Genomic DNA, 199,315 nt, shown 5'->3' with positions numbered 1-199,315 from the left:
CCCCATGCTAAATATATATGAAAAAAATAGCTGTTTGGTGAATACTTTGTAAGGGATACAAATATAATCAGAAAATCAAGTAAACCAAAAATTAATAATTAGCATTCAGTTTTCAAAAACAACTGAATATAAAAAATTAAGCCCTGTACTTTAAAGTACAGGGCTTATTTCCCTTATATGGCAGCCGGACAAGGATTCGAACCCTGGCTAACTGATCCAGAGTCAGCTGTGCTACCACTACACCATCCGGCTGCAAATCTTTTTTCATTCCCTTTGCGAGAATTATTATAATATATGAAACTTTTTTTGTCAAAGGGTTTTCAAGTAATTTTTTAAAATTAAATCTCCATAATTATAGGCAATATCATGGGACGGCGGCCTGTTTTTTCAAACAAGTGTCGGCTTAATTTATCCCGAATTTGCGCTTTGATAACTGCCCATTCGGTGATATTACGCTTCTCACAATAATCCAGAGCTTCTTTAACCCTGGCTTTTGCATCTTCTATCAGCTCTTCGGATTCACGTACATAGACAAAACCACGAGTCACTATATCAGGTCCTGCTACAACTTGTCCCTGATCGCGGTTTATAGTAACTACGACTATCATAATCCCATCCTGTGAAAGCTGTTTTCGGTCACGCAGCACTATGTTCCCTACATCTCCTACCCCTAAACCATCAACCAGAATCCGTCCCGCCGGTACTTTTCCTGCAATACAAGCCTTTTTCTTACCAACTTCTATTATGCTTCCATTTTCAGCTACAAATATTCTGTTACGCGGTATGCCAAGGCTTTCTGCAAGTCTTGCATGTTTCATCAAATGGCGGTATTCTCCATGTACCGGAATAAAATAACGGGGCCTTATTAGATTAAGAAGTATCTTTAATTCTTCCTGAGCAGCATGTCCAGAAACATGTACTCCCATATCCCGCTCATAGATAACTTCCGCTCCCTGCCTGAAAAGAAGGTCTACTGTTTTCGCTACCAGTTTTTCATTTCCTGGTATGGGAGTAGCTGAAATAATTACCGTGTCTCCTGGTTTTATTCCTACCCAGCGGTGATCTGCGGTTGCCATACGGGTTAAAGCCGACATAGGTTCACCCTGTGAACCGGTAGTAACTATAACTATTTCATCAGGCGGATACTTATCTATATCTTCCATCTCTATCATTATCCCTTCCGGGATATTCATATAACCCAATCTCTGGGCAATTTCTACATTATTAACCATACTGCGGCCTATTACGGAAACCTTCCGCCCATATTTGGCAGCAGTTGATATAACCTGCTGAATACGATGTACATTAGATGCAAATGTAGTTACTATAATCCGCCCTTCACACTTGCCAAAAAGTTCATCAAAGGTATTTCCGACTACTTTTTCCGACATCGTAAAACCTGTCTTATCTGCATTGGTACTGTCTCCGAGCATTACCAGAACACCTTTTTCTCCCAGCTCAGCTAACTTCCTGAAGTCGACAACCTGTCCATCAACTGGAGTTTGATCAAGCTTTATATCTCCGGTATGCAAAACTATCCCCACTGGAGTATGCAAAGCAACCCCCAGAGAATCAGGGATACTATGGCTTACCCTGAAAAACTCCAGTGTGATATCATCAATCTGTACTTTTTCTCGGGGAGCAACTACATGAAGCTTTACATCGTTAAGTTGATGATCCTTGAGTTTTCCTTCTATCATCCCCAAAGTGAGCCTGCTCCCGTAAACCGGGACATTTATTTCTTTCAAAACATATGGTAATGCTCCTACATGATCTTCATGCCCGTGAGTTAAAATTATAGCCTTTACTTTTTCCCGGTTTTCAAGCAAATAAGTTATATCAGGAATAACTACATCTATTCCCAGCAGTTCTTCTTCAGGAAACATTAGCCCAGCATCAATTACAATAATGCTGTTCTGGTATCGGATGGCCAGCATATTTTTCCCAATTTCCCCCAAACCGCCCAGAGGAATTATGTGAAGCCTTGCCTCATTGTCTGACACATCTTCACCTCCTTGTATTAAATTTTTTATAAAGCCGCCCTATACCCACTCACCTAATTATAGACCAACTTCCCAGGTAATACAACAAATATGATATCAATATATTTCCTTTATATATATTTTTTTCCATAAAACAATAAAAATTAGCGATAGAAAAAATCTATCCACTAATTTTTTATATATATTTAATTTTAAATTAAATTGTACTGCTTCAAAAGATCTATCAAGAATTCTTTTTCTTTTGCACCTATGCTTGTAAGAGGCAGCCTGAATCCTCCGACCTGCATCCCTCTCAAATTCAAAGCTTCTTTTACCGGAATCGGATTGGTAGTTACGAAGAGCCCTTTAAATAACGGGAACAACTTAAGATGCAGAGAAGTTGCCTTCTTTACATCACCATTTACAAAAGCATATATCATTTCTTTTATATCATTCCCCACTAAATGGGAAGCAATACTTATAACCCCATAACCGCCTACCGACATAATAGGAAGGGTTAAGGAATCATCCCCCGAATATACCAGAACTTTATCCGGCAAAAGCCGTATCAGCTTAGAAACCTGATCCATATCACCACTGGCTTCTTTTATAGCCGTAATATTTTCAATAGCCGCCAGCCTGGCTGCTGTTTCCGGTAAAAGATTGGAAGCAGTACGCCCTGGTACATTGTAAAGCATAACCGGCAGAGAAACACTTTCCGCAATAGCTTTGAAATGCTGGTAAAGCCCTTCCTGGGTTGGTTTATTATAATAAGGGCAGACCAGCATAATCCCATCTGCACCCAGCTTTTCAATTTCCCTGCTCAATTCAATCGATTGTTTGGTATTATTAGATCCGGTTCCCATCCATACCTTTACTCTATCTCCCACTGCATCCTTTACCGCTTTAAATAACGAAATTTTTTCCTCTTTAGTAAGAACCGGCGATTCTCCAGTGGTACCGCTAACTATGATTCCCTCACTGCCGTTATCAGCCAAATATTTAGCCAGTTCAGCCGCTTTAGCATAATCAACTTCAAGGTTTTGGTCATAAGGAGTTATCATGGCTGTCATTAACCTAGGAGCCGACATCTTTTTACCATCCCCCTCTTATCTACCTAATTCAAATTTATCATGCAGAGCTTTTACTGCTTTTTCCATATGTTCTCTCTTGACCAGGCACCATATATTGGTATACGAATCACCTGACTGCAGAATAGGTATGTCATTTTCGCTTAAAGCCTCAACCACCCTGGCCATAACTCCTGGAATTCCTGTCATAGCTGCTCCTACTACTGCTACTTTGGCACAGTCAAGTATTACTTCTGGATGTATATCTATATTTTCTAAAACCTCTACTGCTTTTCTAGTATTTTCCGCTCCCACTGTAAAAAGAATGACCTCTGGCTGAATGTTTATAAAATCAACACTTATCCCTGCCAAAGCCAATGCCTTAAATATTTTAAGCTCATATCCTTTTTTATCCTGTACAGTGCTCATATCGATTTTAAACTGCGAAATATTGGAGGTATAAGTTACGCCGGTAATTAAATTATCACTTATTAACTTAACTGTATCCAGGGTTCCTGTCGTTACATTAGCAACCAGAGTACCAGTATTATCGCTAAAAGTCGATCTTACTCTTAAAGGGATACTCTTCTGCATGGCAATCTCTACTGCCCGGGGATGAATAACCTTGGCCCCTTCACGGGCCAGCTGGCAAATTTCATTATAAGTTACCGCATTAAGCAATTTTGCATTTTTTACTATACGCGGATCAGCAGTCATAACTCCCTCTACATCAGTAAAAATATCAATAACCTCTGCATTAAGCGCTACTCCCAGAGCAGCTGCTGTAGTATCACTGCCTCCCCTTCCCAGAGTAGTAACTTCACCTTTTTCATCTACTCCCTGAAAACCGGCAACTACCGGTACTATCCCCTCTTTCAGGCAGTTTAGAAGGTTTTTAGGATTTACATACAGTATATGGGCATTCCCGTAATTGCTGTCTGTAACTATACCTGCCTGCTGTCCAGTAAAAAATTTGGCTTTAATTCCTCGAAAGCTGAGCTGGCTGGCCAAAAGCACCCCGGAAATAATCTCCCCACACGCCATTATTAAATCTAATTCCCTTGGAGATGGGGATGGGTTTACTTCCTTAACCATATTTATAAAAGTGTCGGTAGCGTAAACATCCCCTTCCCGTCCCATAGCTGATACCACTACCACTACCCCAACATCCTCTTTTTTAGTGGCAGCAATTATATCGCAAACCCTCTTTCTTAATTCGAGAGTAGCAAGCGAAGTTCCTCCGAACTTCTGAATAATTATTCTCAAAATCTGACACCTCTTAATACAGGTTATCCCTAACAACAATCTCCGCTATCTGTACCGCATTGGTAGCTGCTCCTTTTCTTATCTGATCAGCTACCACCCACATGGCAATTCCATTTTCTGTTGATATATCTTTTCTTATTCTTCCTACAAAAACTTCATCCTTATCTGAGGTATAAAGAGGCATAGGATAAAGCTTCTCCTGTGGGTTATCCTGGACTATTACACCAGGTGCCTTTGACAGAACTTCCCGCACCCCTTCCGGGGTTACCGGTTTATAAGTTTCCAGATTTATAGATTCTGAATGGCTTCTATAAACCGGCACTCTAACAGCAGTTGCCGCAATTTTCAAATCTGGCAGGTGCATTATTTTTCTGGTTTCCCATACCATTTTCATTTCTTCTCTGGTATAATCATGTTCTACAAACACATCTATGTGGGGAATAAGGTTGAAAGCAATAGGATACTGAAATACTGAAGGCTTCACTTCTTCTCCATTCATATAAGCCTTTACATGTTCATTCAGCTCATCAATACCTGCTTTTCCTGCTCCTGATACGGCCTGATAAGTTGATACCACTACCCTTTTTAGCCCATATTCCTTATGAATAGGGTTAATAGCAACTGTCATAATGATGGTCGAACAATTGGGATTGGCAATTATACCCCGGTGATCTTTAATATCTTCAGCATTTACCTCAGGGACTACCAAAGGCACACCCTCTTCTAAACGGAATGCGTAGCTGTTATCAATAACCAAACAGTTATTTTTTACTGCCACAGGTGCCAGTTCTTTGCTTATATCAGTCCCCACCGCGAATAAAGCTATATCAGCTTTTCTAAAAGCTTCTTCTGTTACCTTCTGTACAGTAATCACTTCATCTTTGAATTTAAGCTTGGTTCCTTCTTCCCGGGGATCAGCCAAACATATGAGCTCATTTATTTTAAAGTTGCGCTCATCAAGCACCTTCATCATTTCTTGCCCTACAGCTCCTGTAGCTCCAACTATTGCAATTGTTACCTCTCTTGCCACTTTAATTTACCTCCTGTAAAAAATATCTAATTGCTATTCTAGCATAATAATTTCTGTTATCTCAAGAATTATGCCGGACCCAGAAGCACCGGCTGAATCTGTTTCCCCTGTAAAGCTAAAATAATCGTATCTACAATCAGATCCATTTTAGCTACCAGTGAATTAGCCTTTTCCACCGGATTATCCTGTCTGAAGGGTACAAAATAGATATTCTTCATATTGAGAAGCATACCTATATTTCTTGCATTAATACCCAAAGCATCATTGGTTGATACTGCAATTACTACCGGCCTTTGATTGCGCAGTTGAGCTTTGATAGCCATTAAAGCAGGAGTATCTACTATTCCATTAGCTAACTTAGCTATAGTATTACCCGTAGCAGGAGCTACTAGCAAAATATCCAAAAGTTTATGAGGGCCAATAGGTTCAGCTCCTACTATAGTATTGATTATATTGTGTTCAGTTATTTCTTTTATTATCTTCTTCAAGTCTTCGACTTTATAAAATCGGTTATCAGTTTCATCTACTGTATATGAAAAAATAGGATAAATTTCAGCTCCTTCTTCTTTTAAAGCCCTGATTTCTGGAATAACCTCCGCCACTGTACAGTGGGAACCAGTAATAACTACCCCAATCTTAATCCCCTTAAGCCGGGCCTCTTTAGCTTCTTGCACCCTAATCTAACCTCCCTTTTAACCAAAAAGCAAACCCTTATCTACCTTAGCCAATTCATTAATAATCAGCCTCGGTATAAAATCAGCTAAAATTTTTCCTGCCGTAACAGGAGCAACTTTACCCGGAAGTCCTGGCGCAAGAATAGCTTTTAAACCATACATATTGGCTGCTTCAAAATCAGTACCGCCTGGCTGGGTAGCTAAGTCAATTATAACTATATCTGGATTAGCATATTTTAATATGTCCCTGGTTAAAACCATATCAGGAACAGTATTAAAACATATGTCTGTATGGCTTATAATATCACGTAAATCGCTAAAATCTGCCCGTATGCATCCCATTTCATAAGCCCTTGCTAACTGTCCTCCATCACGTGCTACTACCGTTACATCTGCTCCCAATGCTTTCAAAACTCTGGCCAAAGTAATGCCTACCCGGCCAAAACCTATAACACAGGTTCGGCTGCCATGAATAGTTATAGGCGTTTCTTCCATGGCAATCTGAATAGCACCCTCAGCAGTAGGTATGGAATTTAAGATGGCAAGCTCATCCATTTCTATTACTTCCAGCAGTATAAAATTATATTTTTTAGCCCATTCTTTAAGATACGGCCTGGCAGAGCCTATTATCACCAGAGCATTGGGAGCCAGCCTTTGTATTGCTTTTTCTGTCAATACCAGTTTTTCTTCAGCATATACTGCTCTTACGACTCCTTCGTTATCAGTGCCAGGCAGAGGAAGAATAACCACCTGTGCGTCCTTACATGCTTCTTCTGCACTCTTCACCACAAATGCGCCATGACCCACCTTCTCTTTAGGAAACCCTGCTACCACTACCGTTGCTCCCATTTTGACCAGTTCAGATATTAAAATTATTTCTCGATCATCTCCCCCTAGGACAGCAATTTTTGTTCCGGAAAGTACTGAACTCATAAAAATATCCCCCTTTGGGTCTTTTTTAGGGCTACAATTAATAGCAGTATATGTAAAAATATTATGGCTGGTGCTTGTCTAAGGGGTATTTAAAGGAGGTTAGACAGCAAACATAAACCATTAAAAATAGAGCCAGGAAAAGCTCCTGGCTCTATTTCCTGTCTCTTTTTAAAGCAGGTTTTCCATTCCGTAAACCAGGCCTTTTCTTCCTGCCATCTTTTTAATAACCATTACCACGCCTGGCATAAAGCCTACCCGGTCAAAAGAATCATGCCTTATAGTAAGGCTCTGCCCTATTCCTCCAAATATAACTTCCTGATGAGCGACGAAGCCAGGCAAGCGTACACTATGTATGCGGATATTGCCTATACTTCCTCCCCGGCAACCTGGTATCTTTTCAAATTCCCGTACTGTACGCGGAGGCCGAGCCCCCCATTTTTCATTTATCAATTCTGCAGTTTTTATGGCCGTACCAGAAGGAGCATCCATTTTTTGATCATGATGCAGTTCTATTATCTCGACATCTGGAAAATACTCAGCTGCTTCACGTGCAAACTTCATCATCAAAACTGCCCCGATAGCAAAATTGGGTATAACAGCTACACCTCTTTCATTCTCATAAGCCAGCTTTTCCAGCTGTTCAAGCTCCATTTCTTTCAAGCCGGTAGTTCCTACGACACAGGTAACCTTATTTTGCAAAGCTATTTTTACATTATTAAATACTACCTGGGGATTAGTAAAGTCCACCATAACATCGGGCTTTACTTCAGTAATAAGCCTTTCCAGGTCAGGATAGCAGGGGATATTTAAATCCTCAACCAGCTTGTCCACCTTTATGCTGGCATCAGCAAATTTTACATCTGCTGCCCCCACCAGTTCAAGATCATTATCAGCATTTACTGCTTTTAGAGTTTCACGGCCCATTTTCCCCAGAGCTCCTGCCACTATAACCCTTATTCTGTCTCCCATAGCCATACCTCCAATTCTCCTTAAAAAATAGTTTTATATTATTTTGCCAGCCTAGTCAAGGTTTGCTATAATTGTATACATAAAAACTTCCATATCAATATTAAGGAGGAATTATATTGGGTAAGCCTCTATTTAATAAAGTACTGCTTCCCGTCAACGATTCCCCTCAATCGGAAAGAGCTGTCCAAAAAGCTATCGAGCTTTTTCAAGCTGGAGTAATCAATAATCTGGTGCTTTTTAATGTCTACAATACTGCTGGAGTAGATATAACCAAACTGCACAGTGCGGAAAAATTGGATGAATTAAGGTCTGAATCACTAAAAATCCTGGAAAAATACCAGAAGATGCTATCTGATCATAATATCCCCTGTATAATAAAAAAAGCAGGAGGAGATCCTGCTTCCCTTATTCTCGATTTAATTGAAAATGACGGTGAATTTGACCTCATAATCATGGGCAGCCGTCGGCTTAACAAATTCCAGGAACTGGCCTTTGGCAGCGTAACTGATAAAGTAACCCGTCTTGTAAATATCCCGGTTCTGGTAATTAAATAAACATCTACTTAAAAAGAGCTTGTTAGAATACAAGCTCTTTTAAAGTTTTATATAGATTCTGGCCTTCTCAAGGATATACTTTTCTATCTCTTTCACCAGTCTTCGTTCACTGAAACTTGCAAACCTGGGGTATTTTATAACTTTTTCCAGGCTGCTTATAAACTTTCTTGTTATTCCTATTTCTGACCTTATCGCCGATAAAACCTCGTTTTCATCATCTATTCCGTAAAAACGCGCTATATCTTTAAGCACCTTTTTATCATCATTGTTCATAGCTGCTACTGCTGCATGCTCAAACAACTCATGCCTGTTCAGTTCATACTGCAAAAATTGCCTGATAAAATTAAGCCGCCTTTTTTCTTCCCTGCAGAGCAAAATCTGCCGGCTCAAATCTTTTTTGGCTTTTTCCAGGATTAATACCTTATCTAAAACATTTTTATAAAAATTACCTACCATCATCTTTTCTTCATTCCTAACTTTCAAAATATCTTTTCTCTAGTTTTAGTTCGCTATATAAAAAAATATTCCTCTATAATTCCATAAAACTTTCTTTTTTAATCCTAATAGCCCTCTTGCTTGTATAAGCAAACACTTAAATGCTATACTTTTGATGGTAAAGGGGGAGTTCTTAATGCCTTTTGACGGTTTTACCATAAAAGCAATATCCTCAGAACTTAATGAAGAATTATTGGATGCCAGAATAGATAAAATTTATCAGCCGGAAAAAGATGAAATCATCCTCACTGTAAGAAAATATAAGGGAAACACTTATAAATTGCTCATCTCTGCCAATGCTAAATGGGCACGCATGCACATAAGCACAGATAAAATGGAAAATCCCAACACCCCTCCCTCCTTCTGCATGCTCCTGCGCAAATACCTGGAAGGAGGGAAAATAAAAGCAGTAAAACAGGTTGATTTTGAGCGGATTGTACACATTGAAATCGAAGCACTGGATGACTTTCGGGAATGGAAACCCAAAACCCTGATCTGCGAATTTATGGGGCGCCATTCCAACATAATCCTGGTTAATCCTGAAACTAATACTATAATAGATGCGATAAAAAAATATGGCAGTGAATTAAGCTCCTATCGCGAAGTACTGCCCGGTAAAGAATATATAGCTCCGCCATCCCAGGACAAATTAAACCCTTCAGCTTCATCCTTTGAAGATTTTGTCTCTTTTGTATGGAAAAATAGTGACAAAACAATAGCCGAAGCACTCTTTAATACTTATTCCGGAATAAGTCCCAAATCATCAGAAGAGATATGCATAAATACAGGAATTGATCCCCATCTACCTGCAGAAGAATGCGGAGAATACGAACTCAGCAAAATATACCAAAAAGTACAGGAAATACTTGACAGCATAAATAACAAAAATTATACCCCCACAGTAATTTATAAAAACAGCCGCCATCCTCTGGATTTTGCTCCTTTTCCTATTGGCACCGCTGTCAATGTAAAAGCAGAAACTTTTTATTCTATGAATACTGCGTGCGATGAGTTTTTTAAAGAAAAAATGCGCCTTATAAGGCTGGAATCGATGAAAACCAATCTCCTTAAAAATTTAAAAGATTTTTTAAACAAAGCATACAAAAAGCAGGAACACCTGGAACAAGATTTTATGAAAGCTGAAGAAAACAAAAAATACAAAGAATGGGGAGAACTCCTTACCGCTTATGCTCACCAATATAAAAAAGGAGATACCAAAGCAGTACTGGAAGACTTCTACACCGGAGAAAAGGTGGAAATAGACCTTGATCCGCGTTATACCCCGGTTCAAAATGCCCAGAGATATTTTAAGATATACAACAAAAGCCGTAATGCTATTAAACATTTAGAAGAACTAATGCGCAAAAACCAGGAAGAGATTAATTATCTGGAATCAGTAGCCATAGCCATACGAGAAGCAGAAAGCCTGGAAGAATTAGAAGAAATCATCGAAGAAATAGAAAAGGAAGGCTACATTAAAGAAAAGAAAAAGCGGAGCAAAAATGCCATAATTAAAAGCAGCCCCCGACGCTTTATTTCCTCGGATGGTTTAGAAATACTGGTAGGAAGGAATAACAGACAAAATGACATACTAACCCTGAAACAGGCAGATAAAAATGACCTGTGGCTGCACACCAAAGACATACCAGGAACCCATGTAATAGTAAAACTGCCGCCCAAAATAAAATCTATTCATGAAGTGCCTGATGCCACGCTGGAAGAAGCTGCTGCCTTAGCCGCCTACTACAGCAAAGCCAAAGAGGCAGATAAGGTTCCTGTTGACTATACATTCCGCAGCAATGTAAAAAAACCATCCGGAGCCAAACCAGGCATGGTAATATATGACAACTACTGGACCATAATAGCTAACCCGCATGATGAAAGGATAAAAAAATTACTATCGGAAACATATACAACTTCCCCCTAAAGCCGCCTTTTATAAAACAGGACATGAATAAATAGAGCTTTTTTAAGTTCTAAATAAGAGACTGCTTTTAGGACAAGTTATCCTAAAAGCAGTCTCTCATTTAAACCAGCAATTCTATGGTAAAAAGCTTTTTTCTTTTACAATCCTATTCCTGATACATCTTGTCTATAATCTCAGCATATTTCTGATTAATTACTTTGCGTTTTACTTTAAGGGTAGGAGTAAGTTCTCCGTCTTCCTGAGTCAATTCTTTCGTAAGCAAAGTAAATTTCTTAATCTTTTCTACCTGTCCCAGGGAAACCGTACGTTTTTCGATAATTTCTGCATACATTTCTATTATAGCCGGATGGTTCACCAGATCTTCACGCGAACTATAGGAAATACCATTTTTCTGGCAGTAGTCTTCAAGGACAACAAAATTAGGAACTATCAAAGCTGATATAAACTTCTTGCCTTCACCTACTACCACGATCTGTTCTATAAAAAGCTCGTCGCCAAACAAACTCTCAATCTGCTGGGGAGATATATTTTTCCCTCCTGCTGTAATTATAATATCTTTTATACGATCAGTTATTTTTATATAAGTAAAAATTTCTCCATCTTTTTCTATCCGCTCTATTCTTCCTATATCCCCCGTTTTAAACCAGCCATCTTCAGTAAAACACTCTTTAGTAGCTTCCGGTTTTTTATAATATCCCAGCATACACATGGGCCCTTTAAGCTGTATCTCACCCTCTTCGGAAATCCTGGCCTGGCAGAGAGGAAGCATAGGCCCACACATACCCGGAATACCATGGCCGTTAAAACCTACACACACCGGGAAAAATTCGGTAAGACCATAACCCTGTATGGTATTTATCCCAAAAGCAAAGAAAAATTCATTAACATCAGGAGCAAAAGCCGCTCCTCCTACATGATACACGTCGCAGTTTTCGGTTCCCAGAGTTTTATGCACCTTGGATATAACCAGCTTTTTGGCTAAAGCATATTGAATGCGCAGGATTAAAGGCAGTCTGCGGTTGGCAGTTCTAAAATGATAAGCCTGAAGAGCAGTTTTTTCAGCCCATTTAAAAAGTTTGGCTTTTAAAGGAGGAGCCGTTTTAAGTCCTTCCTGAATATTACCATATACTTTATCCCAAATTCTAGGAACACTGGTCATAAAATTAGGTTTTATCTCCGTTATATACTCCAGAAACTGCTTGGGATCAGGACAATAGGCGATGCACATGCCTACTGTCATGGCTCCATAAGACCACATGCGTTCAAAAACATGGCTTAAAGGAAGTATAGCCATGGTTACATATCCGGGACCAACATGGGAAAAACGGGTTAAAGAAGGGTAAATACCGCTCATAAAAGTTCGATGGGAATGAATAGCACCTTTAGGGACACCAGTAGTACCCGAAGTGTAGATAAGGGTAAGAAGATCATCAGGACTTGCTTCCTGCAGGCGTTTTTTAAGTTCATCATCACGCGATGAATTTCGGCCTATAGTTATAAGCTCATCCAGATATAGGCTGTCATCTCCTTCTATTCTTATGTCCCGATCCAACGCAATAATCTTTTTAAGATATGAAGACTGTCTTTTTATTTGTTTAGCTTTATCGTACTGTACCTGATCTCCTACGAAAAGCACTTTAATTTCAGCATCTTCTATAATATATAAAGCTTCTTCAACAGAATTGGTAGCATATATGGGAACAGATATGCCGCGAACCGACAAAACAGCTATATCAGCAACAGGCCATTCTGCCCGGTTGGCCGAAAATATACCCCCGCTTTCCCCTGGCTTGAGCAAATCCAGTTCCAGGATTCCTTTGGCCGCCGCTCTAATCTGTTCTCCAAAATCTTTCCATTTGGTAGCAATCCATTTCCCTTTTACCTTCTGTTTTAAAGCATCATGTTCTGCAAATTTTTCCGCATTCTTAAGCACAAGATTGGCCAAGGTTCTATTCTCCTTTATAAAATCGTCCAGTTCCTTTTGATAGTCTCTAACCGGATTGAATCTGGTCATACATACCCTCCTTAAATATTTCTATTCGTAATAATTTTATCATAAATGTTAATTATCGTACTATACAAAATGTAATTTTATTAATAGATATTTCATTTTCTTATAAAACATAACCAGGTAAAATGAATAATTTGGCAAGCAACCCAAAAATTTTAACCATAAAAAAATGCTGTCAGCAACTATTTACTGACAGCATTTATATGAAAATTATTTATAAACCAGGTTTTTACGGATTTTGCCGGTAAACATCAACCAGGCTGTAAACTTCTTCCTTAAGGACTTTTTCAAATTCATCCCGATTGGGAACCGGCCTCTTTATCATCTTCATAATCTTTTCCAGCTGAGCATCAGTATTCTGATATTTGCCATAGAGGTTTACGGCATAAGCGGAAAAATCTCTTACAAAGAGGTCAAAAAGCTGATTCATTACTTCGTCCCTTACTCCTTCTATCTTGGCACTTTCAATGATAAGCTGGCCATAAGGTATCAGGGTAAACAGCTCTCCTACTGCCAGCAGATAGTCAAAGTCCTTCATCTGTTCACCAAGATCCTGTCCGGAAACTATAAGATATTCCTTGAAAGCTTCAATCTGTTCCATAAAGATCTTGACATTAGGCAGATGCGCCACACTGCTGTAAGCAATATTATAATCATGGAACTTGGTCTTGGCATAACCCTTGGTTGGTCCCTGGCGGAACAGGAAATCATCATTGCGGTTGTCGGTTATTCTGCCAAATTCTTCAAAAGGCTGCGGCATAAACATATAGCTGGGAATAAGTTTAGCCACCAGAGCCATATTTACATGACGGGTTCCTTCTAATTTGGGATATCCCTTTATCTCTACTGCTGCCTGTTCAAAGTAGGTATCTTTTTCAAACCCTTTAGCCGCTATGATATCAAATAACTGTTCAATTGTCCTTTCTGCTTCCGTAGAAACCTTCATTTTCATCAATGGATTGTAAAGCAGGTACCTTTTATCATTTTCATTGGCCATGCGCATATAGTCAGTTGCCCTGAGGCCAAAGAGTTTCATGGCTATAAGGCGCAGCCAGGAATCCATGAAAAGACGCCTGATATGCGGAAAATCAGTAACTCTTTTACCGTATATTATACGGTGGTAAGCATGGTTTAAGGCTTCGTAAAATGCATGGGTAGCTACCCCGGTAGAACCTGAACCTATATTGAACTTACAAATATTTATGGTATTCAGCATATCATCCCATGCCTTCTGCCCGCGGGAAATAATATCCGCTTCGGTAATGGGATAATCATGCAAAATGAATTCAGCTACAAACTGCTGGTTAAAATCAATGATATTTTTTACACACTCAAACCTGGGATGCTGGGAATCAACCAGGAAAAATACATACTCGCCGGTATCAGCAAATTTACCGAAAACTGATATAATGCTGGCAACATTTCCATTACCTATGTAGTATTTTCTTCCCCTTGCTACATAAGTACCATCGCCTACCGGATAAAGCATAGTCTCGGTAGAATAAATATCAGCCCCATGCTCCTGTTCAGAAAGGCCAAATGCACAGAGGGGATTTTCTTTTAGTATTCTGGCTGCCCGGTGTTTGGCTTCCTCATTATCACCCAAGAGAACGGGAATTAACCCCAGGTGGGATACATGGAAGGTATACCAGTAGCCACTGCCGTAGAAGCCGCATATTTCGGAAAATTCATAAAGGCGGTAGGTACTGTAATACTGGTTGGGATCCGATCCGTATCCTTTAGGAAGGAATAAGGTTTCAAAAAACCCTTCTTTAGTTACAAATTCTTTAAAATCATTGCAGAATTCACGATTGTGATAGGCTTCTTTTTGTGCTGCCAGACCTTTGTTTTCAAACCATTCAATCGTTTTAAGCATAATTTCTTTTGAACGTTCGTCCGGGTAGTTTCTATCCCGGTACTGTTTAGGATTAAGCAATAAATTCACATTAAGCCCTCCCCGCTATAAATTTTTCATCGCATATTATTACTAATCGAAAATTCTTATTCATATTATACCACGCAAAATAAATTATAGTACAATTTATTTAAATAAATTACACAAAAAAATAAACCGGGGAATCTACCCGGTTTTTTGTTTTTTGCTTCATATAGTATCATATAACTTCAAGTGTTCCGTCATCATGTCTTATAACCTGATTTCCTTCCTCCAATATATATATCTTGCGGTTTTTATGATCAACAGCTATATCCCTGTTAATAAGAGTAGTTATTTCCTCTGGAGTCACCAGAGTTCTTATTCTTACTCCATTGTCATAATATTGAATATAAAGTTCTTTATTATTTTTTACTACCTTATCCTGCACACAGTGCTTATAAGGCTTTAGAAAAACATATTCATAGCCGCCTTCTACAAATTCCATCTCCTGCCCATTCAAGAAAACCCGCAAAAGCCTCACCCCTGTATGCAAAATTTAGCTGCGGCTTCCCGGTTTAACCGCTGGTATCTCACCTGCCTTACACAAAGGGCAGTTATCAGCTTCCCAGGACTCAATATGCATGGTAAGTACCGCTTCTTTCCTCACTCCAAAATCTACACTGCCTCCGCTCCGGTCTACCAGCACGCCAACTCCAGCTACTATTCCTCCCATCTGCTCAACAACTTCCATGACTTCCCGTACTGAGCCGCCGGTAGTGACCACATCTTCCACCACTAAAACCTTTTGTCCCGGTTTAATATTAAAACCGCGCCTTAGCTGCATAACCCCGTCTTTTCTTTCTGTAAAAATGCCGGGAATTCCCATCTGTCTTGCCACTTCATAAGCTACTATAATTCCTCCCATAGCTGGCCCAATCACTACATCAATATCTTCATCCCTGAATTTTTCTGCCAGGTGCTGAGCCAGTTTTTCCGTATAGCCAGGATACTGAAGGACCAGGGCACACTGCATGTACTGATTGCTGTGCCGTCCGGAAGTGAGTATAAAATGCCCATTAAGCAAGGCTCCTGCCTCAGTAAAAATCTTTACTGCTTCTTCATGTGTCAGCATATATTACCCCTCCAGTTCTTTTATAATTTTTTCAGCTGCTTCCCTTGGATTATCAGCTTTCGTTATAGGCCTTCCGATAACCATATAGTCGGCTCCTAATTCCAGGGCTTCTTTAGGAGTAGTTATCCTTTTCTGGTCATTTTTTTCCGACCAGGCTGGCCTTATACCTGGGGTTACTATTTTAAAATCAGGTCCGCAGGCTTCTCTTATAGCTCTGATCTCATGAGGTGAACATACTACCCCTTTAATTCCTGACTCTTTAGCCATAACTGCCCACTTTAAAGCTACTTCCTCCAGCTTCATCCCGGTAATCAGCATATCGTTCTCCAGCTCATCCTGAGAAATACTGGTAAGAACCGTAACCGCCAGGGTTATAGGAGGTATAATCCCTAAACTTTTGGCTTCTTTCTCCACCTCTTCCGAAAGCTTTCTCATCATTTCCCTCCCTCCGGCAGCATGTACATTAAACATATAACAGTTAAGGCGAGTCATAACCTTGCCTGCTTCCGCTACCGTATTGGGAATATCATGAAACTTTAAATCAACAAATACCTTTCCTCCCAGATCATTGATGGCCTTTACAATATCAGGGCCGCTGCTGTTGTAAAGCTGCATGCCTACCTTAAAAGCACCCACATAATCTTTTAATTCCTTTACCAGCCCTAATGCCTCTTCTCTTGAAGATACATCCAGGGCCAGTATTATCCTTTCTTTTGCCTGCAATTTTTAAACCTCCTTTATATTATAAACTTTACCTGGGTATAATGTATTTTTAATTCTACATACTTTACATTAACGTAATATCAGTATATATTTTTATACATATTACCTTATTAAAATATTTGGGGGGATTAAACTGATGACCAACCGCTGGCACATGGAATACCAGCAAAAACTTACTACTGCCGAGGAAGCAATAAAACTCATAAAAGATGGTGACTATGTTTACTGTGCCTTATGTGCTGGAGAACCTCCTGCGCTTCTGGAAGCCATAGGCAAAAATGCCAGTTGTTTTAATAATGTGACAGTTATGCAGATGCTTCCTACCAGAGAATATACCTATCTTACTCCTGAAAATGTGCCTTATGTCAGGCATAACTCCTGGTTTTCCGGGAAAAGCACCCGCAAGGCAGTTAACGAAGGCTGGGCTGATTATACTCCACAGCATTTTCACGATAGCTGCTATCTTATGCGCGACGGCCTGGTCCCGCTTGATGTTTATATTGCTGCAGTAAGCCCTATGGATGATCGAGGTTATTTTTCCCTGGGAGCCTCGGTATGTTATGCCTTTGATGCCATAAAAAGAGCCCGCACAGTTATATTCGAAGTCAATGCCAACATGCCCAGAACTTACGGTAACACCTTTGTACATATTTCAGAAGTCGACTGTATTATTGAAAATACCTGCCCCATGCCGCAAATAAGGTCAGCAATGCCTGACGAAATTCAAAAACAGATTGGCTATAACATTGCTGAACTTATTGAAGACGGTTCTACTGTTCAACTGGGCTTTGGCGCTATTCCCATGGCTATGTCAGAATTCCTGAAGGACAAAAAAGATCTGGGCATACATACGGAAATCCTGGTAGATGCCATGGTCGACCTGGTAGAATGCGGTGCAGTAACCAATCACAAAAAATCAATCCATAAAGGGAAAATTATAGGTACTACTCTGGTCGGAACAGATAAAATATACAACTACTGCCATGAAAATCCCTTAGTGGAACTGTATCCTGTTGACTATACCAACGATATTAGCATTATAGCTTCCAATAATAAAATGACTGCCATAAATGCTACCCTGGAAGTTGACCTTTTTGGCCAGTGTGTATCTGAATCTATTGGCTACCAGCACTACAGCGGTTCCGGGGGACAAGCTGACTTTTGCCGCGGTGCTGTAAAAGCCCCGGGAGGCAAAGCTATTCTAGCTCTTCCTTCCACTGCCAAAAATGATACCGTTTCCCGTATTGTACCCTGTCTAAAGCCAGGAGCAGCAGTAACGGTAGGGCGCAATGATGTTGATTACATAGTGACCGAATATGGGGCTGTTCGCCTGCGGGGTAAGTCCCAAAAACAGAGAGCTGAACTTTTGATATCCATAGCCCATCCCAACTTCCGCGATGAACTTAAATTCCATGCCCGCAAAATGAATTTGATTTAATATAAAGATGCAGGCTAGCCTGCATCTTATTTATTTTATCACCGCCAAACCCGTTAATTCCCGCACCGATTTTATATTTTCTTCCCTTAAATAATTTTTTATCCCTTCCACTATTTCCAGAGCCAGACGCGGATTTACAAAATTGCCCGTCCCTATAGAAACAGCACTGGCCCCTGCGAGCATAAATTCAACTGCATCCTTATAATTCATAATTCCTCCCCCACCTAAAATAGGAAGCTTTACTTCCCTGTAAACCTGATAAATCATGCGCAGAGCAACAGGCTTTATAGCTGGTCCGGATAATCCTCCAAAAATATTGGCTAAAACCGGTTTTTTCTTTTTTATATCAATTGCCATCCCCAGCAAGGTATTAATCATGGAAAGCGCATCTGCCCCCCCTGCTTCTGCTGCTTTTGCTATCTCCACTATGTCAGTTACATTGGGAGAAAGTTTTGGTATAACCGGAAGTGAGGTTTCTTTTTTTACCGCTTCCACCACTTCCTTCACCGTATCCGGATTAGTTCCAAACTGCAATCCCCCCTTTTTGACATTGGGACAGGAAATATTAAGCTCAATGGCTGCTACCCCTTCACTGGCCTCAATTTTGGCTGCTATACGTGCATAATCCTCCACTGTATTCCCGGCAATGTTGGCAATTACGGTAACCCCTTTATCCCTTAGATAAGGGAGATATTCTTTAAGGAAAACATCTATTCCCGGATTCTCAAGACCTATGGCATTAAGCATACCAGCCGGTGTTTCAGCAATACGGGGAAAAGGATTGCCGCTTCGCGGTTCCAGAGTAGTCCCTTTAACTATTACCCCTCCGATTTGTGATATATCTATAAAATCCTCATATTCCAGGCCATAGCCAAAGGTTCCTGAAGCTACCGTAACCGGATTCTTAAGCTTAAGCCCCCCTAAATCTACTGAAATATCTATATCGTTTTCATAATTTATTTTGTTAATGTGGTTTTTCACCTGAAAACCCCCTTTCTTCTTACAGCACAATCCCCTGCATGTCGAATACCGGACCATCCTTACATACCTTTACATAATACTCATCATCCGGTTTCAGCTTGCGGGCACACCCCAGGCAAGCACCTACTCCACATGCCATATGCTCTTCCAGGGATACTTCTCCGGGGATTCCATTCTCTTTTGCATATTTTTGCACCAGAGCCATCATAGGTTCTGGACCGCAGGTATAGATAAAATCCAGCTTATCCGGAATAAATTTCTTATTTAAAAGGTCAACCACCAATCCTTTATACCCTGCACTCCCATCTCTGGTGGCAACCATCAAATCAACCTCCATTTTTCTCAAGCGGTCAAAAGCCACCAGTTCTTCCCTTCTCTCCGCCCCATACAGGACAGTTACCCGGCATCCCTTTTCTTTTAAAACCCTGGCCAAATATACTAAAGGAGCTATTCCTACCCCTCCTCCCACCAGGAGCACTTGCTGGTGGCTGTTAACAGAAAACCCCTTGCCTAAAGGTCCCATAACATCAACATTTTCTTTTACCCTTATCCTGGTTAAAAGCTCTGTTCCCCTTCCTACCACTTTATACAAAAGACTGACACTGCCCAGTTTTTTATCTACATCATAAATACTCAAAGGACGCCGCAGCAGGGGGTCCATAGTATCTCCCACTTTTACATGTACAAACTGTCCGGGCTTACAGGAAGAAGCAATTTCAGGGGCTACAAATTCCACCTCATAAAAATCTTTTCCCAGCCGGTTATGAACAATAACCAGGCCTTTCTCCACTGTAGGCATAAAATAATACCTCCATACAACTTAGTTTTCTTAAAAAGGGGACGAAAGGAATATCCCCTTCGTCCCGGTTATTTATTTACATACTCATTTAAAGATTTCACCTGCATATCTTTAAGCCTGATGCCTTCCCTCAAAACTTTTTCTACTACCTGCAGGGTATCCAGCGAGGTAAGACAGGGTATATTAAGTTCCACAGCTGCCCTGCGTATATGGAAGCCATCAGTAAAGGGACCTCTTGCCTGGGTTATGGTATTTACCACAAAATCAACCTTTCCACTTCTCACCAAATCGACAATATTGGGAGAGCCCTCCTGCATTTTCTTTACTACCTCTGCTTCTACCCCTGCTTCTTTAAGCGCTCTGGCCGTCCCTTCAGTAGCTACTATCTTGAATCCCATCTGGTAGAAGCTCTTGAGTATGGGCATGGCTTCTGCCTTATCCTTGTCAGCAATGGTCGCTACCAGGGTCCCCTTTTCGGGAATATTTACACCTGCTGCCAGCAGGCCTTTATATATAGCAGCATTAAGATCCCTGTCAATTCCCATTACTTCACCGGTAGACTTCATTTCCGGCCCTAAAGTTATATCTACTTCATGCAGTTTGCCAAAAGAGAATACCGGTACTTTTACCGCATAAAAATCAGGTTTGGGTATTACACCACCTTTATATCCCTGATCCTTGAGGCTCTTTCCGAGCATAATGCGGGTAGCCAGCTTTACCATGGGAATACCCGTAATCTTGCTTATAAAAGGTATTGTGCGGCTGGACCGCGGATTTACTTCCAGTACATAGAGTTCATTATTATATTCTACAAACTGAATATTTATAAGCCCTTTTACCTTTAACTCCCTGGCCAGCTTTATCGTATAATCTATCACTTTTTGCTCAATGTCAGGACTTATATCAAAGGCAGGAAAAACTGCCATACTATCACCGGAGTGAACGCCTGCCCTTTCTATATGCTGCATTATACCGGGAATAAGAACTTCTTCCCCATCACATACTGCATCTACCTCTATCTCTTTGCCCAGAAGGTATTTATCTACCAGTACGGGATGTTCCCGGTTAACCTTCACAGCAGTAGCCATATACTGCTTTATTTCATCTTCATTGTGTACTATTTCCATAGCCCTCCCACCAAGTACATAGGAAGGCCTTACCAGAACCGGATAACCTATATTTTTGGCTGCTTCTACCGCTTCTTCTACCGTAAAACAGGTTTTTCCAGGAGGCCGCGGAATACCCAGTTTCTCAACCATCTGGTCAAAGCGTTCCCGATCTTCTGCCCGGTCGATACTGTCATAGGAAGTACCCAGTATATTTACACCTGCTCTGTAAAGAGGCCCGGCCAGGTTTATAGCGGTCTGCCCGCCGAACTGCACTATAACCCCTTCCGGTTTTTCCCCATCTATAACATTCATTACATCCTCATACACCAGAGGTTCAAAATACAGCCTATCTGAAGTATCAAAATCGGTACTTACCGTTTCCGGATTATTGTTGATGATAATAGCCTTTTTCCCTTCTTCTCTTAAAGCCCACACCCCATGTACAGAACAGTAGTCAAATTCTATCCCCTGCCCTATCCGTATAGGACCTGAGCCGATTACCAGGACTTTATCGCCTTCAATTTCAACTGCCTCATTTTCTTCTTCATAGCAGGAATAGAAATAGGGGGTTTCAGCATCAAATTCAGCTGCGCAGGTATCCACCAGTTTGTAGGTAGGAAGGATTCCTGCTTCCTTTCTGATTCTGCGCACATCATCTTCTTTTATTCCTTTGAGTTCTGCTATTTCCGCATCGGAAAAACCAAGCTTTTTAGCTTCCCTCAAAAGCTCTGCCGTAAGCTCTTTTTCCTTCAGTTCCCCGTAAAAATCTATAATATTCTTTATTTTCTTGAGAAAATATTTATCTATACGGGTAATATCCCATATCTCTTCGATCGAAAATCCCCGGTTAAAAGCTTCCGCAATTATGAAAATCCTTTCATCATCTGCCTCTTTTAAGCGCTTGATAAGCAAATCATTATCTATACTGCGCAGATGAGGAAGCCTTAAGCCATTAAGCCCGATTTCCAGGCAGCGTATCGATTTCAGGAAAGCTGCTTCGAAACTGCGGTCTATAGCCATTACTTCACCGGTTGCCTTCATCTGGGTTCCCAGCCGGCGGTCGCCAAACACAAACTTATCAAACGGCCAGCGCGGAACCTTCAGCACCACATAATCGACAGCCGGTTCAAAACAGGCAGTTGTCTTGCCGGTAACCGCATTAGGAATTTCATCCAGCGTATACCCTATGGCCAATTTGGTAGTAACCTTGGCAATCGGATAACCGGTAGCTTTGGAAGCCAGGGCACTGGAACGGCTTACCCGCGGATTTACCTCAATAACATAATATTTCTTGCTGAAAGGATCCAGGGCAAACTGGATATTACATCCTCCTACCACCTTGAGGGCACGGATTATCTTTAAGGAAGCTGCCCTTAACATCTGATATTCTTCATCTGTCAAAGTCTGGGCAGGAGCTACCACTATGCTGTCTCCCGTATGAATTCCTACGGGGTCCACATTTTCCATACTGCATATAGTTATACAGTTGTCATTAGCGTCCCGCATAACCTCAAACTCAATTTCCTTGTAGCCAGCAACGCTTTTTTCGATTAACACCTGGTTTATAGGGCTGTTTTTAAGCCCCTTGGTGGCTACCCTGCGCAGTTCTTCCTCATCCGAAGCAGCCCCACCTCCGGTTCCTCCCAGGGTATAAGCAGGCCTTACGATTACCGGATAGCCTATCTCATCCGCAAACGCCACTGCTTCCTCTACGGAGTGAACAATGGCACTTTCCGGTACAGGTTCTCCTATCTCCAGCATAGTCTTTTTAAAATACTCCCTGTCCTCTGCTCTGGCTATGGCATCAAGATGCATCCCCAGAAGCGGCACTCCGGTTCTTTCATATACCCCTGCCTTTTCCAGAGCCAGAGCCATATTAAGCCCGGTTTGGCCACCCAGATTGGCAATTATTCCATCCGGTTTCTCTTTTTCTATTATTTTCTCCACAGTCTCTACCGTAATAGGTTCAAAGTAAACATGGTCAGCGATTTCCAAATCAGTCATAATAGTAGCCGGATTAGTGTTGAGAAGAACTACTTCAATCCCTTCCTCTTTCAAAGCCCTACAGGCCTGAGTTCCGGCATAGTCAAACTCTGCTGCCTGTCCTATAACTATGGGGCCTGAACCTATAACCATGACCTTCTTCAAGTTTTTATTAAGCGGCATTTTTATCCCCTCCATAAATCTATCTAAAAATCTATCTATCTAAAACATGCTTATAAACTGCTCGAACAAAAATCCTGTTTCACTGTAGCCTGGATAACCTTCCGGATCAAACTGCGCGGAAAAAGCCGGCAGCTTTTCATGTTCAACTGCTTCTATAGTGTGGTCATTGAGATTGCGCATGGTAACCTTGAGCCCGGTACCGCCAATCGTCGATTCATCTATACAATATCCATGATTTTGAGTAGTTATATAAACCCTTCCGTTTGCCAAATCCTTTACTGGCTGATTTCCTCCCCGGTGTCCGAACGGAAGCTTATTGATCCTGGCTCCCAGAGCCAGGGCTAAAATCTGGTGACCCAGACCGATACCAAAAACCGGCTTCTTCCCTAAAACTTCCCGGCAAGTATTTATCGCATAAGGTACCGCAGCAGGATCTCCCGGTCCGTCAGATATAAATATCCCATCCGGGTTTAAGTTTAATATTTCATCAGCGCCTGTATCAGCTGGAACTGCAACCACTTCACATCCCCGGCGGATAAAAGAATCAATTACTCCCCTCTTGGTACCCAGATCTAAAAGCACTACCCTTTTTTTACCTTCACCAAACTTCATCATATTTCTGCGGGTTACATACTTCACCAGGTCTCCCTTGAGCTCTTCCTCTTCCTTTCTGGCCTTTTCTACCAGCCATTCTTTATGGCTGATATCAGCTGTAATAACCCCTCCCATAATCCCTTCATTTCTCAATACTCTGGTAAGGGCACGGGTATCAACCTCAGTAAGGACTGCCACTTCACTTTTATTTAGAAAGCTTATAAGGTCAGTCTCCATTTCATAATGGCTGGGGAAATCAGTGGCTTCCCGCAAAACCAGCCCTTTAACCATGGCTCCCCGGGAAGCATAGCTCTTCTCATTGAAACCTACATTGCCTACCAGGGGATAAGTCATAACTACTATCTGTCCGTAGTAAGAAGGATCTGTTATTATGTCCTGATAGCTTATCATGGCCGTAGTAAAAACTACTTCCCCTCCCGCCATCAGGCAGTCATTTAACAGCTTGCCTTCAAAAACCCTGCCGTTTTCCAGTACCAGGTAACCTTTTTTCACCTTTCTTCACTCCTTATGCCTTAATTTCTCCACCTTCAAAAACAATCTTGCCGTTTACTATTGTCATAAAAGGCCACCCTTTAAAGCTCATACCTTTAAAAGGCGTATTTTTACCTTTGGAATAAAATTTCTTAGGTTCCACCTCTTTGATGATTTCCGGGTCAATTACGGTTATGTCCGCTTTCCCTCCCGGGGTCAAACTTCCTTTATCTATCCCCAGAATAGCTGCTGGCTTTACAGTATAGGCTTCCACCCACCGCCTAAGGGATATTTTGCCCTCCTGTACCAGCTTCATGCTTGCCGGCACCGCTGTTTCCAACCCGGATATCCCAAAAGCAGCCATGTTATATTCACAATCCTTGGCTTCCATTTCATGAGGGGCATGGTCAGTTGCTATGCAGTCAATCACTCCTTCGCTGAGCCCTTTTATTAAAGCCTCTACATGTTCTCTTGACCTTAAAGGAGGGTTGACCTTGGTATCAGCATCATAGGAACCGACTGCTTCATCAGTCAGCACCAGATGATGGGGAGTAACTTCACAGGTTATATTTACCCCTTCTTCTTTGGCTCTGCGTATCAGTTCCACACTGCCAGCGCTGGAAACATGACAGATGTGCACCTTAGCTCCCGTAAGTTTGGCCAAAATTATATCCCTGGCTACCATAACCTCTTCTGCTGCTGCCGGTATGCCCCTTAGTCCATAGTAGGTAGAATAAAAACCTTCATGCATCTGTCCGTCTCCTGCCAGTTCCTTATCTTCGCAGTGGGAAAAAACAGGCAGTCCAAACATTTTGGCATACTCCATGGCATAGCGCATTATGTCTGACCGTTTAACCGGTTTGCCGTCATCGGATAAGGCTACGCATCCTGCCCGGAAAAGCTCCGCTATTTCGCCCAGCTCCTGTCCCTCCGTCCTTTTAGTAATCGCACCTATCGGAAGGACATTTACTATTCCCTTTTTCCTGGCCTGTTCCTTTATAAAGCTTATCACTGCCTTATTATCCGCTACCGGCTCCGTATTGGGCATGCAGCAAACAGTAGTGAAACCTCCGGCTGCTGCTGCTCTGGTTCCTGAATATATATCTTCTTTATATTCAAAACCAGGTTCCCTTAAATGTACATGCAGGTCTATAAATCCTGGACATACCAGCTTTCCCCGGGCATCAATATTTATACAGTTCTCTGCATAAATATTCTCTGCCGTTTCTATTATTTTATCATTTTCCACCAAAATGTCCAGCACTTTATCCAAATTATTTGCCGGATCAATTACTCTGCCGCCTTTAATTAGCAATCTCATCCTTAGCTCCTCCCATCATCAGATATAAAATAGCCATCCGGACTGCTACCCCATTGGTTACCTGTTCCTCAATAATTGAGTAGCTTCCTTCAGCAACAGCACTCGATATTTCAACCCCTCTATTCATGGGGCCGGGATGCAGAACCAGCACATCTTCTTTGGCCAGGCGCAGATGTTCTGGCTTTATCATATAAAGGCTTGCATATTCATCCAGGGAGGGGAACAAACCCTTCTGCTGCCTTTCTCTCTGAATACGCAGCACATTTATGACATCTACTCCTTTTAAGGCTTGTTCCAGGGAATAATAGCTTTTAACCCCCAGTTTTTCAACTTCCGGAGGGATAAGGGTGGAAGGCCCTACCACCCGTACCTCACAGCCAAATTTGGTAAGTCCATAGATATTGGACCTGGCTACCCGGCTGTGCAGTATATCCCCTACTATGGCTACCTTTAGCCCTTCCAGCGTTTTTTTCTTTTCCCTTATGCTGTACATATCAAGTAAAGCCTGGGTAGGATGCTCGTTGGCTCCGTCACCCGCATTTATAACCCGCATTTTAGTATTGCGGGCTACATAATGGGGAGTTCCGCTTACCGAATGGCGCATAACCATAAGGTCAAACCCCATCATTTCCAGAGTCCTTATCGTATCCCTAAGGCTTTCTCCCTTCTGCACACTGCTGGTGGAAACTGCCAGATTAACCGTATCAGCACTCAGATATTTGCCTGCCAGTTCAAAAGAAGTCCGGGTACGGGTGCTGTTTTCATAAAAAACGGTTACCACCGCTTTTCCTCTTAGAGTAGGCACCTTTTTTATATCCCTTTTAAGAATATCTTTCATGGGAACTGCGGTATCCAGAATAAGTTCAATCTCTTCCCGGCTTAAATCCTTAAGTCCCAACAGATCTTTCCTCTGCTCAAATTTCATTTTATCCCGCCTCCTAATTCCGCTTTAATTAAAAAAGCCTTTCTTGCCAGGCCAGCAAGAAAGGCATATAAAACCGCACGATGTGGTCTGCCGCCCTTGCCAGCCTCACAGGACTGCCTTAAAGGGTGGTTGTTTATTCATCATCGATTATTTCCTGTATTATAACCCCGTCTTCCCCATCATACTCCTTTACAAGGACATTTACTATCTCCAGCTTGGAAGTTGGGGTGTTTTTTCCGACAAAATCAGCTTTTATAGGGAGTTCCCGATGCCCTCTGTCTATGAGGACTGCCAGCTGGATACACTGAGGCCTTCCCAGATCAATAAGCGCATCCAGAGCAGCTCTTACCGTCCTTCCGGTATATAAAACATCATCTACCAGCACAATTATCCTGTCATTTATGTCAAAATCAATTTCTGTCCGGTGTACCAGAGGATAAGCAGAAAGGGTGGTTAAATCATCCCGGTACAAAGTTATATCCAAAACCCCTACAGGGACTTTTACTCCTTCAATTTCCTCAATCTTGCGGGCCAGCCTTTCGGCCAAAGGGCCTCCTCTTCTCCTTATTCCTACCAGAGCCACATTTTCTACCCCTTTATTACGCTCAATTATCTCATGAGCAATGCGGGTAAGGGCTCTCTTCATGGCCGCCTCATCCATAATTTTCGCTTTTTCCCGTAGCCTCATAAACATTCTCCTCCCGATTTAAGCCAGCAAAAAAGCCTATTTCTGGCGTGAGGCCAAAAATAGGCTTAGCTACTTTTCCTGTTTATACCCTTTTCGCTACCTACCTTGTCAGCCTCACGGTGCTGACTTAAAGGTTTTCATTTAGCTAAATGATAAAGCAAGGCAAAGATTATGTCAAGAAAAAGTTATTATAATTTTGTAGATAAGCCAGAGTTTCGTTATATATTTTTAGACTAAAACAAAGATTGAGAAACTTCCAGTCATCATAAATACGGCAACCAAAAAAGCTAAAAAGTAGTTACTCTACCCATCTGCCTATTCTTCTAATTAAGCCCTTTCTTCAACTCCTCTATCCTTTCAACAGAAAGACCGGTAAATTCAGCTATGGTCTCTATGGGTAATCCTTTCTTTAACGCGTTTATAGCTGTTTTTTCTATACCTTTCTCTATGCCTTTCTCCATCCCTTCCCTTATACCTTCCATTTTTCCCTCCTGCTTCAGCTGCTCAGCTATCGTCATTATCTCACCCCTCCTCTCCGGGATCAGCTCTTCCACATAGTCAAACAGCACTTCTTTTTCCAGCTTCTCTGCTGTCTTTATTATATACAAAATTACGCTCTTTAATAAATAGCCGTACTCTCCTCCTATCTCCCTTACCTCTTTTAAGGTCTCCCTCAACAAAATCTTTACCTCTTCTTCCCCTTTTACCCTTTTTAAAAACAGGCTCCTCAAGAATACCCTTATGACAGCGTCCCCCGCTTTTTCCACTGCCTCTTTTTCCCCCAGCTCATATAATATATGCCTGAAGCGGGGAAGGTATTCTTCTAGCTCCCCTTTTTCCCTTTCCCCTTCTATAAGCTCTGTGAATTCGCAAGAGGACCTCCACTTCTCTTCCCCGTGGTAGAAGACTACCGGGATGATGGGGGTCAGTTTTTTCTTTTTCTCTTTGTTTATCTCCCTTTCCCAGATGTTTACCATGTATTTTAAGAGCTGAAAGGGGGTCAGTTCATACAGGTAGCTTTTGTGTTCTATCAGGAAGTATATGTATATATCCCTACCGCTCTTTAGCCTGCCTTTGAAAAGGAGGTCGGAATAGGCTTCTTTCAGTTCCTGGCTTATGAAGCTTTCTTTCTGGAAGGTAAGGATTTTCAGGTCAGCTATGTTTTTTATCCTCTCGGGAAGGATTTCATTCAGGAATTTTTCCGCTATCCCGGGGTTTTCCAGGTATTCTTTGAAGTATCTGTCGTGGAGGTTTGCTATGTCGCTCATTAAGGCTTTCTCCTTTTTTGTTTAGATTATATGGAATTAAATGGCTTTAGACAAGGAGTTTTATGTTTAATCCTCAAACATTTGTTCTTTCTCAATTGGATTTTAAATGTAATTTAAATTTTTAATAAAAATTAAATTTTAAAACCTAAAATCATTTTTTTTGTTCTTAGAAAATTAAGTTTTAAAATCTATTTTTTTAATTTTCAGGATAAAGATTTAAAGAGGTTTTTTTGTTATTTTTTATTCCTTACGAAAGGATTTTCTTTTTTTATGAGGAATTTTTTTCTCTGGCTGCTTTAATATTTTTTAGGAAAGGATGGTTTTTTATGGCTTTTTCTCCTTTTTCGTTTTTTAGAAGGTTTTTGTTTTCTTTAGCTGTTTTTTCTCTGGTTTTTTCTCCTCCTGCTACAGCTGGTTATGAGTATATAGGGGATGATTTTTCCCGGGATGAGGTTTTATATGCCGGGTATAATAAGGTGATTGTTTTCAGGATGGGGGATTATAATTATTATGTGAAGGATGTGGACAGCGGGTATATTGAAGCGACAAGGATGGACGCAGCTCCCAAGGTAGTAAGCAATAGAACCTTTGTTCCTGTCAGATTTTTAGCCAATGCTCTTGGAGTAGACAACGACAATATCAACTGGAACGCACAACAGCAAACCGCAACTCTCAAGGGCAAGAACACTCTCAAACTCAAAATCGGCAGTAAGACAATGCAGGTAACCAAACCAGACTCCCAGCAGGAAGGTTTAACTATGGATGTAGCCCCCTTCATCGAAAAGCCAGGTCGCACCATGCTACCCGCAAGGTATGTAGCAGAAGGTCTTGGGTTCAAGGTTGACTGGGACAGCAATCACAAACTTGTCATCGCATACCCTGAAGGAATGGAAAAACCCGACATCAACGACATCATCGACCTAATCAACAAAAAGAACAACCCCGCTCCCTCAACCCTCACCCCCCAGGAGATAGCATATGTGAAAAGTGAAATCGCAAGACATGCAAGATTAGCACCAAATAACGACTACAGCAAGTTTACTCCCAATCCCTCAGTATTGAGCGATGAGCGCTACAATGAGGTCGCTCAATATATCAAAAAAGAATACCCATATGTAAAATTTGATAGAAGTTTATTAGGAACAAGACCTGGAATATTTGAAGGAGAACGAACAACGATAATGGGCATCGACACAAGAGACAATCATGTAGTAGTATTAGATGTTTACTTAACATCTAATGGACAGGGATATGTAATGGAGGCTCAGCTTGTTTATGATTTAACAGAATTATCAGATTTTTTTGAAAGTGGAGAATAAAATAACAAGATAGGAGGTCGTGTATGTGTTTAAGCAAAAGCATTATAACAGAATTGCAGGTTTAATTATTCTAGTTGTTTTTGTGTTCACATTTATTTTCCCAATTACTGGAGCAAAGGCAGATAATTTTTCCAAGTTAGCAACAGAAATAATAAAATTAAACAACAACGATCCGAAGTATTACTACACAACTGATAACAGGGTTAAAGAAGTAATAGTCGAACCCTCAAAATTAAACGACTACAAATCTGAATTCACAGGACAAGACCCCTGCACTTCCCAACTAGACCATATCAAATGGACATGGAAATCAACCTACAACAGAGAAGTAAGACCATCAAATGCCAATATAAGCACACCAATATCATCATACACTGGAGGAGGTTTAACATACAGAACATCAACTTTAATTTTCTATGTAATATATAAGGACAAAGATGGCAAAGAACGCATGGTAACAGATACATTTGAAATGCTAGAACTTGGCAATGAATTTATCGAAAAATTCCAGCCAGCATTTAATAAAGCAAAAGCATGGAGTGACCCTGATAGGATTTTATTCGAACAATATTTTATAAAAGGTGAAGCATTTGAGCGTTTAATTACAGAAAAGGGAGGTTTAACACCTGAACAATTGAAAACAATTGAAAAAATTCATGTTGCGTCAGTTGTTCATATCAGGGAGTCAGGAAAAACAGTAGCTCTTTAAAAACTGGTCAGCTTGTTGGCTGTATTTTCCCTTTCACCCGCTTTATCAGCGCATACATGGAGCTCATCATTATTTCCCGGGGATATAAGGCTAAGGCCCCTTTCATGTATTTATCATAGAGTTCCTCAGCTATCCTGTCTTCTTCCTGCCCATCTGCCAGCTTATCCGCAATAAAGGCAAATGCCTGCCTGGCTGCAGACAGGGATTCTGCGAAAAATTCTCTTACATTTTCCTGTCCCTTTATTATCTCCCCGTGCCCCGCTCCTATTACTTCCGCCTTAAACCCCGCCAGCCTGTTTATAGTCTGCAGGTATAAATCATAATCCTGGAAAAATACCGGAGACATCAACCCCTCCGGAGTTTTGTAGCCAAGAGCATCCGAAACCAGCATAGCCTTATCTTCCTGAACATAAGCGGATATTGAACAGGGACTGTGTCCCGGAGAGCTTATAACCTCAATTTTTAATCCCTCTATATCCAGTACTTCCCCATCCTGTACAACCCTGTCTATCCTGAAATTATTCCAGTCTAAAGAATAAAGTTTATCAATACCAGACAGCAAACCTTTTTCCCTGTATATTTTAAGCACCTTTTCATTGGTCATCTTTATGCCCTGCACCACATTATCCCTGGCCAGAAGTTGAGCCCCTTCCGGGCTGGCCAGGACTTTTGCCCCGGGGAAATAATGCTTTAAAAGCGGCAGTCCTCCTGCATGGTCAAAATGGGAATGCATAACCAGTATATATCTTACTTCCGGCTTAAAAGCAAGTTTTTCCCACTCCTCCATAAAATATAAGGCTCCGGCCAGAGTTCCGCATTCAGCCAGCACCACTTCCCGGCTGCCAATAAGGTAGAAATTATAAAGCTGATTCCCTATAACCTCCACATGCCTGGAAATTCTCATCAAGACTCCCCCCAGTTTATCCCATATCTATGTTTATTTTCAATAATAAAAAGGAAATTCCTTTCTATTTTATTTTTTTCGCAAGTCCTCCAGCACCTTCTTAAAATATTCCGGAAGTTCAGAAGTAAATTCCATATATTCCCCTGTAGAAGGGTGGTTAAACCCCAGCAAACTAGCATGCAGAGCCTGGGAATCCAGCCCCAGATGTTTTTTGGCCGGCCCATAAAGAGGATCACCTACTACCGGATGTTTTATATAAGAAAAATGTACCCTTATCTGATGGGTTCTTCCCGTCAGAAGCTTAACCTTTACCAGCGTATAGTTGTTGAAACGTTCCAGCACCCGGTAATGGCTTATCGCCGGCTTTCCATCAGGCACTACCGCCATTTTCTTGCGGTCAGTCTTGCTCCTGCCGATAGGAGCTTCAATAGTCCCCAGGTTTTCTTTTATTACTCCATGTACCAGGGCAGTATACTCCCGGTTTATGGTATGCTCTTTTATCTGTTCTGCCAGTATGCGGTGAGATTGGTCATTCTTGGCTATTACCATAACCCCGGAGGTATCTTTATCCAGCCGGTGCACAATTCCCGGCCTCAGCTCTCCATTTATGCCGGACAAATCTTTTATATGATAGAGCAAGGCATTGACCAGAGTATTTTCCCAGTTCCCATGAGCAGGATGCACTACCATATTCTTGGGTTTGTTTATAACCGCCAGATCGCTGTCCTGATATATAATCTCCAGGGGAATATTCTGGGGCTTTAGTTCTATTTTCCGGGGTTCAGGGATTTCGACCGTTATTTTTTCCCCTTCTTTTACTTTATAGCTGGCTTTGCGCACCTTATCGTCAACGGTAACTTTCCCGCCCTGAATCAGGTTCTGCACCCCGGAGCGGGAAAGATGGGGAAAACTGTCAGCAATAAATACATCCAGCCTTTCCCCTTCATTTTCTTCATCTACCCATATAACTTCTATACTAGCCATTTTTCACCCCATCTTTTCTTTCCTGATAAAGCATAAAACAGATTAAGATTATGCTTCCTGCGGTAATACCCACATCAGCCAGGTTAAAAACCGGCCACCAGCCTATGCTTATAAAATCAATAACACTTTTATAAAAAATGCGGTCAACTAAATTGCCCAGCGCACCGCCTGCTATAAGGCCTAAAGCATATTTTACTATCCGGGGTGGGTTATATCTAAATGTATAATAAATCATACCTGCCACCACCATCAAAGCTGCCCCCATGAAAAACCAGAACTTCCCTTCCAGCATGCCAAAAGCAGCACCGGGATTATGAATATAAGTCAGAACAAACCAGTCATCCACAACCGGATATTTTTGGCCAAGCTTAAAATTGGTAACTACTATATATTTGCTGAGCTGATCAGCAATAAGCACAGAGATAAGAGTCAGGAAAAAACGCATTTTAGCCTCCTTATGCCTATTATTTATTAAAAAATTCATGTTCATCCATAAGTTTCAAAAAACAGGGAATCCCATCGGTAAGCAAAAGTAAAAATGTCCTCATAATTATATCCCTATCTTCAGCCTTTACTTCCAGCAAATCCTGCAAAACCATGCCGTCAACTGCTGCCAGAAGCCAGGCTGCAAATGCCCGCGTAGCTTTACCGTCCCTGGCTCCATAAGAAGCTATAAGAATATCTTCGATACGGCTTATCCATTCATCATATTTTTCCCGGAACCTCAGCTTTATCTGTTCATTGCCGATTATGGCCTCATGAGCTAGATAAAACTGCAGCCGGTTTTCCTGTATTTTCTTGTTAAACCTTTCAATAAGATTTTCATAAATATCCTGTATTATCTCTTCCCGGGAAGCACTTCCGCTTTTGGCCTTCTCCGCCACCATGGTAGAAGCAGTAAGGCTCACATCCATGATATCATATAAAATATCTTCCTTGGCCGGATAATAGTGATATATGGCACCTGTGCTAACTCCTGCCTCTTTAGCAATAACCCGCATGGTGGCCCCATTTATTCCCTGTTCGCTTATAACTTTTAAGGCTGCTTCCCTTATTTTATTTTTGCCTTCCGTACTCATGCACTTTCCTCCTGCGCCCTCTTTAACACTTTGCAAGTTTATCAACAACTATAATAATAACACAAATAACAGATAAAACCATTGAACAGAAATTTTTAATCAGCTGCTTGATATTATTTTATACATTTGTTATTATATTCACAACCGAACGTTCGTTATGTTCATTGATTCTGAAAGGAGGTTTGGTTATGACGATTCCTGCCTGGATGTATGTTGTCTCTATGTCCTGTTACATGGCTTTTCTCCTATTTTTCATCGGTTTTATGCGCAAACACTACAAACTTTCCATGTACTTTTTCCTGTTTTCTCTGCTGACCTTTCCCCTCTGGCTAAACGGAGGAGTTGAAGGATGGTTTCGCTGGGCTAAAATCTTGAGCGTCATTCTGCCTACCATAGTTGTAGGCCTGGCTCGCATTGCAGTTTACGAACAAAGGAAAGGTAAATTCTGGGAGTTTCTGCAGAAAGACTGGATATTATGGTTTTTCTATGGAATTCTGTTCCTCAACATAATGGAAGCTACTATCAAAGATGTTACTCTGGGCAACTATTTTAACGCCCTGTGCGGATTTTTACTCTGTGTAACCATACCTTTCCCAACCAGGTTCTGGAAAATATCTACCGAACCCCATGGGGATTTGATTGCTTATACAACTGCAGCCTGGAACTTTATCTACACTTCCTGGAATGCATGTTTTGTCTACGCTGAAAGCCCTGTGTATTTCTTTAGTTCACTCTGCATCCTGCTGGCGGCAGAAATCTATCCTATCATTAAAGGACGTCCGGAACTTTATATTATCGCCCGGGTATATACCCTGGCTATCCATCTGCTAATCAGGGCATGTGTGGACATTTTCCCCCGGGTTATGGACGCTTCACCCTTCCACAGCATGGAAGTGTTAAAAATATGGGGAATAATAAATGCGATAATGATAATACCCTATGTATTCTGGCACATGTGGCAGCTGCATACCGGCAAAGCCGATATAAGCTTCAGGCGCGGCCGGGTAGAAAAAACAGAAGTTACTGCCAAACCTGCTATGGCCTAACATCATCAATCCCCCCATCCCCTTTTTAATATAGTTGAAAGGACTGGCAATTTTAAGCCAGTCCTTGTTCTCCAGTTATCAAAACTTTTTTGACTAACAAAACCAGGAGGTAATAACATGGGCATTTTATATGAACCTATAGGATTTATCGGCTGGGGAATTGCTGCATTTGTTCTTCTTGCTTTGATGGCATTTAACGAACTCGGGCGTACCACTAAATGGGGAGGAATAGTCCTTTTTATAATTGTTCCGGCTATATTAACCATATATGTCTGGCCTACAACCGCAGCTCCTGGCAATGAATACGGAACAGGCAACTGGTTTACGTGGGTAAAAACCTATTCGGCTTTGGCAGGCTGTGTTGGTTTTATGGCCCTCCGCTTTATACCCGGCTTGGCAGAAAAAAAATGGGCTTTATGGTTTCCCCCTCTCATTCTGGCCATTAATATCATGGAAGCTGTTATTCGTGACTTTCAGTGCTATACATTCGGAGCCTGGGAAGGAGCCTATATAAATCATCTCTGGGTAATGTCAGGCCCATGGAATATAATGAACGGTATTGCTGGTATCCTTAATATAATAACCATCTGCGGATGGTACGGTATCTTCATTTCCAAGGATAAAAGCCGGGATATGATTTGGCCAGATATGATTTGGCCCTGGATCATTGCCTATGATTTATGGAATTTTGCTTATACCTACAACTGTATTGCCGACCACTCATTTTACTGCGGATTACTCTTACTTTTATCCTGTACTATACCTGCCTTTTTTATCAAAAAAGGTGCCTGGTTACAACATCGTGCTCAAACCCTGGCCCTCTGGGCTATGTTCGTAATGACTGTCCCTCAATTTGCCGATAGAATCGCACCAGTACCTACAACCCATAACCCAACAGCTTTCTTTACTGTAAGTTTTCTAGCTTTGGCTTCCAATGTGGCTCTGTTTATTTATCAGTTTAATAAAATACGCAAATACAAACTTAATCCCTTGAAAGACGAGATTTACAAAGACACCAAAGCTTATAAAAGCGCAATAGCCGAAAATATTTAAATCATCTTATCTAACGGGGAAAGGTGCTTTTTTGACATCTTTCCCCACTTCTATGCATCCCCAAAATGCAAAAATATCTCCACTATCTCCGGCCGGTTGCCTATGCGGATAGGAGGGCCCCAGGTACCAAACCCGTTGGAGACGACAGCCTGAAAATCACCCCTTCTTAAATATCCCCAGTCGGTTAAAAAAATCCTCCGGGTAATTCTATGCAAGGGGGCCAGCTGTCCCCGGTGGGTGTGTCCCGAAAGCTGCAGATCAACTCCAGCAGCTTCCGCTTCCTCCATATCAGCCGGGTTGTGATCCAGAACTATAACCGGAAACCTGGTGTCAACATTCTCAAGCAAAATCTCAAGTTTTTTGCGAAAACGGCTGAATTTGTCATCTCTCCCTACCAGATAGAAACTTTCCCCAATAAATACCCATTCATCACGCAGGACTTTAACCCCTGCATCTTCCAGAAGTTTTATGGCATAACGGTACTGGCCGCCGTAGTAATCATGATTGCCCAGAACCGCATAACTTCCTATTTCAGGATTAAGCCCTTTTAATATTTCCGTCATGCCCAGTTTCTTAAAAACCCTGACATTTTCATCGATAATGTCTCCCACCAAAAAAACCAAATCAGGCCTTATTTCATTGATAGTGCGGACTAAACTGGAAAGCCTTTTCTCATTTACCACACTTCCCAGATGCAGGTCGGAAACCATTATTATATGTAAATCCTTGATATTGCCAGCTGATTTGGCAATAGTTATATTATACCGGTTTATTACCGGATTTCTGGCATTTATCGTCCCATAAGCTATCAGCAAAACCAAAAATAGCACGACAGCCGTTCCGGCATGAAAACAAGCCTCTTTAGCAAAGACCGGTAAAAACCCAAGCCAATTATTAAGCATATACAGCAGGTCAATAAAAATAAGTGTTAAAAAAGCATAAAAGAAAAAAGCCAGCCAGTAAGAGCCTATTACAGTCATCATGCGGCTTAATCTGCCGGGATAAATCCTTTCCCAGGTTTTTCCCAGCACATAGGAAACTGCCAGCAGAAATAAAACTGCCCAGTATAAAACGGGATCCCCGTTCAAAAAAGCCCCAAAAGCTTTAATCCCATGCCATCCTATATAATAATTTAAAGCTATCCAGGCTATAAAGGTGACAGGCAAGACAAACACTCTGTCCATACTGCATTCATCTCCCGGCTAGATATCAAAAGTTATAATATCACAAAATATCTTTAAAGCAAAAAGCCCTGCCGATATTTTTAAAATTATCAGCAGGGCAGAAAAATATTCGCCCGGGTTTTAAAAGCAAAAACAAGCTATATCTTTTCGATTTTAGCAGCTGCCACCTTAAATTCAGGTATTTTAGCTACCGGATCCAAAGCTTCCGAATTGGTAAGATGGTTGGCTGCTGCCTCTCCAAAGTGGAAGGTAGTAAATACTACTCCTTCTTTTATGTTTTCCGTTATTCTTGCCTTAAGTTCTATACTTCCCCGCCGGGTACTGAGCCTTACCATATCCCCGTCTTTTATGCCGTATAACACGGCAGTAGCTGGATGAATCTCCACTTCATTATGCGGTTTATGCTCATCAATGGCTGCCACCCTTCTGGTCATGGTGCCGGTATGGTAATGATAAAGGCTGCGTCCGGTAGTAAGGATTAATGGGTATTCTTCATCCGGCATTTCAGCAGCTTCCCGGTACTCTACCGGATGGAACTTGCCTTTTCCGCGTACAAATTTTTCCCTGTGCAATATCGGAGTTCCCGGATGGTCTACAGCAGGGCACGGCCACTGAATTCCAGTTTCTTCTATTCTTTCATAAGTTATTCCCGCATAGGAAGGAGTAACGCTTCTTATTTCTTCAAATATCTCCTCCGGAGAATTATAAGACATCGGATAGCCTAATCTGGTTGCCACCTCACACAATATCTGCCAGTCCGGCCTTGCATTGCCCCGCGGGCTTACAGCTTTCCTTACCCTCTGTACCCTCCGTTCGGTATTGGTAAAAGTGCCGTCTTTTTCGGCAAAACTTACCCCCGGCAAGACTACATCTGCCTTAACTGCTGTTTCGGTAAGGAATATATCCTGTACCACCAGAAATTCCAGGTTATCCAGAGCCTCTTCTACATGGTGGCTGTCCGGGTCGCTGAGCATCGGATTTTCCCCCATAATATACAAAGCTTTTATTTTTCCTTCTACTGCAGCATTTATCGTTTCCGTAAGGGTCAAACCCTTCTTGTCCGGCAGTTTTACACCCCAGGCCTTTTCAAATTTATGCCGGTTTTCTTCTATTTCAACTTTCTGATAGCCGGTATATACATCAGGCAGACCTCCCATATCACAGGCTCCCTGCACATTATTTTGCCCGCGCAGAGGATTTACACCGCTTCCCGGTTTTCCAACATTGCCGGTAAGCATAGCCAGGTTGCATATAGCCTTTACATTGTCTGTACCTTTGCTGTGCTGGGTAACTCCCATGGCATAGCAGATAGCTGCCTTTTCCGCCTGTGCATATAAACGGGCTGCCTTTATTATATCTTCAGCCGGAACTCCGCATATTTCAGAAGCCAGTTCAGGAGTATACCTTTCTACTATCTCTTTTACCTCTGCAAATCCTTCTGTGCGCTCATTTATAAATTCTTTGTCTAAAAGGTTTTCCTTTATAATCACATGCATCATGGCATTAAGAAGCATTATATCTGTACCTGGCCTGAACGGCAGATAGACTTCAGCCAGATCAGCCAGTTCAATGCGGCGCGGGTCAGCCACTATGAGCCTGGCTCCCCTTTTCAGCACATTCTGCCTTATCTTGTAACCTATAACTGGATGGTTTTCGGTGGTGTTAGTACCTATAAGGAAAATAACCTCAGCTTCTTCTTCCAGGTCTTTTATGCTGTTGGTCATCGCTCCACTGCCGAATGCCGCCCCCAGACCGGAGACAGTTACCGAATGTCAGAGGCGTGCACAGTGGTCAATATTATTGGTCCCTATAGCCGCCCTGGCCAGCTTCTGAGCCAGGTAATTTTCCTCATTGGTGGTGCGGGCAGAAGTAAATACCGCAATGGAATCAGGCCCCCACTTTTCCTTTATTTCTTTCAGCCTTCTGGCTGTATAATCCAGAGCTTCTTCCCAGCTTACAGGCACCAGCTCCCCGTTTTTGCGCACCAGCGGTTCCTTTAGCCTTTCCGGCGAATCTATAAAATCCCAGCCAAACCTGCCTTTTACACATAAAGCTCCCCGGTTGGCCGGACTAAGTTTTTCATCCCGGATAGAATCTACTCCTACCACCCTGTCATTTATAACTTTAAGTTCCAGAGTACATCCAGTACCGCAGTAAGTACATATAGTCCTAACTTTCCTGGCCTGATAATCCCGTCCTCTTCCTTTTTCCACCTTACTTACCAGAGCTCCTACCGGACATACCATTATGCACTGTCCGCAGAAAACACAGGTAGAATCTTTAAGCCCCAGATCAAAAGCAGTAGAAACAACTGCATTATGCCCGCGGTTTTTCAGGTTTATGGCAAAGGCACCGGTAATTTCCGCACAGGCCCTTATACATTTGGTACACATGATACACTTGTCATAATCCCTTTCAATAAACGGATTGGGGTCTTCTTTATAAAAACTTACTTCTTCCCCTTTAAACCTGCTTTCCCGTACTCCATAGCGGTAGCAGTAATCCTGCAGCTTGCAGTTTCCATCCCGTTCACAGACATGGCAGTCCAGCTTATGCCTGGCCAGCAAAAGCTCAAGGATAACCTTTCTGGCTTCTACTACCGCCTGGCTTTCCGTTTCTACCTTCATGCCGTCTTCAGCCGGAGTAACGCAGCTGGCCACCAGAGTTCTCCTGCCTTCCACCTCAACTACGCACATGCGGCAGGAACCGGCCAAACTTAATTCCGGGTCATGACAAAAAGTAGGAATATCAGCACCTGCTATCCGACAGGCATCTAAAAGCATGGTTCCTTTAGGCACTGTTACCTGTTTGCCGTCTATGGTAAGAGTAATCACTTTCTAACTCCTCCCTCCGCTTTTATAAAAGTTTTTGCATATAGTCATCCTTAAAATGCTTTATACTGGTTTCTATCGGAATCGGAGCTGCCTGTCCCAAACCACACAGTGAAGCCTTCTGCATTACCCGTGATAAAACCAAAATATTCTCCAGATCTTCTGCCCTTCCTCTTCCCTCACTGATGCGCTTCATTATTTCATACATGCGAAAAGTCCCTTCCCGGCATGGATTACATTTGCCGCAGGATTCATGTTCAAAAAATTTGGCAATGCGGGCAGCTACTTCAACTATGTCCCTGGTTTCGTCCAGAACAAAAACAGCTCCTGAGCCAAGGCTGGCTCCTATCCTGCTCATGGAATCAAAATCAATCGGTGTATTAAGGTTTTCCGGAGGTATAAAAGCGCCGGAGCTTCCTCCCACCTGTACCGCCTTCAGTTTTTTGCCCTCCTTTATGCCTCCCCCCAGTCTGTATATTACATCCGAGAGCAAATAGTCAGTCGGTACTTCGAAATAGGTAGGATTATTAACATCCCCTGTTAAGGTTAGTATCTTGGTGCCAGGATAATCAGGAGCCCCAATGGAAGCAAACCATTCCGCCCCGTTGGCAAGAATATAAGGCACACAGGCAAAAGTCTCCACATTGTTCACCACGGTCGGCATTCCCCACAAACCTTCCACCCCGGGGAAGGGGGGTTTAAAGCGCGGTTCTCCCCTTTTACCTTCGATAGACTCAATGAGAGCCGTTTCCTCTCCGCAGACATAAGCTCCTGCTCCCATCCGGACTTCAATATCAAAATCCTCTAAAACCCCTGCCTTTTTGGCACTATCTACGGCATTTTTAAGTAATCTCGCTATATGCGGATATTCCCCCCGGCAGTATATATAGCCTTTTTTAGCTCCTACCGCCAGAGCACAGATAGCCATTCCTTCCAGAAGTGCCTGGGCATTTTTTTCGCATATTATGCGGTCTTTATAAGTACCTGGTTCCCCTTCATCCAGATTGCAGACTACATATTTTACCGGTGCGTTTTCCGGCACAAAACTCCACTTCATTCCGGTATTAAATCCAGCTCCTCCGCGTCCCCTGAGCCTGGATTTTTTTACTTCCTCAATAATCTTTTTAGGCTTCATTTTTCTGGCCTTTTCTAATCCTTTATATCCGCCTATCTTTATATAATCTTCTGCCTTTTCCGGATTTATCTTATCTGCATACTCCAGTATTATGCGCTTTTCCCCGTTCATACCGTTCCCCCCTTATTCATATTTTTTCAATATTTCTGGAATCTTCTCCGGGCTTACATTAAACTCAATATCTTCATTTATGGTTATAACCGGAGTAGCCTGGCACTGTCCTATACATTCGCAAAGCTCCAGGGTAAACTTGCCGTCGGGAGTAGTCTCCCCCGCTTTTATACCCAGATAATCCTCCAGAGCCTTTAATACCCTATCAGCTCCCGCCACATGACAGGGAGCGCTTTCACACATGCGGATAATATATGTTCCCCGTTTTTTAACTGAAAAATGGGCATAAAAAGTAGCCACTCCATAAGCTTTAGATTCAGGTATTTTAAAAATACGGGCTGCTTCTTTTAAAGCCTCTTCCGGAATATAGTTAAACTCCCGGTTAAGGGCATGTAAAGCTTCTATAAGGCCTCCTTCCCTATCCTTATAAGGCATTATAATTTCCGCATAGCTTTTCCCCACTGTTTCCAACCTCCTTAAGTGAAAAAAATAACAAATAAGGATAACCGCTCCAGGTTATCCTTCACCCCAATTTTTTTCAATTTTTAAGAATTGACATCTTCATCTACAGAATCATCCAGATCATCTACATGGCCAAAGCCGTGCCTGTGCCTGCCTGTTTCGTGCAGTTCATAATGGCCGCCTTCCAGTATTAAAGCCTTGGAATTTATTATAGCATCAGCTACCTTGCGGTGAGCTTCTACCAGAATGCGCTGGAAGGTAGTTCTGGATACCCCCATCTCTTCCGCACACTTAAACTGGTCATAGCCCAGCAAGTCCTTAAGCCGCAAAGCTTCTGCCTCTTCCAGCTTTAAAACTACCTCTTCCAGTTCATAACCGGGAATCCCTGCTGGCTTGAAACAATTAGCCCGCGGTATATGTGCTACACGGCGACATTTAACCCTTCTTGGCATGAAAACCTCCTTCACCAGAGGGACCAGAAAGATAGTTCCTGGAGTCCCTTTTATTAATCATACAAGCAGCAAAAAATTCATAAACACTTAAATTATCGAATATCAACCGTCAAAAATCAACCGCTAATTACCCTTAAAGGTGAAAATAGTTTATCAGATAAGAAGCCAGCTCTTTTGCCTGTTCAAAAGAAAAAACCTTTATGCTTCCTCCCCTGTCATCTGCTCTAAAATCAGCAACGCGGGCAATCAGGTTAGGCAAATCCAGATAATTATCGCTTATCTCTTTTCGCATAACTTCTATGCAGGGATAGCCGGCTTTTTTATAGCCTTCGGTAATAATTAAATCAGCATAAGGTTCAACTTCAGCTATAATCTGGTTTAATGACCTGGGAGACGAATGACGGCGGTATATTATTTCGGTATCCTCACAGGCCGCTACTACCAGCGGCACCCCGGATGCAAAAATATTTCCCGAATCATTCCAGGTATCTATGTCTATTCCATGATGGGCATGTTTGATAACTGCCACCCTTATACCTTTTTCCTGCAAAAATTCCGCTACTCTGGTAAGCAGGGTAGTCTTGCCTGCATTATGCCATCCGACAAAAGAAACAACCGGTTTCATAACTAAAAAGCCCCTCTTATTTGTCTTTTACCAGCTCTTCGGCAAGAAAAACCGCTTTTTCTATTACTTCCTTTTCGTCAAAAGTCTTTATCACCTTATTTTCCATAACTATCCTGCCATCTATCACAACGGTATCTACATCGCCCGCCTGCGCAGCATAAACTACATTGGCTGCCAGGTCATAACGCGGGCTCATATGAGGTTTATCAAGGTCAATAAGGATAAAGTCCGCCTTCATACCTTCTTTCAGCTGCCCTACTTTATCCTCCAGCCCCAAAACTTTAGCCCCATTGACAGTAGCCATTTTTAAAGCTGTCCAGGCGGGAATAACTGTGGGATCCATGCTGTTTACCTTGTGCAAAAGGGCACAGGTGCGCATCTCCTGCAGCATGTCCAGGTTATTGTTGCTGGAAGCCCCATCGGTTCCCAAAGCTACTGCAATTCCCGCTTCCAGCATCTGGGGAACCGGGGCAATACCGCTGGCCAGCTTCATGTTGCTTTCTGGATTGTGAGCCACACCTACATCATATCTGGCCATTATCTCCATATCATTTTCCGTAAGATGCACACAGTGGGCAGCCAGAACTTTATATTCGAAAAGCCCCAAACTTTCCAGATGCTCTACCGGGGTCTTGCCATACTGCTTCTTTATATCCCTGAATTCAGTATTAGTTTCTGCCACATGAATATGTATCCCCACCCCTGTTTTCTCTGCCAGAGCCAGCACCTTCTTAAGATATTCCGGGGGGCAGGTATAAGGAGCATGGGGCCCCAGCATGGCAGTAATCCTTCCATTTGCTCCCTTATGCCAGGTTTTAATAAATTCTTCGCTCTGTGTCAATGCCAGATCAGCCTGTGGTCCTACTCCTATCATTCCCCGGGACAAAACAGCCCTTATTCCGGCGAGTTCTGCCGCTCTGGCCACTTCATCCATACAAAAATACATATCGGCAAAAGTTGTAGTACCTGACTTTATCATTTCGGCTATTGCCAGCATAGTACCCCAATATATATGTTCAGGGGTAAGTTTTTCTTCCAAGGGCCATATCTTGGTCTGCAGCCACTCCATAAGCGGCAGGTCATCTGCATAACCCCTGAGCAGAGTCATGGCTGCATGGGTGTGAGTGTTTATAAAACCCGGCATAGCCAGCTTGTTTTTTCCCTCTATTACTTTTTCGTAATAGCCGGCAGGAGGTTCTCCTTCCCCTATCTCTTTAATTTTGTCATCTTTCACCACTATATAGCCTTTTTCAATAAACCGGCTTTCTTCATTCATGGTAATAATGCTTAAATCCTTTAGTAATAAATCCACCCCATAAGCCCTCCTCATCATCTTTCCTTTTTCTGGCCGTAGCTTTTAAATTTTTCATTAAGGCATTTCACATCTTCCGGTGGCAGTATATTTATACTCCCTATCTGCTGAGCCAGAATAGCTATCATGGCTGTCCGCTCTGCTATATAACATGCCCTTAGCGCAGCCGAAGGTGAAACATCTCCGGCAATCAGGCCGTGATTGGCCAGTAAAACTGCCTTTTTGTCCTGTCCCAAAGTTTTTACCACATTTTCTGCCAGCTCTTCGGTACCGCAGTGGGCATAAGGAGCCACCGGTATTTCATGCCCTATGGCCTGGGCAGTTTCTTCCAGAATTACCGGAATAGGCCTTCTGGCCACTGCAAAAGCAGTAGCATAAGGGCTGTGTACATGAACAATTCCCCTGATATCAGGCCGGTTCTTATAGATAGCAAGATGCAAGACTGTTTCTACCGAAGGGGCAAAAAAACCTTCCACCACTTCTCCCTCACTATTTACCACCACCATATCTTCCGGACTCAAAGTGCCGTAATCCATGCCGCTGGGAGTAATAACCATCACATCATCTATCCAGGCGCTGACATTCCCCCAGGTTCCCGGCACCATTTTCGCTTCATAAATTTCGCGGGCCGTCATGCAAACTTCCCGTCTTACTTCCACATAGCGCATAATATCACTTTCCTTTTAACATTTTTATATTTTCAGAATAAGGAGGACTTATTACCCCTTTTTCTGTTATTATACCATTTATTAACTGAAAAGGAGTTACATCAAAAGCCGGGTTAAATACATCTGCATCCGGTACCGTAATATAAACATCCTTTATCCGGCGCACTTCCTCTTTGTCCCTTTCCTCAATAGGAATTTCCCGGCCGCTTTCTATGCTGAAATCAATGGTAGATACCGGCGCTGCCACATAAAAAGGGATGTTATGGTGTTTGGCAAGCACTGCCAGGGAATAAGTGCCGATTTTATTGGCAGTATCTCCATTGGCAGCAATGCGGTCCGCTCCTACAATAACAGCATCCACTTCCCTAAGGCTCATGACATAGCCGGCCATATTGTCGGTTATAAGGGTTACCGGTATATTATCCTGCATAAGTTCCCATACCGTAAGCCTGGCTCCCTGTAAAACCGGCCTGGTTTCACAGGCCCATACTTTTTTTACCTTGTTTTTTGCGAATCCTGCCCTTATTACCCCCAGAGCTGTTCCAAAACCGCAGGTAGCAACAGCCCCTGCGTTGCATATAGTCATTACCCGGCTATTTTCAGGCAAAAGAGAACTCCCGTTTTCTCCTATCGCCTTATTTATATTTATATCTTCTTCATACATTTCTTCTGCTGTCTTCTTAAGACGGTATTTTATTTCTTCCAGCCCTTCATGCAGGCAGGAATTGAAAACTTCTTCCATACGGTTTAAAGCCCAGAAAAGATTTACGGCAGTAGGACGGGTAGAGGCCAAAAGCTCCTTCACCTTTTTAAAATAGGGAATAAGCTCCTCTTTAGTTCCGGAAAACTTATCAACCGCCATGGCCAGTCCAAAAGCTGCGGTAACCCCTATAAGAGGAGCTCCTCTTACCATAAGCAGCTTTATGGCCCTGGCTACCTCTTCCGGGGTACTTAAATGCACATAAGCCACTTCCAGGGGAAGCCTGGTCTGGTCCAGAATAACTACCTCACCATTTTCAAAACATACTGTCCTTATCATTTCATAACCCCTTTTTCATTAAGTATCTTGCCGCAGTCGCAGTTCTTTTCCCCAGGTATATATTTAAGGCTGTGCATTATAAGCCTTCTTACCTCATGTATGCTTTCCTTCATCATTTCCACCACTTCACTGTGGGTTAAAATATGGGGAGAAATGCCAGCCGCAAAGTTGGTAACTATCGACACATTTCCATAACACATGCCCAGTTCCCTGGCCAGGCAGACTTCAGGCACACTGGTCATGCCTACCACTGATCCTCCCAGCATCTTAAACATGGCAATCTCAGCAGCCGTTTCAAAACGCGGCCCTTCTGTACAGACATATACGCCCCCATTGTGTACCGTAAGGCCAAGCTCCTTGCCTGCCCTCTCCAAAGCCTTCCTTATTTCCGGACAGTAAGGAACGGTCATATCACAATGGACTACCCCTTCTTCTCCACCTTCATAAAAAGTATTTTTACGGCTTTTGGTAAAATCTAAAAACTGGTCAGCCAGCACATAGTGGCCTGGTTTCAGATCTAAATTAAGTGAGCCTACCGCTGCGGTAGCGATTATATTTTTTACCCCTATCTGCTTTAAGGCCATGATATTAGCACGGTAATTTACCAGATGAGGGGGAACACTGTGATCTTTTCCGTGCCGGGGAATAAAAGCCACTTCCATATCCTCATATTTGCCAACCGTTATCTTTACATCTCCATAAACCGTACTTTCTATCCATTCCCTGGTATCCTGCAAAATTTCCGGGTCATATACCCCGGTTCCACCTATTATAGCAATAGCAGGCATTACAATTCTCCTCCTTATTCGTCTTCTTCTCTATCTCCAAAAAGCGCCTCCGCAAACAGCACCGGATCAAAATCGCGCAAATCCTCCAGGCCTTCGCCTATTCCTACCAGCTTTACCGGAATCCCCAGTTCTTTGGAAATAGCAAGGACTATGCCTCCTTTGGCAGTACCGTCCAGCTTGGTAAGAATTATACCTGATACCCCGGTAGCCTCTTTGAATATTTTGGCCTGACTTACCGCATTCTGTCCGGTAGTCGCATCAATTACCAGAAGCACCTCATGGGGAGCAGAAGGGATTTCTCTTTCAATAATATTTCTTACCTTGCTTATTTCCTTCATGAGATTAGTCTTATTCTGCAGCCTGCCGGCCGTATCTATTATCAAAACATCGGCCCTGCGAGCTTTAGCTGCATTTATGGCATCAAAGACTACTGCTCCTGGATCAGAACCTTCCTGGTGTTTTATGAGCTCAACCCCTACCCGGTCAGCCCATATCTGCAGCTGGTCAATAGCAGCTGCCCGAAAAGTGTCTCCTGCTGCCAGCAGCACCTTTTTGTTTTCCTTTTTAAACCGGTAAGCCAGTTTGGCAATAGAAGTAGTCTTCCCTGCTCCATTAACTCCCACCACCAGTATAACAGCCGGTTTTTCATCTACATTTACATTAAGTGATGTATCATAATCACTCAGGATTCTGGCAGTTTCTTGCTTTATAAGTTCCATCACCTGTTCAGAATCATTGATTTTATTTTTCTTGGCCGCTCTGCGTATATTTTCCACCAGTTCCAGGGAAGTTTCTACCCCCACATCAGCCTGAATCAAAATTTCTTCCAGTTCTTCATAAAAATCATCATCCAGCTTTTTATTAGTCTTGACCAGATTAACAATTTTATCACTTATATTAGCCCTGGTTTTACTCAAACTTTTCTTGAAGCGGTCAAAAAAGCCGGTTTTTTTAGGTTCTTTTTCTCCCTTCTCTTCTTTAACTTCCTCCTCCCTTTCTTCCGGCAAAACCTCATCTACTTCCTCTTCAGGGCTTTTTTCTTCCTGCAGCACATTTTCCGACTTTTTTTCTTCTCCTTTATCTTCCCGCTTTTTTCCTTTAAAACGGTCAAAAAAAGCCATAATCCCATCCTCCATTACTAAATTTATCCTGCCATACTTTCAATATCTTTCATGTTCAGAGTCAAAACAGAAGAAACTCCCTTCTCCGGCATAGTCACCCCATAAACAGTTTCTCCCGCCTCAATCATGGCCTGACGGTGGCTGATGATAATAAACTGCACTTCTTCTGCCATTTTTCTTATAAAACGGGCAAAACGCACCAGATTGGTCTCATCCAGAGCTGCGTCTATCTCATCCAGAAGGCAGAAAGGAGCAGGTTTAAGCCTTAAAAGCCCAAAGATAAAAGCTATACAGGTAAGTGCCCTCTCCCCTCCGGAAAGCAGGCTTAAAGCCTGGGCTTTTTTGCCCGGCATCTTTACTTCTATTTCTACCCCGGCATTAAGCTTGTCTTCAATATCCTCCAGCCTTAAAACCGCATCTCCTCCCCCGAAAATCTCGGTAAAAGTCTTTTTAAAACTCTTGTTAGCCAGGTCTAAAAAGTTTATAAATTCCCTGTGCATCAATTCTTCGGTTTCCTTAAGCAGCTTTTCCAGTGCTTCCCTGCCTTCTTTAAGGTCATCATACTGCTTTTTCATAAAATCAAACCTGTTTTTTAACTCCCGGTAAGCATTTATAGCTTCCACATCAACATTTCCCATTTCTTCCATCCTGGCCTGTAAGCTCTCCATCCTCCGCTTATATTCATTGTTTTCTCTGGCTGTATGTATCTCCATTATGAATTCAGGAACTTCCTCTCTGAATTCTTCCATAAACCTGGTTTTTACAGCAGTCAGTTCAGCCTCCAGCCTGGCTTTCCCAATCTCCAGGTTTTTAACTTCTCTTTCCAGGCTGGCAATCCCAATCCTTAAAGGCTCTATCTCTTCTTTTATTTTTCCTATACTTTTTATAAGTTCCTCTTCCCCACTGCGCTGTTTTATAAGTTCATCATTAACCTTCTCAAGTTCCAAAAGCTTTTCCTGCCATCTTTTTTCAGAAGCCAGGCATGTCTCCTTTTCCCCGGCAATCTCCCCGGTCAGCTTTTCAATAAGCTTTTCTGCTTCAAAAATAGATTTAAGATAAGAATCTTTTACCTCTCTAAACTGTTCCCGGCTGTGTTCAAGCTTTTTAAGCTCTCTGGCCTTCATGTCCAGCTGTTCACGATAAGCTGCCAGCCTTTCTTCATATACCCTCATATCCCTTTTTTTCTCTTCCAGGCTTATCTTCAAATCTTCCAGCTCTTTTTCCATTTCCTCACTTATAAAATCCTTTTCCCTGTGCTCATGGTAAAGAGCCTGCATTTCTTCTTCCAGAAGCCTGATCTCATCTAAAACAAGTCTATCTTCCTGTAAAACAGCCTTTTTCTCCTTTTCCAGCCAGGAAAATTTTTCTTCCGCTTCCTTAAGGTTTTTAACCAGCATACCCAGAGTAAAATCGATTTCGGCAATTCCTTTTTTCTTATCCTCTATAACATCATCGACTTTTTTAAGCTCTTTCTTTATAGTTTCCAGGACTCCGTTCTCCTTAGCTACCTCTCTTTCCAGCTTTTCCTTCTCTTCTTTGAGGCTTTTTTCTTCACTCCTGTACTGCAGAGGGGTTTTAACAGTTTCTTTTCTGCTGCCTCCTGTCATAGCCCCGCTCAAATTTATAGTTTCTCCTTCCAGGCTTACTATGCGTAAAGGATAATCCAATCTGTGAAAAAGCTCGATCCCTATCCTTATATCCTTTACTACTACCACCCGTCCCAGAAGGTACTCCACTGCCCGGTCATAAAAAGGTTCATATCTGACAAGCCGGGAAGCAAGCCCCAGAATTCCATCCTTTCCCGCCATTTTTTCCACTGCTTCCTCCGGCAGTCTTTGTACCTTCAGCATGTCAAGAGGCAAAAAGGTTACCCTTCCTGCATTATGCCTTTTTAAAAAATTAATTGCTTTTTCTGCATTTACCGCCCTATCTACCACTATATTTTCAAGGCCCCTGCCTCCTGCTGCCTCAATAGCTGTTTCCAGTCCAGGGGGAACCTCAATAAGCTCTCCCAGTATACCCAATATACCTGATAATTTGACCCTATTCTGCATTATAAACCTTACTCCAGCAGAATAACCGGCAAAATTCTTTTTCACATCTTCCAGGTGCATGATTTTTTGCATTATCTCGCTCTTTCGCCGGTTTAAAGCCTCCAGCCGGCTGCTGGCCGTATTCATTTCATCAAGCAGCGACTTTCTCCTGTTCTCCAGTTCTGCCAGTTCAGACTTAAGCTCTAAAACTAACTTCTCATCCTGCTCCTTTTTCTTTCTTAAAAAACTGGCCTCTTCCTTCTGCCTCAGCAAACGTTCCTCAATTTCCTCTTTTCTTATCGCCAGCCGTTCCCGCTTTTCCTTAAGCTTCTTTAATTTTTCCTCTTCGCTCCGAAATCTATTTTTGGCATCTGCCGCCTCTTCTGCCGTTTTAAAAACCAGTTCCTTTTTAATTTCAAATTCGCTCTTCTTATCCTCTATTTCCTTTTCCAGTTCCTTCAGCTTATTTTCCAGCGTGCAAAAAAGATTTTGTTTCTCCCGGTACTCTTCTTTTGCATCCCGATAATCCTTTTCAATCTTTTCCAGCTCTTTGCAGAGCCCTTCAAGCATCTCTTCATATCTAACCTTATCCTTTTTGGCTGTCTCTATTCTTTCTTCCTTGTTTTTTATCTTTTCCCCGCTTAAGTTAATAAGGCTTCTTAATTCATTTATCTCATTTTCCAGACGATACCTTTCTTCCTTATACTGAGCTATGTATTCCCTTTTAAGCAGAAGCCTGCTTTCTTCCTGTTCAAGCTGCCCTTCCTTTTCCTCAGCTTCTGCCAGAAGCAGAGCCAGTTTTGCGCTTTTTTCCCGCAGGCATTCTTCCTGTTTCAAAAGGCTGTCCTGAAGCTTTTTTATTTCAAAAAGGCTTACCCTGTATTTCAGGTCATCAAACTCTTCCCTCAGCTTAAGATAAAGCTCAGCCTTTTCAGCCTTTTTCTCCAGTTCATCCTTTTGATTTTTAAGCTCCCCTAATATATCACCAATCCTTACCAAATCACTGCCGGTACTGGCAATCCTCGCTTTCACTTCATTTCTCTGCTGCCGGTACTTTATAATTCCGGAAGCTTCCTCCAGAAGAAGCCTCCTGTCCAGAGGCTCTCCGTTTAAAACTTCTTCCAGCTCCCCCTGTCCTATTATAGAGTAGCCGCATTTGCCAAGGCCAGTTCCGGTAAAAAGCTTATTTATGTCCTTCATGCGCACCCGGGACTTATTAAGATAAAACTCACTTTCTCCAGAGCGGAAAATCCTGCGCCCTACCGAAATCTCGCTGTATTCAAGCGGCAGAAGGTTGTCTGTATTGTCCAGCACAATCTCCACACTGGCCATGCTCAAGGGCCGAAACTTATCAGTACCGTTAAAAATAACATCTTCACTCTTCTGCCCTCTAAGTTCCCTGATGTTATTTTCTCCCAGTACCCAGCGCACAGCATCTACCAGGTTGCTTTTTCCACACCCATTGGGGCCTACCACTACATTAACCCCAGGTTTAAAAATTATTTCCGTATGGTCGGCAAAAGACTTAAAACCTTTCATCTCTATCTTTTTAAGGTACACTTTTTTTCCTCCTAAACCCCTATAATGCTTACATCACCTGTAGATACCCTTATAACTTCCCGGCCTGTGTTTACAACCATATTGCCCATCAAATCTATATCCTCATTTATCCCTTCTATATAGCTGTTTCCCCTTTTTATGCAAACTTTTCGTCCAAGGTGCATACACCGCTCTTTAAACTCTTCCCTTATTTGCGCAAAACCGTTCTGCAAAAACAATTTATAATACTCATCCATACTCCTTAGTACACTCACCAGCAGCCTATTTATATCTATTTTCCTTCCTGTTTCCATATATAATGAGGTAGAAATCCCCTTTAGCTCATCAGGAAGGGAATTTATATCCACATTTGCATTTATGCCTATCCCGGTTATAAGATAATTGGCCAAATCCAGTTCCCCACTCAGCTCCAGAAGTATGCCTGCCGCTTTACGCCCTTTAATATAAATGTCATTGGGCCACTTTATCTCGCACGGATAAGGCAAAAAACTGCCAAGGCCCTTTGCTACGGCACAGGCAAAAACCAGAGATAAAAGCGAAAGTTCGCTTACTGGTAGCCTGGGGCACAAAACAACCGAAAACCACAGGCCTCCTTTTGGTGATTCCCACTTTCTTCCCAGCCTTCCCCGGCCTGCTGTCTGTTTGCCAGCTACTATAACCACACCTTCTTCCAGGTTCTTACCGGCACCAATCATCCGTTTAGCTTCCTCATTGGTAGAATCCAGCTCAGGATAATATATAACCTTCCTCCCCAGAAGCCTGTCCTTAAGTTCCTCCTGCACCACCCCGGGAACTACCATTTCCTTCCCATTATGCAGAATATATCCTCTGCGGCTCACTGCTTCAATCTCATAACCTTCCTCTTTTAAGGCTTCTATATTTTTCCATACCGCTACCCGGGTTATTCCCAGCCTGTCAGCCAGTTCCTGACCAGAAACATATTCCCCCTGATGCCGGTAAAGCTCAGATAAAATTTCATCCCGCATATTTTTCTCCCCGCTCTAAGCTTAATCAACAACTTCCTTCTGATTTATTTGACAAAACCGCTTAATTCCCTTTTACAAAAAAACGACAACCAGCCATTTTTATCCATAAAAAAAGGCTAAAGTCTCTGCTGCTTTAGCCTTTTTCTACAAATTAGGCAGCCTTTTTAGAAAATCTTCAAAACGCAAAATCTTATACAGTTTTTCATCTTTTCCTATACCTAAAGCCCCTTCCGCCATGAAAAGGGAAGATTTTACCTTAATATCTTTAAAACCGTATTTTTCTTTTAAATAGTTTATATTAGCCTTTTTATTGCCTACCAGCTTGGATACCTCTCGCCCATTTACAAAAAAAGTTATTTCATCACTATTTTTCAAATCCCCTGCATCAGCAATCAGCATTTCACTCTGCCTCAAAAATACCTCCTGTTTTACCAGTTCACCAAAAGCAGGATGAAAAGGCCCAGCTGCTACTACTCCTTCTCCCCGCAGCTCCTCGCTGGGCTGCAGCCCCATACGTATAACCTTAATACCGTGGGAGGCAAAGACAAGAAACATATCGGTTACTGTCCTTACCGCCTCTTTCAGACTCAAAGGCTCATATTCCCCTCTTACAAGCATCTTTTCCAGAGCCGTACCTGATATAACCAGAGCAGGGTAAATCCGCACCATATCCGGCTTCAGGCCGGCTGCCAGATGGGCTGTCATGAGGGAATACCTGTAGTTATCGCCGGGCAGGCCCACCATAAGCTGAATACCCAGTCGAAATCCGTGTTCTTTTATAAGATGGCAAGCTTTAAAAACATCACCGGCTGTATATCCCCTGCGCGATGCTTTTAAAACTTCATCATGTAAAGACTGAACCCCCAGCTCGATAACCTTAACCCGCCATAACTTTAAGAAAGACAAAATTTCCTCATCAATACAGTCAGGTCGGGTGGAAATCCTTACTGCACTTATCCTTCCTGCCTCAATATAGGGAAAGACTTCCCGCAAATAAGCTTCCTGCCATTCCCTTCTAACAGCAGTAAAATTTCCGCCAAAAAAAGCTACCTCCACATCCGAACCTTCTGGAATAGTAGCCAGATGTTCCTCAATTATGCCTTTTATGCTGCCTGCTTCCGGTGCTCCCTGTGCAGAGGCAATTTTTTTCTGGTCGCAAAATATACAGTCAAAAGGACAGCCTAAATGGGGTATAAAAATTGGTATATTGAAATGTTTTCGCAACTTACTTCCCCTTTTTGGTTATAAATTTTAAAAGATTTTCCCTTAACACCTTTTCCGCTGCATTTTGTTCAGCTTCCTTTTTGCTTTTGCCTTCACCGGTAGCTATAAGCTTCCCCTGAAAAAAGACACCTGCCACAAAATTCCTGCAGTGAGCTGGACCGCTTTCACTTATAATCCGGTAGCTTACATTTTCACTGCTTACTGCCTGTACCATCTCCTGCAGCCTGGACTTATAGTCATAATAATCCCCATCGGCACTCTCTTCTATATACTCTTTAAGATGCAGCAGAATAAAGTCCCGGGCTTTTTCATACCCTTGATCCAGGTATATAGCGCCGATAACTGCTTCCACTGCATCAGCCAGAATAGAATTTCTCATTCTGCCGCCAGACTTTTCTTCTCCTTTGCCCAAAAGCAGGTAATCCCCCAGATTTATCTTCTTTGCCACCTTTACAAGCGATTTTTCACATACCACCTTGGCCCTTATCCTGGTAAGATCACCTTCCGGTTTATCCTGATAATGATTGTAAATATATTCGGCTACAATAAAATTGAGGACAGCATCCCCCAGAAACTCCAGGCGCTGATTGTTAACCGGGCTGTTTTTTTCCTGGGCATAGGAAGGATGGGTTAGTGCCATCCTTATTAACCCGGGATTATTGAAATGGAGATTATTATCCCGCAAAAACCTGGCAGCAGCTTCTAAATCATTAGGCATTTTTCACCTGGGTAAGATATTCATATAATGCACTTACCAGAGAGCCCATCGTGGGGTAGTTTTCCAGATCTTCCTCAGGGAATTCTACATCATAAACATCTTCCAGGGCCATTATCATTTCTACAATGTCGATGGAATCAGCATTAATCTCTTCAAAAGTAGTTTCCATCTGAATCAGGTCTTCTTCAATTCCTAATTGGTCAGCCAAAAATTTTCTGGCGAGGGCAAAAAACTCTTCCATATTCCCTTTACCTCCTGATTTTGTGAAAATCTTCTACCTATAAATATTACGCATTACAGGCAGCCATACCTGCTTTTTCCTTTAATTTTCTTTGATTTTAGCCAGCATTTCTGCCTGTTTTCTTACAATATCCTTCTCTATGCAATCCCGAGCTACGCACAAGCCGTTATATACCGCTTCTCTTCTGGAACTTCCATGGCACACTATGCTTATGCCATTTACTCCCAGGAGCGGCGCTCCACCTATTTTAGTGTAATCCATTTTGTTAAAGAAGGAAGGCAAAGTTCCCAGCTCTCTGGCTACATTGCGGGCAATAAATAAAGAAACCCCTTCAATCGTCTTTAATACTATATTGCCTGTAAAACCGTCACATACGATTACATCTGCCTTGCCATCAAAAATGTATCTGCCCTCTATATTGCCGATAAAATTGAGCTCAGGAGCCTCCTTCAAAAGATTATAGGCCTCCACATAGAGGCTGCTGCCTTTAGTCTCCTCTTCGCCGTTATTAAGAAGGGCTATCCGGGGATTGTCGATGTTCATAACGGAAGCTGCATAAACCTTGCCCAGCAGGGCAAACTGCAAAAGCTGACGCGGCCTGCAGTCCACATTGGCCCCCACATCGATAAGAAAAGTGCAGCTTTCATTCTGATTGGGAACAAAAGTGATGATAGGAGGCCTTTCAATATCTTCCATGCGTCCCAAAATAAATATAGCTGCTGCCATCTGCGCTCCTGTACTCCCACAGGACACAACAGCATCTGCCTTACCTTCCTTCACCAGTTTGGTGGCCACCACTATAGAGGCATCCTTTTTCTTGCGCAGAGCAGTAGCCGGGGATTCGTCCATGCCTATCACTTCTGAAGCATTTGCTATTTCCACCAGGCTGCTGTCAAAGCTGTACTTCTTAAGCTCTTCTTTTATAACCTCTTCTTTTCCCACCAGAACAAGCTGTTTCTTTTCCTGCTGGATAAAATCAACTGCTCCCGCAATTATCTCATAAGGGGCATAATCTCCCCCCATAACATCAAGAGCAATTTTCATTTAACATCCTCCTTAAAAACAAAAAGTAAGCTTTAAGTCTTTTAACAAGACTTTAACTTACTTTTTGGTTAAAATGCAATATATTTACATGGTTACATAACATTTTTCCCTTTGTAATATCCACAATTCAAGCATGCTCTGTGAGGCAATTTGTACTCATGGCACTGAGGGCATTCTACCAGCACCGGCTTTTCTATTTTCAGCCATTCAGAACGCCTCTTGTTTTTGCGGGAATGTGACTGTCTCCTCTTCGGTACACCCATGGATTAAACCTCCTTCCCTGTTTTTAATTGCATTAATTTCTCCCAGCGGGGATCAATCTTTTCGTCACTGCATCTGCAGTTTTCCACATTAAGATTTGCTCCACAGATAGGGCATAATCCCCGACAGTTCTCGTCGCACAAAGGCTGCATCGGCAATGAAAGCAGGATTTCTTCTTCCAGATAAGAAGTTATATCCACTTCATCACCAGTAAAAAACACTGCTTCTTCCTCTGCAAAATCATTCCGGTAAACAGCATCTGCTATATTAAAATCCAGTTCTATATTTACCGGAAATATAAATTCCTGCAAACAGCGGGAACATGCAAAAACTATCCCTGTATGCAGATCTCCCCGGGCCCAGAAAACCTTACCCGTGCTTTCCACACGCAGATCAGCATGTACAGGCCCTGAAAACCTCCCTCCCAGGGAGGAAAGCAGTTCATCGCCAAACCTGGCATTAAAGCTGTAATCCTCACTGGCTACCGTTTTTTGCTTTAATTCCTTCAGATTGATTCTCATAATATGCACCCCATAAAAACACCAGAATAATTATAGTCTTCCCGGACAGGTATTGTCAATAAAAGCATAAGAGATTATAAGAATTTAAACTATCATCTCCTTATCAAAACATAGTAGCACAAAATAACCCCTTATACAAATGAAGCAAAAAATGAAGGCAGGTTATCCCTGCCTTCACTGCTATCAGTTTATATATATTATTTGCCCTGTGCCAATCTGTAAGTATCTCTGGCAATAACCAGTTCTTCATTGGTAGGAATTACAAATATTCTTACCCTGGAATCTTCAGCAGCCACATCTACTTCTTTTCCTCTTACCTTATTCTTTTCTACGTCAATCTTAATCCCGAGATAATCTAAATCCTTGCATATATTTTCTCTTATGTCATAGCCGTTTTCGCCAACACCAGCCGTAAATACCAGACAGTCACAGCCGTTCAGCTTGGCAATATAATTTCCGATATACCCTTTTACCCTGTTGTAATAAACTTCCAGCGCAATCTGGGCTCTGTAATTTCCGGATTTGGCGGCTTCCAGTATATCCCTCAGGTCATTGGATACGCCGGAAAGCCCCAGCATACCGGATTTCTTGTTGAAGTAGTTGTTGGCTTCCTTGGTGTCCATTCCAAGCTTTTCCATGAGATAGAACACGATAGCCGGGTCAATGTCTCCACAGCGGGTACCCATTACCAATCCTTCCAGAGGAGTAAAGCCCATGGTGGTGTCTACCACTTTTCCGTTCTTTATGGCAGCCATACTTGCACCATTGCCGAGATGCAGGGTTATTATCTTGCACTCTTCATAAGGCTTGCCCAGCATTTCAGCAGCCCTGTGGGATACATAATAGTGAGAAGTTCCATGGAAACCATATCTTCTTACATGATACTTTTCATATACTTCATAAGGCAGAGCATACAGATAGTTAGCCGGTTCCATAGTCTGATGGAAAGCAGTATCAAAAACAGCTACATGAGGAATATTGGGCATAAGGGCCTGACATGCCTCAATCCCCATAAGGTTGGGAGGATTATGCAAAGGAGCAATATCAAAACAGTCCTGAATAACTTTCTTGACATGGTCATCGATTATTACGGATTCAGCAAAGCTTTCGCCGCCATGTACTACCCGGTGCCCTACAGCGCCAATTTCATCCATGCTCTTGATTACACCATACTCTTCATGGGTCAAAACTTCCAGAACCAGCCTCATGCCTTCTGTATGGTCAGGCAGATCTTTCTTTATAACCACTTCATCCTTGCCGGTCGGCTTATGTTCCAGAGTAGTTCCCGGAATCCCCACCCGATCGACCAATCCTTTAGCCAGAACAGTTTCATTGGTCATATCAAAAACCTGATACTTTATAGATGAGCTGCCCGCATTAACTACCAAAACCTTCATCTATTAATTACCTCCTTAAAATTGCATATTAAATTTTTGAAAACAGATTAAGCCCTTACTGCAGTCATAGCTACTACATTAACAATATCTTCTACGCTGCAGCCGCGGGAGAGGTCATTAACCGGCTTGGCCATACCCTGCAGAATGGGACCAATAGCCTCAGCCTTGGCCAGCCTTTGTACCAGCTTATATCCGATATTACCAGCCTGCAGGTCAGGGAATATAAGTATGTTGCACTGTCCTGCCACCGGGCTGCCGGGAGCCTTGGAGGCACCAACCTTGGGAACCAGAGCAGCATCAGCCTGCAGTTCACCATCAATCTTCAGTTCGGGGAATTTTTCCTTGGCTATCTGAGTAGCTTTAGCTACCTTATCAACTACTTCATGGCTTGCACTACCTTTGGTAGAGAAAGAAAGCATGCCAATCTTCGGATCATCAATGCCGCAAAGCTCAACAGCAGTATTAACAGAAGCCTTGGCAAAATCAGCCAGCTGTTCGGCAGTCGGAACAGGAGTTACCGCACAGTCAGCAAAAACAAATATGCCATTATGACCATATTCACAGTCGGGAACAATCATGATAAATGCCCCGGAAACAGCGGAAATGCCAGGTTGTGTCTTGATGATCTGCAAAGCGGGGCGCAAAACATTTCCAGTGGTATTTTCAGCACCAGCTACTTCACCATCAGCCTGTCCCATCTTTACCATCATGGAGGCAAAGTACAGCGGATCAAGCATAGCTGCTTTAGCCTTATCCAGGTCTACCCCTTTGTCTTTGCGCATTTCATAAAAAGCCTGTACATAATCATCAAAATAAGGTGCTTTTACAGGGTTAATAATCTCAGCGCCTGAAATATCGGCACCAATCTGGCTGGCCTTTGCCCTTATTTCTCCTTCATCCCCCAAGAGTATCGGCCTTGCAATCTTGTTTTCAACAATAGGCTTAATAGCCATAAGGGTGCGTTCTTCCAAACCTTCGGGAAGAACAATAGTCTTCTGCTTCTTGGCTGCTTTTTCCCTGATTTGTGCTAACAAACTCATCCCTTCTACCTCCCTTATTTTTTCCCTCACCGAAACATGTGTACATGTTTCACATTTTATTTTATCATAAATTAATAAGATATTGGCAATATTTATATAGGCCATAAAAATGACAAGTGAGGTAAAAAAATGTCGGTCATAGGAATCATAGCTGAATACAACCCTTTCCATAATGGACATCTCTACCTTATAAATGAAGCCCGCAAAACAGAAGACCCGGAAGGCATAATCTGTGTAATGAGCGGCAATTTTCTGCAGCGCGGCGAACCTGCCTTATGCCACAAATGGGCAAGAGCCAGAATGGCTCTTGCAGCAGGAGCTGACCTTGTTATAGAACTGCCCTTCTGCTTTGCGGTAAGAAGCGCCTACTACTTTGCCCGGGGAGGAGTAAACCTGCTGGCCTCAACCGGCCTAGTAACCCATATTGCTTTCGGAAGTGAAAGCGGAAACCTCAAAAAACTTGATGCCCTGGCCGGTTACTGGCTGGAAGAAAGCCCGGAATTCAAAAACCAGCTTAAACAGTACCTTGATAAAGGTCTCAACTTTCCTGCTGCCCGTGCCCGCGCCCTGGAAGACATAGTAGAAGAAAAAAACCTCAAAGATTTCATAAAAAATCCCAATGACATACTGGCTGTAGAATACCTGCGCAATATAAAAGAAAAAAAACTTGCTATAACCCCTATTGTAATAAAACGTACCGGCAGCGGCTATCACAGCACTGAACTCACCAGAATCGCCAGCGCCACTGCTATCCGCCAGGCCCTGAAAAATAATGTCCCTATGGAAAAAATAAAAGAAGCCCTGCCGGAAACCAGCTTTAACATCCTTAATGAAGAAATAGAAAAAGGATATGCCCCGGTGCTGGATGAAGAACTGGGAAACCTTATCCTCTTTAAACTGCGCACCATGACCGAAGAAGAGCTCATAAACATATATGAGATAAAAGAAGGCCTGGAAGGAAGATTCCTTAACGCTGCTTACCAGAGCGCAGACCTGGAGGAGCTAAGGCAGAACATAAAAACCAAACGCTACAGCATGACCCGTATAAACCGCACCCTCCTTTATGCCCTCTTTGATTTTACATGGGAAAAAGCCCGGCTTTTTGATGAACACGGTCCCCGGTACATAAGGGTACTTGGCTTTTCCGAAAAAGGACAAACCCTGCTGCGCAAAATCAAAAAAAACTCCCCCCTTAAAATCTTAAGCCGGGGAAGTGAAATAAAAAAAGCCCTTACAAAAGATCCTGACCCGGTTCTGCGGGAAATGCTGAGCCTTGACATAAAAGCCGGCCACATCTACAGCCTGCTCTATCCTGGCACAGCTGCGCGAAGAGGGGGCCAGGATTTCAGGATGGAAGTGGTAAAGAATTAGATATATAAAATAAGGAACGCAGTTTCTGTAAAAAAACTGAGTTCCTTTTTTATAAAATTCTGTAAAGTTTTATACCCTCAAACCTCTCCGTAAATAAAGCATGCTTAATCTAAAATACAGCGTTCATAATAATCAAAAGCGCCCCTACAACTATAACTATTATCTGGCAGAACCCTATGTTAAAAAACTCTTAATTGCCTTTGTCCTGCACCAATATCATCCTGACAGCTTGTATCCTTATATTTTCAGTAAAATTTCCCAATATCTTGCCATCCCGCCTTCTAATCCAGCCAACACAAAAAACACTTCCTGCCAGCCTTATAAAAACACCTACAAGTCTTCCCAAAGCTATTTGTTATATAATAAATTTTATTTATTGTCGTTATAAAAAAATTTCATATAGTTTTTTTAAAGAAATATCCCAAAAAGTCATCAACTTATTCCATATATGGTCAAACAGATATTTAAAACCAAAAACATATGCAACAAGTTTAAAGGAGGTGGTATATCTCTTCATGTATAAACAGTAAAAGAAAGGCAGGTGACATATAACATTTATAAACATGTAGCAATAATAAAACTTAATCCAATTAAAAATTTAGAAGGAGGTTATATTTATTATGCAAAACAATTTCTTGATTAAGGTTTATCGTAATGGCCTAGTTGAAAAAAACTATCAGGATAGTTTGTATACAATTGAACAAAAACTCATGGAACAATGGGGAAGGCGCAAGGAAATTGAAGAAATAATGAATGCTAGAAAAACTTTAGCTTCTCTCCACAGCAGCAAAACAGCAATGGAAAAAAACAGCACAAACAACAGCCAAAATATTCCTCTTCCCAGCAAACAAAGAAAAAGATTTGCAACTCCGCAAGAAAAAAAGGATTTTATCAAAGAAATATTGTTACAAAAAAATCCTCATATATTTAAGCAAGTTGAAGAGCTATATAATCAATTTTAATTTTTATATTTCCAGGATAAAAGGCTGTAAAACAAATAGCAGATAAAGGAGGGGATGTACCCCCTCCTTCCCCTAAATTTTTAATATCACTTTAACCTGATTATCATTTAACCTTCCAAAAAGGAGGTATCATACTTCATACTATGGATTATTTCTCAAAAATCCTGAATATGCCGAACAACAGGAAGCTTGAAATATATACCCGTGATAAAACCCAAAAAGTAAAAATTTCCCTTAAAAAAGCAAAATCCGCAAAACTCATAACTTACTACCAGATATGTCCAAACCCCAATCCCGCTTACCAAAGATTCATGGTAAAAATAAGCCAGGATTTTATAGAAGACTACCTTTTCAAGGAACTTCTCTTTCTTCTTAATGATTTCTATACTGACAACAGAGTAACCGCCGAATTAGTAAAACTTCCTCCCCAGGGTAAAAAAATTGCACTAACATATAAAGAACTGAATGCAATACTCGATATAAATACATTTAACTTAAAAGACCTCAGGGTTGTTTTAAAATTAACCGGTCCTGAAATAGATATAGCCAGAGTTCTCCACTATGCCCAGAATGAAGAATATCTCCTGGATCCTGAAGAAGAGATTGAATATATAGAAAATATACATCATCCATTATGCCAACTGCTAACGCCAGCAGATATAAAATCTGTATATCACGGTACCAGTTCACTGTTAATAGCTAGACTTAATACAAAATTCATTGAAAAATTCCTCGTTTCTTTTATGGGACTTTTAAATAATTATGGAGCCAGGTTTGATTATCTATCTTTTTCTAATGTATAATACCATAATTAATTAATATAATATTTTAATATGTAAAATTATAATATATAAATTCTATATTTTAAAAATTATTAAATATACAAACCTAATAAGAAATGACAAATCTTTTAAACACAAAATTTTTAAGTTCTATGCCTGGTCATTAAAAACTAATCCCTCTTGTGCATCAAGAGGGATTAAATATGTAAAATAAAAAATTATACAGTTATTGCCCACCATTCAATAAATATTTTAATACTCTCCTAAGATTTTCCTTATTCTTTTCATAACTGCTACTATCATGCAAATCTATAGACACTTCTGCATAAGGATTTTGGGAAGAATTATTCAATTTCGTCTCACGAAGAATATCCTCATCCTCCGCATCAGCTTTAGGCAATACCAATCCCAAACCTATAGCGTCAAACAGGTATCCATAAGCCAACAGCTGGTGAGTAATTTCTCTTCGACCTGTCTCTAAAGATTTCTGACTTCTATATTTTGCATCCAATATAATGCTACTTCTTTTGTTTTTATTGTTATCAGTTTCTTGAGCCTGATTGTCTTTAACCGTTTCAAACTCAAGCATAATATCAGGCAAAAGGTATTTGCTCAAGAAAAATCTAGAATTTTCTTTATTTTCTATAAATACTCTTAAATCCTTTTCCTTTTCCCTTTCCTCATAGGCAACATATCTCCTCAATTTCCAGCCTTTTAAAGTATCGGCTTCTTTTAGTATATCCCTCACAAGTGCACGCAGGTAAAATTCAAAAAGCATCTGGACATCAATATAATACTGCGGAATTTTCACCATATTTTCACTTTCTTGATGATGCACTGCAGGTACATTTTTTAAGATTATCTTTGCATATCTTATTGCTTCCTTATAATTTTTAAATATTCCGTTGAATTTTAGTCCTTTGAAATCATTAGGGTTTATTTTTTTTAATTCTACAGGTTTTAAAACCATAGTACAAAAAGCTATTTTATTTATTAAATCGCTGTTCTGCAACAATTTATCATATTCCCTCAAATAAATCTTAGTACACTCCAAAGCTGCTTTTAAAATCTGGTTTTCCAAACAATTGATATTAAGCTCACTAAATTGGCAAAATATCCGGTCTTCTCTTCCTCTAACCAAGTTTTCTCTTATATGATGTTTAAAAACAATCTTTCCTTTTATCTTTCCGGTTAAATTTTCCTCTTTTTTTATAAACTGATATTTTATAGTCCTTTGGCACAGCTTGTAAAGCGTATTAATATATGCTATCGCAATAAATATAATAAAATTTTGGGCATCTTTTTTCCTTACTTCTATCAAAGGCTCTTTGTCAAATATGTAAAATAACTGGCTTTCCCCTTTATTTTCCTTGCTTCTGGCTTGCAAATAAATGTCGATCTCTTCATCAGCAAAGACTTTATCCAATATATAAAAAAGCATATTATCCGCAAATCTTGGTTTTATGATTAAGGGAACCATTTCATCCTTATCATTTTTAAAATACTCATTTGCCGATTTTTTCAAATATTGAGCGCCAACAAACTGAGCTGTCCATAAATCACCATTGTTAAATTTCCAATTTCTAAAAATACCTAAATTTATTGAAGGATCCGGCTTCTCTTGTTTTAATAACTCCTCTTGAATTTTATCTTCAAGTTCACATTCAATTTTACTATAATCACAAAAAATTATCATGCCTTCTTCCCCACTCATTGCCTTACCTCTCTTTGCCAGCCATTTTCAGGAAAGTTTGGAAAGCAAACCTCATCAGCATTTTAAATATTTTGCCATATTTTATTAACTTTTTCAGCAATTTCATTAATAGATTTCTTTAAATCCAGTTTTTCTCCATCCACATCCATAACTAAATTATTTTTAAAAATACCATCTTTCATATATTCCTTAAGTATGGGAATAACCTGATAAACAAATTTATATTTCAGTTCCTCCTCACTCTCAGCCAAAAAATAAGTATGCCCTATCTGCACATCTTCAGCATAGAAATCAGGAGCCAAATTATTTTCATCGACAAATAAATCCTTTACACTTCCAAAAAATTTTTTAGCCTTGTCTCCTAAATTTTTGTCCTTTTTATCATAGTAAAAATCAATCACCTCTTCATCCGGCAAGAAAGAAATAAAAGCAAATCTTCTTCTTACTGCATAATCTATGCTTCCTATAGAACGGTCTGCTGTATTCATGGTGCCTATTATATATAAATTATCAGGAAGTTTAATAGTGCTATCGCCGTCTATCTCATAAGGTATCTTTATTCCTTCCCCCCTATACTCCAGTGCATATATAAGTTCCCCCAAAACAGCTGCCAAAGGTGCGCGGTTTATTTCGTCTACAACCAAAATGTATTTTTTCTCATCTTTATCTATATTAGTTACAAATTCCTTATATATTTCATATATTTCTTTCAGCTTGCCTATCTTATGAAAGGCATCAATTTCATTATATTCCTTTAAATCTTCTACCATAATCTTTAAATTTTCATCATCAATATCATTAAAATTCTCGCTTCCAAAATTATTACTATCAGCAAGGAACTTTCTGAAAATCATAAACATATCCGCATACATTTTATTTGCATGCCTACCAGATTCTGCTCCTGCTGCTTCCTTTGCCATCCTTCCCAATATCTTATCCCTCGTTTCATAAATAATTTTCCCTTCTTCACTCCTAACTGTTATCCCCCTTACAAAGTCTTCGTAATTGTAGGAAGGATGAAATTGAATTATATCCCAAATTACATTACCGTTATTATGATCGCCAAATCTGCATTCATTGAGTTTATTTTCAAAGCTTTTGTTATCTAAATCAAACATATTTTCTCCTATCAGCCAACCTATAATTCTGCGTGCTGAATAAGTCTTGCTGGTACCGGGAGGCCCGGTCAAAATAACTTGTCTTGTCCACCCCCGCAGCAATATTTCCGCCACTTCTAATTCCTTAATAATAGTCTTTATCACTTTCCCTCTCCCCTTTACAAAATAATTTTTTTCCAATCTCTTGGTGAATTCTTTTCCATTTCTTTTATTTTTTCTCCAGCTTTGGCAGTTAAAATGCCATCCTTTAAGTATTCCTTCAATAAAGGAAGCACCTTATACTTCGCTTTAAAGATAAGCTCTTCCTCATCCTCAGCCATAAAATAAGTATGTCCAATCATAAAATCTTCCCTATTCATATTAGAGGTGCAGTACCCTTCTCTGTAAAAAAACTCTTCAACTTTTGTATACAAATCCCTAGCAAAACTTAATAAGTTACTTTTATTGCCAACATAATAACGTTCAAGTAGTTCCTTATCAGAAGGACACTGAAAAAAAGCAAACCTGCGACGAACTGCATAATCCAAAGTTTCCAAGGAAAAATCCGCTGTATTCATGGTACCTACAATATAAAAGTTTTCAGGAATAAAAAAATCATAATCCTTATCTTCATTAAAATATAAAGACTTTATTTTCTCGTTTCTGTACTCTAATCCGTATATAAGCTCCCCTAAAACTGCTGACAGCAATGCCCTATTAATCTCATCAATAATTAAAACATATCTAGGGGGTCCCTTTTCTTCACCAATTGCTCCCCCCAATTCATGGTTCACTCTTACCTCAGGATTCCTATTTGCAATTTCATTAAATTTTCTAATATCCCTATATTTTTTTATCAAATCTTTAATCTCTCTTCTCTTCAAATCCTCAAGGCCTTCACTGCTATCATAGAACAATATATAAGCAATCAAGGCCTCCATTACCATCTCAACTAAAATCCTGTTCTTAATTTCATAATTTATATTTCCTTTACCAGTTTCTACTTTAATTCCCTGGATAAAATCTTCCCGGGTATAAGAAGGATGAAACTGGACTATTTCCCAAGCACCTTTATATCTATCCTCCGACTTACGACTACTGAATCTGAGTTTCTCCATTTGTTTTGCTAGTTCATGATTATCTATATCACTAAAAAAAATTTCCTTATTATCATCATAGTCGCTATCAAAGGTTATCTTCTTTCCCTTAAGATCTATCCCCAAAATCCTAGCAGCTAATCTCTTAGCTATATGTGTCTTTCCTGTACCCGGGGGCCCCGTTAATATCATAAATTTGCTATATTTATAAAGATTATTTAACTTTTTGCAAGCTTGGTAGTAACCATTATTCGCTGTTGGGTTAGCAAAATATTTTATAGCATCAATCACTAAATTTAAAAAATTCCTATATTTACCATCTTTTACAATAGGATTTAAATTTAGTTTATCAAAACCATTAGGGTTAGCAGTTAAATAAAATGTAGTATTATTAGCAAAAGCCTTATTTATATCTTGAAATTCTTTTTTTAGTTTAGAGTTTACGTTATATTCCTTAATTTCTATTACAATATATTTACTTTTATCGCTCATTTTATCATTACTATTAATATTAAACAAATAATCGTCTCCCAACCTAACACCAATATTAACTGTTGTATCTTCATTTGCCATATTTTTATCATAAGAAAGTTTTACACCTTTTAATGAAATCCCATTCAATCCTAACTTTAAATCTTCTGCAATCGCTTTCGATATCATCTTCTTTTCTTGTTTTGATATCATATTTACTTCCACACCTCTTCAAATGCTAGTTATAATTACACAAACACACTTCTGACTATTATGTTTTCAATACTCTTCAACCATTAAAAAATTGCATTTTATTCCCATCTTATCCCCCCAAGTTACAATATTCAAAAATACAACATGAGAAATTCTTCCTTTTTACAGAAATTCCTGCTAAAATTTCAATTAATATATAAATTTTTACAAATAATTTTTATAAATTAAATACTTGGGGGGGAAATCAATAAATGCCAAAAAATACTTCTTTTATTTCCTTATCCGCACCTGAAAAATACATACGCAGAAAATATCAACAAGAAGGCAATCATAGCTACCGTAATGAATTCATGAGGGATCGAGACAAAATTTTATATTCTAAAGCTTTTAGACGTTTAAGCGGTAAAACGCAAATTTTCTTAACCAAAATCGATGATCACAGAAGAACCCGTTTAACCCACACCCTTGAAGTTGCACAGATAGCCCGTACTATATCTGCCAATCTCCAACTAAATGATGACTTGACCGAAGCTATTGCTCTAGGACACGATGTTGGTCATACCCCTTTTGGCCACATAGGAGAACGAGTGTTAAACCTCATAATGAATGGTTGCGAAGAATTCACTTGTTTTATAAATAAAGATGAAAATAAAGGTTTTAAACACAATCTACAAGGGATAAGAGTTCTGACTAAAATTGAAAAAAGTATTTATGGCGATAATAAAAGTCTAAACTTAACCAACTTTACGCTTTACGGGATATTCCATCATACCTCTGCTAAATGGGAAAATCGTTGCCCGTATTGCGATGAAAAAAATTCAGAATGTAAAATTAAAATCTACAGACCTAAAAATTGTGCATGTTCAGGACAACTGTCGACTAATTTCTATACAGATAATTGTGAATATCTAAAAATAGAAGAATTGGGAATAGATGCCGTTTCGCTGGAAGCGCAAGTAGTAAAATTAAGTGATGAAATAGCTCAAAGGCATCATGATTTGGAAGATGCTATCCTAGCAAAAATTATGACCCCTGGTGAAGTTTGCGAATTATTAAAAAACACTTTTTCAGATCTTAATTTTCTTAGTTTTAAAAGAAAAAACTATAAAACTATATTCAATAATAATTTAAAAAATATGGAAAAACAAATAAACGGTATGTATTTTGTACCTTACATGTCCAGATTAATCGTTGATCTTTATGTTACACAATTATTGGCCAATAGTATGGAAAAAATAAAAAAATTTACCGAAAATCACCAAATAGATCGTAAAGGTTTTGTAGAAAAATTTGGTGAGTTATCAGAGGGAATTACTGAATTGGTAAGTTTTTCTGAAGAATTTGTAGAAAAAGATAAACAAATAAGAAATTTTTTAAAAAATAGAGTTCTCAATTCATTTGAAGTACAAAGAATGGATGGGAAAGGCGCCTTTATAATTAGAAAACTTTTCAGGGCATATTTAGCTAATCCTCAACAGCTTCCTGATGATGTAATATTGCAAATTTACAGTGATTGTCAAGGTTCCCCTATCCAAATTAATTCAATAGAGGATTTTAAAAAAGAGGTTGGAGAAAAAAGAAATCAATTAGATAGGGATAAAAGTACAAACGAGAATGATTTTTTAAATTGCCTATGCAGAAATATATGTGACTTTATCGCAGGGATGACCGACAATTATGCACTAGAAGAGTATAAAAAACTTTACATATAAAATTATTTTCCTGAGACTGAATATAGAAACATAAACAAAATTCAGTCTCAGGAAAATCAATCTAACTTTTTAAAAATTAATAATTTTAAGGACAAAATAACTTTGTTATTAATTATAAAAATCAAATCCTTATAAACTTCTGGTTCTTTTAAAAATTAGAAAATAAATTTTGCCAGACTGGAGTAAGGCTTAGCTTTTATAAAAGCACAAAATTTTTTACAGCCTCAACAAGTACTAATTAAATAAACTGTCATCATTCATTTCTTCCTGAAATTCTTCATCTATTTCTTCCTCTAATTCTTCATTTATCTCTTGCTGAATTTCATCATCTATTTTCTCCTCTAACTCTTCATTTATTCCCTCCTGAAATTCTTTATAATACATTTTAGCTTGTGATTCTTTATATGTTTCATTTCGCAATTCTTCATTAGCTGTTTTCTCTGCCTCTTCTTTTATTTTTTGTTGCACTTCTTCCAATGGAATGGGAGTACAGCGTTCATGATCGACATTAAACATCATATAAGGGCGTAATACTTTTCCTCCTTCAAGTTTCATTTCATACATATTACCTGTTACAACTTGAATAACATACCAGTAGACTTCTCTACTGCCATCTTCATAAATTATTTCTCCTACAAGACGCGGATCAATTATCAACTCATATTTCCATGTCCATGATAAACAGGGTTCCCAAAACCTGTACATACATGGCTCATAATAAGATTTAATTTCATCATACCTGTAATAAACTGCCCAATCCAATCTACATACATCATTTCTCTCATTTGAATATGCGCCAGCTTCTGCCCAATCTTGCAATTTTGCTATTTCTTCATCATCTAAACCATCTTTCAAATATACCGGTCCTTCTTTGCCAGTACAAGCGTACTTCTTTTTGATAGCACCTATTACATAATTTATTTGCCTCCTATCTTGGCCTTGAGTAAAAATTACAATATAAATTCTTCCATAACTAGCATTTACAGCTTCTATTTTATAATTTAAGCCTTCAGTCAAATATCTTATAGGTATATAAACTCTTCTTTCTGATTTCATTATAAATGGCTCTACATCCATTGTTTTTTTCTGCCCGTTCATAAAAACCCTTTTATCACCTATAACCATTTCCACTTTATTATTATCCAAAATTGCAGTTATTTTTTTCTGGGATTCATCCCAATTAATTTGAGCATTTAAAGCTTCTCCAACAAGTCTATAAGGAACAAATGTCCTTGACTGGACTATAAAAGGCGCTCCATAACCTGGCTTTAATTCCAGTTCATTATTTTCATTGTCAATTAATATTTTAACTCTGTAATTTTTTTGCATATTTTCATAATTTACAGCATAAACAGGATCAGTTTTGATCAAAAAAACAAACATCAATGTTAAAAATAAACCAGTAATTAGTATAATCCTTTTCATTTAACCTTCCCCTCTTTTTTCTCTCTTCCCAACTTTTTTTAATCAAGCTGCAATCTTATTTTTATTTTTCCGCCGCCTCTCATAAGCGACATCATTTCCCCGAATTTTACCTCTGTTTTTTTTCTGCCTTGAACTATAATCCAGTTTGCTCTTTTAAAATTAACAAAAGATAAACAGCCTACTTTTGGCCGAAAAAGTACATTTATTTGGTAGGGGGTCAAAACAAAATAATACTTCTTAATTACATCCAAAGTATTTCTCATTCATAATTCTTTTACCAAATTTAAAAAAATCCCAATGACATAGTGCACAAGCAAATTAAATATCCTTATCTGTCATATCTTTTTCAGTATTTTTAAACTTGATTCCCGAACAATGAATATATCAAACATTATCTTTATATTTGAGTATTAATCCCCTCTTCAAATATTTGAAAGTTTATAGTTCTATCTTAAAACCTTTTTCACTAGGCCAAACAACTTCTGCCATTCCTCTGAACTTTTCAAAAAACTGGCGGTTTTCTCCATGTACGGGAATAATAATCTCAGGCCTTATAGTTTCAATAAGCTCTATCATGCCTTGTCCATCTATATGTCCCGAACAGTGAAACCTTCCGTCATCTTTATTTATATCTCCTAGCTTTCCATACAATTCCATGTCAAAGAATCTAATCCAATTCAGCATTTTCTTATGGTCAATTGCCATTTCTTCATTATAAGCTTCGCTGGAAGAATATATATACACAGCATTATAAGGCTCTATGGAAAGCAAATCATCAAAGTCATAATAAGAAAAACATAATATGTAGTCTCCGGGATTCCTCCTTAACTCATCACCAATAACCAATTTGTCATTAATACCCTCCAATAATTTATTTTTCCATTTGTCTTCTCTTAAAGAAATATCATAGTAAATATTAATATGTTCATCTGATAACGGATCCCAATTTATTTCTCCCACATTATGATACAAGGCACTTAGAAGATAAAAATCTTTATCAGTAACTACCAATTTTCTACCTGTATACCTTGCAATGTCAAAAAACGTTTCCAGCCTTTCTATATTGCGAGGTGCAAAATCAGCGATAACCAGTTTACCTTTGGCATTCTTGACAACATCTAAAGCATTATTCTTGACATCTTCTTCTGTAACTGATTTTTCCCTATCAACATGTGTACATTCACACATAAGAACCTTTGGCTTAAGTCTAGCTGCTTCCTGGATAAAAGTCTTAGTTTTGCCCCCTTTCTTGCCGTGCATGCGAATATCTCCTGTATAAACCACCCAACCTCCTTCTGTTTCAAAAGCATAAGCAGTAGCACCAGGCACAGAATGATCAACAGGCCAATACTTATAATCTTTAAGCCTGGTTTCTTTTATTTTGTGCCTATTTTTATTTATTTCATTACTTTTTGTAGGCGATTCAATCATAAATTCTGTAAATTTTTCACAGCCATACCGTGGCTCTTCTAAAAGGACAAAACCTCTAAGTTGATAATTATGATCATATTTAGAATTATTTTTAGAATCAGATTTAGAAACAGCTCTAATTACTTCTTTCGTAAATTCGAGCCCATCTTTTTCTATTTTAGAATATTCTTTTTTGTATTCCTTAAAATAGCATATATCAAATATATTCTGTGAAGTATCCTGCATAGCTTTCATTATCAAAGCAGTAACAGGGCTGCAATATACCGGAACAGTAACATCTACAAAAGATAAATAACCAAAATGATCTGTATGGGCATGGGATATAAAAACTGCATCAAGCTCCAAATTACGATACAGAGGCCTGTTCTTGAATTTTTCCCATAAATCATCAAGTTCAAAGTCTCTTCTATAAATACCTTCCAGAGGTGGAATAAAGCCGAAACAAAGGTAATCATGCAGACCTCTTTTTTTAGAAGGCTTTAAAAACTCTTCAAAATACTCCCCTTCCTCAGCAAAATTCATTCCAAAATCAAGCATAATATTGCCCATCATCTTATCTTCCAGCAATATCTGGTTGCCGCCAACCTGGCCAGCACCTCCATAAAATGTTATCCGTGTTCCCATCTTATCCCCCCAAGTCACAATATTCAAAAATACAACATGAAAAATTCTTCCTTTTCACAGAAATTCCTGCTAAAATTTCAATTAGTATTTAAATTTTGGCATAATTATTTTTTTATGCAAAAATTTCTGCAAATGCTGCTGGCAGCTCAATACCTAAAATTGTACGGAGCAAATTTTGCTTAATCCACCATGAATAAAACTGCTTTTCAAAACGTCAGCCAGATAAAATAATTGCTCCAGTTTAAAGCTACAACAGACTGCAGGCAGAAAAAATTACCCGCTGCCACCTTAGCTTATAAATACTTAAATATTATTTATCCTCATCCCCTGAAAGGTGATCTCTATGCAGAGCCAGTTCCCCTTTTTCCGCAAAATGAAAGATTTCCTGCATAAACTGAGGAAAGACGCCCTTTTTATTTTTGTCCTGTCAGCCATAAGTTTTGCAGCAGGAAGCACAGCCTTATATCTCATTAACAAATATATCGTTCATGGATATTATTCAACCCCCTATCTGGCAAGCAAGAGCGAATTAGCCAGATTTAAAAAAATCGGAAGAGAATTTGTACTGGCTACCTATCAGTTTGAAAACCCGTCTGAAATAGACAGAAAACTTGCCCGGATCAGGAGCAGCTTTGAACCTGATTTTTACCTTTGCTACATTAATCCCGCCAGTGATTCCCCGCTGTACCAGCGCAAGATTTATTATGAATGGGGGAAGATAACCATAATAGACATGGCTGCGGAAAAAAAGCCTGATAATGAGGTAATGGCAGTCATAGTCGGAAGATGGGAAAAATCAGAAGGGGGTTATGTAGACAAGACCCCGGTATTTATTGCGATAACTTTCGATGCTGAGGGTAAAATCAAAAATATCAGGGAACTTAACTAAATAAAGCGGTGGTTTCTATGGATAAAAAGAATTCTTCCTTCAAGGAAAAAACCGATATCATAACTGTTTTTAAATCAGAACTGCATGTTATAATTCTGAGTTCCATACTGGCGATAACATATTTTTGCATCTTTGACCACTGTATTGCCAGCAGGTATGTTTCCGCCAGGTATACAGCCAGCCAGCGTGAATTGAGCCATTATAAAGAAATAGCCCGGAAATTTGTCATGGCTACCTATCAGTTTGATAACCCGGAAGAAATCGATAAGAATATTAAGCAGCTGCGAAAATATTTCGCAGACGATTTCTATCCTATCTATACCTATGAAGAAGGGGAAGGCATCTATTCGCTGTTCCCGGTTCACAAAACCTTCAGCTGGGGCAAAGTGTTTATATACGACATAGTTGCGGAAAAACAGCCGCCCAGTAATACTAAAGTAATCGTGACACTTTCCTTTACTACCGGCGAAGGCGGAGACTACAGCTTTACCAGGCCCGCATTTGTTGCAGTAACCTTTAACCAGAAAGGCAAAATAACAGACATAACGGAGGGCTTTTGAATATTTTAAGAAAATATCTGCCGCTCTCAACTACTGAAAGCGAAGATCGCGGCTTATTTCTTCTTCTTGGGCGAATTTGCCGTTTTTAAAGACATAGGTGGCACTCACAAACAATTTGGGGTCATCTATTTTGGACTGGCCAGAAGCCATAGTAAGATAGTTTACCGTTATTTCGGAACCGGAAACATTGATCCGCAAAACCCGGGAATTCATAAAAAGCTCGTCAACAGGCACAGTTTCATACTGTCCGCTCCCATAATCAAAATATGCGTAAATATTGGGGAAACAGGCGTTGCCTCCGTAGTTTTCATTTAAAACAACCACCGCATCGGTAAACCCGTCGTTATTAATATCCCCAAAACCCATAACTTCTTCAGCTTCTGCTATCAAAACATTCTCGCGCAATATCCCTGTTGAGGTATCTGGCTCTACATACTGGCAGCAGCCATTAACCAGCTGTCTCCTGCCCATATCAAAAGGATAATAGGCATTAAGAACTCTGGTTTTTAAATCCTTTGTTCCATCCTGGTTTGAGAGCTTATTATCCTTTTCTATCCTGGCTTCTTTTTCAGCTTCCAAATTGGAAGCCTTTTTTTCATCTTTTATAAAGTTTTCTGCATTCTGCGGCTTTATGCGATGTAAGGCAATATAACAATTTTTCGGCAAGTTTTCCCACATCATTATATCTTTGCTCAGGAATCTAATTTTAAAGGCAGCAGATCCCGGATAAAAAGATAAAACATTTTTATCAACATAAAATACCCCTTGCGAAGGCCTGGAAGCAGAAGCTTCCAGAACAGCCAGGCTTATCTGGTAGTAATAATAAATTCCATCCGGGTTAAATGTATAGACATCCATGAGCCCTTTATCGTTTACACCTGCCCAGGTCCCGATAAGCCTGGCTTCCGTCCTCCACAGCGGTGAAAGCCAGCATAAAAATACTCCCCCTGCCGCCAGCAACATAAACAAGGCCAGATACTTAAGGCTCCTCTTTATCCTCAGCCTTTTATTCCCCTCCAACCCCCAGCACCCTCCTTATCTCCTCTAACCTGGCTTCTGCCTCTTCCCTACCCAGAGCTATAATACGGTCCGCTTTATCGAAATCGCGGGAAGAGAAGCGGCCCACTTTGGGCTGCAGAAGCACATCTGCCTGGGAAGAAGCCAAATCAAAATGGTATTTCTGCATAATATCCAGTGATGCCATGATTACATCCAGAGTGTTTCTTATCTCTACCTGTTTGTCAGGGCCAAAGGTTACGTCCACGGCAATTACAATATCAGCCCCTTTTTCTCTGGCTACATCTACCGGCAGCCGGTCAATCACAGCTCCATCAACCAGAACCATGCCATCCCTCCTTACCGGATTGAATATGCCGGGAATAGATATGCTGGCCCTTATAGCATCAGCCACGCTTCCTTCCTCCAAAACTACCCGCTGTCCGGAAATGAGGTCAGTAGCTACGGCATAAAAAGGCAGGTTAAGTTCAGCAAAGGTTTTTTTCTTGGTAAGGAGCTCCAGGAGGTAGGTTACTCTTTTGCCAGCCATAAATCCCAGTCGCGGTACATGGATGTCGTAAAACATATCCGTATTTATCTGGCATATCATCTTTTCCAGCATTTTAAGATTGGTTCCTGAAGCATAGATTCCGCCTACCATAGCCCCCATGCTGCTGCCGACTATGAAATGAAAAGGAATATTATTTTCCTCCAGCACCTGCAGTACTCCGATATGAGCATAGCCTCTGGCGCTGCCTGCCCCCAGTACCAGAGCTATGCGCGGACTTTTTCCCATATTATTCCTCCTGCTTTTGTTTTATCCTTTAATTCTATTATTTCACTTCCTGCCATATTATTTTTTAAGCCGGCAAGGGGGGGTATCTATTCATGGCGCCTTTTTCACGCCTGTTGTTTACAGCTATAACCGTAGTTTTCACATTATTTATGATTATTAGTCCGCAAGAAACAGTAAATGCCGCATTAAGCGGTTTTAAATTATGGTATTCAGTTCTTTTGCCTGCCCTTTTGCCTTTTTTTATCGCTGCTGAACTGCTGGTAAGCCTGGGCCTGGTTAAACTTCTAGGCTCTATACTAGAACCAGTAATGCGCCCTCTTTTTAAGCTTCCCGGCTGCAGCAGCCTGGTTCTGGTAATGGGCTTTACCTCCGGGTTCCCGATGGGAGCAGTCCTTACCAGAAAGCTTTATGATGAAAAAATGCTCACCTGTGAAGAAGCGGAAAGGCTGGTATCTTTTACCAATAATTCCAGTCCCCTTTTTATCATAGGGGCAGTAGGGGTAGGTATGCTCTCCTCCCCGCTTCTCGGATATATGCTGGCATTTTCACATTATGCCTCCAATCTGCTAACCGGTTTATTTCTGGCCAGAAGAGCAGAAGAAAAAATAACCTCCTCTATCTCTTCCCACAAAAACAATTTCAGGCTGTTTTTAAATCACGAAACTCCCGGAATTGGACGTCTGGCAGGCGATGCAATAAGGAACAGCATCTCCAATATCCTACAGATAGCAGGCTTTATCATAATTTTTTCCGTTTTCGCCCGTATGCTTATGGTATGGGAAATTATGGACATTTTTGCCCATCTTCTTCTGCAAAGCCTGCCTGGCACAGGATTAAACTACCAGGCTGCCTATGGAGCAGGAATGGGCATTTTAGAAATGACCATCGGCATAAAAACAGTGAGCTCATCCGACATAAACCTGCTCCCCAAACTTATTCTAATAAGCCTTCTTATGTCCTTCAGCGGACTCTCCATAATCTCCCAGGTAATGAGCGTAGTAGCCGGGACGGGAATCCGCCTTTCTTTTTATCTTAAAGCCCGTTTTATCCAGATGATTTTTTCTATCTTTTTTACCTGCAGCGGCTATGTATATCTTTTAAAAACCTCCCGCCTTGTTCCGTCCCTTTCTATTCCCTATCACAAACTTCTATACTCGGTTAATGCCTGGCAGCTGGCCATAAACTCCTTTATAATCGGGATTATCATAATCATCATAATGGTCGCCATAAGCCTTGTCCTTAAAATATCAGAAGAAAAACCTTTTCTTTAATCCCGCGCAGATGAAAAGTTCCTCAGCTCCTCTTTACCCTGCAGGACAGCTTCCAATCCCTTGCGCAGGACTATTTCCATATGGGTTAAAACCCCTTCAGCATACTCGTCAGCATCTTTCCTTATTTCTTCCGCCATCTTCTGGGCTTTGGCTATTATCTCATCCGCAATCTGACGCGCATTGCGGGTTATTTCATTTTCATTCAATAAACGGCTGGCCCTTTCTTCCGATTCTCTTATATATTCTTCCGCCTGGCTGTAAGCCTCCTGTTTTATCCTTTCCCTTTCTTCAATAATAAGCCGTGCATGTTCCAGCTCTTCCGGCAGGATAGCCCTTATCCTGTCCAGCCTGTCCAGAAACAAATGCGGTTCAATCATGGTTTTCCCTGACAGGGGAACCTTTTTGCCTTCTTTTACCATAATTTCCAGTTCATCTAATATTCGGTAAATCTCCATCATTTTTTAAGCCTCCCGCAACATTTTGTAATAATGCAGTGTTGAATCCCCATAGCTGTTCATGCGGTATCTTGCCAGATACACAAGTTTTTCCGGCATATCTTTGTCCCGCTTGCTTCTTATAATCAATATCCCATCTTCCGTCAATATATTTGCCCTATCTAAAGCTTCCATTACCTTATCGAATATGCCCGGATTGGTAAAAGGCGGATCAGCAAATATAATATCAAATTTGAGCCCTCTTTTTTTCAGTATATCAATCGCCTTAAAAACATCATTGCGGTATACCTCAAAACCTTCCGAAAAACCGCAGTTTTCTATATTTTCCTTTACCGCTTTCACCGCCTCCCGGCTGCTGTCAATAAAAATAACTTTTTCGGCTCCCCGGCTTAAAGCCTCAATGCCGGCACTTCCGCTTCCACAAAAAAGATCCAGAAAAACCGAACCTATAACCCTTTCTCCCAGCACATTAAACAGGGCTTCTTTTATCATGTCAGTAAGCGGCCTGGTACTAAGTCCGGGAGGGGAAATCAGCTTTTTATTTTTAGCCATTCCTGCTATTACCCGCACTTTTAATTCTCCTTCTATAATTCGCCAATATAACGGCTATTACCTTTTTTACCCTATTGATTTTATATTTTACCACAAAATTTTTTTAAAATACTGTATAGACTGAGCCAAAAACGGCAATGATATTAGTACCAGATGAAAATCTGGTAACAAACCCTCCCCAACAACTTTACAAAATTCTCCTCTCCCCAAAATGGCGGTCAAAAATGACCGCCATTTTAAATTCACCAAAAAAATTAAGAGGGAACAGCTCCCTCTCTTTGATAACAATCATTTTTATTTCCAGGTTTTACATAAGACTATATCAAACCAGTATTTCTAAAATTCCCTCCATATATACAAAAATTATAATCTAATAATTTATACATCTTTGCCTTATCATGTTAAATTTTATAAAATCAGTATCTATATACTCTTCTGCATATACCAATGGCTCATCATTATCATCAAAATTCACCCCTCTTAACAGAAGAAATGACTTTACCTTATCCCCCAGCTTAAAAACCTCAGTTAACTCTGGATTATCCAAATTAGTGCGTGTTAATATCTCAACCTTATCCCAGGTAACTCTTTTACCGCTTTTTTCTAAAATATATTCAAATATAGAATTAGGATACTTCAGATAATCCTCATCACTTGCTGAACCTACTATATCTTTATCAAAATAATCAATACAGTAAGCACAGGGAATTTTGTCGGCATAAAAAACCTTTTTGGCTACAATTATATCTTTTTTCTCACTTATACATAATTTGTCAGCTACAAATTTTCCGGGTTTGATCACTTTCATGCCAAAAAGCTTTACATCCGGTTTATAACCACTATTTATTATCATGTCCTTAAACTCCATGACCGGGTTAAATTTTACCTTCATTTCTAGAGCCTCAATATTTACAAATGTCCCTTTACCCTGTTTTCTAAATACAATTCCTTCTGTTGCCATTTCATTAAGCACAGCCCTTATAGTGGTTCGGCTAACGCCTATTAATTCTGCCAGCACCTCTTCACTTGGAAGCTTGTTATTTTCTTTTAAATTAAGCGACTTTATATAGTCATTCAAATACATCCTTACTTCTTCTGTCAGCGCTTTATCCCTGAGCTTATTTCTTTTCATGCCTGTATTCCTCCGAACTTTATATTTTAAAACATTCCCAGAAAGTAATCATGCTGGTCTATAAAACCAATTATAATTATAAAACATTTAATTTCCAAAGTATAAAATAACACACCCTGCTAAATTAATATTTTCATCAGCTATTAATAAAAGCAGCAACACTCAGCCACACAGGCTCCTTCGCAACAGTTCAATCCTTAATAAACATAAAGTCTAACTAAACAATATAAATACCAGCACCAATCTCCCCCCGACAGTTGTCCCTGAAAATAAATATTTTCAAAAATATCGAAAATTAAAAAATATAAAAACCTCATTGACATTTTATATAAAGTAATAGTATATTGAAATTGTAATACGTATTACATATTACATATTACATATTACATATCACAAAAAGGAGGCAGAAAAAATGAGTTACCAGGATCATGCCTATTATTTAAGAAGAGCCATCGAAGTTTCTAAGAAAGCCCGCGAATCAGGCAATACACCATTCGGGGCAATATTGGTTGACAAAGAAGGAAATATTCTGATGGAACAAGGAAATGTAGAAATAACCGAAAAAAGATGTACAGGCCATGCGGAGTGCAGTTTGGTAGAAAGAGCTTCCAGACAGTATGATAAAAGCTTTCTATGGGAATGTACGCTATATACGACAGTCGAACCGTGTGCTATGTGTGCAGGGGCTATCTATTGGGCAAATATAGGCAGGGTTGTGTACGGAATGTCTGAAAAACGCTTATTGGAGCTTACTGGCAACCACCATCAAAATCCCACCTTTGATCTGCCATGCAGAGAAGTATTCAGCAGAGGGCAAAAAGACATTAAAGTTATAGGTCCTATCCCGGAAGTGGAAGAAGAAGTCGCCAAAGTTCACGAGGGATTCTGGGATTAAGTTATAAAGCAGAAAACGCTTAACTTCCTCCCGTGTTACAAAATTTCAAAAAAGCTGTACTTAAATTAAGGCAAATAATAAAAAATTCTTAAGGACTTTTCTTGTCAGGAGAAAAGTCCTTAAGAATACATTACTATTACAGCAGTCATAAATTTTTCCCCCGGTTTTTTATATCAAAAAATCACCTTTTTTAGATAAGCCTTAATTAATTCTATATACCTAGTTTACTGTAAAAAATTACACAACACACATTAACTTTTATATCAAGGAGTGGTTGCTATGTCAAGCGAAAACCGCAGCAAAAAAGATGATTGTTTGTGGGAAGAGGAAATCAGTTTTTCACGAAAGCTAATAGTTGCTTTCCAGCACGTGCTTACCATGTGCCCGGGTTCCATAGTGGTTCCTTTGATTTTAGGAAGCGCCCTGAATCTGGATGCACAAACCACTGCTTTCCTGGTAGCAGCTAATCTTTTCACAAGCGGGATAGCAGTTTTAATAAACATAATAGGAATAGGTCCCAGCATTGGTTCCAGGCTTCCTGTCATTTTAGGCTCATCTTTTGTCCCTTTAGGAGCCATGATTTTAATAGGACAGCAATATGGACTACGGACTGTGTTCGGAGCTATAATCGGATCAGCAGTTTTAATGTTTATACTCTCTTTCTTTATGCATAAAATAATGAAATTTTTCCCAAAAGTGGTAGTCGGTTCTTTTGTAACCTTAATAGGAATCAGTCTGGCTCCTGTAGCCATAAAAGATATCGGTGGAGGTCAATTTTCTCCTAATTATGGCGCACCAGAAAACCTTATTCTAGGATTTTTGGTCTTGATAATAATAATACTGGTAGGTAAGTTTGGAAAAGGATTAATGAAAACAATGTCCTTATTAATAGGTATTTTAGCAGGAACAGCCATAGCTTATCCCCTTAATATGTTAAATATAGAGCCTGTACTGGAGGCTAAATGGTTTCAATTTGTAAATCCTTTCGCTTTTGGCACACCTGAATTTAAAATTAATGCCATAATAATAATGACTTTATTTTGTATAATAAATATCATTCAATGTATAGGGGTTTTCTCCGTATTGGACGAAGTCGTAGGAACTGAAACAGGTGATGAAGATAAAATAAAAGGCATACGAGCCCAAATAGTGGCTCAAGGAATTTCAGGTATATTTAACTCTATACCTTCTACCATGTTCAATGAAAACATAGGTCTTATAAACCTTACCAGAGTAAAAGACAACTCAGTAATTAAAATAGCAGGACTTATGCTCATACTGCTTGGTGTTTTTCCAAAATTCGCTGCCATAATCACTATAATCCCCAAGCCAGTTATTGGAGGAGCTACTTTAGCCTTATTTGGAATAATAACCTCAGCTGGAATATCAATACTTTCCAGCCTGGATTTCTCCAAAGATAATAACTTTACAATAGTAGGAACCAGTATAGCCATTGGCGTAGGAGCAACCTTTGCTCAAGGCTTATTTGCCAAGCTCCCAGGCGTATTAGGAATGCTTCTCAGTCAGGGGCTGTTTATGGTAACTATATCAGCAATTCTTTTAAATATAGTATTGAATAGAAAGCCAAAAAATTCTATAGAAAGCACTTAAAAATTAGTAAAAATTATCATTTCACATTATCTGAAGGAGCAGATATTTAAAAATATTTGCTCCCTTTTTTATACTTTTCGCATATTTTTTCTCCCTCCTGCGGATAATAAAGGAAGCGAAAGGAGGTTATGGTTTATGAATGAGCTCTTACGAATCTTAAACCTCAGGGTAGACCTGGCAGTAGAAGCCAGAGACCTTGTACGGGGAGCCACCGGGCAGGAAATTCCCGGGGTAGAAGAAACCGTGGAACAGATGGAGTATATTAAAATCAATACTATAAATATAATAAATGAACTCGGTGCCCAACAGATGGGAAAACCTGTCGGCACCTATGTAACTATTCAGTCTCCGCCCCTTAAAATCAATGACCCTTATGTAAAAGATGAAATCATAGCCGCCATGGAAAAAAAATTGCCCCTCCTTTTTCAAAACATGCTCAAACCAGGAGATACTGTCCTTTTAGTGGGACTCGGCAACTGGAGGGCTACAGCTGATGCTTTAGGCCCCAAATTCATAGAATACAGCCCTATAACCAGGCATTATCATCAGGAAGCGCCTCAGGCCCTGGTAGAAGGGATGCGCCCGGTATGCGGCATAGCTCCTGGTGTTCTGGGAATAACGGGTATAGAAACCTTTGAAATCATAAAAGGAGTAGTAGACCGGATTAAACCTGCCCTGGTAATTGCTGTAGATGCACTGGCAGCTCAAAATGTGGAACGCATCGGCACCACTATCCAGATGTCCAATACCGGAATACAGCCGGGAGCAGGGATAGGAAATATGCGGCATTCTCTAACCTATGAAGGATTAGGAGTGCCAGTCATTGCTATCGGCTGTCCCACTATAGTAAATGCCGGCATCATTGCTGACCAGGCTATACGAAAATTTTGCTTCCACAGCGGGGCTATGTATCATGAAACCAGAGCGATTGATGCTATTAAAGAGGTGCTCTCTTTCTTCGGCGGCAGCCTGGGTGTCACCCCTACAGAAATAGATGAAATTATTGAAAATACTTCCCGCATCCTGGCTATGGGCGTAGCCAAATCATTATTCCCCGGCATTTCAGAAGAACAGCTGGAGCTATATGCTACTTAATCTTAATAAACTCTTGATATGGAAAACGGGCGAATAATCTAAGAATTATCCGCCCGCTTTTCTCACCCTATATTAAGGATTAGTTCTGTTATTTCATACCACTCTGCTGGTTCTGCTGCTTAATGGTGGTCAGGTCCTGAGTCATGCTGAGGGAAGTACCAGCACCACCAGCAGCTCTCTGCTGATAATCATAGATCATCTTCTTAACCATCTGTCCGCCGATACTTCCAGCCTGGCGGGCAGTAAGGTCTCCGTTGTAGCCAGGTTTCAGGCTGACCCCTACTTCCTGAGCAGCTTCATACTTGAACTGATCCATAGCAGCTTTAGCCTGCGGTACCAATATATTGTTTCTTGCCATCTTGTTCACCTCCTTTGCTTTGGTAGTCTTATTGTTTCACCGCGTCCTTTTTTATATGCTAGAAGTATTTTCATGACTTTTTAACATTTTCCCCGGTTTCCTTTGATCTCCCAGATGGAAAAAGCCCCATTTCCTGAGCTACTTCAAACTTCACCTTTTCTATGTCTTTTCTTTTTTCCTTATCAGTTTTCACCTTTTCACCTCCCATCATTTTTCCAAATAAAAAAGCTAAAACAGGTTATAATTTTTTTGCCTGTTTTAGCTTGCAAACCATTTTAAAAATTTATTCAGATTAATTATGAATTACATCATTTTCTTTTTTAAATTTTTTATTTATATAAAATAACAGCCTGTCATCTGCTTCGGTAAGGTAAGCCAGCTCACGCGCGCTCTCGATTATCCTGCCATCTTTTATAAGATCGGCCACTTTAAGCTGGTCAAGCCCATGCTGCCTTACACCCCAGAAATCACCTGGCCCTCTTAAAAGCAGGTCTTCAGCTGCCAGCTTGAATCCGTCATTAGTATTCTCCATAGCTTTTAAACGGCGAAAAGCTTCTTCTGTTTTAGGTTCTCCCAGAAGGAAACAGTAAGCCTGTTCGCTTCCCCGGCCCACCCTGCCTCTAAGCTGATGAAGCTGGGAAAGGCCAAACCTTTCCGCCCTTTCTATCACCATCACCGAAGCATTAGGCACATCTACGCCTACTTCCACTACTGTGGTAGAAACCAGTATATTTAAAAGGCCGGATTTGAAATTTTCCATGATATATTCTTTTTCCTTCGGTTTCATCCTCCCGTGCAGAAGCCCTACTTTATAATCAGGGAAAATCTGGTTTTTTAATTCTTCATACAGGCTTACTGCTGCCTGCAAATCCTGCTTCTCCGACTCTTCCACCAGCGGGCATATAAAATATGCCTGCCTTCCCTTTTTCAGCTCTTCCTTTATAAATTCATAAAGTTTGGAACGGAATGCTTCTTTGATATAAATAGTTTTTACCGGTTTTCTTCCGGGAGGAAGTTCATCTATTACAGAAAGTTCCAAATCGCCATAAACAGTTAAAGCCAATGTCCGGGGTATAGGGGTGGCAGTCATTACCAAAATATCCGGAAAATTTCCTTTCTGGCTCAAAAGCGCCCTCTGTTTTACTCCAAAACGGTGCTGCTCATCTATTATCACCAGTCCCAGGCAGTCAAAATACACATCTTCCTGAATCAGGGCATGGGTTCCTACCAGAATATCTATTTTCCCCATGCTCAGCGCATCAAGCAGCATTTTTCGCTGGCTGCTCCCGGTACTGCCTGTAAGAAGAGCTATCACTACATCGGTATTATTAAAAAATTTTAAAATAGATTTATAATGCTGTTCGGCCAGTATTTCGGTGGGAGCCATAATCGCTGCCTGGTAACCGCTGGCTACTGCTTTAGCCATAGCCAGTGCAGCAACTACCGTTTTCCCTGATCCTACATCTCCCTGTACCAGCCGGTTCATCTGCTTTTCACTCTCCATATCCCGGAATATTTCTTCTATAACCCTCTTTTGAGCCCCGGTCAAAGAAAAAGGAAGGTTGGCATAAACCTTTTTAACCAAATCCGTTTTTTCTTTATGTACAACAAAACTGCCGCAGGCAGCAGGTTTTCTTTCCTGTTTCACGCCCAGCTGAAAAAGAAAAAGCTCCTCAAAAGCCAGCCTTTTGCGCGCCATTTTATATTCTTCCCTGCCTTTTGGGAAATGGATGTTATAAAAAGCCTCTTCTATTCCGCACAGGTCATATTTTTCCCTTATTTCTTCACTAAAAATCTCCGGATAATAAGGTAAAAACTCCTGTAAAACATTTAACATAACCTGACGTACTGTTTTCTGGTTCAATCCTTCTGTCAAATTATAAATAGGGAGTATTTTAAAAGATGGCCTTTCATCCTCCACCACTTCATATTCTGCCACATTTATTTCCAGCGCTCCGTAACCGCTTTTTACTTTGCCTGTTACTATAAGCTCCTGCCCGGTTTTTATGATTTTTTCCATATAAGGCTGATTAAACCATACTGCCTGAATAAAACCCGAATCGTCCTGAAGCAGAGCCTTAAAAATACTCATGCCCCGGCCGGTCTTTATATTCTGCATGGATGCTACCTTTCCTCTAACCATACTTTTCTCGCCGATTTTCAAATGGGCTATGCTGGTTATATTTTCATAATTAACATAAGCCCGGGGAATATTCCATAAAAGGTCAAAAACTGTATTTATACCCAAACGGATAAAAAGCTTGCTTCTTTTGGGGCCTACCCCTTTGACATACTGGATTTCACGAAACAAATCTTCCATCTAACCACCTGCCGCGGAAAATAAATTTAAAGGAGTATTCTCTTAAAGAATACTCCTTAACTGTTTTGAAAATATGCCTACTCTACGGAAACCAGGAAACTGTAGTGCGGCTGACCTCCATAATGAATTTCTATTTCACAGTCTGGATACATTTCTTCAAGTTCCTCCCCGATTTCTTCAGCCTCTTTTTCCGTTATCTTATCTCCATAGAAGACCGTGATAAGCTCGCTATCTTCATCCATCATCCTGTTTATAAGCTCTTTTAAAGCTGTTCGGACATCTTCAGCAGTCAATACAATCTTCCCCTCTTCGATAGCTATTATATCTCCTTCCTTTATCTTAAGTCCATTAAAGGCAGAATCTTTTACCGCATAAGTTATTTCTCCCCACTTTACTTCCATTATCTCTTCATTCATCGCTTCAGCTATTTCTTCAATCTCCCCTTCCGGATCATAAGCAACCAGGGCAGTTACAGCCTGCATAACGGAACGGGTAGGAACTACTTTTACCTGTTTTGCGCAAAGACCAGCTGCCTGCTCAGCAGCCATAATAATATTGCTGTTGTTGGGGAGAATAATAACACTTTCCGCATCAACCTCATTGCAGGCATTTAGTATATCTTCTATGCTCGGGTTCATGGTCTGCCCGCCTTCTACCACCTTATCTACACCAAGGCTCTTAAGTATTTCCACTATGCCTTCGCCAACGCCAACTGCTACCAGACCCAGTTTCTTGCCGTATTTTTTAGCTGTCTTTTCTTCCATCTCTTCCCAGTTCTGCAGATGTTCATGAGCCTCTTCCAGCATGTTGTTTATTTTTATATCACTCAAATCCCCCCACTGCAGGCAGGTTTCCAAAACCTTGCCCGGATGGTTGGAGTGGATATGCACCTTTACCAGTTCTTCATCCCCTACTACCAGCATAGAATCTCCCAGGGGAGATAGATGGTCCTTTATGTCATCAATGTCCAAATCTTTACCCTTTATAAGCAGTTCCGTACAGTACTGAAACTCCAAATCTATCTCTTTTTCCCCTTTTCTGGCCTGCGGGGCCTTAACTTCCCTATAGGTTTCCAGCTCTATTTCTCTTTCGCCAGCCAGGCCCTCGACCAGCCCTTCCAGAAAATAAAGAAGCCCCTGTCCACCGGCATCAACTACTCCTGCCTCCTTTAAAACCGGCAGCATACGCGGTGTCCTTTCCAGGGTTTCATAACCTTTTTTAATGGCTGTAAGAAGGCAGGCAATGATGTCGCGGTTTTTGGCGGCCTCTTCCTCACAAGCCCTGGCCGTTTCCCTTATCACTGTGAGGATAGTCCCTTCCACCGGCTTCATAACCGCCTTGTAGGCAGTTTCAGAACCTGCTTTTAAAGCCTGGGCAATATCTGCCGCCCCGGCGGTTTTCTTGCCTTCCAGCACCCTGGCCATCCCTCTGAAAACCTGGGACATTATGACACCTGAATTTCCACGTGCTCCCATCAGAGAGCCCATGGAAAGCGCTTTGGCCACCTTGCCAATAGCCTCTTCCTTATTTTTTTCTCCTTCCTTAACAGCTGACAGCAAAGTCAGGTACATATTGGTCCCGGTATCTCCATCCGGAACCGGGAAAACATTAAGGAGATCAACTTTATCACGGTTATGTTCCAGTTTGATACAACCTGCTTTTACTGATTTTATCCAATCAATCCCGTTTATCTGTTCTAAAGCCAATGCCAGTTTCCTCCCCTAGTTTTCTTTCATTACTTTTACCCCTTTTATATTCACATCTACTCTGGCTACCGGTAATCCTGCCTCATTTTCAAGCACATAAGCCACCTTTTGCATCACATTGTGGGCTACTTCATGGATTTTTACCCCATAGCCTACTATAACATTAAGTTCTACAATAAGCCCTTCCTCGGAATCTTTAACCACTACCCCTTTGCGGATAGATTCTATGCCTAAAATACTGGTAAGCCCGGACTGAATATTCTGAGCAGCCATGCCTACCAGGCCATAGCAATTTATAGCTGCTAAACCGGCAATAGTTTCTATTACTTCTTTATCAACCAGTATATTACCAAGTTCAGTCGTTTTCACCTTATACATTATATATCCCTCCTAAACTATAAGCATACTAATTTTAATTCGATAGTGCAAATATTTATTCCTGCTTCTTGCCCTTTCCTCCACCTTCTGCTAAAATATTTAAGTAATTGTGCAAGAGAGGGGGCAGAACTATGGCAAAATGTGAAGTATGCGGCAAAGGCGTTACTTTCGGCAAACAATACAGCCACTCCCATATAAGAACCAGCCGCCAGTGGAAGCCAAATCTGCAGCGGGTTAAAATAATCGTAGACGGAACTCCTAAGAGAGCATATGTCTGCACCCGTTGTCTCCGTTCTGGCAAAGTACAAAGAGCTGTTTAACTTTTAAAGCCTTAGATGCAAGTCTAAGGCTTTTTACTTTTTTCGGCATATATTTCATCCAGTTCATATACATATACTTCATTGCAGAAGTTGCATTTAAGCTCAATTTTGCCTTCCTTTTCATAAATATCCTTAAGCTCGTCTTCGGAAAAACCGGCTATTATACTTCTAAGCCTTTCCCGGCTGCAGGTACATCTGAAAGCCAGCTCCCTTTTCTCCAAGACCTCATATTCCACTCCCTGCATGATGGCAGCCAGAACATCTTCCAAAGCCTTTTCCCTTTCCATGACACTGCTTATAGGCCCCATCTTAAGAACATTTTCTTCAATTTTAGCCAGTACAGCATCATCAGCTTCCGGCATGGCCTGAATCAAAAGACCGCCAGCAGCCCTTATAGTCAAATCCTTTTCCACCAAAACCCCCAGCGATACCAGGGAAGGTATCTGTTCTGACTTCAGAAAATAATGAGCCAGGTCTTCCGCTATCTCACCACTTACCAGTTCAACCCTCCCTACAAAAGGCTGCTTTAACCCCAAATCTTTTATAACTTCCAGATACCCTTCTCCTATCAGGCCTCCGACATCAAGCTTTCCAGGATACCTGGGAGGCAAATCAGCCTCCGGGTTTAAAGGATAAGCCCTGGCTCCTCCTTTCGCATCAGCAGTGGCCACCAGGCTCTCTACCGGACCATCCCCCACTATCCGCAGAGTAAGGGTATCTGTATCGCCTTTCAGGTCAGCTCCCATCAGAAAAGCAGCTGTAAGCAGACGGCCGGCAGCTGCTGAAGCCGTAGCCGAAGTGTTGTGCCTTCTTCTCATTTCCTCCACAGCTTCAGTAGTACGGGCCAAAAAAATGCGTATATTTTTCCCTTTATCGGCAGCACGAATCAAATAATCCCTTTCCATAACTACTTCCTCTCTTTCCATTCTTCTACTAATTATACCTTTTATAAGCCTTTTTTAAAATTAAGATTTAACAGGAGGATTATCCCCTCTGAATGTATAATTTTAAGGCTATATCTATTTTGGGGGGATAAGCGATGCCATTATACGAATTTGAAGGGAAAAAACCGGTGATAGGCGAAAACTCTTTTGTACATCCACAGGCAGTAGTTATAGGTGAGGTAGTCATAGGCAAAAACTGTTATATAGCTGCTGGTGCAGTCTTAAGAGGGGATTATGGTAAAATAACTATCGGAGATGGAACCAATGTACAGGATAACGCCATTCTGCACATAGAGCCAGGCACTGAAGCAGTGATCAGCAGCAATGTACTCATCGGCCATGCCGCTATCGTGCACGGTCCCTGTGTAATAAAAGAAAATGTGATAGTAGGAATGGGATCAATAGTAAATGCCGGATGTCAGATAGAAGAAGGTTCTGTGCTGGCAGCTGGAAGCCTTTTGCCGCCCGGGAAAGTTATTCCATCCCGCAAAATCGCTATGGGAAATCCTGCCAGGGTGGTAAAAGATGTGGATGAAAATATGCTGAACTACAACCAGCTGGCAGTTAAAGTCTATCAAGACCTGGCCAGGCGGTCTTTTGCCGGTTTAAAACCTTTAAATGGCTAAATATCCAGCAAATAGTATGGCTGCCCATATGGACATATAGCTGTAAAAAAGATACTATATCCCCGTTCATTTTCCACCTCCCTGGCCTGTCCTCCTATCTCCTTTTTCAGGCCGTTTGAGGGCCAAAAGGGATAAAAGTTAAAATAATAGAGAAATCAGGCTTGTATGTAAGCCTGATTTTTTGTTCTCAAAACTACTTTTAACCCATTCAGGGGAGAAAGGAGAATTTTTATGCTCAAAAAAAGTTTTGCATTATTAATCATTCTATCTTTTATATTTGCTTCCTTTACCTTTGCTTTAGCTGATGATGTAAGGGCAGCGCAGCCTCTACTCAAGTGGGGTTCCCGCGGGGAAGCGGTAAAAACCCTTCAGCAAACCCTTAACAGCAAAGGATACTGGTGTGGAAATGTAGATGGAATATTTGGAAGTAAAACATACAATGCGGTTATAAAATTCCAGAAAGATGCGGGTATCAAAGTTGACGGCATAGTAGGGCCTCAAACCTGGCAGGCACTGGGACAGGCCAGCGTTCCCAACTCCAGCTATACCAGGCCTTCCCGGGGAAGTGCCAGAACTTTAACGGTAGTCGCTACCGGGTACTGCCCATGTGCCAAATGCAATTATCCTTTTTACGGCAAGCCTTCTTATTTAGGCTATCCGCTGCGCAAAGGCATCGTAGCAGTCGATCCTAACGTAATACCTATGGGAAGTCGCCTTTACATCCCGGGATATGGGGAAGGTATAGCGGCTGACCAGGGGGGAGCCATTAAAGGCAACCGCATCGATTTATGTTTCAGCACTCACCAGGAAGCATTAAACTGGGGAATCAAGACAGTCACCATAACAGTTTATCCATAAAAAATACCGGGCATTAAGCCCGGTATTTTTTATTTGTCTTCCATAATAGACAGGAAAACTTCTACTAAATAAGGATCAAACTGGCTCCCGGCATTTCTTTTTATTTCTTCCAGGGCTTCTTTACAGGTCATCGGTTTTCGGTAAGGCCTTTCACCTGTCATGGCATCAAAAGCATCGGCAATGGCAAGTATCCGGCACTCCAGCGGTATCTCCTCCCCTTTTAACCCCAGGGGATAACCTGTACCGTCCCATCTCTCGTGGTGCTTCAAAATAAGGTCAGCAATCGCGGCCAGGTCAGGTGAGGAAAGAGCTATGCGGTAGCCTTTTTCCGCGTGCTGCCTTATTATATCCCATTCCTTTTCGGTAAGTGGAGCACTTTTAAACAAAATGCTGTCTGGTACTGAAACTTTACCTATATCATGAATTTCCGCCAGTAGAGCCAGGTCATTCATCTGCTGATAGGAAAGCTTCAGGTTTTCTCCCATTTTAAGGCATATATCTTTAAGCCTTTCCGCATGTCCACAGGTTAAATAATCTTTTTCCGCCAGGGTAGCCATGAGGGCATTTAAAATATTATGCCGTAAACCAGCCCGGTTTAGCATTTTATTCCGGTACATGAAATCATCTGCCCGCTTGAATACCTGTACCAGAGGCTCATCAGGGCTTAATGCCGTAGCTACCCCTAAAGATGCCTTAATAGGGAGAGCTGGATGTTTTTCATTATAAGCGTCAAAAGCCGCATACATCCTCTTCATTATATTATCAGCATCTTCTTTATCTGTGCCAGGCAGAAGAACGGCAAATTCATCCCCGCCTATGCGGAAAACCTGGTCGGAAGAGCCGAAAACACTTCTTAAAACATCGGCAAAAGCTTTGAGCATTTCATCCCCTATATTATGTCCCATCGTATCATTGACCAGCTTAAGCCCATCCAGGTCAGCAATAACTATAGTTATCGGATAATCCCGGCTCTTTTCCAGCCGCTTCATCTCTGTCTCGAAATAGGCGCGGTTATGAAGACCGGTAAGCCCATCATGCAGCGAAAGGTACCTCAGCTGTTCTTCATACCGCTTGCGCTCGGTTACATCAAGCCCCGCCTTAACTACGCCGGTAATACTGCCTTTTTTATCTCTTACCGGATTGGCATTTATTCTCCAGATGCGGCCATCCGGAAGCTCTACTTCTCCTGCTGCCATTCTGCCAGTTTTTATAGCTTCTGGCACAGGACAGCCAGGGCATATATCATTCCTTTTTCCCCACAGCTCATAACATTTCGCTCCCCACAGTTCTCCCACATTTTGCAGCTCTCCTCTTTCAAATTCGCCAACAAATTTTTTATTTGTCCAAATTATATGCATATCGCAATCTACCAAAGCTACTCTCTCCGCCAAACTGTCTAAAATCATATTTTTCTCTTCCATCAGCCGATTTATCTCTTCTTCTAAAATCTTGCGCGCCGTGATATCCCTCACAAAATGCAGCGTAGCTGGTAGCCCTTCCCATTTAATAACCGCCGCGTTATCTTCAATCCATATTATGTTGTCTTTTTTATCTATTATGCGAAACGCATAAATAAGCTTTTTTCTGGTCCCTCCTAGCAAATCCTCGTAGACACTGAGCAGACGTTTAAAATCTTCCCAATAAACAAAATTTTTAAATGGTTTTCCCACAATTTCTTCGCGATTATAACCCGCTTCTTCCAAAAGCCTTCCGCGGGCAAATAAAATTTTTCCTCCCTGAATAACAAATATAGCCCCTGGGGCATTAGAAAGAAGCGAATGCCATTTTTGCTCATTTTTTATAACTGCATCCTGCTGTTCATTTATTCTGTTCAGCATTTCCTTAACAGACAAGGAAAGGGTCGCTATCTCATCATCTTCATCAAATACAGGTATATCCTGCTTTAGCCGATAATCCCTGTCTACCTTTTCTACTGCTTCAGTAAGCGCAATTACTCTCCTCAACAGTTTTTCATCTATCCATTTATAAATCAGGTAAAAACAAACGGCCAATACCACTATAAGCAAGAAAGCTAAAATATGAGCTACTGTCATCAAAATATCTGGGAGCCATCTCTTATAAGAAATCTCCAGATAAAAACTTTCTTTCCCGCATATATCATTGAGAGATGTAAAAACAGTAGCCTCCTCATTACTTATATTTTTCAGATAAAAAGGCTTACCATTATCAAAATTACCGCCTATCGATATAAAAAAAGGTTTTTCACTAGAAGGATATATATTTACCTTAACCCCAGCTCTCTCCTCTATAGTCTTCTTTTCTTCAGCATCCAAAAGCCGCCCATAAATAATAGTGCCCGTCCCCATCTCGCTTCTATCGCTCTTGCTCACCGGCCTGGCTGCTACTAATACCAGCCCTTTGTCTGTCTTCAGCAAACCTTTCTTGCCCTTATCAGTATTAACCCTTATAAAAATATCAGCTGGTACTTCTATCCTTTGCTTTTTCTTAAAATCATACCCTTTCGCATATACCAGGTCACCTTGAGCATCCAAAAAAGCCACATAATTTATGCGCGCATTCTCAAAAGTAGAATCCCGATAATTTTTTTCAACATAATCCTGATTTTTACGTAAGACAAACCAGTAGGTATCATCCCATTCCGCCTCATCATTAACCATCTTATCTATTACCCTGAGGTCATTTTCCAAAATAGAAATTACCCGCTCCAGATTATTCCTCATAAACCTTTTTTCCAGGCTATCCTCGATACTGCTGGCAGTAAAATAAAACACAAAACTAAACAATATGATAGCTACCAGAAATATTACTACAAACTCCTGCCAGACCTGCTTTTTTAGTGACATATCATAAACTCTCCCCAATTACTTATAATAACTGGCATCCCTAACAACTTCATTGCAGCATTTTAAGTATTTAGTATATAAGGTTTTATGTATACACTATCATTATATATCATATATAAAATTTGTATTATAAACTTTTTTTAGTAAATATGTCTAAAAAAAAAATCCCCTTAAAAGGAGAACATATTCTGAAAATAATTTTCATTTTTTATTTCTCTTCAAAAACCTCATCTGGCTTAGGCAAAACAAACCTCTCTTTAAATTCGTTCCCATCAACCAAGCATTTATTCCCCCTGCAACCAATAAGCATATATCTTGTATTTTCAAGCCCTTTCTCACTGGAATTAAAAGATTTAAAGCTTAGCATAAGCTTAAGCTGCTTAAGTCGCTCAATATCCCACAGTTTTGAAATAGCCTCTGAATCAACCTCTGAATCAATATGTTGTAAAATATAGTTTTCAAAAGCCTTTTTAAACTTTTCCATATCCTTTATGTCCGCCTTCTCTTCTCCCAGGTTCCACCTTCCATTTTCAAAAAGCTTTTTATACCTCTTCTTTCTATCTATCAAAAAAAGTTCTGGTTTGATGCTGACACTTCCCAAGCCTAAAGGTTTGCCCATTCCCAACTTATGTGCACAGCCTTCCGGTAAATCAAGCACAAAAAGCAAGGCTCCTAATTCTTCTTCCAGCAGGTTTTCAAATCTTATTCTGCCTTTAAAACATTTTCCACTCTTTATTGGTTTTATTATAGTATCACCATTCCCATATCTTTTTTCACCTGTATTCCAGCTATACTCACCCAGCTTCCCTTCAGGGAAATCAGGCACTTTTCGATGCCAATAAAGCTTATATCCCCTTATAAAAGCATTTTTATCATTCCAGGTTTTCAAATCTTTCTTGGAAGTCTTAGCCCCACAAGGTTGTTCCAGATAATGCTGAAAAGCTGTAGGCTTAGGCAAAGCTAGCCGCTTCGGGGAGGTTTCCGGCAAAAACGCATCTTCCTCTCCCACAATTTCAGCGTCTTCAAAAAATACCCTGCTGGCAAATTTAGATTCTTTTCCAAAAATAGCCTCTGCAAAATCGATCGCAACATCGTTGTTATCTAGCACATATTCAGGTATATGATCGCTTACTGTATATCGGTAATTTATCCTGAAAAAACCTGTATGCCCTATATAAACAACTTCACCTTTCTCATCACATAAATAAAAGACTGGCACTTTTCCTTCCTCTGCTAGCTTAGCAAGAACATCATATCCTTCTCCCCGATTCTTGTCCTGCCTATAATTTTCTATAACCTCTTTGGGAACTTCTTTTTTAATATTACCATCTTCCTCATTTATCACCCATTGCATATGCTTTTTCTTACCCAAAGGCCCAGTTATTATTAGATATCCCATCACGCAACACTTCGCGTCCGATTTTACAGGGCAAAGCTCTTTTTTTGATTCCTCACAAAAACAATCTATTTTCGCATAGTTCAGCCTCGTGTTATTGCTGTGCTTGTGCTCCCTTATTTCTGCAGGCTTAAAACAAACCTTTTCAATACGGTAAACATCTCTGTATCTATCAAAATCTGCAAGTTTTTTGGAAATAAGCTCATTTTCCACCCTATAAATCTGAGTCCCCTTCAATGTCTTAGAAGGATATATAAAATATTTTCCTTTTTTTTCCTTTAGCAATCCTGCCTTAAACTTGTAGATACCGTCTTCCCCAACAAAAAAATTCCTATAAGCCTTGCCTAAGGCTGAAGTATCCGCAACTGCCCTGTAAAAAAACCTCTGGTCATCATAAAATTTAAATCTGCTATAAGAGACTATCTCCAGCAAAGTCCTTGTCATTCCTCTCAAAGAGCTTCCTGGAATTCTAACAGAATTACCCGCCCTAAAAAAATCGCTCTCATCTTTTTCCCTTCTTATATAAAGAGGGGTCAAGGTTTTTATAGATAAATCTATATAGCCGGTATAACGCTTTCTTCCACATTTATCATAGTCATAAAATCTGCCAAAAAATTCATCCTTTAAATCAGGAGCAGGTACTATCTTATGCGGGAGCTGGACAAAGTTATACGGTGCTTTGGCAGATTTTCTCTCTATCTCTTTCCTGTTATTGGCACTTTTTTTATTATCTTTTCCCACTCTAAACCACCTCTTTTAATTCTAGGCTAACAAACCTGCAATCCACGAAACCAGCCTGTCCTACTGCATTATAACCAATATAATTGCGCGTGTTTAAAACTAAACGCCATTCTTTAGTCTCATCAAAATCGGCAAAAATCTGAGCAGGGACCAAATACTTTATACCTCTCCTTTTTTCTGTCACCATATAAAATTCATTATTATCTTCGCTTTGCGAAAAATAATTTCCCAGCATTACCTGTTCAGCATCTATATATTCAGCCTCTTGCCCCTCCTTAGCCCCATCGCATATATATCTATAACCAAAACTGTTGCCACTTCTCCATATATGTAATTCACTCAACTCATTAAATACCCTCATTTTTAAGACATGCTCGCTTCCCAGGTCCAAACCTTTAAATTCATAGTTGTAAAAATGAACTATTCCTTTCTCTAAATTGCCAAATAGAACTTTATCCGCAAACCACGCCACTATACAGGCTCTATCAAAATCATAAACATAAGATTCTAAATCTTTTAGCATATCAACAGTGCCATTTTCAATATGAACCGGAATTTTTCTTATATTCCATACCGCTTTCACTATCCATCAAACCCCCAGTTCCCGTAAAAAACATCCTACATAGGACTCCAGCTCATCTAAATTCTTAGGCTCCCGCTCCCTTTCTATTACATACATCTCATTCCCATAGCAGATCTCAGTCTTGTTATATCGCAGAAGCCCCCTTCCTATGGATTTTTCCCCTCCAATCGGCAAATCTTCGTTACACAGATCCTTTATAATTAATAGAAACAGGCCTACTTCCCATGTCAAAGCATTTCTCACTTTAATACAAACCTTTATATTTTCACCTTTATGCCACACCGGCTTACTATTAAACAAAGCACCCTCCATAACCCCTCCCGTGAATCTATCTATTTTTATCCTCGTATGCTCTATTTCTTCAACATCTGCGAGTTTTATTTCTTCTACTACTACTCTGCTCTTTAAACTGGCACTATCTTTTTCCTTCTCTTTTTTTACATAACCAAAAAGATTATCCAGTTTTTCCTGCACCTCTTTATTGAGATCGCAGCTGTCAAGCAGGGTTTTCACAATTTTAAATCCCCTGTTCCTTAAAGCTCCTTTCAAAGAAGATCCACTTATAACAGGAATATCTGCATACCTTATATTCGCTTTATCAGGCAAGTTCGGCAAAACATTATATGAACCAATAATCAAAGAGCTTTTTATACTGCAGTCAATAATAATGTTTAAGTCTTTGGCCTTTTTCTTCGCCAAAACAGCGATACCTTGCATATCTAATCTGTTTGCGTCAGTTAGAGAGCCATCCTCAAGAAAATGGAAGTATTGAGTACCATCTTTTGGAAAACAAAATTTGTAGACATCACATTTTTCAAGTTTAAACCTTCCTAATCCCTTATTAATAAACGCTCCCAAATATATGTTCCCTGCCTTCAGTTCTTCTAAAATAGTTTTAAGTATAACAATAAAATGCTCTTCAGGATATTGTTCTCGCAAAATAATCTCCGCTTCCAGATTAAAACATACATCCTGATTGACTAGCTCATAATCATATTTAGCCTTTTCCAAGGCAATCCCTTTATCGTGATCAACTGCAATCCCATCACGAACACTTATAACAGGCTCTAAGCTATTAAAAACATTGTTTTCCACCAAACACAGGTCATTAACTACGAAACTGCTTTGCCTATCACCACTTCCCCAGAATACCTCCCAACCGTCTTGCATTTCGCAAGGAATATCAAAATGGTTCATCAAATAATGCTTAACCGCGCCTGTAAAAGATGTAGCTGGAATATAAGGGTTTCCAGAGCCATCTTTTACTATTTCTATATCCACGAAATTTCCTTCTCCCCTCCCAATAACAAAAGGGGAAGTATTGCGCATTACGCCCTTTAAAACGATACATCCCTTCAATCTGCTCATTAGCCTATTATCCTCCCACTATCAATTAGTGCCTTTACTTAACAGGCGCAAAGTCCTCAAAAAAGCAAGCCAATATTCAGCAAAAACTGTCCAAGCCCAGGCCTCATCTTTTTGTAAAATATCTTCTAGCAATTGCCGCACATTTTGATCTCTTATTAATAAATTTCTTTGTAATAAGTTTTCAGTAATATATTTTTTCGGCTCACCGCGCAAACTGCTAAAAACCTCGTATTTACTTATGTTTTCTCCTATTTTTTTATCTTTTATCTCTTCCAAAAGTTTTTTAAACTCTTCTGCGGAAGACGTTTTCAAAAACATATACTCTATTTTCCCCAGGAAGCTGTTGGAGATAGGGATCTTATTATCTTCATTCCACTCCCTAGCATTCTCAAAACCTAAATATCTAACCGAACTCAAAAAATCTCTCTTTACTATTTCTATGATTATATCTTTCACATGATTTCCTGCTTCCCCTGATTTTCTATTTTTCCTGTCAGGAGATCTTACTTCATATATATCATTTAGCTCACATAAAGGATATACATTAACACAGCCAAATCCCCATTCGGTTTTTTCGCCTATTCCCTCTATCAGCAAATTTTTTAGTCTCTCCTTCACTTTCTCATCCAAGGAAGGTATCTCCACCAAAAAACTGGCACCTGGTGAATAAGCTAATTCAGTAGCTGTTTTTAAATTCCATACGCGCATAAAGCTCTCTACTCTTTCTGCAGAACAAAATTGTTCTACAATTTTAAGCTCAGTCCCTAAAATCCTTTTTAAATAGGCTTCCATTATGTCAGAAGAAACTTCAGGATTTCCAAACTCATTAAACAATATAATAGGTGAAACAGCAGTTATAACAATATAAGAAACCCCATCTACCTGCTCGCCAAAACACAAAGCTCTATCTTCTAAACCCTCCAGTTCCCCCCATTTCCAATTTATCCTGCCATACTGCGCTGTTTTGGAGCGCCCTATAAAATAATCCTCATCTTCGCGCAAAAGTTTTTTCATAAAGCTCAAATACTCCGCGCTTCCTATTATTTCTCCCCTGAACCTCTGTTCCTGAGCAATGGCCTCATAATAGAAAATACCTTCCTCTGTGTTCCTGCCTTTAGCGCGGTCCCGCGTGTTATGAAAATAAAATTCAGTTTCAGGGACAAACAATTCCACAAGCTGGTTTTCGCCAAAATAGATAAAATCCCTCGCTGCCTTAGTCTTTAAATCCCTATTTTGTCCATTTAAAACACAATAAAGCTTATTGTCATTATTTTTTTTATTCTTTTGTAAAAACATGGGAAGAGGCAAAAACTTTCTGCCGCCGCTCACGGGATAAGCTGGACAAATTCTAACCAGGTTATTTACAAAAATGTCCTGGAAAAATTTTTCATATAACACATCGTTTGCCGCAGCCTTTTTTTCAAACTCCCTGGCTATTAACCCTCTTATAACCGTAGAAGGAATATATTTTTTGGTGTAAACCGTATTCTGTTCTCCAACCTGTTCCGCAATAACAAGAGGTGCTTTAAGCACTATCTCATAAGTAAGCCGTTTTAACTCACCTTTTCCCCCATCCAGCAAACCAAAATCTATTCTTTCTTCTTTTCTTTCTTTTAATTTCCCCTCTTCCCCCCTTAAAATATCAAGCATTTTTTTTACATCTTTCTTCTCATTCTTTCCATAATCTAAATCACAACATATCCCGCACTGTACCCTTCCATACCCTCTATTTCGTGCTAAGCCTACTCTCCTCAAATTCATGGCTGCCAAGCATAACAGGGCTTTTTCCTTTTCTGTCAGCAATTCTAGCTCGCTTATCTTTCCTTTAAAAATAATGCCCGGTTTTAGCATCCTATAAGTGCGAAGGGTTCCTTTCTTGGCAGTACCTGTAATCTCATCGACAGCAGTATGATGCCTAATCTCGCAAAAATTTGAGATCACCTTTTCTCTCTGTAAAACATCCTTATATAACCCCTGGTTTAACAAAAAATTTATGTCTTCCACTATTTGCTCATAATTATCTATATAAAGATTGGAAATAGATATTTTAGCCTCTACCCCCCCATCTTTGCCAAAGATTCCAAAAACCAAATCATATGAAATATAGCCCAGCATATCACATACTTCCATGCAGCTTTCTTTTAACAAGCCTTTCATGCGTCGAGCAGGAATATAAGGAATACCGACATTATCGAAAACTACATCGGTATCAATCAATCCTCCAGCTTCTCCAGAGCCTGTCAAAACATGAGATAATGTTTTCAAAACAAAAATCATAGCCACCCCTCCGGATAAAAATCAAGAAGCTCAATGGCATCAAAATATAAAGTATTTTTGTTTTCCCAAAAACCCAAATCACTGCAGGAAAGTTCTAATCCCGCTGCTGCCTCATTTCTTCGTTTCAACATTTCCGCCAATATTTTTCCCGCTTCTCTACCTTCAAAAAGCACTTTTCTTATCTCCATCACTTTGTTGCGCGGCAGCTTATTCAGTTCTTTCAGCAAATCTTTTAATTTTTTAATAGAATCCGCATCCTCTTCACTATCTAACCTATAAGGACCCATGTGCAAAGACCCTTCCCCTGTCCTCATATACTTTTCATATATATCATCTATACTTCCACTCCACCCAGCAGAGGAAATAAAGAAATCTAGATATGAAGCATTGCTGTTTTTTCCCCTCGCCTTGATTTTAGAGCGCAATGTTAAATCTTCTGCCGCCACATAAGCTTTATAAAAAGGGTATTTAGTCTTTACAATGCTTATACCTGCACAGGCAGACAAATTAAGGTGAGCTCCGCGCGCGCAAAAATTTTTCACAAATACTTCCGCCAACCATATCCCAAGCCTGCCATCAGAAATAAAAGTGAGGTCATCCCCTCCTATTACTAGGGGTATTACAGGCAAAATCCGTCTATCATTTTCCCCACTTTCAAATTTCCAATCGCTATCGGTTTCCATCTTTTCCGCCAATTCTCCCAGCATCTTTACAAAAGAATCCCTTGCAATCTTATCTATATCTAAAGATAGCCGGCGCATTTCCCGCAGATCCTTACAGTTACTGAATTTTTCCCCTATCTCATTCCCATCAACATGCACAACAGCCACATATCCCTTTTCATCCTTTTTAAGAGATATTTTACCCACCTCGGAAGTAAAAGCATATCTCTCAGCCATATTGTTCTCCAACTGCAAAAGGCTCTCCATTTCTTTAAGCGCTTCTTCAGCAGCATGATTTTTCACATAAGAAACAGAGGAAATAAACCTTCCTTCTAAATCTCTCCTGCTGTATTCAGCACCTTCGTTAGAGTAGGGACATTCCAGATTAAAGCCAAATTTAGGCAGAGTGATATTTGGATAATACCTATTTTTATTATCCCGCAGACTATCGTGCAGCCTCTTCATATCTGTCTTAAAATTATCAAAACAAAAATCGCCCACAAATCCAAAAGCCGTCCTTAACCCTGGCACTTCAGACAAAAGCAGTCTTGTATACGCCTTTATGAACCTAACAGCCTCCTCTTTACAATTAAAAAGCAGTAAAGCGTTTCCTCCTCCTATATACCCTATCTCAAAAGGAATATTTCCTTTTTCCAAAATATATATATTTTCAGGCATCTCCCGCCATTTTGACAAATCTGCTGCACCAACAAAAGGAAAAATCTCAGTCAGGGCTCCCAGCAATTGCCTTTCATATATTTTTTTAACCAGGAAAGAGGCTCCTATATTCTCTTTTAACTTATTACTGGAAAATATATATTCCTGTATCGAAACTGTATCTATCAATACAGCGCTAAAACTCTTGTTCAATAATCCCAACCTCCCTTAAAATCTCTTCTCCTATATCTGCCAAGTCATCTATACCAAAAACTTTTACTTTTCCGCTATCGGAGCCTGTCTCGTAAAAAAGCTCGTCTTCCACGTCTTTAGCCACTTCAGGGGAAAGTGTCGTCACTAAAAAAGCCCTGCTTTCGTCTCCCCCAATCTGCCTTACCCTATGAGCTATCTCAAAACCTTTTAATTTACAAGCTTTTTTGTCAGTTTTCGTCGCTGCGGATATACCAATAAACTGATAGCCAGCGATAATAAAAACATCTATCTCAAAATCTTTTCCTCCTTGAGAGGCTCCCTTCGGTGATGGCAGTTTTTTCCTGGCTTGCAAATTCATCCCCAAACTCAGATTAAAAGATTCTATATCCTTTTTCCCTAAAGTCTCCCGCAATTGGTGAAAAATATAAAACTCCAGCCATTTTCCGCCTCTAAAATTTTTCAAATCTTTTTCTCCTATTAAATCCAGCAAATCATCCCAGCTATCCCGCCGGTTTTTTTCTGCTAAATATGCAAACATTTTTTCTAGGCTATCATTTTTAAACATCTCAATCAAAATATCTCTATCAGCAGAATTACTTAAAATGGTGCGAATTTTTTTATATATTTCCAGCTCCTCTTTATCAAAATCAAAGTTGATATTTTTTTTATTTTCAGCAGAAAATTCTATTTTTTTACCCAAGGCCATATTATCACAGTTGTGCAATTTCAGGAGGTTTTCGATTGAAATGCCCACTTTTCTTAAATAACATCTTTCCCTTATCTTTCCTGCACCCTTAGAAGTCCCTTCATAAACCACCAGCTCAAAATTCCTGGCATCCAGATAGGAATATACAAATTTTTCCTGGTAATTTTCCTTTAAAAACTCATAGACATGGACAGCCATCGCTTTCGTCCCACCTGTATAGTTCAAATGTATTTCATCAAGCTCTCCAGGTTTTTTAAAAAGTTCGCTCATGTGCTTATATATAGATCGCGAATCAGAGACATCAGGCAAGCTCCATCGCTCTATTTTTCCCGATAAACCATCCAAAACTTCCTGCAACTTTTGGGCATATATACCAGTTCCTCTCTGATTCCTATTTTCTTCGGAATAAATCAAGAAAAATTTATCATAACTATCTTTCAAATGTTTCATCACCACATAGTTGGGCAAAGGATTTGTCCCTACCAATAGACACAAAGCCTTCACAACGTGCACCCCCTGTTCGCAAAGCTAAACATCCGAAACTGACGATTTATTATTTTTTAGGTTTTGATTCAAATACAGCTAGCTCGCTTAAAAGCCTCAAAACTGGCAAAAGCACATAACAACCATCCATCCCCTCCCTTGCCAAATAAATTTTCGCGTGCTTAACATTCAACCTTTTTCGCGTAGCTAAATTTTTTCAAAATTCAGCCTAAAAACAAAAAAACACAAAACTGCATCCCTTGTCGAACAGAAATCTTATTTAAGAGGGAAATCTTATTCCTTAAATAGGTAGGCTACAAATTTGGCATTTTTAGGGGACATAATCCTCAAAGGTAGGCTAAAAAAAACAAATCTTAAAAATAGGAAATTAAAGTGGGCTTGAAAGAGCTTTTATTTTTATAACCTACACCGGCAAATGGATTTTCCAATTTTTTGTCTAAATTTTATCTTCCACAAAGCACAGAGTCAATATTTTAAAAATAAAAGCCGGCTTACTTCGTAAAGTTTTTGTTTACAGCTTAAAGCCGGCTTCTAAAGATATAAATTGTTTTTAATTTTATTCAGGCACGCAGCAACCTGGAAAAGCTATTAAAATTTTATTTTTTCCCTGAGCCTCTTTTCCACCGTCTCCGGAACCATACTGCTTACATCCCCGCCCAGGAGGGCTGCCTCTTTTACCCCGCTGGAGCTTATAAATATATATTCCGGCCTGGACATTACAAATATGGTATCCACATCAGGCAGCAGGTTTTTGTTCATGAAAGCCATGGTCGCTTCATATTCAAAATCGGAAACCGTCCTTAAACCTCTTATTATGGCACAGGCATTTTTTTGGCGCAGGTAATCCACCAAAAGGCCGGTAAAAGATTCCACTTCTATGTTGGGAAGGTGGCTGGTGCTTTCCTTTATCATCTCCACCCTTTCTTCCAGGGTAAACAGAGCCTTTTTGTGCACATTGTGAACTACCGCGATTATCACCTTGTCAAACAGACGGCTCGTTTTTTCCAGAATATCTATATGCCCTCTGGTTACTGGATCAAAGCTGCCCGGATATACTGCCAGTTTCAAAAAATTTACCCCCTTGTTTTCTTAAAATCTCCTCTTATTACTTCTACTCCTCCTTCTTTTTTCCTGCTTTTTGAACATTTGTCAGAATAGTAAGTTATCCTTTTAGCCTATAAATATATTTACCGCACTGCGGGTAAGCAATGTAAGGGGGTAAGGATAAATGCCTAAAAATACAGTTAAAAGTACACATATCCAGAGAGCCAGCTTGGCAGCAGGTTCTATGGACAAAGAGGATTCCTTTTCGCTCCTGCCGATATACATAACCTTTACCACCGTCAGATAGTAGTAAACCGATATCATGCTCATCAAAAGGCCGATAAAGGCAAGTCCAACATAGCCGGCTTCTACCGCGCCGGAAAACAGGTAGAACTTCCCAACAAAGCCGGCCAACGGGGGAATGCCAGCCAGTGACAGCAGACAAACCGTCATAACTGCAGCCAGAAATGGGGATCTCTTGCCCAGCTGCCCAAAAGCCTCTATCTCATTGCTTCCGGTGTCATTTTCCACCTGGGTAGCCACGGCAAAAGCCCCCAGATTGGCAAAAACATAGACCATGCTGTAAAAAAGTATCCCTTTTAGCCCATATTCATTGGCAGCCACCAACCCTACCGCCATATAGCCAGCCTGCGCAATGCTGGAATAGGCCAGAAGCCTTTTTATATTGCTCTGCACTATAGCTATCAGGTTCCCTATTATCATGGTAAGCGCCGCAAGCACCGCCAGCACAAACTGCCAGTCGAAAAACCCGATGTTAAAGCTCATCATAAATACCCTTACCATAGCTGCCAGTCCGGCCGCTTTGGAAGCTACCGCCAGGAAAGAGGTTATGTTAATTGGAGCTCCTTCATATATATCCGGTGTCCACATGTGAAAAGGAATAAGGGCAATTTTAAAGCCAAACCCGGCCAGAATAAGGATAATCCCGCTTATTAAAGCCGGTTCCAGGCTCAAGCGGCTTACTATTTCGCTTAATACCGTAGTACCACTCAAGGCATAAACCAGGCTGATGCCAAAAAGGAGTATACCGGAAGAAAGGGCTCCCAGAATCAGATATTTTATCCCTGCCTCCTGGGAAGTTTCCCTATTCAGGACATAGGCTACCAGGATGTAAAAACTTATAGTCATGAGTTCCAGGGCAATATATAATGTCAAAAGGTCACCAGCTCCTGCCATCACCATCATGCCCAGGATGGTAAAGAGGAGAAATCCGTAAAACTCAGATATGCGGCCGGCAAAATTTCTTATATAGTTTGTTGAGCTTAGAATAACCAGAAGCGCGGCAGTTAAAAACAGCATCTTAAAAAACCCGGCATAAGCATCAATTATATATATGCCATTAAAGAGGACATCTTCTTTTTCCCACATTCCTGTTACCAGAAATAAGGTAAAAATAAGGCCGGCAATGCTCAATGCCTGTACCGCTTTTTCCCCTTTGCGGGGAAGGAGCAGAGCCAGAATAATGACTGATACCCCCAGGGAAGCTATAGTTATTTCCGGCAAAAGCAGCTTTATCATGCCTAAATTCCCCCTATCGTAAGCAGTTTAGCCTGAGCCAGGAGTTCAAAGGTGCCCTGGTTTATTATGTCCATAAGGCCAAAAGGCAGAATTCCTCCCAGGATAATAGCCGCTCCCAGCACCACCAGGGGAACCATTTCTACCCCTTTAAGATCAGCAAGATGGTCCCACTTTTCCTGCCGGGGGCCAAATAACATGGTCCCCAGGGTTCTTAATATATAAAGGGCCGTAAATATAACCCCGGAAACAGCCAGGATGGTGATAACCTGGTAATGTTTGAAAGCCCCGACAAAGATGGTAAATTCGCCAATAAAGTTCACCATGCCCGGAAGCCCCAGGGAAGCAAGCCCCGCTATCATAAAACCGGTAGCCATCCGCGGCATCTGGTGGGCCAGGCCTCCAAAATCATCAATATTGCGGGTATGGCTTTTTTCATAAAGGTTGCCGATCAAGGCAAAGAAGAGGGCAGCCATAACCCCATGCCCGAACATCATCATAACCGCGCCATTGATGCTGATAAGGTTTAAAGCGGCAATCCCTATGAGGACATATCCCATATGGCTTACACTGGAATATCCGACAATGTATTTCAAATCTTTCTGGCTTATGCAGATATAGGCAGCATAAAGTACATTGCCGATAGCCAGAACAGCTATTACCGGCGCAACCGCCTGAGCCCCAGCCGGCAAAAGGTAGAGCCCTATCCTTATCAAGCCGTAGCCTCCTATTTTTTTCAAAACCCCGGCATGAATCATGCTTACTGCTGTAGGAGCCCCCGCATAGCCATCAGGCGACCAGGAATAAAACGGGAACATGGAAAGCAGGGTCCCAAAACCGACTGCCATAAGGGCAAAAACAAATATCTGGAAAGTCACATCATAATCCAAAGCAGCCAGGTACATCAGGTCGGTTGACGGCTTTCCGGTCAGCAAATAAGACTTCACATAAAGGGATATAATTCCTAAAAGGAGAAATGCACTTCCTATTAAAAGGTATATGGTAAGCTTCATGCCCGCATATTCCTTGGTAACCCGCTTGCTGCTCCCCCACATTATGACCAGGATATAAATGGGAATTACTACCACCTCATAGAAGAGGAAGAATATAAAAAGGTCCGTAGTTATAAAAGTTCCCATAACTCCGGTTATAAGAAGCAAAAGCAGGGAGAAAAATTCTTTGGCCTGTTCGTTTATTCTCCAGGAGGCAAAAACCGCACTAAAGCCGATAAGGGTAGTAAGAAGGAGCATGGTTATGCTTATGCCGTCTACCCCCAGGGCATAGCTTACGCCAAGGTCAGGTGTCCAGTTTATCCTTTCTACAAACTGCATGCCTCCAGCCTGCCGGTCATAGGTTATAAAAACTATCAGCGATAAAACCAGGCTTACAAAAGTAGCTGCCGCTGCTGTATATTTTATCCCTTTTATTTTTTCCCGGGGCAGTGCCATAATCAAAACCGCACCCAGGACCGGAGAAAGCAGTGTCAATGTGAGAACCGGTATACTGCCCATTTTTCTCCCCCTTTACTGCATTATTCCTAATCCGGCCAGCAAAACAGCAGCCGAAATGATTATTACGCCAGCCAGCATGTAATAGGCATAAGTCTGTACCTGTCCATTTTCGGTATAACGCAAAACTTTGCCCAGAGCCCCGGTTATCTCGGCTGAAAGGTCCACCAGCCGGTTAATAACATGAATATCTATCCAGAACATAATTTCTGCCGTTTTATCGACAAAAACGCGGATAAGCCAAAGGTAGAGCTCATCTATATAAAATTTGTTATATACCAGGGAGTAAATTCCATTCAGCCTTTCTTTAACCCTCGCGGTATCAACCAGCTTTCTTCCATAAACCAGGTAAGCGGCAGCTATCCCCAGAACCCCTATTAATGCGGAGGTGGCTGCCACCACCATTTCAGGCTCATGATGAGTTTCCCCGGCATAATGTACAAAATGGCCAAAGATATTGCCAGTAACAGGGGCTCCGATAAAGCCTGCCCCTATAGACATAACCGCCAGCAAAAGCAGAGGGACAGTCATTACTGCCGGCGATTCTTTCACTTCTGCGTGATGCCCGTCTGAATGGCTTTCACCGAAAAAGGCTGTAAATATGAGGCGGAACATGTAAAAAGCAGTCAGGAAGGCTACCAAAAGGCCCAGTACATAAAACCCGGTATAACCTCCAGCATAGGCACTCAGGAGGATTTCATCCTTGCTCCAGAATCCAGCCAGAGGCGGAATTCCAGCCAGAGCAAGAGCGCCGATTACGAAAGTCCAGGTAGTAACCGGCATCTTTTGGGAAAGCCCCCCCATATGCCTTATGTCCTGTTCATGGTGCAGGGCATATATCACACTGCCTGCCCCCAGAAACAGGAGGGCCTTAAAGAAAGCATGGGTAGTCAGGTGGAACATTCCGGCTGTCATAGCCCCTAACCCCATAGCCATAACCATATAGCCAAGCTGGCTCAAGGTAGAATAAGCCAGTATCCGCTTTATGTCATACTGGGTAACCGCTATAACCGCCGCAAAAAGGGCAGTAAAGCCGCCGATAAAAGCTATAACCTGCATAGCTTCCGGAGTAGCGCTGAAAATAAAGAAAGCTCTTGCTATGAGATATACCCCGGCAGCTACCATGGTAGCGGCATGGATAAGGGCACTAACCGGGGTAGGCCCTTCCATCGCATCCGGAAGCCATACATGAAGCGGAAACTGAGCTGATTTGCCTACCGGCCCAGCCAAAAGAAGCAGGGTTACAGTTATCAAAAGGGCTGTATTCGTATAATCTGCCACCAGGGGAGCCAGTTCCCCGAAATTTAAGGTGCCAAAAATTATCTGCACAAACAAAATGCCAAGAAGGAAACCAAAATCCCCCACCCGGTTGGTGATAAACGCTTTTTTGGCTGCATCCCGGGCAGAATTTTTGCCAAACCAGAAGCCGATTAAAAGATAGGAAGCAAGCCCTACCAGCTCCCAGAACACAAACATCTGCCCAAAATTATTGGCCACCACCAATCCCAGCATGGCAGCAGCGAAAAGGGACTGGTAGGCATAGTAGCTTGCAAAACCCGGATCATCTTCCATATATCCCAGGGAATAGACCTGTACCAGAAAAGCTACAAATGTCACTATAAACAGCATGACTGCGGTAAGGCCATCAACTAAAAGCCCCATTTCCACCGTAAGTCCCGGCATTTTAAGCCAGGGAAAGGCTACTTCATAATTAAGAGGCTCTCCTGCTTTAAACATCCCGGCCAGTATAATTACAGCCATCACCAATCCTAAAGCAATGCTTATTATAGATACTCCTGCAGAAAGCCTGGGAAAGCGGTGCAGAAAAAGCCCAATCAGGGCAAAGGCAGCTAATGGTATAAGCGGAATAAGCCATATATGCTGCAGAGTCCAGTCAAACATTAATCTCCCCCCTTACCACTTCAGGATATTGTAGTCATCAAGATTAACACTTTTTCTCTGCCTTACGATAGAGATTATTAAAGCCAGTCCTACCGCTACCTCGGCAGCTGCCACCACAATTACAAAAATGGCAAAAAGCTGTCCGGTTATTCCATCTCCCGCGATAAAGCGGTTGGCAGCCACAAAATTTATGTTTACTGCATTTAATATAAGCTCAATTGACATAAGGACCGCAACGGCATTTCTTTTGGCTAAAACACCATAAACCCCTATGCTGAAGAGAATCGTGCTCAAAATGAGATAATGGTTAAGCCCTATACTCATCTTTTATCCTCCCCCCGGGCCAGAATAATGGCCCCTATCACTGCTGCCAGCAGAAGGATGGCAGCTATTTCAAAAGCTATTACATAATCACCCATAAGCATAAAGGCAATCTTTCCGATGCTGTCTTTAAACTCCGCCTTTCCTGCCAGGTTCCAGGAAGTGCTGTAGATAGAAACCATAAGCAAAAAAGCAAATAAACCCGAAAAAACCGCAGCCAAGAATTTTCCTCTGGGCAAAGAAGGGTTGCTTTCGCTTACATCCCGGCTCAAAAGGAGCATTACGGCAAAAATTATGAGGACTGATATTGCTCCCGCATAGGCCAGAATCTGAATAAGCCCTATAAAATCTGCCCCCAGGTAAAAATAAACGCCGGCAACTCCAACAAATGTCAAAACCAGGCACAGGGCACTGTGCACGATATTGGGCAGAGCTACTACTCCCAGAGCAGCCATTATTACGCATGCTGCCAGAACATAAAACACTAAATCAGCTATCTGCACCTTTATCCCTCCTGTTCCTTCCTGCCTTTAGCCAAAAAGGCTTTAGCTACTTTGGCTGCTTTTTCTTTATCAGTTACCATAAGCTCTGCCAGCTTTTTAATCTTGTTTTCATCATCACCCAGGATTTTAGCAAGCTGTAAAGCCTCTTCCTCGCTTTCAGCTACCCGGGCCAGGGTTTTGGCTGGATTTTTCTTTATAGCCGTCACCATAGCCTGCACCTGTTTTAAAAGCTTATCTTTATCTTCTGCAGCGGCAGTCGTTTTTTCTTCATCTTCCCCTTCGGAAGCTACGAGCTCAAGTCCAGTAAGGTCAGGTTTATAAACGGTTTTTATATCTTCCCTCCTGAAGGCTGCCCACTCAAAATCATGGCTGAAGTAGAGCCCCCTGGTAGGACACGCTTCTACGCAAAGGTTGCAGAACATGCAGTATTGATGGTCTATGATATAGCTGGTAATAACTTTCTTTTTGCTGTCTTTTATTCTGGCTTCCGTAAAGCTTAAAACCCCATTGGGACAGCTCTTTACACACATACCGCATACAATGCATTTTTCCGGATTTAACATGAGCCGTCCCCGGAAGCGCGGATACAGATTAGGCCTTTCTTCTGGATACTGTTCGGTTATGTCCCATTCAAAAAGGTGTTTCAAGGTTATGGCCAAACCTTTTAATATTCCACTTCCCCACATCTTAATCACCACCTATCCTATTTGAGAAAATGCAGTACACATCCGGTAACTACCAGATTAACCAGGGTGACAGGTATCAAGACTTTCCAGCTGAAAGCCATAAGGTGGTCCATGCGTATGCGCGGCAAAGTCCATTTAAGCCAGAAGAAGACCAGCATTATTATATAGGCTTTTATCGGCAGCCAAAGCCAGGAAGGAAGCCAGGGCCCCTGCCAGCCGCCAAAGAACATAATAGCTGCCAGAGCCGAAACCGCAAACAGGTTGGTGTATTCAGCCAGGAAAAAGAGCGCCCAGCGCATGCCGCTGTACTCTGTATATGCTCCTGCGGTCAGCTCCTGCTCTGCTTCCGGCATATCAAAAGGTCCCCGGTTAAGTTCAGCGGTAGCGGCAATAAAATAGGTTATAAAAGCAACCGGCTGCAGGAAAACAAACCATATATTGTCCTGAGCCTTTATTATATCCGACATATTAAGAGAACCGGCAATCATGACTACTGCCAGAAGTGAAAAGGCAAGCGGGATTTCATAGCTTATCATCTGGGCTACCGAACGCATAGCCCCCAAGAGAGACCATTTATTATTGGAGCCCCAGCCTGCCATTAAAAGGGCTATCGTCCCCAGGGAACCTACGGAGATAAAGTATAAAACCCCCAGATTCAGGTCTACAATCGCCATACCGTCCCCAAACGGCAGGACTACATAAAGCATAAGGGATATAATAATGAAAACGATGGGAGCTGTGCGGAAAATAACCTTATCCGTTTCGGAAGGTATTATATCTTCTTTGGTCAAAAGCTTTATCGCATCCGCGATGGTCTGAAATATCCCCCAGGGTCCCAGCCGGTTAGGCCCCAAACGCTGCTGGATAAAACCTGAAATCTTTCTCTCCAGCCAGATGAGAATAATGATGTTGACTGTTACAATACCTGCTATGCAGGCAAATTTTATTACAAGAAGTATGATTTCTGCCCATAAAGTGGGCATGCCCATGTTCTTCAGTCCGTTTACGATAGCTCCAGCCAGGTCAACAAAAAAGGTTTCCGCTCCTCTCATATACCAACTCTCCTTACCAGTTTATATGCCAGACTACCGGTCGGCTTCTCCCAAAACAGGATCCAGAGTAGCAATATTGGCAATAAGGTCCTGCAGTTTTCCTCCCCGGGATATGAGAGACAAAACCCCCAGGTTTATAAAAGAAGGTGCCCTTACATGCAAACGGTAGGGCTTTTCACTCCCATCACTTACAATATAAAACCCTAATTCCCCTTTGGAAGATTCAATGCGGTGATAGACTTCCCTTCCCTCTTCCGGTTTTATAACCCTTGGCACCTTTGCCCTTATCTCCCCTTCCGGCATATCTTTTAAAGCCTGCCTTATAATCTTGGCACTTTCCTCAATTTCCCGTATCCTTACCAGAAACCTGTCCCAGTTATCCCCTTTTTGCCCTACCGGTATGTCAAAATCAAAGCGGTCGTAGATGCCGTAAGGGTCAGCTTTGCGTATATCATAAGCTACCCCGCTGGCTCTAAGGTTAGGGCCGCTTACCCCATAAGCGATAGCATCTTCAGCTGACAGAACACCGGTATTCTTAAGACGCGCCTGTAAAATCTCATTGCCGGTTAGAAGACTGTTGTATTCATCAAGCATAGAAGGCAGGTCATCCAAAAAACTCCTTACTGCTGGATAAAATTCTTCCGGCAAATCTTCATGAAATCCCCCTATGCGCATATAACTGGCTATCAGCCTTTGCCCGCTGGTCATTTCAAACATATCCATTATTCTTTCCCGATCCCGGAAACAATAGATAAGCCCGGTAGTGGCACCTATATCGATAGCCAAACTGCCTATAAAAAGAAGGTGAGAAGCGATACGTGAAAGTTCTGCCATTATAACCCTTATATATTCCGCCCTTTCCGGCACCTTAATATCTAAAAGTTTTTCCACCGCCTGACAGTACCCCATAGTCGGCAGATGGGTAGCCAGGTAATCTAAACGGGAATTATATGGAATAAACTGGGTATAAGTGCGCGACTCGGCTATTTTTTCAACTGAACGGTGAACATAGCCCAAATGTACTTTTAAGTCCACTATGTGTTCCCCATCCAGAACCGTTTCGGCATGCAGACCGCCATGGGTACTGGGGTGCTGGGGCCCTACATTTATGGTTATAAAATCTGTTTCCAGCATAACAAACCTCCTTATCTTGATCTTCAAGCAGGTTTATAGTCCTTGCGCAGGGGATGTCCGACAAAATCAGAAGGTAGCAGTATGCGCTCCAGGTTAGGATGCCCTTTAAATATAATCCCCATCAAGTCATAAACTTCCCGTTCCTGAAAATCGGCCGCCGGCCACAAGCTTACCGCCGAATCTATTTCCGGCTTATCCCGGTTTACATCTATTTTCACGCAGACTTTTTCATTTTCTGGAATTTTATAAATATGATATACAACAGTAAATTTGTCTTTATAGTCAACAGCTGTCAAATTGGCAAGATAATTAAACCCGTATTCTTCTTTTAAGGCCTTGAGAAGCGGGAACAAATCATGGCTCTCTTTAACCCGCAGTGTAAAAAACCCGCCCTCTTCTATCTCAACCCCGGAGAAACGGCCTGTAAGCCTTTTTAAATCTGCTGTCATCAGCTTCCCTCCTATCTCTTGCCCAAAACTTTCGCCTTAAGTTCTAGAAGCCCATTAAACAAAGCTTCCGGACGCGGAGGACATCCCGGCACATATACATCTACAGGGAGAAAAGTGTCACAGCCGGGCAAAACGCTGTACCCGTCCTTAAAAGGCCCTCCACTTATGGCACAGTTGCCCATGGCCAAAACCCACTTGGGTTCCGGCATCTGCATATAAACCCTCTGTACTACCGGCTTCATCTTCACCGTAACCGGCCCTGCTACAATAAGAAGGTCTGCCTGCCTGGGAGATGCCCTGAAAACTTCATAGCCGTAGCGGGCAATATCAAAACGGGCCGCCCCGGATGCCATCATTTCTATCGGACAGCAGTTGCAGCCGTAGGAAAGCGGCCAGAAGGAATGCGCCCTTCCCCAGTTCCATATCTTTTCCAGAGTAGTGACGATGATGTTGTTTTTTTCCAGCATTTTTACATCATTTTCTAGTACCATTCCAAAGCCCCCTCCTTCCAGGCATAGAACAACCCAACCAGAAGTATTATCAGGAATATTATCATTTCAATAAAAGCAAACAGTCCTAAATGGTTAAATTTAACTGCCCAGGGAAACAGGAATATGGTTTCTACCTCAAAGGCCAGAAAAACCAGGGCATAGAGAAAATAGTTAACCTTAAACCTGACCCAGGTTTTCCCCTTGGTATCAACTCCGCACTCATAAGGCATCATTTTTTCTTTATTAAAATAGGATTTGGGACGCACCAGAGCCGCTAAAGCTAGGGCAGCCAGAGGAAAACCGATAGAAAGGAGAAAGAACAGCCCAATAGTTGCATAATCTGTTAACATATTATTCCTCCTTTTCATATGATTCAGGATAAAATAGCGTACTTTACTTGATAATAATTAAAATTAATGATACTATATTAGTTTTTTTAATGCCATATTTTTATTGTTAACATAAGTTAAAATAATATTAAAAAAAGATTAACAATTGCTTAAACAAACAAGCCAGCCCCTGTTTTACTGTACAGGAGCTGGCTTATTAAAGCTAAATTACCTTATCTTTAATAATTTCCAGCTTTTTTAATTTGTAACCTTTTAATGATGAGCTAACCAGCACCACTGCTTTTAGCATCATCGTCATGATTTTAAATTTATTTAAACATAAACCTGCCGATTTTACAATACATAATTTAGGATAAATCAAAAGTTATACAATCCCGGTTATCGTTTATATTAATTTGAATATCCCTTATTTTCACTTCTACCGATAGAATATCCCCTAAAATTTTTTCCAGTTCACTTCCTTTTTCCACATACAAAAGGCGGCGCAGGTACTCAAGCAGATGCCCATTCTTACTGTTAGTTAAGATACTCTGCTCCAGCAGGGTAAGCACCTCTATCGCTTTGATTTCCAGCCTGCCTCCGCCCAAAAAAACCTGTATATCACGCGGTCCTTTCCCGGTCGCTGATTTCAAAAAATGCGCTACCGCTGCCTTTATTCTCTTTTCCAGCTCCAGCCTTTTTTCTCTCTCCAGGCTCCATCCTTTAATCTCTGCCTGTTTCTTAAACCTTTTTTTAAAGATTTCCCTGGCTACATTTTCCATAACTTCCAGCAAGCTGTTAGGATCTATCGGTTTTATTATATATTTTACGATTCCCACATCAACTGCCTGCAAAATAGTTGGACTGTCTGATAGGGCAGATGCTATTATAAAAGCGCAGTCCAATCCAGCTTCCCTGATTTTCCGGCACATAGTAATTCCGTCCATAAGGGGCATCCGCACATCTACCAGAGCTATATCAGGTTCATGAAGCCTGGCCAGCTTTAGCCCTTCTTCTCCATTACCAGCTGTTATCAGCCTTCCTACCCTTTTTTTGAGAAAAAAACCCAATTCTTCCCGGGTAAACTCTTCATCTTCAACATAAAGCACCTTACACTGGCTTAAAAGCAGGCTATCCTTGCCATTTTCCATCTGCATCCCCTCCAAAAACTGGTACTGCCAGCTGCATGCATAAGCCTTCTCCAGTATTATGCCAGCTTATTTTTCCTCCCATCTTTTGTTCAATCACCGTTTTAGTTATATAAAGCCCCAAACCGGTTCCGCGCTCTTTATGTTTGGTAGTAAAATAAATTTGAAAAATTTTGTCCCCTATACTCTCATCTATACCTCCTCCATTATCTTCGATTTCCAGAACCGCCATCCCGCTCTCTTCATAAATCCGCAAAACTATCTTTTTGTCAGGGCGCAAACTTTTTTTCAAAACTTCAAAAGAATTGTTTATCACATTAAATACCGCCTGGGCATACTGATTGGCATAACCATAAGCACACACCATTTCCAGTCTGGCAAATTCCACCTTGATATTGTTGAACTTGATATTTTCCTCCATCAGATCAAGTACCGAAGTTACTGCTTCATAAATATAAAATACTTCCTTCTCACTGCAGGGATTCAAAAAATCTCTAAAATCCTCAATGGTATGCGATAAATTGCTTATGAGCCTTCTTGCCTTCTCCAGGGAAGATGTCATGATATACGGGGTAAGCTCTTCTCTTTTATAGGCATCTTCCAGATTGGTAAGCACCAGGCCCAGGTTATTAAGCGGCTGTCTCCACTGGTGGGCAATATTAGCCATCATTTCCCCCATCGCTGCCAGCCTGGCCTGATGGATTATAAGCGCCTCTTTCTGCTTGTTTTCTTCCAGCTGTTTCTCAAATGCAGCTTTCAGTTCTGCCATTGTACGGCGGGCTGTAAGATAGACAGTCAAAGCAAACAGGGATAATACCACCAAAACCAGGGTAAATACATTTATAAGTTTCTGCCTCTGCCTCTCCCGGCTTTCTTTTATATTTTCATAATCGAATATAAAATCATTTATATCTATATCCTCCCGCATAAGCCCCAAACTGCGCAGAGTAGTATACATCTGCTCCCAGCGGTAGGGATTTATATTGCCTACCTGCACTACTGGATAAAGGGTAAAATCCTTAACCCTTTCCGCTTGAAACAGGTTAAACTCCAGTATTTCCTGCTTATTTTCCGCCTGGGAATAATATCTGTCTACTATATACCTGCTTGTTTCCTCCGGATGATTTAGCGCATATTCCCAGCCCTTCAAACTGGCACGGCGAAATTTTTCTACCAGTTCCGGATTGGTCAAAGCCAGGCTTTTGCGGGTGAAAATAGTGTCACCATAAAAATCTATTCCGTAATCAACTGGCCTTATACGTTTAAGCTTTATCCCCTTTTTTTCTGCATAGTAGCTGATAGTTCCCAGATAGCCGGGAACTACATCATACTTTCCCGAAACCAAATCTTCTATCTGAAAATTGCCTATATGCTGGCAAAAAGGGAATACTGACGGATCAATCCCTTCTCTTATTAGCAGAGCCTGCAGTTCAATATCCAGCAAATCATGCTTTCTTCTGGCAATTTTAAGACCTGCCAGATCAGCTGGCGAACTATAAGGGGTATCCTGCAGCATAAAGAATTCTGTAGGGCTGCGCTGAAAAATGGAAGCTACGACCATAAAATCCGTTTTTTCATCTTCTGCTATCAGAATATCAATAGCCCCTATACCAAAATCAGCCCTCTTTTCGGCGACTTCCTGGGGAGCATTTAAAACCTCACCTTCCGGAGTAAAAGCAGATCTTATCTCTACATCCAATCCTTCATCAGCATAGTAGCCTAAAGCCTGGGCCATATAATAGCCAGCAAACTGGAACTGGTGCTGCCATCTGAGCTGGAGAACCACCTTCTGGTAATCTTCCGCCCTCACTCCGGACGGCAGCATAAATAAAAATAAAATTATTGAATTTATAAAAAATGTAAGCCTGGATTTTGATCTGTTTTTCATCCTCTATCCTCAACAACATCAGCTGCCTGATTTATTTTAAATTGTGTATCAGTTTCGACATTATTGTCAATAAATTTTAGAATTTTCAACAAAATAAAATTCCCTCTTGCAAGTTTTCGAAAGCCATGGTTTAATAAAGATAACTAAATGTAATAGTTTACGGGAAAGCGAAAATCCTTCGGGATTAGTCGGTTTCTCGTTAAAAGTAACATCCCAGTCAATTTAAAACCACTGACAAATGTTAAAGAGGACTTAATGAGGTTCGGCTTTAACCAGGTCAGTTTTAGGGAAGCAAGCTTCCCTGAAACTGGCCTGGTTTTTTTTGGGCCAAAAACACAAAAAGGAGGGATGAAAAAGTTAAAATACTTTAAAACTTCCAGCACAAACCAAAATCTAAAATTTAAAAGGAGGTTTTTCTATGGCCGATGCAAAAACCTTAACTGATCAGGAACTTATTTATAAGCTGGACGGTAAACCTTCCCTGGGAGTGGCTATCCCGCTTGGAATGCAGCATGTTCTGGCCATGTTCATTGGCAATATTGCTCCTATAATAATAATCACCAATCTCCTGGGCATACCCCAGGAACAAAAAGTCATAATGCTGCAGTGTGCCATGATCTTCGCTGGCCTGGTTACCCTGGTGCAGATTTATCCTATTGGTCCGGTTGGTGCACGTCTTCCCATCGTTGTAGGTACCAGCTTTGCTTTTGTCCCTTCTGCCATCGCCGTAGGCAAAGCATACGGCATAGCTGCAATATTGTGCGCCTCTTTTGTCGGGAGTTTTGCTGCTCTCCTGCTCGGAATATTTATAAAAAATCTGCGTCGTTTCTTCCCCCCTCTGGTTACAGGTACAGTTCTTATCGCCATCGGACTTTCCCTTATGCCAGTAGGAGTTAACTATTTCGCCGGTGGAGTAGGAAAGCCTGACTATGGCTCCCCGGAAAACCTGCTTTTGGGATTCATCGTTCTCCTTACAGTAATCCTCCTGCAGCGTTTTGCCAAAGGCATCTTAAATGTCGCTGCCATACTTATCGCCCTGGTTATTGGCTATCTCATAGCTATCCCCTTGGGAAAAGTCGATTTTAATGTGGTAGCCCAGGCTGCCTGGATAAGCTTCCCCCGCCCGCTTATGTTCGGATTTGATTTCCATCTCGATGCAGTCATAAAATTTGCCATCGTTTACTTAATCGTAGCTCTGGAAATTATCGGCAACCTTTCTGCCATAACCTTTGTAGCTGAAAACCGGGAAGCCAAAGAAAGAGAAATGGGTGGAGCTATAATTGCTGATGCTCTGGGCAGTGCCCTGGCTGCGCTCTTTAACAGCATGCCGCTCAACTCATATGGGCAAAATGCAGGTATAATCGCCCTTACCCGGGTAGTAAACCGCTTCTCTGTTGCTACCGGTGCTATATTCCTCATTTTAGCCGGCATCATTCCCAAGGTAGGAGCAGTAGCTGCTGCTATGCCTCCCAGTGTATTAGGGGGAGCAGTAATAATTGTGTTTGCCATGATAATGATAACCGGCATGAAAATGATAGCCAGCTCCGGCTTTACTCCCCGCAATACCACCATTCTTGCCATTGCCTTTGGAGTAGGTTTAAGCTTCAGCTTTGTGCCTGCTGCTGTTGAACACATGCCTGGCTTCCTTAAAGCTTTCCTGGAAGACGGCGTGGTAGCAGCCGGAATCCTGGCCCTTATCCTGAATGCGATTTTCCCTGAAGAGAAAAAAGAAACAGCGGCAAACAGCCAAACAGCTGCTGAACTGGCTCACTAAACATTCCAGTCAAAGGGAGGGGTTTTTTTGCTGAACATCAAAGAATATGTAGCACCAGCTTCCCTTAAAGAAGCATATCAATATTTGACTTCCCAAAAAGGTGCTACCCTTTTAGGCGGATGTGCCTATCTCAACCTGGGTACCCGCAATATTCCTCTGGCTATTGACCTTACAAAAGCTGACCTTTCTTTTATAAGAGAAGATGAAGAAAATATTGAAATCGGCGCCATGACAACTTTCGGGGATATTGAGCATTCAGAAATTTTAAAACGCTATTTTGACAACATTTTAGCCCTTTCTGTACGTGATATAGTAGGTATCCAGCTTCGCAACCTGGTAACCGTAGGCGGAACCGTCTTCTCCCGCTACGGTTTCTCAGATTTCATCACTGCCCTGCATGCTCTGGACACCCAGGTTAAGCTCTATAAACAGGGCACATTTGATCTCGAATACTTCCTGGAAAACGGCTCCAAAGAACCAGATATCCTGGAAAAAATCATTATAAAAAAAGATAAGCGCAGGGCAGCATTCAAAGCCATGCGCAATTCCCGGGGCGATTATGCCATTTTAAACCTGGCAGCTTCCAGAATAGAAGATAAATTCAGGATAGTGGTAGGAGCAAGGCCAGGTCGTGCCGCTCTAGCCCTGCAAACCATGGAATATTTAAATCAGGAATACGCACAAAAGCAGGAGTTAACTTCTTCTTGCTTGAAGGAAGCTGGAGAAATCCTGGCTGCTGAGCTAAGTTTCGGCAGCAATGGCCGAGGCAGTGCTGAATACCGCAAAGAGCTGGCCAAAGTGCTTTTAAGAAAAGCTATAAAGGAGGTGCTCTAAAGATATGGTAGTTAATCTCAAAATAAACGGCAGTCATTATACACTGGATGTGCCTCCTGATGAATTTTTGCTTACCACCTTGAGAAACCTGGGTTTTTTGAGCGTAAGACAGGGTTGTGACACCAGCACCTGCAGTGTATGTACAGTTCATGTAGACGGAAAAGCAGTGTTATCCTGTACCGTTCTTACCTGCCGCCTGGACGGGCATGAAGTAACCACCCTGGAGGGTGTGCAGGAAGAAGCTGAAACCATAGGCAAATTTTTGGTAGAAGAAGGGGTAGAACAATGCGGCTACTGCAGCCCTGGTTTGATAATGAGCATTCTCTATCTCGAAAAATGTGTCACCAATCCTACTGATGAACAGATTCTTCATTACCTTAACGGCAATCTGTGCCGCTGTTCAGGTTATGAAGGGCAGCTCAGAGCTATCAAAAAATACCTGGAGGTGAAATATGGTGCGGGTAGTAAACAAGTCATTTAACAAAATTGACGGCATGAGCCTGGTTAAAGGCAAACCGCTGTATACTGATGACCTTTGTCCATCCAACGCCCTGGTAGTAAAAGTCCTGCGGAGCCCGCACGCCTTTGCCCGGATAAAAGAAATCGACACATCCGAAGCAGAAAAGCTGCCCGGCGTAGAATGTGTATTTACCTATAAAAATGTTCACCGCAAGCCTTTTACCCGGGCTGGACAATGTCACCCCGAGTTATCGCCTTATGATAAATTCCTGCTGGATGAATATGTGCGCCATGTAGGGGATGATGTGGCTATTGTAGCTGCTGTTGATGAAAAAACAGCCCTTAATGCTTTAAAACTCATAAAAGTGGAATACGAAGTTCTAAAGCCGGTGCTTGATTTTGAAACAGCCGAAGAAAACCCCGTTCGTGTTCATCCGGAAGATGATATCTTTGCCAATCTGCCGGTAGGTTTTGATCCCAAACACAATGTGGCCTGCCGTGTCAATTTGGCTCTAGGTGAGGTAGATAAAGTCCTCGAAGAATGTGAAGTTGTTATCACCCGCACCTATAAAACCCAGGCCCAGGCACAGGCTATGATGGAAACCCAGAGGGCATTTTCCTATCTCGACCCTTATGGCCGCCTGGTAGTAGTAGCCTCTACCCAGATTCCCTTTCATGCCCGGCGCATCCTGGCTAATGCCCTGGATATACCAGCCAGCAAAATCCGGGTAATAAAACCGAGAATCGGGGGAGGGTTTGGAGCCAAACAAACCGTTAATGCTGAGTTTTATCCTGCCCTGGTTACTTTAAAAACAGGCAAACCAGCCAAAATAGTATATACCCGCAGTGAAGTATTTAATGCCACTACCAGCCGTCATGCCATGAAATTTACGGTAACTATAGGTGCTATGCGGGATGGAAAAATAAGGGCCATAGATGTAAAAGCCGTTTCCAATACCGGGGCTTACGGAGAGCATGCAGAAACTACGCTGGGCGCATCAGGCAAAAAAGTTCTCCCTCTTTATAATAAGGTAGAAGCTGTACGTTTTAATGGAACAGCTGTTTACACCAATACTGTACCGGGAGGAGCCCTTAGAGGCTTTGGAGTAACTCAGGGAACGTTTGCTATAGAATCAGCTGTAAATGAACTGGCAGCTGAACTTGGTATGGATCCTTCTGTCATCAGGGATATAAACATGATAAAAAAAGGGGAAACAACTCCTCTTATTAACATGACTACCAAAGGAGCAGGTCCGGAACCCATGTACATGGACAGCTGTATGCTGGACTACTGTGTAAAACGGGGAAAAGAACTTATAAAATGGGATGAAAAGTACCCCAGATACCAGGTAAGCGAAACCAAAGTCAGAGGCCTGGGCATGGCTATCGCTCAACAAGGTTCCGGTCTTCCCAATATAGATATGGCTGCTGCCACCATAAAGCTCAATGACGATGGTTTCTTTAATCTGCTGGTGGGAGCAACTGATTTAGGTACCGGTGCTGAAACTATCCTGGCCCAAATAGCAGCTGAAACCCTGGGAGTAGACATGGACCAGATTGTTGTTTATTCTTCAGATACTGATGCTACACCCTTTGATACAGGAGCTTATGCTTCCAGTACTACTTATACCACCGGGAACGCAGTAATCGAAGCAGCCACTAAAATGAAAGAAGAAATAATAAAAACAGGTGCTCTCTATTTTAATACCAGCCCGGAAAAAATAGTTTTTGACGGCAAATACATCATCTGCCTGGATAATGATGAAAAAATAAGCCTGGCCGATTTTTCCAAAAAAATAACCTATAATATACTTCATACTCAGCTTTCCACTACCGGTTCTTTTGTTCCCAAAAAACAAGCGCCCCCTTATATGGCTGGATTTGCTGAGGTGGAAGTAGATTTAGAAACCGGAAAAGTTGAGGTAATAGAATTTGTTGGCATCGTGGACTGTGGAACTCCTATCAATCCCAAACTGGCCAGGATTCAGGCAGAAGGCGGAATTGTAACCGGCATAGGCCTGGCCCTTTATGAAGAAGTAAGATATGCCCCTAACGGCAAACTGGTAACAGACAATTTTATGGATTATAAAATTCCTACCCGCAGAGATATAGGTAAAATAACTGTAGAGTTTGCTCCCAGCTATGAAGACACCGGCCCTTATGGTGCCAAATCAATTGGCGAAGTTGTAGTAAACACGGTAGCCCCCGCCATAATGGATGCCATATATAATGCCTGCGGAGTACGTATAAGAGACCTTCCTGCAACCCCAGAGAAAATCTGGCGTGCTTTAAACTGCTAAAAGGCGGCATCTGCCGCCTTTTAGCTATTTTAGAATATGGTTGGCTATTACTATCCTCTGGATTTCGTTTGTCCCTTCATAAATCTGGGTTATTTTCGCATCTCTCATCATACGCTCTACCGGATATTCCCTGGTATAGCCATAACCTCCCAAAATCTGCACTGCTTCGGTAGTAACCCACATGGCTGTATCACCCGCAAAAACTTTGGCCATAGCACTTTGTTTGCCATAAGGATAACCATGGCTTTCCAGCCAGGCCGCCTGATAGGTCAAAAGCCTGGCCGCTTCTATCCTGGTAGCCATATCAGCCAGCTTAAACTGAATAGCCTGCTGTTCCGCAATAGGTTTGCCAAACTGAATCCTTTCTTTAGCATAATTTAAGGCAAATTCATAAGCTCCCTGGGCTATGCCTACCGCTTGGGCTGCTATGCCATTGCGCCCGCCATCCAGTATCATCATGGCTATCTTAAAGCCGTCTCCTTCCTGTCCCAAAAGGTTTTCTTTCGGTATGCGGCAGTTTTCAAATATCAGTTCATAGGTGGCGGAAGAGCGAATGCCCAGTTTCTTTTCCTTCTTGCCAAAACTAAAACCAGGGGTTCCTTTTTCTACAATAAACGCGCTTATGCTCTTATGCTTCAGTTCTTTAGGCCCGGTACGGGCTATAACCACGTAAATGTCAGCATAATAGGCATTGGTTATGAATACCTTGGTCCCATTTAGCACATATTCATCACCATCTAAAACAGCAGTAGTCCTGGTAGCTCCTGCATCACTCCCCGCTCCTGGCTCGGTAATAGCAAAAGCCCCTAATTTTTTGCCTTCTGCCAAAGGTACCAGATATTTCATCTTCTGCTCTTCGGTCCCGAATTTCCATATCGGCCAGGAACATAAGGAAACATGAGCGGATAAGGTTACCCCAGTTGATGCGCAAACCCGGGAAAGCTCTTCTACGGCAATAACATACGCTAAAAAGTCAGCACCTACCCCGCCATATTTTTCTTCCCAGGGAAGGCCGCACATGCCCAGTTCCCCCATCTTGTAAAACAGTTCCATATCAAACCTTTCTTCCTCATCCCGCTCCGCAGCGGTAGGCGCTACTTCTTTTTCGGCAAAATCGCGAAAGGTTTTTCTAAACATCTCATGTTCTTCACTAAGTTTAAAATTCACCTGTACCCCTCCCCAAAAATGTTACTTTTCAACTATCATGGCTACTCCTTGTCCTCCTCCTATACAGAGGGTGGCAAGCCCTCTCCTGGCATCGCGCCTCTGCATTTCATAAAGCAGGGTAACCAGAATCCTGGCACCGGAAGCACCAATAGGATGCCCTAAAGCAATAGCTCCCCCGTTTACATTTACTTTTTCCATACATTTGTCAAAACCTAATTCCCTGGCTACCGCAATGGATTGGGCAGCAAAAGCCTCATTTGCCTCAATCAGGTCTATGTCATCCAGGGTAAGCCCTGCTTTTTCTAAAGCTTTGCGGGTCGCTGGAACCGGCCCTATGCCCATAATTTTGGAATCAACCCCTCCGGAAGCATAGCTTACGATCTTGGCCATCGGTTTTATCCCTAATTCTTCGGCTTTTTCCGCACTCATGACTATTACAGCCGCTGCTCCGTCATTTATGCCGGAAGCGTTGCCAGCTGTGACGGTACCATCCTTTTTGAAAGCTGGCTTAAGCTCAGCCATTTTTTCACGGGTAGTCAGCCTTGGATGTTCATCGGTATCAAAAACTATATCGCCTTTTTTGTCTTTAATTACTACCGGTACAATCTCATCTTTGAACCTTCCTTCTTCTATGGCTTTCTTGGCCAGTTCCTGGCTCCGATACCCAAAATCATCCTGTTCTTCCCTGCTTATTCCCCACTGTTCCACGATGTTTTCGGCGGTTATTCCCATATGATAGTCATTAAAAGCGTCCCAGAGGCCATCTTTAATCATCATATCCACCAGCACACCGCTGTTCATGCGGTAGCCAAAACGGGCCTTTTCCAGAAGATAGGGAGCTGCTGACATGTTCTCAGTTCCACCCGCCAGAATAATATCCGCATCCCCTGCTTTTATAATCTGGGCTGCCAGGCTTACGGATCTGAGGCCTGAACCGCATACCTTGTTTATGGTAAAAGAAGTTACTGTCTCAGGTATGCCTGCTTTTATTGCTGCCTGTCTTGCTACATTCTGCCCCTGCCCTCCCTGCAGGACACAGCCAAAAATAACCTCATCCAGCTGTTCCCCTTTTAATCCTGCCCGGTTTAATGCTTCTCTCATCACTAAAGCCCCTAATTCAACTGCGCTTACATCTTTAAGCCTGCCCCCAAATGTTCCTATCGGTGTACGACAAGCCCCTACCAGCACTACCTCCTTATTCACGAATTTCCCTCCCAATAAATTAATGTAAATGAAAAATAAAACAGAAAATAATAAAAATTCCCTATATTTTTATATTCTATATATAACCACAATATCCTTTTTATGCCTAAAAAAATATAATAACCTGGCAACATGCAACATGCCTGCATAAAAAAAGGTTCAAGGCTATTTTTAATAGCCTTGAACCTTTTAAACATCTAATTTTCCAGGTATTTATTGTTCAATAGATTTCCACAGAACTTCTGCCACATCAAATACTTTAACTTTTTCTTCCATGTTGACACCTTTTACTCCGTCAGAAATCATGGTAAGACAGAACGGACAGTTGGTAACTATCATTTCCGGATCCGGACCTAACAGCTGCTCAGTTCTGGTATCATTTATACGTTTGTAGCCTTCTACCGCATGCTCTTCAAGCCACATGCGTCCGCCGCCAGCCCCACAGCAGAATCCCTTGTTCTTAGCCTGCGGTATTTCAACAATATTGCAGCCAGCAGCCTTAAGTACCTGTCTGGGTTCATCATAAACATCATTATGTCTGCCCAGGAAGCAGGAATCATGATAAGTAGTCTTAACGGCCTGAGCTTTTCCGGGTTTAAGTTTGCCTTCGGCTACCAGTTTGGCAAGTATTTCGGTATAATGATATACTTCATAGGTTCCGCCCAGCTGCGGATATTCTTTCTTAATGGTATTGTATCCATGCGGACACACAACAATTATTTTCTTTACCCCATAATTGTTGAAGTTTTCAATGTTCTGCCTGGCCAAAGTCTGGAACAGATATTCATTACCCAGACGGCGTGCAGAATCACCACAGCACATTTCTTCGGTACCCAGATAAGCAAAGCTTACACCAGCTTTGTTAAGCAGTCTTACCAGAGCTTCTCCAACTTTCTTATATCTATCATCAAAGGAAACTGCACAGCCGGCATAGAGCAGATATTCAAATTCGCCGCCATCTTCGGAAAGAACATTAACCATTTCGCGAATGCCTCTTTCCTTAAGCCATTCAGCACGGTTAGCCCAACCAACACCCCACGGATTGTAGTTGCGTTCCATGTTGGTAAAGGCCATCTGGGCTTCTGACGGCATATCTCCCTGCCACATAACCAGGTTGCGGCGCATTTCAATGATCTTGGGAATATGCTCAATAAACATCGGACAGTGTTCCATACAAGCGCGGCAGTTGGTGCAGTCCCAGATTACATCAGTAGTAACTACATCATAAATAAGGCTCTTTTCCATAGGATGTACAGCTTCTGCCTCTTCAGTCATGGCAACCATTTCGGCATCAGCTTCCTGCCCCTTCTGCTGCATAAGGTAAGGAGCTTTTTCGTCCAGGTGCTGTTTCATATTCTGGATAAGGGTAATCTTGGGATTAAGATGTTTGCCGGTATTATAAGCCGGGCAATTTTCCTGGCATCTTCCACAGCGGATACAGGCATCCAGATCCAGAAGGTCTTTCCAGCCAAATTCTTCTATCTTTTCTACCCCGAAAGTTTCGGCTTCTTCAATATTTTCTACCATGCGGATTTCCGAAGGTTCCAGATTGCGGAATATATAATTTAACATACCTGTCATAATATGCCACAGTTTTGTGTAAGGGATAAGAGCAATAAACAAGAACGCAATAGCCATGTGGAACCACCAGAGAATCCGGTGCCATACCAGGATAGCATCACGGCTCATGCCCTGGAACAGGAAAGCAAAATACCATCCCACCGGAGATGCATATTTTTCATACAAAATTTCTGACATTTCCGGTGACCATTTAATCTGGGCCATTATGCGCAATCCTTCAATGAAATAACCGGTGAGGAGGATAGCAAAGACAAGCAAAATAATCCAGCCGTCGGAAGCTTTGGTGTCGTTTAGACGATCAGGCTTCTGGATATAGCGGATAGCAGCAAGTACAACTATTCCTATAAGTCCAAGAAAACCAACTATGTCAACTACTGCTGAAAACCCTATATAGGAAGCCCCTTCAATATGCGGGAAACCAAGCCAGTGGTGAGAAGCGTCTACACCTGCTGCCAGGAACAATACCAAAAATCCCCAGAACAGGAACGCATGCATGGTTCCTGGAGTAGGCTTTTTGAAAAGCCTGAGCTGCAGGAAAGTATAAACAAACCAGGACCATATCCTCTGGCCTATCCTGTCATTGCGGTGAATTTCTCCCTTGGCCAGCATCCAGACCTGTACACGCTGATAAAAACCATACAAAAATACCCCAAGCGGTATAAACATCAGTATATAAATAAGCCATTCGAAGGGAACATTAGCTCCTACCACTCTCATAGGAACTTCATAGCCGCCTTCTAAAGGAACGTAGCCAAATATCATTCTTCATTCCCTCCCTTAAATAAAAAAATAAGATATTACTGGATATACATTGCTGTATATCCAGTAAATCCCCATTTTACATTTTCCCACCCAAAGCTTAATTATTTCTTCAGTTCTTCACACAGTTTAGGTATAACCTTGAAAAGGTCTCCTACTACTCCAAAATCTGCTACATTGAATATCGGAGCCTCGGGGTCAGTATTAATAGCAGTGATAAACTTGGAAGAAGACATACCAGCCAGGTGCTGGATAGCTCCGGAAATTCCGCAAGCTACATAAAGAGTCGGGTTAACAACTTTACCAGTCTGTCCTACCTGATATTCATGGCCTAACCATCCAGAGTCAACTGCTGCACGGGATCCACCTACGGCAGCTCCCAAAAGGTCAGCCAGCTGTTCTACCAGCTTAATGCCTTCCGGTCCTTTACATCCGCGTCCGCCGGATACAACTACATCAGCTTCTGTAAGTTCTGGTCTTGCAGATACAGTAGGCTTAAATTCAATTATATTCTGATATACATCAGCAGCAGTAGCTACAACTGCAGGCTTTACTACTTCGCCAGCAGCAGGATTTTCTTTAACTTCAAATACACCGGCACGAACCGTAGCCAAAATCGGCTGGGTAGTAACTTCTACCTTGGCAAAAGCTTTACCAGCATAAATAGCTCTGGTAAATACGCCTTTGCCGGCGCTTATTTCAGCAGCTATTACGTCAGTAGCCAGGCCGGCATCCAGCTTCTGAGCAAGTCTGGAAGCAAAATCTCTGCCGTTAAAGGTATGAGCAAACAGCACTGCATTGGGCTTATATTCATTTATCATAGCAGCCATCTGGGCTACAAAAGCACCAGTATTATACTGAGCAAATACATCGCCTTCTACTACATAAACCTTATCTGCTCCATATTTAGCAAATTCAGGAGCTAATCCTTCAATCCCCTTACCAAAAATAACAGCACATACTTCATCCCCAAATTTCTTAGCTTCAGATATCATTTCATAAGTTACCTTACGTACATTACCGTCTCTTTGTTCGACAAATACCCATGTTCCTGCCATCAATTACCCTCCTTTTTATAGATCATGCCTTTAGCTTATTAAGCTTTTACTTCGATCTTGGCAGTATTCTTTATGAAATCTGCCAGTTTAGCAGCACATTCTTCAGGTTCGCCTTCAAATTTTACTCCTGCCTGTTTTGCCTGCGGCAAGAAGTATTCGACTATCTTGGTCTTGTTTTCAACAGCTACCGCATCAACAGTAGCAACCGGTTTCTTCTTGGCCTGCATAATACCTTTCATGGAAGGATAACGCGGTTCATTCCAGCTTACCTGACAAGAAATAACAGCCGGGAGAGCTACTTCAGTTACCTGAGAACCTCCGTCAGCTTCACTTGCGCATTTTGCCTTGCCATCAGCAATATCCAAGCTGGTTATGACATTGATATGAGGCCAGCCTAAAATTTCAGCAATACGGGTCGGTACCTGAGAAGAACCGTCGTCAGCAGCAACATGGCCTGCCAGAACGAGATTCGGGTTTTCACTCTTTATTACTTCAGCGATAGCTACTGCTCTTGCATATTCATCGGCACCAGTATCCTGTTTGATGAGTATGCCTCTGTCAGCACCCATGGCTAAAGCGGTACGGATAGCGTCCATAGCCTTGTCAGAGCCAGCAGATACTACTACTACTTCACTGGCAATGCCTTTTTCCTTCAGCTGGATAGCTCCTTCTACAGCTACTTCATCATAAGGGTTGATAATCAGATTGATACCTGCATCGGAAATCTTGCCATCTTTCAATTCGATCTTAGCTTCAGTATCAAATGTCTGCTTAACACATACCAGAACCTTCAAGTTCATTCCTCCTTTTCCCTCTCATAATTTTGAAAACTACTAAAAGCCTGACAAACTGCAAATACTGGTGCTTTAGTCTCCACCACCCCCAAAATATTATGCTTTATCTTATCTTGCCTACGGCAATTTTACCGTCAAAACATCCCTTTTCTCAAAATTCGCTGTAAATATTTTTTTTCCTGCTTCTTTTTTAATTCAAAAATTTTCTGTAAAATGCCTGTTCCTCGTTTTCTACATTTTTTGATAAAAAAACGTAGCAACTGACTTTAATCCGATATTACGCGCATTAAATATCTGTTCAGTACTGCCTATAAAAATTACTCCCCCTGGCCGTAAAGCTTCCGCAAATCTTTTATACAGTTTGTCTTTAGTCTCCTCCGTAAAATAAATTACCACATTGCGGCACAAAATAAGGTCAAAATCGGTTCCAAAAGGATCCCTAAGGAGGTTATGCTGTTTAAAGCTAACCATCTGCTTTATCTCATCAGAAATACGGTAATTGGCGCCTTGTTGAACAAAATACTTCTTTACATACGGAGGCGGAACAGTTTCAATCGTTTTAGCCGTATAAAGTCCTATATCGGCTTTTTCCAAAACTTCACGGTCAATGTCGGTAGCCAGTATTTTCTCTTTAAGCGGCCATCTATCCTCTTTGGCAGCTATAGCCAGGGAATAAGGTTCTTCTCCGGTAGAACATCCTGCACTCCAAATCTTTAGGCTATTTCTCTGTTTTAGAAGCAGAGGGACAACCTCCTTGCGCAGTACCTCCCAGTGGGCAGGATTGCGGAAAAACTCAGAAACATTTATAGTAATATGGTCCAAAAACCGGCGGTAAACATTATGGTCCCTGGTCAGCAAATTTATAAAATCATGATAACTTTCGGTTCCGACTGAACGCATAAAACTATTTATGCGCCTTTCCATCTGCGGCCTTTTGTAAGCGTTAAGGTCAATTTTGCTTAAGGCTTCAAATTTACTGACAAACCATTCCCAACTGTTGATACTCAAAAGTTCTCCTCCCTACATAATTTTATCTAAAGCACCTGCAACTGCCTTTACCGTCCTGTCGATATCTTCCATATCATGAGCGCAGGATACAAAGCAGACTTCAAACTGGGAAGGCGGGAAATAAACCCCTTCCTCCAAAAGATGCCGATAAAATGCGGCATACTTTTCGGTATCACACTTTAAGACATCTTCATAGGTATTTACCTCTGACTCAGTGAAAAATATAGAAAACATTGACCCTATGCGGTTTATAGTGTAGAAAAGCCCTCTCTCTTCAAAAACTGTTTTAAGCCGGGTAGTAAGCATATAGGTCATAACTTCCAGCCGGTCATACCAATCCCTATCCTGTAAAATTTTCAAGGTAGCCACCCCGGCAGCCATAGCTAAAGGATTGCCTGACAGAGTCCCGGCCTGATAAACATCGCCTTCCGGAGCTACACGGCTCATTATCTCTTTACGTCCACCATAAGCCCCTACTGGAAGGCCGCCGCCAATAATCTTGCCTAGAGTGGTAAGATCAGGTGTTATATTGGCAAAATTTTGAAAGCCTCCGTAGCATATCCTAAAACCGGTTATAACCTCATCAAAAATAAGCAGGCTCCCACTGTATTCCGTTATTTTTCTCAATCCCTTAAGAAAATCCGGATCGGGAAGTACCAGCCCCATGTTGCCGGCTATAGGCTCCACAATAACAGCTGCTATATCCCGTCCCTCTTCCCTGAAAATTCTTTCTACCGACTCCAGGTCATTATATTTAGCCACCAAAGTATTGCGGGCCTGTTCTTCCAAAACCCCCGCGCTGTTGGGAATACCAGAAGTCAAAAGACCTGATCCTGCTTTAATGAGAAAAGAATCGGCATGTCCATGATAGCAGCCTTCAAACTTTACTATTTTATTTCTCCCTGTATAGGCACGAGCCAGTCGGATAGCGCTCATGGTAGCTTCCGTGCCCGAATTTACAAAACGCACTTTTTCTATCGAAGGAATAGCGCTGCATATCATCTGAGCCAGTTCTAATTCTTTTTCACAGGGGGCTCCATAGCTGGTACCATTAACCGCCGCTTCTTTTACAGCATTTACCACTTCCGGATGGCTGTGTCCCAGAATAAGAGGCCCAAATGAACCTACATAATCAATAAATTCATTGCCATCTACATCATAAATTTTGGATCCCTGTCCTCTCTTTATAAAGAGGGGATCAAGCCCTACGGCTTTAAAAGCCCTAACCGGACTGCTAACTCCTCCCGGCATACATTCTTTTGCCATTTTAAAAAGCTGATCTGACTTTTCCCGCTGCAACCTTTTCCCCTCCTCATCTATATTCACATCCGGGTTAAAAATATGTCATACTAACCTTTTTCATCTCGCGTATGCTTTTAAAAACTTTATATTCACTAATTCCTGTCTTTTCTTCAATTCTTTTTATAATGCCTGCCAGTTCCTCTTCACTCATGGCATGTATCATGGCAAAAAGGTTGTACCCAAAATCCTCCGGCACTTCCCGCAGGTAGCAATGGCTTACTTCCTTGAAATCTGCCAGCTTATAGCCTGCTTCATCGGCTTTACTCTCATCTACCTTAAAAGCCACCATGGCATTTACGGTAAAGCCTGCCCGGTTATGGCGAACTACCGCGCCAAAGCGTCTGATTATACCATTTTCCTGCATATATCTTATACGTTTCAGCAGTTCTTCTTCACTTACACCTATCGTCTCGGCCAATTCTTTAAAAGGCTGTCCTTTTAAAGGTATATCTCCTTGAACAAGTTTAATAATCTGCCTATCTACTGCATCCATTATCTTTCACCTGCCGTAAAAACCGCCCTTATCTTATAAACCTTTTTGGCCGGCATCGATTCTATTCTCGTACCGATTTTGCTTTCCAAATCTCTTATAACTTTATAAGCCTCGTTTTCAGAAGGGGCAGTTAAAGTAAACCAGATATTATACCAATCATCCCTTACATAATTGTGGGTTACCCCTTTTTCTTCATTGATTATTTTCGCCGCCTCTAGAACCTTATCTTCCTCTACATGACATGCACACAAAGTTGAATAAAATCCCAACTTTTTAGAATCAATAACTCCGCCTATACGCCTTATAATCCCTTCTTCCTTAAGCCTTTTTACCAGCAAAAGCAGCTCATCTTCACTTATGCCCAATATTCGGGCCAAAACAGCATAGGGCCTTTTTTCCAAGGGGAATTCATTTTGCAAAAGGTTTAATATTTCCTGATCAAGCCGGTCAAGTTTCATTTTTTACCGCCCCTTTAGGTTTATAAAGGCACCACTCATCTTCCGCCATAAAATCACCCTGGCTGTAAAAATAAGCCCTGGCCCGGCATCCGCCGCACCTTTCCTTATAGTCACAGATACCGCATTTTCCCTTATAATCCATAGTTCTCAAGGCATTAAGCACCGCATTTTCTTTCCATATATGGCTAAAAGGCTTTTCCCGCACATTTCCCAGAGGTATATCAAGATAGGCACAAGGCTGGACATCTCCTTTAGGACTTATTATGCAGTAGCTTATGCCAGCCAAACAACCACGGGTAAAACGGAGAGGAATTCCCTTTTTATCCGCAACCCTTATAAACTGAGGAGCACAGGTAGGTTTTATCTCAATGTCAACCTTTTTTTGCTTTTCCATAAGCACATTTATCGTTTTTTCATACTGCACGACCCTTAAGGCTTCTTCCTCAATGTTAACTGCCCTTCCGGTAGGCACCAGAAAAAATACATGGTAGGCCATGGCACCAATAGAAACGGCAAAATCAGCAATAGCCTCGATTTCTTCCACATTCCAGTCCATAACCGTTGTATGTATCTGAAAAGGCACACCAGCAGCCCTAAGATTTTTCATACCTTCTACCGTGAGATTAAACGCATTTTCCAGTTTGCGAAAACGGTCGTTTTTTTGAGGATCCAGGCTGTCAAGGCTAACACCAACCGCCATAAAACCAGCTTCTTTGAGTTTTAAAGCTACTTCAGTGGTAATAAGACTTCCATTAGTCCCTAAAACCGGCCTCAATCCCTGTTTAGCCGCATAGCTGCCCAGCTCAAAAATGTCAGGCCGCATCAAAGGTTCGCCTCCGCTGAAAATCATTATCTTAAAGCCGGCCTTTTTTATCTCATCAATCAATCTTTTTCCTTCTTCAGTCGAAAGCTCTTCATCAAGCCTGGCACCTGCATCGCGGTAGCAATGGTCACAAAACATATTGCACATGTTGGTAGTGTTCCAAGAAACTAACATATTACCACTTCCCGCCCATCATAGTTTAAGATCTGAGTATCCTTGCTGCATCTTTAGCTGCATAAGTTATGATAAGGTCAGCTCCTGCTCTCTTTATAGCAGTCAAAACCTCCAGCATAACCCTTTCTTCATCCAGCCATCCATTAAGAGCTGCTGCCTTTATCATGGCATATTCGCCGCTTACATTATATGCAGCTGTCGGCAGGCCAAACTTTTCTTTTACTGCCTTTATTACATCCAGATAAGCAAGGGCAGGCTTTACCATAACTATGTCTGCACCTTCTTCTATATCCAAAGCTACTTCTCTTAATGCCTCCCGGCCATTGGCAGGATCCATCTGATAAGTCCTGCGGTCGCCAAATTTAGGGGCAGATTCAGCGGCTTCCCTGAAAGGTCCATAAAAAGCTGAACAAAACTTGGCCGCATAGGACATGATGGGAACATCACAAAAACCTTCTTCATCCAGCCTCTTTCGTATATAGGCTATACGGCCATCCATCATATCCGAAGGGGCCACCATATCACACCCGGCTTTAACATGGGACAAGGCTTCCAAAGCCAAAAGCTCCAGAGTAGCATCATTATCAATTCTTCCTCTGGTATCCAGAACCCCACAATGGCCATGGTCAGTATATTCGCAAAGGCATACATCAGTTATTACATAAATATCGGGACATAAATCTTTTATAGTTTTTATAGCCTCCTGTACCACGCCATTTTCCTGATAACCAGAACTTCCTACCTCATCCTTATATTCCGGTATGCCAAAAAGGAGCACTGATTTTATTCCCCACTGCTTAAGCTCATCAATTTCTTCTTTGAGCCTGTCCCGAGAAAGCTGAAAAACTCCGGGCATAGATTTTACCGGCTGTTTCTTGTCTTCTCCATAAACTATAAACAAAGGATAGATAAAATCATCAGGCATAAGAACAGTTTCTCTTACCATAGCCCTTATCGTTTCATTCTGCCGAAGCCTTCGCATGCGGTGAACAGGAAAAGACATAAAAACTACCCCTTCCTTTCCTCTTCCGTAAGATAGCAGGCAGGATCTTCAGCCCAGATGTCGCCATAAACTTCCCGGGCTCTTATGCGGCAGCCTCCACACAGGGATTTATAGGAACACTCTTTACATTTTCCCTGTACATGCTTTTCCTTTTCTCTCAATTTAACCATCAGTTCATCATCCGAATTCCATATCTGGCTGAAAGGTTTTTGCCTTATATTTCCTACCGTATAATCCTGCCAGAACTGACAGGGATGGACATTGCCAAAGGCATCGACATTGGCAAACTTGGTGCCTGCTGAACATCCACCATGCATGTTTAAAAGCTGTATTATCTCGTCTGCCCGATTCGGCTCTTTCTCTTTTATGTAATTAAACAGGAATATGCCGTCTGCATGATTGTCGGTAGTTAATATTTCCACTTCTATTCCTTTATGGAAAAGTTCTAGGGTTTTTTGACTTAGAAACTCCAGTATATTTCTCTTTTCTTCTATCGTAGTGTCCATATCCGCCATAGATTTGCCCCGTCCGGCATACACCAGATGATACATGCAAAATCTGGGAATGCCTTCTTTTTCAACCAGGTCCAGAATAGCAGGCAAATCAGCCATATTATATTTATTAACCGTAAAACGAATACCGGTTTTTACCCCATTATCCAGGCACGCCCTTATCCCTCTTAAGGCAGCTTTAAAAGATCCTTGCTGATCCCTGAATTCGTCATGCGTTTTTTCCATGCCATCAATGCTTATCCCTACATACTGAAACCCGGCTTTTTTAATTTTTTTAGCTATCTCATCATCAATAAGGGTTCCATTACTGGAAATAACCGGCCTTAATCCCTGTTCAGAAGCTAGCTCTCCCAGCAAAAACAAATCTTTTCTTATAAGGGGTTCTCCCCCCGAAAAGAGCAAAACCGGCACCCGCATTTTCCCCAAATCACAGATAAACTCCCTGGCTTCCTCTGTTGTAAGCTCCTCTTTGTAATGCCTGTCTTCAGCATCTATGTAGCAGTGTTTGCAGCGCAGATTACACCGGTTAGTCATATTCCATACCACCAGGGGCCTGTTTATCTCGGAAAACTGCAGCAAATTAGGGGGCACTTCCTTACCGCTGTGTTTTATTACTTCTGATACTGTGGCTGTGCCGCAAAGCAGTTTTGTACACCCTATCATATCTGTTCCCTCCCCTTCAGGATAAAGCTTTTTCAGCCTCTAATATAGCATCAAGCAGCCCGTCTATAGTGTACTCCCTGGCTACCACATGAACCGTAAATCCTTCTTTTTCCGCGGTTTCTGCTGTTATAGGCCCTATACAGGCAATTTTGGCTTTCTTATTTATAAGGGGAATATTTTCCCGCCCCACTATTTTTATAAAATTGCTTACCGTAGAAGAGCTGGTAAAAGTAATATAGTCTACCATGCCATTAACTATCCTGTTTCTGGTCTCTTCACTTATTGTGCTTACCGGCACTGCTTCATAAAGATATACCTCATTTACATGAGCTCCCCATTCCCGCAAAGTCTGGGGAAGTACGCTCCTTGCTCCCCTGGCCCGGGGAAGAAGAACCCAATCTCCTCTCTTTATACGCGGTTTAAGTACAGATAAAATACCTTCTGCCCTGTACTCATCAGGAACCTCATCTACCATAAGCCCTCTCTCTTCTAATTTATCACGGGTAGCAGGCCCTATAGCACAGATATTTATACCTTTAAGGTTCCTTATATCAAGCCTTAATTTTTTCATCTCGTCAAAAAATAAATCTACTGCATTTACGCTGGTAAATATAATCCAGTTATAATGCTCTATATTGTGTAAAGCATTATGCAGTCCATGCATATCAGAAAGCGGTTTTATAGATATAGCAGGAAACTCAATAGCTTCTCCCCCCAGCAGAGATATTTTATCAGCCAGCAGGCTGGCCTGCGCTCTGGCTCGGGTTACCACAATTTTTTTGCCCCATAATGGCTTATTTTCCAGCCACTTAAGCTTCTCGCGCAAATTTACTACTTCTCCCACCACTATTACTGCTGGAGGCTTAAAACCATTTTGCCTGACCTTTTCTGCTATATCAGATAAAGTCCCTGTCAACACTTCCTGACCTGGCCAGGTTCCCCACCTTATCAGGGCTACTGGAGTTTCAGGGTTTCTGCCATTAGCCATAAGATTCTTACATATAAACTCTAAATTTTCCACTCCCATAAGAAAAACCAGAGTACCGGCACCAGTCGCTATATGCTCCCATTTGATGGAACTCTCTTCCTTACCCGGTTTTTCATGGCCAGTTATTATAGCCAGGGTCGAAGTGGCATCACGATGGGTTACTGGAATTCCGGCATAAGCAGGTACAGCAACTGCAGAAGTAATGCCAGGCACCACTTCAAAATCAAAACCATGTTCTTTTATATATAAAGCTTCTTCCCCTCCCCGGCCAAAAAGGAACGGATCTCCCCCTTTAAGCCTTACCACCACTTTGCCTTCTGAGGCTTTTTGCACCAAAAGTTCATTTATCTTTTCCTGCGGCATAGCATGCTGGCTGGAAGCCTTTCCTACATATATAAACTCAGCCTCCGGATTAGCCATAGCAAGTATCCTATCGCTCACCAGCCGGTCATATACTACCACTTGTGCCTCTTTTAAAATCCGTGCTCCCTTTAAGGTAAATAACCCCGGGTCTCCCGGGCCCGCTCCTACCAGATAAACAAACCCTTTTTTTCTCATACCTTATTCCCCTGCCGTTTTATATCTTGCCATATTTTCTCTCCGCCTTCTTTTAAAAGCTTTTTAGCCAGCCTTATGCCTAATTCTTCAGGATTATCTTTACTTCCTTCCATCTTATCCCGATAAACCATTTGCCCATCCAGGGAAGCGATTAAGCCTTCCAGAATCAATTTATCCCCTTCACTATTTGCCAGCGCGCCTACCGGCATCTGGCATCCCCCTTCCAGAGTCCGCATAAAAGCTCTTTCCGCCTTAACTTCATCCATAGTAGCCTGGTCATTGATACGCTCCAGAATTCTTAAGACTTCCTGATCCCCTTCCCGGCATTCCACGGCAATAGCTCCCTGCCCTACCGCCGGCAGCATAACTTCATATGGCAAATAATCACTTATATAAGTTTCCAAATTAAGCCTTTTTACCCCGGCATAAGCCACAATAATAGCATCAAGTTCATTTTCAATCATCTTCCGTATCCGGGTTTCCACATTTCCCCTTATATCTACCACCTTTATATCAGGCCTCAGGGCTTTCAGCTGAGCTGTCCTTCTCAAGCTGGAAGTACCTATAACTGCTCCTTCCGGTAAATTGCTAAATTTATACCTGCGCGCAGATACCAGAACATCCTGCGGATTTTCCCGTTTCAAAACAGCACCCACGGTTAACCCTCTTTCCAGAAGCGAAGGCAGATCTTTCATGCTGTGTACTGCTATATCAATATTCCCGGTAAGCAGTTCTTTTTCAATTTCCTTGGTAAAAAGCCCCTTATCTCCAATTTTAGAAAGGGCCACATCCAGAATCTTGTCTCCTTTGGTTCTTACCGTATAAATCTGGATGTTAATATCAGGAAATTCTTCTTTAATTCTGTAAGCCACCTGCCTGGCCTGCCAGACCGCCAGCTGGCTTCCTCTAGTTCCTAGCCTCAAAGTTGTCATACTTTTCCTGCTCCCCTTCATCAACATTAAGAGAGAACAATTTTTTTGCCATTTCCGCATACATATGTCCGTCACTATTAAGTGCCATTTCTTTAAGATTAACAATAGGAAAATGCAAAAGCTGGTTAACAATAGAGTTGGCCATAGAAACAATTACCTTTTTTTCCCTCTCCGATATATTGCCAAGGCGGTTAAACGCTCTGGTAATCTCTTTCTGCTTGATTTCTTCCCCCCGCATGCGGAGTGCTTTTATGACAGGAACTACATAGAGACAGGAAAGCCAATTGCTAAATGCTTCCATTTCTTCCTTAACAATTTTTTGTGCCTGCCTGGCCGCCCTTTGCCTGGCTAAATAACTTTCATCAATTACATTCTGCAGGTCGTCTATATCATAAATAAATACACCTTCTATTTGGCCAAGTTCAGGATCAATATCCCGCGGAACCGCAATATCAATCATTATTATTTTCCTGCCCTGCCGCTTTTTCAAAGCCTGGTAACAGTTATCCATGCGCATTACATAATGCTGGGCAGAAGTGCAGCTTATAACAATATCAGCCAATAAAAGGCAATCTCCTATCTGGTCAAATTTTACAGCCTTTCCCTTAAACTTCTCCGCCAGTTTTACAGCATTATCATAAGAACGGTTAGAGACTATGACTGAACTGGCACCATTCTGCACCAGATAATAGGCAGCCAGTTCACTCATCTCACCGGCTCCTACCAGCATTACTGTTTTGCCATCCAAAGTCCCCAGCATACTGCGCGCCAGTTCCACCGCTGCGTAGCTTACAGACACCGGATGCTGATCTATCATAGTTTCGGTTCTTACCCTTTTTCCAACATAAAGGGCCTTTTGAAAAAGGGTATTAAGCACCCCTTCAGTAGCCCCCAAATCTTTAGCCAAATTGTAGGCTTCCTTTACCTGTCCTATTATCTGGGTTTCTCCCAATACCATGGAATCCAAACCGGAAGCCACCTTAAACAAATGATAAATAGCTTCATAGCAGTTGAAACAATAAAGGTAAGGCTCTAAATCTTCACACTTCATCCCTGAATAATTTTCCAAAAAAGAATATACAGTTTCCCTGGCTTTACCCAGATCTCTGGTAGTCACATATATTTCCATACGGTTACAGGTAGAAAGAATTACCGCCCCTTCGATCCCGGCACCATTCTTCAAAAAATTATAGGCTTCGTTTAAATCGCTGCTGCATAAAGCCAGTTTTTCCCTTACTTCTACTGGAGCTGTACGATAACTCAGTCCTGTAAGGAGGACATACATTTTTCCACCTTCTCCCTCACCTTTTCCAATTCCCCCATACGCAGCCAGGCTAATATCTCTTCATTTACCAGCTGCCTGAAAACTTCTTCCCTCTTATTTATATCATCCACTTCTCTCTTTACTATTTCTCTGATTTCCCCAAGTATATCAACATACCATCCATACCCTTCAGGAATAAAAGTTTCCAGTTCCTCCCTCATCTTTCTTGCAAAAAGCGGGCTTTTCCCTTCTGTAGAAATAGCAACCACCAGCGAATTCCTGCGCACAACAGATGGTACATAAAAATCACAGTTACCAGGATCATCAACCGCATTGAGCAAAATGCCTCTCTCACGGCAAAGCCTGGCTACTTCCCGGTTAAGATTGCTATCATCTGTAGCTCCAAAAACCATAAACATGCCGCATAAATCTTCTTCCCTGAATTGGCGCAAAGCTACTGTGATAAGCCCTTCTTCTTCCCACTTTCGTATCCTTTCGGTAACCTTCGGGCTTACTACCTTGATAACCGCATTATATGTAAAAAGGTTAGCTATTTTCCGCTCAGCTACCTTTCCTCCGCCAATTATCAAACATTTTTTTCCTTCCAGATTGATAAAAGCCGGGAATAAATGTGCCATTTTTTACTCCTTTATTTTCCAGTATTAATATACCATGTTAAAAAAAAAGGCCTTTTAAAAAGACCTTATTTATCTTTTTTCTCCTCCAGTTCTTCTAAATCCTCTTCTTTAGCCTTGCGAAAACTCTGGATAGCTTTTCCCAAAGACTGTCCCACCTGCGGAAGTTTCCCAGGCCCAACAATGATAAGGACGATGAGTAAAATCAACACCAGTTCCCAGGGGCCAAAATTTCCTATCAATCCCAGCATACAAATTCCCCTCTCCTGTATTAAATCGTACCGCGAAATTAAATTGTTACTGCTATTATGACAAAAAGCAAAAACTTTGTAAAGCCCAAGCCCTTTGTGCATTTCCACCAATTAAAGACCACTATTTTTGTGTGCTTTTATCAATTAATATCAACATCAATCAGTACTGTCACTGCGTGCCAATCTTTGTTCCATTTTTTGCTTTCGCTCTTCGCCTGGTTTGGCAAGCTTGGCAATCCATATGCTTATTTCATAAAGCAAATATACCGGAATAGCCATCATCATCTGGGAAAAAGGATCCGGCCCCGGAGTTAAAGCAGCTGCCAGTATTACTATCACCAGAAGAGCATACTTGCGGTTTCTGGCCATAGTTTCATAGCCAATAATACCCAGTTTACTCAAGAAAAATACTACCACCGGCAGTTCAAACACTATCCCAAACGGAATAGTAAAAGCCAGAACAAAACTTACATACTGGTCAACCTTAAACATGGTTTCCAGATTTTCACCAGCAATATAGATAAAAAAATTGAGTATGAGTTTTAAAATACCGTAATAGGCAAAAAGCACTCCTCCTGCAAAAAGCCCTATAGTTACCGGAAAAAGAATATACACATATTTACGCTCATGAGGATAAAGGGCAGGTTTGATAAAACGCCACAAAGCCCATACCACAACAGGAAAAGCTATTACAAAACCTGCAATAAAAGACAATTTGAGTTTAACAAAAAAAGCTTCCGTAACACCTGTCACTATAAGGTTTTCGTTAAGGGAAGAAAGCGGGGACATTATGATAGTCAATATCTGTTCACTATAATAAAAGGCAAAAACCGCTGCAATAATAATGGCAACTATACTTATAAGCAGAGATTTGCGCAAATCTTCCAGATGTTCGATTATAGTCTGCTTATCCTCCGGTGACAGATCGCTGAAAACCACAAATCCTCTCCCCTATCCGCTAATAATCTCGTTTTATAATAAAATCGGCAATGTCATACAAATTTTGTTTTACTCCAGCATCAGGAAGATAAGAAAGCTGTTTCTGCGCCTTACGGGCAAAACGTATACTTACTTCATAAGCATAATCTATGCCGCCGGCATCAAGTACAGTTTCAATAATATAATCAACATGCCGGGAGCAAAGTTCGGGAGAAGCTAAAAGATGCCTGAGCTCATCTTTTTTAGGGCTGTATTTTAAAGCAAAAAGGGTGGGCAGGGTTATTACCCCCTGTCTTATATCGCTTCCGGTAGGCTTGCCCAAAACTTTTTCATCAGCCACCAGATCCAAAATATCATCAGTAATCTGAAAAGCCATCCCCAGATTATGTCCATAAAGCCTTAAAGCTTCCACCTGTTTCTTATCCGCATTACATAAAACAGCTCCCAGCTCACAGCTTACTGCAATCAGCAAGGCTGTCTTGCGCTCAATTCTCCGCAAATAATTTTTTAGCCCTTTCGTAACATCATAAGCGCTCAGCAGCTGGACGATCTCCCCTTCGCATATCTTCATACTGGCATCAGCCAGGATATTCAGTATGTCACTGCGCCCATAAGAGGCAGCCAAAGCCAGAGCCCTGGCAAAAATATAATTGCCGGCATAAATAGAAATTCTGTTTCCCCAGCCGCTTTTTACAGTAAAAGTTCCTCTCCTCATCTCTGAATTATCAATAACATCATCATGCACCAGGGTAGCCATATGGACAAGTTCCAGGGCAATAGCCATAGGCAGGATATATTCCAGATCTTCCCTGAAAACTTTGGCACTTAAAAGCGCAAAAGCAGGCCTTAATCTTTTTCCTCCCGCACCTATTAAATGGTGGGCAGCTTCATCCAGAATGCAGATATCAGTAGTTATATTCTCCCCTAAACTCTTTTCCACCATTTTGAGCTCTTCTTCTATTGGTGCAAAAAAATCAAACCCCATAACTTTCCCCTTAATGAAAACAAATTTTAACTATACCTCTGATACAGGTCATTAGGTATTCTCATAACATCCAAAACTTTTCCCACTATAAAATCGACCATATCATCTATTGACTTTGGAAAATGGTAAAATGCTGGCATGGCTGGCACAACATATACACCCATTTCAGAAAGAGTAAGCATATTTTTGAGATGTATAGTGCTTAAAGGCGTTTCTCTGGGTACTACAACAAGCGGCCTTCTTTCTTTCAGCATTACATCAGCTGCCCTTTCCAGAAGATTCTTCGAAATTCCGTGGGCAATAGCCGATATAGTAGACATAGTACAGGGAATAACTATCATGCCGTCAATGAGAAAAGAGCCGCTGGCTACAGGAGCAGCTATATCAGCATTGTCATATACAAAAAGATTGCCTTTAAAATATTTTTTAAACACTTCCTCCATCGGGCCGGTAAAATCCCAGTTCATTTCCTGCTTAAGGACAATTTTAGCCGGGTCACTTACGATAAGATGAACTTCATAATTCCTTTCAAGCAATTCCTCAACCAGCCTTACTCCATAGACCGCGCCACTTGCACCTGTAAAAGCAACTACATATCTTTTCAAGGGTTTACCTCCTAAAATATAACCTTTGTAAACTATTTTTTCTTGGGCTAAACAAAAATATCCATAAGGGCAGCAGCAAATATTGTAATCCCTACATAGCGGTTAATAACAAATGAGGCAAAATTCACTTTTTCCAGATTCCCCGGCTTGACCAAGCTATGTTCATATATAAGTACCAGGGCTGCAAAAGCCACACCTAAATAATAATAAAAGCCAAGTTTTAAAAGCAAACCATTTAAAACAAAAAAAACTACCGTCAATATATGAAAAAGGGATGAAAACTTTAAAGCACCTTCTTCCCCAAAACGGGCTGGTATAGATTTTAAACCATAGGAGCGGTCAAATTCAATATCCTGACATGCATACATAACATCAAAGCCTGCAATCCAGAAAGCGACTGCCAATCCCAGGAAAAATGGCTCTAAATCAAAACTGCCGGTAACCGCAATCCATGAACCTATCGGACCTATTCCGATAGCCAGGCCTAAAATTAAATGACAACACCAGGTGAAGCGTTTAGTATAAGAATATATCCACAAAACAGCTACCGCCAGAGGAGCCAGTTTTACACAAAGCATATTAAGCTGATAGGCAGCATAAAAAAGCAAGAAGAAAAACACAAAAACAGCTATCCATACTTTTCTAACCGAAAGCTTGCCAGCAGCCATAACCCAGTCTTTGGTACGCGGATTGGCCCGATCAATCTCCCGGTCGATAAGCCGGTTCAAACAAAGTGCAGCGGTACGGGCACTGATCATGGCTACCGTAATCCACAATAAATCATGCCAGGATGGCATCCCCATAACCGCCAGAAAAGCCCCCAGATAAGCAAACGGCAAGCCAAAAAGGGTATGTTTGAAATCTATCATTTCCAAAAAAAGTTTTACTTTATCAGTCAAGGCCATATTCACTCCATCTTTGGTCGACTAAAGCCTTAATTTCCGGAGACATAACAATATCCTCCGGCCACTCCCGGTTATGCCCTTCGCTTCTCCACTTCTTGGTGGCATCAATACCCATCTTGGCTCCATATAGAGGCAAAGGAGCAGAATGATCCAGAACTTCTAAAGGACCTTCCATAATTACCGTATCGCGCCGGGGATCTACATTATTAAATACCTTCCACATCACTTCCGATACATTCTGCACATCTACATCCTCGTCCACCACAATAATAAACTTGGCAAACATCATCTGCCCCATTCCCCAGAGTGCATTCATAACTTTACGAGCATGCCCCGGGAAAGATTTGCGTATCGATACTATGACACAGTTGTGAAATACTCCTTCCATAGGTAAATGCATATCTACAATCTCCGGCAGCTGGAACTTTAAAAGAGGCAAAAATATGCGTTCTGTTGCCAGAGCTATATAACAGTCTTCCTGTGGAGGCTTGCCAACAACCGTTGCCGGATAAATGGCATCCCTCCGATAAGTTATGCACTTTACATGGAATACAGGGAATTCATCAGCCAGCGAATAATAGCCGGTATGATCCCCAAAAGGACCTTCTATCCTGGTTTCTCCCGGATTAACATAACCTTCAATCACTATCTCCGCGTCAGCAGGCACTTCCAGATCAACGGTTTTGCATTTTACCAGTTCAACCGGCTTTTTACGCAAAAAACCGGCAAATATCAGTTCATCAATATCCTTGGGCAGCGGAGCAGTTGCTGCATAAGTTATGGCGGGATCTCCTCCCAAAGCTACTGCTACTTCGGTAGGTCTTCCAAGCTTGCAGTTTTTGCGGTAATTTTCTGCCCCATCATGATGCATATGCCAGTGCATACCGGTAGTCCTGCTGTCATAAACCTGCATCCGATACATACCTGCGTTTCGCTTCCCGGTTTCCGGATCTTTGGTATAAACCTGGGGCAGGGTAATAAACCTTCCGGCATCTTTGGGCCAGCATTTCAAAATAGGCATGATATCCAGAGAAGGCTCATAATCTACCACTTCCTGGCAGGGAGCTTTTTTTACCATTTTAGGCATAAAAGAAGCCAATTCAGCCAGTCGCGGCAGCATTTTAACTTTATCCCACAGGGACAGGGGAACATTATCCTTTATATCAAGTATTTCACTTATCTCCTGTGCTATATCCTCCAGGTCCTTTACCCCTAAAGCCATGGCCATACGTTTTCGGCTGCCAAAAGCATTTATCAAAACTGGCATCTTAGAGCCTTTTACATTTTCAAAAAGCAAAGCCGGTCCATGAGCTTTGGAAACCCTATCAGTTATTTCCGTTATCTCAAGTTCAGGATCTACCTCAACACTTATTCGTTTAAGCTCCCCTTCACTTTCCAATCGGTCTATAAATTCCCTTAAATCTTGATAAGCCATATAATATCACTACCTCCAATAAAACCTTTATACAGCAGCGACTTTTTCCGCAGGCATATAAAGCAGGGCATATGATTCAGCAATAAGTTTATAAACATAGCTGGCAGTAACCTTGTTTTCAGGAGATATTCCCTTTAAAATCCTTATACTCTCATCAAGGTGGTATCTAATTTTAGACATGTACTCCTCAGGATTATCCAGAATATGAAAGCATATAGCCAGTCCCAGGTTATAGCCTAGTTCACCATAAGCTTCTTCATTTTCATCATTTTCTGACAGGCGAGAAGCAGAAAGAAAGGCAGCTCTAAAAAAAGGAGCATAGATATTGCAAATATTGTCTATAGGGTTGGCACCCATCTTATATTTGGCCGTCAATCCTTCACTTAGTTTACATATAAGGCTGGCAAAAATATCAACCAGATGGGCAGCATTTTCATCCAGAAGTAATTTTAAAATCTTTCCAAATATATAATCCCCCAGTAATATGGAAAAGCGCATTTCTGTATCATATTCCTGCCCTTCCTCATCATCTCTTATCTGTTCATGTATATAAATAGCCAGGTAAATATTCCTGAATATATTAGCCATGGCTATGCTTAAATCAGATTTTATACCTTTATACCGACAGGCACTCAGAACAAAAGCAGGAATAACCCGCCACAAAGGGTCCTGCTCCAAAAAAGCCACATATCTGTCTATCCTGTCTCTGCCCAAACCTACTGTCCTTTCAAAAAAGTCATCAAGCTTTTGCATTTCCTCTTCCAGGATGGCAGGCATCATATACTGCTTCACTTTATACTCCCCTCTTCCCCTGTAGACATTTAATTCTTCAGCTTAGCCAATATAATTATTATTTATTATAAATGAAAAGTCATTTTTATAGCTAGAAAAATAATTTATAATCCTCTAACCTGAAAGAAAATAAAAATAAAATAGACCTTACTCGTTTTCCTTTAACGAATAAGGTCTACTAACGGTACTTACTGCTCCCCTTTTTTAAGCTGCGTCGGTCAACTAAAATAGTATCCCTCCTAAATATTTACCACCAAGCGCTCTTCCTGGCCCTGTTCTATAATACCTCTTTTTACTTCCGTAGCGTTAACATATTCAGCACCAAAATGTTTGGCCAGATAGTTGCATGCATCCCACGGATCAACTTTTTCTCCGCAGGTAAATACATCTACGGCAGCATAACCTAATTCAGGCCAGGTATGGATCGCAAGATGGGATTCTGAAATCACAACGACTCCACTTACCCCTTGCGGACTAAATTTGTGAAAAACAAATTCTCTAACTTCTGCTCCAGCCTCCAAAGCGGCATTGATCATGATATCTTCTACCTTTTTGATATCATTTAATACCTCAAACTTACAACCATAAACTTCAGCTAAAATATGACGCCCTAAAGCCTGCAATAATGTCGCCTCCCTTCAAAAATTGCGTTTGGTTTCCCAAACCTCCTTCAATGCACAAGATACATGTAGAATTTTAGCACAAATGCATAGAAAGTCAACCATAAATTAAAATTTTCCTGCTCTATCAGCAAAAATAATTCCTTTTAAAGGATAATCATCTGTTTAAATCAAATTATATTCTTATCAAATATGATTATTAAGTTTTTTTCCTCGTTTTATTTTTGTATAATTAGCAAATGATTAATTAAGAGAAACTTTTTAATCTTTGTAAACAGGAGGCCGCCAGCTTATGAACATTAAACTTAAAACAGGCATCAGCTTATTTATATCTTTTTGGCTTGTAATTTCCTTTTTTATGCCACTTCCCGCCTCAGCTGGACCTGAGGATGAACACAAAAAAGCTGTAATAATCGTAATGGATTTTATAGATGTTTCTGACCTTCTAAATGCCAATACCCCTAATCTGGACAGGCTTATAGAAAAGAGTGCCACGGGCCTTATGAATGTAAGAGCCAAAAATACAAACCCTTCAAGTCCGTATATGTCAATCGGGAGCGGACTGAAAATAGGAACTGTTCCCAATGCCGAGTTATCTTTCAACAGCAATGAAAATATTGCTGTACTACCTTATGTTTTTCAAAATCAAAATGCTACTGTTAAAGCAAAAAATTTATACTTCACCTTTACCGGAAAGACACCTCCTGCTGAAGGAGTAGTAAACATATATATTGAAATGCTGAAAAATACTGCCTTTAAATATAAGCCTCCCTATGAACCTGGGCAAATAGGCAAAATAGCCCGTGAAAACGGCCTTAAAGTTGCCGTTATCGGTAATGCTGATACCATATCCATGCTCAACCGCAATATAGTGCTGATGGCTATGGACGAAAACGGCCAGGTTCCTCTGGGCAATGTAAGCCAAAATATCACCAGGGTTAATCCTTTGGTTCTGGGCGGTTTACAAACCGATCACCAGGCTATGCTTTCTTATATTAATAAATATTTACCGGAAAGTGACATCCTGTTTATCGATTTTGGAGATACCAGCCGGGTAGAAAATGACGGGATAAACGCAGCACCAGACATAATAGAAAAACAGCGCAAACAGGCTTTGGAACGCAATGACCAGTTGCTGGGGGAAATTTTATCTGCCATTGACCTTAACAAAACTATGCTCATTATTATGTCTCCCAATCCCAGCAAAAAAATGATAGAGGAAAACAACCTGGGATTAACCCCCATAATTGTACATTACCCGGAAGGCAAAAAAGGCCTCTTGACTTCTCCCACCACCCGTCGGGAAGGGATAGTGGTAAGTGGAGACATACTCCCTTCCATATTTTCCTTTTTTGATAGAGAAATAGTACCAGCCAGTCAAGGGATGCAGGTTATAGACAAAAACAACCACCTGAATGACCTGCAAAACAAGCTCCTTTTCTTTAAAAACTTAAGAACTAACCGGCTTCCTTTAAATATTACCTTTATGATCACAGCCATAGCTTCTATTCTGCTAGGCTATGCGATAACCAGCCGCCGCCAGAACCATCTCTATCAACATATGGATAAAGTCATCTTTACTGCTTTATGTATGCCAGTGGTATTCCTTTTCATAAGTTTTACCGGCTACCAATCCATTTTTATTTCCATAATATTAACTCTGCTTTTATCACTTTCCCTGGCTTTGATTTTGCTCAAAATTTTTGCTGACCGCTTAAAAGGGCTGTTTATCCTGACATCAGCTACTGCTCTACTGCTTATAATTGACATCTTTTCAGGCTCTGCCTTAATGCTCAATTCCCCCCTGGGCTCTGATGCCATAGCCGGAGGAAGATTTTACGGCATAGGCAATGACTATATGGGGATACTTATTGCCTCAGCAGTTGTAGCAACCTCTTTAGGAATTAATAAATTTAAAGCCCAAAACAAATTTATAATTATTCTATCTTCCCTCCCCTTGTTGATAGCTTCTCTGGCCATCGGCTATCCCGAATTAGGGGCTAATGTTGGCGGATTTATCGCTTCCCTGTTTACCTGGGGAGTTTTTGTTCTCGTTATGAGCCAGGATAAGCTCAACATCCGAAAAATTATAGTTACCGGCCTGTTATCTGTTTTTATTGTGGTAGCTATTGCCAGTCTGGATGCTTTTTTAAACCCCAATCCTTCCCATGCCGGAAGGGCTATACAAAGCCTTCTTAATGGAGGCAGCCAGGCCTTTTTATCCATAATACGCATAAAACTGGGAATCCTCGCCAGCACTGTACTCCATTCTGTATGGACTTTGGTACTCATTATAGAAATAATACTTCTTTTCTTATGCAAAAATAAAAATATTCTAAGCCGTATAAAAAGTGAATATCCCTTTATAAACAAAGCCATAACCATCCTTATGGCAGCGGCAGCAGTCGTTTTTGCAGTAAACGACACCGGAGTAATAGCAGCTTCCTTTATACTTTTGTATTTATTCTCACTTTTATGGCTAACTACAAAAAAATTGAACCAGGTGAATTAACATGAATATGGGAAAAATATGGACAACAATAATATTAACTATTGCTCTTTTCATGTTTTATCCTTTTACCCCAGCCATGGCACAGGATAAACCCGAAAAGACATATGACAAAGTCATAATCTATATGGTAGACAACCTGGCTTTAAACGATATAAATCCGGATACCACCCCATTTTTATGGCAAAATCAAAAAAATTGGGGGATAGGCTTATTAAATACTTCCTCGGCCAAAAACCGTACTGTTAAAAACGCCTGTGCCACCTTATCAGCCGGTAAGCCTGCTCTGGGAAGCAACTATTCCCAGCTTAATTTCAACGCTTCAGAACTTATAAACGGAGAAAAGGCAGGAGATATATTTTTTCGCAATACGGGATTAAAACCGGATATGGAAAATGTGGTAGTTATTTCTATTATTTCCGTTAAAGATATCAATGCAGAACAAAACACGGGTGAGGTAGGAATCTTAGGGGAAAAAATAAAAGCTCAAGGTTATGCCACCCTGGTTGCCGGCAATGCTGACAGGGTCGGATATCATGTAAGATTAGCCCCAGTAATACTTATGGATAAAAGAGGACTGGTTGATAAAGGAAGCATCGATAAATCTACCAATACAGCTGATCCTGAACTTCCTTCCCTTATATGGACTGATTACAGCTCTCTTGAAAAACAGGTTAAGGGAATAAAAGGCAAAACCGTAGCCCTTATAGAATATGGAGATCTTTACCGGCTGGAATCCATGGCCTCGCTATTTTCTCCAGCTGAATACAGCCAAAAAAGGCAGGAGATATTAAGGAAAATTGATAATTCCATTGCCTCTATCGAAAAAAGCCAGCAGGGGAACACCGCCAGCTACATAATAAACCTCAGCCCTTCCAGGCAGGGCAATGACCCGGAAGCCCTGCTCATGCCTGTCTTTATTAAAAAAGCAGGTTATAAAGGGCTTTTACAAAGTTTCTCTACCCGCCGGGAAGTGGTCACCCTAGAAAACCTGCACCTTTCAATATTAAATAGTGTGGGGGCAGAAACAGAAGATCCTTTATATACGGAAAAAAATCAATTTCCCATCCAGGAATTAAAAAGGATAAACCAGCAGGCTGCTTTTAATTTTGCAAACCAGGCACCAGCACTTGCTACTTATGCCCTGCTGGCTGTCCTCGCGCTTTTTCTGGCTATTTTATATCTAAGCAGAAAAAAATCGGAAAAAAATATTTTAATCTTGCTATCTTTTCCCCTGGCCATACCGGCAGTGCTGCTTATTATGCCTTTATTCAGGATACACAACCTTTTCCTGTTTATTCTTTTATCACTTGTCCTGGCTGCCTTTCTGGTCAGCGCAAGCCTTATTTTACACTCAACAGCCGGGATTAATCCTCTTTTAACCATAGCTGCCTTAAACATACTGCTTATAATCCTGGATACCCTGCTGGGATTCAATCTGGTCAAAAACTGCATCATGAGCTACCAGCTTATAAACGGCATTCGCTATTATGGAATCGGCAATGAATATATGGGCATACTTATAGGCTCAGCGATAACTTTTTCAGTACTCTCCACTACCGGATACCCGGCCAGGATTTGCCAGATCTTGTCTGCCATCCTGTTTGCCGTAACTATATTTGTTTTAGCCTTCCCCAGGCTGGGAATTAACTTTGGAGGCACTATTACCGCCTGTGTAGCCCTGACTTATGCCTGGCTTAACATCAACAAACTTGATAAGAAACATCCTATAAAAACCAAAAACGCCGCTATCATTATGCTTATTACTCTTATGGTTATATCTGCGATGATTATAGTTGACCTTAAACAGCCAGCTGCTATGCAGTCTCATATAGGGAAAAGCATAAGGGCAATCATGGAAGGAGGATGGCTGGCCTTTACAAACATAATTCATTCCAAAATGCTCCTTCATCTGCGGGTAATAAACTATGCCAAACTGGGATGGCTCTTCCTGGCTCTGCTTACAGCAGCAGCCGTTATTATTCTAAAACCATCCCCGGTTTCCAAAAACCTTAAGCAAACTGATCCCCTTATTTTTATCGGCATACAAAGCCTTTTGCTGGGTGCGATAACCGCGTTGATTTTCAATGATTCTGGAATAATCCCAGCTAGTTATCTTCTCTGGTTTGCAGCAACTCTTTTCATATACACGAAAGCCACCAAAAAAGAGGAGGTTTAAGCGCCTCCTCTTTGCTTCATTCAGCATCCGGAACAAAAAGGGACTTTCCATACTCTTTTGTTCCAAACTCCCTTATCAGGCCCTGTCCCTCAGGTCCGGTTATAAACCTTATAAATTTTTCTGCTCCCTCATAATTGACATGCGGATTTTTCTCCTTATTTACAGCAATTACACTGTAGCTGTTAAATAACCTTTCATCTCCCTCTATCCAAACTTTTAATCCTATCTTCCCTTTCTTGCAAAAATTCAAATAAGTTGGTTCATCAGTTAGAACATAAGCGCCTTTTTCATCTGCTATAAGAAGAGTTTCTCCCATCCCCTGGCCGGTTTGCATATACCAATTCCCTGCCGGCTTTATCCCAGCTTCCTGCCATAAAGCAAGCTCTTTCACATGAGTTCCTGAATTATCAGCCCGGGAAACAAAAAAGCTTTCCTTTTCCGCAATCTTTTTTAAAGCGGTTATTATGTCATCTTTCTCATCAATCCTGGCTGGATTATCTTTTGGCCCTGCCAGCACAAACCTGGTTTTCATGACCGGATGCCTTTTTACTCCCCAGCCTTTCTCTATGAATTCTTTTTCTGCCTCCGGTGAATGTACAAGAAGCACATCAGCCTCTCCTTTTTCTCCCATTTTAATAGCCTGCCCGCTTCCTACAGCTACCACTTTGACTTTAATGCCATGTTCTTTCTCGAAAACAGGAAGCAAAACATCTAAAAGCCCTGAATCCTGGGTACTGGTAGTGGTAGCCAGAAGCAGTTTTTCTTCCCCTGCAGATTTATTTTGGCATCCAGCAGCTAGAGGCAGAAAAAAAATACCCGCAGCTATAAGAAAGATTAAAAATGGTTTATGAATCTTAAAAACCATTTTTTATCTCCCCTTTCAATAAACCATAGTCCCCGTCAAAAAGGCTTTTGTCGCAGGCTGTATGGGAGAATTAAAAAATGCTTCCTTATCACTTTTTTCCACTATTTTTCCATCTATCAGCAAAATACACTCATCAGCTATGCGCTGTGCCTGAAACAGATTATGGGTTACCATGATAACCGTAGTACCATAAACCGAAGGCAATTCCCTAATTATTTTCTCAATAGCCTGTACACTTCCAGGATCAAGATTGGCTGTCGGTTCATCCAAAAACAATATTTTCGGTTTTAAAGCTAAAGCCCTGGCAATAGCTATCCGCTGCATTTCACCGCCTGACATCCTGCAGGCTGTAAAATCTTTAAAACCCTGCATACCTACAAATTCCAGGACTTCATAAACCCTTTTCTTAATCTCTTTTTCAGGTATTCTTCTCAATTTAAGCCCATAAGCCAAATTTTGATATACCGTTCCCCTGAACATCAAAGGTTTTTGAAAAACCATGCTCATAAGCCTTGCTATTTTTAGATCCCTTTCTTTTTGCACCTTTTTTCCTTTAAAAAATATGCTGCCTCTATCAGGTTCTTCCAAAAGATTCAAAATCCTGAGCAGAGTAGTCTTTCCTGCTCCATTAGGCCCCAGGAGTGCATAGATAGTTTTTTCATCTATTTGCAGATATTCTATATCAAGGACTATCCTTTCGCCATATTTTTTTATTATATTCTCTACCCGCAAAATCTCGCCCATAGACCTTACCTCGAAACATTTCTTAAATCGTCAATATTCAAAAGAACTATAAAGCTTATTATAAAAGATAGAGAAAGCAGTATGATTCCTAAAGCCGCTGCCATTTCAAAATTTCCGTTTCTGGTTTCCGTTACAATAGCGGTAGTAAGCACCCGCGTACTATAGCGCATATTGCCTCCCACCATCATAACAGCTCCTACTTCGGCAAAAGCCCTGCCAAAACCAGTCATAACCGCAGATATAATGCCAGATCGAGTTTCAGACAGAACTTTTAAAATCGCCTGATGATGACTAGCCCCCAGGCTTAAAGCATGTTCATAAACCAGCCTTTCTTTGGCAGCTACCGCTGAGGCTACCAGTCCTGCCACAATAGGCAAAACCAGAATACACTGAGCAATAATCATCGCTGCAGGGGTAAAAAGCAAATTAAGGCTTCCCAAAGGGCCACTGCGTGATAAAAGAATAAACACTAAAAGGCCGGCCAGAACTGGAGGCATGGCCATGAAGGCATACAAAAGCTGCAGAAAAAAATTTCTGCCTTTAAAAGGGCGAAGAGCCAGATAAGCGCCCAGGGGAATAGCTACAAGCGAACTTATAACCGTTGCCGAACCAGATACCAGCAGGGATAAAAAAACAATCCCCGCTATTTCCTCTCTTTGCGCGATTAATACAGCCATGGTATCCATAAACCTTTTCTCCCCATCTGCAATAAAAAAGCCAGGCACTTAAAAATACTCGCCTGGCACCTAAAGGCTAACCATAATACTAGCTCTCCTTTCCAAACACGGGAGGCACAGCCGTTTCCAGCCATACCCATCGGTCTATAATCCTTAGTCTAAAAACCTTAGGATTATAAACTCGGCGAGCTTTTTAACCTATAAGATTTTGTCGATATTTAGTAATCATTCTACATAGAAAAGGAAAATCCTTTTTTAATTTTACAGATTTTAAAAATTTAAACCTTTTTTACTCCAATCCGTTTATTATATTGTTTAATCCGTGTAAAAATTCTTTTTGATTTCCTTCTCCGAGCAGTTCAAACAGGTGAGCATTAAACTCACTGGCTAAACTTTCAATTTTTTCGGCAATCTCCTTGCCTTTATCGGTTATAAAAACCCTTATGGCACGACGATCCTGGGAATCAAGCTGCCTTTCTACCAGGTTGTCTTTTTCCAGTTTATCAACCAGAACCGTCATGGAAGAACTGTCAATCAAGGTGCGGTTGCCTATCTCCTTGAGAGTTAAGCCATTTTCCCCCAGAAGGCAGCACAAAATAAACGATTGGGGGATACTTATGCCATAACCTTCGAGCTTTTCACTTAGGTGTTTGTCAATCTTTTTCATAGCCGCCCGCATATTAAAGCATATATAGCTTGATAAATCGTTCATAAATCAAACTCCTTTACTCAAATTTTTTGAACTTTAAATTCTTTATAATTATATTATTACACCTTTTTATTATGTGTAAACATAAATTACTTATTAAAATAAATTTTTATCCCCCAGACAGGCTTGCATTCCACAGTTTATAATGTTATTTTAAAAAAGTCGTACAGTCAAATATATAATTTTTTGAGCCTCTATATACAAAAATTATATCCCGAAACTTTACACTTTAAAACTATATCTACCCAAAAACAGGAGGTTAATATAAAAAATGCCAAAAACAAGAAAAAGGATATTAACAGGTGACCGCCCTACCGGAAGCCTTCATCTGGGGCATTATGTAGGAAGTTTAAAAAACCGGGTCAAACTGCAGGATGAATATGAAAGTTATATTATAATCGCTGATGTGCAGGCCCTCACTACCCACTGGGAAAAAGGCGAAAGCCTGTATCAAAGCGTAATGCAGATAGCCTCTGACTATCTGGCTGCTGGACTTGACCCGGAGAAGGTAACGATTTTTATCCAGAGCATGATACCGGAAATACATGAACTTACCATGTATTTTTCCATGTTTACCTCCGTAAATGTACTGCGGCATAATCCAACTATAAAAACTGAAGCTGCCCAGCACGGCTTCAGTGAAATGACTTACGGCTTCCTGGGCTATCCGGTAAGCCAGGCAGCAGATATTACCATATTTAAAGCTGATCTGGTGCCGGTAGGGGAAGACCAGATTCCCCATATCGAATTTGCCCGCAAAATCGTACGCCGCTTTAATGAACTTTATGCTCCTGTACTGGTCGAACCTCAGGCCATGGTGGGAGAAGTGCCGCGCCTTATAGGACTTGACGGGCAGGCCAAGATGAGTAAAAGCCTTAATAATGCCATATATCTGTGCGATACTCCGGAAGAAGTAAACAAAAAAGTATGGAATGCGGTAACCGACCCGGCACGGATAAGAAAGAATGATCCCGGACATCCTGAAGTATGCACCGTTTTCGCTTATCACAAGATTTTTAATCCAGCAGAAGTAGCAGCCATTGAAATTGACTGCCGGCAGGGGAATATAGGATGTGTAGCCTGCAAGAAAAATCTGGCTAATAAAATTAATGAACTTCTATCTCCCATGCACGAAAGGAGACAAAAATACAGCCCTGACGATATTAAAGATATACTGCGCGATGGCACCTTAAAAGCCCATGCAGTAGCCAAAGAAACCATGGAAGAAGTAAGAGAGGCCATGAAGATTGCTTATTTTAAATAATTCAGGGATTTGCTACTAAAGGGGATTAATTTTCCCCTTTAGTTTTATTAAGCTGTTTTAACAGGCGAATAAAAAATAATTGCCAAAAATATTTTAAAAGCTCTATTATTTATATTAAAAAGCCTAAATTACCGCTTAAAAGGGGTGAAAAAGATTGACAAACCTTCCAGAATTCGAGCTTAAATTCCTGCGCACCGAAAAACACCTGCTTCTTCCTAATATAACCGCTATAATAACTGCCCAGACCCTTTATGATATCCTCTTTCAATACTGTATAACACCGGAAAAAGAAGAAAAGCTCAAATATTTCATAGATAAACTGGAAGCCCATATAAAAAGCAAATCCAGCACCCCTTTCTCCATGCCCTACAGGGATCTGGAATTTTTGGAAGAAGGGCTGCAGGAGCTGAGGCTTCTTAACTGGATGGAGGCAGATATTGCCTTATTTCAAATTAAAGGTTATAATGCAGATAACCTGTCAGAGGAAGAAAGTGAAAATATAACTGAATTTTTGAATCAATTTATGACCTGCAAAAAAGCAAGCCTGGATACCATCTATGTATACCCTGCCTATCTCACGAGATTTTAGAACGAAGGAGGAAGGATTATGAAAGATCTTAAGGGAACCAGGACGGAAAAAAACCTGTGGGAAGCTTTTGCTGGGGAATCTAAAGCCCGCAACCTGTATACCTTCTTTGCCAGCCAGGCTGATAAAGAAGGATACAAACAGATAGCTGCCATCTTCCTGGAAACAGCAGATAATGAAAAAGAACATGCGAAAAGGCTTTACAAATTTCTGGTAGGCGGCTCTATACCGGCAACTGAAGAAAACCTACTTAAGGCTGCCCTGGGGGAAAACCACGAACATACCAGCATGTATCCTGAATTTGAAAAAATAGCCAGGGAAGAAGGCTTTGATGAAATAGCCGATGTATTCCGGGAAATTGCGGAAGTAGAAGAAGAGCATGAAAAACGCTTCAGAAAACTTCTGGAAAATGTTAAAAATAAAACGGTCTTCAAAAAAGATCATCCTGTAAAATGGAAATGCCGCAACTGCGGTTATGTTCATGAAGGTACAGAAGCTCCCGAAATCTGCCCGGCCTGTGCCCATCCGCAAAGCTATTACGAAGTGATGTGTGAAAATTACTAAATAAGAATATAAAAAAGAGGGTAAGCCTTATAAACTTACCCTCTTTTCTCTTAATAAGCCAGCAAAACTTCTCTTAAAATCTTGGCCCCTAAAAGGGAAGTATTGTCATTTTGTTCATAAGGGGGAGATATTTCCACCAGATCAAATCCAACTATGTCAAGATCTCTTAAGGCCAGCAAAACCTCAAACAATTCCCGCGAAGAAAAACCTCCCGCTTCCGGAGTTCCCGTACCGGGAGCAAAAGCAGGGTCCAGAACATCAATGTCCAGGGTTATATAAACCTTGCGCCTGCCTACTCTCTCCTTAACCTCTTCCACCGCGGAAGACAGCCTGTTTAGATACATATTAGTATTAAGCACTGCATATTCCATTTCTTCCCGGGTACCGGAACGAATTCCCAGCTGATAAAGATTTCCCGGGCCTATTATTTCTACCACTTTGCGCATTACCGTGGCATGGGAAAAACTTTCTCCCAGATAATCAAGCCTTAAATCAGCATGAGCATCAAACTGAATTACTGCTAAATCCGGATAAAATTTTTTATAAGCCTTTATCAAAGGCAGGGATACTAGATGTTCCCCCCCTAAAGCAAAAACCTTCTTGCCGGATTTAAGAAAAAAAGAGGCAACTTCTTCTATCCTTCTTAAGCTCTCCTCAACATTACCGTAAGGTATTGCTATATCACCGGCATCATAAAAACTTATATCTTCCAGCGACTTATCTTGATATACGCTGTATTCTTCTATTCCTTCCGAAACCTCCCGTATGCGAAAAGGTGCCAGCCTGGTTCCCGGCCTGAAGCTGGTGGTAAGATCCATAGGGATACCGATTATAACCTTTTCACATTCATCCAGCTTATCCGAGCTGGCCATGAAAGCAGCTTTTTTTTCTAAATAAGGTACAGCAAAGGAATTCAACTTTATTCATCTCCCTCAATAATCTTCTTAACAAAAGGCGGAAGCTTGAAAGCTGCTTTATGCACTTCAGGCGAATAATATTTTAAATCCGCATTCTCGTAAACAAAATCTATCTCTTCTGGATTATATTTTTTGGAACCAACCGTAAAACTCCACAGTCCACTGGGATAAGTAGGTATGCTCGCCAAATAAAGCTTGCATATAGGGAATACATTTTTTATACCTGAAAAAGCCATCTTTATAACATCTTTATTATAAAAAGGAGATTCGCTCTGGACTACCAGCATGCCATCATCTTTTAGAGCTTCATAAACATCCCGGTAAAAGTTCTGAGAAAAGAGTTCGACAGCCGGACCTACAGGTTCTGTGGAATCAACCAGGATTACATCAAAAGTATTTTTATGCTCTTTAACAAATTTCACTCCATCATCTACTATTACCTCAGCCTTGGGATGGTCAAAAGAACAGGCCAAAGCAGGGAAAAAGTCACGAGCTGCCTGTATAACACGTTCATCTATTTCTACCAGAGTTCCTTTTTTTACTTGGGGATGATTTACCACTTCCCTTAAAGCTCCGCCATCTCCGCCACCTATTATGAGAACCTTTTCCGGATGGGGATGAGAATTTAAAGCTATCTGGGTAATCATCTCATGGTAGACAAACTCATCTACATCAGTAGTCATGACCATGCCATCCAAAAGAAGCATTCTGCCAAACTGTTCAGTGTCTACTACAGCCAGATGCTGAAAAGGAGTCTCTTCATTCCTTAAAGTAGCTTTAACTTTACAGGAAAATCCCAAATTAGGTGTCTGGTATTCAGTAACCCAGAGTTCCAAATATCCTTCCTCCTTTATGCCATATTTCATTAAGCCTTTAAACAATAGAATTATTATATTCTGAGCTCTTTTAAAATGCAAACCTATTTTTCCCCAACTTTTCAAAAAAAATGAGCTTAGGAACCTAAGCTCTGCCCCTGTTCTTTTATATAATTTAGAAAATCCTGCACTGATTTGCGGCGTGATTTTTGCCTGGGATATATCACATAAAAAAACCTTTTTACTTTAGGGTTTTTAATTTTTAATACCTTTATCTTTCGGTAACCATCGATATTATTAAGTGCCCATCTGGAAACTATGGATATACCCATTCCTGATTCCACCACCGCCAAAACTGCTTCCGTACTGCCTGCTTCCATGTAGATATTTAAATCATCTTTTTTAATATCATAAGCCAATAAAAGTTCTTCTACCGCCCTGCGGGTTCCGGATCCCTTTTCCCGGAAAATCCAGCGTTCCTGTAAAATATCCTTTACATCTACTTCCTCTTTTTTAGCTAAGCTATGACTATCAGGTACAATAACCACCAGCTCATCTTCCAGCCATTTAAAACCATCTACCTTGCGGTTATTTATCCAGCCCCCTACAATACCTGCATCCAGCTCTCTTTCCGCTATACGGCCAAAAATCTCCTCCGTATCCCCTATATCCATACTGATGCTTATATGCGGGTTTTCATCCTTAAAATTCTTTAAAATAGAAGGCAGGATATACTGTCCCGGTATAGTGCTGGCACCTATAAAAAGTTTGCCTTTACGGCTCTCAGCTATTTCTTCCATAGCCTTTTCAGCTTTTTCCACGGCTTTTAAAACTTCCCGCGCATGCTGATACAAAACTTCGCCCGCTTCAGTAGGTTTAAGCTTTCTTCCCGACCTTTCAAGAAGCAAAACTCCGTACATATCTTCCAGAGCCTGTATCTGTTTGGTTACAGCCGGCTGGGAAAGGCCAAATTCTTCTGCCGTTTTGGAAAGATTCTGTGTCTCAATAACCCTGATATAGGTTTTAAGTAGATTAATATTCATATATTCACCTGCCTATCTTAAGAAACCATTTAATATAGTTTCAATCGCTTCTTTTTCCGTAAGCCCCAGCGACATAAGCTTTATCAGCTGTTCTCCCGCAATCTTGCCAATAGCAGCTTCATGAGTAAGAACCGCATCCGCATCTTCTGCTATCAGAGCCGGAATAGCCTTTATTTTGGCATTGTCCATTATAATAGCATCACATTCTACATGTCCAAAACAGGCAGTTTTTCCAGTGAGAGAAGCCTTAAAAAGCTGTATGGAAGCATCCTGGGCCACTGACCTTGATAAAATTTGGGCACTCCCATTTTTGCCTTCAATATATATATCAATACTAGATTGGGCATTTTGCTCCCCATGGGTCAAAAGCCGTTCTATAATCTTCAAACTGGCATTTTCTCCAATATAAGCCACCGTAGTCCGGGAAGTATCATCTACCCCTCTTATCTGCACCATCTCCAGTTCAGCACTGGCCCCTTCTTCCAGCCTTATTACCGCATAAGGGTTCAAAACTTTTTTTCCGGTGCTTTTTCCCTGTCCATAATGTTTTTCTACATACTTTAAGTGGGCTCCCTTTTTCACTATTATCTCATGTATGCCGTCATGCCTTGATTCACTATGGCTTTCATTATGTATGCCACAGCCAGCAATTATAGTAGCGTCAGCATCTTCCCCCACTATAAAGGTATTGTAAACCTTATCCTTAAAACCTGGCCTGGTCAAAATAACCGGCACATGTACCTTTTCATTTTTGGTGCCTGGCTTTATCTCTACCACCAGTCCCCCGTGCTGCGGATGCGAACTTATCTTTATATTGGAAGAAGAACTTCTTATTACCGCTTCACCATCTTTGCGGATATTAACTGCCCCGGAAGGAATACCATCAATATCCGCCACTGCTTTTAAAATTTCCACATCCAGGCTACTTAATTCCATATACCATTTCTCCTCTACATTCCATTCTCCGCTTGCATTCTATCTCATCTTTTATAAACGGCCAAACCTCTTCCGGACGTCCTATTACATCAATTACCCCGTCTTTTATAACTATTATCTCATCACAAACCGGAAGGACATTTTCATTATGGGTAATAATAATCGCCGTAGAATCCGGACTTTCTTTATAATTGCTCATTATTATGTGAATAAGCTTTTGTATGGTCCACAGGTCAACTCCAGCCTCCGGTTCATCGAAAATGCTCAACTTAGCTTTTCTGGCCAAAACCTGCGCTATCTCAAGCCTCTTTATCTCTCCACCGCTTAAACCTGCATCCAGCTCCCTTTCCAGATAATCTTCGGGACACAAACCGACATCCCGCAGGCTTTTGCGCATAAGGCTCTCATCCATATCCGGATTGGCAATCTTAAGCAAATCCCGTACCGCAATCCCTTTGAACCGGGGAGGCTGCTGAAAAGCATAGGCAATCCCTTTTCTGGCTCTTTCAGTTACGGAAAGATTTCCTATTTCTTCTCCATTAAAATAAATGCTTCCTTCCGTATGCCTGTATATACCCATGATAACCTTGGCCAGCGAGGTCTTGCCTCCCCCATTAGGACCGGTTATACCGTAAAGCTTTCCCGGTTTAAACTCCACATTTATGCCTTTTAATATTTCCTTATTTTCCCCGTTGCCTTCCAGGGCCATTGTTATATTTTTCAGTACCAGCATTTATTTTCCTCCTAATTTTTCTGCTACCTGAACTATTATAATACATTTTATCATTACTTAAAGTTATGCTACAACAAACCTCTGATTAAAAAAATTTTACCGCAGCTGTGGCGAATATTCAAAATTATTTGTTAAATTGATTACTTTTCTTCATACATCATAATACCATAAACTTATAATTTTGGTTTTCAAATTTTTATTTATATATAATAAATAGCCTAAATTTATTCTTCCAGCAACTCAACTTCTACTGCTTCCGCCATACCCCGCCCCAGAGCTATCTTGGAATTGCCTATCTGCAATACCAGAGGCCCGTTAAAGGGATGACTGGAAACCAGTTTCAACTCCGTTCCCGGTATCAGGCCTATTTCAAAAAGCCTTCTTTGACCACTTACCCCTTTTTTGATCTCTTTTACCCTTGCTTTTTGTCCTGGACGCAGTTCTGCCACCTTCATTCTATCACCCCTTTTTATGCTGGCAAAATAAGATTAAGCATAATCCCTACTGTGAAAGAAGTAAAAAAACCAAGCATCAATATCTTTATAAGCCCCTTTACCCCTATCTCCCTTATCGTCATTACCATTACCGGCAGACAGGGAAGGGAAAGGGCTATCATACTTATGGCAATAGTAGCTTCTCTGGGCGTCAAATTCAAATTAAGCAAAACCAGAGGTGCCAGATAACGCTGAAATATGGTCACCAGCACAGCTACAAATGCCTCAGCTGGAATACCAAACAAAAATCTGGTAAAACCCTCAAGACTTTTAAAATATTCTAAAACTCCAGATTCTATCAAAGCCCTGATGATAATACTCATAACCAGTAAAAGCGGCAGTATTTCCGTGAAAAATCCTGAAAAGCGCATCTTAATCTTATTCCAGACATTCTTTCCCAGGGGTATCCTGAGGGGCGGAAGTTCATAAACAAAAACTTCTTCCCGCGGATTTAGACGGCTAAGTATCAGCCCCAGCGCCATTAAGGTCGTGAGCATTGTGAGCATAATAACCAGCAGGGATGCATTAAAGGCACTTATAACTGATGTTAATATGCCCAGGGTAGCTGCACAGGGTATAACAATACTTAAAAGGGTTATAATGATAAACCTCTGTGTATAATCAGGCATTATGCGGGTAGCCAGAACCGCCGGTGTACGACATCCAAACCCCAAAGCCAGCGGAATTACCGCCTGCCCTGATACCCCAAAACAGCTCCCCACCCTTTCCAGCGCTACTGAATAACGCGGCAAAAGGCCAGTATCTTCAATTACCGACATAATAATGCTTACCATCAACATGGCTGGCATTATTATAGTAAAAGGGATTATCAATCCTTCCGGTATCGCCCTGGCCAGTATATTGCCCAGCATGCCCGGAGGCAGGATATCCAGAATAAAATCAGACAAAAATTTATTTACCGGTTCCAGCACCAGGCTTATAGGCCCTTCGCTGAAGTTTATAAATTTCAGCAAGACCAGGAAAGCCAGATAAGCAAATAGAAGAAGCAAAAAAGTCCCTACAACAGGCCTGTCTATGATATCCTGCACCCTGTCCAGTATAAGCTTTTCTTTTTTCGCGGTTTCATATACCACCATGCCAGCAATGGTTCTTGCCTTTTCCGCTCTTTTAAAATGGGCCAGGGTAGCACATTTTACTTCCGGAATCGAACACCTGGTACACTGTCCGGCACAGCCCATAGTATTATCCAGAGCTACCATCGAAATGTTCTTTGCTTCATCCCTTACTCTCAGGTTTCTTGTCACATCATGCTGCTTCAAAATAAGGTTTTGCAGTTCAAGCAAACCTTCCCCGGTAGCAGCTGAAAAAGGTACTATCGGAACCTTAAGCAGTTTTTCCAGCATTTGTACATCAATCTTCATTCCCAAACTCCTGGCCCGGTCTATCTGGTTGAGGACTACAATTACCGGCAAGCCGGTTTCTATTATTTCCAGGGTAAGAACCAGGTTTCTTTCCAGATTGGCCGCATCAACAATATCTAAAACCAGGCCAATATCTTTATTCTCCAGAAGCTCTTTTACCGCTTTTTGTTCATCACCATCAGAAAAAAGCGAATAGATACCCGGAGTATCATAAAGGGTAAAATTTTTGCCTGCCAGTTTCATAGAGGCTTCATATATATCAACCGAGGTTCCGGGATAATTGGATATAAAAACCATGCTCCCCGTAAGCCGGTTCAGCACAGAACTTTTTCCTACATTGGGATTACCCAGCACAGCAATATACATAGGCCTGCCTCCTGCCTTCATGAATATTAATACTAATAATCATTATCATATAAATGCCATAAAATAATTTTATTCTCTCTGGTTTCTTCTACATGCAGGGCAATATCCATAAAACTTGAGTTCGTGATCAACTATTTCAAAACCCCGGTCTTCCAGCCTTTTCTCCAGTTCATTGAGCAGATCTTCCTCAAATTCATAGATCTGCCCGCATTTGAGGCAAACAATATGGTGATGCTGATGAGCATCTTCATCAGAAAGTTCATAACGAAACTTTCCGCCTTCAAACATAGTTTTGTATAAAATATCCATGCTGGCCAGCTTTTCAAGGGTTCGGTAAACCGTAGCTATCCCTATATTAGGCATTTTCTGCTTGGCTTCCTGCAGAACCTCTTCCGCACTCAAATGCTTCCCCCGGTTGTCAAGCATTACTTCCAGCACCGCTTCTCTCTGTTCGGTAAGCTTATAGTTATTCTCTTTTAACTTGCTGGCAATCTTTTTATCCATCATGCTCCCTCATTAGCTGACAATAGTTATCATTTATATTATTTTAACATCATAATATAAAAAATAAAATCATCTTTTAGATGGGTACCAGCCTTTTTCTACCCTTTTTCTCTGTTCAAACAGTTCTCTTATCGTCCAGAGATTTACAAAGCCCAAATAGCCCCAGAATATCGAAACAGCATCACTATCTCCAGCAAGAGACAGATAAATACACACCAAGCCCAAAACCAAAAAAACTACCCAGGGCCAGGTTCCCATGTGGTACTCTATTTTGACCACCAGTATATGGTAAATGCCGATTGACAAAAACACAAAAAAACCAAATATAAGGCCTGTGAAATTCATACCTTTCTTCCCCTTTCTTAAGTTAAATACAATAAAAGGCCTATCTTCCCCTGCCAGCGGAGAAGCGGCCTTTAAACAAGCTTAAAAATTCCGCTCATAATAAACCGATTTTTCTTCGGTCGCCAGAATACCAGCAATAACAGCAGTAAGGGGCACACAGAATATCAATCCTATACTGCCTGCCAGTGCCCTTACTATTTCGGTAGCAATCATTTCGGCATTAAATATCCGTATTCCCGGAGTATTATAAGCCATAAAAAGAAGCAGCAAAGGCAAAGCCCCTCCGGTATAAGCCAGGATCAAGGTATTCGCCATGGTTCCCATAATATCGCGCCCTACATTCATGCCGGCCCCGATAAGCTGTGCTTTAGTTAAGCCTGGATTAGCCTTCTTTATCTCATCGATAGCGGAAGCTATGGATATGGCCACATCCATAGTAGCCCCCAGGGCTCCAATTATTATGCCGGCAAACAGAAGCCCTTTCATGTCTATCTTAAAATTATCGACATACAAAAGCATACGGCTTTCCTCTGTCGCATATCCGGTCAAATGAGCCAGGTCTCCTATATACATGGCAATCAATCCGGCAATAATTACTCCTCCTACTGTCCCCAGAGTTGCGGCCACTGACTTGCGGCTCACTCCTCCCACTATAAACATGGTCAGAAGGGTAACCCCTATAAGCACAGCTATGGTAACCGGCAGAGGGGAATAACCCTTCATAAGGGCAGGCAGCAAAATCTTATAAATGCCCAGGATGGTAAAGCCCAAAGCTACCAGCGATTTTATCCCTTTAATCCCCCCAATAAGTACCAGGGAAAATATGAAAAGCAAAGCCAGGTAATTCAGATATGAACTCCTTGCCATATCAGCTATATACACCTCATTAAGCTTGCCATTTTCCTCGGTCATATAAAGGACAACCTTATCCCCGGGCTTTACTACCAGATCCCATCCTTTACTGCCAGATAAAGAATTGCGCGCTTCCATAACCCTGCCTTTATACTTTCCCGAAAGCACCTTAACCTTTATAATCTGTTCCGTAAACACCTGTTCCTCATTTTCCGTACCGGGAACCTCGTCTTTTACTTCCAGAACCAAAGCCTTCTCATATAGTTCTGCCATCATATCTTCAGAAGCCTTCGCCTCTGGCTGGAAAGAAAAAATGCCTGAAGCCAGCATGCACAAAAATAAAAGGACAGATAAGCAAACTGCACCCTTAATCCTTGCCATAAGTTCTCCCCCTTTTAAAAATCCGTTTTTATTCTACCACAAAAAATACTGTTATTTGGTGCAGATTTGCTCCTATTTTGTCACCCCTCTAAACTTTTTTCTCCTCTTTTTTCCATCCCAGCCATACTATTATTAAAATCACCAGATAGAAGACAGCTTTCCACTCCGCCTCTTTAGTAAGCCCCGCTGGCAAAAGAGCTACCCCCGGATGGGATAAAGCAGTCAAAATGAGTTTTACCCCTACCCATCCTACAATAGCAAAAGCTGCGTCTTCCAGGCCTTTTTTGCGTTCGAGAAGATTTACAAAAAGTGAAGCAGCAAAGCGCATAATTACAAGTCCCACAAATCCTCCTGTAAATACTACCAAAAACTGTCCTCCATCCATCCCTCCTATAGCTGGCAAAGGAGTAGCAGGAAGGGCTAAAGCCAGAGCGACAGCAGCCAGTATGGAATCTACCGCAAAAGCTATATCAGCAAGCTCTACTTTTAATACTGTTTTCCAGAAGTTATAGGTGGTGTTGCTTTCCTCCATTTGAATTTCCAGCCCTTCAGCTTCTTTTTCCCCTTTTAATCTCTTTTTGTAAAAATAGCTTGCTGCCACTATCAGAAGATACAAGGCCCCTGCTGCCTGCAGCTGCCATACCCCTACTATCAAAGAGATAGCAAAAAGTGAAGCCAGCCGGAAAACAAAAGCCCCCAGCAAACCATAAAACAGCGCCTTTTTTCTTTCCTGTGGGGGAAGATTTTTAACTATTACCGCCAGAACCAGTGCATTATCTGCTGCCAGTATTCCTTCTAAAACTATCAAAAACAGCAGTATACCCAGATACTCAGCCAGAATAGAAAACTCCATAAAACCCCTCCTTATCCTTTTTATTATTCTCGTTTGACCAACAAAAAAGACCTTTTACCTACCTTAATTTAAAAGTAGATAAAAGGTCTCGCCCGCAATTTTTACAATTGCCTGTAAAACCGGAGGCTATCCTCGTAATGACGGCCTTACAGTAAAAGCTACTCCCCTTTTATTTAATTATTATTTTAAGTTTACAATTATAAGCGTATTCCGTCAACTATATTTTAAATAACCCGTTTGCTAATATGCTTAAATTTCCCAGCTATCCTAAAACTCAACCTTTCCCAGGGCTTTTTCCATCCGTCCCAAAGCTTCTGCAAGCCTGTCATCGCTAACTGTAAGCGCAATCCTGAAATACCCTTCCCCATGTTCGCCATATCCACTGCCGGGAGTTAAAACCACTGCTGTCTTTTCAAGCACCATCTCGGCAAAAGAAGCTGAGGTATATCCTTCTGGCACCTTTACCCAAAAATAAAAACTTCCTTTAGGGGGGCTCACTTTAAATCCCATATTCCGCAATCCCTCTGCTACCAGATCGCGCCTTTTCTGGTATACTTTTTTAATTTCATGCAAATGATCTTCCGGCCCCTCTAAAGCTTCTATTGCTGCATACTGCACAGCTTGAAAAACGCCTGAATCCACATTTGACTTAAATCTCCCCAATACTTCAAGAGCGTCCCGGTTGCCCACAGCAAAACCAATCCGCCATCCCGTCATATTGAAAGGCTTGGAAAGCGAATTAAATTCTATTCCTATATCTTTAGCCCCTTTAACTTCCAGAAAACTTAAAGGCTTTATTCCGTCAAAAACAATTTCTGAATATGCGGCATCATGGCATACAAGTATATCAAAAGACCTGGCAAACTCCACTATTTTCTCGAAAAAATCCCTGGAAGCCACAGCACCAGTAGGATTGTTGGGATAATTAATAAACATAAGTTTAGCTTTTTTGGCGACATCTGATGGTATATCTTCCAGTACCGGCAAAAACCCGTTTTCTTCTCGCAAAGGCATTGTATAAGGTTTTCCCCCTGCCAGAATGGTGCTTATCCCATATACAGGATAACCGGGATCTGGCACCAAATTTATATCATCTTTATCTAAATAGGCAAAGGAAATGTGGGCAATTCCCTCTTTGGAGCCTATAAGAGAAATAACTTCTGTTTTGGGATCCAAAACTACCCCGTAGCGCTTCTCATACCACCCGGCAACTGCTTTTCTATATTCCAGCATACCAGCTGAGCTGGGATACTGATGATTCTTACTATCATATATAGCCTGTGCCATCCGGTCAACAATATATCTGGGAGTAGGCAGATCCGGATCTCCAATGCCCAAATTAATCACATCAATGCCTTTCTCTTTGGCCTCACTAATCTTTTGTTCAATACGGGCAAAAAGATAAGGGGGCAGACTTTTCATCGTCCTGCTTTCCTGCATAATAACGCCTCCTTGCATTTAGTTTTTCCCAAGGTTTTCTAAACATAACTTTCCCTCAAAAACAAAGCTGGCAGGCCCCGTCATATATACATGGTTGTCTTTTTCATCCCACTCGATAAACAAATCCCCTCCCAATAAATGCACGGTAGCCTGCCTCCCTGTCTTTCCATTCAAAACAGCGGCAACCAGGCTGGCACACGCGCCTGTGCCACAGGCCAGAGTAACACCTGCCCCTCTTTCCCAAACCCGCATAAGCATTTCTTTTTCGTTTAAAACCTGTACAAACTCAACATTAGTTCGGGCAGGAAAAAGCGTATGGTTTTCTAGTTCTGGCCCCAGAGCAGTTACTGGAAAATTAAGCACATCTTCCACAAAAACTACGCAGTGCGGATTCCCCATAGAAACGGCAGTAAATTCCAGTTCTCCTGTTGAAACCCTGGCTTTAATCACAATCACATCCCCTTCTCCCTGTACAGGAATATGCTCCCTTTTCAATACTGGCTCCCCCATATCTACCCTGACTGCCACCACCCTGTCATCAGGTCCCGGGATAATCTCCGCACAGCGCAAACCAGCCAGAGTGCGGACAGAAATCCTTTTTTTCCCCACTATCTTTTCCTCATAAGCCAATTTAGCCACACATCTTATGGCATTGCCGCACATTTCAGCCTCCGAACCGTCTGCATTGAATATGCGCATAAATATATCCGCATTTTCATCTTTTCCTACCGCAACTAATCCATCAGCCCCAATGCCAAAATTGCGATGGCACAAACTTTCGGCATATGGCTTCAACCTTCCGGCATCGTCAAAAGAGGAGGCCCTAACTATTATAAAATCATTGCCCAGCCCATGCATTTTGACAAAATCCACGATTTTCACCACCTTAAATTCTATATGAACCCCTTACGAATGGATTTTTTCCTGTTTAAAGGTTTCTCTTTCCACTCCTGCCGTCAGCATAAAATTTTCCAGAACATACATAGTATCTTTAGGGCCTGGTGCTCCCTCCGGATGGAACTGTACCGTAAAGTATGGATAATCCCGATGTTTCAAGCCTTCTACCGAAGCATCATTAACATTTTCAAACCACAGTTTCCACCCTGTCCGCACAATTGAAGAACGCGTAACAGCATAGCCGTGATTTTGTGAGGTAACAAAACATCTCCCATTTTCCAGATCTTTTACCGTATGATTGGCCCCTCGATGTCCAAAACGCATTTTGTGGGTATTAGCTCCCAGAGCTAAAGCCATAAGCTGATGCCCCAAACATATCCCCAGGATAGGTATATAAGAAGGAAGTTTTTTTATTTCCTCGCAAACATACCCGCAAGCTTTAGGATTTCCTGGCCCATTGGAAATAATAAGCGCATCCGGCCTAAAAGCAAGGATTTCTTCCGCTTTAGAGTCAGCTGGCATCAGTATTAAGTTACAGTTATAGTCCATAATGCTTTTTATAATACTCTTTTTAACACCCAAATCCCATATTATTACATTTTTGTCTCCTTTTCTTAGTTCCTCAGGTGTTTTTACACTTAAAGCATAAGGAAGGTTGCTGTCCAAAATTTTTTTGCTTGCGCGAGCTTTTCGCAAAAGGTCCCTCATATCATCCAAATCCTCACTTATTACTCCCCCCATGCTGCCTTCTACTCGCAAAATCTTGGTAAGCTTGCGCGTATCCACACCACAAAGGCAGGGTACGCCATAGTCCTGAAAGAACTCCTCCCCCAGCCATCTGCTCTGGTAGTGCCCGGTCATATCTGCCAGTTCATCTAAGACCACACCACTTAAAACCGGTTTTGCATGCTCAAACGCGTATTCACTGAAACCATAGTTGCCGATTTGCGGATAAGTAAATACCAGTATCTGCCCGGCATAGGAAGGGTCAGTTATAATTTCCTGATAGCCGTTCATGCTGGTATTAAAAACTACTTCCCCCTCCGCCTTCTTTTCCCCACCTAAAAGATATCCGTCAAAAACCATGCCGTTTTCCAGCACCAGCCAGCCTTTACGCATAGTTCTCCTCCTTCCCAATATTAACAGCCAGCATAAAGCTTTTTATAAGGCCTCTGCCCGCTGCTCACTATTTTTACAAATTCATCCTCTTTTATATCAACCTGGTACTTAAAAAATTTGCTGTAATTATTTACATAAAAATTTATAATTTCTATATCACCGCTCTCAAGCGGAACAACACAGCCGCCACAGGCTATATCCCCTTTTCCTCTTATATAAATGACCCCACCGTGCATCCCGCTGCCGCAAAAATTGCCGGCTGGCACCTCCCTATTTTCAAGGTTAAGAACCAGTATGATTCCTCCCGCCATATACTCACCCAAAAAATCCCCTGCCGTGCCCCCGATTACAATTACAGGCCTTTTAGAGCCATATTCTTTCATGTGGACGCCAGTTCTATAACCAGCATTATCCCTTATATATACTTCCCCTCCGCGCATACCGTAGCCCAAAACATCTCCAGCACTCCCGTGAACAACTATCGTGCCGCCATTCATAGTATTGGCTGCCCCATCCTGCACATTCCCATATACCTCTATAAAAGGGCCATCCATAAAAATCCCCAGGTCATTTCCAGGTGTCCCTTCAATGCCTATATAACATATTTGGTCCAATCCTGCCCCAATATACCGCTGTCCATTAACCTCTTTTAGCCAGATCTCTTTTCTGTCTTTTAAGGCTTTTTTTAATTCCTGATTAAGCACATTGAAACCTTTGCTGTCCGCACTAATTACTGCCGTCATAAAATTTTTCCCCCTTGATACCTACCCCTATCTTCTCCAGCATTAAAAGGCCAAAATCAGGCCTTAAAAGAATACTTTTATCAGCATAAAACACTGCCTTTTCTTTAATTAGATGCCGGTATATGCCGCAACGGCTTATATCTCCTATCAAGGTAAAGCCAACTAAAACATCATCCCTGAACACCAGCTTTTTATAGTTAAAACTATCCCCCACCTGCTTAATAACTGTATACCCATCTCCTGTTTCATAACTCAAACCTGCTGTCACTATATTAAGTCCCAAAACAGGAAGAGAGTTGAAAGCAAGGCTGCCTTCAAAAGCTTTCTTTTCCCCTGCCATGTTAAAACCTGCAGTTCTACCCTGTAAATAAGCATTAGGCAAAATCGGAACCAGCCTTTTTTGTCCTGAAATTAATTCATAAGCTTCTGCCACATCACCCGCAGCATAAATGTCAGGAAGCGAAGTTTCCATGTATTCATTTACCTCAATACCCTGGCCTATCTTTAAACCTTTCAGCTTTATTGACTCATGATTGGGAATTATCCCTGTCGCTACAACAAAAATATCCCCGTTGACTTCACCTTCCTCCAGAACAGCCTTATAAGCTTTTTCATCTCCTGCCAGGCTTTTAACCCTGGAGGAAAGCCAAAAGTCTATACCCCGTTTTTGCAGATATCTTTCAACCAGTTTCGCCGCTTCATAATCCAGAATAGAACTTAATATTTGCTCCTCAGCTTCAACAATCTTTACCTCTAGTCCCCTTAAAACAAGACTCTCAGCTGCTTTTAGGCCAATCAGCCCTCCCCCTATTACTACTGCTTCTTTACATTTATTTTCATTTATAAAACTGTCAATCTTTTTTACATCATCAAAAGTGTGAAAAAAGAATACATTTGCAAAACCATCCCTTAAAAACGGAGGCTTATGGGGTTTTCCTCCGGTAGCCAGCAAAAGTTTTTCATAGCTTATTGTTATATCCTGCGGTTTGAGCCGTACCTCTTTTTTTTCCGGATCTATCAATATCTCCTCCTGCCCCCAGAAGGTTTCAATATTGTGGCAGCCGTAAAAATCATAAGGCCGGTAATAAATATTTTTTTCTTCAATGCTTCGGCTTAAATAATAAGAAATCAAGGGACGGGCATAGGCATTATAATTCTCCCTGGCAATCATTATGAGCCTTTTGTCCCTGTCTTTTTCGCGTATAGCCTCAACTGCCCCTATAGCGGCAGTTGAATTTCCTATTATTACATAGCACATGCCTCTTCCTCCTCCCTCCAGACCAGGGCTTCATTGGGGCAATTTGCCACACACTGGGGTAATTCGCTCTTCCCCCCGCAAAGATCGCATTTCAAAGCTAAAAACTTTCCGCCTTCTTTTACCTTTTCTTTTTTTATAAGTCCGTAGGGACAAGCCAGAACACAGGTCCCACATCCGACACATCTGTCCTCATCAACAACTACCGCTCCTTCTCCAGTACGGTATACAGCTCCTGCTATACAGGAATAAAGGCACATCGGCTCCCGGCAGTGCCGGCACATAACAGAACAGGCATCATCACCCATTTTCTCCACAACCAGCCTGGATACCGGTTTGCTTGCAGAAAGTTTGTAAGCCTTGACAATGCTGTCTGGATACCTGGAATGGAAAGTGGCACAGTAAATCTCACACAAACCGCATCCCAGGCAATAATCTTTTCTTATATATATCTTCTTCATTTATCTCCCTCCTAATCACCAGCAGCCTTAATGCCCAGAATCCTCAACTCATCCTGGGTAAGCCCGATGCCTCTCAACATTAACCGGTTTCCGCGCAGGCTCTCCAGAGAATTCATCCCCATCCCGCCCAGCATTTCTTTTATCTCATGTTTCCAGGCATTTAACAAGTTGATAAGCTTTTGGCTCCCTATATGGGGATTCAGCCTTTTTACCAGTTTAGGTTCCTGGGTAGCTATCCCCCAGTTGCATTTGCCTGTATAGCATTTCTGACACATATGGCAGCCTAAAGCTATTAAAGCAGCAGTCCCAATATATACCGCATCTGCACCTAAAGCGATCGCCTTTACCACATCAGCACTGTTTCTGATACTTCCCGCTGCCACTATGGAAACCTCATTTCTTATTCCCTCTTCCCTCAGCCTCTGGTCTACGGCTGCCAGGGCAAATTCAATCGGAATACCCACATTATCCCTTATAACCAGCGGAGCAGCTCCGGTTCCTCCTCTAAAACCGTCAATGACAATTATATCGGCACCTGCTCTGGCTATTCCGGAAGCAATAGCTGCTATATTATGCACAGCGGCTACTTTGACAGCAACCGGCTTTTCATAATCGGTAGCCTCTTTAATTGCAAAAACAAGCTGTTTTAAATCTTCAATAGAATAAATATCATGGTGGGGAGCAGGTGATATAGCATCACTTCCCAGAGGTATCATGCGGGTAGCCGCCACCTCTTTTAACACCTTTTCCCCCGGCAAATGACCTCCAATACCTGGTTTAGCCCCCTGCCCTATTTTTATTTCCACCGCTGCCGCCTTTTTGAGAAGCTCAGGCCCTACTCCAAAACGTCCGGAAGCTACCTGGACAATAGTCCGGTCGGCAAATCTCTCGAGTTCCTGGTGCAGCCCCCCTTCTCCTGTATTCCAGAATATCCCCAGTTCATGTGCCGCCCAGGCCAGTGATTTATGAGCTGTCAAGCTTATAGATCCAAAAGACATGGCTGAAAACATGACCGGCATTTCCAGCTCCAGCTGCGGGGGCAGGTTTTCTCTCCAGTCCACAGGCTTTCTTCCTAAAAATGTCTTTGTCTCTATAGGCTCTCGCAGAGGGTCAATGGAAGGATTGGTAACCTGGGAAGCATTCAAAAGCATCTTATCCCAGTAAACAGGATAAGGCCGGCTATTTCCCATACCTGTCAGCAAAACCCCTCCGGTCTCAGCCTGCCGGTAAATATTCTTTATGGCCAGCTCATCCCAGTTGGCATTGAAAGTAAAAGAGGTACTATTCTTCTTTATCTGTATAGCACCGGTAGGACAAAAGACTATACAGCGGTGACAGTTAACACATCTTATATCCCGGTGCATTACCTTCTGCCAGTCCTCATCAAAATAATGTACCTCATTGGCACACTGGCTTACACAAACCCCGCAGTTTATACATCTTGCATAATCTCTTTCCACTACAAATTCCGGAACCTGCCAACTTATACCCATAAATACCACTCCCTTAACTGGCAAAAGTACAAACAGAGGCAAAATCTTCTTTTTGAGGATTAAAAATATCTTCGGCTCCTTCCAGCAAAGCAAACACCGGTTCTCCACCCCGGGGAGCCCATACCACATCAAGATTTTTCTCTACTGCCCTTATAGCCGCTTCTTCACTGGCCACATAAAAGCGGCTGCCTTTCCTGGCTGCTACCAGAGAACGCAGTTTTATCCGATCATTAAGAGCCATCATGCCATTACTGGCAGCCAGAATAATGGAAAACGGCCCGTTTAAAAGCAGACTGCCGTAAATAATGCGCATCTTTTTAATATTCGCGCTTTCTTCCTTTTCGTCTATAAATGACCAGAGAGGAGGAGCCACTACGCTTACCGCATCCTTAAGAGACAAACCTTTTTTTCTCACCAAAAAATCGAAAATATAGGTGATAACTTCCGTGTCAGTCATCAGCGTGCATTCATAACCATACATCTGAATAAAACGCCGATTGGCATCATAAGAAGAAATTTCACCATTGTGAACTACTGACCAGTCCAGCAGGGTAAAAGGGTGGGCTCCTCCCCACCAGCCCGGGGTATTGGTAGGGAATCGCCCATGAGCTGTCCATAAATAACCTTTGTACTCATCCAGGCGGTAAAAATCACCTATATCCTCCGGATAGGCTACCCCCTTAAAAGTGCCCATATTTTTGCCGCTGGAGAAAACATACGCTCCCTTTACCATGCGGTTTATACTCATTATCCACTGCACCACAAATTCATCCTCGTTTTTTCCATATTCCATAAGCTTCTGTTCTTTAACCCGTACAAAATACCGCCATATATGGGGCGGATCCTTAATAAACCGGTTTTTTCTAACTGGCATAGCTTCCGTCATGCTTACTTTAAAATCGCGGTTCAAATAATCTTCTGTCTGCTTCCTTGCTTCCTTATCTTCAAAAAAGATGTGCAGAGCATAGCAATCTTCATAGCCGGGATAAATGCCGTAAACCGCAAAACCTCCTCCCAGACCGTTAGACCTTTCATGCATAACCGTTATAGCATCTATGATTTCACTGCCGCTAAAAAGATTCTTTTTCTGATCCATAATCCCGCAGATAGCGCAACCAGCTGGAATCCTCAAAACTCCCTCCCGCATCTTAATTACCCCCTTTTTTCCCTTCATAAACAAAAAGCCCCCAAACACCTTTTAGCAAGGTGTTTGGGGACCCCTTTGTCCCAAAATACCTGGATTCAATTAAAAAAATTACGGTAAAGATATTTTGCAGTTATATCCTTACCGTAATTTTAAATCTATTAAAGATCTAAAACAACATGTAAACAGGAAATATAATGTATACATTGTTAAGCCGTCAGGTTTCCGCTATAATCCTTGTAAACATAAGCCTGCTCCCCGTGCATTGCTATATCAAGCCCCAGTTCCTCATCTTCCCTGGATACCCTGAGAGGAACAAAAACACTTATACCTTTTAATATCAAATAAGTCATGAAGCCAGCATACAAAACACTCACCAGAACCCCTATTATTTGGGCCTGCATAAGCTGCAAACCGCCCTTTAGCAAGCCATCCGCCCCTGCCGGATTCAGGGCACTGGAGGCAAAAATTCCCGTGGCTAAAGCTCCAAAAATACCTCCTATACCATGTATGCCAAAAACATCCAGGGAATCATCATAACCCAGCCTGACCTTCAAGCGGCTTACAGCCATATAGCACAGAGGGCTTACCAGCAATCCTATAGCCACTGCCGCCATAGGGCTTACAAAACCGGCAGCTGGAGTTATAGCCACCAGCCCGGCTATCACACCACTTACAGCTCCCAGTACGGTAGGTTTTCCATGGTCCAGCCATTCAGTAACTACCCAGGAAAGCAGGGCCGCTGCGGCACAGGTATGGGTAGTAACCAGAGCAAGCCCCGCAATCTCATTAGCAGCCAGGGCGCTTCCCGCATTAAACCCAAACCACCCCAGCCACAGGAGGGCTGCCCCCAGGACCGTCATAGGCATATTATGAGGCACTACAGGATCCAGGGCATTTTGACGCCTGCGCCCAAGCATTACGGCAGCTACCAGGCCAGATACCCCGGAACTTATGTGTACTACCAGGCCTCCGGCAAAATCGAGGGAGCCCAGTTTGCCCAAAAAACCTCCTCCCCATACCCAGTGGGCAAGAGGATCATACACCAGCGTGGTCCACAGGATAACAAAAAGAACAAAAGCTGAAAATTTCATGCGTTCGGCAAAACTGCCGGTTATTAAAGCAGCAGTTATAATAGCAAACATAAGCTGAAAAAGAGCAAAAACCATATGCGGTACAGTCGAAGCATAAACATCACTTGGTTTAAGGCCTATCCCTGAAAGGCCAGACCACCTCAGGCTGCCAATTATTCCTCCCATATCAGGTCCAAAAGATAAAGTATAGCCGAAAATAATCCACTGTACAGAAATTAGTCCCATAACAAACAGTGACTGCATCAAAATACTGAGCACATTCTTGCTCCTTACCATTCCACCATAGAAAAAGGCTAATCCCGGGGTCATTATCATAACCAGTCCGGTACATATAATCAGGAAAGCAGTATCCCCTGCGTTTATAATCCCTGAACCATCAGCAGCCACCGCCGGCTCACAAACCAGCAAACAGCTTGCCAAACCAGCTGCCAAAAACCAGTACCTAGTAAACTTCATAAGCATCCCCATCTTCATCCCTCCATCCTGAAATAAAAAAGGTGTTCCAACAACCGAACACCTTTGTCCAATAGCAGCAGTAATATAGTTTTTTAAGCTAAATTAACTTATAGAGCACTGTCTCCTCTTTCGCCTGTACTTATCCTTACAATTTCTTCCACCGGATATACGAAAATCTTGCCGTCACCAATCTGACCCGTGCGGCATACCTCAATTATCTTTTCAATAATCCTATCTTTCCAGTGATCCCGGCATATAACCTCTACTTTTACTTTAGGGAAAAGGTCTACTGTTACCTCCTGCCCTCTGTAATACTGTTTTATATCACGCTGCAATCCCCTTCCCATGACATGATAAACCGTCATCCCCCTCACCTCCATTTCATTTAAAGCTGCTTTAAGTTCTTCCAGCTTGGTAGGCCTTATTATAGCCTCAATCTTCTTCATCAAAAATTCCCCCTTTCATAAAACTAGAAGCCCTTACCCCTTACAGGAGTAAGAGCTTCATTGCCCTCGTGATATCAAACCTGTATTCTATATTATAAAAGCAGATTTATATTGTATCTTTTTATCCACTGGTTAAGCTGTATGAGATAAGCTAGATACTGAACATCGCCCATGAGCTGGCCAAACCAGGGAACAGGAAAAATTCGACCATTTTTATCTATATAATCGGTTAACCTTTTTATGTCAAACAGCATAAATAAAGGCTCCTCTCTATTGCCCAGAATCTTTCGGAAACTCTGCCTTACCTTAAACTCATACTGCGGATTATGAGTTTTAGGGTACGGGCTTTTAGCACGATAAATAACCTCTGACGGCAAAAATTCCTCCATCGCCTTACGCAGGATGCCTTTAGGCAGACCTCCGAAAAACTTGATATCAGGTGGAATTTTCCATACATATTCTACCAGCCGGTGATCACTGAACGGCACCCTTATTTCCAATCCCCAGGCCATGCTCATGCGATCCTTGCGGTTAAGCAACACCGGCATAAAGTAATTTATGCTGAGGTAGCTTACCTCACACATTTTTTGTTCCAAACTGCCAGCCTCATAAAGGCATGGCACTTCGCTTAGAGCCTGTTCATAACAATATGCCGCATATTTTTTAATCTGCAGCTTTTCCCTTATATGTGCACGCAAAAACATCTCTCTCTTCAAGCATCCTTACCCAGGGAAAAGTGATATTATTCTTATAATTATTTTGGTTTAGGCTAAACCAGGGATATCCCCCGAAAACTTCATCAGCACATTCCCCCGATAAAGCAACGGTAGCATATTTTTTTATATAACAGCAAAAAAGGTATAAAGAAGTATCTATATCGGCCATCCCTGGAAGATCATTAGCTGCCATAGCATCTTCCAGGGTTTCACACAGCTGCGAATTATCAAGCATAACGCGGTAATTTTTTATATTCAAAAATTCAGCTACCTTTAAAGCCCAGAAATCGTCTAAATCTTTCTCAAACTGGTTGGCAACAAAATAACTGTCATTACCCTCATATCCCACGGAAAAAGAAGCCAGGATATCTGAACTATCCGATCCTTCGGCATTATCAGCTGTTAAAGCAGTTATAATGCTGGAGTCCAATCCGCCGGAAAGCAGTGTACATACCGGGACATCTGCATTTAACTGCCTTTTTACTGCATCTTTTAATATACTCCTTATCTTATAAGCTGTTTCCTCCGGATTATCTTGATGTAAATCAGCCGGCAACTGCCAGTACTTTTTTATTTGCAAGCCATTCTGGCTAAAGACTGCATAGCTGGCAGGCAGTAATTCTCGTATACCTTTAAATACCGCACTTCCTGTCATACGGCCAGGGCCTATTGAAAGAAGCTCAGCCAACCCTTCCTCATCAACTTCCGCTTTTATATAAGGATGTACAAGCAAAGCCTTAATTTCTGAAGCAAATACCAGGCTTTTACCCCCTTGCCAGTAAAAAAGCGGCTTAACCCCCAACCGGTCGCGGGCTATAAAGCATTTACCGCCATTTTCATCTTCATCCCACACCGCAAAGGCATATATTCCATTAAACCTGCTTAAACATTCCTCCCGCCATTCTATATAGGAAAGCAAAACTACTTCCGTGTCAGAATTGCTGGTAGTAAAAATATATCCCCTTTTTTCTAATTCCTCCCGCAGATCAGGAGCATTATACAGCTCCCCATTGTAAACTATAACATAAGTATTCTTCCCCTCCTTTCTTACCATAGGCTGTTTTCCGCCTGCGGGATCCAGTACGATAAGTCGCCTGTGCCCCAGAACAGCATTTTCTCCCGTCCACATACCTTCTTCATCTGGCCCCCGGTGGCTCAGGAGGCTGCTCATTCTCCTCACTATCACTTCTTTATTAGCTGTACCATTTTTTCCATATTCAATCCACCCTGCTATTCCGCACATTTTTATCACCCCTTTTAAAATATAAAAGGCCGGAGAACAATGCTCCGGCCCCATTGCCTTTTTTAATATATGCGAAATAGAGGTGAAATGATACTATAATTAAAATCTGGTTAAATACTGCTTTATCTCCCAGGGAGTAACCTGCATGCTATACTCTCTCCATTCCTGCATCCTTCCCTCTACCAGCTTTTCATAAATATGCTCTCCCAGGGCACTGCGTACCACTTCATCTTTTTCCAGTTCCTGCAAGGCTTCCAGCAGGTTTCCCGGCAAACTTTCAATCCCCAGTTTCCTGCGTTCTTCTTCCTCCATCCTGTAAATATTCCTGTCTACCGGGGCAGGGGGTTCGATTTTATTAATTATTCCGTCCAAACCTGCCTTCAGCATGGCAGCCAGTGCCAGATAAGGGTTGCAGCTGGGATCAGGATTTCTAACCTCTATGCGGGTGCTGGCACCGCGTTTGGCCGGTATCCTTATCAAGCAGCTGCGGTTTTTCTCGGACCAGGCTATATAAACAGGCGCCTCATAGCCGGGCACTAACCTTTTATAGGAGTTTATGGTGGGATTGGTTACCGCACACAAAGCCCTGGCATGTTTCAAGATGCCGCCAATGAAGTAACGTGCCGTATCACTTAAGCCATCTTCGCGCGAAGCATCATAGAAGGCATTTTTATTTTTCCTGATGTCAAAAAGCGAAATATGGGTATGCATACCTGATCCATTAACACCATAAATAGGCTTCGGCATAAAAGAAGCATGCAGCCCATGCCTCTGGGCAATAGATCTTACGGTAAGCTTAAATGTCATTATGGCATCTGCAATTTTAAGCGCATCACCATATTTAAAATCTATCTCATGCTGGCCAGGAGCTACCTCATGATGAGAAGCCTCTATTTCAAAACCCATTTCTTCCAGGGTAATGTCCATATCCCTGCGGGCATTTTCCCCCAAATCGGCTGGAGCCAGGTCAAAATACCCTGCCTCATCCTGGGTGCGGGTAGTCGCTTTCCCCTCCTCATCGGAAAGAAAGAGGAAAAATTCAGCCTCTGGCCCTACATGCATAACATATCCCATTTCTTCAGCTTCCTTTAAAACCCGCTTTAAATTATAGCGCGGGCACCCTTCAAAAGGGGTTCCATCCGGATTTCCCACATCACATATAAGGCGTGCTACCCTCCCGTTATTGCCTCCTCGCCAGGGAAAAAGCACAAAAGTATCCGGATCGGGGAAAAGGTACATATCTGATTCAGAAATATCAGCAAAACCATGTACTGAAGAGCCGTCAAACATGAGCTCGCCATCCAGAGCTTTCTTAAGCTGGCTTACCGGAATGGCAACATTCTTTAAAACCCCCATAATATCTGTAAACTGGAGCCTTATAAACCTCACATCATTCTCCTTAACCTTCTGCATAATCATTTCTTTTTGCACTTCATTCATAATATATATCCCCCTTATAATTTATTTTTTTGCTGAGCAATGATAAGCATGCGAGCAACCTCGCGTTTTGGTATCCCATGTTTCATACTTTCCTTCTGCAGCCAGCGGTAGGCTTCTTCTTCATCCATCCCGTATTTTTTCATAATTATTCCCTTGGCTTTATCTACCAGCTTGCGCGTTTCTAAATCTTCTTTTAGCTTGTTGGCCTGCTTTTGAACCTCTCCTAGTTTTTGCCGATAGTACAGGGAAACTTCCACCACCGATATTAAGGTATCAGCACTAAAAGGCTTGCTTATATGAGGATAACCGCGCAAAAAATAGCTGTCGCTGCTTTTAGATATGAAAAGTAAAGATCCCAGATTATCCCCTTCGATAATATCTGCTGCTTCCAGCAAACTCCCCCCTTCAATATCAGAATCCACTATTACCAAATCCGGGTAAATTCTGCGGCATTTCCTTAAGAGCTCAGGTATATTTCCTGCTTCTTCCTGTACATTAAAACCAGAATTTTTGAGCACATCTTTTATAAAATTTCTGCTCACTTTATTGCTGTCTCCAATAACAATAATCCCATCATGCACAACACCTATCACCCCTTCCCTGAAAACCTCCAGGTTCAGCTGCATTAAAAAAAGGAGACATGGTATAAGCTTCTGAGCTATACCAGGTCCCCTTTGTCCTTCAATTTCTATATTTTTGATTTTATTTTAAACCATATTTTTTAAAAAACAATATTTCAAAAAAAGATATATTGTATACTTTACTGCCCTGTACGCTTATCAACTATCCTGGAACTATTTTTTAATTCAGCCAGGTAGCTGTTAAAAGCCCTGTTCCTTGCTTCTTCCAGAAGCTGATATCTTATCTCTTCTTTTACATCCTCAAAAGCTGCTGTTTTAGCCCCTTTCCGCTCCCCTGCCTTTATTATGTGATAGCCAAACTCCGTCTTTACAGGTTCTTTGGTGATTTCGCCGGGGTTAAGCTTTAAAGCTGCCTCTTTAAATTCAGGCACAAAATTGGTATTCTCATTAACTACCCCCAAATCTCCGCCTTTTTCCCGGCTTGGACATTTGGAATACTTTTTGGCCAGCTCGGAAAAATCCTCTCCTTTATTAAGCCTGGCTATAATTGACCTGGCTTTGTCTTCACTATCGACCAGTATGTGATAAATCCTTATGCCTCCCGGTTCATTAAACATTTCCTTATTTTCTTCATAATATTTTTTGACATCTTCATCACTTACTTTAACATCAGCAGTAACTTTTTCTTTAAGCTTCATGTACATTTTTTCTATTTTGAGCTGCCGCAATAATTCTTTTTCGGTCATACCTGTTCTCTTTAAAAAATCCTGGTATCCTTTTTCTCCCATATGTTCCTTAAAAGCTTTTAAATCAGCCTCTACTTCCTTTTCGTCTATTTTAATCCCTTCTTTTTCCGCCTGCTGTTTTACCAGAACCTGCAAAACCAGATCATCATAAGCCTTATCCTGCATATTTTTTATAATCATCCGGTCTTTATCCTCATCAATCTTGCCAGCTTCTGATTCATAGCTGCTTTTAAGCATGTTATAGTAATCATCAAACTGTTCTTTGGTGATTTCCTCTCCGTTGACTACCGCTACCACTTCTTCCTTCTTTCCGGAACATCCTGCAAAAACTAAAGCCAGCATAAGCAAAAGAAAAAATAAATTCCTCTTCATCCCTATCATCCTCCCATCATGACTAAAAGCAATTATAGCATACTACAAAAATAATAAAAATAAAAAGGGAGCCTGAAAGGCTCCCTAAAATATTGCAATTTATCCCAAAATTATACAATCCCCTGTTCCAGCATAGCATCGGCTACTTTCTTAAAGCCGGCAATATTGGCCCCTACTACCAGATTACCTTCATAGCCATATTCTTTAGCTGCTTCACTGGCTTTCTTATGGATATTAACCATTATTTCTTTAAGTTTGGCATCTACTTCTTCAAAAGTCCAGCTAAGCCTCATGCTGTTCTGGGTCATTTCCAGGGCAGAAACCGCAACTCCGCCTGCGTTGGCAGCTTTTCCCAAACCATAGAGAATCTTGTTTTCCAGCCATACATCAATAGCTTCCGGAGTGCAGGGCATGTTGGCACCTTCTCCCACCGCAATAACCCCATTGGCCACCAGGGTTTTGGCATCATTTTCATCCAGCTCATTCTGGGTGGCACAGGGAAGTGCAATATGGCAAGGAATACTCCATATACCTTTGCCTTCAAAATACTTCGCGTCACTGTGATAAGCTACATATTCCTTAATCCGCTTTCTTTCTACTTCCTTAATCCGTTTTATAGTATTAAGGTCTATGCCAGCCTCATGAACAATATAACCATTGGAATCGCTCATGGCTATTACTTTAGCGCCAAGCTGCATAGCCTTTTCAGCTGCATATATGGCAACATTGCCGGAACCGGAAATTACTACCTTCTTATCCTTGAAGGTTTCCCCTCTGGTCTTTAACATTTCTTCCACAAAGTAAACCAGGCCGTAGCCGGTAGCTTCTTTTCTTACCAGGCTGCCGCCCCAGGTAAGGCCTTTTCCTGTCAAAACACCTTCATATACATTTCTTATGCGCTTATACTGGCCAAACATGTAGCCAATCTCCCTGGCGCCTACCCCGATATCTCCAGCCGGTACATCAGTATCAGCTCCTATATGGCGGTAGAGCTCGGTCATAAAGCTCTGGCAGAAACGCATGATTTCTCCGTCCGACTTGCCCTTGGGGTCAAAATCGCTGCCCCCTTTGCCTCCGCCTATGGGAAGCCCGGTAAGGGAATTCTTGAAAATCTGCTCAAAGCCCAGGAATTTAAGGATGCTCAGGTTTACAGAAGGATGGAACCGCAGGCCGCCTTTGTAAGGGCCAATGGCACTGTTAAACTCTATGCGGTAACCGCGGTTTACCTGTACCTTGCCGTTGTCGTCAACCCAGGGAACCCGGAACATTATAACCCTTTCCGGCTCAACAATTCTTTCCAGTACCCCGCTTTCTACATACTCGGGATGTTTTTCAATAAAAGGTTCCAGAGACTCCAGAACTTCTTTTACTGCCTGATGAAACTCCGGCTCATTAGGATTTTTTTCAATTACCCTTTTTAAAAGGTCCTGCACGTATGACATAGCCTTTCCCCCTTTGGAATATTCATAATATGTTTTTATATTTTCAAATTATAAATTTTATAGGGATAAAGTAAATAGCTTAGCAAAAGATATATTGTATTCATAAGTCTTTCATTTTTATAAGTTTCTTAAATATTCATCTATACTCTGGGCTGCCCTCTTGCCAGCACCCATTGCCAAAATAACTGTGGCAGCACCTGTTACAATATCTCCTCCTGCAAAAACCCCAGGCCTGGAGGTGGCACCGGTTTTTTCATCAGCTATTATATTTCCTCTCCTGTTAGTCGCCAAATCCTCAGTAGTAGCAGCAATCAGAGGATTAGGCCCCTGCCCTATAGCCATAATAACTGTATCTACTTCCATAACATATTCTGATCCTGTAATAGGTATGGGCTTTCTTCGCCCTGACTCATCAGGCTCACCTAATTCATAATTCTGACATACCATAGCTTTAACTCTGCCCTCTTCATCACCTAATATTTCAACAGGGCAGGACAGGAATACAAACTTAACCCCTTCCTCTTTGGCATGTTCGATTTCTTCCAATCTAGCTGGCATTTCCGCTTCCGTTCGGCGATAAATAATATAGGATTCTTCCACCCCCAGCCTTAACGCTGTCCTGGCTGCATCCATAGCTACATTGCCACCGCCAATAACCGCCACCTTTCGTCCCACTCTCACAGGAGTAAGATGCTTAGGAAAATCATAAGCTTTCATCAAATTCACCCGGGTTAAAAATTCATTGGCAGAATAAACACCATTCAGGTTTTCTCCTGGAATGTCCATAAAATAAGGCAGCCCAGCCCCTGTGCCTATAAAAACAGCATCATACCCATAATCTTCCATTAGCTCATCAATAGTTAAAAGTTTGCCTATAACACTGTTTACTTCAATCTCTACTCCCATAGCTTTAATATTTTCTATTTCCTTAGCTACAATTCGCTTGGGCAAACGAAATTCAGGTATACCATAAACCAGTACTCCGCCTGGAATATGTAAGGCTTCGAATATTTTAACCTCATGTCCCCTGCGAGCCAGCTCAGCGGCACAGGTAAGTCCTGCTGGGCCAGAGCCTACAACGGCAACCTTTTTGCCCGTTGAAGATTGTTTTTCAATCTTTATGCACCCGTGTTCCATCTCATAATCAGCAACAAACCTTTCCAATCTGCCAATAGCCACCGGTTCATTTTTCTTGCCAAGCACACACATCTTTTCGCACTGGTTTTCCTGAGGACAAACCCGGCCACATATAGCAGGAAGGCTGTTTTTTTCTTTGATTTTGGCCGCAGCGCCCATATAATCTTTTTCCAGAATAAGCTTTATAAAAGCAGGTATATCTACCCCTACCGGGCATCCCTCCACACACATGGGCTTTTTGCACTGCAGACATCTCTCCGCTTCCTTTAAGGCCAATTCTTCTGTATAACCTAGAGCAACTTCCTTAAAGCTTTTAATCCTCTCTTCTACAGGCAGAAGAGGCATAGGGTACTTGTTTTTTACTATTTCCCGTGGCATCCCGCCGCACCTCCATTCCGGCAGCTGCAAATGTTCGCACGCATAGCTTCCCTTTCTTCGTCTATAAACATACGCGCCCTTTTTTTGGCATTTTCCCAGTCTACCAGATGTCCATCAAATTCTGGTCCATCAACACAGGCAAATCTAGTCTCATCTCCTATCTGCACCCGGCAGGCTCCACACATACCTGTGCCATCAAGCATAATGGGATTAAGGCTCACAATGGTCTTTATCCCCCTGGTTCTAGTCAATTCGGAAACTGCCTGCATCATCGGCAAAGGTCCTATAGCTATTACCCTATCTATATCATTTTTTCCCATCACATCTCTTAATACATCAGTAACCAGCCCTTTTACCCCCTGACTGCCGTCATCAGTGGCAACATAGAGTTCTTCACTTACTTTTTCCATCTTATCTTTCCATATGAGATACTCAGCACTCCTGGCTCCAATAATAGAAATAATCCGGTTTCCCTTTTCGTAAAGAGCCCTGGTTACTGGATATAAAGGAGCAACCCCTACCCCTCCGCCTATGCATACAACTGTTCCGTAATTCTCGATTTCCGACTCTTTTCCCAGAGGTCCTACAAAATCTAATACCTTATCTCCTTTCTCCAGCTTGCCAAGTTCCAGGGTGGAACGTCCTACCTCCTGGAAAATAATAGTTACAGTTCCACTTTCCTGATTATGGTCTGCAATAGTTAAAGGAATTCTTTCCCCCCATTCATCCTTGCGCACAATAACAAACTGTCCAGGTTTTGCTTTTCTGGATATCAAAGGGGCATAAATCTCAAACAACTTTATGCCTGGCGCCAATATTGACTTTTCAACTATTTCATACATTTTCATTCCCCCCTTGGTTTTTACCCCTTTACTTATAGAATAATTCTTATTTTTTTTTGCCTTTTTGTAAATCCTCTATACCTAAATTATACTGTATACTATCTATATGTTATATGAATAAAAATTCAATTTTTATAATTTAAAATATAGTATAAATATAATATCTTAGTTTGTTTTTATCTTGTGATTTTTTTCTTTATCAGACTTAAAACATTCCTGTATAATCAAAATTCAAGCATATTTGACACTGTTAGTTCCTGAAAACTACGTTATAACATAATCATGTTAAAATAATATCATGCAAATAACCCATTTTAAGAGGTTAATATCGTATGTTATAATAAACAAAAAAGATTGCTTTTGTGAATACAATAACAAAATGTGAAATTCATACCATATAAATTACGAAAGAAACCTTATTAACCGCCAAATACTCTAGATAAATTGTATACAGCAAAATATCATATTAAAATCTTATATAGGAAGAGGAACGGAAATTTTATTAATGAAAGGAGGAAGTAGGAGATGAAGTATATTTCGGTAGTAGTACCTGAAGAAATTGACCGTGAGCTTCGTTTCGCCTGTGCGGACCAAGCTACCACCAAATCACGCCTGGTGAGAAAATTAATTGAAGATTATTTGGAAGAATGGCGTAAAGAATTTGAAAAGAAAGGTTCACTGCCACTGGATGAAGAAACTAAATCTGAATAGTCTCCAATTTAGTTAAGCCCGGATGCTAAAACATCCGGGCTTAATTTTTTTGTTTCTGCCTGTTTCAGGAAAATATATTGAAAATTCTCATTTATATATTTATTTTCTCTTTTTTGCTAATTTGGTTATGTTAACATATTATGTTATTATGTTATTAAGATAATAGTATGTTATGTTGTATTACAGTGGGGGGTGATTCATATGTTAACTGCAGTAGCCGCTATCGCCATAGGATTATCATTGATAACCGGAACTTTAAGTATGCTTTATGTATTCAAGAGGGTCTATCTGGAGTCATAAGCGAATAAGAAACCCAGCTGGCCCGAAAGAAAGGGGGAATTTAGGATGACAGAAATGCAGCATGTTTTCCTTTTTTACACATTTGTCTATTTTTTAGTTAAAGGAGCCATCTATATAGCCATATACGTTGCCACCATAATCATAGAGAAAAAAGCCCGGGAAAAACACGCTTTATTGCAGGCTTATCTGGCTCAAAAACGTGCTGATGAAAAGAAAAGATGGCAAATTGCCTACAAGCTCTATTACCGCAGACATCCCAAACAGGCTGAAGCCAATCTGTCCCAGGTTGCTTAATAATTATATATAAAATATAAAAAAGGGACTCACTTTAAGGTAAGCCCCCTTTTTTCTTGATAGAAAACTGTTTATTTTCCTAACTTTTCACCTGCACAACCATCTCTATTTCACAGGCAGCATTTAAAGGCAGAGCGTTTACCCCCACAGCCGCCCGTGCATGTACCCCTTTTTCATCAAAAATCTTTATAAGAAGTTCGGAAGCGCCATTTATAACCTGCGGCTGTTCCTGAAAATCATCTGTACTCTGCACATACCCGGTTATCTTTACTATCCTTGCCACTTCATCCCAGGAGTTTATACAGCTTTTTAAGGCAGCCAGACAGTTTATAAGGCAAATTTCCGCTGCTTTCTTACCCTCTTCAACCGATAAATCCCTTCCCAGTTTGCCGCTGTAAAGCAGTTTTCCATCCTTAACTGGAAGCTGTCCTGAAATGTAAACAAATTCACCTGCTTTAAGAGCCGGCACATAAGCAGCCAGCGGCCTGGCAGCTTCCGGTATGATTATTCCGAGTTCACTAAGCCTCTGTTCTATGTTCATATTCTAACCTCCTATCTTATAATGCCCTGTACCACTGCCCATATAAATATACCGTAAAAAAGCCCCCCCAGGACCAGAATGCCTGCACTGATAACCTTGCGCTTCCTGAGCTCAAAAAGTATAAGCCCGGCTGAAGCCAGAGCAAGCACCGCCGCCAAAAACATGCCGCCGCTTTTTAGCTGCCAGTCAGTCAAGAAAATCCCGATAGCCGGTATAAGGGAGCTCTGAAACACCATAGCGCCAGTAATATTCCCCAGTGCCAGCGTATCTTTATCCCGGGAAATCCAGATAATGCTGTTGAACTTCTCCGGAAGCTCGGTAGCGACCGGAGCTATAATCAAAGCCAGTATAAAGGCAGGCACTCCATACATAACCGCAATTTCCTTGACAGAACCCACAAAAAGATTGGCTCCCCAGACTATGAGGGCCAAAGCTGCCACAACCTGCAATATTATCCTGCTTAAAGCAGGCGATTCGCTTCTGCGGTCGAAATAGCAGGGAGGCAGGTTGTGATCTGCTTCCTCTTCCCTTTCTTCACTTACCAGCACATATAAATAATAGGCGTAAGAAACAACCATAAAACCGGCAATTATAAGCTGCCAGTGGCGAAGCTCAGGGGGTATAAAACCAGTCAAAACCGCTGCCGTAAATACAATCAGGAAAAATCCCAGATCACGGGACATCGTTTCATAATCAGCCACTACTGTCCTGCCGTTCTCTCTTTTGCCGGCAAAAACCAGTACCGATATGCCAGCCACAAACATAGCCAGGGTAGAAAGCATCAAAGGTGCTCCCAGAATAGCTCCTATCCCTATTTCATGTCCTGCGTCGCCATGCCCGAACAAAATAGCTATCAGCGGAATCATGGTTTCCGGCAGAGCTGTTCCTACTGCTGCCAGAACACTCCCTACTGCCCCTTCTGAAAGGTCAAGCTTTTTGCCCAGCCATTCCACACCGTTTACAAATACTTCTGCTCCTACCAGAATAACTCCCAGACTGATAATAAGCACAGCTATACTGCTCATTATTCTATTTTCCCCTTTCCTATGCTCTCTTATCCTTTTTAAGCCGCTTTATTTCCTCTAATTTGTTATTTAACCACTTATACAAATTTTAATCAAGCAAAATGCTAGATTAATCTGGCATTTATAAATAGAGAAAAGTAAAATAGGGAAAGATAGTCTTAGTTTGTAAAAAATTCTTACTGGAGGTTCAGCCATGTCATTCTACGCAGACTACCATGTACACACCAGCTTTTCTGGAGACTGCAATGCTCCCATGGAAAAAATGATAAAAAAAGCTATCCGCCTTGGCCTAAAGGAGATAGCCTTTACTGACCATGTAGATTTCGACTACCCTGATCCCAGCTTTGAAGCTATAGACTATGATGTTTACATAGAAGAGTTCAGCAGACTAAAAAAACAATACCAGGGAAGAATAAACCTGGTACTGGGAGTAGAGGTAGGATACCAGCCCCATGTCAGGGATAATATAGAAAAAGTTTTGCGGCATTACCCTTTTGACTTTGTCATCTGCTCCACCCATATGGCTGATCGCCTTGATTTCTATACCGGTGATTTTTTCAAAGCCAAAAGACAGGATGAGGCTTACCGCAGGTACTTTGAAAATGTCCTGGAAGCTGTTCAGCAGTTCAATAATTACGATGTATACGGGCATCTGGACTTTATCGTCCGCTATGGGGATTTTCCCGAAAAAACCTTATGCTATGCTGACTATAAGGATATAATCGATGAAATACTTAAAAAAATCATCGCCAATGGTTCAGGCATTGAAATAAACACTTCCGGATACCGCTATAAGCTTAACCAGCTTCACCCCCAGGCCGCCATAGTAAAAAGATATTTTGAGCTGGGAGGAGAAATAATAACCATAGGCTCGGACGCGCATCAAACTGAAGATTTATGTTCTCACTTCACTACAGCTTACCAGCTTTTAAAAGAGCTTAACATAACACATATCGCCACCTTTAAAAACCGCCAGGTGCATTTTGTAAAAATATTTTAAGCCGGGAACATCCCGGCTTTCTTATCATACACCGCAGTTAAGCCTTTAACAGTAGCAGGAAAGGCCTCCATCAATCATGAAAATATTTCCCGTAAGCCACTTCGATTCATCAGAGGCAAAAAATACTATCGCTGGGCTCATATCTTCAGGATAGCCTACCCTCTTCATCGGGAAAAGTTTTATAAGCTTATCCATTTTCCCGCTGGCTTCCAGATGGTCAATCATAGGCTGCAGCATGGGAGTTACAATGTGGGAAGGGCACAGGCAGTTTACCCTTATTTTCGGTCCCAATTCCGCAGCCAGCGCGCGGGTAAGCTGAACCACCCCGCCCTTCATGGCACAGTAGGCTGACTGGTTTTTGGTCCCCAGAACCCCCAGAATAGAAGAAATATTTATTATGCTTCCTCCCCCGCTTTCCAGCATAAGGGGAACCATAACCTGAGTAACCATGAATACGCTCTTTAAATCAACCTGGTAAGTATAATCCAGTTCCTCCGGGGTAATTTCAAGAAAAGGCTTTATCATGGCAGAACCCGCATTGTTGACTAAAATATCCAGCCTTCCCCATTCTTTTTCCACCACTTCCCGCATCTTCCTTATATCTTCCAGTTTGGTTACATCAGCCGGGCAGGCTACCGCTTCTCCCCCTTTAGACCTGATTTCAGCCACCGTTTCATTTAGAGGATCAGGCCTTCTGCCAGCCACCAGCACTTTTGCCCCTTCCAGAGCCATATCGATAGCCGCCTGCCTGCCGATACCCGTACCCCCTCCGGTAATTACAGCCACCTTGTCCTTAAGCCGCATAATTTTAACCTCCTGTTTCATTAATAGACCCTTTATAGTATTTATTCTTCATCAAAATATAATTTTCCTTTTGAAAACCATTTTTCTAATTTTAAATAATTAAAATTATTATTATTTTTCATTCTTAATATCCTTACGAATTATGTATAACTTTTTTTCATTATAATAATAAAAATGATCATGTTATAATGATACCGGCTCATTCCTAAACAGTATCTAACCAGAGGAGGTGAATGTTTTTGCTCCGGGGGAGGAAAATAATCCTGCTTGCACACTGTCTTCTAAATGCTAATGCAAAAGTGGAGGGATTAGCCCTTTATGAAGGATGTCTTTCCGAACTAATATCATTTTTACTATCCTCAGGAATTGCTGTATATCAGCTCCCATGCCCTGAACTGACTTCACACGGCTTAAAACGCTGGAGCCAGACAATAGAACAGTATGATAACCCTTTTTACCACCAGCACTGCTTAAATATATCAGAAATGGTAATAAGAGAAGTTAAAGAGTACACCCGAAACGGCTATAAAGTACTGGGAGTCATAGGAATTGACGGCAGCCCTTCCTGCGGAGTCAATATTACCTGCAGCGGAGATTGGAAAGGCAATCCCGAAGATAAGCCTTACAAAATGGTTCAAGGTGCCGGCATATTCATGCAACACCTTAAAACCAGCGCTCAAAAAGCAGGAATCCATCTTCCTTTTAAAGGCATTGATGAAGAAAACCCCATTTCATCCATGGATGAGGTCAAGCAATTTATCCAAAACCAGTTATAAGGAGGAGTAATTGTATGTTAAGAGAGATTAAAAACAATCCCCTTTTTATATTGCTTGTGGTTGTTGTCCTGGCAGCAGGAATGATAGCCGGTTGTGGGCAAAAAGAAAATAAATCGGCAACCGAGAGTTCCAAAATTCCCACCAAAGAACCAGGTAAACTTATAGTAGGCTTCTGTGCTACCTGGCCTCCTTTTGAATACCGGGATGAAAAAGGAGAAATAATAGGCTTTGATGTTGACCTGGCCAGAGAAATAGGCAAGGACCTGGGATTGGAAGTTGAATTTAAAGATGCTGACTGGCAAGGGTTGGTACCTTCCCTGCAAAAAGGCGATTATGATATACTTATCACCTGTTTCGGTGCCAGTGAAGCCCGCGGCCAGACTGTCGCTTTTTCCGATCCATATTATGAACTCGGCTCTTCTATCGTAGTGTTAAAAAATAACGATGAGATCAAATCGAAAGAAGACCTGGCCGGCAAGGTAGTAGGCGTACAGCTTGGTTCCGCAGATGAAATGGCTGCTGAAGAGCTAAATAAACAAATAGGGTTCAAAGAACTTAAAAAATTCAAACTGCCCCCTGATGAATTCATGGATCTCAAACAGGGCGGAATTGATGCTGTGATCATCGGCTACCCCTATGCAGTACACAACATCAAAAAAATGGGGGAAGATTACAAAATCGTAGGCGAACCGTTTAATCCCGAACAAATTGTGATGGTAGTGAGAAAAGACAATACCCAGCTGCTGGAAGCTGTAAATAAATCTTTAGCTCGCATCAAACAGGACGGAACTTATGACAAGCTCATCAAAAAATGGCTTTCTGTATAACCATTACCATAAATCCCTCCCCCGGCAGAAAAGAAATATTTCTGCCGGGGCAAAGGAGCTAAAAAGGCGTGTATAATGTAGACTTTACCATAATAATAAACTGGTTTCCCCTTATTATCGAAGGGCTGCTGTACACCATATACATTTCCAGTTTATCGATGTTTTTGGGGACTGTTATCGGTACGGTGTGCGGAACTATCCGCTCATCACCTGTAAACCGTTTAATAAACTATATTTTGACTGCTTATGTGGAACTTTTCCGGGGTACACCTCTTCTGGTACAGCTTTTTTTCATCTATTTCGGTCTGGGGCAAATAGGTATAAAGTTTACTCCCCTGCAGGCCAGTATAATAACCCTTTCTTTAAATACAGGCGCCTATGTATGTGAACTTGTGCGCGCATCTATTGCAGCAGTAGACAGCGGGCAGTATGAAGCAGCCCGCGCTCTGGGCATGAACCATGTAATGACCATGCAGTATATAATACTTCCCCAGGCTATAAGAATAGCTGTTCCTCCTCTGGTAAATTGTTTTTCTGCTGTTTTGAAAGATTCTTCCTTAGTTTCCGTACTGGCAGTTGTGGAACTTACCCGGGTAGGTCAGCAAATCTATTCTACCACCTTGCGTTCTTTTGAGGCTTATACAGTGCTGGGAGCCCTCTATCTTATCATGACTCTCATAATATCAAGGCTTTCCCGTTATGCCGAAAACAAAAACTTCATTAAAGCATAAGGCGGCTTTAAAGCCGCCTTATTATCTAAAAATTAAGATTTTCGATAAACCTGCTCTCAAAATGGGGGTCCAGAGCCAGTTCAACATATTCCACCCTATCCTTTATTTCTTCAGCTTTTTTAAGCATTTTAGAGGAGACCAATGCCATAACCGCCCCTTTTGCTGCGGCATTGCCAATATTTTTTATCCTGGAAAGCGCAATCCGCGGAAGAAGGCCTATATTCACGCAGTTTGCAGGATTTAAATAAGTACCGAAAGTTCCAGCCAGCAGTACATAATCAAGATCATCCTTATCTATGCCTGCCCTGTGCATAAGAATGTCTATCGCTGTTCTTACAGCCGCTTTGGCCAGCTGTACCTGCCTTATATCTTCCTGGTTAAATACAACGGGGTTATTCTTTACTCTCTTTATGTCATCACATATTACAATTTCTTTTCCCCGGCTGCCTTCTGTCAATTTAAGCCTTTCGGCCGCTTTTTCGGTAATTATTCCCCTTTCATCAATATACCCCGCTGACAAAAGACAGGAAACCAGGTCTATTACAGCTGAACCGCAGATATTCTTTACCTTTTCCCCGCCTATAGAGGTAAACCTCAAATACCCATCTTTATCCAGATAGAACTTGTTTATACTTCCCCTTTCCGCTCTTCCGCCGCTTGTAATATTGCCTCCCTCAAAAGCCGGCCCTGCTGCAGCCGAAGCTGCCCACATTTTGTCGCCACAGGCCAGAACCACTTCCCCGTTGGTGCCTATATCAACCAGGAGGTATTTTAAGGGAGGCTCAGGCTCCAAACTTAAAATACACCCTACGGTATCTGCTCCTACAAAACCCCCTATCTGGGGAAGTATTAATAATTCCGCCTCCTCATTAACATTAATCCCCAGCCTGCCGGCCCTCAACCTCATGCTTCCCCTGAAAATACCGGTATAGGGAGCATAAGCAAAGCCTCTAACATTTAACCCAGCCAGAAAATGGAGCATTACCGGATTGCCGACCGCCGTAATTTTATAAATCTGCTTTGATGATATCTTATTCTCTTCTGCCAGGTCTTTTATCATGCTGTTAATGTTATTTACCAGTATTTGATGCATTTTAGCAAGTCCATCTTTATTTTCCAGGCAGTAGCTTACCCGTGAGATTATGTCAGCACCATAAATCCTCTGCATATTTGCTCTGGAAGTTATGCCTGCTATCTTTTTTTCTTCCAGGTCCACCAGAGCTGCAAAAAGGCTGGTAGTTCCCAAATCCAGAGCAATACCATAAATTTTTTCTATCTTCTTATCTATTTTTTTAACTATTTTATGGTCAAAAATCAGTGCCTGCAGTTCTATAGCCGGACGCCCGACCCTATCAAACAGAATCAGTTCATTTAAATTATCAACAGGCAAGCCCATCTCATAACCGTGCAGAGCATTAACCAGCCGGTCATAAATAGGGACAGGAGCATAATTGTCAAGGCCAGATATAAAAAAATCTACTACCTTTACCGTTTCATCATCTTCAGCCAGCGCAGGGGAAAATTCAAAATCAGCTTTATCAGGTTTTAAATTTTCACTTTCCTCTATGTATATGGAAGTATCTCCCTCTACCCGGCAGTGGCAGGCAAGCCTTACACCTTTTCTTATCTCATCCGGAAGCAGCTTTTCCTGCTCAGCAGGGGTTAATTCATTTACCTCTCCTTCTATCCGTACCTTGCATTTGCCACAATATCCTCTGCCCCCACAATTGTCACCCCAGGCAAAGTTATGGGAGGCTAAAATTGACCATACGTCCTGACCGCTTAAAGCCCAGTATTCCTGCTTTTTTTCACCGCTTACTATCGTTATTTTCACCTTTTCTCCCACAAAATCCACCTGCTCTTAATCTTTAAGCTTTATCCTCTCTGCCCCTGTATATATATTAAATCGTTCTTCCCTGGCAAAACCTATTAAAGTCATATCGTTCTTCAGGGCAAATTCTATCGCCATACTGGTTACAGCTGCCCGGGAAACCAGCAATTTCAGCCCCATATGAAACGCCTTCAGGCATATTTCATGAGTAATCCTGCCGCTGCTTAAGAGCAATTTATCATCAAGACTTATATCATGGCACAGACAGTAGCCATAAATCTTATCCACCGCATTATGGCGCCCTACATCTTCTTTGGTAACCAGAATACCATCTTTTTCCGCGATGCTCATCACATGAACTGCCCCGGTTCTTTTGTGCAGTTCAGAAATTTGCAGATGAGCTTCCATCAGATCAATAACATCTTCAGCATAAACAAAAAAATCAGAGCCTTCCCCTTTTAAAGTAAAGCTATTGGAATTAAAACATTCATTTAAAAATACTTTCACTTCATTGCCATTAATAATTATATCTTTAATTTCGCTTAAACTCCTTATTTTTCTGTTTACACCCAGATTACCAACTATCAGTTCTTTCAAGTCTTCAGGAGTGCAGTAAAAGCTTCCGTAAAAATCATCGTCAACCCACACCTGATAGCTATTTTCACGAATTATACAATCTTCTTCCTCTTCTATTCCCTTTCCTTTTCGGTATCTTTTAATCACCCTGCATATAGTTTTGTTATTCGGCTCTTTTTCTGTTTCAAGCATTATCAATGCCTCCTAAAACAAAATATTTTCAAGTATTACTTATACAAAAAGGCGGCCAAAAGCCGCCTCTAATTCCAGTATAAAATAATTTTATTCAGCCTTGGTTTCAGCCATTAATACAAAAGAGAAGATTAAAACCCACACCAATGATACTACTAAAGCCAGAGTAGCCCGGGAAAAATCTCCCTCAGCATATGCTTTGTTTCCCATTGAGTAAAGATAGTTAAATACTACCAGTCCCACACCGGTTAAAATATAAACTGCCTTCTTTACCCCTTTTGATAAAGAAAAATTCCTGGCCCATCCACAGAATTTAACGAAAACTACAATCGCTAAAATGACTATCAGAAGAGCAACTATTGGATAGGAAAATATACCAGCACTTCCCGCATGAGCAGCTTCTACTCCAAATACCATAAAAACCGTTCCCCCCTCTCTTTAGGAATTATTTTATAATTTTATCCTACCTGATACAAGCCTGATATTAAAAATATAAACAAAACACATTTTTAAACACTACTATTATTCTGTTTATTTTTCTTTTTTCCTGCTAAAAATAAATATTTTAAAAAAGAACCAATTTTCGTAATATTATCTTCTTCTCTTTACAAAATCCCTAATATCTATTATAATTTTTATGCGGAATTATAAAAAGAATAGGTGGTAAGCAAATCGGATAGCCGCGGGTATATATTTATATATACCTGAGGAAAGTCGGAGCTCCACAGGGCAGGGTGCTGGATAACGTCCAGTGGGGGCGACCCCAAGGAAAGTGCCACAGAAACAAACCGCCACCAGCATGGTGGTAAGGGTGGAAAGGTGAGGTAAGAGCTCACCAGCGTTTAGGCGACTAAACGGCTAGGTAAACCCCACCCGGAGCAAGACCGAATAGGGGAACTATGAAGTGGCCCGCTTCGTTCCCGGGTTAGGTCGCTTGAGGTGTCAGGCAACTGGCATCCCAGATAGATGGCTATCCTCGACAGAACTCCGCTTACAGATTTGCTTACTTAAAACATGTAAAAAACGTACGCTTATTAAAAGCGTACGTTTTTGTCTTTTTTCTACTTTAACTCGCTGCTTTCTTCCGTTTTGGTCTGGCTGCTCTGTTCTATTTTCTGCCTGCTTTTGCTTTCCAGCTTAGCTTTATTTTTTTGTTCCTTCTTGGCCATTTTTTTACCCCCTTTTATTATCTCATAAATATTAAAGGCTATTAGTATTATGCTACTAAAAAATAAAACTATACATTTCCGTTTCATAGGGTCTGGCTTTTTGTCAAAAACTGTCCCAAACACTTATATTTTTTTGGTTGTAAAAATTTTTCATCAGTTTTAACATGTTAATAAGATGCAATTTTCAGTTTATTTTTTATTTTAGATTAATTGTAAATAATGTAATAATTGTACCTTGCCATCTAATATACATTTAACGAGCAGCAATGCATATTTAACAAAACTTTTTATCACCAACAGGGGAGGGGTGTTTAAAAATGCGGGAAGTTGTTGTGGTAAGCCTCTGCCGGACAGCCATAGGGAAATTCATGGGCAGCCTTAAAGATGTACAAGCCAAAGAACTGGCTATAACTGTCGGCAAGGCTGCTATCGAAAGAGCAGGCATTAAGGCTGATATGATTGATGAAATTACTATGGGACAGGTATACCCTCATATGCAGGGTTCTCTTCCATCCAGACAGGTTGCCATGGCCCTGGGACTTCCGGTAAGAAGCGCTGCGGTAAATATCAACCAAAACTGCGCTTCTGGCATGCGTGCCATGGAAATTGCATGTAACGATATAATGCTGGGTAAAACTGACATAGCCCTGGTAATAGGTGTAGAGAGCATGACCAATGTCCCATACATGCTGCCCAAAGCCCGTATGGGCTACCGCATGAATGCCGGCACCATTGAAGATGCCATGATTCATGATGGGTTGTTTGATGTAATGGTACCTGGCCACATGGGGATTACCGCTGAAAATGTAGCTGAAAAATATGGAATAAGCCGCCGCGAATGCGATGAGCTTGCCCTTATGAGCCACCAGCGGGCAACCCGCGCTGTAAGAGAAGGTTTCTTCAAAGATGAAATAGTCCCGGTAGAAATTAAAGCGAAAAAAGGAACTATCCTCTATGAGACAGATGAGCACATGATCCCTGACGCGAATCTGGAAGCCATGAGCAAACTGCCTCCCGCCTTCAAAAAAGACGGGGTAGTAACCGCTGCCAATGCTTCCGGTATAAATGACGGCGCTGCTGCTGCCGTTGTAATGGCCAAAGAAAAAGCAGAGGAATTAGGGATCAAGCCATTAATGAAGCTGGTAACCATATGCAGTGAAGGGGTAGAACCCAGGCTTATGGGACTTGGCCCGGCAGTCGCTATTCCTAAAGCCTTGAGATTGGCCAACCTTAAATTTGAAGATATAGAGTACTGGGAAATAAACGAAGCTTTTGCCGCGCAATTTTTGGGAGTAGCAAGAATGCTCAAAGAAGATTACGGCATAGAACTTGATATGGAAAAATGCAACCTTAACGGCTCCGGCATTGCCCTGGGACATCCTGTTGGATGTACGGGACTGCGTATAATCGTTTCCATGTATTATCAGATGGTACGCATGGGAGCCACCCTGGGCGGCGCTTCGCTATGTGTAGGCGGCGGTCCAGCTATGGCTTCGATTTGGACCAGAGAAATTTAAGTTTAAAAATGGGGGGATTTATTTTATGGATTTCCGGTTGACTGAAGAACAGGAAATGATGAGAAGAATGGCTCGCGAATTTGCTGATAACGAAATTGCTCCTTATGCACAGCAGTGGGATAAAGACAACATCTTTCCTGAAGAAACCGTTAAAAAAATGCATGAGCTGGGACTTATGACCATAGGGGTTCCTGCTGAATATGGAGGACCTGGACTTGACCATGTAGCACAAAATATAGTAACTGAAGAAATTGCCCGCGGAGATGCCGGAATCGCCACCACCATGGCTGCCAGCACTCTTTTGGCTGCTGATCCGGTCTTGATTGCCGGAACTCATGAACAGAAAAAATGGTTCTACGGCATGCAAAATGAAGGAGCTATCGCTGCCTTTTGCCTTACCGAACCTGAAGCAGGTTCCGATGCCGCCAATCTATCTACCAGATGTATAAAAGACGGCGATTACTATATCCTGAACGGCACCAAACAATTTATAAGCAATGGAGGAGTTGCCCAGCTTTATGTAGTTTTCGCCACCCTGGACAAAAAACTGGGGCACAAGGGAATATGCGCCTTCATGGTTGATCGCAATACCCCAGGTATCTCGGTAGGTCCCAAAGAAGACAAACTGGGCATAAGAAGTTCCAATACCACCCAGGTAATATTTGAAGATGTGCGCGTACCTGCCAAAAACCTCCTGGGCAAAGAAGGCGACGGATTTAAAATTGCCATGAAAACATTAGACCTTTCCCGAGCTTCAGTAGCCGCCATGGCCGTAGGGGTAGCTCAGGCTGCTATGGAGGCTTCCATCAAATATGCCAAGGAAAGAAAACAGTTTGGCAAGCCGATTGCCTCCTTCCAGGCTGTGCAGTTCATGCTGGCTGATATGGCCCAGTATATCCATGCCGCCCGCCTTCTCTATCTGGAAGCATCCAGCCGCCAGGATATGGGGCTTCCCTTTACCCAGATAGCATCCCTGGCCAAATGCTTCGCCGGTGATACAGCCATGAAGGTAGCAACCGATGCGGTTCAGATATTTGGAGGCTATGGATATACCAAAGAATACCCGGTAGAAAAATACTTCCGCGATGCCAAAATAATGCAGATATTTGAAGGAACCGCCCAGGTACAGAGGCTGGTTATTGCCAATGATCTCCTGCGCGACTAGCTGGCACAAATAATAAATATCGCATAAAAGGGGGCAAAATTTTGCCCCCTTTTAACTGCTGGCCCCCCAGAACGGGATGTCAACCTCTACCTTAAGCTTGATATTGGCATTCTGAATAAAAGCTTCCTCCTCTACCATATCCTTAATTTCACCTCGCCACTTAGCTAGGGCATACTTGGTTATGTCGATACAGTCTACCTTCCATTCATTCTGCATGCGGTTAATCAATTTTAAGCCATCCTTCTCAATCTTTTCTTCCATGGCTTTTTCTATATCGCTTATGCATTTTTCATCCTCAAGGATAAGCCGGTCTAAAGCATAATGTTCCACCAGCCGCCCTTCAATCTTCAGTTTGATATAAAAAACAAATCTGTCTCCTTCCTTATCCACTTTTACTTTTCTTTTGCTTTTAACCTCTACCGTTCCTTTATCTATTTCTTTTCCGTCTTTCCTGACCGTAAAGGGAATAAAACCGCAGCAGCCTTCTTCCCCTCTTAACAGGACAAGGGGGATTGTTTCATCCATGCCTATGATATCTATCATTTTGTCTTTTTTGAAAATTGCTGTGCCATTTACTTTATACTGCCCATTAGGCAAAACCTTCATGGTGCAGGCTACCGGGTTTTTGCCGGTAGTATTAACGGCATGAAAAAAGTCATACAAAGTGGTGGTAGCAAAAAACTGGTTTTTCTTTTTGGAAGTAAACACTCCGGGAATTTCAAATCCCAAATAAGGGTTTATTTTATGGGCTTTTTCCAGAAACTGGTCCCCCCTGCCTTCAACTACCACCATAAACAACGATTTTTTTACGCGGGGATCGCGCACATAATTATCAATATAAGGTCCCAAACCCTTTCTGGCCAAATCTTTTCCGTAAAAAGCCACCTGTATATCCCCTAATAACAGAGTGCTGGGATATCTAGTCCCTCTGTTGGCTCGCGTATCACCAATGGTCTTCCCGGAAACCTTTTCCACAAACTCCCGGTTTTTCTGGGCTACATTGGGATAAAGTACGGTAACATCCACCCCTTCTTTTCTGTCTTTAGCCACATCATAGGCAGCTATAAGGGGGATGTTGAAGTTTTCTATATCCTCCGCATCAAAACAGCCAGACAGGAAAAAAAAGCAAAATAAGAACAAAAAGGATATCTTAAGCTTTCTTTTCACCATTAATCACGCCTTTGCGCATAAGTTTCAGGATATGGTACAAAATCGGATAACCCAGAGAAGTAAATAGAAACAAAAAGCCTGCATAATTGGCCAGCTTAAAAACTTCCAGCAGATCCGCCGGCCAGATGGCAATAAAGTATATAGCTGCAGCTGTCAAAATACTTATCAAAACATAATACCCATCTGAAGCAAAATCTAAAAACCTGTAAATAGAATAATTACATGCCAAACTGAGGTTAATGGCCGGCCTGGCTCCAATACCCAGCCAGAAGAGCAGGAACACGATTTCCAATCTCTCCAGGACTGCTATATGTTCTACGCTTAACAGATTTAAAACCGGCCAGGTCAGATACTGAATAGATTCAAAGCCAAAAATCAAAAGCGATATGATAACTGTAAAAAGATAAAGAATTACAACTATAACCTGTCCAGTTACGGCAGCCTTAAAAACTTCTTCCTCTTTTCCCACCATCACATATAAAACCAGTAAAACTTCCACACCGGTATAGGAGTAAAAGCTTTCTCTGGTTGCCTTAAGCAGACCGGCATAATCTATCCCTCCCAGAGGCAAAAGCAAAGTGTAATCACCTAAAGGTATCAAAATCAAAAGCACCAGCAGATTCATTAAAAGAATCCAGAAAAGTATCTCATTTAACCTCCCTACTACCCTGCCTCCTTTGCTTACAGCATAATATACGGGCAAAAGTATGAAAAAAAGAATTATATAAAGCGGAGTCCTGGGCAGCAAAAAAATCTTGGTTATTTCGGCAAAAATACGGACAACTATACCCTGAAAAAAAATTATATATAAGACAAAGGTTATAACCAGAAAATTGCCTAACACCTTGCCCAAAAGAATCCGGCTCACACTTACAAAATCAGGATCAGTAAACCCTCTATACAAAGTGCTTATAAGATAAATAGAAGTCAACGGTACCAGAGCTCCTGCAATAACTGCTATCCACGCATGCTGTCCGGCTTCAGCGCTTAATGTTCTGGGTAAACTTAATATCCCGGTGGCAATTTCGGAGCCTACAACCATAAAAATCAGCTGTTTGCTGGTGATTTCGAACCTGCTGTTATCCATTTTCTCGCCTCTTTCTCACCTTATCCTGCACCGGGATAGAAACGGGCCTTAAAAGCATCCTGGAAATAAAAGTACGATAAACAGAATCTTTAAAATCGGAGTAGCGCATGGGGGCATAAGGCGCAAGATAAGGTACCCCCATGCTTTCCAGGCTTATAAGATGGGTAAGCAGCAAAAACCATCCCACTGAAAAGCCAAACATGCCGAAAGCAGCTGCCATGACAATCATGAATATGCGCACTATCCTGCTGGCCAAAACCATCGTCGAATTAGGGATAGCAAAAGTACTTATAGTCGTTATAGCAACA

186 protein-coding genes, 1 tRNA gene, 1 other RNA gene, 2 pseudogenes and 1 riboswitch (1 of these 191 cut by a window edge) are annotated in these 199,315 nt (G+C 41.5%); of the genes and pseudogenes, 38 read left to right on the top strand and 152 right to left on the bottom strand.

What is annotated here, in order from left to right:
• Positions 1 to 178: 178 nt before the first annotated feature.
• The 8 genes from ACZ42E_RS04025 to dapB all read right to left on the bottom strand — a co-directional run bounded on the left by ACZ42E_RS04025 (position 179) and on the right by dapB (position 7,924).
• Positions 179 to 252, bottom strand: a tRNA-Gln gene (locus ACZ42E_RS04025).
• Positions 253 to 338: 86 nt separating this feature from the next.
• Positions 339 to 2,003 carry a ribonuclease J gene (locus tag ACZ42E_RS04020; RefSeq protein WP_464893170.1) on the bottom strand — a complete coding sequence of 555 codons (1,665 nt, stop codon included), beginning with the start codon at positions 2,001 to 2,003 and terminating at the stop codon, positions 339 to 341.
• A 191-nt stretch (positions 2,004 to 2,194) separates the two neighbouring features.
• Positions 2,195 to 3,073, bottom strand: a complete 879-nt coding sequence (dapA, locus tag ACZ42E_RS04015; RefSeq protein ID WP_464893169.1) for a 4-hydroxy-tetrahydrodipicolinate synthase — start codon at positions 3,071 to 3,073, stop codon at positions 2,195 to 2,197.
• An 18-nt stretch (positions 3,074 to 3,091) separates the two neighbouring features.
• Positions 3,092 to 4,318 (bottom strand): aspartate kinase, encoded by a 1,227-nt coding sequence (gene dapG / locus ACZ42E_RS04010; protein WP_464893168.1) that lies wholly within the window; start codon positions 4,316 to 4,318, stop codon positions 3,092 to 3,094.
• Positions 4,319 to 4,331: 13 nt separating this feature from the next.
• A complete protein-coding gene (locus tag ACZ42E_RS04005; RefSeq protein ID WP_464893167.1) occupies positions 4,332 to 5,348 on the bottom strand; it encodes an aspartate-semialdehyde dehydrogenase in 1,017 nt (338 codons plus the stop codon).
• 68 nt (positions 5,349 to 5,416) lie between these two features.
• Positions 5,417 to 6,022, bottom strand: coding sequence for a dipicolinate synthase subunit B (locus ACZ42E_RS04000; protein ID WP_464893166.1), 606 nt, complete (start codon positions 6,020 to 6,022; stop codon positions 5,417 to 5,419).
• An 18-nt stretch (positions 6,023 to 6,040) separates the two neighbouring features.
• Positions 6,041 to 6,955, bottom strand: coding sequence for a dipicolinate synthase subunit DpsA (dpsA, locus tag ACZ42E_RS03995; protein ID WP_464893165.1), 915 nt, complete (start codon positions 6,953 to 6,955; stop codon positions 6,041 to 6,043).
• A 168-nt stretch (positions 6,956 to 7,123) separates the two neighbouring features.
• On the bottom strand, positions 7,124 to 7,924 hold the full coding sequence (gene dapB / locus ACZ42E_RS03990; protein ID WP_464893472.1) for a 4-hydroxy-tetrahydrodipicolinate reductase: 801 nt from the start codon (positions 7,922 to 7,924) through the stop codon (positions 7,124 to 7,126).
• 116 nt (positions 7,925 to 8,040) lie between these two features.
• Between dapB and ACZ42E_RS03985 the strand changes: the two genes are divergently transcribed.
• Positions 8,041 to 8,478, top strand: a complete 438-nt coding sequence (locus tag ACZ42E_RS03985) for a universal stress protein (protein WP_464893164.1) — start codon at positions 8,041 to 8,043, stop codon at positions 8,476 to 8,478.
• A 39-nt stretch (positions 8,479 to 8,517) separates the two neighbouring features.
• Here ACZ42E_RS03985 and ACZ42E_RS03980 read toward each other — a convergent pair whose 3' ends face one another.
• Entirely contained in the window at positions 8,518 to 8,961 is a 444-nt protein-coding gene (locus ACZ42E_RS03980; RefSeq protein WP_464893163.1) for a hypothetical protein, read from the bottom strand.
• Positions 8,962 to 9,109: 148 nt separating this feature from the next.
• On the opposite strand from ACZ42E_RS03980, the gene ACZ42E_RS03975 reads away from it, so the two are divergent.
• Complete coding sequence (locus ACZ42E_RS03975; RefSeq protein ID WP_464893162.1) at positions 9,110 to 10,900, top strand: Rqc2 family fibronectin-binding protein; 1,791 nt, start codon at positions 9,110 to 9,112, stop codon at positions 10,898 to 10,900.
• Positions 10,901 to 11,045: 145 nt separating this feature from the next.
• On the opposite strand, the gene ACZ42E_RS03970 is transcribed toward ACZ42E_RS03975, so the two are convergent.
• The 5 genes from ACZ42E_RS03970 to pyrF form a co-directional block, all read right to left on the bottom strand.
• A complete protein-coding gene (locus ACZ42E_RS03970) occupies positions 11,046 to 12,914 on the bottom strand; it encodes an AMP-dependent synthetase/ligase (RefSeq protein WP_464893161.1) in 1,869 nt (622 codons plus the stop codon).
• 226 nt (positions 12,915 to 13,140) lie between these two features.
• Positions 13,141 to 14,856: an acyl-CoA dehydrogenase family protein gene (locus tag ACZ42E_RS03965; RefSeq protein WP_464893160.1), complete on the bottom strand. Its 1,716-nt coding sequence runs from the start codon at positions 14,854 to 14,856 to the stop codon at positions 13,141 to 13,143.
• A gap of 169 nt (positions 14,857 to 15,025) precedes the next feature.
• Positions 15,026 to 15,319 carry a hypothetical protein gene (locus ACZ42E_RS03960; protein WP_464893159.1) on the bottom strand — a complete coding sequence of 98 codons (294 nt, stop codon included), beginning with the start codon at positions 15,317 to 15,319 and terminating at the stop codon, positions 15,026 to 15,028.
• Positions 15,320 to 15,343: 24 nt separating this feature from the next.
• A complete protein-coding gene (gene pyrE / locus ACZ42E_RS03955; RefSeq protein ID WP_464893158.1) occupies positions 15,344 to 15,919 on the bottom strand; it encodes an orotate phosphoribosyltransferase in 576 nt (191 codons plus the stop codon).
• A gap of 3 nt (positions 15,920 to 15,922) precedes the next feature.
• The gene (pyrF, locus tag ACZ42E_RS03950) at positions 15,923 to 16,642 is read right to left on the bottom strand and encodes an orotidine-5'-phosphate decarboxylase (RefSeq protein ID WP_464893157.1); all 720 of its coding nucleotides are present in this window, start codon (positions 16,640 to 16,642) and stop codon (positions 15,923 to 15,925) included.
• A gap of 136 nt (positions 16,643 to 16,778) precedes the next feature.
• Between pyrF and ACZ42E_RS03945 the strand changes: the two genes are divergently transcribed.
• Positions 16,779 to 18,080 carry an acetyl-CoA hydrolase/transferase family protein gene (locus ACZ42E_RS03945; RefSeq protein ID WP_464893156.1) on the top strand — a complete coding sequence of 434 codons (1,302 nt, stop codon included), beginning with the start codon at positions 16,779 to 16,781 and terminating at the stop codon, positions 18,078 to 18,080.
• A 30-nt stretch (positions 18,081 to 18,110) separates the two neighbouring features.
• Here the strand turns inward: ACZ42E_RS03945 and ACZ42E_RS03940 are convergent, their stop codons facing one another.
• The 8 genes from ACZ42E_RS03940 to ACZ42E_RS03905 all read right to left on the bottom strand — a co-directional run bounded on the left by ACZ42E_RS03940 (position 18,111) and on the right by ACZ42E_RS03905 (position 28,423).
• Positions 18,111 to 19,022, bottom strand: coding sequence for a dihydroorotate dehydrogenase (locus ACZ42E_RS03940; protein WP_464893471.1), 912 nt, complete (start codon positions 19,020 to 19,022; stop codon positions 18,111 to 18,113).
• Between the two features lie 58 nt (positions 19,023 to 19,080).
• Positions 19,081 to 19,860 (bottom strand): dihydroorotate dehydrogenase electron transfer subunit, encoded by a 780-nt coding sequence (locus ACZ42E_RS03935; RefSeq protein ID WP_464893155.1) that lies wholly within the window; start codon positions 19,858 to 19,860, stop codon positions 19,081 to 19,083.
• Positions 19,861 to 19,928: 68 nt separating this feature from the next.
• Positions 19,929 to 23,135 carry a carbamoyl-phosphate synthase large subunit gene (gene carB, locus ACZ42E_RS03930; RefSeq protein WP_464893154.1) on the bottom strand — a complete coding sequence of 1,069 codons (3,207 nt, stop codon included), beginning with the start codon at positions 23,133 to 23,135 and terminating at the stop codon, positions 19,929 to 19,931.
• Between the two features lie 39 nt (positions 23,136 to 23,174).
• Positions 23,175 to 24,242: a glutamine-hydrolyzing carbamoyl-phosphate synthase small subunit gene (gene carA, locus ACZ42E_RS03925; protein ID WP_464893153.1), complete on the bottom strand. Its 1,068-nt coding sequence runs from the start codon at positions 24,240 to 24,242 to the stop codon at positions 23,175 to 23,177.
• A gap of 13 nt (positions 24,243 to 24,255) precedes the next feature.
• Entirely contained in the window at positions 24,256 to 25,542 is a 1,287-nt protein-coding gene (locus ACZ42E_RS03920) for a dihydroorotase (protein WP_464893152.1), read from the bottom strand.
• Entirely contained in the window at positions 25,526 to 26,467 is a 942-nt protein-coding gene (locus ACZ42E_RS03915) for an aspartate carbamoyltransferase catalytic subunit (protein WP_464893151.1), read from the bottom strand. Before ACZ42E_RS03915 ends, ACZ42E_RS03920 begins: the two co-directional genes overlap by 17 nt.
• Before the next feature lie 133 nt (positions 26,468 to 26,600).
• Positions 26,601 to 27,155: a bifunctional pyr operon transcriptional regulator/uracil phosphoribosyltransferase PyrR gene (gene pyrR, locus ACZ42E_RS03910; RefSeq protein ID WP_464893150.1), complete on the bottom strand. Its 555-nt coding sequence runs from the start codon at positions 27,153 to 27,155 to the stop codon at positions 26,601 to 26,603.
• Positions 27,156 to 27,478: 323 nt separating this feature from the next.
• Positions 27,479 to 28,423: an Rpn family recombination-promoting nuclease/putative transposase gene (locus tag ACZ42E_RS03905; RefSeq protein WP_464893149.1), complete on the bottom strand. Its 945-nt coding sequence runs from the start codon at positions 28,421 to 28,423 to the stop codon at positions 27,479 to 27,481.
• 230 nt (positions 28,424 to 28,653) lie between these two features.
• Between ACZ42E_RS03905 and ACZ42E_RS03900 the strand changes: the two genes are divergently transcribed.
• Both ACZ42E_RS03900 and ACZ42E_RS03895 read left to right on the top strand, forming a co-directional pair.
• Positions 28,654 to 29,742, top strand: a complete 1,089-nt coding sequence (locus ACZ42E_RS03900; RefSeq protein WP_464893148.1) for a copper amine oxidase N-terminal domain-containing protein — start codon at positions 28,654 to 28,656, stop codon at positions 29,740 to 29,742.
• Positions 29,743 to 29,767: 25 nt separating this feature from the next.
• On the top strand, positions 29,768 to 30,451 hold the full coding sequence (locus ACZ42E_RS03895; RefSeq protein WP_464893147.1) for a hypothetical protein: 684 nt from the start codon (positions 29,768 to 29,770) through the stop codon (positions 30,449 to 30,451).
• Between the two features lie 7 nt (positions 30,452 to 30,458).
• Here ACZ42E_RS03895 and ACZ42E_RS03890 read toward each other — a convergent pair whose 3' ends face one another.
• From ACZ42E_RS03890 to ACZ42E_RS03875, 4 genes are all read right to left on the bottom strand, one after another.
• Positions 30,459 to 31,355, bottom strand: a complete 897-nt coding sequence (locus ACZ42E_RS03890; RefSeq protein ID WP_464893146.1) for an MBL fold metallo-hydrolase — start codon at positions 31,353 to 31,355, stop codon at positions 30,459 to 30,461.
• A 69-nt stretch (positions 31,356 to 31,424) separates the two neighbouring features.
• Entirely contained in the window at positions 31,425 to 32,339 is a 915-nt protein-coding gene (locus ACZ42E_RS03885) for an RluA family pseudouridine synthase (protein WP_464893145.1), read from the bottom strand.
• Positions 32,332 to 32,784, bottom strand: coding sequence for a signal peptidase II (gene lspA, locus ACZ42E_RS03880; protein WP_464893144.1), 453 nt, complete (start codon positions 32,782 to 32,784; stop codon positions 32,332 to 32,334). The genes ACZ42E_RS03885 and lspA overlap by 8 nt, the downstream gene beginning before the upstream one ends.
• 19 nt (positions 32,785 to 32,803) lie before the next feature.
• Positions 32,804 to 33,418, bottom strand: coding sequence for a TetR/AcrR family transcriptional regulator (locus ACZ42E_RS03875; RefSeq protein ID WP_464893143.1), 615 nt, complete (start codon positions 33,416 to 33,418; stop codon positions 32,804 to 32,806).
• 188 nt (positions 33,419 to 33,606) lie between these two features.
• On the opposite strand from ACZ42E_RS03875, the gene ACZ42E_RS03870 reads away from it, so the two are divergent.
• Both ACZ42E_RS03870 and ACZ42E_RS03865 read left to right on the top strand, forming a co-directional pair.
• On the top strand, positions 33,607 to 34,464 hold the full coding sequence (locus tag ACZ42E_RS03870; RefSeq protein ID WP_464893142.1) for a hypothetical protein: 858 nt from the start codon (positions 33,607 to 33,609) through the stop codon (positions 34,462 to 34,464).
• A 117-nt stretch (positions 34,465 to 34,581) separates the two neighbouring features.
• A complete protein-coding gene (locus ACZ42E_RS03865; protein WP_464893141.1) occupies positions 34,582 to 35,517 on the top strand; it encodes a DUF5692 family protein in 936 nt (311 codons plus the stop codon).
• Between the two features lie 50 nt (positions 35,518 to 35,567).
• Here the strand turns inward: ACZ42E_RS03865 and ACZ42E_RS03860 are convergent, their stop codons facing one another.
• From ACZ42E_RS03860 to pta, 21 genes are all read right to left on the bottom strand, one after another.
• Positions 35,568 to 36,701, bottom strand: coding sequence for a metallophosphoesterase (locus ACZ42E_RS03860; RefSeq protein ID WP_464893140.1), 1,134 nt, complete (start codon positions 36,699 to 36,701; stop codon positions 35,568 to 35,570).
• Positions 36,702 to 36,838: 137 nt separating this feature from the next.
• The gene (gene fdhF, locus ACZ42E_RS03855; protein ID WP_464893139.1) at positions 36,839 to 39,535 is read right to left on the bottom strand and encodes a formate dehydrogenase subunit alpha; all 2,697 of its coding nucleotides are present in this window, start codon (positions 39,533 to 39,535) and stop codon (positions 36,839 to 36,841) included.
• 22 nt (positions 39,536 to 39,557) lie between these two features.
• Positions 39,558 to 40,778, bottom strand: coding sequence for an NADH-quinone oxidoreductase subunit NuoF (gene nuoF / locus ACZ42E_RS03850; protein ID WP_464893138.1), 1,221 nt, complete (start codon positions 40,776 to 40,778; stop codon positions 39,558 to 39,560).
• Between the two features lie 12 nt (positions 40,779 to 40,790).
• Positions 40,791 to 41,240, bottom strand: coding sequence for an NADH-quinone oxidoreductase subunit NuoE (gene nuoE, locus ACZ42E_RS03845; protein WP_464893137.1), 450 nt, complete (start codon positions 41,238 to 41,240; stop codon positions 40,791 to 40,793).
• An 83-nt stretch (positions 41,241 to 41,323) separates the two neighbouring features.
• The gene (locus tag ACZ42E_RS03840) at positions 41,324 to 41,692 is read right to left on the bottom strand and encodes a DUF134 domain-containing protein (protein ID WP_464893136.1); all 369 of its coding nucleotides are present in this window, start codon (positions 41,690 to 41,692) and stop codon (positions 41,324 to 41,326) included.
• 133 nt (positions 41,693 to 41,825) lie between these two features.
• Entirely contained in the window at positions 41,826 to 42,317 is a 492-nt protein-coding gene (gene mobB / locus ACZ42E_RS03835) for a molybdopterin-guanine dinucleotide biosynthesis protein B (protein WP_464893135.1), read from the bottom strand.
• A 16-nt stretch (positions 42,318 to 42,333) separates the two neighbouring features.
• Positions 42,334 to 43,593: an amidohydrolase gene (locus ACZ42E_RS03830; protein WP_464893470.1), complete on the bottom strand. Its 1,260-nt coding sequence runs from the start codon at positions 43,591 to 43,593 to the stop codon at positions 42,334 to 42,336.
• A gap of 53 nt (positions 43,594 to 43,646) precedes the next feature.
• Positions 43,647 to 44,297 carry a class II aldolase/adducin family protein gene (locus ACZ42E_RS03825; RefSeq protein WP_464893134.1) on the bottom strand — a complete coding sequence of 217 codons (651 nt, stop codon included), beginning with the start codon at positions 44,295 to 44,297 and terminating at the stop codon, positions 43,647 to 43,649.
• 4 nt (positions 44,298 to 44,301) lie between these two features.
• On the bottom strand, positions 44,302 to 45,333 hold the full coding sequence (mtnA, locus tag ACZ42E_RS03820) for an S-methyl-5-thioribose-1-phosphate isomerase (protein ID WP_464893469.1): 1,032 nt from the start codon (positions 45,331 to 45,333) through the stop codon (positions 44,302 to 44,304).
• Positions 45,333 to 46,124 carry an S-methyl-5'-thioadenosine phosphorylase gene (gene mtnP, locus ACZ42E_RS03815; RefSeq protein ID WP_464893133.1) on the bottom strand — a complete coding sequence of 264 codons (792 nt, stop codon included), beginning with the start codon at positions 46,122 to 46,124 and terminating at the stop codon, positions 45,333 to 45,335. Before mtnP ends, mtnA begins: the two co-directional genes overlap by 1 nt.
• A 14-nt stretch (positions 46,125 to 46,138) precedes the next feature.
• The gene (ftsY, locus tag ACZ42E_RS03810) at positions 46,139 to 47,260 is read right to left on the bottom strand and encodes a signal recognition particle-docking protein FtsY (protein WP_464893132.1); all 1,122 of its coding nucleotides are present in this window, start codon (positions 47,258 to 47,260) and stop codon (positions 46,139 to 46,141) included.
• An 8-nt stretch (positions 47,261 to 47,268) separates the two neighbouring features.
• Entirely contained in the window at positions 47,269 to 50,838 is a 3,570-nt protein-coding gene (gene smc, locus ACZ42E_RS03805) for a chromosome segregation protein SMC (protein ID WP_464893131.1), read from the bottom strand.
• An 11-nt stretch (positions 50,839 to 50,849) separates the two neighbouring features.
• Positions 50,850 to 51,824 carry a biotin--[acetyl-CoA-carboxylase] ligase gene (locus ACZ42E_RS03800; protein ID WP_464893130.1) on the bottom strand — a complete coding sequence of 325 codons (975 nt, stop codon included), beginning with the start codon at positions 51,822 to 51,824 and terminating at the stop codon, positions 50,850 to 50,852.
• Between the two features lie 144 nt (positions 51,825 to 51,968).
• Positions 51,969 to 53,048 carry an elongator complex protein 3 gene (locus ACZ42E_RS03795; RefSeq protein WP_464893129.1) on the bottom strand — a complete coding sequence of 360 codons (1,080 nt, stop codon included), beginning with the start codon at positions 53,046 to 53,048 and terminating at the stop codon, positions 51,969 to 51,971.
• 1 nt (position 53,049) lies between these two features.
• A complete protein-coding gene (gene rnc / locus ACZ42E_RS03790) occupies positions 53,050 to 53,766 on the bottom strand; it encodes a ribonuclease III (RefSeq protein WP_464893128.1) in 717 nt (238 codons plus the stop codon).
• A complete protein-coding gene (locus ACZ42E_RS03785; RefSeq protein ID WP_464893127.1) occupies positions 53,759 to 54,007 on the bottom strand; it encodes an acyl carrier protein in 249 nt (82 codons plus the stop codon). The genes rnc and ACZ42E_RS03785 overlap by 8 nt, the downstream gene beginning before the upstream one ends.
• A gap of 81 nt (positions 54,008 to 54,088) precedes the next feature.
• Positions 54,089 to 55,051: a phosphate acyltransferase PlsX gene (gene plsX / locus ACZ42E_RS03780; protein ID WP_464893126.1), complete on the bottom strand. Its 963-nt coding sequence runs from the start codon at positions 55,049 to 55,051 to the stop codon at positions 54,089 to 54,091.
• Between the two features lie 92 nt (positions 55,052 to 55,143).
• Complete coding sequence (gene rpmF / locus ACZ42E_RS03775; RefSeq protein WP_464893125.1) at positions 55,144 to 55,314, bottom strand: 50S ribosomal protein L32; 171 nt, start codon at positions 55,312 to 55,314, stop codon at positions 55,144 to 55,146.
• A 3-nt stretch (positions 55,315 to 55,317) separates the two neighbouring features.
• Entirely contained in the window at positions 55,318 to 55,833 is a 516-nt protein-coding gene (locus tag ACZ42E_RS03770; RefSeq protein ID WP_464893124.1) for a YceD family protein, read from the bottom strand.
• A gap of 197 nt (positions 55,834 to 56,030) precedes the next feature.
• Complete coding sequence (locus ACZ42E_RS03765; protein WP_464893123.1) at positions 56,031 to 57,230, bottom strand: acetate/propionate family kinase; 1,200 nt, start codon at positions 57,228 to 57,230, stop codon at positions 56,031 to 56,033.
• A 47-nt stretch (positions 57,231 to 57,277) separates the two neighbouring features.
• A complete protein-coding gene (gene pta / locus ACZ42E_RS03760) occupies positions 57,278 to 58,270 on the bottom strand; it encodes a phosphate acetyltransferase (RefSeq protein ID WP_464893122.1) in 993 nt (330 codons plus the stop codon).
• Between the two features lie 129 nt (positions 58,271 to 58,399).
• On the opposite strand from pta, the gene ACZ42E_RS03755 reads away from it, so the two are divergent.
• Positions 58,400 to 59,641 carry a nucleotidyltransferase gene (locus tag ACZ42E_RS03755; RefSeq protein ID WP_464893121.1) on the top strand — a complete coding sequence of 414 codons (1,242 nt, stop codon included), beginning with the start codon at positions 58,400 to 58,402 and terminating at the stop codon, positions 59,639 to 59,641.
• Between the two features lie 190 nt (positions 59,642 to 59,831).
• Here the strand turns inward: ACZ42E_RS03755 and ACZ42E_RS03750 are convergent, their stop codons facing one another.
• Entirely contained in the window at positions 59,832 to 59,987 is a 156-nt protein-coding gene (locus ACZ42E_RS03750; RefSeq protein ID WP_464893120.1) for a hypothetical protein, read from the bottom strand.
• Between the two features lie 274 nt (positions 59,988 to 60,261).
• Here ACZ42E_RS03750 and ACZ42E_RS03745 point away from each other — a divergent pair, with 274 nt between their 5' ends.
• On the top strand, positions 60,262 to 60,603 hold the full coding sequence (locus ACZ42E_RS03745) for a hypothetical protein (RefSeq protein ID WP_464893119.1): 342 nt from the start codon (positions 60,262 to 60,264) through the stop codon (positions 60,601 to 60,603).
• 143 nt (positions 60,604 to 60,746) lie between these two features.
• The gene (locus tag ACZ42E_RS03740; RefSeq protein WP_464893118.1) at positions 60,747 to 61,406 is read left to right on the top strand and encodes a hypothetical protein; all 660 of its coding nucleotides are present in this window, start codon (positions 60,747 to 60,749) and stop codon (positions 61,404 to 61,406) included.
• Positions 61,407 to 61,611: 205 nt separating this feature from the next.
• Here ACZ42E_RS03740 and ACZ42E_RS03735 read toward each other — a convergent pair whose 3' ends face one another.
• The 3 genes from ACZ42E_RS03735 to ACZ42E_RS03725 all read right to left on the bottom strand — a co-directional run bounded on the left by ACZ42E_RS03735 (position 61,612) and on the right by ACZ42E_RS03725 (position 65,989).
• Positions 61,612 to 63,099, bottom strand: coding sequence for a 5-methylcytosine restriction system specificity protein McrC (locus tag ACZ42E_RS03735; protein ID WP_464893117.1), 1,488 nt, complete (start codon positions 63,097 to 63,099; stop codon positions 61,612 to 61,614).
• A 62-nt stretch (positions 63,100 to 63,161) separates the two neighbouring features.
• Positions 63,162 to 64,217, bottom strand: a complete 1,056-nt coding sequence (locus tag ACZ42E_RS03730) for an AAA family ATPase (RefSeq protein WP_464893116.1) — start codon at positions 64,215 to 64,217, stop codon at positions 63,162 to 63,164.
• 158 nt (positions 64,218 to 64,375) lie between these two features.
• Complete coding sequence (locus ACZ42E_RS03725; protein ID WP_464893115.1) at positions 64,376 to 65,989, bottom strand: AAA family ATPase; 1,614 nt, start codon at positions 65,987 to 65,989, stop codon at positions 64,376 to 64,378.
• Positions 65,990 to 66,228: 239 nt separating this feature from the next.
• On the opposite strand from ACZ42E_RS03725, the gene dgt reads away from it, so the two are divergent.
• Complete coding sequence (gene dgt / locus ACZ42E_RS03720; RefSeq protein WP_464893114.1) at positions 66,229 to 67,689, top strand: dGTP triphosphohydrolase; 1,461 nt, start codon at positions 66,229 to 66,231, stop codon at positions 67,687 to 67,689.
• 234 nt (positions 67,690 to 67,923) lie between these two features.
• Here dgt and ACZ42E_RS03715 read toward each other — a convergent pair whose 3' ends face one another.
• Both ACZ42E_RS03715 and ACZ42E_RS03710 read right to left on the bottom strand, forming a co-directional pair.
• The gene (locus ACZ42E_RS03715) at positions 67,924 to 69,114 is read right to left on the bottom strand and encodes a copper amine oxidase N-terminal domain-containing protein (protein ID WP_464893113.1); all 1,191 of its coding nucleotides are present in this window, start codon (positions 69,112 to 69,114) and stop codon (positions 67,924 to 67,926) included.
• Between the two features lie 438 nt (positions 69,115 to 69,552).
• Positions 69,553 to 71,169 carry an MBL fold metallo-hydrolase RNA specificity domain-containing protein gene (locus ACZ42E_RS03710; protein WP_464893112.1) on the bottom strand — a complete coding sequence of 539 codons (1,617 nt, stop codon included), beginning with the start codon at positions 71,167 to 71,169 and terminating at the stop codon, positions 69,553 to 69,555.
• A 343-nt stretch (positions 71,170 to 71,512) separates the two neighbouring features.
• Between ACZ42E_RS03710 and ACZ42E_RS03705 the strand changes: the two genes are divergently transcribed.
• Positions 71,513 to 72,058 (top strand): hypothetical protein, encoded by a 546-nt coding sequence (locus ACZ42E_RS03705; protein ID WP_464893111.1) that lies wholly within the window; start codon positions 71,513 to 71,515, stop codon positions 72,056 to 72,058.
• 17 nt (positions 72,059 to 72,075) lie between these two features.
• Complete coding sequence (locus ACZ42E_RS03700; protein ID WP_464893110.1) at positions 72,076 to 72,618, top strand: hypothetical protein; 543 nt, start codon at positions 72,076 to 72,078, stop codon at positions 72,616 to 72,618.
• A 30-nt stretch (positions 72,619 to 72,648) separates the two neighbouring features.
• Here ACZ42E_RS03700 and ACZ42E_RS03695 read toward each other — a convergent pair whose 3' ends face one another.
• Positions 72,649 to 73,638, bottom strand: a complete 990-nt coding sequence (locus ACZ42E_RS03695) for a hypothetical protein (protein ID WP_464893109.1) — start codon at positions 73,636 to 73,638, stop codon at positions 72,649 to 72,651.
• Complete coding sequence (locus tag ACZ42E_RS03690; protein ID WP_464893108.1) at positions 73,625 to 74,410, bottom strand: patatin-like phospholipase family protein; 786 nt, start codon at positions 74,408 to 74,410, stop codon at positions 73,625 to 73,627. The genes ACZ42E_RS03695 and ACZ42E_RS03690 overlap by 14 nt, the downstream gene beginning before the upstream one ends.
• Positions 74,411 to 74,502: 92 nt before the next feature.
• On the opposite strand from ACZ42E_RS03690, the gene ylbJ reads away from it, so the two are divergent.
• Positions 74,503 to 75,681: a sporulation integral membrane protein YlbJ gene (gene ylbJ / locus ACZ42E_RS03685; protein WP_464893107.1), complete on the top strand. Its 1,179-nt coding sequence runs from the start codon at positions 74,503 to 74,505 to the stop codon at positions 75,679 to 75,681.
• Here ylbJ and ACZ42E_RS03680 read toward each other — a convergent pair.
• From ACZ42E_RS03680 to ACZ42E_RS03670, 3 genes are all read right to left on the bottom strand, one after another.
• Positions 75,678 to 76,139 carry an ATPase gene (locus tag ACZ42E_RS03680; RefSeq protein WP_464893106.1) on the bottom strand — a complete coding sequence of 154 codons (462 nt, stop codon included), beginning with the start codon at positions 76,137 to 76,139 and terminating at the stop codon, positions 75,678 to 75,680. The two genes, ylbJ and ACZ42E_RS03680, sit on opposite strands and share 4 nt — an antisense overlap.
• Positions 76,140 to 76,142: 3 nt before the next feature.
• Positions 76,143 to 76,706 carry a 16S rRNA (guanine(966)-N(2))-methyltransferase RsmD gene (gene rsmD / locus ACZ42E_RS03675; RefSeq protein WP_464893105.1) on the bottom strand — a complete coding sequence of 188 codons (564 nt, stop codon included), beginning with the start codon at positions 76,704 to 76,706 and terminating at the stop codon, positions 76,143 to 76,145.
• A gap of 352 nt (positions 76,707 to 77,058) precedes the next feature.
• Positions 77,059 to 77,820 (bottom strand): GntR family transcriptional regulator, encoded by a 762-nt coding sequence (locus ACZ42E_RS03670; protein ID WP_464893104.1) that lies wholly within the window; start codon positions 77,818 to 77,820, stop codon positions 77,059 to 77,061.
• Between the two features lie 412 nt (positions 77,821 to 78,232).
• Between ACZ42E_RS03670 and ACZ42E_RS03665 the strand changes: the two genes are divergently transcribed.
• The 3 genes from ACZ42E_RS03665 (at position 78,233) to gpr (ending at position 81,421) form a co-directional block, all read left to right on the top strand.
• Complete coding sequence (locus tag ACZ42E_RS03665; RefSeq protein ID WP_464893103.1) at positions 78,233 to 78,715, top strand: nucleoside deaminase; 483 nt, start codon at positions 78,233 to 78,235, stop codon at positions 78,713 to 78,715.
• A 279-nt stretch (positions 78,716 to 78,994) separates the two neighbouring features.
• Positions 78,995 to 80,326, top strand: a complete 1,332-nt coding sequence (locus ACZ42E_RS03660) for a uracil-xanthine permease family protein (RefSeq protein ID WP_464893102.1) — start codon at positions 78,995 to 78,997, stop codon at positions 80,324 to 80,326.
• A gap of 135 nt (positions 80,327 to 80,461) precedes the next feature.
• Complete coding sequence (gene gpr / locus ACZ42E_RS03655) at positions 80,462 to 81,421, top strand: GPR endopeptidase (protein ID WP_464893101.1); 960 nt, start codon at positions 80,462 to 80,464, stop codon at positions 81,419 to 81,421.
• Positions 81,422 to 81,599: 178 nt separating this feature from the next.
• On the opposite strand, the pseudogene ACZ42E_RS03650 reads toward gpr, so the two are convergent.
• The 5 genes and pseudogenes from ACZ42E_RS03650 to ACZ42E_RS03630 all read right to left on the bottom strand — a co-directional run.
• Positions 81,600 to 81,779, bottom strand: a pseudogene (locus tag ACZ42E_RS03650) (alpha/beta-type small acid-soluble spore protein); the annotation flags it as partial.
• Positions 81,780 to 81,849: 70 nt separating this feature from the next.
• Entirely contained in the window at positions 81,850 to 81,972 is a 123-nt protein-coding gene (locus ACZ42E_RS03645; protein ID WP_464893100.1) for a hypothetical protein, read from the bottom strand.
• A gap of 99 nt (positions 81,973 to 82,071) precedes the next feature.
• Entirely contained in the window at positions 82,072 to 84,099 is a 2,028-nt protein-coding gene (recG, locus tag ACZ42E_RS03640; RefSeq protein WP_464893099.1) for an ATP-dependent DNA helicase RecG, read from the bottom strand.
• 77 nt (positions 84,100 to 84,176) lie between these two features.
• On the bottom strand, positions 84,177 to 85,805 hold the full coding sequence (locus ACZ42E_RS03635; protein WP_464893098.1) for a DAK2 domain-containing protein: 1,629 nt from the start codon (positions 85,803 to 85,805) through the stop codon (positions 84,177 to 84,179).
• 15 nt (positions 85,806 to 85,820) lie between these two features.
• Positions 85,821 to 86,183, bottom strand: coding sequence for an Asp23/Gls24 family envelope stress response protein (locus ACZ42E_RS03630; RefSeq protein WP_464893097.1), 363 nt, complete (start codon positions 86,181 to 86,183; stop codon positions 85,821 to 85,823).
• Between the two features lie 131 nt (positions 86,184 to 86,314).
• Between ACZ42E_RS03630 and rpmB the strand changes: the two genes are divergently transcribed.
• Positions 86,315 to 86,503 (top strand): 50S ribosomal protein L28, encoded by a 189-nt coding sequence (gene rpmB, locus ACZ42E_RS03625; protein WP_464893096.1) that lies wholly within the window; start codon positions 86,315 to 86,317, stop codon positions 86,501 to 86,503.
• 23 nt (positions 86,504 to 86,526) lie between these two features.
• Here the strand turns inward: rpmB and hslO are convergent, their stop codons facing one another.
• Positions 86,527 to 87,429, bottom strand: a complete 903-nt coding sequence (gene hslO / locus ACZ42E_RS03620; protein ID WP_464893095.1) for an Hsp33 family molecular chaperone HslO — start codon at positions 87,427 to 87,429, stop codon at positions 86,527 to 86,529.
• 113 nt (positions 87,430 to 87,542) lie between these two features.
• Between hslO and ACZ42E_RS03615 the strand changes: the two genes are divergently transcribed.
• Positions 87,543 to 88,073, top strand: coding sequence for a gamma carbonic anhydrase family protein (locus ACZ42E_RS03615; protein WP_464893094.1), 531 nt, complete (start codon positions 87,543 to 87,545; stop codon positions 88,071 to 88,073).
• A 231-nt stretch (positions 88,074 to 88,304) separates the two neighbouring features.
• Positions 88,305 to 88,931 (top strand): peptidoglycan-binding protein, encoded by a 627-nt coding sequence (locus ACZ42E_RS03610; protein WP_464893093.1) that lies wholly within the window; start codon positions 88,305 to 88,307, stop codon positions 88,929 to 88,931.
• Positions 88,932 to 88,960: 29 nt separating this feature from the next.
• Here the strand turns inward: ACZ42E_RS03610 and ACZ42E_RS03605 are convergent, their stop codons facing one another.
• The 22 genes and pseudogenes from ACZ42E_RS03605 to ACZ42E_RS03500 form a co-directional block, all read right to left on the bottom strand.
• The gene (locus ACZ42E_RS03605; RefSeq protein ID WP_464893092.1) at positions 88,961 to 91,756 is read right to left on the bottom strand and encodes an HD domain-containing phosphohydrolase; all 2,796 of its coding nucleotides are present in this window, start codon (positions 91,754 to 91,756) and stop codon (positions 88,961 to 88,963) included.
• A gap of 208 nt (positions 91,757 to 91,964) precedes the next feature.
• Positions 91,965 to 93,893, bottom strand: a complete 1,929-nt coding sequence (locus ACZ42E_RS03600) for a TIGR03986 family type III CRISPR-associated RAMP protein (protein WP_464893091.1) — start codon at positions 93,891 to 93,893, stop codon at positions 91,965 to 91,967.
• A gap of 1 nt (position 93,894) precedes the next feature.
• Positions 93,895 to 94,476 (bottom strand): type III-D CRISPR-associated protein Csx19, encoded by a 582-nt coding sequence (gene csx19 / locus ACZ42E_RS03595; RefSeq protein ID WP_464893090.1) that lies wholly within the window; start codon positions 94,474 to 94,476, stop codon positions 93,895 to 93,897.
• Between the two features lie 6 nt (positions 94,477 to 94,482).
• Complete coding sequence (locus tag ACZ42E_RS03590; protein WP_464893089.1) at positions 94,483 to 95,844, bottom strand: RAMP superfamily CRISPR-associated protein; 1,362 nt, start codon at positions 95,842 to 95,844, stop codon at positions 94,483 to 94,485.
• Positions 95,845 to 95,865: 21 nt separating this feature from the next.
• Entirely contained in the window at positions 95,866 to 98,121 is a 2,256-nt protein-coding gene (locus ACZ42E_RS03585; protein ID WP_464893088.1) for an RAMP superfamily CRISPR-associated protein, read from the bottom strand.
• Positions 98,118 to 99,653 carry a Cas10/Cmr2 second palm domain-containing protein gene (locus ACZ42E_RS03580; protein ID WP_464893087.1) on the bottom strand — a complete coding sequence of 512 codons (1,536 nt, stop codon included), beginning with the start codon at positions 99,651 to 99,653 and terminating at the stop codon, positions 98,118 to 98,120. Before ACZ42E_RS03580 ends, ACZ42E_RS03585 begins: the two co-directional genes overlap by 4 nt.
• The gene (locus ACZ42E_RS03575) at positions 99,637 to 100,470 is read right to left on the bottom strand and encodes a hypothetical protein (protein WP_464893554.1); all 834 of its coding nucleotides are present in this window, start codon (positions 100,468 to 100,470) and stop codon (positions 99,637 to 99,639) included. The genes ACZ42E_RS03580 and ACZ42E_RS03575 overlap by 17 nt, the downstream gene beginning before the upstream one ends.
• A gap of 6 nt (positions 100,471 to 100,476) precedes the next feature.
• Positions 100,477 to 100,863, bottom strand: a pseudogene (locus ACZ42E_RS03570) (hypothetical protein); the annotation flags it as partial.
• Between the two features lie 588 nt (positions 100,864 to 101,451).
• Entirely contained in the window at positions 101,452 to 101,931 is a 480-nt protein-coding gene (gene coaD / locus ACZ42E_RS03565; protein ID WP_464893086.1) for a pantetheine-phosphate adenylyltransferase, read from the bottom strand.
• A 102-nt stretch (positions 101,932 to 102,033) separates the two neighbouring features.
• Positions 102,034 to 103,446, bottom strand: a complete 1,413-nt coding sequence (locus ACZ42E_RS03560; RefSeq protein ID WP_464893085.1) for an NADH-quinone oxidoreductase subunit N — start codon at positions 103,444 to 103,446, stop codon at positions 102,034 to 102,036.
• 2 nt (positions 103,447 to 103,448) lie between these two features.
• Positions 103,449 to 104,954 (bottom strand): complex I subunit 4 family protein, encoded by a 1,506-nt coding sequence (locus ACZ42E_RS03555; protein WP_464893084.1) that lies wholly within the window; start codon positions 104,952 to 104,954, stop codon positions 103,449 to 103,451.
• Between the two features lie 12 nt (positions 104,955 to 104,966).
• Complete coding sequence (gene nuoL, locus ACZ42E_RS03550) at positions 104,967 to 106,853, bottom strand: NADH-quinone oxidoreductase subunit L (protein WP_464893083.1); 1,887 nt, start codon at positions 106,851 to 106,853, stop codon at positions 104,967 to 104,969.
• Positions 106,854 to 106,865: 12 nt separating this feature from the next.
• Positions 106,866 to 107,177: an NADH-quinone oxidoreductase subunit NuoK gene (nuoK, locus tag ACZ42E_RS03545; protein WP_464893082.1), complete on the bottom strand. Its 312-nt coding sequence runs from the start codon at positions 107,175 to 107,177 to the stop codon at positions 106,866 to 106,868.
• Positions 107,174 to 107,677 carry an NADH-quinone oxidoreductase subunit J family protein gene (locus ACZ42E_RS03540; RefSeq protein ID WP_464893081.1) on the bottom strand — a complete coding sequence of 168 codons (504 nt, stop codon included), beginning with the start codon at positions 107,675 to 107,677 and terminating at the stop codon, positions 107,174 to 107,176. Before ACZ42E_RS03540 ends, nuoK begins: the two co-directional genes overlap by 4 nt.
• Before the next feature lie 2 nt (positions 107,678 to 107,679).
• The gene (locus ACZ42E_RS03535) at positions 107,680 to 108,363 is read right to left on the bottom strand and encodes a NuoI/complex I 23 kDa subunit family protein (RefSeq protein WP_464893080.1); all 684 of its coding nucleotides are present in this window, start codon (positions 108,361 to 108,363) and stop codon (positions 107,680 to 107,682) included.
• Positions 108,364 to 108,380: 17 nt separating this feature from the next.
• Positions 108,381 to 109,415: an NADH-quinone oxidoreductase subunit NuoH gene (gene nuoH / locus ACZ42E_RS03530; protein ID WP_464893079.1), complete on the bottom strand. Its 1,035-nt coding sequence runs from the start codon at positions 109,413 to 109,415 to the stop codon at positions 108,381 to 108,383.
• A gap of 33 nt (positions 109,416 to 109,448) precedes the next feature.
• Positions 109,449 to 110,549 (bottom strand): NADH-quinone oxidoreductase subunit D, encoded by a 1,101-nt coding sequence (locus ACZ42E_RS03525; protein WP_464893078.1) that lies wholly within the window; start codon positions 110,547 to 110,549, stop codon positions 109,449 to 109,451.
• Positions 110,550 to 110,572: 23 nt separating this feature from the next.
• Complete coding sequence (locus tag ACZ42E_RS03520) at positions 110,573 to 110,998, bottom strand: NADH-quinone oxidoreductase subunit C (RefSeq protein ID WP_464893077.1); 426 nt, start codon at positions 110,996 to 110,998, stop codon at positions 110,573 to 110,575.
• Positions 110,999 to 111,009: 11 nt separating this feature from the next.
• Entirely contained in the window at positions 111,010 to 111,489 is a 480-nt protein-coding gene (locus ACZ42E_RS03515; protein ID WP_464893076.1) for an NADH-quinone oxidoreductase subunit B, read from the bottom strand.
• On the bottom strand, positions 111,480 to 111,839 hold the full coding sequence (locus tag ACZ42E_RS03510) for an NADH-quinone oxidoreductase subunit A (protein WP_464893075.1): 360 nt from the start codon (positions 111,837 to 111,839) through the stop codon (positions 111,480 to 111,482). Before ACZ42E_RS03510 ends, ACZ42E_RS03515 begins: the two co-directional genes overlap by 10 nt.
• 347 nt (positions 111,840 to 112,186) lie before the next feature.
• Positions 112,187 to 112,969: a Na-translocating system protein MpsC family protein gene (locus ACZ42E_RS03505; RefSeq protein WP_464893074.1), complete on the bottom strand. Its 783-nt coding sequence runs from the start codon at positions 112,967 to 112,969 to the stop codon at positions 112,187 to 112,189.
• Positions 112,950 to 114,854 (bottom strand): ABC transporter substrate-binding protein, encoded by a 1,905-nt coding sequence (locus tag ACZ42E_RS03500; protein WP_464893073.1) that lies wholly within the window; start codon positions 114,852 to 114,854, stop codon positions 112,950 to 112,952. Before ACZ42E_RS03500 ends, ACZ42E_RS03505 begins: the two co-directional genes overlap by 20 nt.
• A gap of 418 nt (positions 114,855 to 115,272) precedes the next feature.
• Between ACZ42E_RS03500 and ACZ42E_RS03495 the strand changes: the two genes are divergently transcribed.
• From ACZ42E_RS03495 to ACZ42E_RS03480, 4 genes are read left to right on the top strand one after another with little or no spacing between them, the layout of a single operon-like run.
• Entirely contained in the window at positions 115,273 to 116,628 is a 1,356-nt protein-coding gene (locus tag ACZ42E_RS03495) for a uracil-xanthine permease family protein (protein ID WP_464893072.1), read from the top strand.
• A gap of 27 nt (positions 116,629 to 116,655) precedes the next feature.
• The gene (locus ACZ42E_RS03490; protein WP_464893071.1) at positions 116,656 to 117,462 is read left to right on the top strand and encodes an FAD binding domain-containing protein; all 807 of its coding nucleotides are present in this window, start codon (positions 116,656 to 116,658) and stop codon (positions 117,460 to 117,462) included.
• 4 nt (positions 117,463 to 117,466) lie between these two features.
• Complete coding sequence (locus ACZ42E_RS03485; RefSeq protein ID WP_464893070.1) at positions 117,467 to 117,943, top strand: (2Fe-2S)-binding protein; 477 nt, start codon at positions 117,467 to 117,469, stop codon at positions 117,941 to 117,943.
• The gene (locus ACZ42E_RS03480; RefSeq protein WP_464893069.1) at positions 117,915 to 120,221 is read left to right on the top strand and encodes a xanthine dehydrogenase family protein molybdopterin-binding subunit; all 2,307 of its coding nucleotides are present in this window, start codon (positions 117,915 to 117,917) and stop codon (positions 120,219 to 120,221) included. The genes ACZ42E_RS03485 and ACZ42E_RS03480 overlap by 29 nt, the downstream gene beginning before the upstream one ends.
• Positions 120,222 to 120,245: 24 nt before the next feature.
• Here the strand turns inward: ACZ42E_RS03480 and ACZ42E_RS03475 are convergent, their stop codons facing one another.
• The 24 genes from ACZ42E_RS03475 to speD all read right to left on the bottom strand — a co-directional run bounded on the left by ACZ42E_RS03475 (position 120,246) and on the right by speD (position 144,131).
• Positions 120,246 to 121,388, bottom strand: coding sequence for an acyl-CoA dehydrogenase (locus ACZ42E_RS03475; RefSeq protein ID WP_464893068.1), 1,143 nt, complete (start codon positions 121,386 to 121,388; stop codon positions 120,246 to 120,248).
• A 21-nt stretch (positions 121,389 to 121,409) separates the two neighbouring features.
• Positions 121,410 to 122,591 (bottom strand): acetyl-CoA C-acetyltransferase, encoded by a 1,182-nt coding sequence (locus ACZ42E_RS03470; protein ID WP_464893067.1) that lies wholly within the window; start codon positions 122,589 to 122,591, stop codon positions 121,410 to 121,412.
• A gap of 213 nt (positions 122,592 to 122,804) precedes the next feature.
• Entirely contained in the window at positions 122,805 to 124,934 is a 2,130-nt protein-coding gene (locus ACZ42E_RS03465) for a heterodisulfide reductase-related iron-sulfur binding cluster (RefSeq protein WP_464893066.1), read from the bottom strand.
• Positions 124,935 to 125,035: 101 nt separating this feature from the next.
• Entirely contained in the window at positions 125,036 to 125,989 is a 954-nt protein-coding gene (locus ACZ42E_RS03460) for an electron transfer flavoprotein subunit alpha/FixB family protein (protein ID WP_464893065.1), read from the bottom strand.
• A gap of 38 nt (positions 125,990 to 126,027) precedes the next feature.
• On the bottom strand, positions 126,028 to 126,789 hold the full coding sequence (locus tag ACZ42E_RS03455) for an electron transfer flavoprotein subunit beta/FixA family protein (RefSeq protein ID WP_464893064.1): 762 nt from the start codon (positions 126,787 to 126,789) through the stop codon (positions 126,028 to 126,030).
• Between the two features lie 225 nt (positions 126,790 to 127,014).
• Positions 127,015 to 127,791 (bottom strand): CheR family methyltransferase, encoded by a 777-nt coding sequence (locus ACZ42E_RS03450; protein WP_464893063.1) that lies wholly within the window; start codon positions 127,789 to 127,791, stop codon positions 127,015 to 127,017.
• Positions 127,792 to 127,803: 12 nt separating this feature from the next.
• Positions 127,804 to 129,090 carry a glutamate-1-semialdehyde 2,1-aminomutase gene (gene hemL, locus ACZ42E_RS03445; RefSeq protein ID WP_464893062.1) on the bottom strand — a complete coding sequence of 429 codons (1,287 nt, stop codon included), beginning with the start codon at positions 129,088 to 129,090 and terminating at the stop codon, positions 127,804 to 127,806.
• A gap of 34 nt (positions 129,091 to 129,124) precedes the next feature.
• Positions 129,125 to 129,586 carry a siroheme decarboxylase subunit beta gene (gene ahbB, locus ACZ42E_RS03440; RefSeq protein ID WP_464893061.1) on the bottom strand — a complete coding sequence of 154 codons (462 nt, stop codon included), beginning with the start codon at positions 129,584 to 129,586 and terminating at the stop codon, positions 129,125 to 129,127.
• Positions 129,586 to 130,044, bottom strand: coding sequence for a siroheme decarboxylase subunit alpha (ahbA, locus tag ACZ42E_RS03435; RefSeq protein WP_464893060.1), 459 nt, complete (start codon positions 130,042 to 130,044; stop codon positions 129,586 to 129,588). The genes ahbB and ahbA overlap by 1 nt, the downstream gene beginning before the upstream one ends.
• Positions 130,034 to 131,041: a putative heme d1 biosynthesis radical SAM protein NirJ2 gene (nirJ2, locus tag ACZ42E_RS03430; RefSeq protein ID WP_464893059.1), complete on the bottom strand. Its 1,008-nt coding sequence runs from the start codon at positions 131,039 to 131,041 to the stop codon at positions 130,034 to 130,036. The genes ahbA and nirJ2 overlap by 11 nt, the downstream gene beginning before the upstream one ends.
• Before the next feature lie 25 nt (positions 131,042 to 131,066).
• Positions 131,067 to 132,044 (bottom strand): porphobilinogen synthase, encoded by a 978-nt coding sequence (hemB, locus tag ACZ42E_RS03425; RefSeq protein ID WP_464893058.1) that lies wholly within the window; start codon positions 132,042 to 132,044, stop codon positions 131,067 to 131,069.
• Between the two features lie 5 nt (positions 132,045 to 132,049).
• Positions 132,050 to 133,219: a radical SAM protein gene (locus tag ACZ42E_RS03420; RefSeq protein WP_464893057.1), complete on the bottom strand. Its 1,170-nt coding sequence runs from the start codon at positions 133,217 to 133,219 to the stop codon at positions 132,050 to 132,052.
• 16 nt (positions 133,220 to 133,235) lie between these two features.
• Complete coding sequence (cobA, locus tag ACZ42E_RS03415) at positions 133,236 to 134,765, bottom strand: uroporphyrinogen-III C-methyltransferase (protein WP_464893056.1); 1,530 nt, start codon at positions 134,763 to 134,765, stop codon at positions 133,236 to 133,238.
• Entirely contained in the window at positions 134,762 to 135,697 is a 936-nt protein-coding gene (gene hemC / locus ACZ42E_RS03410; protein ID WP_464893055.1) for a hydroxymethylbilane synthase, read from the bottom strand. The genes cobA and hemC overlap by 4 nt, the downstream gene beginning before the upstream one ends.
• Positions 135,672 to 136,982: a glutamyl-tRNA reductase gene (gene hemA, locus ACZ42E_RS03405; protein WP_464893054.1), complete on the bottom strand. Its 1,311-nt coding sequence runs from the start codon at positions 136,980 to 136,982 to the stop codon at positions 135,672 to 135,674. The genes hemC and hemA overlap by 26 nt, the downstream gene beginning before the upstream one ends.
• Complete coding sequence (locus ACZ42E_RS03400; RefSeq protein WP_464893053.1) at positions 136,958 to 137,599, bottom strand: precorrin-2 dehydrogenase/sirohydrochlorin ferrochelatase family protein; 642 nt, start codon at positions 137,597 to 137,599, stop codon at positions 136,958 to 136,960. Before ACZ42E_RS03400 ends, hemA begins: the two co-directional genes overlap by 25 nt.
• A 65-nt stretch (positions 137,600 to 137,664) precedes the next feature.
• A complete protein-coding gene (tatA, locus tag ACZ42E_RS03395) occupies positions 137,665 to 137,847 on the bottom strand; it encodes a twin-arginine translocase TatA/TatE family subunit (protein ID WP_464893052.1) in 183 nt (60 codons plus the stop codon).
• 156 nt (positions 137,848 to 138,003) lie between these two features.
• Positions 138,004 to 138,786, bottom strand: coding sequence for a twin-arginine translocase subunit TatC (gene tatC / locus ACZ42E_RS03390; RefSeq protein WP_464893051.1), 783 nt, complete (start codon positions 138,784 to 138,786; stop codon positions 138,004 to 138,006).
• Positions 138,787 to 138,805: 19 nt separating this feature from the next.
• Positions 138,806 to 139,771: a polyprenyl synthetase family protein gene (locus tag ACZ42E_RS03385; RefSeq protein ID WP_464893050.1), complete on the bottom strand. Its 966-nt coding sequence runs from the start codon at positions 139,769 to 139,771 to the stop codon at positions 138,806 to 138,808.
• Positions 139,772 to 139,797: 26 nt separating this feature from the next.
• Positions 139,798 to 140,376, bottom strand: a complete 579-nt coding sequence (locus tag ACZ42E_RS03380) for a UbiX family flavin prenyltransferase (RefSeq protein WP_464893049.1) — start codon at positions 140,374 to 140,376, stop codon at positions 139,798 to 139,800.
• Positions 140,377 to 140,423: 47 nt separating this feature from the next.
• Positions 140,424 to 141,281: a UbiA-like polyprenyltransferase gene (locus tag ACZ42E_RS03375; RefSeq protein WP_464893048.1), complete on the bottom strand. Its 858-nt coding sequence runs from the start codon at positions 141,279 to 141,281 to the stop codon at positions 140,424 to 140,426.
• A complete protein-coding gene (locus ACZ42E_RS03370; RefSeq protein ID WP_464893047.1) occupies positions 141,268 to 142,716 on the bottom strand; it encodes a menaquinone biosynthesis decarboxylase in 1,449 nt (482 codons plus the stop codon). The genes ACZ42E_RS03375 and ACZ42E_RS03370 overlap by 14 nt, the downstream gene beginning before the upstream one ends.
• A gap of 27 nt (positions 142,717 to 142,743) precedes the next feature.
• The gene (locus ACZ42E_RS03365; RefSeq protein ID WP_464893046.1) at positions 142,744 to 143,508 is read right to left on the bottom strand and encodes a polyprenyl synthetase family protein; all 765 of its coding nucleotides are present in this window, start codon (positions 143,506 to 143,508) and stop codon (positions 142,744 to 142,746) included.
• A gap of 239 nt (positions 143,509 to 143,747) precedes the next feature.
• The gene (gene speD, locus ACZ42E_RS03360; RefSeq protein ID WP_464893045.1) at positions 143,748 to 144,131 is read right to left on the bottom strand and encodes an adenosylmethionine decarboxylase; all 384 of its coding nucleotides are present in this window, start codon (positions 144,129 to 144,131) and stop codon (positions 143,748 to 143,750) included.
• Between the two features lie 289 nt (positions 144,132 to 144,420).
• Here speD and ACZ42E_RS03355 point away from each other — a divergent pair, with 289 nt between their 5' ends.
• Positions 144,421 to 146,640: a hypothetical protein gene (locus ACZ42E_RS03355; RefSeq protein ID WP_464893044.1), complete on the top strand. Its 2,220-nt coding sequence runs from the start codon at positions 144,421 to 144,423 to the stop codon at positions 146,638 to 146,640.
• Between the two features lies 1 nt (position 146,641).
• On the top strand, positions 146,642 to 148,816 hold the full coding sequence (locus ACZ42E_RS03350; RefSeq protein WP_464893043.1) for a hypothetical protein: 2,175 nt from the start codon (positions 146,642 to 146,644) through the stop codon (positions 148,814 to 148,816).
• 16 nt (positions 148,817 to 148,832) lie between these two features.
• Here ACZ42E_RS03350 and ACZ42E_RS03345 read toward each other — a convergent pair whose 3' ends face one another.
• The 4 genes from ACZ42E_RS03345 to ACZ42E_RS03330 all read right to left on the bottom strand — a co-directional run bounded on the left by ACZ42E_RS03345 (position 148,833) and on the right by ACZ42E_RS03330 (position 151,814).
• Complete coding sequence (locus tag ACZ42E_RS03345) at positions 148,833 to 149,681, bottom strand: ABC transporter substrate-binding protein (protein ID WP_464893042.1); 849 nt, start codon at positions 149,679 to 149,681, stop codon at positions 148,833 to 148,835.
• Positions 149,682 to 149,696: 15 nt separating this feature from the next.
• Positions 149,697 to 150,425 carry an ABC transporter ATP-binding protein gene (locus ACZ42E_RS03340; protein ID WP_464893041.1) on the bottom strand — a complete coding sequence of 243 codons (729 nt, stop codon included), beginning with the start codon at positions 150,423 to 150,425 and terminating at the stop codon, positions 149,697 to 149,699.
• 5 nt (positions 150,426 to 150,430) lie between these two features.
• Entirely contained in the window at positions 150,431 to 151,111 is a 681-nt protein-coding gene (locus tag ACZ42E_RS03335) for an ABC transporter permease (RefSeq protein WP_464893040.1), read from the bottom strand.
• 69 nt (positions 151,112 to 151,180) lie between these two features.
• Positions 151,181 to 151,301: riboswitch (molybdenum cofactor riboswitch) on the bottom strand.
• Between the two features lie 90 nt (positions 151,302 to 151,391).
• Complete coding sequence (locus tag ACZ42E_RS03330) at positions 151,392 to 151,814, bottom strand: MarR family winged helix-turn-helix transcriptional regulator (RefSeq protein ID WP_464893039.1); 423 nt, start codon at positions 151,812 to 151,814, stop codon at positions 151,392 to 151,394.
• A gap of 268 nt (positions 151,815 to 152,082) precedes the next feature.
• On the opposite strand from ACZ42E_RS03330, the gene trpS reads away from it, so the two are divergent.
• The 3 genes from trpS to rbr all read left to right on the top strand — a co-directional run bounded on the left by trpS (position 152,083) and on the right by rbr (position 154,225).
• Positions 152,083 to 153,075, top strand: coding sequence for a tryptophan--tRNA ligase (trpS, locus tag ACZ42E_RS03325; protein WP_464893038.1), 993 nt, complete (start codon positions 152,083 to 152,085; stop codon positions 153,073 to 153,075).
• Positions 153,076 to 153,229: 154 nt separating this feature from the next.
• Positions 153,230 to 153,664, top strand: a complete 435-nt coding sequence (locus ACZ42E_RS03320; RefSeq protein WP_464893037.1) for a hypothetical protein — start codon at positions 153,230 to 153,232, stop codon at positions 153,662 to 153,664.
• An 18-nt stretch (positions 153,665 to 153,682) separates the two neighbouring features.
• On the top strand, positions 153,683 to 154,225 hold the full coding sequence (rbr, locus tag ACZ42E_RS03315; RefSeq protein WP_464893036.1) for a rubrerythrin: 543 nt from the start codon (positions 153,683 to 153,685) through the stop codon (positions 154,223 to 154,225).
• A gap of 50 nt (positions 154,226 to 154,275) precedes the next feature.
• Here rbr and speB read toward each other — a convergent pair whose 3' ends face one another.
• The 29 genes from speB to ACZ42E_RS03170 form a co-directional block, all read right to left on the bottom strand.
• Positions 154,276 to 155,142: an agmatinase gene (gene speB, locus ACZ42E_RS03310; RefSeq protein WP_464893035.1), complete on the bottom strand. Its 867-nt coding sequence runs from the start codon at positions 155,140 to 155,142 to the stop codon at positions 154,276 to 154,278.
• Between the two features lie 2 nt (positions 155,143 to 155,144).
• Positions 155,145 to 155,978 carry a polyamine aminopropyltransferase gene (speE, locus tag ACZ42E_RS03305; RefSeq protein ID WP_464893034.1) on the bottom strand — a complete coding sequence of 278 codons (834 nt, stop codon included), beginning with the start codon at positions 155,976 to 155,978 and terminating at the stop codon, positions 155,145 to 155,147.
• A gap of 116 nt (positions 155,979 to 156,094) precedes the next feature.
• Positions 156,095 to 157,000, bottom strand: a complete 906-nt coding sequence (locus tag ACZ42E_RS03300) for a selenium metabolism-associated LysR family transcriptional regulator (protein WP_464893033.1) — start codon at positions 156,998 to 157,000, stop codon at positions 156,095 to 156,097.
• Positions 157,001 to 157,012: 12 nt separating this feature from the next.
• On the bottom strand, positions 157,013 to 157,936 hold the full coding sequence (locus ACZ42E_RS03295; protein WP_464893032.1) for a SufB/SufD family protein: 924 nt from the start codon (positions 157,934 to 157,936) through the stop codon (positions 157,013 to 157,015).
• Positions 157,923 to 158,669 carry an ATP-binding cassette domain-containing protein gene (locus ACZ42E_RS03290; protein ID WP_464893031.1) on the bottom strand — a complete coding sequence of 249 codons (747 nt, stop codon included), beginning with the start codon at positions 158,667 to 158,669 and terminating at the stop codon, positions 157,923 to 157,925. Before ACZ42E_RS03290 ends, ACZ42E_RS03295 begins: the two co-directional genes overlap by 14 nt.
• A 224-nt stretch (positions 158,670 to 158,893) precedes the next feature.
• Complete coding sequence (locus ACZ42E_RS03285) at positions 158,894 to 159,124, bottom strand: FeoA family protein (RefSeq protein ID WP_464893030.1); 231 nt, start codon at positions 159,122 to 159,124, stop codon at positions 158,894 to 158,896.
• Between the two features lie 14 nt (positions 159,125 to 159,138).
• A complete protein-coding gene (feoB, locus tag ACZ42E_RS03280; RefSeq protein WP_464893029.1) occupies positions 159,139 to 160,911 on the bottom strand; it encodes a ferrous iron transport protein B in 1,773 nt (590 codons plus the stop codon).
• Between the two features lie 69 nt (positions 160,912 to 160,980).
• On the bottom strand, positions 160,981 to 161,418 hold the full coding sequence (locus ACZ42E_RS03275) for a Fur family transcriptional regulator (RefSeq protein WP_464893028.1): 438 nt from the start codon (positions 161,416 to 161,418) through the stop codon (positions 160,981 to 160,983).
• A 66-nt stretch (positions 161,419 to 161,484) separates the two neighbouring features.
• Complete coding sequence (locus ACZ42E_RS03270; protein ID WP_464893027.1) at positions 161,485 to 161,760, bottom strand: DUF4491 family protein; 276 nt, start codon at positions 161,758 to 161,760, stop codon at positions 161,485 to 161,487.
• An 81-nt stretch (positions 161,761 to 161,841) separates the two neighbouring features.
• Complete coding sequence (locus ACZ42E_RS03265; protein ID WP_464893026.1) at positions 161,842 to 162,993, bottom strand: YibE/F family protein; 1,152 nt, start codon at positions 162,991 to 162,993, stop codon at positions 161,842 to 161,844.
• 88 nt (positions 162,994 to 163,081) lie between these two features.
• Entirely contained in the window at positions 163,082 to 163,846 is a 765-nt protein-coding gene (locus ACZ42E_RS03260) for a TerC family protein (protein ID WP_464893025.1), read from the bottom strand.
• Positions 163,847 to 164,113: 267 nt separating this feature from the next.
• A complete protein-coding gene (locus tag ACZ42E_RS03255) occupies positions 164,114 to 165,286 on the bottom strand; it encodes an LL-diaminopimelate aminotransferase (protein WP_464893024.1) in 1,173 nt (390 codons plus the stop codon).
• Positions 165,287 to 165,304: 18 nt separating this feature from the next.
• Positions 165,305 to 166,159 carry a diaminopimelate epimerase gene (gene dapF, locus ACZ42E_RS03250; RefSeq protein WP_464893023.1) on the bottom strand — a complete coding sequence of 285 codons (855 nt, stop codon included), beginning with the start codon at positions 166,157 to 166,159 and terminating at the stop codon, positions 165,305 to 165,307.
• A 33-nt stretch (positions 166,160 to 166,192) separates the two neighbouring features.
• Positions 166,193 to 167,302 carry a glutamine-hydrolyzing carbamoyl-phosphate synthase small subunit gene (gene carA, locus ACZ42E_RS03245; protein ID WP_464893022.1) on the bottom strand — a complete coding sequence of 370 codons (1,110 nt, stop codon included), beginning with the start codon at positions 167,300 to 167,302 and terminating at the stop codon, positions 166,193 to 166,195.
• Positions 167,303 to 167,322: 20 nt separating this feature from the next.
• A complete protein-coding gene (locus ACZ42E_RS03240) occupies positions 167,323 to 168,045 on the bottom strand; it encodes a GltB/FmdC/FwdC-like GXGXG domain-containing protein (protein ID WP_464893021.1) in 723 nt (240 codons plus the stop codon).
• Entirely contained in the window at positions 168,029 to 169,303 is a 1,275-nt protein-coding gene (locus tag ACZ42E_RS03235; RefSeq protein ID WP_464893020.1) for an NAD(P)/FAD-dependent oxidoreductase, read from the bottom strand. The genes ACZ42E_RS03240 and ACZ42E_RS03235 overlap by 17 nt, the downstream gene beginning before the upstream one ends.
• The gene (locus ACZ42E_RS03230) at positions 169,291 to 169,761 is read right to left on the bottom strand and encodes a 4Fe-4S dicluster domain-containing protein (protein ID WP_464893019.1); all 471 of its coding nucleotides are present in this window, start codon (positions 169,759 to 169,761) and stop codon (positions 169,291 to 169,293) included. Before ACZ42E_RS03230 ends, ACZ42E_RS03235 begins: the two co-directional genes overlap by 13 nt.
• Before the next feature lie 11 nt (positions 169,762 to 169,772).
• Positions 169,773 to 171,254, bottom strand: a complete 1,482-nt coding sequence (locus tag ACZ42E_RS03225) for a glutamate synthase-related protein (protein ID WP_464893018.1) — start codon at positions 171,252 to 171,254, stop codon at positions 169,773 to 169,775.
• A 13-nt stretch (positions 171,255 to 171,267) separates the two neighbouring features.
• A complete protein-coding gene (locus tag ACZ42E_RS03220) occupies positions 171,268 to 172,428 on the bottom strand; it encodes a class II glutamine amidotransferase (protein ID WP_464893017.1) in 1,161 nt (386 codons plus the stop codon).
• Positions 172,429 to 172,607: 179 nt separating this feature from the next.
• Complete coding sequence (locus ACZ42E_RS03215; protein ID WP_464893468.1) at positions 172,608 to 173,954, bottom strand: ammonium transporter; 1,347 nt, start codon at positions 173,952 to 173,954, stop codon at positions 172,608 to 172,610.
• Between the two features lie 101 nt (positions 173,955 to 174,055).
• Positions 174,056 to 174,394, bottom strand: coding sequence for a P-II family nitrogen regulator (locus ACZ42E_RS03210; protein WP_464893016.1), 339 nt, complete (start codon positions 174,392 to 174,394; stop codon positions 174,056 to 174,058).
• 92 nt (positions 174,395 to 174,486) lie between these two features.
• Positions 174,487 to 175,092: an asparagine synthase-related protein gene (locus ACZ42E_RS03205; RefSeq protein WP_464893015.1), complete on the bottom strand. Its 606-nt coding sequence runs from the start codon at positions 175,090 to 175,092 to the stop codon at positions 174,487 to 174,489.
• Complete coding sequence (gene asnB, locus ACZ42E_RS03200; RefSeq protein ID WP_464893014.1) at positions 175,058 to 176,353, bottom strand: asparagine synthase (glutamine-hydrolyzing); 1,296 nt, start codon at positions 176,351 to 176,353, stop codon at positions 175,058 to 175,060. Before asnB ends, ACZ42E_RS03205 begins: the two co-directional genes overlap by 35 nt.
• A 99-nt stretch (positions 176,354 to 176,452) precedes the next feature.
• Positions 176,453 to 177,793: a type I glutamate--ammonia ligase gene (gene glnA / locus ACZ42E_RS03195; RefSeq protein WP_464893013.1), complete on the bottom strand. Its 1,341-nt coding sequence runs from the start codon at positions 177,791 to 177,793 to the stop codon at positions 176,453 to 176,455.
• 14 nt (positions 177,794 to 177,807) lie between these two features.
• Complete coding sequence (locus ACZ42E_RS03190; RefSeq protein WP_464893012.1) at positions 177,808 to 178,419, bottom strand: ANTAR domain-containing response regulator; 612 nt, start codon at positions 178,417 to 178,419, stop codon at positions 177,808 to 177,810.
• 134 nt (positions 178,420 to 178,553) lie between these two features.
• Positions 178,554 to 179,492, bottom strand: coding sequence for a peptidyl-prolyl cis-trans isomerase (locus ACZ42E_RS03185; RefSeq protein ID WP_464893011.1), 939 nt, complete (start codon positions 179,490 to 179,492; stop codon positions 178,554 to 178,556).
• A gap of 110 nt (positions 179,493 to 179,602) precedes the next feature.
• The gene (gene gdhA / locus ACZ42E_RS03180; protein WP_464893010.1) at positions 179,603 to 180,934 is read right to left on the bottom strand and encodes an NADP-specific glutamate dehydrogenase; all 1,332 of its coding nucleotides are present in this window, start codon (positions 180,932 to 180,934) and stop codon (positions 179,603 to 179,605) included.
• 117 nt (positions 180,935 to 181,051) lie between these two features.
• Positions 181,052 to 182,449, bottom strand: a complete 1,398-nt coding sequence (gltA, locus tag ACZ42E_RS03175; protein WP_464893009.1) for an NADPH-dependent glutamate synthase — start codon at positions 182,447 to 182,449, stop codon at positions 181,052 to 181,054.
• Positions 182,434 to 183,291 (bottom strand): sulfide/dihydroorotate dehydrogenase-like FAD/NAD-binding protein, encoded by an 858-nt coding sequence (locus ACZ42E_RS03170; protein WP_464893008.1) that lies wholly within the window; start codon positions 183,289 to 183,291, stop codon positions 182,434 to 182,436. The genes gltA and ACZ42E_RS03170 overlap by 16 nt, the downstream gene beginning before the upstream one ends.
• Positions 183,292 to 183,816: 525 nt before the next feature.
• Between ACZ42E_RS03170 and ACZ42E_RS03165 the strand changes: the two genes are divergently transcribed.
• Both ACZ42E_RS03165 and ACZ42E_RS03160 read left to right on the top strand, forming a co-directional pair.
• Entirely contained in the window at positions 183,817 to 184,002 is a 186-nt protein-coding gene (locus tag ACZ42E_RS03165; protein WP_073091480.1) for a ribbon-helix-helix domain-containing protein, read from the top strand.
• Between the two features lie 345 nt (positions 184,003 to 184,347).
• Positions 184,348 to 184,596 carry a hypothetical protein gene (locus ACZ42E_RS03160; protein ID WP_464893007.1) on the top strand — a complete coding sequence of 83 codons (249 nt, stop codon included), beginning with the start codon at positions 184,348 to 184,350 and terminating at the stop codon, positions 184,594 to 184,596.
• Positions 184,597 to 184,675: 79 nt separating this feature from the next.
• Here the strand turns inward: ACZ42E_RS03160 and ACZ42E_RS03155 are convergent, their stop codons facing one another.
• Positions 184,676 to 185,137, bottom strand: coding sequence for a RidA family protein (locus tag ACZ42E_RS03155; RefSeq protein ID WP_464893006.1), 462 nt, complete (start codon positions 185,135 to 185,137; stop codon positions 184,676 to 184,678).
• A gap of 11 nt (positions 185,138 to 185,148) precedes the next feature.
• Positions 185,149 to 186,162 carry a sodium:calcium antiporter gene (locus ACZ42E_RS03150; protein ID WP_464893005.1) on the bottom strand — a complete coding sequence of 338 codons (1,014 nt, stop codon included), beginning with the start codon at positions 186,160 to 186,162 and terminating at the stop codon, positions 185,149 to 185,151.
• A gap of 193 nt (positions 186,163 to 186,355) precedes the next feature.
• On the opposite strand from ACZ42E_RS03150, the gene ACZ42E_RS03145 reads away from it, so the two are divergent.
• Positions 186,356 to 187,162, top strand: a complete 807-nt coding sequence (locus ACZ42E_RS03145; RefSeq protein WP_464893004.1) for a histidinol-phosphatase HisJ family protein — start codon at positions 186,356 to 186,358, stop codon at positions 187,160 to 187,162.
• A 45-nt stretch (positions 187,163 to 187,207) separates the two neighbouring features.
• Here ACZ42E_RS03145 and ACZ42E_RS03140 read toward each other — a convergent pair whose 3' ends face one another.
• Positions 187,208 to 187,966 carry an SDR family NAD(P)-dependent oxidoreductase gene (locus ACZ42E_RS03140; protein WP_464893003.1) on the bottom strand — a complete coding sequence of 253 codons (759 nt, stop codon included), beginning with the start codon at positions 187,964 to 187,966 and terminating at the stop codon, positions 187,208 to 187,210.
• 239 nt (positions 187,967 to 188,205) lie between these two features.
• On the opposite strand from ACZ42E_RS03140, the gene ACZ42E_RS03135 reads away from it, so the two are divergent.
• The 3 genes from ACZ42E_RS03135 (at position 188,206) to ACZ42E_RS03125 (ending at position 190,300) form a co-directional block, all read left to right on the top strand.
• Positions 188,206 to 188,742, top strand: coding sequence for a CD3072 family TudS-related putative desulfidase (locus ACZ42E_RS03135; RefSeq protein WP_464893002.1), 537 nt, complete (start codon positions 188,206 to 188,208; stop codon positions 188,740 to 188,742).
• A 14-nt stretch (positions 188,743 to 188,756) separates the two neighbouring features.
• Positions 188,757 to 189,569 carry an ABC transporter substrate-binding protein gene (locus tag ACZ42E_RS03130; RefSeq protein ID WP_464893001.1) on the top strand — a complete coding sequence of 271 codons (813 nt, stop codon included), beginning with the start codon at positions 188,757 to 188,759 and terminating at the stop codon, positions 189,567 to 189,569.
• 68 nt (positions 189,570 to 189,637) lie between these two features.
• Positions 189,638 to 190,300 carry an amino acid ABC transporter permease gene (locus ACZ42E_RS03125; protein WP_464893000.1) on the top strand — a complete coding sequence of 221 codons (663 nt, stop codon included), beginning with the start codon at positions 189,638 to 189,640 and terminating at the stop codon, positions 190,298 to 190,300.
• A gap of 25 nt (positions 190,301 to 190,325) precedes the next feature.
• Here ACZ42E_RS03125 and ACZ42E_RS03120 read toward each other — a convergent pair whose 3' ends face one another.
• The 3 genes from ACZ42E_RS03120 to ACZ42E_RS03110 form a co-directional block, all read right to left on the bottom strand.
• Positions 190,326 to 192,155 (bottom strand): ASKHA domain-containing protein, encoded by a 1,830-nt coding sequence (locus tag ACZ42E_RS03120; protein WP_464892999.1) that lies wholly within the window; start codon positions 192,153 to 192,155, stop codon positions 190,326 to 190,328.
• A 6-nt stretch (positions 192,156 to 192,161) separates the two neighbouring features.
• A complete protein-coding gene (gene fdhD, locus ACZ42E_RS03115; protein WP_464892998.1) occupies positions 192,162 to 192,899 on the bottom strand; it encodes a formate dehydrogenase accessory sulfurtransferase FdhD in 738 nt (245 codons plus the stop codon).
• A gap of 90 nt (positions 192,900 to 192,989) precedes the next feature.
• On the bottom strand, positions 192,990 to 193,316 hold the full coding sequence (locus ACZ42E_RS03110) for a hypothetical protein (RefSeq protein WP_464892997.1): 327 nt from the start codon (positions 193,314 to 193,316) through the stop codon (positions 192,990 to 192,992).
• A 247-nt stretch (positions 193,317 to 193,563) separates the two neighbouring features.
• Here ACZ42E_RS03110 and rnpB point away from each other — a divergent pair.
• The 3 genes from rnpB (at position 193,564) to ACZ42E_RS03095 (ending at position 196,750) form a co-directional block, all read left to right on the top strand.
• Positions 193,564 to 193,909: RNase P RNA component class A (gene rnpB / locus ACZ42E_RS03105), an RNA gene on the top strand.
• A 476-nt stretch (positions 193,910 to 194,385) separates the two neighbouring features.
• The gene (locus tag ACZ42E_RS03100) at positions 194,386 to 195,585 is read left to right on the top strand and encodes a thiolase family protein (RefSeq protein WP_464892996.1); all 1,200 of its coding nucleotides are present in this window, start codon (positions 194,386 to 194,388) and stop codon (positions 195,583 to 195,585) included.
• A 25-nt stretch (positions 195,586 to 195,610) separates the two neighbouring features.
• Positions 195,611 to 196,750, top strand: a complete 1,140-nt coding sequence (locus tag ACZ42E_RS03095; RefSeq protein ID WP_464892995.1) for an acyl-CoA dehydrogenase family protein — start codon at positions 195,611 to 195,613, stop codon at positions 196,748 to 196,750.
• A 51-nt stretch (positions 196,751 to 196,801) separates the two neighbouring features.
• Here the strand turns inward: ACZ42E_RS03095 and ACZ42E_RS03090 are convergent, their stop codons facing one another.
• The 3 genes in view from ACZ42E_RS03090 to ACZ42E_RS03080 are tightly spaced (at most 10 nt apart) and all read right to left on the bottom strand, a layout consistent with a single transcriptional unit that may run on beyond the window.
• Entirely contained in the window at positions 196,802 to 197,890 is a 1,089-nt protein-coding gene (locus tag ACZ42E_RS03090; protein WP_464892994.1) for a Ger(x)C family spore germination protein, read from the bottom strand.
• Between the two features lie 10 nt (positions 197,891 to 197,900).
• Positions 197,901 to 199,007 carry a GerAB/ArcD/ProY family transporter gene (locus ACZ42E_RS03085; RefSeq protein WP_464892993.1) on the bottom strand — a complete coding sequence of 369 codons (1,107 nt, stop codon included), beginning with the start codon at positions 199,005 to 199,007 and terminating at the stop codon, positions 197,901 to 197,903.
• Positions 199,000 to 199,315, bottom strand: the 3' end of a protein-coding gene (locus ACZ42E_RS03080) for a spore germination protein (protein WP_464892992.1). It continues 1,247 nt past the right edge of the window; the window shows 316 of its 1,563 coding nt (coding positions 1,248-1,563); the start codon falls outside the window, past its right edge — the gene reads right to left on this strand; its stop codon occupies positions 199,000 to 199,002. Before ACZ42E_RS03080 ends, ACZ42E_RS03085 begins: the two co-directional genes overlap by 8 nt.

This window comes from Thermosyntropha tengcongensis (assembly GCF_055381335.1).
This window is presented reverse-complemented; position numbering and strand designations above follow the sequence as displayed.

Bases quoted from the DNA above. Each gene is read 5' to 3' on its own strand.
- ACZ42E_RS03385 (WP_464893050.1), bottom strand. From the start codon at position 139,771: ATGGGGTTTGATTTTTTTGCACCAATAGAAGAAGAGCTCAAAATGGTG.
- ACZ42E_RS03400 (WP_464893053.1), bottom strand. From the start codon at position 137,599: ATGGCACATTTATTCCCGGCTTTTATCAATCTGGAAGGAAAAAAATGT.
- mtnP (WP_464893133.1), bottom strand. From the start codon at position 46,124: ATGCCTGCTATTGCTATAATAGGTGGAACCGGGGTATATGACCCGGAA.
- ACZ42E_RS03555 (WP_464893084.1), bottom strand. From the start codon at position 104,954: ATGGGCAGTATACCGGTTCTCACATTGACACTGCTTTCTCCGGTCCTG.
- ACZ42E_RS03350 (WP_464893043.1), top strand. From the start codon at position 146,642: ATGAATATGGGAAAAATATGGACAACAATAATATTAACTATTGCTCTT.
- ACZ42E_RS03270 (WP_464893027.1), bottom strand. From the start codon at position 161,760: ATGAATTTCACAGGCCTTATATTTGGTTTTTTTGTGTTTTTGTCAATC.
- ACZ42E_RS03830 (WP_464893470.1), bottom strand. From the start codon at position 43,593: ATGAATGAAGAAAGCCGGTTTATTGAAAAAGGCTATATAGTGGTGAAA.
- ACZ42E_RS03870 (WP_464893142.1), top strand. From the start codon at position 33,607: ATGACGATTCCTGCCTGGATGTATGTTGTCTCTATGTCCTGTTACATG.
- ACZ42E_RS03290 (WP_464893031.1), bottom strand. From the start codon at position 158,669: ATGCTGGTACTGAAAAATATAACAATGGCCCTGGAAGGCAACGGGGAA.
- rpmF (WP_464893125.1), bottom strand. From the start codon at position 55,314: ATGGGTGTACCGAAGAGGAGACAGTCACATTCCCGCAAAAACAAGAGG.
- trpS (WP_464893038.1), top strand. From the start codon at position 152,083: ATGCCAAAAACAAGAAAAAGGATATTAACAGGTGACCGCCCTACCGGA.
- ACZ42E_RS03905 (WP_464893149.1), bottom strand. From the start codon at position 28,423: ATGAGCGACATAGCAAACCTCCACGACAGATACTTCAAAGAATACCTG.
- ACZ42E_RS03885 (WP_464893145.1), bottom strand. From the start codon at position 32,339: ATGGCTAGTATAGAAGTTATATGGGTAGATGAAGAAAATGAAGGGGAA.
- ACZ42E_RS03185 (WP_464893011.1), bottom strand. From the start codon at position 179,492: ATGAAGAGGAATTTATTTTTTCTTTTGCTTATGCTGGCTTTAGTTTTT.
- rpmB (WP_464893096.1), top strand. From the start codon at position 86,315: ATGGCAAAATGTGAAGTATGCGGCAAAGGCGTTACTTTCGGCAAACAA.
- ACZ42E_RS03755 (WP_464893121.1), top strand. From the start codon at position 58,400: ATGTCGGTCATAGGAATCATAGCTGAATACAACCCTTTCCATAATGGA.
- rnc (WP_464893128.1), bottom strand. From the start codon at position 53,766: ATGCCTAATGATTTAGAAGCTGCTGCCAGGTTTTTGCGGGATAATAAT.
- nuoK (WP_464893082.1), bottom strand. From the start codon at position 107,177: ATGAGTATAGGGCTTAACCATTATCTCATTTTGAGCACGATTCTCTTC.
- ACZ42E_RS03340 (WP_464893041.1), bottom strand. From the start codon at position 150,425: ATGGGCGAGATTTTGCGGGTAGAGAATATAATAAAAAAATATGGCGAA.
- ACZ42E_RS03235 (WP_464893020.1), bottom strand. From the start codon at position 169,303: ATGTGCTATGTAATAATAGGAAATTCAACTGCCGCTATAGGGGCAGTT.
- ACZ42E_RS03170 (WP_464893008.1), bottom strand. From the start codon at position 183,291: ATGTATGAAATAGTTGAAAAGTCAATATTGGCGCCAGGCATAAAGTTG.
- dapA (WP_464893169.1), bottom strand. From the start codon at position 3,073: ATGTCGGCTCCTAGGTTAATGACAGCCATGATAACTCCTTATGACCAA.
- dgt (WP_464893114.1), top strand. From the start codon at position 66,229: ATGCCAAAAAATACTTCTTTTATTTCCTTATCCGCACCTGAAAAATAC.
- ACZ42E_RS03345 (WP_464893042.1), bottom strand. From the start codon at position 149,681: ATGGTTTTTAAGATTCATAAACCATTTTTAATCTTTCTTATAGCTGCG.
- ACZ42E_RS03670 (WP_464893104.1), bottom strand. From the start codon at position 77,820: ATGAAAAGAAATAAGCTCAGGGATAAAGCGCTGACAGAAGAAGTAAGG.
- tatA (WP_464893052.1), bottom strand. From the start codon at position 137,847: ATGCTGGGATTGATAGGAAATTTTGGCCCCTGGGAACTGGTGTTGATT.
- ACZ42E_RS03970 (WP_464893161.1), bottom strand. From the start codon at position 12,914: ATGACCAGATTCAATCCGGTTAGAGACTATCAAAAGGAACTGGACGAT.
- ACZ42E_RS03460 (WP_464893065.1), bottom strand. From the start codon at position 125,989: ATGGCAGGAACATGGGTATTTGTCGAACAAAGAGACGGTAATGTACGT.
- ACZ42E_RS03355 (WP_464893044.1), top strand. From the start codon at position 144,421: ATGAACATTAAACTTAAAACAGGCATCAGCTTATTTATATCTTTTTGG.
- hemC (WP_464893055.1), bottom strand. From the start codon at position 135,697: ATGACAACTTTGAGGCTAGGAACTAGAGGAAGCCAGCTGGCGGTCTGG.
- glnA (WP_464893013.1), bottom strand. From the start codon at position 177,793: ATGAATGAAGTGCAAAAAGAAATGATTATGCAGAAGGTTAAGGAGAAT.
- ACZ42E_RS03485 (WP_464893070.1), top strand. From the start codon at position 117,467: ATGGTAGTTAATCTCAAAATAAACGGCAGTCATTATACACTGGATGTG.
- gdhA (WP_464893010.1), bottom strand. From the start codon at position 180,934: ATGTCATACGTGCAGGACCTTTTAAAAAGGGTAATTGAAAAAAATCCT.
- ACZ42E_RS03800 (WP_464893130.1), bottom strand. From the start codon at position 51,824: ATGCGGGATGAAATTTTATCTGAGCTTTACCGGCATCAGGGGGAATAT.
- ACZ42E_RS03520 (WP_464893077.1), bottom strand. From the start codon at position 110,998: ATGACAGCAGATTTAAAAAGGCTTACAGGCCGTTTCTCCGGGGTTGAG.
- ACZ42E_RS03500 (WP_464893073.1), bottom strand. From the start codon at position 114,854: ATGAAAAACAGATCAAAATCCAGGCTTACATTTTTTATAAATTCAATA.
- ACZ42E_RS03890 (WP_464893146.1), bottom strand. From the start codon at position 31,355: ATGAGAATTTCCAGGCATGTGGAGGTTATAGGGAATCAGCTTTATAAT.
- ACZ42E_RS03510 (WP_464893075.1), bottom strand. From the start codon at position 111,839: ATGTTAACAGATTATGCAACTATTGGGCTGTTCTTTCTCCTTTCTATC.
- ACZ42E_RS03225 (WP_464893018.1), bottom strand. From the start codon at position 171,254: ATGGGTATAAGTTGGCAGGTTCCGGAATTTGTAGTGGAAAGAGATTAT.
- ACZ42E_RS03220 (WP_464893017.1), bottom strand. From the start codon at position 172,428: ATGAAGGGAAAAAAGGGGGTAATTAAGATGCGGGAGGGAGTTTTGAGG.
- ACZ42E_RS03230 (WP_464893019.1), bottom strand. From the start codon at position 169,761: ATGAAGAAGATATATATAAGAAAAGATTATTGCCTGGGATGCGGTTTG.
- ACZ42E_RS03785 (WP_464893127.1), bottom strand. From the start codon at position 54,007: ATGGAAGAGTTTTTTGCCCTCGCCAGAAAATTTTTGGCTGACCAATTA.
- ACZ42E_RS03615 (WP_464893094.1), top strand. From the start codon at position 87,543: ATGCCATTATACGAATTTGAAGGGAAAAAACCGGTGATAGGCGAAAAC.
- ACZ42E_RS03285 (WP_464893030.1), bottom strand. From the start codon at position 159,124: ATGAAGGTGGCAGAACTGCGTCCAGGACAAAAAGCAAGGGTAAAAGAG.
- ACZ42E_RS03535 (WP_464893080.1), bottom strand. From the start codon at position 108,363: ATGTGGGGAAGTGGAATATTAAAAGGTTTGGCCATAACCTTGAAACAC.
- ACZ42E_RS03915 (WP_464893151.1), bottom strand. From the start codon at position 26,467: ATGAAATTTGAGCAGAGGAAAGATCTGTTGGGACTTAAGGATTTAAGC.
- ACZ42E_RS03975 (WP_464893162.1), top strand. From the start codon at position 9,110: ATGCCTTTTGACGGTTTTACCATAAAAGCAATATCCTCAGAACTTAAT.
- ACZ42E_RS03740 (WP_464893118.1), top strand. From the start codon at position 60,747: ATGGATTATTTCTCAAAAATCCTGAATATGCCGAACAACAGGAAGCTT.
- feoB (WP_464893029.1), bottom strand. From the start codon at position 160,911: ATGTATATTGCTGTGCTGGGTAATCCCAATGTAGGAAAAAGTTCTGTG.
- ACZ42E_RS03095 (WP_464892995.1), top strand. From the start codon at position 195,611: ATGGATTTCCGGTTGACTGAAGAACAGGAAATGATGAGAAGAATGGCT.
- nirJ2 (WP_464893059.1), bottom strand. From the start codon at position 131,041: ATGTTAGTTTCTTGGAACACTACCAACATGTGCAATATGTTTTGTGAC.
- ACZ42E_RS03300 (WP_464893033.1), bottom strand. From the start codon at position 157,000: ATGAATATTAATCTACTTAAAACCTATATCAGGGTTATTGAGACACAG.
- ACZ42E_RS03210 (WP_464893016.1), bottom strand. From the start codon at position 174,394: ATGAAGAAGATTGAGGCTATAATAAGGCCTACCAAGCTGGAAGAACTT.
- lspA (WP_464893144.1), bottom strand. From the start codon at position 32,784: ATGCGTTTTTTCCTGACTCTTATCTCTGTGCTTATTGCTGATCAGCTC.
- ACZ42E_RS03875 (WP_464893143.1), bottom strand. From the start codon at position 33,418: ATGAGTACGGAAGGCAAAAATAAAATAAGGGAAGCAGCCTTAAAAGTT.
- ACZ42E_RS03840 (WP_464893136.1), bottom strand. From the start codon at position 41,692: ATGCCAAGAAGGGTTAAATGTCGCCGTGTAGCACATATACCGCGGGCT.
- nuoL (WP_464893083.1), bottom strand. From the start codon at position 106,853: ATGTTTGACTGGACTCTGCAGCATATATGGCTTATTCCGCTTATACCA.
- ACZ42E_RS03215 (WP_464893468.1), bottom strand. From the start codon at position 173,954: ATGCTTATGAAGTTTACTAGGTACTGGTTTTTGGCAGCTGGTTTGGCA.
- ACZ42E_RS03265 (WP_464893026.1), bottom strand. From the start codon at position 162,993: ATGGCAAGGATTAAGGGTGCAGTTTGCTTATCTGTCCTTTTATTTTTG.
- ACZ42E_RS03165 (WP_073091480.1), top strand. From the start codon at position 183,817: ATGAAGTATATTTCGGTAGTAGTACCTGAAGAAATTGACCGTGAGCTT.
- ACZ42E_RS03375 (WP_464893048.1), bottom strand. From the start codon at position 141,281: ATGGCCTTGACTGATAAAGTAAAACTTTTTTTGGAAATGATAGATTTC.
- ACZ42E_RS03420 (WP_464893057.1), bottom strand. From the start codon at position 133,219: ATGATAGGGTGTACAAAACTGCTTTGCGGCACAGCCACAGTATCAGAA.
- ahbB (WP_464893061.1), bottom strand. From the start codon at position 129,586: ATGGATGCAGTAGATAGGCAGATTATTAAACTTGTTCAAGGAGATATA.
- ACZ42E_RS03155 (WP_464893006.1), bottom strand. From the start codon at position 185,137: ATGAACATAGAACAGAGGCTTAGTGAACTCGGAATAATCATACCGGAA.
- ACZ42E_RS03920 (WP_464893152.1), bottom strand. From the start codon at position 25,542: ATGAGATTGCTAATTAAAGGCGGCAGAGTAATTGATCCGGCAAATAAT.
- dapB (WP_464893472.1), bottom strand. From the start codon at position 7,924: ATGGGAGACAGAATAAGGGTTATAGTGGCAGGAGCTCTGGGGAAAATG.
- ACZ42E_RS03680 (WP_464893106.1), bottom strand. From the start codon at position 76,139: ATGATGGAGATTTACCGAATATTAGATGAACTGGAAATTATGGTAAAA.
- recG (WP_464893099.1), bottom strand. From the start codon at position 84,099: ATGGAAGATTTGTTTCGTGAAATCCAGTATGTCAAAGGGGTAGGCCCC.
- ACZ42E_RS03370 (WP_464893047.1), bottom strand. From the start codon at position 142,716: ATGGCTTATCAAGATTTAAGGGAATTTATAGACCGATTGGAAAGTGAA.
- ACZ42E_RS03590 (WP_464893089.1), bottom strand. From the start codon at position 95,844: ATGAGCAGATTGAAGGGATGTATCGTTTTAAAGGGCGTAATGCGCAAT.
- ACZ42E_RS03150 (WP_464893005.1), bottom strand. From the start codon at position 186,162: ATGAGCAGTATAGCTGTGCTTATTATCAGTCTGGGAGTTATTCTGGTA.
- ACZ42E_RS03465 (WP_464893066.1), bottom strand. From the start codon at position 124,934: ATGATATTTGGCTACGTTCCTTTAGAAGGCGGCTATGAAGTTCCTATG.
- ACZ42E_RS03560 (WP_464893085.1), bottom strand. From the start codon at position 103,446: ATGATAAAGCTGCTTTTGCCGGAAATAACTATAGCTTCCCTGGGGGTA.
- ACZ42E_RS03865 (WP_464893141.1), top strand. From the start codon at position 34,582: ATGGGCATTTTATATGAACCTATAGGATTTATCGGCTGGGGAATTGCT.
- ACZ42E_RS03710 (WP_464893112.1), bottom strand. From the start codon at position 71,169: ATGGGAACACGGATAACATTTTATGGAGGTGCTGGCCAGGTTGGCGGC.
- carB (WP_464893154.1), bottom strand. From the start codon at position 23,135: ATGCCGCTTAATAAAAACTTGAAGAAGGTCATGGTTATAGGTTCAGGC.
- ACZ42E_RS03935 (WP_464893155.1), bottom strand. From the start codon at position 19,860: ATGCCTACAGTGGAGAAAGGCCTGGTTATTGTTCATAACCGGCTGGGA.
- ACZ42E_RS03745 (WP_464893119.1), top strand. From the start codon at position 60,262: ATGCAAAACAATTTCTTGATTAAGGTTTATCGTAATGGCCTAGTTGAA.
- fdhD (WP_464892998.1), bottom strand. From the start codon at position 192,899: ATGCTTGAAACAGAAAAAGAGCCGAATAACAAAACTATATGCAGGGTG.
- ACZ42E_RS03860 (WP_464893140.1), bottom strand. From the start codon at position 36,701: ATGGACAGAGTGTTTGTCTTGCCTGTCACCTTTATAGCCTGGATAGCT.
- ACZ42E_RS03145 (WP_464893004.1), top strand. From the start codon at position 186,356: ATGTCATTCTACGCAGACTACCATGTACACACCAGCTTTTCTGGAGAC.
- ACZ42E_RS03705 (WP_464893111.1), top strand. From the start codon at position 71,513: ATGCAGAGCCAGTTCCCCTTTTTCCGCAAAATGAAAGATTTCCTGCAT.
- ACZ42E_RS03630 (WP_464893097.1), bottom strand. From the start codon at position 86,183: ATGTATAAGGTGAAAACGACTGAACTTGGTAATATACTGGTTGATAAA.
- ACZ42E_RS03130 (WP_464893001.1), top strand. From the start codon at position 188,757: ATGTTAAGAGAGATTAAAAACAATCCCCTTTTTATATTGCTTGTGGTT.
- ACZ42E_RS03665 (WP_464893103.1), top strand. From the start codon at position 78,233: ATGAGTTACCAGGATCATGCCTATTATTTAAGAAGAGCCATCGAAGTT.
- pta (WP_464893122.1), bottom strand. From the start codon at position 58,270: ATGAGTTTGTTAGCACAAATCAGGGAAAAAGCAGCCAAGAAGCAGAAG.
- ACZ42E_RS03735 (WP_464893117.1), bottom strand. From the start codon at position 63,099: ATGAGTGGGGAAGAAGGCATGATAATTTTTTGTGATTATAGTAAAATT.
- ACZ42E_RS03715 (WP_464893113.1), bottom strand. From the start codon at position 69,114: ATGAAAAGGATTATACTAATTACTGGTTTATTTTTAACATTGATGTTT.
- ACZ42E_RS03825 (WP_464893134.1), bottom strand. From the start codon at position 44,297: ATGCGCTATGTGGAAGTAAGACGGGAAGTTTGCATGACGGCCCGCGAA.
- ACZ42E_RS03140 (WP_464893003.1), bottom strand. From the start codon at position 187,966: ATGCGGCTTAAGGACAAGGTGGCTGTAATTACCGGAGGGGGTACGGGT.
- ACZ42E_RS03455 (WP_464893064.1), bottom strand. From the start codon at position 126,789: ATGAACTTGAAGGTTCTGGTATGTGTTAAGCAGACATTTGATACTGAA.
- ACZ42E_RS03100 (WP_464892996.1), top strand. From the start codon at position 194,386: ATGCGGGAAGTTGTTGTGGTAAGCCTCTGCCGGACAGCCATAGGGAAA.
- carA (WP_464893022.1), bottom strand. From the start codon at position 167,302: ATGCGTAAAGGCTGGCTGGTGCTGGAAAACGGCATGGTTTTTGACGGA.
- ACZ42E_RS03085 (WP_464892993.1), bottom strand. From the start codon at position 199,007: ATGGATAACAGCAGGTTCGAAATCACCAGCAAACAGCTGATTTTTATG.
- hemB (WP_464893058.1), bottom strand. From the start codon at position 132,044: ATGTCTTTTCCTGTTCACCGCATGCGAAGGCTTCGGCAGAATGAAACG.
- ACZ42E_RS03690 (WP_464893108.1), bottom strand. From the start codon at position 74,410: ATGGGAAAAAGTCCGCGCATAGCTCTGGTACTGGGGGCAGGCAGCGCC.
- ACZ42E_RS03515 (WP_464893076.1), bottom strand. From the start codon at position 111,489: ATGGTACTAGAAAATGATGTAAAAATGCTGGAAAAAAACAACATCATC.
- ACZ42E_RS03295 (WP_464893032.1), bottom strand. From the start codon at position 157,936: ATGGAATTAAGTAGCCTGGATGTGGAAATTTTAAAAGCAGTGGCGGAT.
- rbr (WP_464893036.1), top strand. From the start codon at position 153,683: ATGAAAGATCTTAAGGGAACCAGGACGGAAAAAAACCTGTGGGAAGCT.
- ACZ42E_RS03190 (WP_464893012.1), bottom strand. From the start codon at position 178,419: ATGCAGCTGAACCTGGAGGTTTTCAGGGAAGGGGTGATAGGTGTTGTG.
- ftsY (WP_464893132.1), bottom strand. From the start codon at position 47,260: ATGGAGGATGGGATTATGGCTTTTTTTGACCGTTTTAAAGGAAAAAAG.
- plsX (WP_464893126.1), bottom strand. From the start codon at position 55,051: ATGAAAATTGCTCTTGATGTTATGGGGGGAGATTATGCCCCTTATGAG.
- ACZ42E_RS03765 (WP_464893123.1), bottom strand. From the start codon at position 57,230: ATGAAGGTTTTGGTAGTTAATGCGGGCAGCTCATCTATAAAGTATCAG.
- ACZ42E_RS03330 (WP_464893039.1), bottom strand. From the start codon at position 151,814: ATGAACGATTTATCAAGCTATATATGCTTTAATATGCGGGCGGCTATG.
- gltA (WP_464893009.1), bottom strand. From the start codon at position 182,449: ATGCCACGGGAAATAGTAAAAAACAAGTACCCTATGCCTCTTCTGCCT.
- ACZ42E_RS03240 (WP_464893021.1), bottom strand. From the start codon at position 168,045: ATGACGGCAGTAATTAGTGCGGACAGCAAAGGTTTCAATGTGCTTAAT.
- ACZ42E_RS03505 (WP_464893074.1), bottom strand. From the start codon at position 112,969: ATGGAAAATGGCAAGGATAGCCTGCTTTTAAGCCAGTGTAAGGTGCTT.
- ACZ42E_RS03275 (WP_464893028.1), bottom strand. From the start codon at position 161,418: ATGATGGATAAAAAGATTGCCAGCAAGTTAAAAGAGAATAACTATAAG.
- pyrR (WP_464893150.1), bottom strand. From the start codon at position 27,155: ATGAGGCTACGGGAAAAAGCGAAAATTATGGATGAGGCGGCCATGAAG.
- ACZ42E_RS03660 (WP_464893102.1), top strand. From the start codon at position 78,995: ATGTCAAGCGAAAACCGCAGCAAAAAAGATGATTGTTTGTGGGAAGAG.
- ACZ42E_RS03945 (WP_464893156.1), top strand. From the start codon at position 16,779: ATGACCAACCGCTGGCACATGGAATACCAGCAAAAACTTACTACTGCC.
- mobB (WP_464893135.1), bottom strand. From the start codon at position 42,317: ATGAAACCGGTTGTTTCTTTTGTCGGATGGCATAATGCAGGCAAGACT.
- ACZ42E_RS03495 (WP_464893072.1), top strand. From the start codon at position 115,273: ATGGCCGATGCAAAAACCTTAACTGATCAGGAACTTATTTATAAGCTG.
- ACZ42E_RS03770 (WP_464893124.1), bottom strand. From the start codon at position 55,833: ATGAGAATCAATCTGAAGGAATTAAAGCAAAAAACGGTAGCCAGTGAG.
- ACZ42E_RS03260 (WP_464893025.1), bottom strand. From the start codon at position 163,846: ATGGAGTTTTCTATTCTGGCTGAGTATCTGGGTATACTGCTGTTTTTG.
- ylbJ (WP_464893107.1), top strand. From the start codon at position 74,503: ATGGCGCCTTTTTCACGCCTGTTGTTTACAGCTATAACCGTAGTTTTC.
- ACZ42E_RS03525 (WP_464893078.1), bottom strand. From the start codon at position 110,549: ATGCTGGAAACAGATTTTATAACCATAAATGTAGGGCCCCAGCACCCC.
- ACZ42E_RS03110 (WP_464892997.1), bottom strand. From the start codon at position 193,316: ATGGTATTTGGAGTAGAAGCTGCTCATGCGGGAAGTGCTGGTATATTT.
- cobA (WP_464893056.1), bottom strand. From the start codon at position 134,765: ATGAGAAAAAAAGGGTTTGTTTATCTGGTAGGAGCGGGCCCGGGAGAC.
- pyrE (WP_464893158.1), bottom strand. From the start codon at position 15,919: ATGCTGACACATGAAGAAGCAGTAAAGATTTTTACTGAGGCAGGAGCC.
- ACZ42E_RS03585 (WP_464893088.1), bottom strand. From the start codon at position 98,121: ATGATTTTTGTTTTGAAAACATTATCTCATGTTTTGACAGGCTCTGGA.
- ACZ42E_RS03160 (WP_464893007.1), top strand. From the start codon at position 184,348: ATGACAGAAATGCAGCATGTTTTCCTTTTTTACACATTTGTCTATTTT.
- nuoF (WP_464893138.1), bottom strand. From the start codon at position 40,778: ATGAACGGGGAAAAGCGCATAATACTGGAGTATGCAGATAAGATAAAT.
- hemA (WP_464893054.1), bottom strand. From the start codon at position 136,982: ATGTATGTCCTCCTTACAGGACTGAGTTATCGTACAGCTCCAGTAGAA.
- ACZ42E_RS03480 (WP_464893069.1), top strand. From the start codon at position 117,915: ATGGTGCGGGTAGTAAACAAGTCATTTAACAAAATTGACGGCATGAGC.
- hslO (WP_464893095.1), bottom strand. From the start codon at position 87,429: ATGGAAAGAGAGGAAGTAGTTATGGAAAGGGATTATTTGATTCGTGCT.
- nuoH (WP_464893079.1), bottom strand. From the start codon at position 109,415: ATGAGAGGAGCGGAAACCTTTTTTGTTGACCTGGCTGGAGCTATCGTA.
- ACZ42E_RS03610 (WP_464893093.1), top strand. From the start codon at position 88,305: ATGCTCAAAAAAAGTTTTGCATTATTAATCATTCTATCTTTTATATTT.
- gpr (WP_464893101.1), top strand. From the start codon at position 80,462: ATGAATGAGCTCTTACGAATCTTAAACCTCAGGGTAGACCTGGCAGTA.
- ACZ42E_RS03335 (WP_464893040.1), bottom strand. From the start codon at position 151,111: ATGGATACCATGGCTGTATTAATCGCGCAAAGAGAGGAAATAGCGGGG.
- ACZ42E_RS03700 (WP_464893110.1), top strand. From the start codon at position 72,076: ATGGATAAAAAGAATTCTTCCTTCAAGGAAAAAACCGATATCATAACT.
- ACZ42E_RS03730 (WP_464893116.1), bottom strand. From the start codon at position 64,217: ATGTTTGATTTAGATAACAAAAGCTTTGAAAATAAACTCAATGAATGC.
- dpsA (WP_464893165.1), bottom strand. From the start codon at position 6,955: ATGAGTTCAGTACTTTCCGGAACAAAAATTGCTGTCCTAGGGGGAGAT.
- ahbA (WP_464893060.1), bottom strand. From the start codon at position 130,044: ATGAAACTTGACCGGCTTGATCAGGAAATATTAAACCTTTTGCAAAAT.
- asnB (WP_464893014.1), bottom strand. From the start codon at position 176,353: ATGTGCGGAATAGCAGGGTGGATTGAATATGGAAAAAATGGTACAGCT.
- ACZ42E_RS03605 (WP_464893092.1), bottom strand. From the start codon at position 91,756: ATGTCACTAAAAAAGCAGGTCTGGCAGGAGTTTGTAGTAATATTTCTG.
- ACZ42E_RS03255 (WP_464893024.1), bottom strand. From the start codon at position 165,286: ATGCAGGAAAGCAGGACGATGAAAAGTCTGCCCCCTTATCTTTTTGCC.